The sequence below is a fragment of the Roseateles puraquae genome (genome assembly GCF_002205845.1).
Classification (GTDB): domain Bacteria; phylum Pseudomonadota; class Gammaproteobacteria; order Burkholderiales; family Burkholderiaceae_C; genus Pelomonas; species Pelomonas puraquae.
In genome coordinates, this window is the sequence record NZ_NISI01000001.1 from 454,992 (window position 1) to 680,595 (window position 225,604).

At 68.9% G+C, this 225,604-nt stretch carries 205 protein-coding genes and 1 tRNA gene (2 of these 206 only partly in view); 88 read left to right on the forward strand and 118 right to left on the reverse strand.

The annotated features are described in order from the left end of the window. The 10 genes from CDO81_RS02085 to CDO81_RS02130 all read right to left on the reverse strand — a co-directional run. Nucleotides 1-354: the beginning of a glycosyltransferase family 2 protein gene (locus CDO81_RS02085; RefSeq protein ID WP_088481489.1), read on the reverse strand. The gene continues 609 nt to the left of window position 1, outside the view; 354 of the gene's 963 nt are visible here — the first part of the coding sequence; its start codon is at nt 352-354; the stop codon falls past the left edge of the window. A gap of 5 nt (nt 355-359) precedes the next feature. Next, nucleotides 360-1,463, reverse strand: coding sequence for a DegT/DnrJ/EryC1/StrS family aminotransferase (locus tag CDO81_RS02090; protein ID WP_088481490.1), 1,104 nt, complete (start codon nt 1,461-1,463; stop codon nt 360-362). Continuing rightward, nucleotides 1,460-2,422 (reverse strand): WxcM-like domain-containing protein, encoded by a 963-nt coding sequence (locus CDO81_RS02095; protein WP_088481491.1) that lies wholly within the window; start codon nt 2,420-2,422, stop codon nt 1,460-1,462. Before CDO81_RS02095 ends, CDO81_RS02090 begins: the two co-directional genes overlap by 4 nt. Nucleotides 2,423-2,435: 13 nt before the next feature. After that, entirely contained in the window at nt 2,436-3,086 is a 651-nt protein-coding gene (locus CDO81_RS02100; protein WP_088481492.1) for an acyltransferase, read from the reverse strand. Between the two features lie 11 nt (nt 3,087-3,097). Further along, nucleotides 3,098-4,045 (reverse strand): class I SAM-dependent methyltransferase, encoded by a 948-nt coding sequence (locus tag CDO81_RS02105; RefSeq protein WP_088481493.1) that lies wholly within the window; start codon nt 4,043-4,045, stop codon nt 3,098-3,100. 36 nt (nt 4,046-4,081) lie between these two features. Beyond that, the gene (locus CDO81_RS02110) at nt 4,082-5,500 is read right to left on the reverse strand and encodes a TolC family protein (protein ID WP_088481494.1); all 1,419 of its coding nucleotides are present in this window, start codon (nt 5,498-5,500) and stop codon (nt 4,082-4,084) included. Between the two features lie 66 nt (nt 5,501-5,566). Continuing rightward, nucleotides 5,567-6,769, reverse strand: coding sequence for a beta-barrel domain-containing protein (locus CDO81_RS02115; protein ID WP_088481495.1), 1,203 nt, complete (start codon nt 6,767-6,769; stop codon nt 5,567-5,569). Then, nucleotides 6,766-9,141, reverse strand: a complete 2,376-nt coding sequence (locus CDO81_RS02120; protein WP_088481496.1) for a type I secretion system permease/ATPase — start codon at nt 9,139-9,141, stop codon at nt 6,766-6,768. Before CDO81_RS02120 ends, CDO81_RS02115 begins: the two co-directional genes overlap by 4 nt. Then, a complete protein-coding gene (locus CDO81_RS02125) occupies nt 9,142-11,001 on the reverse strand; it encodes an O-linked N-acetylglucosamine transferase, SPINDLY family protein (RefSeq protein ID WP_088482409.1) in 1,860 nt (619 codons plus the stop codon). It abuts the gene before it with no gap. A 155-nt stretch (nt 11,002-11,156) separates the two neighbouring features. Continuing rightward, the gene (locus CDO81_RS02130) at nt 11,157-11,666 is read right to left on the reverse strand and encodes a DUF1993 domain-containing protein (protein WP_088481497.1); all 510 of its coding nucleotides are present in this window, start codon (nt 11,664-11,666) and stop codon (nt 11,157-11,159) included. 125 nt (nt 11,667-11,791) lie between these two features. Here CDO81_RS02130 and CDO81_RS02135 point away from each other — a divergent pair, with 125 nt between their 5' ends. Genes CDO81_RS02135 through CDO81_RS02145 form a run of 3 tightly spaced genes read left to right on the forward strand, consistent with a single transcriptional unit; the run spans nt 11,792 to nt 13,892 of the window. Further along, nucleotides 11,792-12,799: a D-2-hydroxyacid dehydrogenase family protein gene (locus CDO81_RS02135; RefSeq protein ID WP_088481498.1), complete on the forward strand. Its 1,008-nt coding sequence runs from the start codon at nt 11,792-11,794 to the stop codon at nt 12,797-12,799. Nucleotides 12,800-12,810: 11 nt separating this feature from the next. Further along, nucleotides 12,811-13,359 carry a chromate transporter gene (locus tag CDO81_RS02140; protein ID WP_241516812.1) on the forward strand — a complete coding sequence of 183 codons (549 nt, stop codon included), beginning with the start codon at nt 12,811-12,813 and terminating at the stop codon, nt 13,357-13,359. Continuing rightward, a complete protein-coding gene (locus tag CDO81_RS02145) occupies nt 13,356-13,892 on the forward strand; it encodes a chromate transporter (RefSeq protein ID WP_241516813.1) in 537 nt (178 codons plus the stop codon). The genes CDO81_RS02140 and CDO81_RS02145 overlap by 4 nt, the downstream gene beginning before the upstream one ends. A gap of 31 nt (nt 13,893-13,923) precedes the next feature. On the opposite strand, the gene CDO81_RS02150 is transcribed toward CDO81_RS02145, so the two are convergent. Continuing rightward, the gene (locus tag CDO81_RS02150; RefSeq protein WP_088481500.1) at nt 13,924-14,883 is read right to left on the reverse strand and encodes a GlxA family transcriptional regulator; all 960 of its coding nucleotides are present in this window, start codon (nt 14,881-14,883) and stop codon (nt 13,924-13,926) included. A gap of 106 nt (nt 14,884-14,989) precedes the next feature. On the opposite strand from CDO81_RS02150, the gene CDO81_RS28595 reads away from it, so the two are divergent. Both CDO81_RS28595 and CDO81_RS02160 read left to right on the forward strand, forming a co-directional pair. Beyond that, nucleotides 14,990-15,592, forward strand: a complete 603-nt coding sequence (locus tag CDO81_RS28595; protein WP_158218137.1) for a DJ-1/PfpI family protein — start codon at nt 14,990-14,992, stop codon at nt 15,590-15,592. Then, nucleotides 15,589-16,770, forward strand: a complete 1,182-nt coding sequence (locus CDO81_RS02160; protein WP_241516814.1) for an acetylornithine transaminase — start codon at nt 15,589-15,591, stop codon at nt 16,768-16,770. The genes CDO81_RS28595 and CDO81_RS02160 overlap by 4 nt, the downstream gene beginning before the upstream one ends. A gap of 4 nt (nt 16,771-16,774) precedes the next feature. Here the strand turns inward: CDO81_RS02160 and upp are convergent, their stop codons facing one another. Genes upp through CDO81_RS02180 form a run of 4 tightly spaced genes read right to left on the reverse strand, consistent with a single transcriptional unit; the run spans nt 16,775 to nt 19,741 of the window. After that, entirely contained in the window at nt 16,775-17,407 is a 633-nt protein-coding gene (gene upp, locus CDO81_RS02165; RefSeq protein ID WP_088481502.1) for a uracil phosphoribosyltransferase, read from the reverse strand. A 34-nt stretch (nt 17,408-17,441) separates the two neighbouring features. Then, nucleotides 17,442-18,194 (reverse strand): 23S rRNA (guanosine(2251)-2'-O)-methyltransferase RlmB, encoded by a 753-nt coding sequence (gene rlmB, locus CDO81_RS02170; RefSeq protein ID WP_088481503.1) that lies wholly within the window; start codon nt 18,192-18,194, stop codon nt 17,442-17,444. Nucleotides 18,195-18,209: 15 nt separating this feature from the next. Beyond that, nucleotides 18,210-19,001 (reverse strand): polysaccharide deacetylase family protein, encoded by a 792-nt coding sequence (locus CDO81_RS02175; RefSeq protein ID WP_088481504.1) that lies wholly within the window; start codon nt 18,999-19,001, stop codon nt 18,210-18,212. After that, complete coding sequence (locus CDO81_RS02180) at nt 19,001-19,741, reverse strand: acetyltransferase domain-containing protein (protein WP_088481505.1); 741 nt, start codon at nt 19,739-19,741, stop codon at nt 19,001-19,003. The genes CDO81_RS02175 and CDO81_RS02180 overlap by 1 nt, the downstream gene beginning before the upstream one ends. Before the next feature lie 102 nt (nt 19,742-19,843). On the opposite strand from CDO81_RS02180, the gene CDO81_RS02185 reads away from it, so the two are divergent. From CDO81_RS02185 to CDO81_RS02195, 3 genes are all read left to right on the forward strand, one after another. After that, nucleotides 19,844-20,938: a S1C family serine protease gene (locus CDO81_RS02185; protein ID WP_088481506.1), complete on the forward strand. Its 1,095-nt coding sequence runs from the start codon at nt 19,844-19,846 to the stop codon at nt 20,936-20,938. A 26-nt stretch (nt 20,939-20,964) separates the two neighbouring features. Next, the gene (locus tag CDO81_RS02190) at nt 20,965-21,792 is read left to right on the forward strand and encodes a hypothetical protein (protein WP_088481507.1); all 828 of its coding nucleotides are present in this window, start codon (nt 20,965-20,967) and stop codon (nt 21,790-21,792) included. Between the two features lie 72 nt (nt 21,793-21,864). Then, nucleotides 21,865-22,578, forward strand: a complete 714-nt coding sequence (locus tag CDO81_RS02195; RefSeq protein ID WP_088481508.1) for a YebC/PmpR family DNA-binding transcriptional regulator — start codon at nt 21,865-21,867, stop codon at nt 22,576-22,578. On the opposite strand, the gene gcvA is transcribed toward CDO81_RS02195, so the two are convergent. Further along, nucleotides 22,579-23,499, reverse strand: a complete 921-nt coding sequence (gene gcvA / locus CDO81_RS02200) for a transcriptional regulator GcvA (protein WP_144397115.1) — start codon at nt 23,497-23,499, stop codon at nt 22,579-22,581. A gap of 141 nt (nt 23,500-23,640) precedes the next feature. Here gcvA and CDO81_RS02205 point away from each other — a divergent pair, with 141 nt between their 5' ends. The 4 genes from CDO81_RS02205 to CDO81_RS02220 all read left to right on the forward strand — a co-directional run bounded on the left by CDO81_RS02205 (nt 23,641) and on the right by CDO81_RS02220 (nt 26,780). Continuing rightward, on the forward strand, nt 23,641-23,889 hold the full coding sequence (locus CDO81_RS02205; RefSeq protein WP_088482411.1) for a DUF2917 domain-containing protein: 249 nt from the start codon (nt 23,641-23,643) through the stop codon (nt 23,887-23,889). Continuing rightward, entirely contained in the window at nt 23,886-24,431 is a 546-nt protein-coding gene (locus CDO81_RS02210) for a GNAT family N-acetyltransferase (protein WP_088481510.1), read from the forward strand. Before CDO81_RS02205 ends, CDO81_RS02210 begins: the two co-directional genes overlap by 4 nt. A gap of 109 nt (nt 24,432-24,540) precedes the next feature. Then, nucleotides 24,541-25,899 carry a type II toxin-antitoxin system HipA family toxin YjjJ gene (yjjJ, locus tag CDO81_RS02215; protein ID WP_088481511.1) on the forward strand — a complete coding sequence of 453 codons (1,359 nt, stop codon included), beginning with the start codon at nt 24,541-24,543 and terminating at the stop codon, nt 25,897-25,899. Next, on the forward strand, nt 25,896-26,780 hold the full coding sequence (locus tag CDO81_RS02220; RefSeq protein ID WP_088481512.1) for an alpha/beta hydrolase: 885 nt from the start codon (nt 25,896-25,898) through the stop codon (nt 26,778-26,780). The genes yjjJ and CDO81_RS02220 overlap by 4 nt, the downstream gene beginning before the upstream one ends. Before the next feature lie 11 nt (nt 26,781-26,791). On the opposite strand, the gene CDO81_RS02225 is transcribed toward CDO81_RS02220, so the two are convergent. Then, nucleotides 26,792-28,267: an outer membrane protein assembly factor BamB family protein gene (locus tag CDO81_RS02225; RefSeq protein ID WP_158218138.1), complete on the reverse strand. Its 1,476-nt coding sequence runs from the start codon at nt 28,265-28,267 to the stop codon at nt 26,792-26,794. Between the two features lie 280 nt (nt 28,268-28,547). Between CDO81_RS02225 and CDO81_RS02230 the strand changes: the two genes are divergently transcribed. Beyond that, nucleotides 28,548-29,543, forward strand: a complete 996-nt coding sequence (locus CDO81_RS02230; protein WP_206602055.1) for an LLM class flavin-dependent oxidoreductase — start codon at nt 28,548-28,550, stop codon at nt 29,541-29,543. Between the two features lie 3 nt (nt 29,544-29,546). Here CDO81_RS02230 and CDO81_RS02235 read toward each other — a convergent pair whose 3' ends face one another. From CDO81_RS02235 to cyoA, 8 genes are all read right to left on the reverse strand, one after another. Beyond that, the gene (locus CDO81_RS02235; RefSeq protein WP_088481513.1) at nt 29,547-30,806 is read right to left on the reverse strand and encodes a putative Na+/H+ antiporter; all 1,260 of its coding nucleotides are present in this window, start codon (nt 30,804-30,806) and stop codon (nt 29,547-29,549) included. A 119-nt stretch (nt 30,807-30,925) separates the two neighbouring features. Next, nucleotides 30,926-31,489: a response regulator transcription factor gene (locus CDO81_RS02240; RefSeq protein WP_088481514.1), complete on the reverse strand. Its 564-nt coding sequence runs from the start codon at nt 31,487-31,489 to the stop codon at nt 30,926-30,928. Further along, nucleotides 31,473-32,816 (reverse strand): ATP-binding protein, encoded by a 1,344-nt coding sequence (locus tag CDO81_RS02245; protein WP_088481515.1) that lies wholly within the window; start codon nt 32,814-32,816, stop codon nt 31,473-31,475. The genes CDO81_RS02240 and CDO81_RS02245 overlap by 17 nt, the downstream gene beginning before the upstream one ends. Next, nucleotides 32,813-33,520 (reverse strand): SURF1 family protein, encoded by a 708-nt coding sequence (locus CDO81_RS02250; RefSeq protein ID WP_088481516.1) that lies wholly within the window; start codon nt 33,518-33,520, stop codon nt 32,813-32,815. The genes CDO81_RS02245 and CDO81_RS02250 overlap by 4 nt, the downstream gene beginning before the upstream one ends. 37 nt (nt 33,521-33,557) lie before the next feature. Continuing rightward, entirely contained in the window at nt 33,558-33,950 is a 393-nt protein-coding gene (cyoD, locus tag CDO81_RS02255) for a cytochrome o ubiquinol oxidase subunit IV (RefSeq protein WP_088481517.1), read from the reverse strand. After that, nucleotides 33,950-34,573: a cytochrome o ubiquinol oxidase subunit III gene (gene cyoC, locus CDO81_RS02260; RefSeq protein ID WP_088481518.1), complete on the reverse strand. Its 624-nt coding sequence runs from the start codon at nt 34,571-34,573 to the stop codon at nt 33,950-33,952. The genes cyoD and cyoC overlap by 1 nt, the downstream gene beginning before the upstream one ends. Before the next feature lie 17 nt (nt 34,574-34,590). Further along, complete coding sequence (cyoB, locus tag CDO81_RS02265) at nt 34,591-36,603, reverse strand: cytochrome o ubiquinol oxidase subunit I (RefSeq protein WP_088481519.1); 2,013 nt, start codon at nt 36,601-36,603, stop codon at nt 34,591-34,593. 9 nt (nt 36,604-36,612) lie between these two features. Then, nucleotides 36,613-37,602 (reverse strand): ubiquinol oxidase subunit II, encoded by a 990-nt coding sequence (cyoA, locus tag CDO81_RS02270; RefSeq protein WP_241516881.1) that lies wholly within the window; start codon nt 37,600-37,602, stop codon nt 36,613-36,615. A gap of 193 nt (nt 37,603-37,795) precedes the next feature. Between cyoA and CDO81_RS02275 the strand changes: the two genes are divergently transcribed. Together CDO81_RS02275 and CDO81_RS02280 are read left to right on the forward strand one after the other, a co-directional pair. After that, nucleotides 37,796-39,130 carry an MFS transporter gene (locus tag CDO81_RS02275; protein ID WP_088481521.1) on the forward strand — a complete coding sequence of 445 codons (1,335 nt, stop codon included), beginning with the start codon at nt 37,796-37,798 and terminating at the stop codon, nt 39,128-39,130. 70 nt (nt 39,131-39,200) lie between these two features. Continuing rightward, nucleotides 39,201-39,875 carry a glutathione S-transferase family protein gene (locus tag CDO81_RS02280; protein ID WP_088481522.1) on the forward strand — a complete coding sequence of 225 codons (675 nt, stop codon included), beginning with the start codon at nt 39,201-39,203 and terminating at the stop codon, nt 39,873-39,875. On the opposite strand, the gene purL is transcribed toward CDO81_RS02280, so the two are convergent. Further along, nucleotides 39,872-43,834 carry a phosphoribosylformylglycinamidine synthase gene (gene purL / locus CDO81_RS02285; RefSeq protein ID WP_088481523.1) on the reverse strand — a complete coding sequence of 1,321 codons (3,963 nt, stop codon included), beginning with the start codon at nt 43,832-43,834 and terminating at the stop codon, nt 39,872-39,874. The genes CDO81_RS02280 and purL overlap by 4 nt on opposite strands. Nucleotides 43,835-44,079: 245 nt before the next feature. On the opposite strand from purL, the gene CDO81_RS02290 reads away from it, so the two are divergent. The 3 genes from CDO81_RS02290 to CDO81_RS02300 are packed head-to-tail and all read left to right on the forward strand — an operon-like array spanning nt 44,080 to nt 48,250. Then, nucleotides 44,080-44,577, forward strand: coding sequence for a gluconokinase (locus CDO81_RS02290; RefSeq protein WP_241516816.1), 498 nt, complete (start codon nt 44,080-44,082; stop codon nt 44,575-44,577). Then, entirely contained in the window at nt 44,562-45,923 is a 1,362-nt protein-coding gene (locus CDO81_RS02295) for an MFS transporter (RefSeq protein WP_088481525.1), read from the forward strand. Before CDO81_RS02290 ends, CDO81_RS02295 begins: the two co-directional genes overlap by 16 nt. Continuing rightward, nucleotides 45,920-48,250 (forward strand): GH36-type glycosyl hydrolase domain-containing protein, encoded by a 2,331-nt coding sequence (locus tag CDO81_RS02300; RefSeq protein ID WP_088481526.1) that lies wholly within the window; start codon nt 45,920-45,922, stop codon nt 48,248-48,250. Before CDO81_RS02295 ends, CDO81_RS02300 begins: the two co-directional genes overlap by 4 nt. Here the strand turns inward: CDO81_RS02300 and gntR are convergent. Continuing rightward, nucleotides 48,242-49,288 carry an HTH-type transcriptional regulator GntR gene (gene gntR / locus CDO81_RS02305; protein ID WP_088481527.1) on the reverse strand — a complete coding sequence of 349 codons (1,047 nt, stop codon included), beginning with the start codon at nt 49,286-49,288 and terminating at the stop codon, nt 48,242-48,244. The two genes, CDO81_RS02300 and gntR, sit on opposite strands and share 9 nt — an antisense overlap. 206 nt (nt 49,289-49,494) lie before the next feature. Between gntR and CDO81_RS02310 the strand changes: the two genes are divergently transcribed. Then, entirely contained in the window at nt 49,495-52,455 is a 2,961-nt protein-coding gene (locus tag CDO81_RS02310; protein WP_088481528.1) for a TonB-dependent receptor plug domain-containing protein, read from the forward strand. Between the two features lie 55 nt (nt 52,456-52,510). Here CDO81_RS02310 and CDO81_RS02315 read toward each other — a convergent pair whose 3' ends face one another. The 9 genes from CDO81_RS02315 to CDO81_RS02355 form a co-directional block, all read right to left on the reverse strand. Next, nucleotides 52,511-53,824, reverse strand: a complete 1,314-nt coding sequence (locus tag CDO81_RS02315) for a TRZ/ATZ family hydrolase (protein ID WP_088481529.1) — start codon at nt 53,822-53,824, stop codon at nt 52,511-52,513. 20 nt (nt 53,825-53,844) lie between these two features. Next, nucleotides 53,845-54,768, reverse strand: coding sequence for a ribokinase (locus CDO81_RS02320; protein ID WP_088481530.1), 924 nt, complete (start codon nt 54,766-54,768; stop codon nt 53,845-53,847). A 73-nt stretch (nt 54,769-54,841) separates the two neighbouring features. Next, nucleotides 54,842-56,152: a citrate synthase gene (gene gltA, locus CDO81_RS02325; RefSeq protein ID WP_088481531.1), complete on the reverse strand. Its 1,311-nt coding sequence runs from the start codon at nt 56,150-56,152 to the stop codon at nt 54,842-54,844. Between the two features lie 28 nt (nt 56,153-56,180). Further along, nucleotides 56,181-56,456, reverse strand: coding sequence for an FAD assembly factor SdhE (locus tag CDO81_RS02330; protein WP_088481532.1), 276 nt, complete (start codon nt 56,454-56,456; stop codon nt 56,181-56,183). A gap of 5 nt (nt 56,457-56,461) precedes the next feature. After that, a complete protein-coding gene (locus CDO81_RS02335) occupies nt 56,462-57,163 on the reverse strand; it encodes a succinate dehydrogenase iron-sulfur subunit (RefSeq protein WP_088481533.1) in 702 nt (233 codons plus the stop codon). A gap of 28 nt (nt 57,164-57,191) precedes the next feature. Continuing rightward, nucleotides 57,192-58,982, reverse strand: a complete 1,791-nt coding sequence (gene sdhA / locus CDO81_RS02340; protein WP_088481534.1) for a succinate dehydrogenase flavoprotein subunit — start codon at nt 58,980-58,982, stop codon at nt 57,192-57,194. Then, the gene (gene sdhD, locus CDO81_RS02345) at nt 58,982-59,341 is read right to left on the reverse strand and encodes a succinate dehydrogenase, hydrophobic membrane anchor protein (protein WP_088481535.1); all 360 of its coding nucleotides are present in this window, start codon (nt 59,339-59,341) and stop codon (nt 58,982-58,984) included. The genes sdhA and sdhD overlap by 1 nt, the downstream gene beginning before the upstream one ends. 23 nt (nt 59,342-59,364) lie before the next feature. Continuing rightward, entirely contained in the window at nt 59,365-59,793 is a 429-nt protein-coding gene (gene sdhC, locus CDO81_RS02350) for a succinate dehydrogenase, cytochrome b556 subunit (RefSeq protein ID WP_088481536.1), read from the reverse strand. A gap of 94 nt (nt 59,794-59,887) precedes the next feature. Next, a complete protein-coding gene (locus tag CDO81_RS02355) occupies nt 59,888-60,604 on the reverse strand; it encodes a GntR family transcriptional regulator (protein WP_088481537.1) in 717 nt (238 codons plus the stop codon). 91 nt (nt 60,605-60,695) lie between these two features. Here CDO81_RS02355 and CDO81_RS02360 point away from each other — a divergent pair, with 91 nt between their 5' ends. Further along, nucleotides 60,696-61,682: a malate dehydrogenase gene (locus tag CDO81_RS02360; RefSeq protein WP_088481538.1), complete on the forward strand. Its 987-nt coding sequence runs from the start codon at nt 60,696-60,698 to the stop codon at nt 61,680-61,682. A gap of 79 nt (nt 61,683-61,761) precedes the next feature. Here CDO81_RS02360 and CDO81_RS02365 read toward each other — a convergent pair whose 3' ends face one another. Further along, nucleotides 61,762-62,388 (reverse strand): PEP-CTERM sorting domain-containing protein, encoded by a 627-nt coding sequence (locus CDO81_RS02365; protein ID WP_158218139.1) that lies wholly within the window; start codon nt 62,386-62,388, stop codon nt 61,762-61,764. Nucleotides 62,389-62,468: 80 nt separating this feature from the next. After that, entirely contained in the window at nt 62,469-64,901 is a 2,433-nt protein-coding gene (locus tag CDO81_RS02370) for an alpha-amylase family glycosyl hydrolase (RefSeq protein ID WP_158218140.1), read from the reverse strand. Between the two features lie 199 nt (nt 64,902-65,100). Between CDO81_RS02370 and CDO81_RS02375 the strand changes: the two genes are divergently transcribed. From CDO81_RS02375 to acnB, 6 genes are all read left to right on the forward strand, one after another. Next, entirely contained in the window at nt 65,101-65,808 is a 708-nt protein-coding gene (locus CDO81_RS02375) for a hypothetical protein (protein WP_144397117.1), read from the forward strand. 13 nt (nt 65,809-65,821) lie between these two features. After that, entirely contained in the window at nt 65,822-66,826 is a 1,005-nt protein-coding gene (locus CDO81_RS02380; RefSeq protein WP_088481542.1) for an HpcH/HpaI aldolase/citrate lyase family protein, read from the forward strand. Between the two features lie 156 nt (nt 66,827-66,982). Then, complete coding sequence (locus tag CDO81_RS02385; RefSeq protein WP_088481543.1) at nt 66,983-67,558, forward strand: hypothetical protein; 576 nt, start codon at nt 66,983-66,985, stop codon at nt 67,556-67,558. Between the two features lie 107 nt (nt 67,559-67,665). Next, nucleotides 67,666-67,941 carry an AbrB/MazE/SpoVT family DNA-binding domain-containing protein gene (locus tag CDO81_RS02390; protein ID WP_088481544.1) on the forward strand — a complete coding sequence of 92 codons (276 nt, stop codon included), beginning with the start codon at nt 67,666-67,668 and terminating at the stop codon, nt 67,939-67,941. Beyond that, complete coding sequence (locus tag CDO81_RS02395; protein WP_088481545.1) at nt 67,938-68,345, forward strand: type II toxin-antitoxin system VapC family toxin; 408 nt, start codon at nt 67,938-67,940, stop codon at nt 68,343-68,345. Before CDO81_RS02390 ends, CDO81_RS02395 begins: the two co-directional genes overlap by 4 nt. A 21-nt stretch (nt 68,346-68,366) precedes the next feature. Next, nucleotides 68,367-70,964, forward strand: coding sequence for a bifunctional aconitate hydratase 2/2-methylisocitrate dehydratase (gene acnB, locus CDO81_RS02400; RefSeq protein WP_088481546.1), 2,598 nt, complete (start codon nt 68,367-68,369; stop codon nt 70,962-70,964). Between the two features lie 81 nt (nt 70,965-71,045). On the opposite strand, the gene CDO81_RS02405 is transcribed toward acnB, so the two are convergent. From CDO81_RS02405 to CDO81_RS02425, 5 genes are all read right to left on the reverse strand, one after another. Then, nucleotides 71,046-72,023, reverse strand: a complete 978-nt coding sequence (locus CDO81_RS02405; protein WP_144397118.1) for an ankyrin repeat domain-containing protein — start codon at nt 72,021-72,023, stop codon at nt 71,046-71,048. Beyond that, on the reverse strand, nt 72,016-72,585 hold the full coding sequence (locus CDO81_RS02410) for a sigma-70 family RNA polymerase sigma factor (RefSeq protein WP_088481548.1): 570 nt from the start codon (nt 72,583-72,585) through the stop codon (nt 72,016-72,018). The genes CDO81_RS02405 and CDO81_RS02410 overlap by 8 nt, the downstream gene beginning before the upstream one ends. A gap of 50 nt (nt 72,586-72,635) precedes the next feature. Further along, entirely contained in the window at nt 72,636-73,484 is an 849-nt protein-coding gene (locus tag CDO81_RS02415; protein ID WP_206602056.1) for a hypothetical protein, read from the reverse strand. A gap of 137 nt (nt 73,485-73,621) precedes the next feature. Beyond that, nucleotides 73,622-73,894: a flagellar basal body rod protein FlgC gene (locus tag CDO81_RS02420; protein ID WP_088481549.1), complete on the reverse strand. Its 273-nt coding sequence runs from the start codon at nt 73,892-73,894 to the stop codon at nt 73,622-73,624. A 115-nt stretch (nt 73,895-74,009) separates the two neighbouring features. Beyond that, nucleotides 74,010-74,942, reverse strand: a complete 933-nt coding sequence (locus tag CDO81_RS02425) for a GGDEF domain-containing protein (RefSeq protein WP_158218142.1) — start codon at nt 74,940-74,942, stop codon at nt 74,010-74,012. Nucleotides 74,943-75,066: 124 nt separating this feature from the next. Here CDO81_RS02425 and CDO81_RS29055 point away from each other — a divergent pair, with 124 nt between their 5' ends. The 3 genes from CDO81_RS29055 to CDO81_RS02440 are packed head-to-tail and all read left to right on the forward strand — an operon-like array spanning nt 75,067 to nt 80,226. After that, on the forward strand, nt 75,067-78,129 hold the full coding sequence (locus CDO81_RS29055; RefSeq protein ID WP_088481551.1) for an amidohydrolase family protein: 3,063 nt from the start codon (nt 75,067-75,069) through the stop codon (nt 78,127-78,129). A gap of 1 nt (nt 78,130) precedes the next feature. After that, nucleotides 78,131-79,462 carry an amidohydrolase family protein gene (locus CDO81_RS02435; protein WP_088481552.1) on the forward strand — a complete coding sequence of 444 codons (1,332 nt, stop codon included), beginning with the start codon at nt 78,131-78,133 and terminating at the stop codon, nt 79,460-79,462. Continuing rightward, the gene (locus CDO81_RS02440; RefSeq protein ID WP_088481553.1) at nt 79,459-80,226 is read left to right on the forward strand and encodes a hypothetical protein; all 768 of its coding nucleotides are present in this window, start codon (nt 79,459-79,461) and stop codon (nt 80,224-80,226) included. Before CDO81_RS02435 ends, CDO81_RS02440 begins: the two co-directional genes overlap by 4 nt. A gap of 12 nt (nt 80,227-80,238) precedes the next feature. Here CDO81_RS02440 and sbcB read toward each other — a convergent pair whose 3' ends face one another. Beyond that, a complete protein-coding gene (gene sbcB / locus CDO81_RS02445) occupies nt 80,239-81,675 on the reverse strand; it encodes an exodeoxyribonuclease I (RefSeq protein ID WP_088481554.1) in 1,437 nt (478 codons plus the stop codon). A 130-nt stretch (nt 81,676-81,805) separates the two neighbouring features. Between sbcB and CDO81_RS02450 the strand changes: the two genes are divergently transcribed. Then, nucleotides 81,806-82,594, forward strand: coding sequence for a transporter (locus tag CDO81_RS02450; protein WP_088481555.1), 789 nt, complete (start codon nt 81,806-81,808; stop codon nt 82,592-82,594). Between the two features lie 16 nt (nt 82,595-82,610). On the opposite strand, the gene CDO81_RS02455 is transcribed toward CDO81_RS02450, so the two are convergent. After that, the gene (locus CDO81_RS02455) at nt 82,611-83,744 is read right to left on the reverse strand and encodes a beta-ketoacyl-ACP synthase III (protein ID WP_088481556.1); all 1,134 of its coding nucleotides are present in this window, start codon (nt 83,742-83,744) and stop codon (nt 82,611-82,613) included. Nucleotides 83,745-83,859: 115 nt separating this feature from the next. Here CDO81_RS02455 and CDO81_RS02460 point away from each other — a divergent pair, with 115 nt between their 5' ends. From CDO81_RS02460 to CDO81_RS02470, 3 genes are all read left to right on the forward strand, one after another. Then, nucleotides 83,860-85,167 carry a DUF3422 family protein gene (locus CDO81_RS02460; RefSeq protein ID WP_088481557.1) on the forward strand — a complete coding sequence of 436 codons (1,308 nt, stop codon included), beginning with the start codon at nt 83,860-83,862 and terminating at the stop codon, nt 85,165-85,167. Nucleotides 85,168-85,323: 156 nt separating this feature from the next. Continuing rightward, nucleotides 85,324-86,301, forward strand: coding sequence for a GMP reductase (locus tag CDO81_RS02465; RefSeq protein WP_088481558.1), 978 nt, complete (start codon nt 85,324-85,326; stop codon nt 86,299-86,301). A gap of 14 nt (nt 86,302-86,315) precedes the next feature. After that, nucleotides 86,316-87,815 (forward strand): amidase, encoded by a 1,500-nt coding sequence (locus CDO81_RS02470; RefSeq protein ID WP_088481559.1) that lies wholly within the window; start codon nt 86,316-86,318, stop codon nt 87,813-87,815. A gap of 22 nt (nt 87,816-87,837) precedes the next feature. Here CDO81_RS02470 and CDO81_RS02475 read toward each other — a convergent pair whose 3' ends face one another. Next, the gene (locus CDO81_RS02475; RefSeq protein ID WP_088481560.1) at nt 87,838-89,079 is read right to left on the reverse strand and encodes a phospholipase D-like domain-containing protein; all 1,242 of its coding nucleotides are present in this window, start codon (nt 89,077-89,079) and stop codon (nt 87,838-87,840) included. A 145-nt stretch (nt 89,080-89,224) separates the two neighbouring features. On the opposite strand from CDO81_RS02475, the gene CDO81_RS02480 reads away from it, so the two are divergent. Beyond that, nucleotides 89,225-92,041, forward strand: coding sequence for a valine--tRNA ligase (locus tag CDO81_RS02480; RefSeq protein WP_088481561.1), 2,817 nt, complete (start codon nt 89,225-89,227; stop codon nt 92,039-92,041). Between the two features lie 13 nt (nt 92,042-92,054). Here the strand turns inward: CDO81_RS02480 and CDO81_RS02485 are convergent, their stop codons facing one another. Next, the gene (locus CDO81_RS02485) at nt 92,055-93,002 is read right to left on the reverse strand and encodes an NAD(P)-dependent oxidoreductase (protein WP_088481562.1); all 948 of its coding nucleotides are present in this window, start codon (nt 93,000-93,002) and stop codon (nt 92,055-92,057) included. A gap of 87 nt (nt 93,003-93,089) precedes the next feature. Here CDO81_RS02485 and galU point away from each other — a divergent pair, with 87 nt between their 5' ends. Next, complete coding sequence (gene galU / locus CDO81_RS02490; protein WP_088481563.1) at nt 93,090-93,974, forward strand: UTP--glucose-1-phosphate uridylyltransferase GalU; 885 nt, start codon at nt 93,090-93,092, stop codon at nt 93,972-93,974. Between the two features lie 29 nt (nt 93,975-94,003). On the opposite strand, the gene CDO81_RS02495 is transcribed toward galU, so the two are convergent. The 3 genes from CDO81_RS02495 to cysM are packed head-to-tail and all read right to left on the reverse strand — an operon-like array spanning nt 94,004 to nt 95,668. After that, nucleotides 94,004-94,231: a sulfurtransferase TusA family protein gene (locus tag CDO81_RS02495; RefSeq protein ID WP_088481564.1), complete on the reverse strand. Its 228-nt coding sequence runs from the start codon at nt 94,229-94,231 to the stop codon at nt 94,004-94,006. A gap of 10 nt (nt 94,232-94,241) precedes the next feature. Beyond that, nucleotides 94,242-94,775 (reverse strand): NUDIX hydrolase, encoded by a 534-nt coding sequence (locus CDO81_RS02500; protein WP_088481565.1) that lies wholly within the window; start codon nt 94,773-94,775, stop codon nt 94,242-94,244. Continuing rightward, complete coding sequence (cysM, locus tag CDO81_RS02505; RefSeq protein WP_088481566.1) at nt 94,772-95,668, reverse strand: cysteine synthase CysM; 897 nt, start codon at nt 95,666-95,668, stop codon at nt 94,772-94,774. The genes CDO81_RS02500 and cysM overlap by 4 nt, the downstream gene beginning before the upstream one ends. 91 nt (nt 95,669-95,759) lie before the next feature. Between cysM and CDO81_RS02510 the strand changes: the two genes are divergently transcribed. Further along, nucleotides 95,760-95,844: transfer RNA gene (locus CDO81_RS02510), tRNA-Leu, on the forward strand. Between the two features lie 97 nt (nt 95,845-95,941). Further along, a complete protein-coding gene (locus tag CDO81_RS02515; protein WP_088482415.1) occupies nt 95,942-96,523 on the forward strand; it encodes a rhomboid family intramembrane serine protease in 582 nt (193 codons plus the stop codon). Nucleotides 96,524-96,528: 5 nt separating this feature from the next. Here CDO81_RS02515 and CDO81_RS02520 read toward each other — a convergent pair whose 3' ends face one another. After that, entirely contained in the window at nt 96,529-97,389 is an 861-nt protein-coding gene (locus CDO81_RS02520; protein WP_241516817.1) for an SDR family oxidoreductase, read from the reverse strand. Between the two features lie 76 nt (nt 97,390-97,465). Between CDO81_RS02520 and CDO81_RS02525 the strand changes: the two genes are divergently transcribed. From CDO81_RS02525 to CDO81_RS02535, 3 genes are all read left to right on the forward strand, one after another. Further along, complete coding sequence (locus CDO81_RS02525; RefSeq protein WP_088481568.1) at nt 97,466-98,494, forward strand: CDP-6-deoxy-delta-3,4-glucoseen reductase; 1,029 nt, start codon at nt 97,466-97,468, stop codon at nt 98,492-98,494. Between the two features lie 5 nt (nt 98,495-98,499). After that, nucleotides 98,500-99,228, forward strand: coding sequence for a 2OG-Fe dioxygenase family protein (locus tag CDO81_RS02530; RefSeq protein WP_088481569.1), 729 nt, complete (start codon nt 98,500-98,502; stop codon nt 99,226-99,228). Between the two features lie 95 nt (nt 99,229-99,323). Then, nucleotides 99,324-100,379, forward strand: a complete 1,056-nt coding sequence (locus tag CDO81_RS02535; protein ID WP_088481570.1) for a Leu/Phe/Val dehydrogenase — start codon at nt 99,324-99,326, stop codon at nt 100,377-100,379. 197 nt (nt 100,380-100,576) lie between these two features. Here CDO81_RS02535 and CDO81_RS02540 read toward each other — a convergent pair whose 3' ends face one another. Genes CDO81_RS02540 through CDO81_RS02555 form a run of 4 tightly spaced genes read right to left on the reverse strand, consistent with a single transcriptional unit; the run spans nt 100,577 to nt 104,126 of the window. After that, nucleotides 100,577-101,299, reverse strand: coding sequence for an ABC transporter ATP-binding protein (locus CDO81_RS02540; protein WP_088481571.1), 723 nt, complete (start codon nt 101,297-101,299; stop codon nt 100,577-100,579). A gap of 8 nt (nt 101,300-101,307) precedes the next feature. Further along, nucleotides 101,308-102,093: an ABC transporter ATP-binding protein gene (locus tag CDO81_RS02545; RefSeq protein WP_088481572.1), complete on the reverse strand. Its 786-nt coding sequence runs from the start codon at nt 102,091-102,093 to the stop codon at nt 101,308-101,310. A 13-nt stretch (nt 102,094-102,106) separates the two neighbouring features. Beyond that, the gene (locus CDO81_RS02550; protein WP_088481573.1) at nt 102,107-103,189 is read right to left on the reverse strand and encodes a branched-chain amino acid ABC transporter permease; all 1,083 of its coding nucleotides are present in this window, start codon (nt 103,187-103,189) and stop codon (nt 102,107-102,109) included. A gap of 13 nt (nt 103,190-103,202) precedes the next feature. After that, nucleotides 103,203-104,126, reverse strand: a complete 924-nt coding sequence (locus CDO81_RS02555; protein ID WP_088481574.1) for a branched-chain amino acid ABC transporter permease — start codon at nt 104,124-104,126, stop codon at nt 103,203-103,205. Between the two features lie 298 nt (nt 104,127-104,424). On the opposite strand from CDO81_RS02555, the gene CDO81_RS02560 reads away from it, so the two are divergent. Both CDO81_RS02560 and CDO81_RS02565 read left to right on the forward strand, forming a co-directional pair. Continuing rightward, nucleotides 104,425-106,281, forward strand: coding sequence for a sensor histidine kinase (locus CDO81_RS02560; RefSeq protein WP_088481575.1), 1,857 nt, complete (start codon nt 104,425-104,427; stop codon nt 106,279-106,281). Next, complete coding sequence (locus CDO81_RS02565; protein WP_088481576.1) at nt 106,274-107,614, forward strand: sigma-54-dependent transcriptional regulator; 1,341 nt, start codon at nt 106,274-106,276, stop codon at nt 107,612-107,614. Before CDO81_RS02560 ends, CDO81_RS02565 begins: the two co-directional genes overlap by 8 nt. A 132-nt stretch (nt 107,615-107,746) precedes the next feature. Here the strand turns inward: CDO81_RS02565 and CDO81_RS02570 are convergent, their stop codons facing one another. Genes CDO81_RS02570 through CDO81_RS02590 form a run of 5 tightly spaced genes read right to left on the reverse strand, consistent with a single transcriptional unit; the run spans nt 107,747 to nt 113,668 of the window. Further along, nucleotides 107,747-108,652 (reverse strand): amino acid ABC transporter substrate-binding protein, encoded by a 906-nt coding sequence (locus CDO81_RS02570; RefSeq protein WP_088481577.1) that lies wholly within the window; start codon nt 108,650-108,652, stop codon nt 107,747-107,749. Further along, a complete protein-coding gene (locus CDO81_RS02575; protein WP_241516884.1) occupies nt 108,630-109,937 on the reverse strand; it encodes a replication-associated recombination protein A in 1,308 nt (435 codons plus the stop codon). The genes CDO81_RS02570 and CDO81_RS02575 overlap by 23 nt, the downstream gene beginning before the upstream one ends. Nucleotides 109,938-109,966: 29 nt before the next feature. Then, nucleotides 109,967-110,578, reverse strand: coding sequence for an outer membrane lipoprotein periplasmic chaperone LolA (gene lolA, locus CDO81_RS02580; protein ID WP_088481579.1), 612 nt, complete (start codon nt 110,576-110,578; stop codon nt 109,967-109,969). Between the two features lie 20 nt (nt 110,579-110,598). Then, nucleotides 110,599-112,983 (reverse strand): DNA translocase FtsK, encoded by a 2,385-nt coding sequence (locus CDO81_RS02585; RefSeq protein ID WP_088481580.1) that lies wholly within the window; start codon nt 112,981-112,983, stop codon nt 110,599-110,601. 16 nt (nt 112,984-112,999) lie between these two features. Next, nucleotides 113,000-113,668 (reverse strand): Crp/Fnr family transcriptional regulator, encoded by a 669-nt coding sequence (locus CDO81_RS02590; protein ID WP_088481581.1) that lies wholly within the window; start codon nt 113,666-113,668, stop codon nt 113,000-113,002. A 174-nt stretch (nt 113,669-113,842) separates the two neighbouring features. On the opposite strand from CDO81_RS02590, the gene trxB reads away from it, so the two are divergent. From trxB to rpmG, 3 genes are all read left to right on the forward strand, one after another. Further along, the gene (gene trxB / locus CDO81_RS02595) at nt 113,843-114,802 is read left to right on the forward strand and encodes a thioredoxin-disulfide reductase (protein ID WP_088481582.1); all 960 of its coding nucleotides are present in this window, start codon (nt 113,843-113,845) and stop codon (nt 114,800-114,802) included. A 201-nt stretch (nt 114,803-115,003) separates the two neighbouring features. Further along, nucleotides 115,004-115,237, forward strand: a complete 234-nt coding sequence (gene rpmB, locus CDO81_RS02600; RefSeq protein WP_025564080.1) for a 50S ribosomal protein L28 — start codon at nt 115,004-115,006, stop codon at nt 115,235-115,237. Between the two features lie 37 nt (nt 115,238-115,274). After that, nucleotides 115,275-115,445, forward strand: coding sequence for a 50S ribosomal protein L33 (gene rpmG, locus CDO81_RS02605; protein WP_025564431.1), 171 nt, complete (start codon nt 115,275-115,277; stop codon nt 115,443-115,445). Between the two features lie 114 nt (nt 115,446-115,559). Here rpmG and CDO81_RS02610 read toward each other — a convergent pair whose 3' ends face one another. The 3 genes from CDO81_RS02610 to CDO81_RS02620 form a co-directional block, all read right to left on the reverse strand. Next, nucleotides 115,560-116,057, reverse strand: a complete 498-nt coding sequence (locus tag CDO81_RS02610; RefSeq protein WP_158218143.1) for a DUF3016 domain-containing protein — start codon at nt 116,055-116,057, stop codon at nt 115,560-115,562. Between the two features lie 118 nt (nt 116,058-116,175). Continuing rightward, the gene (locus CDO81_RS02615; protein ID WP_088481584.1) at nt 116,176-117,387 is read right to left on the reverse strand and encodes a DesA family fatty acid desaturase; all 1,212 of its coding nucleotides are present in this window, start codon (nt 117,385-117,387) and stop codon (nt 116,176-116,178) included. Nucleotides 117,388-117,529: 142 nt separating this feature from the next. Beyond that, nucleotides 117,530-118,792, reverse strand: a complete 1,263-nt coding sequence (locus CDO81_RS02620; protein ID WP_088481585.1) for an RsmB/NOP family class I SAM-dependent RNA methyltransferase — start codon at nt 118,790-118,792, stop codon at nt 117,530-117,532. Between the two features lie 26 nt (nt 118,793-118,818). Here CDO81_RS02620 and CDO81_RS02625 point away from each other — a divergent pair, with 26 nt between their 5' ends. Continuing rightward, nucleotides 118,819-119,463 carry a DUF1345 domain-containing protein gene (locus tag CDO81_RS02625; RefSeq protein ID WP_088481586.1) on the forward strand — a complete coding sequence of 215 codons (645 nt, stop codon included), beginning with the start codon at nt 118,819-118,821 and terminating at the stop codon, nt 119,461-119,463. Here the strand turns inward: CDO81_RS02625 and purN are convergent. After that, a complete protein-coding gene (gene purN, locus CDO81_RS02630) occupies nt 119,456-120,088 on the reverse strand; it encodes a phosphoribosylglycinamide formyltransferase (protein ID WP_088481587.1) in 633 nt (210 codons plus the stop codon). The two genes, CDO81_RS02625 and purN, sit on opposite strands and share 8 nt — an antisense overlap. A gap of 37 nt (nt 120,089-120,125) precedes the next feature. On the opposite strand from purN, the gene trpS reads away from it, so the two are divergent. From trpS to CDO81_RS02645, 3 genes are read left to right on the forward strand one after another with little or no spacing between them, the layout of a single operon-like run. After that, the gene (trpS, locus tag CDO81_RS02635) at nt 120,126-121,127 is read left to right on the forward strand and encodes a tryptophan--tRNA ligase (protein ID WP_088481588.1); all 1,002 of its coding nucleotides are present in this window, start codon (nt 120,126-120,128) and stop codon (nt 121,125-121,127) included. Further along, nucleotides 121,124-121,534, forward strand: coding sequence for a DUF3717 domain-containing protein (locus CDO81_RS02640; RefSeq protein WP_241516818.1), 411 nt, complete (start codon nt 121,124-121,126; stop codon nt 121,532-121,534). Before trpS ends, CDO81_RS02640 begins: the two co-directional genes overlap by 4 nt. A gap of 23 nt (nt 121,535-121,557) precedes the next feature. Further along, complete coding sequence (locus CDO81_RS02645; RefSeq protein ID WP_088481590.1) at nt 121,558-122,874, forward strand: MATE family efflux transporter; 1,317 nt, start codon at nt 121,558-121,560, stop codon at nt 122,872-122,874. Here the strand turns inward: CDO81_RS02645 and CDO81_RS02650 are convergent. The 4 genes from CDO81_RS02650 to ettA all read right to left on the reverse strand — a co-directional run bounded on the left by CDO81_RS02650 (nt 122,858) and on the right by ettA (nt 127,381). Then, nucleotides 122,858-124,261, reverse strand: a complete 1,404-nt coding sequence (locus CDO81_RS02650; RefSeq protein ID WP_088481591.1) for a sensor histidine kinase — start codon at nt 124,259-124,261, stop codon at nt 122,858-122,860. The two genes, CDO81_RS02645 and CDO81_RS02650, sit on opposite strands and share 17 nt — an antisense overlap. A gap of 1 nt (nt 124,262) precedes the next feature. Next, the gene (locus tag CDO81_RS02655) at nt 124,263-124,982 is read right to left on the reverse strand and encodes a response regulator (RefSeq protein ID WP_088482416.1); all 720 of its coding nucleotides are present in this window, start codon (nt 124,980-124,982) and stop codon (nt 124,263-124,265) included. Between the two features lie 108 nt (nt 124,983-125,090). After that, a complete protein-coding gene (locus tag CDO81_RS02660; RefSeq protein WP_158218144.1) occupies nt 125,091-125,579 on the reverse strand; it encodes a Spy/CpxP family protein refolding chaperone in 489 nt (162 codons plus the stop codon). Nucleotides 125,580-125,716: 137 nt separating this feature from the next. Continuing rightward, nucleotides 125,717-127,381 (reverse strand): energy-dependent translational throttle protein EttA, encoded by a 1,665-nt coding sequence (gene ettA, locus CDO81_RS02665; RefSeq protein ID WP_088481593.1) that lies wholly within the window; start codon nt 127,379-127,381, stop codon nt 125,717-125,719. Between the two features lie 152 nt (nt 127,382-127,533). Between ettA and CDO81_RS02670 the strand changes: the two genes are divergently transcribed. Next, nucleotides 127,534-129,120 (forward strand): ABC transporter substrate-binding protein, encoded by a 1,587-nt coding sequence (locus CDO81_RS02670; protein WP_088481594.1) that lies wholly within the window; start codon nt 127,534-127,536, stop codon nt 129,118-129,120. A gap of 175 nt (nt 129,121-129,295) precedes the next feature. After that, a complete protein-coding gene (locus CDO81_RS02675; RefSeq protein ID WP_088481595.1) occupies nt 129,296-130,762 on the forward strand; it encodes a DEAD/DEAH box helicase in 1,467 nt (488 codons plus the stop codon). A 3-nt stretch (nt 130,763-130,765) separates the two neighbouring features. On the opposite strand, the gene CDO81_RS02680 is transcribed toward CDO81_RS02675, so the two are convergent. After that, on the reverse strand, nt 130,766-132,994 hold the full coding sequence (locus tag CDO81_RS02680) for a xanthine dehydrogenase family protein molybdopterin-binding subunit (protein WP_088481596.1): 2,229 nt from the start codon (nt 132,992-132,994) through the stop codon (nt 130,766-130,768). An 11-nt stretch (nt 132,995-133,005) separates the two neighbouring features. After that, nucleotides 133,006-133,446, reverse strand: coding sequence for a (2Fe-2S)-binding protein (locus CDO81_RS02685; protein ID WP_088481597.1), 441 nt, complete (start codon nt 133,444-133,446; stop codon nt 133,006-133,008). Between the two features lie 84 nt (nt 133,447-133,530). Here CDO81_RS02685 and CDO81_RS02690 point away from each other — a divergent pair, with 84 nt between their 5' ends. The 8 genes from CDO81_RS02690 (at nt 133,531) to CDO81_RS02725 (ending at nt 144,506) form a co-directional block, all read left to right on the forward strand. After that, on the forward strand, nt 133,531-134,385 hold the full coding sequence (locus tag CDO81_RS02690) for a DUF6502 family protein (RefSeq protein WP_088481598.1): 855 nt from the start codon (nt 133,531-133,533) through the stop codon (nt 134,383-134,385). Then, on the forward strand, nt 134,351-135,544 hold the full coding sequence (locus CDO81_RS02695) for a DUF5666 domain-containing protein (RefSeq protein WP_088481599.1): 1,194 nt from the start codon (nt 134,351-134,353) through the stop codon (nt 135,542-135,544). The genes CDO81_RS02690 and CDO81_RS02695 overlap by 35 nt, the downstream gene beginning before the upstream one ends. A 26-nt stretch (nt 135,545-135,570) precedes the next feature. Then, complete coding sequence (locus tag CDO81_RS02700) at nt 135,571-136,230, forward strand: Rossmann-fold NAD(P)-binding domain-containing protein (RefSeq protein WP_088481600.1); 660 nt, start codon at nt 135,571-135,573, stop codon at nt 136,228-136,230. Further along, complete coding sequence (locus CDO81_RS02705; RefSeq protein ID WP_088481601.1) at nt 136,227-137,597, forward strand: MBL fold metallo-hydrolase RNA specificity domain-containing protein; 1,371 nt, start codon at nt 136,227-136,229, stop codon at nt 137,595-137,597. Before CDO81_RS02700 ends, CDO81_RS02705 begins: the two co-directional genes overlap by 4 nt. After that, the gene (locus tag CDO81_RS02710) at nt 137,597-138,889 is read left to right on the forward strand and encodes an MgtC/SapB family protein (protein WP_088481602.1); all 1,293 of its coding nucleotides are present in this window, start codon (nt 137,597-137,599) and stop codon (nt 138,887-138,889) included. Before CDO81_RS02705 ends, CDO81_RS02710 begins: the two co-directional genes overlap by 1 nt. Then, entirely contained in the window at nt 138,886-140,766 is a 1,881-nt protein-coding gene (gene mnmC, locus CDO81_RS02715) for a bifunctional tRNA (5-methylaminomethyl-2-thiouridine)(34)-methyltransferase MnmC2/FAD-dependent 5-carboxymethylaminomethyl-2-thiouridine(34) oxidoreductase MnmC1 (protein WP_088481603.1), read from the forward strand. Before CDO81_RS02710 ends, mnmC begins: the two co-directional genes overlap by 4 nt. Nucleotides 140,767-140,855: 89 nt before the next feature. Further along, nucleotides 140,856-142,691 (forward strand): methyl-accepting chemotaxis protein, encoded by a 1,836-nt coding sequence (locus tag CDO81_RS29060; protein ID WP_206602057.1) that lies wholly within the window; start codon nt 140,856-140,858, stop codon nt 142,689-142,691. A gap of 231 nt (nt 142,692-142,922) precedes the next feature. After that, complete coding sequence (locus CDO81_RS02725; RefSeq protein WP_206602058.1) at nt 142,923-144,506, forward strand: M4 family metallopeptidase; 1,584 nt, start codon at nt 142,923-142,925, stop codon at nt 144,504-144,506. 103 nt (nt 144,507-144,609) lie between these two features. Here the strand turns inward: CDO81_RS02725 and rpiA are convergent, their stop codons facing one another. The 8 genes from rpiA to CDO81_RS29065 form a co-directional block, all read right to left on the reverse strand. Then, on the reverse strand, nt 144,610-145,281 hold the full coding sequence (rpiA, locus tag CDO81_RS02730) for a ribose-5-phosphate isomerase RpiA (protein WP_088481604.1): 672 nt from the start codon (nt 145,279-145,281) through the stop codon (nt 144,610-144,612). A 56-nt stretch (nt 145,282-145,337) separates the two neighbouring features. After that, a complete protein-coding gene (locus tag CDO81_RS02735) occupies nt 145,338-147,095 on the reverse strand; it encodes a glycoside hydrolase family 16 protein (protein WP_088482418.1) in 1,758 nt (585 codons plus the stop codon). A 5-nt stretch (nt 147,096-147,100) separates the two neighbouring features. Next, complete coding sequence (locus CDO81_RS02740; RefSeq protein ID WP_088481605.1) at nt 147,101-147,736, reverse strand: PEP-CTERM sorting domain-containing protein; 636 nt, start codon at nt 147,734-147,736, stop codon at nt 147,101-147,103. 18 nt (nt 147,737-147,754) lie between these two features. Continuing rightward, nucleotides 147,755-148,420 carry a PEP-CTERM sorting domain-containing protein gene (locus tag CDO81_RS02745; RefSeq protein WP_241516819.1) on the reverse strand — a complete coding sequence of 222 codons (666 nt, stop codon included), beginning with the start codon at nt 148,418-148,420 and terminating at the stop codon, nt 147,755-147,757. A gap of 209 nt (nt 148,421-148,629) precedes the next feature. Continuing rightward, a complete protein-coding gene (locus CDO81_RS02750; protein ID WP_088481607.1) occupies nt 148,630-150,111 on the reverse strand; it encodes a carotenoid oxygenase family protein in 1,482 nt (493 codons plus the stop codon). A 12-nt stretch (nt 150,112-150,123) separates the two neighbouring features. Then, the gene (locus CDO81_RS02755; RefSeq protein WP_088481608.1) at nt 150,124-150,552 is read right to left on the reverse strand and encodes a DUF2141 domain-containing protein; all 429 of its coding nucleotides are present in this window, start codon (nt 150,550-150,552) and stop codon (nt 150,124-150,126) included. Between the two features lie 142 nt (nt 150,553-150,694). Then, nucleotides 150,695-151,816: a 3-deoxy-7-phosphoheptulonate synthase gene (locus tag CDO81_RS02760; protein WP_088481609.1), complete on the reverse strand. Its 1,122-nt coding sequence runs from the start codon at nt 151,814-151,816 to the stop codon at nt 150,695-150,697. Nucleotides 151,817-151,849: 33 nt separating this feature from the next. Next, complete coding sequence (locus CDO81_RS29065) at nt 151,850-152,776, reverse strand: DMT family transporter (RefSeq protein ID WP_088481610.1); 927 nt, start codon at nt 152,774-152,776, stop codon at nt 151,850-151,852. Nucleotides 152,777-152,879: 103 nt separating this feature from the next. On the opposite strand from CDO81_RS29065, the gene CDO81_RS02770 reads away from it, so the two are divergent. The 4 genes from CDO81_RS02770 to CDO81_RS02785 all read left to right on the forward strand — a co-directional run bounded on the left by CDO81_RS02770 (nt 152,880) and on the right by CDO81_RS02785 (nt 157,516). Then, complete coding sequence (locus CDO81_RS02770) at nt 152,880-153,830, forward strand: LysR family transcriptional regulator (protein WP_088481611.1); 951 nt, start codon at nt 152,880-152,882, stop codon at nt 153,828-153,830. Nucleotides 153,831-153,844: 14 nt separating this feature from the next. Beyond that, nucleotides 153,845-154,885: a quinone-dependent dihydroorotate dehydrogenase gene (locus tag CDO81_RS02775; protein ID WP_088481612.1), complete on the forward strand. Its 1,041-nt coding sequence runs from the start codon at nt 153,845-153,847 to the stop codon at nt 154,883-154,885. A 5-nt stretch (nt 154,886-154,890) separates the two neighbouring features. Continuing rightward, the gene (locus CDO81_RS02780) at nt 154,891-155,403 is read left to right on the forward strand and encodes an outer membrane protein assembly factor BamE (protein WP_144397119.1); all 513 of its coding nucleotides are present in this window, start codon (nt 154,891-154,893) and stop codon (nt 155,401-155,403) included. A 91-nt stretch (nt 155,404-155,494) separates the two neighbouring features. Then, nucleotides 155,495-157,516, forward strand: coding sequence for an alpha/beta hydrolase family protein (locus tag CDO81_RS02785; protein WP_088481614.1), 2,022 nt, complete (start codon nt 155,495-155,497; stop codon nt 157,514-157,516). Here the strand turns inward: CDO81_RS02785 and CDO81_RS02790 are convergent, their stop codons facing one another. The 7 genes from CDO81_RS02790 to CDO81_RS02820 form a co-directional block, all read right to left on the reverse strand. Continuing rightward, nucleotides 157,517-158,011, reverse strand: coding sequence for an FxDxF family PEP-CTERM protein (locus CDO81_RS02790; RefSeq protein ID WP_158218145.1), 495 nt, complete (start codon nt 158,009-158,011; stop codon nt 157,517-157,519). A 188-nt stretch (nt 158,012-158,199) separates the two neighbouring features. Then, nucleotides 158,200-160,527, reverse strand: coding sequence for a DNA topoisomerase IV subunit A (gene parC, locus CDO81_RS02795; RefSeq protein WP_088481616.1), 2,328 nt, complete (start codon nt 160,525-160,527; stop codon nt 158,200-158,202). Next, nucleotides 160,524-161,180, reverse strand: coding sequence for a lytic transglycosylase domain-containing protein (locus tag CDO81_RS02800; protein WP_088481617.1), 657 nt, complete (start codon nt 161,178-161,180; stop codon nt 160,524-160,526). Before CDO81_RS02800 ends, parC begins: the two co-directional genes overlap by 4 nt. Then, nucleotides 161,177-161,701 (reverse strand): GNAT family N-acetyltransferase, encoded by a 525-nt coding sequence (locus tag CDO81_RS02805; protein ID WP_088481618.1) that lies wholly within the window; start codon nt 161,699-161,701, stop codon nt 161,177-161,179. The genes CDO81_RS02800 and CDO81_RS02805 overlap by 4 nt, the downstream gene beginning before the upstream one ends. 73 nt (nt 161,702-161,774) lie before the next feature. Next, on the reverse strand, nt 161,775-162,191 hold the full coding sequence (locus CDO81_RS02810) for a PIN domain-containing protein (protein ID WP_206602059.1): 417 nt from the start codon (nt 162,189-162,191) through the stop codon (nt 161,775-161,777). Then, nucleotides 162,188-162,439: an AbrB/MazE/SpoVT family DNA-binding domain-containing protein gene (locus CDO81_RS02815; RefSeq protein WP_088481620.1), complete on the reverse strand. Its 252-nt coding sequence runs from the start codon at nt 162,437-162,439 to the stop codon at nt 162,188-162,190. The genes CDO81_RS02810 and CDO81_RS02815 overlap by 4 nt, the downstream gene beginning before the upstream one ends. A gap of 44 nt (nt 162,440-162,483) precedes the next feature. Then, nucleotides 162,484-164,475, reverse strand: a complete 1,992-nt coding sequence (locus CDO81_RS02820; protein WP_088481621.1) for a DNA topoisomerase IV subunit B — start codon at nt 164,473-164,475, stop codon at nt 162,484-162,486. A 156-nt stretch (nt 164,476-164,631) separates the two neighbouring features. On the opposite strand from CDO81_RS02820, the gene CDO81_RS02825 reads away from it, so the two are divergent. The 8 genes from CDO81_RS02825 (at nt 164,632) to CDO81_RS02855 (ending at nt 171,951) form a co-directional block, all read left to right on the forward strand. Continuing rightward, a complete protein-coding gene (locus CDO81_RS02825; RefSeq protein ID WP_088481622.1) occupies nt 164,632-165,603 on the forward strand; it encodes a hypothetical protein in 972 nt (323 codons plus the stop codon). A 116-nt stretch (nt 165,604-165,719) separates the two neighbouring features. Further along, complete coding sequence (locus tag CDO81_RS02830) at nt 165,720-167,126, forward strand: amidohydrolase family protein (RefSeq protein WP_088481623.1); 1,407 nt, start codon at nt 165,720-165,722, stop codon at nt 167,124-167,126. Nucleotides 167,127-167,139: 13 nt separating this feature from the next. Then, nucleotides 167,140-168,363: an MFS transporter gene (locus CDO81_RS02835; protein ID WP_088481624.1), complete on the forward strand. Its 1,224-nt coding sequence runs from the start codon at nt 167,140-167,142 to the stop codon at nt 168,361-168,363. Next, nucleotides 168,360-168,485, forward strand: a complete 126-nt coding sequence (locus tag CDO81_RS29070) for a hypothetical protein (RefSeq protein ID WP_277595981.1) — start codon at nt 168,360-168,362, stop codon at nt 168,483-168,485. The genes CDO81_RS02835 and CDO81_RS29070 overlap by 4 nt, the downstream gene beginning before the upstream one ends. Continuing rightward, complete coding sequence (locus CDO81_RS02840) at nt 168,482-169,003, forward strand: class I SAM-dependent methyltransferase (RefSeq protein WP_088481625.1); 522 nt, start codon at nt 168,482-168,484, stop codon at nt 169,001-169,003. The genes CDO81_RS29070 and CDO81_RS02840 overlap by 4 nt, the downstream gene beginning before the upstream one ends. Nucleotides 169,004-169,032: 29 nt before the next feature. Beyond that, nucleotides 169,033-169,914 carry a 4-hydroxy-tetrahydrodipicolinate synthase gene (gene dapA / locus CDO81_RS02845; protein ID WP_088481626.1) on the forward strand — a complete coding sequence of 294 codons (882 nt, stop codon included), beginning with the start codon at nt 169,033-169,035 and terminating at the stop codon, nt 169,912-169,914. A gap of 56 nt (nt 169,915-169,970) precedes the next feature. Continuing rightward, nucleotides 169,971-171,152, forward strand: coding sequence for an outer membrane protein assembly factor BamC (gene bamC / locus CDO81_RS02850; RefSeq protein WP_088481627.1), 1,182 nt, complete (start codon nt 169,971-169,973; stop codon nt 171,150-171,152). A gap of 19 nt (nt 171,153-171,171) precedes the next feature. After that, nucleotides 171,172-171,951 carry an MBL fold metallo-hydrolase gene (locus tag CDO81_RS02855; RefSeq protein ID WP_088481628.1) on the forward strand — a complete coding sequence of 260 codons (780 nt, stop codon included), beginning with the start codon at nt 171,172-171,174 and terminating at the stop codon, nt 171,949-171,951. A 494-nt stretch (nt 171,952-172,445) separates the two neighbouring features. Here the strand turns inward: CDO81_RS02855 and CDO81_RS02865 are convergent, their stop codons facing one another. Continuing rightward, nucleotides 172,446-172,940 (reverse strand): hypothetical protein, encoded by a 495-nt coding sequence (locus tag CDO81_RS02865; protein WP_088481630.1) that lies wholly within the window; start codon nt 172,938-172,940, stop codon nt 172,446-172,448. Next, nucleotides 172,937-174,052 (reverse strand): JmjC domain-containing protein, encoded by a 1,116-nt coding sequence (locus CDO81_RS02870; protein WP_088481631.1) that lies wholly within the window; start codon nt 174,050-174,052, stop codon nt 172,937-172,939. Before CDO81_RS02870 ends, CDO81_RS02865 begins: the two co-directional genes overlap by 4 nt. Nucleotides 174,053-174,083: 31 nt before the next feature. Here CDO81_RS02870 and CDO81_RS02875 point away from each other — a divergent pair, with 31 nt between their 5' ends. Continuing rightward, nucleotides 174,084-174,605, forward strand: a complete 522-nt coding sequence (locus CDO81_RS02875; RefSeq protein ID WP_088481632.1) for an FKBP-type peptidyl-prolyl cis-trans isomerase — start codon at nt 174,084-174,086, stop codon at nt 174,603-174,605. 29 nt (nt 174,606-174,634) lie between these two features. On the opposite strand, the gene dut is transcribed toward CDO81_RS02875, so the two are convergent. The 12 genes from dut to CDO81_RS02935 all read right to left on the reverse strand — a co-directional run bounded on the left by dut (nt 174,635) and on the right by CDO81_RS02935 (nt 186,554). Further along, entirely contained in the window at nt 174,635-175,084 is a 450-nt protein-coding gene (gene dut, locus CDO81_RS02880) for a dUTP diphosphatase (protein WP_088481633.1), read from the reverse strand. Next, entirely contained in the window at nt 175,081-176,298 is a 1,218-nt protein-coding gene (gene coaBC / locus CDO81_RS02885; protein ID WP_088481634.1) for a bifunctional phosphopantothenoylcysteine decarboxylase/phosphopantothenate--cysteine ligase CoaBC, read from the reverse strand. Before coaBC ends, dut begins: the two co-directional genes overlap by 4 nt. Nucleotides 176,299-176,311: 13 nt before the next feature. Further along, the gene (gene trmB, locus CDO81_RS02890; protein ID WP_088481635.1) at nt 176,312-177,025 is read right to left on the reverse strand and encodes a tRNA (guanosine(46)-N7)-methyltransferase TrmB; all 714 of its coding nucleotides are present in this window, start codon (nt 177,023-177,025) and stop codon (nt 176,312-176,314) included. Continuing rightward, nucleotides 177,025-178,338 (reverse strand): thymidine phosphorylase, encoded by a 1,314-nt coding sequence (gene deoA / locus CDO81_RS02895; protein WP_088481636.1) that lies wholly within the window; start codon nt 178,336-178,338, stop codon nt 177,025-177,027. Before deoA ends, trmB begins: the two co-directional genes overlap by 1 nt. Nucleotides 178,339-178,350: 12 nt before the next feature. Beyond that, a complete protein-coding gene (gene deoC, locus CDO81_RS02900; RefSeq protein ID WP_088481637.1) occupies nt 178,351-179,115 on the reverse strand; it encodes a deoxyribose-phosphate aldolase in 765 nt (254 codons plus the stop codon). Then, the gene (locus tag CDO81_RS02905) at nt 179,112-179,948 is read right to left on the reverse strand and encodes a purine-nucleoside phosphorylase (RefSeq protein ID WP_088481638.1); all 837 of its coding nucleotides are present in this window, start codon (nt 179,946-179,948) and stop codon (nt 179,112-179,114) included. Before CDO81_RS02905 ends, deoC begins: the two co-directional genes overlap by 4 nt. Nucleotides 179,949-179,956: 8 nt before the next feature. After that, a complete protein-coding gene (gene cdd / locus CDO81_RS02910) occupies nt 179,957-180,373 on the reverse strand; it encodes a cytidine deaminase (protein ID WP_206602060.1) in 417 nt (138 codons plus the stop codon). Nucleotide 180,374: 1 nt separating this feature from the next. After that, the gene (locus tag CDO81_RS02915; protein WP_088481639.1) at nt 180,375-181,340 is read right to left on the reverse strand and encodes an ABC transporter permease; all 966 of its coding nucleotides are present in this window, start codon (nt 181,338-181,340) and stop codon (nt 180,375-180,377) included. After that, entirely contained in the window at nt 181,340-182,443 is a 1,104-nt protein-coding gene (locus tag CDO81_RS02920; RefSeq protein ID WP_088481640.1) for an ABC transporter permease, read from the reverse strand. The genes CDO81_RS02915 and CDO81_RS02920 overlap by 1 nt, the downstream gene beginning before the upstream one ends. Beyond that, nucleotides 182,440-183,978: an ABC transporter ATP-binding protein gene (locus CDO81_RS02925; RefSeq protein WP_241516820.1), complete on the reverse strand. Its 1,539-nt coding sequence runs from the start codon at nt 183,976-183,978 to the stop codon at nt 182,440-182,442. The genes CDO81_RS02920 and CDO81_RS02925 overlap by 4 nt, the downstream gene beginning before the upstream one ends. A gap of 170 nt (nt 183,979-184,148) precedes the next feature. After that, nucleotides 184,149-185,123: a BMP family lipoprotein gene (locus CDO81_RS02930; RefSeq protein ID WP_088481641.1), complete on the reverse strand. Its 975-nt coding sequence runs from the start codon at nt 185,121-185,123 to the stop codon at nt 184,149-184,151. An 81-nt stretch (nt 185,124-185,204) separates the two neighbouring features. Beyond that, entirely contained in the window at nt 185,205-186,554 is a 1,350-nt protein-coding gene (locus tag CDO81_RS02935) for an MATE family efflux transporter (protein ID WP_088481642.1), read from the reverse strand. Nucleotides 186,555-186,631: 77 nt separating this feature from the next. Here CDO81_RS02935 and acnA point away from each other — a divergent pair, with 77 nt between their 5' ends. From acnA to CDO81_RS02955, 4 genes are all read left to right on the forward strand, one after another. Beyond that, nucleotides 186,632-189,346 carry an aconitate hydratase AcnA gene (gene acnA, locus CDO81_RS02940; RefSeq protein WP_088481643.1) on the forward strand — a complete coding sequence of 905 codons (2,715 nt, stop codon included), beginning with the start codon at nt 186,632-186,634 and terminating at the stop codon, nt 189,344-189,346. A gap of 125 nt (nt 189,347-189,471) precedes the next feature. Continuing rightward, nucleotides 189,472-190,566, forward strand: coding sequence for a M35 family metalloendopeptidase (locus CDO81_RS02945; RefSeq protein WP_158218146.1), 1,095 nt, complete (start codon nt 189,472-189,474; stop codon nt 190,564-190,566). 52 nt (nt 190,567-190,618) lie between these two features. After that, the gene (locus CDO81_RS02950) at nt 190,619-191,119 is read left to right on the forward strand and encodes a hypothetical protein (protein ID WP_088481645.1); all 501 of its coding nucleotides are present in this window, start codon (nt 190,619-190,621) and stop codon (nt 191,117-191,119) included. 58 nt (nt 191,120-191,177) lie between these two features. Further along, the gene (locus tag CDO81_RS02955; protein ID WP_088481646.1) at nt 191,178-192,293 is read left to right on the forward strand and encodes an acyltransferase family protein; all 1,116 of its coding nucleotides are present in this window, start codon (nt 191,178-191,180) and stop codon (nt 192,291-192,293) included. A gap of 15 nt (nt 192,294-192,308) precedes the next feature. On the opposite strand, the gene CDO81_RS02960 is transcribed toward CDO81_RS02955, so the two are convergent. Next, complete coding sequence (locus CDO81_RS02960) at nt 192,309-193,553, reverse strand: M28 family peptidase (protein ID WP_088482421.1); 1,245 nt, start codon at nt 193,551-193,553, stop codon at nt 192,309-192,311. 152 nt (nt 193,554-193,705) lie between these two features. Here CDO81_RS02960 and CDO81_RS02965 point away from each other — a divergent pair, with 152 nt between their 5' ends. Further along, nucleotides 193,706-194,080, forward strand: coding sequence for a hypothetical protein (locus CDO81_RS02965; RefSeq protein WP_088481647.1), 375 nt, complete (start codon nt 193,706-193,708; stop codon nt 194,078-194,080). Nucleotides 194,081-194,108: 28 nt separating this feature from the next. On the opposite strand, the gene CDO81_RS02970 is transcribed toward CDO81_RS02965, so the two are convergent. The 13 genes from CDO81_RS02970 to CDO81_RS03025 all read right to left on the reverse strand — a co-directional run bounded on the left by CDO81_RS02970 (nt 194,109) and on the right by CDO81_RS03025 (nt 208,877). Next, nucleotides 194,109-194,645: a hypothetical protein gene (locus tag CDO81_RS02970; RefSeq protein WP_088481648.1), complete on the reverse strand. Its 537-nt coding sequence runs from the start codon at nt 194,643-194,645 to the stop codon at nt 194,109-194,111. A gap of 77 nt (nt 194,646-194,722) precedes the next feature. Further along, nucleotides 194,723-196,285: a methyl-accepting chemotaxis protein gene (locus tag CDO81_RS02975; RefSeq protein ID WP_088481649.1), complete on the reverse strand. Its 1,563-nt coding sequence runs from the start codon at nt 196,283-196,285 to the stop codon at nt 194,723-194,725. A gap of 142 nt (nt 196,286-196,427) precedes the next feature. Next, nucleotides 196,428-197,090 carry a winged helix-turn-helix domain-containing protein gene (locus CDO81_RS02980; RefSeq protein WP_088482422.1) on the reverse strand — a complete coding sequence of 221 codons (663 nt, stop codon included), beginning with the start codon at nt 197,088-197,090 and terminating at the stop codon, nt 196,428-196,430. Nucleotides 197,091-197,198: 108 nt separating this feature from the next. Beyond that, complete coding sequence (locus CDO81_RS02985; protein ID WP_338139971.1) at nt 197,199-199,892, reverse strand: DUF4118 domain-containing protein; 2,694 nt, start codon at nt 199,890-199,892, stop codon at nt 197,199-197,201. Next, a complete protein-coding gene (locus CDO81_RS02990) occupies nt 199,883-200,860 on the reverse strand; it encodes a magnesium and cobalt transport protein CorA (protein WP_088481651.1) in 978 nt (325 codons plus the stop codon). The genes CDO81_RS02985 and CDO81_RS02990 overlap by 10 nt, the downstream gene beginning before the upstream one ends. A gap of 16 nt (nt 200,861-200,876) precedes the next feature. Further along, nucleotides 200,877-201,467 carry a potassium-transporting ATPase subunit KdpC gene (gene kdpC / locus CDO81_RS02995; RefSeq protein WP_088481652.1) on the reverse strand — a complete coding sequence of 197 codons (591 nt, stop codon included), beginning with the start codon at nt 201,465-201,467 and terminating at the stop codon, nt 200,877-200,879. 10 nt (nt 201,468-201,477) lie between these two features. After that, complete coding sequence (locus CDO81_RS03000) at nt 201,478-202,212, reverse strand: TorF family putative porin (RefSeq protein WP_088481653.1); 735 nt, start codon at nt 202,210-202,212, stop codon at nt 201,478-201,480. Between the two features lie 17 nt (nt 202,213-202,229). Then, complete coding sequence (kdpB, locus tag CDO81_RS03005; protein ID WP_088481654.1) at nt 202,230-204,278, reverse strand: potassium-transporting ATPase subunit KdpB; 2,049 nt, start codon at nt 204,276-204,278, stop codon at nt 202,230-202,232. Next, a complete protein-coding gene (gene kdpA, locus CDO81_RS03010; RefSeq protein ID WP_088481655.1) occupies nt 204,275-206,071 on the reverse strand; it encodes a potassium-transporting ATPase subunit KdpA in 1,797 nt (598 codons plus the stop codon). The genes kdpB and kdpA overlap by 4 nt, the downstream gene beginning before the upstream one ends. Beyond that, a complete protein-coding gene (locus CDO81_RS27465; protein WP_144397121.1) occupies nt 206,068-206,160 on the reverse strand; it encodes a potassium-transporting ATPase subunit F in 93 nt (30 codons plus the stop codon). Before CDO81_RS27465 ends, kdpA begins: the two co-directional genes overlap by 4 nt. A 258-nt stretch (nt 206,161-206,418) precedes the next feature. Beyond that, nucleotides 206,419-207,123, reverse strand: coding sequence for a riboflavin synthase subunit alpha (locus CDO81_RS03015; RefSeq protein WP_088481656.1), 705 nt, complete (start codon nt 207,121-207,123; stop codon nt 206,419-206,421). Nucleotides 207,124-207,171: 48 nt separating this feature from the next. Next, on the reverse strand, nt 207,172-208,320 hold the full coding sequence (locus CDO81_RS03020; protein WP_088482423.1) for an ammonium transporter: 1,149 nt from the start codon (nt 208,318-208,320) through the stop codon (nt 207,172-207,174). A gap of 194 nt (nt 208,321-208,514) precedes the next feature. Continuing rightward, nucleotides 208,515-208,877: an ArsC family reductase gene (locus CDO81_RS03025; RefSeq protein ID WP_088481657.1), complete on the reverse strand. Its 363-nt coding sequence runs from the start codon at nt 208,875-208,877 to the stop codon at nt 208,515-208,517. 23 nt (nt 208,878-208,900) lie between these two features. Here CDO81_RS03025 and CDO81_RS03030 point away from each other — a divergent pair, with 23 nt between their 5' ends. The 3 genes from CDO81_RS03030 to CDO81_RS03040 all read left to right on the forward strand — a co-directional run bounded on the left by CDO81_RS03030 (nt 208,901) and on the right by CDO81_RS03040 (nt 212,500). Next, entirely contained in the window at nt 208,901-209,632 is a 732-nt protein-coding gene (locus tag CDO81_RS03030; RefSeq protein WP_088481658.1) for a leucyl/phenylalanyl-tRNA--protein transferase, read from the forward strand. Continuing rightward, the gene (locus tag CDO81_RS03035) at nt 209,629-210,363 is read left to right on the forward strand and encodes an arginyltransferase (RefSeq protein WP_088481659.1); all 735 of its coding nucleotides are present in this window, start codon (nt 209,629-209,631) and stop codon (nt 210,361-210,363) included. Before CDO81_RS03030 ends, CDO81_RS03035 begins: the two co-directional genes overlap by 4 nt. Nucleotides 210,364-210,562: 199 nt before the next feature. After that, nucleotides 210,563-212,500, forward strand: coding sequence for a hypothetical protein (locus CDO81_RS03040; RefSeq protein WP_088481660.1), 1,938 nt, complete (start codon nt 210,563-210,565; stop codon nt 212,498-212,500). A gap of 25 nt (nt 212,501-212,525) precedes the next feature. On the opposite strand, the gene CDO81_RS03045 is transcribed toward CDO81_RS03040, so the two are convergent. Both CDO81_RS03045 and CDO81_RS03050 read right to left on the reverse strand, forming a co-directional pair. Then, entirely contained in the window at nt 212,526-213,746 is a 1,221-nt protein-coding gene (locus CDO81_RS03045) for a pyridoxal-dependent decarboxylase, exosortase A system-associated (protein ID WP_241516821.1), read from the reverse strand. Nucleotides 213,747-213,778: 32 nt separating this feature from the next. Further along, the gene (locus CDO81_RS03050) at nt 213,779-215,368 is read right to left on the reverse strand and encodes an acyl-CoA ligase (AMP-forming), exosortase A system-associated (protein WP_088481662.1); all 1,590 of its coding nucleotides are present in this window, start codon (nt 215,366-215,368) and stop codon (nt 213,779-213,781) included. A gap of 136 nt (nt 215,369-215,504) precedes the next feature. Here CDO81_RS03050 and CDO81_RS03055 point away from each other — a divergent pair, with 136 nt between their 5' ends. From CDO81_RS03055 to CDO81_RS03085, 7 genes are read left to right on the forward strand one after another with little or no spacing between them, the layout of a single operon-like run. Beyond that, nucleotides 215,505-215,759, forward strand: a complete 255-nt coding sequence (locus CDO81_RS03055; protein WP_088481663.1) for an acyl carrier protein — start codon at nt 215,505-215,507, stop codon at nt 215,757-215,759. Between the two features lie 35 nt (nt 215,760-215,794). Further along, nucleotides 215,795-216,979: a DegT/DnrJ/EryC1/StrS family aminotransferase gene (locus tag CDO81_RS03060; RefSeq protein ID WP_144397122.1), complete on the forward strand. Its 1,185-nt coding sequence runs from the start codon at nt 215,795-215,797 to the stop codon at nt 216,977-216,979. A gap of 14 nt (nt 216,980-216,993) precedes the next feature. Further along, on the forward strand, nt 216,994-218,022 hold the full coding sequence (locus tag CDO81_RS03065; protein ID WP_088481665.1) for a GNAT family N-acetyltransferase: 1,029 nt from the start codon (nt 216,994-216,996) through the stop codon (nt 218,020-218,022). Further along, a complete protein-coding gene (locus CDO81_RS03070) occupies nt 218,019-218,816 on the forward strand; it encodes a hydrolase 2, exosortase A system-associated (protein ID WP_088481666.1) in 798 nt (265 codons plus the stop codon). The genes CDO81_RS03065 and CDO81_RS03070 overlap by 4 nt, the downstream gene beginning before the upstream one ends. Continuing rightward, nucleotides 218,816-219,661, forward strand: a complete 846-nt coding sequence (locus CDO81_RS03075; protein ID WP_088481667.1) for a hydrolase 1, exosortase A system-associated — start codon at nt 218,816-218,818, stop codon at nt 219,659-219,661. The genes CDO81_RS03070 and CDO81_RS03075 overlap by 1 nt, the downstream gene beginning before the upstream one ends. A 13-nt stretch (nt 219,662-219,674) precedes the next feature. Then, nucleotides 219,675-220,427: a hypothetical protein gene (locus tag CDO81_RS03080; RefSeq protein WP_088481668.1), complete on the forward strand. Its 753-nt coding sequence runs from the start codon at nt 219,675-219,677 to the stop codon at nt 220,425-220,427. A gap of 10 nt (nt 220,428-220,437) precedes the next feature. Continuing rightward, complete coding sequence (locus CDO81_RS03085; RefSeq protein ID WP_088481669.1) at nt 220,438-221,352, forward strand: glycosyltransferase family 2 protein; 915 nt, start codon at nt 220,438-220,440, stop codon at nt 221,350-221,352. 21 nt (nt 221,353-221,373) lie between these two features. Here CDO81_RS03085 and CDO81_RS03090 read toward each other — a convergent pair whose 3' ends face one another. The 3 genes from CDO81_RS03090 to CDO81_RS27470 are packed head-to-tail and all read right to left on the reverse strand — an operon-like array spanning nt 221,374 to nt 224,961. Further along, nucleotides 221,374-222,489 (reverse strand): glycosyltransferase family 4 protein, encoded by a 1,116-nt coding sequence (locus CDO81_RS03090; RefSeq protein ID WP_088481670.1) that lies wholly within the window; start codon nt 222,487-222,489, stop codon nt 221,374-221,376. Between the two features lie 13 nt (nt 222,490-222,502). After that, nucleotides 222,503-223,921, reverse strand: a complete 1,419-nt coding sequence (locus CDO81_RS03095) for a GMC oxidoreductase (RefSeq protein WP_088481671.1) — start codon at nt 223,919-223,921, stop codon at nt 222,503-222,505. Then, nucleotides 223,918-224,961 carry an NAD-dependent epimerase/dehydratase family protein gene (locus tag CDO81_RS27470; RefSeq protein ID WP_158218147.1) on the reverse strand — a complete coding sequence of 348 codons (1,044 nt, stop codon included), beginning with the start codon at nt 224,959-224,961 and terminating at the stop codon, nt 223,918-223,920. Before CDO81_RS27470 ends, CDO81_RS03095 begins: the two co-directional genes overlap by 4 nt. A 294-nt stretch (nt 224,962-225,255) precedes the next feature. Between CDO81_RS27470 and CDO81_RS03100 the strand changes: the two genes are divergently transcribed. Next, nucleotides 225,256-225,604, forward strand: the 5' portion of a protein-coding gene (locus tag CDO81_RS03100; RefSeq protein WP_158218148.1) for a glycosyltransferase family 2 protein. Its footprint extends 626 nt past the window's final position; 349 of the gene's 975 nt are visible here — the first part of the coding sequence; its start codon is at nt 225,256-225,258; its stop codon lies off the right edge, out of view.

Sequence of the window (225,604 nt, forward strand, 5' to 3'; positions counted from 1 at the left end):
GGCCGCCTGGCCCTGCGCCAGCGCGTGCGCCTGGGCGTGACGCTCGTAGAACTGCGGGTAGGGAATGTCGTCGTCCAGCTGCAGGTGGAAAAAGGCGGTCTCGCCCTGGTAGTGCTGCAGCAGGTGGCGAAAGTTGGCCCAGGCGCCGTTGCGCGGGCCCGGGATGACTTCGAGGTGCAAGGCCGGCCAGGCCGCGCGCGCCTCGGGGGTGGCCAGTGCGCGCTGGAAGGCCTGGTCGGGGCTGTCGTCGGAGAACACCACGCGGGCGGGCGGCAGGGTCTGGCTCTGCAGCGCCCGCAGCAGCTCCGGCAGGTACTGGGACTTGTAGGCCGGCACCAGGACCGTGATGTCCATCGCCTTCAAGCGCAGGCCCTCACGGCGTCGATGACGGCGTCGACCTGGGCCTCCTGCATGCCCGGCCACAGCGGCAGGCTCAGCACCTCGGCATGGATGGCTTCGGCGATGGGCAGGTCACCCGGGCCCAGGCCGAGCTCGGCATAGGCCGGCTGCAGATGCGGCGGCACCGGGTAATGGATCATGGTGCCGATGCCGCGCTCGGCGAGCGCCTTCTGCAGCCGGTCGCGCGCCTCGTGCCGCACGACGAAGAGATGCCACGCCGGCTCATTGCCCGGCGCCACGGCGGGCAGCACCAGCGGCAGGCCCGCGAAGGCGTCGAGGTAGCGGGCCGCGATCGCTCGCCGCTCGTCGGTGGCGGCCTGCAGCTGGCCCAGCTTGGCCAGCAGCACCGCGGCCTGGATGTCGTCCAGCCGCGAATTGAAGCCTTTGACCTCGTTGTGATACTTGACCCGGGAGCCGTAGTTGCGCAGCACCCGCAGGCGGTCGGCCACACCGGCGTCGGCCGTGGTCGCCCCCCCCCCGTCCCCGAAGGCGCCGAGGTTCTTGCCCGGATAGAAGCTCCAGGCCGACACCGTCGCCAGGCTGCCTACCGGCCTGCCCTTGTAGCGGGCGGCATGCGCCTGGGCGCAGTCATCCAGCACGGCCAGCCCGCGGCGCGCGGCGATGGCTTGGATGGCGTCCATGTCGGCCGGCTGGCCGTACAAGTGCACCGGCAGCAGCACCTTGGTGCGCGATGTGATGGCGGCCTCGATGCGCGCCGGGTCGAGGTTGTAGGTGGCCGGGTCGCACTCCACCGGCACGGGCCGGGCGCCGCACTGGCTCACGGCCAGCCACGTGGCGATGTAGGTGTTGGACGGCACGATCACCTCGTCGCCCGGGCCCACCCCCAGGGCCAGCAGGCCCAGGTGCAGCGCGTCAAGCCCGTTGGCCAGTCCCACGGCATGCGGCACGCCGCAGAAATCGGCATAGGCGGCTTCAAAGGCCTGCAGCTCCTGGCCGAGCAGATACCAGCCGCTGGCCGCCACGCGGGCCAGCGCGGCGTCGATGCCAGCCTGGCTGGCGGCATAGGCCGGCTTCAGGTCGAGGAAGGGAACGGCGAGGCTCATGCGGCATCTGCCTTCACGGCAGCCAGGAAATCGTCGTAGTTGCGGATGTAGTCGGCCGCGTCGTAGGTGTCTGACGCCAGCACCAGCATGACCGCATCGGCCGAGAAACGGTACTGGATGCCCCAGACCATCGGCGGGATGTGCAGCCCCACCTGCGGCGTGTCCAGCCGCACCTCGTCGCGGGCCTGGCCGTCGTCGAGCACGATGGTCACCGCGCCCTTCAGGCAGACCAGGAACTGGTGGCAGGCCCTGTGCGCGTGTTCACCCCGCACTTCTTCGCTGGGCACGTCGTACACCACGAAGAAGCGCTGCGGCGTGAAAGGCAGATGTGCACCGATCTCACCAAAGCTCAAGGCCCCGCGCAGGTCGACGATCTTGGGCAGCCGCACCAGACCGGCCCCACGCGCGGTCAGCGTGGGCAGCGCGGCGCCCAAGGCCTGGGCGGAGACCCTGGCGCCCAGCGGCACCGGCGGGGTGTCCAAATAGCCCGTGATGTGCGCGGGGTTGCCTGCCACGATGGCGCGGGGCGGCACGTCCCGGGTCACCACGGCGCCGTCGGTCACCAAGGCGCCAGGGCCCACGGTGACGCCGGCCCGGATGGTCACGTTGGCGCCGATGCTGGCGCCCGACCGGATGCGGGTGCGCAGCGGCTCGGCCTGCGGCTGGCGGCTGCGCGGCGCGGGGTCATTGGTGAAGCTGGCGTTGGGGCCGATGTAGACGTCGTCCTCCACGTGCACGCCGTCCCACAGCTGCACGCCGCACTTCACCGTGACCCGGTCGCCCAGCACCACGTCGTTCTCGATGAAGACGTGGTCGCAGATGTTGGCCTCCCTGCCGATGCGTGCACCCGGCAGCACGTGGGCGAAGGCCCAGATGCGGCTGCCGGCGCCCACATGGGGCGTCTCGACGAGCGCATGGGAATGCACGAAGCTGGGGGCCAGGGTTTCGGGGTCGGTCATCCGTCAAGCCTCATCAGGAAGGGTCGTGGTCATCGCCGACCTCGCCGACGATGCGCGCCGGGTTGCCGGCAATGATGGACCGCGGCGGCGCCTGCAGCCGCGGCGTCACGACCGCACCGGCCGCCACCACGCTGCCCGCACCGATGCGGACGCCCTTCAGTATCACCGCTCGTGCCCCGATGAAGACGTCATCGCCGATTTCCACATCCTGCGGCCGCGGGTCAGGCTGGCGGCGATGCGGGATGCGCAGGTCGTGCGAGTTGCTGTCGCTGACGAACACCTCGGGCCCCACCAGGCAGCGCGCCCCGAAGCGGATGGCGGCGCCCTCGGCGATCAGCACGAGCTGGTTGTTGAAGGCGCAGTCGGCGCCGATGTCCACCAGGGATTCAGGCGTGCGTGACTCGATGTAGCTGCTGGCATGACTGCCCGGCGAGCGCACCACGCCGAAGACGCTGCTGGCGTGGATGCGGATGCGCCCCTGGCCCTTGAAGGACGTCGGCGTCAGCACCTGCAGCATCGGCGAGGCGGTGCCGTGCAGCTCGATGCGAGCCCGGTCGGAACAGTGGAAGTGGTAGTGGATGAGCAGGGTGCGCGTCCAGGTCTCCAGCTGCAGCGGGTGGCTGCTGCCGATCCAGTTGCGCAGCCGTTCGAATCGCCGCTGCATGACCCCCCCGGTCAGGACAGGTCGCCCAGGCGCAGCGTCTGCGAGTTCTGCGGGTCGTCCACCGTCGCGACGATGCGGTGCGGCTCGTCGATGTGCTCCATCAGGCTGAGGCCCCGGGCCTCGGGTGCACCGGCGCCGGTGTAGCGGATCTGGGAAACCGGCTGGGCATCCAGCATCGCGTTGTTGCACAGGCCGATGTACTCCCAGGAGGCACGGCGCATGTGTGCCGTCCAGGCGTCGGGCTCGTTGCCGTCCACGTCGTCGGTGGCCCGGCAGACCACGGACATGTAGCCGCTCGGCAGCCCGGGCACGAAGTTGTTCGGGTTCACTTCGGTGTGCGGGCAGAACAGGAAATCGATGGGCACCAGCTTGAAGGTGCGCAGCAGGTAGTCCAGCATCGGCACCGAGTGATACCAGAAGGTGTTGAGTTCGCGCTGCAGCGAGCCCTGGTGGTTGAAGGTTAGCGTGTGGTCGCCGCGCTTGATGACGTTGGTCGAGACGACCATCAGGCCGTTCTTCTTCAGCAGCGGCCGCACGCCCGCGAGCACGTGCATGGGCGAGAACACGTGGTACAGCACGCCCGACAGGTTGATGAAGTCGAACCCGCCATAGGGCGCGAGCTTGGTGCTCAAGTCGTAGATCAGGCCAATCTGGTGGAAGTCGAACTGCACGCCATAGGCGGCCTTCAGCACGTCCATCTTCTTGGCGCAGTGTGGGATGGCATCGGTCGCCACCACACGGCTGGCGCCCTTGCGGGCCATCAACGCCGGGATCAGCCCCTCCATGCTGCCGATGTCCAGGCAGGCCATCCCCGCCAGGTCGCAGTTGCGCATCATCATGCGCGGCAGCATCGGCGTGCGGGGCGTGTCGGCGCCCTTGGTGACCACACCGGGGGCCAGCTCCACGCTGTAGTACCACCAGTCATTGATCACCGATGCAAGCTGTTCCTGGGAAATCATGGGGCCTCCGGGCGTCTCGGGTTTGTGGTTCGTCTTTTACCGCAGCGGCGTGGCCACGCCACGACCCATGCTCCAGATGAGCGCGACGATCTGCTGGGCGTCGAACATCGCGTTCACGTGGGCCACGCGCATGGAGTAGTAGTCGCCCTCGGCGGCCATCACATCGAACAGCGAACGACGCCCCAGCTGCTGCCACTGCTGCAGCGTGGAGGCGCGCACGCGGTCGCTGTTGCGCAGGATCTCGACGATGCGCCGGGCGCGGTCCAGCGTGGAGGTGCCCACCTCGTGCATTTCCAGCAGCCGGTATCGCTTGGCCTCGATCGCCTCGTCGCGCTGCAGCACGGTGGCGCGGTAGCGCTGCACCGCCGCACTCGCCTGCGCTTCGGCGCCGGGTTGCAGGAGCGGGATGGTGACGGTCACGCCGCCCTGGATGTCCGTGGCCTTGGCCATGCCGGCCTGACGAACCACGTTGCCGGTAAGCGCCACCGACGGCTTCTGGCCGGCGATGACCGACTCAGCCAGGCTGCGCTGCGACCGGGCCTGGGCTTCCGCCTGGGCCACGTCGGCGCCGAGCAGGATGTCGCTCTGCATCTGATCCAGGTCGGGCAACACCGACAGGGTCGGCGTCATGCCAATGCTCGGCGGCAGCGGCTCGCCGACCAGGCGCTTCATGCGTACCTCGGTTTGGCGCAGGGCCGACATGGTCTGCTCCAGCGACAGGTCGGCCTGCTGCAGGCTCTTCTGCGCCTGCACCAGCTCGCTGGCACGGCCGCGGTCGGCCTTGGTGATGATCTCCAGCGCCTCCACCAGGCACGACATCTTGCGCACGTACTGGCCATAGACCTGGGCCTGCAGCACATAGCGGCTGCGGTCCAGCGCCAGGGTGACGGTGTTCAGCGCCAGTTGCTCCTCGGCACTGCGCTGGCCCTGCACCGCCACCTCGGCGAGCTCCTTGCGCCATTCGGTCAGCTTGGTGATGCGCCCGGCGTCCCACACGGGCATGCTGGCACTGATGCCGCCGGTGTAGCGACCGCCGTTCTCGGCGCGCAGACTGCCCACCTCATCCCGCGCGCCCATGACGGACAGCGTCAGCACGGCCGATGGCAGACGCAGCGCCCGGGTCTCTTCGAGATCAGAGCGCGCAGCGTCAGCCAGCAGCCGCACGGCCCCCAGCGCCTTGCTGCGCTCCAGGGTCCGGTCGATCAACACTTGCAGCGAGGCCCGCGGATCGCCGCTGTCGGTCACGAGCTGGCTGGCGTCGCGGCCGTAGCGCGACAGCCCGGCGTCTTCCTCGTTGCACCGGCCCTGGCTGGCCACGGGCTCGGGCGCCGACGCTGCCACCGGCGGCTTGGCCGCGCGGGGCTGGGGCGTGCGCGTCTGCGCGAAGGCCAGGGGCCCGAACAGGGTCAGGCCACTCAGGCAGGTCAGGAGAAGGGGGCGGAGGACGTACAGCATGGCCCTCTCACTAGACCATCCGCCCTCCCCGGCCAAAGCACCGAAAAGAGGCGCCCCGGCAGCGCTTTACCGCTCGCGGAGCGCTTCCTGTGACTTCAGCATCGGGCGCAGCAGGTAGCTCAGCACGGAGCGCTCGCCGGTCTTGATCTCCACGACCGAGGTCATCCCGGGAATGACGGGCAGCGGCTCGCCCTTGTATTTGAGGTTGTTGCGCTCGGCGGTGACGATGACGCGGTAGTGACCTTCGCCGGTCTTGTCACCCTCCGTGACCGCATCGGGGCTGATGTAGGTGACCTTGCCCTCCAGGCCACCGAAGGTGTTGAAGTCATAGCCGGCCAGCTTGACCTCGGCTGTCTGGTTCAGGCGGATGAAACCGATGTCGCGCGGCTTGATGCGCGCCTCCACCAGCACCTTGGGGCCGATGGGGGAGATCTCCAGGATGGGCGTGCCGCTGCCGATGACGCCGCCGATGGTGCCGGCCTTCACGCTCTTGATGACGCCATGCACCGGCGACTTCAACACCGTTCGCGTGAGCGCGTCCTGGCGCACCACCATCTGCTCGTCGAGCTGGGCCATCTCGCTCTGTACGCGCACGAGTTCCTGGCTGGCTTCCTGGCGGTAGCGCGACAGGCGCTCGGCACGTTGCTGCTGGATCTCATTGACCTGGCGATTCAGCCGCATCACTTCCACATCGCTCATGAGCCCGCGACCGGCCATGTCCTGCGCGAGCTTGAGCTCCTTGGAGATCATGCCGATGCTGCGGTTGATGGACGACACCGCCTCCTCCAGCAGCCGCTTGCGCGCCTCGAAGGACTCGGCCTCGGCCTGCACATAGCGCGACTTGGGGTCAACATCCGTCGGCCACCGCACCGTGGCCCGGCCATTGGCCTCGGCATCCAACCGGGCGGCGGCGGCCTTGAGTGACAGCAGCCGCACCTGGCTTTCGGCCTGCTGCGCCTCCACACGGGTCGGGTCCAGCGTGGCGAGCTCCTGGCCGGCCTGCACCTCCTGGCCTTCGCGCACCTTGAGCTCGCGAAGGATGCCGGCGTCCAGGCTGGCAATCACCTGTTCGCGGCCGTCCGGCACGATGCGGCCATCGCTGCGGGTGATCTCGTCCACCTTGGCCAGGGCCGACCAGGTGATGGCGGCCGTCACCACGCCGCACAGCAGGTACAGCGCCCAGGTGGCCCGCGGCAGCGGTTCGTCAATGTGGGCTGCGTGGATGGCGCTGACGAAGGCGCCCTCCTCCTTGGTCAGCGATGACGTCATACGGAGGCGCTGCGCTGCACGGGCTGAGCCGAGGGATGCAGGTGGACGCCGCCCTCGGCGCCGCCGCCTGGCGCCGCCGGGCGCACGCCGGACAGCGCGGCCAGCACCTGATCACGCGGGCCGTCCATGACGATGCGGCCGCCGTCCACCACCACGATGCGCTGCACCAGCTCCAGCACGGCGGGGCGGTGCGTCACCACCACCAGCGTGGCGCTGCCGGCCGCGTCGCGCAGCTGGCGCAGGAAGGCCATCTCGCTCTGGGCGTCCATCGAGCTGGTGGGCTCGTCCATCAGCAGCACCTGCGGCTTGGTGACCAAGGCACGAGCCAGGGCCACGAGCTGGCGCTGGCCGCCCGAGAGCAGCTGGCCCATCTCGCCCACGGGCAGGTCCCAGCCCATCGGGTGGGCAGCGACCACCCGGTCCAGGCCGGTGAGCTTGGCCACTTCCACGAGGCGGCCGGCGTCCAGGTGGGCGCGGCCCATCAACACGTTGTCGCGCAGCGTGCCGAGGAACAGGCGCGGGTCCTGGCTGACGAAGCCCACCCGTGAGCGGTATTCCGCGGGGTCGATCTGGCGCAGGTCGATGCCATCGACCTCCACCATGCCCTCGGTCGGCTGGTACAGGCCACCGAGCAGGCGCAGGATGGTCGACTTGCCACTGCCAATGCGGCCCAGGATGGCGACACGTTCGCCCGCCTCCAGCCGCATGGTCACATTGCGCAGCACCTTGGGCGAGGCCGCATCGGCGGTGGACTGGCCATGCGACGTGGCCGCCGCCGGGTAGGCAAAGCCCACGTCGTGCAGGCCCACCTTGCCGGTCACGTTGGACAGCGGCACATAGTTGCGTGCACCGTCGCGCTCCACCGGCGCGTTCATCATCTGGTTGAGCGACAGCATCGCCGCTCGCGCGCCCTGGTAGCGCGTGGCCAGGCTCACCAGGCTGCCCAGCGGCGCGATGGCCCGGCTGGCGAACATCACCGAGCCGATCAGGGCGCCCGAGCTGATCACGCCGTCGTGGATCAGGTACACGCCCCACACCAACAGGATCAGGTTGACGGCCTGCTGCAGCGTGCTGGACAGGTTCATGCTCCAGCTCGACAGCGCGCGGGAGGTCAACGCGGTATCGGCCACGATGGCCGTGGTGGTTTCGTAGCGGCGCAGGAAGCGGCCTTCGGCGCCTGAGGTCTTCAGGTCTTCCAGCCCTTCGAGGGACTCCACCAGCGTGCCGTGCAGGTCGGCCGTCTGCTGCATGTTGGTGCTCATTGCCCGGCGCAGCGCGCCCTGCATCGCCCAGGACAGGCCGAGGATGATGGGCACCGCCAGCACCAGCACCCAGCCCAGCGGCCCGCCGATGATGAAGATCATCCCGATGAAGATGACCAGGAACGGCAAGTCCGACAGCGCGGACAGCGTGGCGCCGGTGAAGAACTCGCGCACCATCTCCACCTGGGCGAGATAGGCGGCATAGGCGCCTGCCGAGGCGGGCTTGTGCTCCATGCGAACGCCCAGGGTCTGGCGGTAGAGCTTGGCGCCGATGACCAGGTCGGCCTTGCGGCCAGCCAGGTCGATCAGGTGGGAGCGCAACTGCCGGGCGAACAGGTCGAACAGCATCGCCACGGCGGCACCGATGGCCAGGGTCCACAGCGTGACCATGGCCTGGTGCGGGATGACCTTGTCGTAGATCACCGAGGTCACCAGGCCCGACACCAGCATCAGCACGTTGGACAGCAGCGCCGCCAGCATGGACGCGCGGTAATACGGCGCGAAGCGCTTGAGCGTGCCCCACAGCCAGTGCGATGACAGGCCGCGATCGCCGAGTTTGAGCAGGGATTCCTGCGACCCGCCAGCCGCCGAAGTCTCCATCGGCGACACGGCCAGCAGGAAGCCGCTGTACTCCGGCTCCAGCTCCGCCGTCGTGGCCGGCACCGCGGCCGCCTCGGGCCCAGGAAAGACCACCTCGTACCGGCAGGCGCCGGGCGAGACGGTGGCCGGGTCGTCCAGGCGGCGCACCAGCACGCAGGCGTCGCCGCCATTGAGCAGCAGCACCGCGGGCAGCAGCAGGCCATTGATCTCGTCGATGCCCTTGCGCAGCAGGCCTGCGTTGTAGCCCGCCTCGCGCATCACGCGGATGGCGGAGTCAGGCGTCAGTGCGCCTTCGACGGGTGCACCGGCACGCAGCGAGGCCGCCGAACGCGGTTTGCCGTGATGGCTGGTCAGCCAGGACAGCGCCTGCAGCAGCGGGTCGCCCATGGGCTGGCTGCTGAGGTCGTCCAGCGGATCTGGCGGCGTCGGCGGCTCGCCGTTGGCGGCCAGGCGCAAGCCCACGGCCTGGGGTTGGCCGTCGAAGAAGGGATCGTGGGGGCGCTGGGGCATTTACGGTTTGGCGCGGGCGTCCAGCGCCAGTCGCTCGAACTCACGCTCTATATCGCGCACGATCGTCGGGATGTCAAACAGCGGCGAGCTCCGCCCGTGCTCGGCCAGGTAGCGCTTGTACGACGCCACACGCGCCGGCTGGTTGCCAATCTGCACCGCACGCTGCTCGTATTCGTCGATCGTGGTCGTGATCAGGTCTGGCAGGCCCACGGCGGTGAGCAGGCTACCCGCCATGCGCGAGATGTAGGTGCGGCCCGAACGGGTCAGGATGGGCGTGCCCATCCAGAGGCAGTCGCTGGCCGTCGTGCCGGCGTTGTAGGGGAAGGTGTCCAGGAACAGGTCGGCCAGCGTGAAGCGGGCCAGGTAGTCCGCCGGATGGGCGCGGCCGGCAAAGATGAGCCGCTCGGGCGCGATGCCCTCCTCCGCCGCGACGCGGGTCAGGTTGGCCTGCGCAAAGCGGTTGTCGGCCAGCAGCCAGAGCACGCCGCGCGGCACCTGGCGCAGCACGCGCATCCAGCAGCGCCACACCTGCTCGCTCATCTTGTGGTTGTTGTTGAACGCGCAGAAGACGAAGGCGTCCTCCGGCAGCCCAACCTCGGTGCGGGTCGGGGCCGGGTTGGCGAAGCGCTGGCGGTCGCTGACCTGGTAGCAGTTGGGCAGGTAGATCGGCTTTTCGGTGTAGTACGGCAACGACTCCGGCGGCATGACGAAGCGGTCCGCCAGGATCCAGTCCACGCCCGGGATGGCCGAGGTGGCCGGCAAGCCGAGATAGCCGACCTGCACCGGAGCGCCCCGGTGGGTCAGGATGCCGGCCCGGGCGCCACTGGTGAGCCCCTGCAGGTCGACCAGCACATCGATGCCCGCGTCGGCGATCGCCTCGGCCGCCTGCCGGTCGGTCAGGGCGTGCACCGGGTGGTAGTGGTCGATGGCGGCCTTGATGCGTGCCCGCAGCGGCGTGCCGTCGTCACGGCTCCAGCTGAAGGCGTGGATCTCGAACTTGCTGCGGTCATGCAGCTCATACAGCTCGGCGGTCAGCAACCCGACCGCATGCATGTGCAGGTCGCCCGACAGATAGCCGATGCGGATCTTGCCCTCGCGCTTGCGGCCCCGGTGCAGCGGCGGCGTGGTGACCTTGGGCAGCTTGTCATTGACGTAGCGCTGCGAGGTCAGCAGTTGCAGCACCGGGTCGTCGCTCTCGTCGAGCATGGCCAGCAGCGAGGTGCTCATCAGCAGGTGGTTGTGCGTCACCTCGCCGAAGGTGTCGTACACCGGCCAGGCGCATTGCTTCTGGCGGATGTGCACGTAATGCTGGGCCACGTCGGTCTGGCGCGGGTCCAGCATCAGGGAGCGGCGCATCAGCGCCTCGGACTCCTCATAGCGCTTGAGCTGCTCCAGCAGCCGCGCCGCGTTGTTGAAGGCATGCAGCCGCAGACTCAGTGGCTCGGCGCCCAGGCTCTCGGGGTTGTCGATCTCATAGACCGTGCGCCATTCGGCCAACGCCTCTTCCTCGCGACCGAGGTGCTCCAGCTGGTGGCCGAGATTGAGCCGGGCCTGCACGAAGCCCGGGGCCAGGGTCAGCGCCATGCGGTAGACCGACTCGGCCTCGGCATGGCGACGCAGTTCGCCCAGCACCGCGCCCCAGTTGAAGCAGGCCACGTGCTTCATCGGGTCGGGCGTGGCACCGACCCAGGTCTGGTAGAGCAGCGCGGCGGCGTCCAGCGCACCGGCGGCCTGCAGCCGGGACGCCGCCTCCATCACCTCCGGCAAGGGCCAATTGCCGGCACGGGCCAGGGCCAGCCACTGCTCGACCAAGGCAAGGCCTTGCGAGCCGGAGGGCTGGGCAGCGGGGGGCGTCGACATGTCCATGCGGCGGGATTGAGGGGCTTGATCGGTAGTTCAACCGATTTTCAAGCCCCCAGCCGGCCCGCGGGCGGGGGAATAGCCGCGCTTTTGAGGAGCATTTCCCGCCCCGGGCAGCGTCAGCCGGGCGCGCCGGCACCGCAGGACGCTGGCGTTCAGCCGCCCAGGTAGTCCGTCTTGCCCAGCGGCACGCCCGCGTGGCGCAGCAGCGCATAGGTCGTCGTGGCGTGGAAATAGAAGTTGGGCAGCGCGAAATGACGCAGGTAGGTCGATCCGTCGAACTTCAGCGGCTCACCGACCCGGCGCGGGATGGTGATCTCGCGCCCTTCGCTGCCATTGACCGCTGCGGCCGGCACCGACAGCACGTAGTCACGGGTCTTGCGGATGCGTTCGATGAGTTCGTCCAGCGTGGCCTCGTTGTCTTCGAACTTGGGCGGCTCCTGGCCAGACAGGCGCGCGATGCAGCCCTTGGCCGCGTCGCTCGCGATCTGGATCTGCTTGGTGAAGGGCAGCATGTCCGGGGCCAGGCGCAGCGTCAGGTAGACGTCGGTGGAGAACTTCTTGGCTTCGGCATGGGCCTTGGCGGCCTCCAGCCAGCTGAGCATGTTGCCCAGCATCTTGGCGAAGACGGGGGCGCTGGCGTCGTGCATGGAAATCGGGTTCATCGGGTCGGGCTCCATTGAGGGAAAACTATCGTAGCCAGCATGCCGGGACCCCGCATCCACCGAGGGCACAATGTCCCCAAACCTGCTGCCCCACGCACTCGCCGTTCGCTGCGCGGGCCCCCGCCATGAATGTGATCATCCTCGACGACTACCAGGATGCCGTGCGCAAGCTTCGCTGCGCGGCCAAGCTGGAGCCGCTGAACGCCAAGGTCTTCACCAACACCGTCAAGGGCATCGGCCAGCTGTCGGTCCGGCTGCGCGACGCCGAAGTGCTCGTACTCATCCGCGAACGCACCGCCTTCCCGCGGCAACTGCTTGAAAAACTCCCCAAACTCAAGCTCATCTCGCAGACCGGCCGGGTGGGCAGCCACATCGACGTCGACGCCTGCACGCGGCTGGGCATCGCGGTGGCCGAGGGCGTGGGCAACCCGGTGGCGCCGGCCGAGCTGACCTGGGCGCTGATCATGGCCTCGATGCGCCGCCTGCCCCAGTACATCGGCAACCTGAAGCACGGTGCCTGGCAGCAGGCCGGGCTCAAGGCCGCATCGATGCCGGCCAATTTTGGCGTCGGCATGGTGCTGCGCGGCAAGACGCTGGGCATCTGGGGTTACGGCAAGATCGGCCAGTTGGTGGCCGGCTACGGCCGGGCCTTCGGCATGCAGGTCATCGTCTGGGGCAGCGAAGCCTCTCGCCTGAGGGCCGAGGCCGACGGCTACCAGGCCGCGCCCAGCCGCGAGGCCTTCTTCGCCGGGGCCGACGTGCTGACCGTGCACCTGCGCCTGTGCGACGCCACCCGCGGCATCGTCACGCCGGATGACCTGGCCCAGATGAAGCCCACGGCGCTGTTCGTGAACACTTCCCGGGCCGAACTGCTCACCGAGGGCGCGCTGGTTTCGGCCCTGAACCGCGGTCGTCCCGGCATGGCCGCCATCGACGTGTTCGAGAGCGAGCCCATCCTGCAGGGCCACCCGCTGCTGCGACTGGAAAACGCCGTCTGCACGCCGCACATCGGTTATGTGGAGCAGGACAGCTACGAGCTTTACTTCGACGCTGCGTTCGACAACGTGCTGAACTTCATCCGCTCCGAGCCGACGAACATCGTCAATCCGGACGCCTTGAAGGTCATCCGCTGAAGGCGGCGCGCTTGAACCGCCCCACCTCCCTGCTGCAACTCTTCCTGGCCTTCACGCGCCTGGCCTTGCAAGGCTTTGGCGGCGTGCTGGCGGTGGCCCAGCGCGAACTCGTCGAGCGCCTGGGCTGGCTCACCAAGGAAGAGTTCGTCGAGACCCTCGCCATCGCCCAGGTGCTGCCCGGGCCGAATGTGGTCAACCTCTCCATGATGATCGGGGACCGTTTCTTCGGCCTGCGTGGCGCCGTGGTGGCCCTGGCGGGCATGCTGTCCGCGCCGGCCGTCATCGTGCTGGGGCTGGCGATGATCTATGGCCAGCTCGCCCAGCACCCGATGGCGGTGAACGCGCTGCGAGGCATGGGTGCGGTGTCGGCCGGCCTCATCCTGGCCACCGGCATCAAGCTGCTGCCCGCCCTCAAGACCAGCCCGCTGGGCCGGCCGCTGGCCCTCGGTCTGGCGGCCGCGGCCTTCGTGCTGATTGCCTTGCTGCGCTGGCCGCTCTTCCAGGTGCTGGCCCTGCTGGGCGGCACCGGCATGCTGGTGGCGTGGTGGAGGCTGCGTTGAACGTCGACCTCTTCAGCCTCTTCTTGCACTTCCTGACCCTGTCGCTGCTGTCCATCGGCGGCGCCATCACGACGGTGCCCGAGATGCACCGCTTCCTGGTGGATCGCACTGGCTCGCTGACCGACGAATCGTTCACCTCGTCCATCGCGCTGGCCCAGGCCGCGCCCGGCCCCAACATCCTGTTCGTGGCGGTACTCGGCTTCAACGTGGCGGGCCTGGCGGGTGCCGCAGCGGCCATGGCCGGCATCATGCTGCCCTCCAGCGTGCTGACGGTGGCGGCCACCCGCTGGGCCCGGGCGAATCGTGACCATCGCGCGGTGCGTGCCTTCTCCGCCGGCATGATGCCGCTGACCCTGGGCCTCATCGTCGCCACCGGCTGGCTGCTGGCCGCGCCCTTCCTGCGCGCCGAGGCGCACCGGTGGGGCGTGCTCGCGCTCATTGCCACCACGGTGGTGCTGACGCTGCGCACCCGGCTGGGCCTCGTGTGGATGGTGCTGGCTGGCGGCGTGGTGGGCGCACTCGGCCTGGTCTGACAGTCGACCAGCCGCTCAGCCGCTCAGCCGCTCAAGGCCGAAACGCCGCAGGCGGCCGCCCCAGCAGGCGCACAAACGCCCGCCGCATGCGCTCGGTGCTGCCGAAGCCGCAGTCCTGCGACACCCGCTGCACCGACCCCGCACCGCCCTCCAGCGCGGCCCGCGCTGCCTCCACCCGCAGCCGCTCCACCACCTGGGCGGGCGTGGCGCCGGTCTCGGCACGAAAGCAGCGCGCAAAGTGGCGGGGGCTCATGCAGGCGCGCTCGGCCAGGTCGTCCACGCGGTGCTCGGCGCGCAGGTCACGCCGCACCTCGTCCAGCAAGGCGCTGAAGCGGCCGTCCGGCCGCTGCAGCTCCAGCAGCGGCGAGAACTGCGACTGACCGCCCGGCCGGCGCCGCTCCACCACCAACTGCCGGGCCGCCTCACGGGCCACGTCTTCCCCGTGGTCATGCGCCACCAGGGCCAGGCACAGGTCGATGCCAGCCGTCATGCCGGCGCTCGTCCACAGTTCGGGCCAACCGCGCTCGCGCACCGCGGGTTCGCGCACATAGATGCGGTCAGGCTGCAATTGAACGGCCGGGAACTCGACCTCGAACTGCCGCCCTCGCGACCAATGGGTGGTCGCGCTGCGGTCATCGAGCAGGCCCGCGGCCGCGAGCACCAGGCTGCCGCTGCAGATGCTGGCGATACGCGCCCCTGAACGGGCCGCCCGTCGCAACCACCCCAGCAGGCGCTCGTCGCGGCAGGCCCCGTCCACGCCATCGCCACCGATCACCATGACCAGATCCAGCTCGCCCAGGCGCCGCGGCAGCGCCTGCACGGGCCAGTCCACACCGGCGGAACTGCGTGCGGCAGGCGGCGCACTGGCCACCAGCCGCCAGTCATAGCTGCCGGGGCGCTCCAGCCGCGCCACTTCGAACACGGCCATCGGGCCGGCCAGGTCCAGCTGCTGAAACCCGGGAAAGAGCACGAAGGCGATGCGGCAACTCATGCCGGCATCTTGGCAGAAAAGGTGGGAAGTGCGTCATGGCGGCCACGCGTGCGGCATCGCACACTGCCCGGCATCAACCCACGCACGCGGCAGGAGGCCGCTCCACATGCACATCGGCATCCTGGTGTTCGACGACATGGAACTGCTCGACATGGCCGGGCCTTACGAGGTCTTCACGACAGCGGCTCGGGTGCACGCCCGCGGCCAGGCAGCCGGCGCCAACCCGCTGTTCACCGTGACCACCATCGGCCGCAACCGCCGCCCCGTGCGCGCCCGGGCTGGCCTGCAGGTGCAGCCCGATGCGACCCTCAAGGAGCATCCGCCGCTGGACTGCGCCATCGTGCCCGGTGGCGTGGTGACCGCCGAGCTGCAGGACCGGCAAACGCTGGACTGGATCGGCCAGCAGCGGCGCTGCGCGCGCATCCTCGCCTCGGTCTGCACCGGCGCCCTGATGCTGGCCGAGGCCGGTGTGCTCGATGGCCTGGCCGCCACCACGCACTGGGAAGACCTGGACGAGCTGCGCCGCCTGCGCCCGGGGGTGCGGGTGCGCGAAGGCGTTCGATGGGTGGACGAAGGCGCGGTGGTGACCTCCGCCGGCATATCGGCCGGCATCGACATGTGCCTGCATCTCGTCGCACGGCTGCACACCCTCGAAATCGCCCGCGCCACCGCGCGGCAAATGGACTACGACTGGCAGGAGACCCCGTGAACGCGCTCGATCATCACCTCATCACCATCACCCAGCGCCCACCCACCGTCTTCGTCGAGGGCCACGGCGCCTGGCTGCAGGACGAATCGGGCAAGCGCCACCTCGACCTGGTGCAGGGCTGGGCGGTGAACTGCCTCGGCCACAGCCCGGCGGTCATCACCGAAGCACTGCTGGCGCAGTCACGGCGCCTGCTGAACCCCAGCCCGGCCTACTACAGCCGCCCGTTGCTGGCGCTTGCCGCGCGGCTGAGCGAGGTCAGCGGCTTTGATCGCGTCTTCCTGGCCAACTCCGGTGCCGAAGCCAACGAGGGGGCCGTGAAGCTGGCACGGCGTTGGGGCAGCCGTCATCGTGAGGGCGCGTTCGAGATCGTCGGATTCGAGCAGGGCTTCCACGGCCGCACGCTGGCCATGATGAGCGCCTCGGGCAAGCCGGGCTGGGGCGACATCTACGCGCCCATGCCCACGGGCTTCACCAAGGCGCGGCTCAACGACATCGGCTCGGTCGAGCGCGCGCTGTCGGCACAGACGGTGGCCGTCATGATCGAGTTCGTGCAAGGGGAGGCCGGCGTCGTCGTGGCCGACCCGGGATTCGTGCGCGAGCTGCGGGCGCTGACCGCCGAGCGCGGCGTGCTGCTCATGGCCGACGAGGTGCAGACCGGCGTGGGCCGCTGTGGGCCGGCCTTCGCCTTTGAGCATTACGGCGTCGAGCCCGATGTGATGACCCTGGCCAAGGGCCTGGGCGGTGGTGTGCCGCTGGCCGCCCTGCTGTGCCGCGAGCGCCTGAACTGCTTCGAGCCCGGCGACCAGGGCGGCACCTTCTGCGGCAACCCGCTGATGGCGGCCGTGGGCCTCGCCGTACTGGACACCGTCTGCCAACCGGCCTTCCTGGCTGGCGTGCACGCGCGGGCGGCCCAGCTCAGCGAAGGCCTCCAGGCCATCGTGCGTGAGCACGGCCTGGTCGGCGAACGCGGCCTGGGCCTGCTGCGCGCGTTGGAACTGCCCACGCCGGTCGCACCGGCCGTCGTCACCGCCGCCCAGGCGCTGGCGCCGGTGGGGCTGCTGCTGAATGCGCCCCGCCCTCACCTGCTCCGCTTCATGCCGGCGCTGAACATCAGCGCGGCCGAGGTGGATGAGGGGTTGGCGCTGCTGCGCCGCGCGTTGCGGGCAGCGGGGCTGTAGCCCTTTAGCCTTCCTTGGTGCCGAAGATCTTGTCGCCCGCGTCACCCAGGCCGGGAATGATGTAGCCCACGTCGTTGAGGTGGCTGTCGATGGCAGCCGTCCAGCAGCGAACGTCGGGGTGAGCGGCGTTCAGGGCTTTGACGCCCTCGGGGGCCGCCACCAGCACCAGGGCGCGGATGTCCTTGCAGCCGCGGGCCTTGAGCAGGTCGATGGTGGCGATCATGCTGCCGGCGGTGGCCAGCATGGGGTCGATGATGAGCGCCGTGCGGGCCTCGAGGTTGCCGACGAACTTGTCGAAGTAATTCACCGGCTTGAGGGTTTCGTGGTCGCGCGCGAGGCCCACCACCGACACCTTGGCGTTGGGCAGGATGTCCAGCACGCCGTCCAGCATGCCCAGGCCGGCACGCAGGATGGGCACCACGGTGACCTTGCGGCCCGCGATCTGGTCGACCTCGGCCGGGCCGCTCCAGCAGTTGATCGTCACCTTCTCAAGCGGGAAGTCCTCGGTCGCCTCGTAGGTCAGCAGCCGCGCCACCTCGCCCGTCAGCTCGCGGAACTTCTTGGTCGAGATGTCGGCCTCCCGCATCAGCCCGATCTTGTGCTTGACGAGAGGGTGTTTGACTTCGATGACGGCCATGGTGGGCTTCCCTTTTTCTACTGAGTAGTCGGAATTATCGACGGGCCGGCGCGGTGCGCTGGCGCAGCGCCTCGTACAGGCACACGCCCGAGGCGACGGACACGTTCAGGCTCTCCACCGCACCGGCCATCGGGATGCGCACGAGTTCGTCGCAGGTCTTGGCGGTCAGCTGGCGCATGCCCTCGCCTTCGGCGCCCAGCACGAAGGCGATGGGTCGATTGAAATCGAGGTCGTAGATGGATCGCTCGGCCTGGTCGGACGTGCCGACCACCCAGATGTCGCGCTCCTTCAACTCATTGAGCGTGCGCGCCAGGTTGGTGACCATCAGGTAGGGCACGGTCTCGGCGGCGCCGCTGGCGACCTTGGCCACGGTGGCATTCAGGCCGACTGCGCGGTCCTTGGGCGCGACCACCGCGTGCGCACCGGCCCCATCGGCCACGCGCAGGCAGGCGCCCAGGTTGTGCGGGTCGGTCACACCGTCCAGCACCAGCACCAGGGGCGGGCCCTGCACGGCGTCAAGCACGTCGTCCAGCGAATGCGGCTGCGCCAGGGCTGACACCCGGGCCACCACGCCCTGGTGGCGCGGGCTGCCGGCGAGCTGGGTCAGCCGCTCGTCGCTGCTCTCCACCAGCTTGGCCCCGGCCTCCTTGGCGCGCTCAATGAAGGCGCGCATGCGCTGGTCACGCCGGGCGGGGTCGAAATGCACTTCGGCCACCGAGCCGGGGTGGGTCTTGAGGCGGACGGTGACGGCGTGAAAGCCAAACAGGACGGACTTGGAAGAGCTCATGCCCCCATTGTCGGCTCAGCGGCCGGCCTGGCGGCGCGCGGCCTCCATGATGTTCACGAAGCTGTCGGTCCAGAAGCGGTCCTTGTGGCGGGCCAGGTGGTCCAGCAACTGGTCGTGCGCCTCGCGGGTGACGCTCAGGTGTTCGGCACCCACCCCATGGAAAAGCAGCGACACCAGGGCGCCCTGGGCCGCGGCCTGCTCCACCAGCGCGATGAGCTGCTCGCCGCTCATGCCCTCAACGAAGTAGACCGGCATGGCGTAAGGCTTCAGCTGGGCCGTGTCGCTCACCAGGCCGGGGCCTGCGGCGCGGTAGGCCACGAAATGCGGCTGCAGCGCGGTGACGAAATCCTGCCCGCCGGCGGTGAGGTCAAGACAGGGTGGCGTGAAGGTGCGACGGGTGCGCCCGTCCAGCGACTGCAGCCAGGTGTTGGCCGCCACGACGTGCTCCTGCACCTCGGCGGGCGTCTGCCGGTCGAGGTCGCGGTGCGGCAGCACCCAGTCGCGCCCCGGGCCGCGCGCGGAGCAACCGTGGAAGAGGCTGTGGTTGCCCAGTTCGTGGCCGGCAGCGGCAGCCGCCTTCCACTCGTGCTGGCGGCTCGGCAGCGTCGGACTGTTGATCGGCACATAGAAGCTCGCCCGCAGGCCACGCGCGTTGAGCGCTGGCACCACATGGTCGAGTTGGCTGGCCAGCCCATCGTCATAGCCCAGGCTGACGGCGGCGCGCGCGCCCTGGGGCCAGGCGAATGGCGCCGCCGCAGCGGCGCTGGCGAACAGCAGGCCGACCACGGCCGTCAGGAGCTTGTGCATCACGCGCCTTTCAGGAGTTGCACCGCCAGCAGGCCGCCAATCAGCACCGGCTGGTGGAGCATGTAGAAGCTGAGCGACCAGCGGCCCAGCACCACCAGCGGGCGGGGCGCCCCACCGGCCCAGCGCTGCGGCCATGCCCGGGTCACCACGAAACCCAGCAGCATCACGCCCAGCCACGGCAGCACGGGCACGTAGTCTTCCGTGATGGGCTTGTGGGTGACCAGGCCCAGCCAGTTGGTCCAGCGGGTGTCGAACAGGGGGCTCTGCACCAGACGCGGAGCCGCCAGCGCCAGCGCCGCCAGCGCCAGCAGCACCGCGGCTGGCCAGCGCGCGAGCCCCAGCCGCAGCAACAACAACATCACCGCGATGCCGTGCAGCACGCCAAAGCTGATCCAGCTCTGGGGGAACATGAACCACGACCCGAGCGACACCAGCACGGCACAGCCCGCCACCTGTGCCCAGCGCCGCCAGAAGCGCCGTGCGCTTTGCCCTGCCAGCACCGCGAAGGCCTGGCCGCCCCCGGCGCAGAACAGGAAGAGGCTGACGATGCAGGTGCGCTGCCACGTCCAGACCGGGTCGCGATAGAAGTCCTGGTGGATCCAGCCGAAGTGGTTGAGGTCAAAGCTGAAGTGAAAGATCGCCATCCAGACGATGGCCAGCCCCCGCAGGGCATCGAGGCGATCCAGACGTTCGGCAGAGACAGGCGGCACGGGTTTCAACGGTGGAGAGGAGGCCCGCATTCTGGCCGCTGAGCGGCCATCGCAGCGGCTGGCCCCGGCGCGACGGTTGAAGCTGCGGCAGCCGGCTCAAAATGCCGGGCGTCGTAACCCTTGATGCCAGCCATGGCCCTTGCACAGCCCCGCTTCGCCGCCGCCGCCCTGCTGGTGGCCTTCCTGCCGCCCCTGGCGCCGCCCGCGCCGGCCAAGACACCCGCCCAGCCTCGGGCGGTGAGCGCCCGCGGCGCGCTGGATGCCGAGGAGAACAACAACATCAGCGTGTTCAAGCGGGTGTCACCGTCGGTCGTGCACATCACGACCCTGGCGGTGCAGCGCGACTTTTTCTCGCTGCGCACCAGCGAACAGCCCAGCGGCACCGGCACCGGCTTCGTCTGGGACGACAGCGGCCACATCGTCACCAATTTCCACGTCATCCAGGGCGGCGACCGCGCCACCGTGACGCTGAACGACCAGAGCAGCTACCCGGCTCGCCTGGTGGGCGCCTTTCCGGACCGCGACATCGCCGTGCTGCGCATCGAGGCACCGCGCGACAAGCTGCCGGCCATCGCGGTGGGCAGCAGCCGTGACCTGCAGGTCGGCCAGAAGGTCTACGCCATCGGCAACCCCTTCGGACTGGACCAGACGCTCACCACCGGCATCGTCTCGGCGCTCAACCGGGAGATTGAGTCCGTCACCCGACGCACGATCAAGGGCGCCATCCAGACGGATGCGGCCATCAACCCGGGCAACTCCGGCGGGCCGCTGCTGGATTCGGCCGGCCGGCTCATCGGCGTGAACACCGCCATCTACAGCCCGAGTGGCGCCAGTGCCGGCATCGGCTTTGCGATCCCCGTGGACGAGGTCAACCGCATCGTGCCGCGGCTGATCCGCGATGGCCGCTTCATCCGCCCGGCGCTGGGCGTGACCGCCGGCCCTGACAACATCGCCAAGGCCCTGGGGGCGCCCAAAGGCGTGTTGCTGGTGAACGTCGCCAGCGGCAGCCCGGCGGCGGCGGCCGGGCTGCAGCCTTTCGGGCGGGACCGCAACGGGCGCATCGTGCAGGGTGACGTGATCACCGCCGTCGACGGCCAGGCGGTGGCCGACCTCGACGACATGCTCTCGGTGCTTGAAACCCGTCAGATCGGCGAGAAGGTCACGCTCACCGTCTGGCGTGCGGGCCAGACGCGCAAGGTGGCGGCGACACTGGGCAGCTCGGACTGATCGGAACCAAGCCTGCCCACGCCCACATGAACCCGGAGCTGCTGAAACGCTGGGAAAGCCTCACCAGCGCTGCCGCTGGCGATGCCCGCGCAGCGGCCCGGTGGGGCAAGCTGCGCCGGATGCTGGGCGTGGCCAGCGCGTCGCTGCTGTTCGCCTTCGTGGCGCTGACCCTCGTCAACGCGGCGGCTGGCCTGACGGTGGCCCTGCTGGTGCTCGGTGTCGCCACGGGCGTCGCGACCGCGTGGGCCTATCGCGAGGTCCATGCCGTGAGCCGGCTGGCCGACGCGCGCCAGCAGGAGATGCAGGCCATCATCGAGGCGGTCGAGCAGCATGAGAAAACCCCGCGCACCCCACTGGCCATCGGCTTTGCCAACCTGTGCGGCCCGGAGATGGATGACCTCGTCCGGCAGGACGCTGAACGACTCGGCCCCCTCTTCATGCGTGCCCGCGTGCCGGCGCACCGCCAGATCCCGAGCGCCGAGGTGCTGTTCGTCTATGCCCACCTGAACGAGGACGGCACGCTGCAAGGCCCGAAGGCGGTCGGCGTGCGGCAGATCGTGCAGACGACGCATGCCGCCATCGTGGTGGTGGCCAGCCCGAACTCACCCCAGAGCATTCGCAACGCCGTCGGCCTGCGCGGCCCACGCTCGGCCAACCTCGTGTTCACGATCGACCGTCGAGGCGACAGCTTCGGGCGCTTCTTCCGCAGTCTCTTCGAGAAGATGCAGGCCGGCGACGACATGCTGGGCGCCTGGGCGACCCTCGCACCCCAGCAGCCCGGCGGCGGTGGCAGCGATGCGCCGGCCACGATCCTGGCGGCTGAAGGTGGGAAGATCGCGTTCCCGCGCGATTGAGCCCTCGGCCGACGCGCTGCCCGCACGCCGGGCCCTCCTCTCCCCTGCAACTCTGAAGACTGGATCGAGCCCATGGGCGCGCAATGGAAAGCCAAGCACAAGGACATCGCGGCCAATGCCAAGGGCAAGCTGTTCGGCAAGCTGGCCAAGGACATCATGATCGCGGCGCGCAACGGCGCCGACCCCAAGGACAACGCCAAGCTGCGCATGGCCGTCGAGGCGGCGCGCAAGGTCTCCATGCCCAAGGACACGCTGGACCGCGCCATCAAGAAGGGCGCCGGCCTGACCGGTGAGACCGTGCACTTCGAGCAGGTCATCTACGAAGGCTTTGCGCCGCACCGCGTGCCCGTCATGGTGGAGGTGCTGACCGACAACACCAACCGCGCGGCGTCCGACATGCGCGTGCTGTTCCGCAAGGGCCAGCAAGGCACGCCGGGCTCGGTGAGCTGGGACTTCGACCACCTCGGCCTGATCGAGGCCGAGCCGGCCGCCCCCGGCGCCGATGCCGACATGGCCGCCATCGAAGCCGGCGCGCAAGACCTGGTGCCGGCTGACGAAGACGGCATCACGCTGTTCCTGACCGACCCTGCCGATCTGGACCTCGTCAGCCGGGCGCTGCCGGCCCAGGGCTTCACGGTGCTGAGCGCCAAGCTCGGCTACCGCCCCAAGAACCCGGTCGACCCGGCCAGCCTCACCGCGGAGCAGCTGGAAGAGGTGGAGAGCTTTCTTGCCGCGATGGACGACAACGACGACGTCCAGCACGTCTACGCCGGCTTGGGCGGTTGATCAGCCGCCGGTGCCGCACTGTTCGAGCAGCCACCGCTCGAACGCCTTGACGGCCGGACGTGCGCGCGCAGCCGGGTCGATGATGAGCCGGTAGACCCGCGCCGAGGCGATGCCGGCGTCGAACGGCGTCACGAGTTGCCCGCTGGCCAGCAGGGCATCCACCAGCGGCCGGCGCCCCAGGGCCACGCCCTGCCCTGCCACGGCAGCGGCAATGGCCTCCGCATAGCTTGAGAAGCTCAGCCGCGCGACCGGCCGCAAGTCCGCCAGGCCCCAGGCATTGAGCCACGGCTCCCACTCGGCTGGCATGCCAGGGCTGTCGCCGTCCATCGCCAGGTGCAGCAAGGTGTGACGCGCCAGGTCGGCCGGTTCGCGCAGCGGCAGGCCCAACTCGCTCACCAGGCGCGGGCTGCACACCGGCAGCATGGCTTCGGCAAACAGCGGCTGCCCCTGACCGCTGCCCACCGGGCTGTAGCGGATGGCCAGGTCAAAACCTTCGCTGGCCAGGTTGCGGTTGCCCAGGCCCGCATCCAGCCGCACGTCCACGCCCGGATGGGCACGGGTGAAGGCGGTAAGCCGGGGAATCAGCCACAGCGACGCGAAGCCCGGCGTGGTCGTCAGGGCCAGCACCTGGCGTTGATGAGGCTCGCGCACCGTCCGCACCGCCACCCTCAGCGTGTTCAGGGCAGCAGCACAGGCGGCATGCAGGCGCTGGCCGTCCTCGGTCAGCACCAGGGCCCGGTGCCGGCGCTCGAACAGCGGCACGCCGAGGGCCTCTTCCAGCGCACGGATCTGCCGGCTGATGGCCGACTGCGTCACGAAGCGCTCCTGCGCCGCCTGGGTGAAGCTCAAGTGCCGGGCAGCAGCCTCGAACGCTGCCAGCAGCGGCAGGGGCGGCAGATGGTCAAGCGGCTTGTCTTGCATGAGCTGGAGGAATGCAAAGCCTTCCAAACCATCGTTTGTCGGCTGTGAGAAGAGTCGCCACTATCCGCGCCAGATCACGACCTTGCAAGCATGACTTCCATGCATGCGTCAGGTCCACACCGCAACGCCCAGGAGGCTGCCATGCTGATCGACGTCGCCCACACCCGCCTGCTGCTGCAACGCGGCCAGACCTCTCGCCTGCCCCAGGCCGGCGCCATCCAGCTCTGCAGCGCAGCCGGCACGGTGTGGATCACGCTGGACCACGATCTGCGCGACATCGTGCTTGAACCCGGCCAGTGCTTCGCCACACCGGGTGACCGGGGCGTGACGATCAGCGCCCTCAGCGGGCCGGCGGTGCTGGACTTGCGTCCGTCGCGGGGCCGGGCATGAGGGCGACCCTGTCGAGGCCCGGCGCCTCGCCGCTGACGCCGGTCTGGCCTGACGCGCGCGGCACCCGGCTGCGGCTGCTCGCACCGGAGGACGTCGAAGCGGAGCGGCGCTTCTTCAACGACTTGTCCCTGAACTCGCGCCACCAGCGCTTTCATGTCGGCCTGCGGGAGCTGAGCCCAGCCCTGCTCACGCTGCTGACCGAGGTGGACCAACAACGACATCGCGCGTGGATCGTCGAACAGCTGGGCGCGCCCACGCCCACCTTCATCGCAGATGCCCGTTTTGTGTCGGACGCCGCCGAGCCGGGCCGGGCGGAGTTTGCGCTGGCGGTGGCCGACGCCTGGCAGGGCCGCGGCCTGGGCCGCCGGCTGCTGGCCCACCTGCAGGCGGATGCCCGCGCGCAGGGCGTGCACACCCTCTTCGGCGAGGTGCTGGCCGAGAACCGACGCATGCTCGCCCTGATGCGTGACGCGGGCATGCGCCTGCAACCGCATCCGGCCGACGGGTGGTTGATCCGCGGCATCTGGACGGCGCCAGATTAACTCCATCATTCAAGACATGAAATCAGAATACTTCCACTCAACTCTTTGACATATATAGAGTTTTTGCACAAAAATTCAGGTCTAAATTCAGGACAAGCCCTCCTGCCACATGACCGCCGACCTGCCCTCACTCCAACGCCTGCTGCGCCTGCGCGGTCCGCTGGGCCTGGTCGAGATTGCCGCCACCTTGGGCTGCTCAACCAAGACCGTGCAACGGCTGGTGGTAGCCGCCGCCGATGCGGTGGTGGCGGCCGGGCAGACGCGCCGCCGGCGCATCGCCTGGCGCAGGGACTACCGCGGCCAGGTGCAGACCGTGCCCGTCTACCGCATCGACAGCGAGGGCCGGGCCCAGACGGTCGGCCTGCTCAGGCCCACGGCCCCGGGCGGGTGCCACGTCGAGGTCACGTCACCCGCCTGGCCCACGCCGGCCGAGAGCCGCGATGGCTGGTACGACGGTCTGCCCTACCCGCTGGCTGACTTGCGTCCCCAAGGCTTCCTCGGGCGCGCCTGGGCACGGCAGTACGGTCCGGCACTGGCCTTGCCAACGGACCCACGACAGTGGGACGACGACGCGCTGCTGCTGAGCCTGACCCACCTCGGCCACGACCTGCCCGGCCACCTGCTCCTGGGCGACGCGGCCCTGCGCCACCATCTCGACACCCTTGTGCAGCCCGAGGCGCCGCTGCCAGCGCAGGATCTGGCCCGCCGCTATGCCGAGATGGCTGACCGGGCCATGGCCGGCGCCCTGCCCGGTTCGTCGGCCGGCGGCGAGTTCCCGAAGTTCACGGTCGCCCGCGAACACCCCGGCGCGGCCACGCCACATTGCGTGGTGAAGTTCAGCGGCGCCGATGACTCGGCCACGGTGCAGCGCTGGCGTGACCTGCTGGTGTGCGAGCACCTGGCGGCCCAAGCCCTGGGTCAGGACGCCGCCCGCACCCGGCTGCTGGCGCACGACAACCGGCACTTCCTGGAGAGCGAGCGCTTCGACCGCATCGGCCTGCACGGGCGATGCGGCGTGGTCAGCCTGGAGAGCGCCAATGCCGGACTCATCGGCGCTGCCAGCGACGACTGGACCACCGTCGCCCAGGCCCTCGCTCGCCAAGGCCTGCTGAGCCCCGCTGACGCCGAGGCTGTGGCGCAGCGGCAGCTGTTTGGCCAGCTGATCGGCAACACCGACATGCACGGCGGCAACCTCGGCTTCTTCTGCGATGCCGATGGCCTACGGCTGGCCCCCAGCTACGACCAATTGCCGATGCGGTACGCCCCACTCGCGGGCGGCGAAGTGCTGTCGCCACCGCTCACGCCCAGCCTGCCCCTGCCAGCCGAGCGCGAGCGCTGGGCCCAGGTGGCGCCCCGCGCGCTGGCCTTCTGGCAGGCGGCGTCAGCAGACGAGCGCATCAGCCCCGCCTTCCGCGAGTTGTGCAGCGCCAACGCCGCCACGCTTCGGCAGGTGATGAGCCTCGCATGAGGCGCACTGCCCGATGGCTGCTGGCGCTGCTCGTCGTCAGCCTCGCACTCACGGTGGCGGCCTCGCTCATCGTCGGTGAATGGCTGACCCGCCCCGTTCGAAGCGTCATCGGGCCGCTGCCAGCGGGGCTGCTGGCCGAGGAGGTTCACCTGCCGGTCACACCCGGACAAGCCATCGCCGGCTGGTTCCTGCCGGGCCGACCTGGCGAGGGCGCCGTGCTGCTGCTGCATGGTGTGCGCGGCAACCGGCTGCAGATGCTCGCCCGCGCGCGCTGGCTGCAACAAGAAGGCATTGCCAGCTTGCTGGTGGACCTGCCCGCCCATGGCGAGAGCGACGGTAAGCGCATCGGATTCGGTCGCCTCGAAGCACCGGCTGTCGACGCAGCCCTGGCCTGGTTGCGCATCCGCTGCCCCGGCGAGCGCATTGGCGGCCTGGGGGTGTCGCTGGGGGGCGCGTCGTTGCTGTTCGCCGCGCGGCAGCCTGAGCTGGATGCCCTGGTGATCGAGTCGGTCTACCCGAGCTTCGACGATGCCGTGCGCAACCGGCTGGCCATGCGCCTGGGGATGCCTGCAGCTAGCGCCCTCACGCCGATGATGCTGGCCCAGGTGCCCTGGCGGCTGGGTTTCGGTGCCGACCAGCTGCGTCCGCTGGATGCCATCCGCGCCGTGCGCGCACCGCTGTTCGTGGCCGCGGGCGCTGAAGATCGCCATACGCCATGGCGCGAGACCGAAGCCCTCTTCGCTGGGGCGGCCGGCCCCAAAACCTTGATGCCGGTTGCAGGTGCCGCCCACGTCGACCTGCACGCCTTCGACGCCCCGGCCTACGAAGCCCGCCTGGGGCCCTGGTTGCATCAGGCGTTGAGGCGCAGCAGCGGGCCCTGAAAGACCGCGCCCTACTTCAGCCGGATGGCCACCAGCCGGCCATCGCTTTCGCGGGCACCCGTGGCAATGTAGAGCGTACGCCCGGCGGATATCGCCAGCATGCCGGGCGCCGGGTAGGTCCACACGGCCTGGCGGGTCTTCAGGTCCAGCGCATACACATTCCGGTCGGTACTGACGAACAGATGTGTCTTGGTGAGCACCAGATTGCGATGGAACTCACTGTCAGTGCCAGCTGGCGGCGACCAAGACCACGCGACCTGACCCGTGGATTCATCGATGGCGTCGAGGGCCGCGGGGTTGTTGCGCGCTGCATAGACAAAGCCGGCGCCGACAGCCGGCGCGGTCAAGTAGGCACTGGCCGTCGACCATTCGTACTTGGCCGCGCTGATCGAGAAGCTGGACAGCTTGCGCTGCTCGTACTGCTCCGTGTTGCTGCTCGCGCGTCCACTGAAGGCGCCACCCGCGAAAGCGATGACATTGCCACGGCTGCCCAAAACGGGGGCACCGTGGTAGCTGTAACCGGACTGCCCGCCGAAAGGATCAGCGATGCGCGCCTTCTCGGCGCCCGTGACCTTGTCAAACACAAAGAGGCTCGCGCCGTTGTGGTGATAGACCGCCTGGTCATCCACGGCCGGCGTGAACATGTCCCACACACCGTTGGGCATGGCCGACCACCTGAGGGCACCGTCGCCGCTGGCATAGGCTTTGATCTGGCCGCCGTAGTAGCCACTGCCCTGGTAGACGGCATCTCCCATGACTGTCGGGGCCAGGAAGTGAGGCCATTGGCCTTCGAACGGTGACTTGAACTGGAACACGCCCGTCTCAAGATCAAACGCCCACAGGTAGGTCGCCTCATGACCGGTGACGGCGGCGTAGACCTTGGTGTCGCCCACAGCAGGCGGATTGAACGCCGGCACATTGCCCATGCTCTGCTGCCAAACGACGCTGCCATTGGCCTCGCTCAGCGCGTACAGGCGCGCCTCGCCGAAATACACATCGGTCGTGACAAGCACCTTGCCCGCCTTGGTGACCACCGGATTGATGCCGCCAATGGGCTCGCTGCCCACCGGGCGCCGCCACTCCCAAGCCTTGGAGAACTTGGCCGGATCAAGCCGAATGGCCACTTCGCCGCTGTGGCGGGCATTGGCCTGGTGGGTGGCCCAGTCAGGCACTGCGGCCACGTTCAGCTCATAGGCGACAGACGCGGGCGCGCTGCTGAACGGCTGGGCACAGGCTGCATCCCTGCAGGCGCGCAGCTCCAGTGTGCCGGCGCGCTTGCCGGGCTCCAATGTGGCCAGCGTGGCGATGTCCAGTGCGATGCGGTTGTCAGGGCTTGCCGCCTGCACTGCCGGCAGGCTGAAGCTGGCGCTGGCATCGCGCAACTGCAGGTACACCGGGCCGGTGCCTGCAAACGTCCATTGCCCTTCGAGCTTCAAGCCCAGCACATCGCCGGCTGCCAGGTCCTGCTTGATAGCCGCGGTGCTCAAGGTCACCTGCGCCATCGGCTCCGGTGCGGGGCTGGCACCGCCGCCACCGCCACAACCCATCAAACCTGCCGCTAACGCGCAGGCAACCATCCACCGCATGGTCTGCATGACCTCACTCCCTGATTCAAGATTGATGTTGTCGTCGCACACAGCGCCCGAGAGGCGCCGCGCACTGTAGGCCAGATGCAAACGCCCAGCCTGATGGGACTGTACGTGAGGCCGCACCGGGTCTGTTGCCCTCCCCAAGACAAGGCCGGGCAGCCCTTGGCAAGATGCCACCATGTCGACCCTGCCCCCGCTCTCCATCCTCGATCTCGCGCCCGTCGTTGACGGCGACACCACCCGCCAGGCCCTGCTGAACAGCATCGACCTCGCCCGGCTGGCCGACCGGCTGCGCTACCGGCGCTACTGGGTGGCCGAGCACCACAACATGGAAGGCGTGGCCAGTTCCGCCACGGCGGTGCTGCTGGGTCAGCTGGCGGCAGCCACCTCACGCATCCGCGTCGGGGCGGGCGGCATCATGCTGCCCAACCATGCGCCGCTGACCATTGCCGAGCAGTTCGGCACGCTGGCTGAACTCTTCCCCGGCCGTATCGACCTGGGCCTGGGCCGGGCGCCCGGCACCGACCGCCCCACGATGCGGGCGCTGCGGCGCAGCCTGGAGAGCTCAGGTGAAGATGCTTTCCCGAATGACGTGCTGGAGTTGCAGGCCTACCTCGCCGCCCCGCGCGACGATGCCCCCGTGCGCGCCGTGCCGGGCCAGGGCACCGAGGTGCCGCTCTGGCTGCTCGGCTCCAGCCTGTATGGCGCGCAGCTCGCGGCCTATCTCGGCCTGCCGTTCGCGTTTGCCTCGCACTTCGCGCCCGAGATGCTGATGCAGGCGCTCGAGATCTACCGCAGCAACTACCGCCCGAGCCCCCGCCACCCCAAGCCGCATGCGGCTGTCGGCCTGAACGTCATCGTGGCGCCGACAGACGAGGAGGCGCGCCGGCTGTTCACGTCCGCCCAGCAGCGCTTTCTCGGCATGGTGCGCGGCCGGCGCGGCAAGCTGCCGCGGCCGGTCGAGAGCATGGATGCGCTGTGGACGCCGTCGGAGCAGATGCAGGTCGAGCGCATGCTGAGCGAATCGGTGGTGGGCTCGCCCGTCACCGTGCGCGCCGGGCTGCGCGCCACCGCCGAACGCACCGGGGCCGATGAGTTCATCGTGGCCTGCGCCGTGCACGACCACGCACTGCGCCGACGCAGCTACGAGCTGCTGGACGAACTCGCCGCTTGAGGATCAAAGCAGCAGGAAGGCGGCTGCCGCCACCGCCGTGGGCAGCAGTGCGCCCAGCAGCAGCGAGCCCGCGCCCACCGATTCATCCGCGAAGCCGCGCTTGAGCAAGGCCAGGCCTGCGGGGTTGGGTGCGTTCGCAATCACCGTCAGGCCGCCACCCGCCACCGCGCCGGCCACCAGCATGTACTGGGCCGAAGCGGAGATGCCTTCGATCTGCGAGCCCAGGTAGGTCAGCGCCGCGTTGTCGGTCACCGCCGTCAGGCCCAGGGCGCCGAAGAACAGCGCCAGCGGCTCCAGCCCCGACACCAGCGGCTGCAGCCACCAGCGCTGCAGCCCGCCCAACACCACCAGGCCCGCGAGGAAGAAGGCCACCAACAACGCCTCCTTCAGCAGCAGCGGCGACTGATGCCGCTCGTAGGCCTGGGCGAAGCCGAGAAACAACAGGAACAAGCCCAAGAAAGCCACCGGGTGGTGGGCCAGCATCACGACGCCGGCGAGCAAAGCCAGGTGAACAAGGATGACGCCCACGGGCACGGGCGGCGGCGCTTGGGTGTCGGTGGCGAGGGGCGCGGCAGCCAGGTGCCGGCGCAGCACGAAGGCTGCCAGCGTGGCGTTCAGGACCACAGCGGCCGCGGCCTTCCAGCCAAAGGTCGCCAGCATGTGGGCACTGTCCCAGCCCCAGGTGCCGGCGACCATCAGCACCGGCGGCGCCGCGTAGGAGGTCAGCGTGCCACCAATGGAGACGTTGACGAACAGCACGCCCAGCGCAAAGTACTTCGGCGTCTCCGGCAGGGCCTGGCGGAACACCACGGGCGCCAGCATCAAGGCTGCGATGGTCATGGCGGCCGGCTCGGTCACCAGCGAGCCCATCAGGGGCACCACGGCCAGGCCGAGCCAGGCGGTGGCCAGGGCGGCAGGCATGGGCATCAGCTTGACGCACAGGTCAATGACCCCGCGCACGGCCTGCAGCACCGGGCGCGAGCCCGCGATGACCATCACGACGAAGACGAACAGTGGCTCGGTGTAGTTGCGGGTCTCGGCGTAGGCCAGGGCCTCGGCGCCGCCCGACATGAAGGCCATCGTGAAGACAAGGATGATGGCCCAGAAGCCGAACACCACCTCGACCTCGCCGAGCAGGTGCAACAGGCCCGCGTGCTGCGGCACGCGATGCGCCAGCCGCTCGAAGAGCTTGGCCGAGAAGGTGTGGAGGACCGCCGCCGCAAAGAGGCCGGCCGCAAGCAGTTCAACAGCAGTGGGATGCATGAAATGTCCAGCAAGGAACCCGCGAGGCGGCCCGACCTTCGCGCAATGCCTGCCACCCCTGCCGGGCGGCACCCGGCGCGCAGTGTAGCGAGGCCGGGCGCCCTGCCCCGCAAGCCGGTCTACTTGATGCGCTGCTTCTCGAGCTTGCGTGCGAGCGTGCGCCGGTGCATGCCCAGCCGACGTGCGGTCTCGCTGATGTTGAAGCCCGTCTCCGCCAGCACCTCGTGGATGCGCTCCCACTCCAGTGTCTTGATGGACGCTGTCTGGCGCTCGGTGACCTCGACCTCGGCATCACCCTGCCGGCGCGCGAAAGCGGCCTCGATGTCGTCGGTATTGGCCGGCTTGGCGAGGTAGTGGCAGGCGCCGAGCTTGATGGCCTCCACCGCGGTCGCGATGCTGGCATAGCCCGTCAGCACGACGATGAGGACCTCCGGGTCCCAGGCATGCAGGGCCTGCACGCAGGCCAGGCCCGAGGCGCCGCCGGCGAGCTTGAGGTCCACCACGGCATGACCGAGTTCCTCGTCCTCGGGCAGGCCATCGAGCAGGGCCTTCATGTCGTCCAGCCCCGTGGCTCGCATGACGCGCCAGCCCCGGCGCTCGAAGGAGCGGCTCAAGGTGCGGGCAAAGCTGTCGTCGTCCTCGACGATCAGCAGGAAACGGTCAACGTCAGCGGTGTTGGGCATCTGGGCGGGATTGTCGCGGCAGCAGCGATGCCAGCGGCAGCGTCAGGGCCACTGCTGCCCCGCCGTCGGCCCGGTTGGCTGCCTGCAGCCGGCCGCCCAGCGTGCGGGCCACGTTGACGCTCAGGAAGAGGCCCATGCCACGCCCCGGCTGGCCCTTGCTGCTCTGGTAGGGCTCGCCGAAGTGGGCCAGCATCTCGTCGCTGAAACCGGGGCCGCGGTCGAGCACGGCCAGTTCCAGCGTGTCTTCATCCGGGCATTGGGCCTGCAGCACCAGCGGCAGCCCCGGCGCGGCTTCGGCGGCGTTGTCCAGCAGGTTGCCGATGACCTGCTGCAGCGCGGTGTCGGAAATGATCTCCAGGGCTGGCAGGCCGTTGGCGTGCAGGGCCAGCTCGACCTGCGGATGGCTGCGGCGCCAGTCGGCGGCCAGGCGCTCGACGAAGGCGCCCAGGTGCGTGAGCCCTGGCGCCTCGCCACGCATCTCGCCGGCCGACATCAGGATGCCGGTGACGATGGCCTTGCAGCGCATGATCTGGCGCTGCATCTCCTCGATCTCCTCGCGCAGCTCGGGCTCCGCCGCGAAGGGTGCCATGTGGGCCCAGTCGCCCAGGATGACGCTCAGCGTTGCCAGCGGCGTGCCGAGTTCATGCGCCGCACCGCTGGCCAGCAGGCCCATGCGCACGATGTGCACCTCTTCGGCAGCCCGCTGGCGCAGTGCCGCGAGCTCGGCATCGCGCTGACGCAGGTTGCGGTTGATGCGCACGATGAACACGCTCACCAGCCCGACATTGAGCAAGAAGCACAGCAGCACACCGCCCAGGTAGTTGGGTGACAACGTCGTGGGCGACGAGGGGTCCAGCAGCAGCGGCCGGTGCCACTGCATCAGCAAGACAAAGCCCGAGACCGCGCAGCAGATCACCGCCAGCAGGTACACCGGCCGCAGCAGCACCGAGGCCACCGCCACCTGCAGCAGGTAGAGGTAGATGAAGGGGTTGTCGCTGCCGCCCGCGAGGTAGAGCTGGCCGGTCAGCACACCCACGTCCACCAGCAGCCCCACGCACAACTCGATCTGCGAGACCGGCTGCGACAGCTGCGCCCGCCAGTGGCTGAACAGGTTGAAGGCCGCCAGGATGCCCAGCAGACTCAGCATCTCGGCCCAGGGCAGCTGGATGCCGAGGCCATGGTGCACGACCACCACCGTGGCGAGCTGCCCGCCCACTGCGAGCCAGCGCAACTCGATGAGCTGCCGCAAATTGGCCCGCCCAGCGCGGCGCTCCGGCGCTACGGCGACGGCTTCGGTGACGGGAGCGGGCGAAGTGATGGCGTTCAAGTCGGCAGACGCCGGCGCTCTTCGCGGACGAGATACACCGCCGCAGCGGCCGCCATGGCCGCCAGCGCCAGCCAGGTGATGGCATAGACGGCGTGATTGTTGGCGAAGTTGAGCACCGTCAGGCCCGGACGAGGCCAGCGCTGCGGCTGAGCCGGGTCGGCTACCTCGTCGACGAAAAACGGCGCCAGCGGGCCCGCCACGCCGAGTTGGGCCGCCATGCCGGCCACATCTCGGGAGTACCACCGGCCTTGTGCCGGATCGTTGTGGCGCAGTGGCCCACCGCCGGGTTCGGTCAGGCGCAACAGGCCGACAACCTCGATCGGGCCGGCTGGTGCCGCATGCTGCTCGGGGTCACGCCGCTCGGGCGGCACGAAGCCGCGGTTGACCAGCACGGTGCGGCCGTCGTCCAGGCGCAGCGGCGCCATCACCCAGTGACCGCCGCCCAGCACCGTCGTGGCCTGCACCAGCACCTCGCCGGGGGCGAACTCACCGCGCAGGCGCAGGCGCCGGTACTCGTCGTCCTTGCCCACCGAGGCAGCCTGCGGTGGCGGGGGCACGGGCTCGGCCTGCACCTGGCGCTCGACGCGAGCGATCAGGTCACGCTTCCAGGCCAGCCGCTCCACCTGCCAGACCGCCAGCGCCACGAAGCCGACGCTGGCCAGGGCCGTGCTGACGATGAGAGCGATGCGCGCGCTGCGGTTCATGGCGAGGGCCGGCCATGGCGCGACCCCCTCATCAGGTTCAGGGCATATTCCGCATGGCGGCGGGGTCGGGCGTGGGCATCATGTTGGTGTTCATGTGGTACATGACCCAGACCGAGCCGGCCATCATGATGATGATGAGCGCGCCGGTGAACAGCAGCGCCAGCATCGACCAGCCGCCCTCGACCTTGCCGTTCATGTGCAGGAAGTACACCATGTGCACGACCATCTGCACGGCGGCGAAGCCCAGGATGACGAAGCCCGTGATCTTGGGTGACGGCAGCACCTTGGCCATCACCAGCCAGAACGGGATGGCGGTCAGGATGACCGACAGGATGAAGCCGGTCGCGTAGCCCTTGTAGCTGACGTGAAAGTCCTGCTCGCCGTCGAAGTGGTCATCGTCGTGATGACCGTCGTGGTGTTGGGCTGCCATCACATGGACCCCATCAGGTAGACGAAGGTGAAGACGCCGATCCACACGACGTCCAGGAAGTGCCAGAACATCGACAGGCACATCAGGCGCCGGCGGTTCGGGGCGGTCAGGCCGTGCTTGTTCACCTGGAACATCAGCGTGACCAGCCAGATGCAGCCGAACGTGACGTGCAGGCCGTGGGTGCCGACGAGAGTGAAGAAGCTCGACAGGAAGGCGCTGCGGCCCGGGCCCGCACCCTCATGGATGAGGTGGTGGAACTCGTAGATCTCGATGCACAGGAACCCCAAGCCCAGCAGGCCGGTGACGGCCAGCCAGCCCAGCACCTGCGCCTTGCGGCGGGCCTGCATGCCGATCATCGCGAAGCCGTAGGTGATGGACGAGAACAGCAGCAGGGCGGTGTTGATGGCCACCAGCTGGAGGTCGAAGAGGTCCGCCCCCGACGGGCCGGCCGCATAGTTGCGGCCGAGCACGGCGTACACGGCGAACAGCACCGCAAAGATGAGGCAGTCGCTCATCAGGTACAGCCAGAAGCCCAGCATGGTGCTGTTGGGCGGGTGGTAGGCGCCGCCGCGGTCGTAGTAGACCGGCGCGCCGTTCAGGTGGGTGGCAACGGTTGCAGTCATGTCAGCGGTGCTCCAGGTCAGGCGGCCGAACCGGCGGCGGCGAGTGCGCGGGTGCGCTCGTCCTCGGTGCGGGTCACCACATCGGCCTGGATGTGATAGTCGCGGCTGTAGTTGAAGGTGTGCACGATGGAGGCGACGACCGTCGCCACCAGACCGACGGCGGCCAAGATGTACATGTGCCAGACCAGCGCGAAGCCCATGGCCGTGGCGAGCATGGCGATGATGATGCCGGCGCCCGTGTTCTTGGGCATGTGGATGGCAACGAAGCCGTTCGTCGGGCGCTCCACGCCGCGCTGCTTCATGTCGTACCAGGCGTCCATCTCGTGGGCGATGGGCGTGAAGGCGAAGTTGTAGTCCGGCGGCGGCGACGAGGTCGACCACTCGAGCGTGCGACCTCCCCAGATGTCACCGGTGGTATCGCGCAGTTCCTTGCGGCGCCAGATGCTGACGGCGATCTGCACCAGGAAGGCACCGATGCCCAGGGCCACGATGCCTGCACCCACGGCGGCCACGATGAAATAGGGCTGTAGGGTCGGGTCATCGAAGTGGCTGACGCGGCGGGTCACGCCCATCAGGCCCAGCACGTACAGCGGCGCGAAGGCGACCCAGAAGCCGATGAACCAGCACCAGAACGAGACCTTGCCCCAGAAGGCGTCCAGGCGGAAGCCGAAGGCCTTCGGGAACCAGTAGTTGATGCCGGCAAACACGCCGAACACCACGCCGCCGATGATGACGTTGTGGAAGTGGGCGATCAGGAAGAGGCTGTTGTGCAGCACGAAGTCAGCCGCCGGCACGGCCAGCAGCACGCCGGTCATGCCGCCAATGACGAAGGTGACCATGAAGCCCACGGTCCACAACATCGGCACTTCGAACTTGATGCGGCCACGGTACATGGTGAACAGCCAGTTGAAGATCTTGGCACCCGTCGGGATCGAGATGATCATCGTCGTGATGCCGAAGAAGCTGTTCACGCTGGCGCCCGAGCCCATCGTGAAGAAGTGGTGCAGCCACACGAGGTAGGACAGGATGGTGATGACGACCGTGGCGTAGACCATGGACGCATAGCCAAACAGCTTCTTGCGGCTGAAGGTGGACACCACCTCCGAGAAGATGCCGAACACCGGCAGCACCAGGATGTAGACCTCGGGGTGGCCCCAGATCCAGATCAGGTTCACGTAGAGCATGGCGTTGCCGCCAAGGTCATTCGTGAAGAAGTTGGTACCCAGATAGCGGTCCGCCGTCAGCAGCGCCAGCGTGGCGGCCAGCACCGGGAAGGTCGCGACGATCAGCACGTTGGTGCACAGCGACGTCCAGGTGAAGACGGGCATCTTCATCAGGGTCATGCCGGGCGCGCGCATCTTGATGATGGTCGCGATCAGGTTGATGCCTGAGAGCGTGGTGCCCACCCCCGCGATCTGCAGCGCCCAGAGGTAGTAGTCCACCCCCACGTCCGGGCTCGCCAGGATGCCCGACAGCGGCGGGTAGGCCAGCCAGCCGGTCTTGGCGAACTCACCGACGAACAGCGAGATCATGATCAGGATGGCGCCACCTGCGGTCATCCAGAAACTGAAGTTGTTCAAGAAGGGGAACGCCACGTCGCGCGCCCCGATCTGCAGCGGCACGACATAGTTCATGAACCCGGTCACGAACGGCATCGCGACGAAGAAGATCATGATCACGCCGTGGGCCGTGAAGATCTGGTCGTAGTGGTGCGGCGGCAGGAAGCCGGGGTTGTCACCGAAGGCCATGGCCTGGTGGGCCCGCATCATGATGGCGTCGGCAAAGCCGCGCAGCAGCATCACCACACCGAGCACGATGTACATGATGCCGATCTTCTTGTGGTCGATGCTGGTCAGCCAGTCGCGCCACAGCATGCCCCACAGGCGGTATTTGGTGAGCAGGGCCAGCACGGCTGTGCCGCCGAGCGCCACCGCGGCGAAGGTGCCGAGCAGGATGGGCTCGTGCAGCGGGATCGCCCCGAGCGTCAGCTTGCCCAGCAGGGGATGGAGTTCGTCAGGATAGGAAATCATCGGACAGGCTCAGTTGGGCTGCGCTTCGTACGGCAGTGCCTCCAGGGGCAGGCCCTGCAGGTTGGTCGGCGTGCAGAGCGCGGCCACGACGGTGCGTTCGCGACGCTCGCCGTTCAGGTCGCGCCAAGGGCTGCGCATCGTGGCCGCCACGCCGCCCTTGCCGGCGCCGCCGGCGGCGTCAATCGCCATCATCTGGCTCGCGCACATCTTGCGGCCGTCCACGCAGCGGTCGACGATGGCGCTCCACAGCCCGGCTTCCACCGTGGCGAAGCGCTGCACCGGCTCCTTGGTGCTGGGCATCTCCAGCTTCATGTAGGCCTGGCGGTCCAGAGACGCGCCGGCGGCCTTGTTGCTCTGCACCCACTGCGCGAAGTCGGCGTCCGTCAGGCCATGGAACTTGAAGCGCATGTCGGAGAAGCCGGCGCCGCTGTAGTGGGCGGACATCCCGTCGTACACGCCGGCCTTGTTGATGACGGCGTTCAGTTCCGTCTGCATGCCCGGCATGGTGTAGATCATGCCGGCCAGCGCCGGGATGTAGAAGGTATTCATCACCGTCGTCGAAGTCAGCTTGAAGCGGATCGGGCGATCCACCGGCGCCGCCAGCTCGTTCACGGTCGCGATGCCCTGTTCGGGGTAGATGAAGAGCCACTTCCAATCCATGGAGACGGCGTACACCTCCAGGGGCTTAACGTCGGCCGGCAGCGGCTTGTCTTCGGCGATGCGGTCCAGCGGGCGGAAGGGGTCGAGCTTGTGGGTGCTGATCCAGGTGATCGCGCCCAGCGCAATGATGATCAGCAGCGGCGCCCCCCAGATGACCAGCTCCAGGCGGGTGGAATGGTCCCAATCCGGCGCGTAGGTCGCCTCGGTGTTGGACTGCCGGTAGCGGTAGGCGAAGTACAGGGTCAGGAAGATGACCGGCACGATGATCAGCAGCATCAGCAGCGTCGACGTGACGATCAGGTTGGCCTGCTGCTGGGCGATGTCGCCGTGGGGCTTCATCACGACCGCGTTGCAGCCGCTCAATGCGACGCCGGCTGACAAGACCAGGCCGCGAGTAAGGAGAGACTTGTTGGGGTACATCCTGAGTGGCGCGCGAGGGTTAACGATCTTGCGTGCAGCGATGGAATGTAAGTTGATTGAGCCAAATCAACGATTGGACATTTTGTCCTAGTGACCGACGGAGACAGCCGCCATGGCCAGTGCAAGCAGTACCTTCCAAACGCCCCAATCCGGCCCCCTGACCACCCGCACGGACGAGGAACTGGCCCCTGGCGACATCGCCGTCGGTGTGGTCATCGGTCGGGCGTCCGAATACTTCGACTTCTTCGTTTTCGGCATCGCGGCGGTGCTGGTATTTCCGCACGTCTTCTTCCCTTTCGTCGACACGCTGACGGGCACCCTCTACGCCTTCCTGGTCTTTGCGCTGGCCTTCCTGGTGCGGCCCATCGGCACGCTCATCGGCATGGAGATCCAGCGCCGCTTCGGGCGCTCGGCCAAGCTCACGGCCGCCCTCTTCCTGCTGGGCTGCTCCACGGTGGGCATGGGCCTGCTCCCGAGCTACGCGGACGCCGGCAACACCGCCATCGTGCTGCTGGCCCTGTGCCGCGTGGGCCAGGGCCTGGCCCTCGGCGGCTCCTGGGACGGCCTGCCCTCGCTGCTGGCGCTGAATGCGCCGCCGCATCAGCGCGGCTGGTACGCGATGCTGGGCCAACTCGGTGCGCCGCTGGGCTTCTTCGTGGCGTCGGGCGTGTTCCTGTATGTCTACAGCAGCCTGAACGCCAAGGATTTCCTGTCCTGGGGTTGGCGCTTCCCGTTCTTCACCGCCTTCGCGATCAACGTCGTGGCCCTGTTTGCCCGGCTGCGCCTGGTGGTGACGCACGAGTACGAAAAGCGCATGGAAGAGCATGAGCTCGACCCGGCCCACCTGCACGAGTTGCTGCCCGCCCAGGGCCACCACATCGTCATCGGCGCCTTTGCCGCGCTGGCCAGCTACGCCCTCTTCCACCTGGTCACGGTCTTCCCGCTGTCGTGGGTGAACCTCTTCGCCGAAGACCGCGGCGTGGCCGACTTCATGAAGATGGAGCTGCTCGGCGCCGCCTTTGCCGCCGCGGCGATGCCCATGTCGGGCCTCATCGCCGACAAGATCGGCCGGCGCAGCTTCCTGGGCGCGCTGGCGGTCGCCATCGGCGTGTTCGCGCTGTTCGCGCCCTTCATGCTGGGCGGCGGCAAGCCGGGCCAGGGCGCCTTCATCCTGGTGGGCTTCGTGCTGCTGGGCCTGTCCTACGGCCAGGCGGCGGGGTCGGTCACGTCCAACTTCCTGCCGCACTTCCGCTACACCGGCGCCGCCTTGACGGCCGACATGGCCTGGCTGCTGGGCGCGGCCTTCGCGCCGGTGGTCGTGCTCTACCTGAGCTCGCGCTTCGGCCTGGGCTCGGTGAGCGTCTACCTGCTGTCGGGCGTGCTGTGCACCCTCGTGGCCCTGCGCATCAACAAGAAGCTGCGCGCGGCAGCCGTCGTGCAGGACTGAACCCCGCCCGTCACACCGCAAGGGCAGGCGACGGCCTGCCCTTTTTCTTGCGCCCAACGCCCGAACCGACATGGCCCTGACCCTGCACTACCACCCGCTCTCCTCCCATTGCTGGAAGCTGCTCATCGCGCTGGCCGAGCTGGGCACGCCGTATGAGGCGCAGATGGTGAACCTGGGTGACCCGGCCGCCCGCACGGCTTTCGCGGGCCTGTGGCCCACCGCCAAGATTCCGCTGCTGGTGGACGGCGACCGGGTCGTGCCGGAGACGGCCATCCAGATGGAATACCTCGACCATCACCACCCCGGCACCACCCGGCTGCTGCCGGCCGACTTCGACCGCCAGCTGCAGGTGCGCCTGTGGGACCGCTTGTTCGACCAGTATGTGATGGACCCCATGCAGCGCTACATCGGCCAAATGCTGCGCTCCGCCGAGACCCGCGACGCCCTGGCCCTGGCCGCCCACGAGCAGGCGCTGGGCCAGGCCTACGACCTGATCGAGGGCCGTCGCAGCGACGCCACCTGGGCCACCGGCGAGAGCTTCACGATGGCCGACTGCAGCGCCGCCCCGGCGTTGTTCTACGCGAGCGTCATCCGGCCTTTTTCAGCCACCCATCCGCGGCTGGCGGCCTACTACGAACGGCTGCTGGCGCGGCCGTCCGTCTGGGCCGCCATCGTGCAGGCCCGGCCGTGGTTTCAGTACTACCCGCTGCGCGAGCGACTGGACGCCCGCTTCCTGAGCGACTAACCCAGCGCCTTGCGCGCGTTCTGGAACATGCGCAGCCAGGGGCTGTGCTGGCTGCGGTCGCCCGACGTCCAGCTCATCTGCACATTGCGGAACACCCGCTCCGGGTGCGGCATCAGCGCCGTGAAGCGGCCGTCTGCCGTGGTGACCGAGGTCAGGCCGCCCGGGCTGCCGTTGGGGTTGAAGGGGTAGGCCTCTGTGGGCTGGCCGTGGTGGTCGACGAAACGCATCGCCGGAATCACGCGGGCGGCATCGCCCTGGCGCGCGAAGTTGGCAAAGCCCTCACCGTGCGCCACTGCGATCGGCAGGCGGCTGCCGGCCATGCCCTGGAAGAAGACGCTGGGCGACTCCAGCACCTCCACCAGCGACAGCCGGGCCTCGAACTGCTCGCTCTGGTTGCGCGTGAAGCGCGGCCAGGCGTCGGCACCCGGGATGATCGGGGCGAGGGCCGCCAGCATCTGGCAGCCGTTGCAAACGCCCAGGGCCAGGGTGTCGGGCCGCGCGAAGAAGGCGCGGAACTGCTCGGCCAGCACCGGGTTGAACATGATGGAGCGCGCCCAGCCCTCACCGGCACCCAGCGTGTCGCCGTAGCTGAAGCCGCCGCAGGCCACGAACGCGGCAAAGCCATCGAGCTTGACCGCACCCGACTGCAGGTCGCTCATGTGCACGTCAAAGCTCTCGAAGCCGCCCAGGGCCATCGCGTAGGCCATCTCGACATGCGAGTTCACGCCCTGCTCGCGCAGGATGGCGACCCGGGGACGCGCGCCGGTGATGACGGCGGGGGCTTCCGGCGTGAAGGTCAGGTGCACATGCAGCCCTGGGTCGGACGCCTGGCCGGCGGCCGCATGCTCGGCCTCGGCGCAGGCCGGGTTGTCGCGCAGCATGGCGATGCGGCCGCTGACCTCGTCCCAAGCCTGCTGCAGGGCGGTCAGGTCGGCGCCGAACACCTTCTTGGCATCGCGCCAGACTTCCATCTGGCGATTGCCGTTGGGCTTGGCCACCACGTGCGCATGGCGCGACAGGCCATGGGCACGCAGCACCTGCATGACCGCATCACGGTCGGCAGCGCGCACCTGGATGAGCGCACCCAGTTCTTCGGCAAACAGCGCGCGCAGCGTCAGCTCCTCGCGCCGGCCGCTCACCTGGGCGGCCCAGTTCTTGGAGTCGCCGGTATCGGCTCGGCTGTCGGTGATGCCGTCGCCCTCGGTGACGAGCAGGTCCACATTCAGGCTCAGGCCGGTCTGTCCGGCAAAGGCCATCTCGCAGGCCGCGGCCCACAGGCCGCCGTCGGATCGGTCGTGGTAGGCCAGCAGCTTGCCGGCGGCACGCAGCTCGTTGATGGCGTTGACCAGGGCCACGAGTTGCTGCGGGTCGTCGAGGTCGGGCACCTCGTTGCCGAACTGGTTGAGCGTCTGCGCCAGGATGGACCCGGCCAGGCGGTGCTTGCCCTGGCCGAGGTCGACCAGGATCAGGCAGGAGTCTTCTCGCTGCCACTGCGGCGTCAGCGTGCCGCGCACGTCGGCAATGCTCGCAAAGGCGCTGACGATCAGCGACACCGGCGCGGTGACCTGCTGGTCATCCCATTTGGTGCGCATCGACAGGGAATCCTTGCCCACCGGGATGGACACACCCAGCGCCGGGCAGAGTTCCATGCCCACGGCCTTGACGGTGTCGAAGAGCGCCGCGTCTTCGCCGGGCTCACCGCAGGCGGCCATCCAGTTGGCGCTGAGCTTCACGCGCGACAGTTCAAACGGCGCCGCCAGCAGGTTGGTGATGGCCTCAGCCACGGCCATGCGGCCCGAGGCGGGCGCGTTGACGGCTGCCAGCGGCGTGCGCTCGCCCATGCTCATGGCCTCGCCCGCGAAGCCGCTGAAGTCGGCCAGCGTGACCGCGCAGTCCGCCACCGGCACCTGCCAGGGGCCGACCATCTGGTCGCGATGGTTCAGGCCGCCCACGGTGCGGTCGCCGATGGTCACGAGGAAACGCTTGCTGGCCACCGTCGGGTGACGCAGCACGTCGAATGCCGCCTTCTCCAGGCTCACGCCCGTCAGGTCCAGCGCGCCGCCATCGCGTGCCACGCGGGTCACGTCACGCTGCATCTTGGGCGGCTTGCCCAGCAGCACGTCCATCGGCATGTCGATCGGATGGTCGTCGCCGGCCAGCTCGTCGACGAGCTGCAGCTGGCGCTCTTCGGTCGCGACGCCGATCACGGCAAATGGGCAGCGCTCCCGCTCGCACAAGGCCTTGAACAGGTCCAGGCTCTGCGGCGCGATGGCCAGCACGTAGCGCTCCTGGCTCTCGTTGCACCAGATTTCCTTGGGCGCCAGGCCGCTCTCTTCCAACGGCACCTTGCGCAGGTCAAAGCGCGCACCGCGGCCGGCGTCGTTCACCAGCTCCGGGAAGGCATTGGAGATGCCGCCCGCGCCCACGTCGTGGATGGCCAGCACCGGGTTCTCGGCGCCCAGGCCCCAGCAATGGTTGATGACTTCCTGCGCACGGCGCTCGATCTCGGGGTTGCCGCGCTGGACCGAGTCGAAGTCCAGGTCGGCCGTGTTGGTGCCCGCCGCCATCGACGAGGCGGCGCCGCCGCCCATGCCGATGCGCATGCCCGGGCCGCCGAGCTGGATCAGCAGCGTGCCGGCGGGAAACTCGATCTTGCGGGTCTGGTCGGCACGGATGGTGCCCAGGCCGCCGGCGATCATGATGGGCTTGTGATAGCCGCGGCGCACGCCGGCCACGGTCTGCTCGAACACCCGGAAGTAGCCCGCCAGGTTGGGCCGGCCGAACTCGTTGTTGAAGGCGGCACCGCCCAGCGGGCCGTCGATCATGATCTGCAGCGCCGACGCGATGTGCGCCGGCTTGCCCACGGGATGCTGCTCCCAGGGCTCGCTCAAGCCCGGCAGGTGCAGGTTGGACACCGAGAAGCCAGTCAGGCCCGCCTTGGGCTTGGAGCCGCGGCCGGTGGCGCCTTCGTCGCGGATCTCGCCGCCCGCGCCGGTCGAGGCGCCCGGGTGGGGCGAGATGGCCGTGGGATGGTTGTGCGTCTCCACCTTCATCAGCACCTGGGCCTGCTCAGGGCGCGCCACATAGGCCGAGCCCGGCCGCGGTGCGGGCATCCAGCGCTCGATCGCGTGGCCTTCCATGATGGCCGCGTTGTCCGAGTAGGCCACCACGGTGTGCTGAGGGTTGAGCTTTTCGGTGTTGCGGATCATGCCGAACAGCGACAGCGGCTGCGCTTCGCCGTCGACCGTGAAGGTCGCATTGAAGATCTTGTGCCGGCAATGCTCGCTGTTGGCCTGGGCGAACATCATCAGCTCGACGTCGCTCGGGTTGCGGCCCAGCTTCTTGAAGTTGGTGTCGAGGTAATCAATCTCGTCGCCGGAGAGCGCCAGGCCGAACTCGACATTGGCCTTCTCCAACGCCGCGCGGCCCTGGCCGAGCACGTCGACATGGGCCAGCGGCTCGGCCGTGCGCTCGTCGAAAAGGTGCGCGGTGTCGTCGCGGCTGAAGCACACCGACTCGGTCATGCGGTCATGCAGCAGGGCGGCACACGCCTGCAGTTCCTCGGTCGTCAGCGGCTTGGCACCGCCCAGCAGGCCCGACTTGGTGGCGATGCGGTACTCGACCACCCGCTCCACGCGCTTGAGCGTGAAGCCACAGTTGCGGGCGATGTCGGTCGCCTTGGACGCCCAGGGGCTGACGGTGCCAAAGCGCGGCGTGACGACGACGAGATCGCCCTTGGCCTCGGCCGCGGCGGGCTCGCCGTAGGTCAGCAGCGCGGCGAAGCGCTCGCGAGTGGCGGCCTCCAGAGGCGCATCGGTCCAGACCCAGTGCACCGCACGGGCCGTGATGCCGGTGATGCGGTCGCTGACCCCCTGCAGCCCGGCCAGCAAGGCCTTGGCGCGAAAGTCGGAAAGGGCGTTGCCGCCCTCGAAAGCGGTCAGGTGCGGGGTCTGGGCCATGGAGTCCGAAGGGAAGCTGGGCGCGAGTCGAAGCTCGCGGTTCTCGGGAAGGCGCCGCCCTGAGAAGACGGGACGACGTGCGGCGCCCGGGATTCTACTGAGGCCCCCGTGCGCGCCTCGGCAAGCCACGCGCGCACACCCGCAGCGCCCAGCGCATCCACGGGGAAGTACGGAGCAGGCGGCTCAGGCGAGCAGGTAGGATAGCGCTATCCAAAACGTCGATCTTCTCGCGCCAGCCCCGTCCAATGCCCCCTTCGCCTCCTTCCCTCGTCGTCATGGGCGTTGCCGGCAGCGGCAAATCGACTCTCGCCGCCCTGCTGGCCACGCACCTGCAGCGCCCCTGGCTGGAAGGCGATGCCTTCCATACCGAGGCCAGCCGCCGCAAGATGGCGCAGGGTGAACCGCTCACCGACGGCGACCGGGCCAGCTGGCTCGCCAGCCTCTGCGACCGCCTCCGCCTGGAAGCCGGCGTCATCCTGACCTGCTCGGCGCTCAAGCGCAGCTACCGCGAGCAACTGCGCGCTGCAGCGCCGGGCCTGCGTTTCGCTTTCCTGGACATCGACAAGGCCGAGGCCGACCGGCGGGTGCGCACCCGCGGTGGCCACTTCTTTTCAGCCAGCCTGATCGACAGCCAGTTCGACACCCTCGAACCACCACGGGATGAGCCCGGCGTGCTGCGCCTGGACGCGCTGCGCCCGCTTTCCGCCCTGCAGGCCGAGGTGGCCGAATGGCTGGCGGCGTGAGCGGGCGGCTGACCCGCCGCGAGGTCGTCGGCTACGGCCTGGGGGACATGGGGTTCAACTTCTACTGGACCAACATCTCCACCTTCCTGCTGATCTTCTACACCGACGTGTTCGGCATCAGCGCCGCGGCCGCCGCGTCCATGCTCTTCGTGGTGAAGATCTTCAATGCCTTCACCGACCCGCTGATCGGCGCCGCCGCCGACCGCACCCGCACACGCTGGGGCAAGTTCCGGCCGTTCCTCCTGTTCGGCCCGCTTCCGCTGGCGGCCGTGGGGGTGCTGGCTTTCTGCACGCCCGATCTCGGGCCGAGCGGCAAGCTGATCTGGGCCTGCGGCACCTACCTGCTGCTGATGACGACCTACACCAGCGTCAACCTGCCCTACAGCGCCCTGTCGGGCGTGCTGTCGGGCGATGCCCGCGAACGCAATGCCATCAATGCGTCGCGATTCGTGGCGGGCTTTGCCGGCGGCACCGTGGTCACTGCGGCCTCGCCGCGGCTGGTGCAATGGCTCGGCGGCGGCGACCCGACGCTCGGCTGGCCGCTCACCATGCTGTTCTGGGGGCTGGCCGCGGCCGTGATCTTCGCGATCAGCTTCAGCACCACCACCGAGCGCGTGCAGCCACCGCAGGCACAGCCGGCCAGCATCTGGCAGGACCTGGCCGACCTGCGCAGCAACCGGCCGTGGATCCTGCTCTTCTTCCTGGCGCTCATCATCATGGGCAGCATCACGCTGCGCATGACCAGCACGGCCTACTACTTCAAGTACGTCGTGAACCGGCCCGAGCTGCTCGCCAGCTTCATGCCGGCGTATCTGCTGGCGGCCGCCGCGGGCACGGCGCTGACACCGCTGCTGACCCGCTTCATCGACAAGCGCAAGCTCATGATCGGCCTGATGCTCGCCTCCACGCTGCTGTCCGGCGCCTTTCTGCTGGTGCCGAGCGACAACATCACGATGATGTACGCGCTGCAGATCGGCCTGGGCCTGGCACTCGGGCCGAAGTCGCCGCTGTCGTTCGCCATGCTGGCCGACAGCGCCGACTACAACGAATGGCGCCACGGCCGCCGCGCCACGGGCATGACCTTCGCGGCAAGCTCGTTTGCCCAGAAGCTGGGCACCGCGCTGGCCGTGGCCGTCATCGGCGCGATCTTCTCGGCGCTGGGCTATGTGCCCAACGCGGCCCAGTCGGCCGACTCACAGGCCGGCATCGTCTGGCTGATGTCGGTCATCCCGGCCGCGTTCACCTTGATGGCGGCAGGCCTCATGGTGTTCTACACCCTCGACAACCCCACCATGGCGCGCATCCAGGCTGACCTCGCAGCACGCAAGCGTCCACCCTCCCCATGATCGAACACCACGACAACGGCGCGCGCTGCGAGCTGACCAGCCCCACCGCCCTGCCCCTGGCCGGCGGCTTTCTGTGGAACCGCCGCATGATGATCCAGGTGACCTGCCGCGGCTATGCCACCGCCCAGTTCATGCAGCCCGAACCCGCCAAGTACGCGCATGCGCCGAACCTGGAGGCCAAGACCTTCATGCAGCCGGAGCAGGCCTACTACGCCCACCATCCCGGTCGCTTCGTCTACGTGAAGGACGAGGACACGGGCGCCCTCTTCTCGGCCCCCTACGAGCCGGTCCGCGCGCCGCTGGAGCACTTTCGCTTCACGGTCGAACGCGACGCGCTGGGCTGGACGGTCGAGCACCTGGGCCTGCGCGTGCAAATGCGCCTGAGCCTGCCCACCGACGACGTGGTGGAACTGTGGACGGTGCAGGTCAGCAACCTCTCGGGCCGCCCGCGGCGCATCAGCGTCGTGCCCTATTTCCCGTTCGGCTACATGTCGTGGATGAACCAGTCCGCCGAATGGCGGGCTGACCTCGGCGGCATCGTCGCCAGCAGCGTGACGCCCTACCAAAAGGTGGCCGACTACTTCAAAAATCAGCATCTCAAGGACAAGACCTTCCTGCTGTGCGAGCGCCCGCCCGATGCCTGGGAGGCCGGCCAGGCGGCCTTCGAAGGCGAAGGTGGCCTGCATGCCCCGAGCGCACTGCAGTCCGACCAACTGGCCGGTGGCGATGCACGGTACGAGACGCCGGCCGCCTGCGTGCAGTACCGCCTCGCGCTGGCGGACGGCGAGAGCCAGACCTACCGCTTCCTGTTCGGCCCGGCGCTGGACGATGCCGAGATCGCCCAGCGGCGCGAGCGCTACCTCAGCGAGGCCGGCTTCGCGAAGGCGCGTGCCGACTACACCGCCTACGTGAACAGCGGCCGGGGCTGCCTGCGCATCAGCTCGCCCGACCCCGACTTCGACCGCTTCGTGAACCATTGGCTGCCGCGCCAGGTCTTCTATCACGGCGATGTGAACCGCCTGAGCACCGACCCGCAGACGCGCAACTACCTGCAGGACAACCTGGGCATGGCGTTCATCCGGCCCGCGGCGACCCGCAGCGCGCTGCTGCATGCCCTCAGCCAGCAGGCGGACAGCGGCGCCATGCCCGACGGCATCCTGCTCGTGGAAGGCGCCGAGTTGAAGTACATCAACCAGGTGCCGCACACCGACCACTGCGTCTGGCTGCCGCTGTGCCTGCAGGCCTACCTGGCCGAGACCGGCGACTTCGGGCTGCTGGACGAGGCCGTCAACGGCCGCACCGTGGCGGAACGCCTGGACGCCGCCATGGCCTGGCTGCACCAGGACCGCGATGCCCGCGGCCTGAGCTACATCGCGCAGGGCGACTGGTGCGACCCGATGAACATGGTGGGCTACCAGGGCCGGGGTGTGTCCGGCTGGCTGACGGTGGCGGCCGCCTACGCCATGAAGCTGTGGGCGAGCCTGTGCACCGATGCCGGCCGGATCGATGCCGCGGCCCGCTGGCTGCGGGCAAGCGACGAACTCAACCTGGCGGCCAACCAGCACTTGTGGGACGGCGACTGGTTCGCGCGTGGCATCACCGATGCCGGGGTCGTGTTTGGCGTCAAGGCCGACACCGAGGGCTGCCTCTACCTGAACCCGCAGACCTGGGCGATGCTGTCCGGCGCAGCGAGCGCCGTGCAGCGCGAGCGCCTGCTCGCCGCCATCGATGCCCAACTCGAAACGCCCCACGGTGTGGCCATGTTCAACCCGCCGTACTCGCGCATGCGCGACGACGTCGGCCGGGTCACGCAGAAGCACCCCGGGTCAGCGGAGAACGGCGCCGTCTACAACCACGCTGCTGCGTTCTATGTGCATGCGCTTTACGAGATCGGCGATGCCGACCGGGCCTTCAGCGCCTTGCGCCGCATGATCCCGGGGCCGGATGACGCGGACCTCAGGCAGCGCGGCCAGTTGCCGGTGTTCATCCCGAACTACTACCGCGGTGCCCACCAGCAGTTCCCGCGCACGGCGGGCCGATCCAGCCAGCTGTTCAACACCGGCACCGCCGCCTGGGCCTACCGCAGCATCATCGAAGGCCTGTGCGGCTTGAAGGGCTGCGCCGAAGGCCTGCGGGTGCAGCCGCAACTGCCCTCAGGCTGGCGGGATTTCAGCGCGGAGCGCGAGTTCCGCGGCGCCCGCTTCGTGATGCGCGTAAAGCGCACCGGTCAGGCCCGCGTGACCCTGGACGACCGCCCCCTGCCCGATGGCCTCGTACGAGACATCGAACCGGGGCGGCACTACCGGCTGGACGTCGAGCTAGCTTGAGGCGCGCTTGACGACCTGGAAACCCAGGTCGAGATGCGGCGTCTCCACCGGCTGGCCGCGCATGAGCTGCATCAGCATCTGCGCGGCCTGGCGCCCGATCTCGCGCCGGGGCGTGGCCACCGTCGTCAAGGGCGGCACCATCTGGTCGCTGCCCGGCAGGTCGTTGAAGCCGGCCACCGCCACGCGAGCCGGCACCGCCACGCCCAGCCGCAAGGCGGCCAGCAACGCGCCCTGGGCCAGGTCGTCGTTGCAGAAGAAGATCGCGTCCGTCTGTGGCGCCTCGCGCAGCACGCGCTCCAACAGGGCTCCGCCCAGGGCCATGGACGAGGGCTCGGCGCTCAGCACCTGGTTCACCCGATCCCCCAGCCCGGCCGCCTGCAACTCCGCCACATAACCCTCGCCCCGCTGCATCGTGCGGGGGTCCAGCTGCGCGGCGACATAGGCGATATGGCGCCGCCCCGTGTCGAGCAGGTGCCGCGTGATCGCCCGGCCCGCGTCTTTCTGCGAGAAACCCACGCTGTAGGCGCCGGCGCCCTCGCCCACTTCCATCAGGCGCACGCAGGGCACGGCGCTGCCCTCGATCATGGCCTCCGCCGCGGGGCTGCGGTCACTGCCGGTGACGATGAGTCCGGCCGGGCGATGGGCCAGGAAACTGCGCAGGACGGCCTCTTCTTCGGCCGCGTCATAGTGGGTCACACCGATCAGCGTCTGGTAACCCGCTGGAACCAGGCTGGTCTGCACGGCATCCAGCAACTCGACGAACAAGGTGTTGCTGAGCTTGGGAATGAGCACCGCGACATGCGAGCTGCGGCTGGACGCCAGGGCCCGGGCCGCGGGGTCGGGCACGTAGCCCAGGGCGGCCGCAGCGGCCTGCACGCGCTCCACCAGCTCCGGCGCCACCGCCCGTTCGCCGCGCAGGGCCCGGGACACGGTGATGGGGCTCACGCCGGCCGCCTCGGCCACATCGGCCAGCGTGACGCGGCCGGTGGCCCGGGTGCGGCGCGTCGGCACGGCGGGGTCGGACTTGGAAGACGGCATGGCTAGAGAGTATCCCCCATACCCGCTCGGGACTCGGGCACTTAGGATAGCGCAATCCCAAAAGGAAACCGGCTGTACCGCTGCCGGTTCCGAAGGGGGCCGCAGCTGCGCCATGACCTCCGGCGTAGCCCCCGGCCTCCCTTTTTTTCACCAAGCAGGATAGCGCTATCCAACCCAACAACAACCCGGACGCACAGGAGACAACGATGCGCCAGCCCTCCCCCCGCCGCTTGATCCATCTCGCCGCCCTCACCGCCTGCTCGAGCCTCGCCCTCGGCGCGCAGGCGCAAGGCCAGTCCCAACCGGCCGAGCCAGCCCCGCCTGCCGCAGAGGCCGCCTCCGCGCCCGCGGGCAACGTGCTGAGCCCCGTTGTGGTGTCGGGCTCGCGCATCCAGTCCCGCGGCTTCACGCAGCCCACGCCCACGACCCGCCTGGTGGCCGCCGATCTGGACAAGACCGCCAAGCCCAACCTCTTCAATGCCATCGCCGAACTGCCGGCCCTGCAAGGCAGCACCGGCCGCACCACCAGCACCAACAGCACGAGCAGCGGCATCCAGGGCCTGAGTTCACTCAGCCTGCGCGGCCTCGGGCCGATCCGCACCTTGACCCTGCTGGACGGCCAGCGCGTGGTCGGCGCCAATGTGACCGGGGTGACGGACGTGAGCCAGTTCCCGCAGTTGCTCGTGCAGCAGGTGGATGTGGTGACGGGCGGCGCGTCGGCCTCCTACGGCTCGGACGCCGTCGGCGGCGTGGTGAACTTCATCACCGACAAGCGCTTCACCGGCTTCAAGGCCAACATCGAGGGCGGCCAGACGAACTACGGCGACGACGAGAACGCCACCCTGCAGGCCGCCTGGGGGCGTGGCTTCATGGCTGGCCGTGCGCACCTGACGGCCAGCGTCGAGTACAGCCGCGAGCGCGGCGTGCCGTCGCCCCGCTTTGGCGGTGCCGGCGCCAACGGCCGCACCTGGTTCAAGAACCCGGCTTTCCAGGTGCGCCCCATCAGCCAGACGGGCGACGGCAAGCCGCAATACACCTTCATCGAGAACGCGCAGCAGTTCCAGTACTCGAAGTACGGGCTCATCACGAACGGGCCGCTCCAGGGCACTGCCTTCGGCAAGGACGGCGTGCCGTACACCTTCCAGTACGGCTCCAACGGCGTACCGACCGGGACCGGGGCCGTCACCGGTTGCGTGACGCCCTTTTGCGTGGGAGGCGACCTGAGCGGCACGGTCGGCGGTGGCACCACGCTGGGCATGAACATGACGCGCCAGGTGGCCTACACCCGCGGCAGCTTCGAACTCAACGACGACCACGAGGTCTTCTTCAGCCTGAACTACGGCAAGGTGGACTCGCGCTTCACGCCCAACCCGGGCGCGGCCAAGAACGGCAACCTCACCATCCAGTGCAGCAACCCGTTCCTGCCGGCCTCCATCGTGGCGGCCTGCGCTGCCAACAACATCACCAGCTTCGCGTACGGCGTGGCCAACGCCATCTTCCCCAAGGACATCGAGGTCAATCCGGTACGCACCCAGCTCCGCGCCGTGGTGGGTGCCAATGGGCGCTTCAGCGCGCTGGGCAAGGACTGGACCTACGACGGCTACGCCGCCCACGGCCAGAACACCATCGACCTGCGCGTGGCCAACATGACGCTGAACGCGCGCTACAACGCCGCCATCGATGCGGTGCGAGGCCCGAACAACACCATCGTCTGCCGCAATGCCGCGGCAGCCGCCTCAGGCTGCGTGCCGTTGAACATCATCGGCGACGTGCCCATCGACCCTGCAGCCTGGGCCTACATCGCACCCGCCAACGGCCCGTTCCAGCATTCACGCCAGCGGCAATCAGTGGCCGGCATCAACGTCAATGGCGAGCCCTTCTCGCTGTGGGCAGGCCCGGTGGCCGTGGCCGTCGGTGCCGAAGCCCGGCGCGAGCAGTATTACGTGCTGGCCGACCCTTACGGCAACGGCGTGACGGCGGACAGCCCCAACTCGGCCGCCTATCCGGCCGACCCGCTGCTCAACACCAGCGTCGGCAACAACTGGTACGCCGGCAACTACCACAACGCCCGTGGCGCCTACCACGTGAAGGAAGCCTACCTCGAACTGAACGCGCCGATGTTCAAGTCAAGCCAGTTCGGTGAAGGCAGCCTCAACCTCGCAGCGCGGCACACGAACTACAGCACCTCCGGCAACATCGACAGCTGGAAGCTCGGCGGCCTCTGGAAAACCGGGCTCGATGGCCTGCGCCTGCGCGCGGTCACCTCCAAGGACGTGCGCGCCCCCAACCTCAGCGAGCTCTACGCGGCGCCCGTGGTCATCAACAACACGGTCAACTACCAAGGCACGACCCTGACCGTGCAGCAGCGCACCATCGGCAACACGCAGTTGCGCCCCGAGACCGGCCGCAACACCACCTTCGGCCTGGTGCTGGCCCAGCCGAAATGGGCACCGGGCTTCAGCGCCTCCATCGACTACTTCGACATCAAGGTCAACGACGTGATCTCGTCGCTGAACGCGCAGCAGCTGGTCGACCTCTGCGTGGCCGGCAACCAGGAGGTCTGCGCCGCGATGGATCTGGTCAGCCCCACCAAGTACGTGACGGTGCAGGCCTTCAACCTCGCCTCGATGCGCAACAAGGGCTTCGACCTGGAGGCGGTCTACCGCTTCGGCCTCGCCGGCCTCGGCCTCCCCGGCAACATGACCTTGCGCGGGCTGGCGACGAACACGCGCAGCTTCAAGACCAACTCCGGCGTCGTGGGCACCATCCCGACCGAGGCGGCCGGGGTGAACCTGGGCAACACGCCCAAATGGAAAGGCCAGTTCTCGCAGTCCTGGGAGACCGACACCGCAAGCCTGACGCTGTCACAGCGCTGGATCAGTGACGGGGTCTACAGCAACGAGTTCATCGAATGCCAGACCAACTGCCCTGTCTCGACGCTCACGCACCCGACCATCCTGAACAACCAGATGAAGGGCGCGCTGTACTGGGACATCGGCGGCTCGTACAGGGTCTCCAAGCAGGTGACGGTCTACTTCAAGGTCGACAACCTGACCAATGTCGACCCCGTGGCCGCACCGCAGACCGGTACCGGCTATGGGATCAACCCGTTCCTGTATGACGTGCTCGGGCGCCAGTACCGCGTCGGCGCCCGACTGGCGTTCTAGCGGCGAGCCGCTCAGCCTCGCCCGCGTGCCGCGGGGCGAGACTGGGCGGCGCACCTCATTTCTCGGCCTTCATGCGCTCCACCATCTCGCGCACTTCGCCCAGCAGGGCTGGCACGTCGATGGTGGTGGTCTGGCGGTCGCGCAGCACCTGGCGGCCGCCGACCCAGACGTTGCTGACATGCTCGCGGCCCGCCACGTAGACGAGCTGTGCCGCGGCGTTGTAGACCGGCTGGCACTCGGGGCTGTCCAGCGACACCGACACCACGTCAGCCAGCTTGCCCACTTCCAGAGAACCCAGGTCGTCAGCCCGGCCCATGGCCTTGGCGGCACGAAGGGTGGCCATCTCCAGCGCCGTGCGGGCCGAGGCCACGGTCGGGTCACCCGTCACGCCCTTGGCCAGCAGCGCGGCTGAGCGGATCTCACCGAACATGTCCAGCCGGTTGTTGGACGCGGCGCCGTCGGTGCCCAGGATGGTGTTGACGCCCGCAGCTTCCAGTGCCTTGAGCGGCATCACGCCCGAGGCCAGCTTGAGGTTGGAGTTCGGGTTGTGCACGAGGTGCACGCCCTTCCTGGCCATCAGCTCGATCTCCGCCTCATCGAGGTGGACCATGTGCACGGCGATCATGCGCTCGCTGAAGAGGCCGAGCTTGTCCAGCCGCGTGATCGGGCGAACGCCGTGCGCCTTCAGGCCATCGCTCACCTCACCCGCGGTCTCGTGGATGTGGCAATGCATCTGGATGTCGAGCTTCTCGGCCAGGTCGCGCAGCTTGATGAAGGTCTCGTCCGAGACCGTGTAGGGCGCATGCGGCGCGCTGGTCCAGTCCAGCAAGGCTTCACCCTTGTATTGCTCGTAGGCGGCCACGCCCTTGGCGATGTAGTCGTCCGGGCCTGAGGCGTAGCCCGTGGGGAAGTCGATCACGTTCATCGACACGGCGGCCCGCACGCCCGAGTCGATGGCGGCACGTGCCATCGCGGTCGGGAAGAAATACATGTCGTTGATGTAGGTCGTGCCGCTGCGCAGGCCTTCGGCGGCGGCGAGCTTGGAGCCGAGGTAGGTCCAGGCTTCGCTGACCCACTTGCGCTCGAGCGGCCAGATGTGGTTTTGCAGCCAGTCCATCAGCGGCACGTCGTCAGCCACGCCGCGCAGCAGCGTCATGGCCGAGTGCGCGTGGCCGTTGATCAGGCCAGGGATGAGGATCTGCTCGGGCAGTTCGACGCGGGCGGCCTGCGGGTACTGGGCCAGCAGCGCCTCGCGCGGCCCGACGGCGGCGATGCGCTCACCGTCGATCAGCAGCGCATGGTGCTCCAGCGTGTCTTCGCCGGGCTTCATGGTCAAGATCCAGCGGGGCAGCAGCAGGGTTTGGGACATCGCTTGTTCTCCTTGTGGGTTCAGTTCGCCTGCGCGAGGCGTTGTTCGACTTCGGCGCGGCGGGGCATCGCATCCTGCACGCCGGCGCGGGAAACGGCCAGTGCCGCGGCAGCCTGGGCGAAAGCCAGGGCCTGGTCGATGGCTTGGCCCTCGGCCAGTGCGGTGACGAGAGCCCCGACGAGGGTGTCGCCCGCACCAACCGTGTCGACCGCCTTCACGGGCAGCGCGGGCACGCGGCGGGTGGCCTGGTCATCGACCCAGCACAGGCCCTCCGCACCGAGCGACACCAGCACCGCGGACGGGCCGTGCGCGCGCAGTGCCTGGGCCAAGGCCTCCGGCTCGGCCGCACGGCCACCGAGCGTGGTGACCAGGGCCTGCGCTTCCAGGGCGTTCACGACGAGCACGTCGGCATGCCGCAGCAGGGCTTCGCAGCCGGCGCGGTAGGGCGCGGCATTCAGCAGCGTCTTGACGCCGGCCGCGCGGGCGCGCTGGAAGGCACGGGCGACGCTCTCCAGCGGCAATTCCTGCTGGGCAACCAGCCAGCGCAGGCCGGCCACCTCCAAGGCCTCGACCTGCGCCAGCGGCAGCGTGCCGTTGGAGCCCGCCACGGTCACGATCTGGTTCTCCGCGTCCTCGGCGCCGACAACGATCAGGGCCACGCCCGGCACCTCGTCCGCCGGCTGCGCAATCGCACGGGTGTCCACGCCCTCGGCCTGCAACTGCGCCACCATGGACGCGCCGTTCTCCAGCAGGCCCACCCGCGCAGCCAACGCCACGCGCGCGCCCAGGCGCGCCGCCGCAACGGCCTGGTTGGCGCCCTTGCCCCCCAGGCATGAACCGAAACGCTGGCCGCGCAGGGTCTCGCCCGGGAGCGGCAGGCGCGGCGCATGCACGATCAGGTCACGGTTGACGCTGCCAAGGACGAGGATCTCTGGTGCGGACATCAAGGCTCCGAAATGAAAGAACCCCTCGGGGCTGCCGAGGGGTTCGCTGAGGCGAGGGCCGATCGGCCGTCGATCAACGCTGGCCGATGGGCTTCACGTCGCGCGGGGCGGCGCCCACGAACAGCTGGCGCGGGCGGCCGATCTTGTACTCGGGGTCGCCGATCATCTCATTGAGCTGGGCGATCCAGCCGACCGTGCGGGCCAGCGCGAAGATGGCGGTGAACAGCGGCACCGGGATGCCGATGGCGCGCTGGACGATGCCGGAGTAGAAGTCGACGTTCGGGTAGAGCTTGCGGGCGACGAAGTACTCGTCTTCCAGCGCGATCTTTTCCAGCTTCATGGCGAGTTCGAACAGCGGGTCGTTCTGCAGGCCCAGTTCGTTCAGCACTTCGTGGCAGGTCTCGCGCATCAGCTTGGCGCGCGGGTCGTAGTTCTTGTAGACGCGGTGGCCGAAGCCCATCAGCTTGACGCCGGAGTTCTTGTCCTTGACCTTGCTGATGAAGTCGCCAATGCGAGCCACGCCGCCCTGCTTCTGGATGTCGCCCAGCATGTTCAGGCAGGCCTCGTTCGCGCCGCCGTGAGCCGGACCCCACAGGCAGGCCACGCCGGCTGCAATCGCCGCGAACGGGTTGGTGCCCGACGAGCCGCACAGACGCACGGTCGACGTGGAGGCGTTTTGCTCGTGGTCGGCGTGCAGCGTGAAGATGCGGTCCATGGCGCGCACCAGCACTTCGTTGGGCTTGTAGTCCTCGCACGGCGTCGCGAACATCATCCGCATGAAGTTGCCGGCGTAGCTCAGGTCGTTCTTCGGGTAGATGTAGGGCTGGCCGATGGTGTACTTGTAGGCCATGGACACGAGCGTCGGCATCTTGGCGATCAGGCGGATCGCCGCGATCTCGCGGTGCTCGGGGTTATTGATGTCGGTGCTGTCGTGATAGAAGGCCGACATCGCGCCCACCAGGCCCGTCATGACGGCCATCGGGTGGGCGTCACGGCGGAAGCCGCGCAGGAAGAACTGCATCTGCTCATTCACCATCGTGTGGTGCATGACCTTGTATTCGAAGTCAGCCTTCTGGCTTTCGTTCGGCAGCTCTCCGTACAGCAGCAGGTAGCAGGTCTCGAGGTAGTCGCAGTTCACCGCGAGTTGCTCGATGGGGTAGCCGCGGTAGAGGAGCTCACCCTTGTCACCGTCGATGTAGGTGATGGTGGAATTGCACGACGCCGTCGACAGGAAGCCCGGGTCGTAGGTGAACTTGCCGGTCTGGCCGTACAGCTTGCGGATGTCGATCACATCCGGGCCGATGGTGCCCTTGTACAGGGGCAGGTCCATCGAGGGGCTGCCGTCGGAGAACGACAGGGTGGCTTTCACGTCGGACGGGGTCATGGTTCAGTCCTTAGGGTTTTGAAAAGCATCAGGTGCGCAGGTCGGCGAGGACCTGGCGCACCGCGGCGGTGTCGATTTCACCACTGGGTTCCTTGCGACGGAGCAACAAATCGAGGAGATCGTTGTCCGCCAGGTCCATCAGCATCGTCAGCCCTTCAGCTTGCGTGATGCTGATGCCGGACTCGGCATGCCGCGTAAAGAATCGTTCAATCAGGAGGTCGTTCTCCAGCAGGCCGCGACGGCAGCGCCAGCGCAGCTTGGACAGCGCACGCTCGTCGATCAGCGGGGAGGCGACTTCGGTCATGAGCGTCAGACGGCGCGGCGCACCATCAGTTCCTTGATCTTGCCGATCGCCTTCGTGGGGTTCAGGCCCTTGGGGCAGACGTCCACGCAGTTCATGATGGTGTGGCAACGGAACAGGCGGTACGGGTCCTCGAGGTTGTCCAGGCGCTCATTGGTGGCTTCGTCGCGGCTGTCGGCGATGAAGCGATAGGCCTGCAGCAGACCGGCCGGGCCGACGAACTTGTCGGGGTTCCACCAGAAGCTCGGGCAGCTCGTGGAGCAGCTCGCGCACAGGATGCACTCGTACAGGCCGTTGAGCTCGTCGCGCTCCTCGGGCGACTGCAGCCGCTCGGTATCCGGCGGGATGTTGTCGTTGACGAGGTAGGGCTTGATCGAGTGGTACTGCTTGAAGAACTGCGTCATGTCGACGATGAGGTCGCGCACGACGGGCAGGCCCGGCAGCGGCTTAAGCACGATGGTGCCCGGCAGCGTGCGCATGTTCGTCAGGCAGGCCAGGCCGTTCTTGCCGTTGATGTTCATGGCGTCGGAGCCACAAACGCCTTCACGGCAGGAACGACGGAAGGACAGGCTGGGGTCGACGGCCTTGAGCTTGTTCAGGGCGTCCAGCAGCATGCGCTCGGAGCCGTCCAGCTCGACCTCGAGGGTCTGCATGTAGGGCTTGGCGTCCTTGTCCGGGTCGTAGCGGTAAATCTGGAAGGTGCGCTTCATGATCTTGGTGTCCTTGCTCGGCCGGCCGTCAGAAGGTGCGGACCTTCGGCGGGATCGATTCGACGGTGAGCGGCTTGAGGTTCACGGGCTTGTAGTCCAGGCGGTTGCCTTCGGAGTACCACAGCGTGTGCTTCATCCACTCTTCGTCATTGCGGCCATTCGGGTGGGCGGGCGTGTCGCCGTAGTCGTTGACCGTGTGCGCGCCGCGGCTCTCCTTGCGGGCCGCAGCCGACACGATGGTGGCCTGGGCCGCCTCGATCAGGTTCTCGACTTCAAGCGCCTCGATGCGCGCGGTGTTGAAGACCTTGGACTTGTCCTTCAGCGTGATGTTCTTCACGCGCTGGGCAATCTCGGCGATCTTGGTCACGCCTTCGTCCAGCATGGCTTGCGTGCGGAACACACCGGCGTGCTGCTGCATGGCGGCGCGCAGGTCGTTGGCGACGTCTTGCGCGTACTCACCGCTGGTGCTGGCATCCAGGCGGGCCAGGCGCGCGAGCGAGCGGTCAGCGGCATCGGCTGGCAGCGCCTTGTGCGAGCGCTTGCCGAGATCCGCAGCCACCAGGTGGTTACCGGCGGCACGACCGAACACGAGCAGGTCGAGCAGCGAGTTCGTGCCCAGGCGGTTGGCGCCGTGCACGCTCACGCAGGCGCATTCGCCGACCGCGTAGAGGCCGTTGATGACTTCGTTGGGGTTGCCGTTTTTCGGCGCGACCACCTGACCATGGATGTTGGTCGGGATGCCCCCCATCTGGTAGTGGATGGTCGGCACCACGGGGATCGGCTCCTTGGTGATGTCGACGTTGGCGAAGTTGTGGCCGATCTCCAGCACCGACGGCAGGCGCTTGGCGATGGTGTCGGCACCCAGATGGGTCATGTCGAGGTTGATGTAGTCCTTGTTGGGACCGCAGCCGCGACCTTCCTTGATCTCCTGGTCCATGCAACGCGAGACGAAGTCACGCGGTGCCAGGTCCTTCAGCGTGGGGGCGTAGCGCTCCATGAAGCGCTCGCCATTGGCATTGCGCAGGATGGCACCTTCGCCGCGGCAGCCTTCGGTCAGCAGCACGCCAGCGTTGTGCACGCCGGTGGGGTGGAACTGCCAGAACTCCATGTCTTCCAGCGGGATGCCGGCGCGCGCCGCCATGCCCAGGCCGTCGCCCGTGTTGATGAAGGCATTGGTGGAGGCCGCGAAGATGCGGCCAGCGCCGCCGGTCGCCAGCAGGACGGTCTTGCCCTGCAGGATGTGCACGTCGCCGGTTTCCATTTCCAGCGCGGTCACGCCCACCACGTCGCCTTCGGCGTCGCGGATCAGGTCCAGCGCCATCCACTCGACGAAGAACTGCGTGCGGGCCTTCACGTTCTGCTGGTAGAGCGTGTGCAGCATCGCGTGGCCGGTCCGGTCGGCCGCGGCGCAGGCGCGCTGCACGGGCTTCTCGCCGTAGTTGGCGGTGTGGCCGCCGAAGGGGCGCTGGTAGATGGTGCCGTCGGCGTTGCGGTCGAACGGCATGCCGAAGTGCTCCAGCTCGTAGACGACCTTGGGCGCTTCACGGCACATGAACTCGATGGCGTCCTGGTCGCCGAGCCAGTCGGAGCCCTTGACGGTGTCGTAGAAGTGGTAGTGCCAGTTGTCCTCGCTCATGTTGCCGAGCGAGGCACCAATGCCACCTTGCGCGGCCACGGTGTGCGAGCGGGTCGGGAAGACCTTGGACAGCACCGCCACGTTCAGGCCGGCGCGGGCCAGCTGAAGCGAGGCGCGCATGCCGGAGCCACCGGCCCCGACGATGACCACGTCGAACTTGCGGGTCGAAATCTTTGCCGTCATCACAGTCTCCACAGCACCTGGATGGCCCAGCCGGCACAGCCGAGCAACCACACGATCGAAAACACTTGCAGGGCCAGTCGGATGCCGACCGGCTTGATGTAGTCCATCCAGATGTCGCGCACGCCCACCCAGGCGTGATAGGTCAGCGACAGGATGGTGACGAAGGTCAGGACCTTCATCCATTGCTGGGAGAAGATGGCCGCCCAGCGGTCATAGCCCAGGGCGCCGGGCATCAGCACCTGCACCAGCAGAGCCACCGTGAAGAGGGCCATCAGCACGGCCGTCACGCGTTGGGCGAGCCAGTCGCGCAGGCCGTAGTGCGCGCCCACGACGAGGCGCTTGGAACCGAAAGTGCTCATTTCTAGTTGTCCTTCGGGAGAGATCAGTACAGACCGAACAGCTTGGCGCCGAGCGCCAGCGTCAGCAGCACGCTCAGGGCGAGCGTGATGACGGCCGAGCTGTGGCCCTGGGCCTTGCTGACGCTGTGCGTCGCGTCCATCCAGAGGTGGCGCACGCCGGCGATGAAGTGGTGCAGATAGGCCCAGATCAGGCCCAGCGTCACCAGCTTCACGAACCAACCGGGCAGACCCGCCGCGCCCGCGACGAACACGTTGGTGAACGCGTCGTACGAGATCTCAGAGCTGAGGCTGTTGTCCAGCATCCAGACCACGAAGGGCAGGAGCAGGAACATCACCACGCCGCTGATGCGGTGGAGGATGGAGACAATGCCGGCAGGCGGGAGGCGGTAGCTGACGATTTGCGTGACGTGGATATTGGTGAAGACCGGGCGGGTCTTTGCTCTGTCCGTCATGGTCGAAGCCTGCGTAATCAGTGTGAAACCGAAAGATTCTAGGGCCTAGATCAATGCCGAGCTTCGCGGTTGCTGCACTGCGGCATTGTCAGATTCAGTTCAACTGGTTGCGGTAGTGGTCCGCTTCCGTGTGGTAGAGGCCCCGGCGGAGTTCGACCGGTCGGTCCCCGTACGTGAAGGCCACGCGGTCGACGCTGAGCAGAGGGGCGCCCCCTTGCAAACCCAGCAGCGATGCGGCCTCCGCACTCGCGGCCACGGCCCGAAGCTTCTCTTCGGCCCGCACCATGTGGACACGATACCTCTCCTCGAAAAGCGCGTAGAGCGTACCGGGGTATTCGTTGATGATCTCGGCGCTCAGCCCGGCGAAGTGGCGCTCCGGCAGCCAGAGGTCATCGAGCACCACCGCGCGCTCGCCACGCAGCAGCAGCCGGCGCACCTCGATGACCGGCTCCGACGTGCGCAGATGCAGCGCCCGCGCCGTCTCGGCACTGGCCCGCGCCCGGCGGCAGTGCACCAACTCGCGCCGAAAGCCCACGGTGCCGTCGTCCGCGACAAGGCGCAGGAAGCGGTAGGCATCGCGCGGCGCGGTATGCGTCGCAACGAAGGTGCCCGCACCCTGACGGCGCTCCACCACGTGCGCCGCCGTCAGCTCGTCCAGCGCACGGCGCACGGTGCCAGGGCTTGCGTGGAAGCGCTCGGCCAACGCCGCCTCGCTGGGCAGCGCATCGCCCGGGCGCCACTCGCCCTCGGCCAGCGCGGCGACGATCAGTTGGCGGATTTGCTCGTACAACGGCGCGGCGGACTTGGGCATGCGCGCATTGCAGCACAGGGTATGCCCGTACACTCAGCAGGATTCGCCCAGAATTTCCCCAAGTTTCTCAACTGCCCCTTCGGAGACTTCCATGAGCAAGAAACCCGTTCGCGTCGCCGTCACCGGCGCTGCTGGCCAGATCGGCTACGCCCTGCTGTTCCGCATTGCTTCCGGCGAAATGCTGGGCAAGGACCAGCCCGTCATCCTCCAGCTATTGGAGATTCCTGACGAGAAGGCTCAGAACGCGCTGAAGGGCGTGATCATGGAACTCGAAGACTGCGCCTTCCCGCTGCTGGCCGGCATCGAAGCCCACAGCGACCCGATGACCGCCTTCAAGGACACCGACTACGCCCTGCTCGTCGGCGCCCGCCCGCGCGGCCCCGGCATGGAGCGCGCCGACCTGCTGGCCGCCAACGCCCAGATCTTCACGGTGCAGGGCAAGGCCCTGAACGCGGTGGCCTCGCGCAACGTCAAGGTGCTGGTGGTGGGCAACCCCGCCAACACCAACGCCTACATCGCGATGAAGTCGGCGCCGGACCTGCCAGCCAAGAACTTCACCGCCATGCTGCGCCTGGACCACAACCGCGCCGCCTCGCAGATCGCAGCCAAGACCGGCAAGGCCGTCGGCTCGATCGAAAAGCTGGCCGTGTGGGGCAACCACTCGCCGACGATGTACGCCGACTACCGCAACGCCACCATCGACGGGCAGCCCGTCAAGGCGCTGATCAACGACGAGCAGTGGAACCGTGAGGTCTTCCTGCCCACGGTGGGCAAGCGCGGCGCGGCGATCATCGCCGCCCGCGGCCTGTCGTCGGCCGCCTCGGCCGCCAACGCCGCCATCGACCACATGCGCGACTGGGCCCTGGGCACCAACGGCAAGTGGGTCACGATGGGCATCCCGTCCGACGGCTCCTACGGCATCCCGAAGGAAGTCATGTTCGGTTACCCCGTCACCTGCGAAGGCGGCGAGTACAAGATCGTGCAGGGCATCGAGATCGACGCCTTCTCGCAAGAGTGCATCAACAAGACCCTGAAGGAACTGACGGACGAGCAGGACGGCGTGAAGCACCTGCTCTGAAGACATTGCCTCCGTGCGGCGCCGCTACCATGCGGCCCGAGACGAACGGCAAGGGCTGCCCCAGCGGGCAGCCCTTTTTTCATGTGCGGCGCGAACGCCGCATCCAGGCGATCACGCCCATGCCGGCCAGCAGCAAGCCCAGGCTGCTGGGCTCCGGCACGGGGCTGACGACCGAGAAGGTGGCGGTGAACGGATTGGCAGCCGACCCCGACAACTGCTGCCCCGCGCTGGTGAAGGCGGTGAAGTAGACGTCCAACGTGTGCGTACCCGCCGCGACGCCGGACAGGAAGTTCGGCGCACTCGTGAGGCTCGCCCAGCGCTGGTCACCCGCGTTGCCGAAGCTGTTGCCTGCGCGGTCTTGAAACGTGGCGTTGGAGGTGAAGTTGATGGCCACGCTCTGGTAGGCACCTCCGTCGACACGCCAGTTCAGCACGCCGCCCGTGACGTCGCTGCCGCCGTTCTTCCAGGTGAGCAGCTCAGCACCCGACAGCGTGGCCGTGGCACCCAGCTGAAAGCTGCCCAGGCTCGCGCCGTTGAAGCTGGTCAGCAGGCTGCTGCCGGGCTGCAGGCCGCCGAACCAGATCGGGGTGGCAGCTCCATCGCCATCGGGGTCGATGGCCAGGTAGCTGCCGAACACGCCGGTGGCCGCTGCGGCCGGCAGCGCAGCCGCCAACAGCAGGGCGCACAGGCCCAGGGTCTTGTTCATGTCTGTCTCCTCGTTTCTTGTTTCGTCAGCCTCTGGGGTCGTGGTGCCAGCGCGCGAGGCCAGCCGCGCTGGCTTGCAGGTCATCGGGCGATGAACACCGCCAGCGAGCGGGGATTGACGCGGTAGGTGGCGTTCTCGCCGCCCACGCAGCTGGTGGCAGCGAGGTCCACCTGATTCGGTCCCTCGGCCCAGCTGGCGGTGTCTGTCACGCGGCACCAGGTCGTCTTGCCGGCACCCGTCCAGGGCAAGGTGAAGCTGCGATTCACGCTCTCGGCGTTGTAGAGCACGAGCACGGTGTCGCCGCCGCCCAGCTCGCTGCCGTCGTAGCGCCAGGCCAGCGTGCGGTTCTGTCCTGCGGCATCCGGCTGATTCACGGTCGCTTGCCACCAGCTGCTGTCACTGCTGTTGGTGCGGTAGCTCTTGTCGGCCCCAAACCAATCGAGTGGCGCCATGAAGTTGCCGTTGCCGTCCGCCGTGGCGTAGAAGTTCTCGGGGCGCAGCGCCGGCTGGTTCTTGCGGAACTGGATCATGGCCTTCGCAAACGCCCGGAAATTGGCTTGTTCGGTCGTCAGGTTCCAGTTCAGCCAATTGCCGGAGGCGTCCACGTTGTAGGGGTTGTTGTTGCAGTTCAGCCCACGCAGGAACTCGTCGCCCGCATTGAAGATGGGCACGCCCGCCGACAGCATCAGCAACGCAAAACCGGTGCGCGCCTGCTGGCGCTGCAGGCTGGCGTCGTTGCCGTTGTCCCAGGAGTCCTCATCGGCGGTGCCGCCGTCGCTCGGCCCCATCGGCCAGCCTTGGCTGATGTTCTGACCATTGCAGGCATAAAGGTCTTTCAGCGTGAACCCGTCATGCACGTTCAGGAAGTTGACCGAGAACGCGGGCTTGCCACGGCCGTCGCCTGCATCGCCATACAGATCGGGTGAGCCCGCGATACGCGCCGCCAGCCGTCCGCGAGTGGCATCGGCGTCTTTCACGCCGTACTTGTTCTGCGCACGACGCACGACGTCGCGAAAGCCTCCGTTCCATTCGCTCACCCCCGCGGGCATCTGCCCCAACTGGTAACCCTGACCGCCGGGCGCCAGGCCCCACGGCTCGCTGGACATGAACACGCCCGGGTTGGCCGCCACGGCTCGCGCCAGCGCCGTGTCGGCGTTCTGGCGGTCGAAGTAGAAACGCTGGGGATCGTTCGGGCTGCTGTCGTTGTCGTAGGCATTCACCAAGGCAATGCCCAGGTCAAAGCGAAAGCCGTCCACGCCCAGTCGCTGGCGCTGGTAGGCCAGCGAATGCAGAACCAGGTCCCGAGCCCGCGGATGGCGGGCATTGAGCGTGTTGCCCGTGCCGGTAATGTCGTAGTACCAGACGCGGTCGGTCGCCGTGCCGGGCGCGCGCGTCAGCAGGTAGTAGGTCGCGTTGTCCAGGCCCCGCAGGCTCCAGAGGTTGGCCTTGGACGGATCGGTGTTGCTCCAGGTGCCGCCTTCGGCAGTGTGGTTGTAGACCACATCAGTCACGACCTTGATGCCCGCATCGTGGAACGCCTTGACCATGGCCGCGAACTCCCGCGTGGGCCCGCCGATCGTCTTGTCGCAGGCGTAGCGGCGGTCAGGCGCAAAGTAGTTGAGGGTCATGTAGCCCCAGTAGTTGTCGCCCTTCGTGGTGGTGGCGGAGCGCTGCGAGGCTGCATCGGTCATGTCGTTGGCGTCGTTGTCGGTTTCATGGATCGGCATGAACTCGATCGCCGTGATGCCCAGGTCTCGCAGCTGCGGGATCTTGGCCACCGCGCCCGCAAACGTGCCCCGGCAGGCACCCACGCTGGCGTCACCTTGCGTCAAGCCGCGCACATGGGCTTCGTAGATCACGTCGTCTCTGATGGCACGGGGCGGCTTGGTGCCGGTGTCCAGCGCCGCAAAGCCGGCGCCGTAGGGCATGGCCACCACGCCCTTGGGTGCCACCGCGCCACTGTCCCGGGCGCGATCCCCGGCGCCGGAGGCATAGACCGCGCCGTCCGTCTGCTGAGGCGTGACGGCGGCCGAGACGTAATCGTGCGTGACCTCCAGCGCGTATGGGTCCAGCAGCAACTTGTTGGGATTGAAGCGGTTGCCCGAGGTGTCGACATCGGCCAGGAAGCCCGCCTCGCTACCAGGGACCCAGCCGCTGACGTAAGGCCAGTTCGGCCCCCAGGCCCGGTAGCCGTAGAAGATGTTGGTGAAGAGCTTGGCGGGGTTCAGCGGATCGATGTCGAACCCCAGGTTGCGCAGCGTGGTCACGGGCACCAGCACCTGCCACACCGAGGTGCCAGGCAATCGGCTCATGGCGTAGCGGGCCACCGGCGGCGCCCCGTAGGACTGCCGGTACAGCGCCACTTCCAGCCGCGTCGCGTTCTGGGAGAACACCCGAAAGCTCACCGTTGTGCCGTTCGCGGCCAGCTGGCCGCCGAGTTGATCGGCACCACCGGGCGCTTGCGCCAGGGCAGGCCGACCCAGCGCCAAGCTCGCAATCAGCAGACACCCCATCCAGCCCATGAGGCGCCAGCACCTTTGCCAACCGGGATCGTGACGATTCATAGATGTAGTTCCGCTACTTTTTGATAAGCCAGAGACTGCCCGCCAGCCATAAACAACCCCGCTTTTAGTGGTGCGACGGCCGTTTCAGTCGTGAATGCCACACTTTGGTCGCCCTTCACAAAAACTAGTTTTACTAGATGAGCCGGCCATGACACCTCTCCACCCAATAGCGGGGATCTCCGCCCTTGCCCTCGGTCTGCTGCTGGCCGCGACGCCTGCCGCGGCCGTGACCGTCACCGAAGCCGAGGGCGACACCGCCGCGCAGGCCCCGATGGGGAGCAGCAGCTACAGCCGCTTTGACACCGACTGGTTGAGTGACGCCACGCTCGCGTTGTTCGCCACCGGTGGCACCAGCCCGCTGTTCGCGACGAGCAGCACGGTTGAGGTGCGCTACCTGGGCACCCAGGCGACCCGCGAAGCCAGCTTGTCCTTCCAGGGGCCTGCGCTGTTCGACACCCGCAGCGGCTGCAACTTCGCCACGGCGCTGGTGGACGAGTTCTGCCTCATCGACAGCATCGGCACGGCGCGCACGCTGGGCGACCTGGCCACCGGCACCACGCTGGACTTCACCTTGACCGCACAGCCCCAACCCCTGGGCAGCCCAATCGATCAGCGCGCCTCGGCCGAGAGCTTTTCCAGCCTGGCCTCCGCCCGCTGGATCGATCTCGGCGGCGGCCAGTACCTGCTCGGATTCGAGGAAGGAAACGACGCGAGCTACAACGACATGGTCTTCCTGGTGAGCGGCGCGACGGCCACGCTGCCGTCGCCCGCCCTCCCCGTGCCGGAGTTGCCGACGGGCTGGCTGCTGGCCGCGGGCCTGGCCGCGCTGGCTTGGCGCCACCACACCCGGCGCTGAGTAAAGTGGCGCCATGAGCGCCCTGCCCCCGCACCCTCGCCAGGCCCTGTTCGGCCACACCGACCTCCGCCCGCTGCTGCCCGCAGTCGACCACTACTGTGGCGTTGAGGCCCGCATGCGCAAGAGCCTGGCGCTGCAGGCCGAACTGGGCCCGGTCTTCGACATCACGCTGGACGCGGAAGACGGCGCCCCCGTGGGTGGCGAAGCCGAACACGCCGCACTCATCGCCGAACTGGCGACCAGCGAAGCCAACCGCTTCGGGCGCGTCGGCGCACGCGTGCACCCCTGGGGCCATGCCGCCTTCGAGGCCGATGTCGACACCTTGATCGGCCAGGCCGGCCACCGCCTGGCCTACTTGATGATTCCCAAGCCCGACAGCGCCGACGACGTCGAACGCGCCGTCGCCGCCATCGATGCGGCCTGCGCCCATCACGGCCGGCCGCCACTGCCACTGCAAGTGCTGATCGAGACCCACGGCGCCCTGCGCGACGTGTTCCGCATCGCCGCCCACCCGCGCATCGAATCCCTGTCTTTCGGCCTCATGGACTTCGTGTCGGCGCATGGCGGCGCGATTCCGAAGATGGCGATGGAGCTGCCCGGGCAATTCGAGCATCCGCTCGTCGTGCGCGCGAAGCTGGAAATCGCGGCCGCTGCGCATGCCTACGGCAAGGTGCCGTCCCACTGCGTGGTGACCGAGTTCCGCGACACCACCCGGCTGGCTGCGGCCGCACGGCGTGCCGCGCATGAGTTCGGCTACACGCGCATGTGGAGCATCCACCCCGACCAGATCCGCCCCATCCTGGAGGCCTTCGCCCCGGGGGCCGACGAAGTGGCAGAGGCTGCCGAGCTGCTGCTGCAGGCCCAGGCCGCGCAGTGGGCGCCGATCTCCTTCCATGACCGACTGCACGACCGCGCCAGCTATCGCTACTTCTGGACGGTCCTGGAGCGTGCCCAGCGGACCGGGCGGGCGCTGCCGGCGGCGGCCCAGCAGGCTTTCTTTACGGGCAGCTCCGGGTAAAGCACGGGGTAAACCCACCCACGCCGCGCAGACAATCGACACACCTGCTCACCGACAAACGCCGGCTGCAACGCCATGATGCAGTGCTGGCCGCGGCTCGGTAACTCCGTTTCACGCGGCTGCCTGCACTTACCTCCAACTCTCGCGCCCACCCCGATGTCCACCTTCACGCTCCGCGGCTGCACCGCCGCCATCGTCCTCTGCGCCGCCCTGCCCGCCCTGGCCCAGACTGCGCCGGCCAAGCCCGCCGCCAAGTCGGCCGCGAAGGCCGCTGCCAAGCCGCTGGCTGCTGCCAAGAAGACGCCGCCCCCGCCGCCCGAGCCGGTGCTGACCGATGCCGACGAAACCCAGCTCGCCGCGGCCGAACGCGCCTACCTGGGCGAGTACGCCTGCGAGTTCAAGGAATCGGTCAACATCGAGAAGCACCCGAAGGTGGCCGGCTACATCAACGTCGCCTGGAAGAAGCAGGTCATCACGATGAAGCCCGTGCTGTCGTCCACCGGCGCACTGCGGCTGGAGGACGTCACCGGCCGCACGCTGATGATCCAGATTGCCAACAAGTCCATGCTGCTGGACACCAAGATCGGCCAGCGCCTGCTGGACGACTGCGTCCACCCCGAGCAGGCCAAGCTGATGGCCGCCGCCAAGGCCGCCAAGCTGGCCGACCCCGAGGGCGATGCCGCCGCCCAGGCGCGCAATGGCCTGGGCATCACGCCCACCGGCAGCAAGTGAGTCATCTCGGTTGAAACCCGCGGATCGGGTATGTAGAATGAATGCATACTTTCTGATGCATACCTGAGCCGCACCGCCTCTGGCGCGCCTCAGCCGCTGGAGGCGCCATGGAAGCCACCGTTGCCGAACGCGGGCAGATCACCCTGCCCAAAGCCGTCCGAGACGCCCTCGGCCTGACCAAGGGCACGACGCTCAAGGTCGAGCTTGACGGTGGTCGCATCATCCTGCGCAAGAACGTCGACGACGCCCTCGCCAAGCTGCGCGGTCGCTTCAAGCTCGATGGCTTCGCCAGCACCGACGACGCCATGCGGGCCATCCGCGGCCACGCGCCGGGCGACCCCTACCTCCCCCCTGAATCCGAGCCGGAAGGCGACGCGCCTTGATCGCTGCCGACTCCTCGGTGCTGATCGACGTCATTGCCGGCAGTGATGACGCAAGCGCCGCCTCGGCCGAAGCCGTGCGCCAGGCGCTGCGGGTCGGCCCGGTCGTGCTCAGCGAAGTCGCCCTGGCCGAGATCTGCACGGCCTTCCAGGGCGGCTCCGAGGTGCTGCGCTTTCTCGAAGACCTCGGCATCCGCTTCGACGCGATGGAAGCCAAGTCGGCCCTGCGCGCGGGCGAGATGCAACGGCGCTACCGCCAGCGCGGCGGCAACCGCAGCCGCACCGTGGCCGACTTCCTCATCGGCGCACACGCCATGATGCAGTGCGATGCACTCATCACCCGCGACGCCGGCTTCTACCGCGACTATTTCAAGGGCCTGCGGATCATCGTCCCGGCCCACCCCTGAGTTGTTTCACTGGAGAACTCCATGCTCACCGCCTACCGCCAACACGCCGCCGAACGCGCCGCCCTCGGCATCCCGCCCCTGCCCCTGGACGCCAAGCAGGTGGCCGAGCTGATCGAGCTGATCAAGAACCCGCCGGCCGGTGAAGACGCCTTCCTGCTGGACCTGCTCACGCACCGCGTGCCCCCGGGCGTGGACGATGCCGCCAAGGTCAAGGCCAGCTTCCTGGCGGCCGTGGCGCACGGCGACCTGAAGGTGGGCCTGATCTCCAAGGCCAAGGCCACCGAGCTGCTGGGCACCATGGTGGGCGGCTACAACGTGCATCCGCTGATCGAGCTGCTGGACGACGCCGAAGTCGCCGGTGTCGCCGCCGAGGGCCTGAAGAAGACCCTGCTGATGTTCGACTACTTCAATGACGTCGCCACCAAGGCCAAGGCTGGCAACGCCAAGGCGCAAGAGGTGATGCAGAGCTGGGCGAACGCCGAGTGGTTCACCACCCGCCCCGAAGTGCCCAACAAGATCACCGTCACCGTCTTCAAGGTGCCGGGCGAGACGAACACCGACGACCTGTCGCCCGCGCCCGATGCCTGGAGCCGCCCGGACATCCCGCTGCACTACCTGGCCATGCTGAAGAACACGCGGCCTGATGCTGCCTTCAAGCCCGAGGAAGACGGCAAGCGCGGCCCGATGCAGTTCATCGAGGACCTCAAAAAGAAAGGCCACCTGGTGGCCTACGTGGGCGACGTGGTGGGCACCGGCTCCAGCCGCAAGTCCGCCACCAACAGCGTGATCTGGGCCACGGGCCAGGACATCCCGTTCGTGCCGAACAAGCGCTTCGGCGGCGTGACGCTCGGCGGCAAGATCGCGCCGATCTTCTTCAACACCCAGGAAGATTCCGGCTCGCTGCCGATCGAAGTCGACGTCTCCAAGCTGGAGATGGGCGACGTCATCGACGTGCTGCCCTATGACGGCAAGCTCGTGAAGAACGGCGAGACGGTGGCCGAGTTCAAGCTCAAGAGCGACGTGCTGTTCGACGAAGTGCGCGCCGGCGGCCGCATCAACCTCATCATCGGCCGCTCGCTGACCGCCAAGGCGCGTGAGTTCCTGGGCCTGCCCGCCTCGACGCTGTTCCGCCTGCCGCAGGCCCCGGCGGCGTCCAACGCCGGCTTCACGCTCGCGCAGAAGATGGTCGGCCGCGCCGTCGGCCTGCCCGAGGGCCAGGGCGTGCGCCCGGGCACCTACTGCGAGCCCAAGATGACCACGGTCGGCTCGCAAGACACGACCGGCCCGATGACCCGCGACGAGCTGAAGGACCTGGCCTGCCTGGGCTTCTCGGCCGACCTGGTCATGCAGTCCTTCTGCCACACCGCGGCCTACCCCAAGCCCGTGGACGTGAAGACCCACCGCGAGCTGCCCGCCTTCATCAGCAACCGCGGCGGCGTGTCGCTGCGCCCGGGTGACGGCGTGATCCACAGCTGGCTGAACCGCCTGCTGCTGCCCGACACGGTCGGCACCGGTGGCGACTCGCACACCCGCTTCCCCATCGGCATTTCCTTCCCCGCTGGCTCGGGCCTGGTGGCCTTCGGTGCCGCCACGGGCGTGATGCCGCTGGACATGCCCGAGTCGGTGCTGGTGCGCTTCAAGGGTGAGATGCAGCCTGGCGTCACGCTGCGCGACCTGGTGCATGCCATCCCGCTGTACGCCATCAAGGCCGGCCTGCTGACGGTCGCCAAGGCCGGCAAGAAGAACATCTTCTCGGGCCGCATCCTCGAGATCGAGGGCCTGCCGGACCTGAAGGTCGAGCAAGCCTTCGAGCTGTCGGACGCCTCCGCCGAGCGCTCCGCCGCCGGCTGCACGATCAAGCTCAATCCCGAGCCGATCAAGGAATACCTCACCAGCAACGTCGTGCTGATGAAGAACATGATCGCCGACGGCTACGCGGACGCGAAGACCCTGCAGCGCCGCATCGAGAAGGTCGAGGCCTGGCTGGCCAAGCCCGAGCTGCTGGAAGCCGACAAGGACGCCGAGTACGCCGCCGTCATCGAGATCGACCTGGCCGACATCAAGGAACCCATCGTCTGCTGCCCGAACGACCCGGACGACGCCAAGTTCCTGTCCGACGTCGCCGGCACCAAGATCGACGAGGCCTTCATCGGCTCATGCATGACCAACATCGGCCACTTCCGCGCTGCGGCCAAGCTGCTGGGCGGCCAGCGCGACATCCCGGTCAAGCTGTGGGTCGCGCCGCCGACCAAGATGGACCAGAGCGAGCTGATCAAGGAAGGCCACTACGCCGCCTTCGGCACGGCCGGTGCCCGCACCGAGATGCCGGGCTGCAGCCTGTGCATGGGCAATCAGGCGCAGGTGCGTGAAGGCGCCACCGTCATCTCCACCTCCACCCGCAACTTCCCGAACCGCCTGGGCAAGAACACCAATGTGTTCCTGGGCTCGGCCGAGCTCGCCGCCATCGCGTCGCGTCTGGGCCGTCTGCCGACCAAGGAGGAGTACCTGAAGGAGATGGGCGTCATCGATGCCGACAAGGCCAGCGTCTACCGCTACATGAACTTCGACCAGATCGAGGAATACGCGGAAGCCGCCAAGGCCACCGCGCCGGCCTGCTGAAGCTGAGCAGCGCTGCTGCCCGCGAGCCCGCCAGGCGCAAGCCTGGCGGGCTCTTTTCATCGGCGCCTGCGCCGCGCAGCATCAGCCTGGCGGCAGGAGGTCCAGCAGGTCGGCATGGCCCTGGTCGAGGGCGTGGTCGACGGCGCGCCAGCCCTTGGCATCGCGGTCCGCCGGGCGCGCACCTTCAGCCAGCAGCAGCGCCACCAGCGCCCGCGAGCCGCCACGGGCCGCCAGCATCAAGGCCGTGCGGCCCTGCGGGTCGCGGGCGTGCACCGACACGCCCGCCTGCACGGCGGCACGCACGCCGGTGATGTCGCCGCGGGTGATCGCCTCCAGCAGGGCCGCGGGACCGGGCTGCACGTCTGATCCAGCCGCCTCGGGGATGGCGGGGGACGCGGCCAGGCTGTTGGCGAAGCTCGACGCCTTGGCCCGCGCATGCCATGCATTCGACCGCTCCGCCAGTGGCGCCGGCAGGACCGCAGCCGGGGCCGCAGGAGCTGAAGTGACGGGTGCAGCGGGCGCCGCAGCGGTGGGCGTCTCGGCACTTGCCACCAGCCCGCCAGCGGGCGGCGGCGCTGCGTCTGCAATGACCACCGGCGCGGCGGGCGCGGTCCGCGCCGGCTGATCTCGCCGCGGCGCGGCCTTGGCCGCTGCAACGGGTCTGTCCCGGCGAGCTGCAACGGGCGGCGCCTCCGTGCGTTCGGCCTGCGCCACGACGACCGCGCTCGGCGCCGCCGATGCCGCGGGCGCCGAAGCCCCCGCCACGAGGCGTGGGTCGGGCCCCGATGACGCGCCGGTGCCCCGGCCCTTGAGCACGACAAGAACGGTCAGCATCAACCCCGTCGCCACCAGCGCCCAGACCCACGTCGACGCCCACGGCGTGGCCGCGTTGGCCAACACGTTCGGCGCCACGACGCTCGGTGCCGCAGCGTCGGGCCGCGGCAGGGCCGCCATCAACCGCGCCCGGCGGGCATCGCGGCCGGCGTCGTCGGCCAGCAAGGCCTCGCGGTAGGCGGCCTCGGCGCGTTCATCCAACGGGCTCGGCACCGGGTCAACCATCACGCCAGGCCCTCAGGCGATGCCGCAGCGCGTCCCGCGCATAGCGCAGGCGGGTCTTGGCGGTTTCCAAGGGCGCTTGCGTCACCTCCGCCAGTTCGGCCAGGCTCAGTTCCACCACGGTGAACAGCACAAAGGCCTCGCGCTGCTCCACCGAAAGCGCCATCAACTCGCGCTCCACGGCTTCCACGAGGCGCTTGCCGGCCAGGGCCCGCTCGGGCGCGAGCACCCCCGAGGCGAGCCCGTCGGGGTCGACGTCGTCGTCTCCCGCCGGGCGCGACGGGCGCCCCCGGAGATGATCCAGCACCTGGTTGCGCAGCACCGTGTAGAGCCACGTCGAGAAGCGCGCCTTGCCCGGCGCAAAGCTCGAGGCCTTGGCAGCCACCGCGAGCCAGCCGTCCTGGTGGAGGTCCTCCACCGTCGCGCGGTCCGTCGGGTGCAGCATCTGGCGCACGAAGGCGAAGGTCTTGCGGTCATGGCGGCGGTACAGGCGGTCGAACGCCCCCACATCGCCGCGCAGATAGCTGGCGATGAGGGCTTCATCGGCGGGTTCGCTCTCGGCCATGCGGCGCGGATGCTACGCCGGCGGACACGGTGGCTTCATCGGGCGCAGCCTCACCAGCGCGCCGGCGGGTCAGGTACATAGCCACCCCGGCTGTCCGGGAAGGCCCGCGGCAGCGTGGCCACCGTACGCGGCATGATGCCCGCGGCCACGAGATTGGCCTGGCTGTCATAGAGCACCTCCAACAGCTGCTCGGGCCGCGTCGTGCGGCGTCGGAAATCGACACGGGTGATGGGCGCCCATTCCGCCGCGCCATGGCCCGTGCCCAGTTTGGCCCGGGCCGCGTTCTCGGCCAAGGGCGCCGCAGCGTCAGCCGCCGCGCTGCGGCCCAGGGGTGCCAGCGGCGCGAGCGGGCTCGGCATGGCAGGCATCGCCGACACGGGCGGCGGCGGCGCCTCGGGCACAGCCACCGGTGGCGCGGGCGGCACTTCGCGGAACACGGCCGCCCCCACGACGCCGACGTTCGCCGGCCGGCCCGTGCGCGCTGCGTACGAGTCGCCCAGCGATGTGAACTCGAAGGCCGCGATGCGATCGTCACTCTTGCGCCAGCCGGCAATGTCCGTCGTCTCCCACGGGCCGAGCACGTAGCCGGTCTGGCCGAAGCTGGCGGTGTCGCCCGTGATGGCGTTCACCCCGTCGACCGACAGCACCACCAGCACCCGCTCGCCGGTGCGGTTGCTCAACCGGATGGCGTAGCGCGCCCCTGGGCTGCCGGGGCTGTAGCGCCGGCCGGCGCTGGCGTACTGCGCCAGCACGCTGCCGCTGTCACGGTCCACCAACTGGAGGTCCAACAGCGGCGGCATGGCCGCCGTGGCGCAGCCGGCATGCAGGCTGGCGAGCAGGGAAACGGCCGCCAGCTGACACAGGGCGGCGCGGCGAGGGAGAGAGACCGGTGAGCGCATGGCGATCCTTCGCAGGGTGTGGGGTCCTCTGCTTGTACGCAGCCGCCGTCAAAACAGGGTGATCAAGGCAGCGCGCCGTCGGCGCCGGGCAAAGAAAAAGCGGCCCAGGGCCGCTCGTTCATCGCACGCCGGGCCGCTCAGGCCTTGATGTCCAGCAAGGCGCCCGTGGTGTTGAGCTGGGTCTGGAGCACCTTCAGGTTGGCCACGAACGCATAGGCGGCCGACTGCTGCTCCACGATCTCATTGGCCGGGTTGATCTCGCGCGCCGGCACCTTGTCGACATTGGTCGGCTCCACGCTCTCGCGAGACTGGCTGCTGGCGGCCATGTTGGCGATGTTGGACGCCGACGCGCGCAAACGCTCGTTCGCGGCCGAGATGCCGGACAGGGCGGTGGAGATGGCGACGTTCATCGGGGTTCAGTTCAGCAGCGCTTGAGCCGTACATCGGCAGGCGGTGGCCGAACTTTAGAACAACCGGCGAAAAAACCCGCATTTCGGGGGATGGGTACCCCCGCGGTTCGTGAAATCAGCCCGCCAGCTCTTCGTAACCGCCGGCCGAGACGAAGACGCGCACGCTGTCGCCGCCGGCCGCCTTGGCCTCGGTGCAGGCCAGGGCGGCGGCGCCGAGCACCGCATCCACGCTGGTCAGCGAGGGCTGGATCTGCACCACGCCCAGCGACGCCTTCACCCGAGTGCGGTGCAGGCCCCAGCGCAGGCGGTAGCTGGCCACGGCGGAGCGCACCTTCTCGGCAATGATGTGGGCGTAGTGCTGGTCGCAATCAGGCAGCAGGATGGCGAAGTGGTCGTCTTCCAGGCGCGCCACCAGGTCCGACGCCCGCACCTTGCCGATCAGCATCTGGCCCAGGCCGTACAGGAAATGGTCGCCCACCTCGGGGCCCATGCCCTGGATGACCTCGCCGAACTTGTCGACATCCAGCCACAGGATCGACACCGGCTCGTTGCGACGGCTGCCGACATGCTCGGCCAGGCGGCGCTCGAACTCTCGGCGGTTGGCCAGTTCGGTGACCGCATCATGCTTGGCCGTCCAAGTCGGCTGCAGACGCTGGGCGCGGGCTGCCGTCACGTCTTCCACGATCCAGAGCGCCTCGCCCTGCGGCGCCTCCCAGTGCACGGGCGTCGCCTGCAGGCGGCCCCAGAAGCGGTGGCCGTCGCGCTTCACGTACTCGATCTCTTCGTCCAGCGGCCGGCCCGCGGCAAAGGCGGCAGCGGCACGCTCGTTCAGGCCCGAAAAGGCCAGGTCGGTGGTGTGCACGACACGGGTGGACTGGCCGGCCAGGTCGGCGTCATCGCCGAAACCGAACAGGTGATTGAACTCTTCGCTGACCACCTCGAAGCGCTGGCCGGCCACGAAGGCCACCGCAGTCGGGGCCCGAACCATCAGGGCGCGCAGGCGGGCAGCCGTGGTGTCGTTGGGGGAGGCAGGGGCGGCGCTGTTCATTCGGGTCTCCAGGGTCAGTCTCCTACACCCGACTATCGCAGGAGTCATCACTTTCGGCCATGACGCACGTCACGCCGTTAGAGTCCGTGACTTCGCCAGACCTGGCGTCACAAGAGACGGTCCGATGCGCGTGTTCCCGATCTCCCTCCTGGCGCTGCTCGCGGGCATCACCCATGCCCAGCAGCTCAGTGAAATCCCTCAGGGCTTGCGGGATGCCACCCCGCGATGGCACGCCCTGACCGGCGCTCGGCTGGTGCTGGCGCCGGGCCAGGTCATCGAGAACGGCACGCTGGTGATGAAGGATGGCGTCATCGTGGCCGCCGGCGCCGACGTCAAGCCACCGGCCGGCGCGCGCATCTGGGCCCTGCCCGGCCGCACCGTCTACGCCGGCTTCATCGATGCCGCCAGCCCGCTGGGCCAGGGCCGGGTCGACATCTCCAAGGCCAAGTCACTGACGCCCGGGCAACGCTGGGTGAAGGCCGACTTCCACCAGGCCGCCGCGCTGGAGTTGAAGGCCGACGACCTCAAGGCCGCGCGCGAGCAAGGCTTCACCGCCGCGCTGTCGCTGCCGCCGGCCAGCGGCGTGTTCCGCGGCCAGAGCGCCCTCATCAGCCTGCGCGACGGCGCCGATGCCCGCAGCCTCGTGCTGGCGCCCGACGTCGCCCAGCATGTGGCGCACGACTACCAGGCCTTCGACTTCGAGTCGGGCGGCCGCACCGGCGTCGTGACCTACCCGACTTCGTTGATGGGCAGCGTGGCCCTGATGCGCCAGACCTGGCTCAACGCCCGCTGGGCGGCCGGCCAGCCCCCGGCCGGCGAGCGACGCGAGTTCAACGCTTCGCTGGCCGCACTGGCACCCGCCGCCGCGGGCCGCCAGGTCGTCATCCACGAGGCGCTGGACGAGCAGGACCTGCCCCGCATCGCCCGCACCCGCGACGAGTTCGGCCTCAAGGTGCTGGCCCTGGGCACCGGCCACGAATACCGCATCGCCGCCCGGCTCAAGGCGCTGGACCTGCCCGTCATCGTGCCGCTGGCCTACCCGCCCGCGCCCGAGGTGGAGCAGCCCGAGAGCGCCCTCGACGTGCCGCTGCACCAGCTCCAGCACTGGGAGCGCGCGCCCGGCAATGCCGCCGCACTGCAGGCCGCGGGCGTGACGTTCGCCCTGTCCACCCAGGGCCTCAAGGACCTGCGCCGCGACTTCTGGCCCCGGCTGCGCCAAGCCGTGCAGCGCGGCCTGGCGCCAGAGGCGGCGCTGGCGGCCTTGACCACCACGCCTGCACGGCTGCTGAACCAGCCACGCCTGGGCCGCCTGGCGCCGGGTCATCTGGCGCATGTGGTGGTGGCCAACGGCGACCTGTTCACCAACGACCAGGCCGAGGTGGAACTCGCCTTCGTCGACGGCCAGCCGCTGCCCACCGAGGCCTGGGACCGCTTCGACGCCCGCGGCCGCTGGACGGTACGACCGGCCGGCGGGCCGGAGCAGACCTGGCAGATCGCCGGCACCCGGACCCGCCCGACGCTGCAGGTCGACGGCAAGGCCTGCGAGCTGCAGCAACGCGGCCATGAGCTGCTGCTGCGCTGGCCCTGCGAGGGCTCCGAGCGCGAGAGCCTGCGCCTGCAGGGCCAGGGCGCGAACATGACCGGCGCGCTGACGCTGGCCGACGGCCGCACCCAGGCCTGGACGGCCCAGCGCGTGGCGCCGCATCAGCCGCCGGTAGCGGCGAAGGTCAATCCGCCGCCCCCGCCAGCCGCCACCTTCCCAGCCGGCGTCTACGGTCGTACCGCGCCGCCGGAGCGGCCGGCCACGGTCCTCGTGCGCAATGCCACGGTCTGGACCAGCGCCGCCGCCGGCAACCTGACCGGCACCGACCTGCTGGTGCGCGACGGTCGCATCGCAGCCGTCGGCAAGAACCTCGCCGCTCCTGCCGGCGCGGCCGTCATCGACGCCACCGGCAAGCACGTCACGCCCGGCCTGATCGATGCGCACTCGCACACCGCCATCCAGCGTGGCATCAACGAGTTCGCGCACTCGGTCACGGCAGAAGTGCGCGTAGGCGACGTGGTCGACCCGACCGACATCAGCCTGTACCGCCAACTGGCAGGCGGCGTGACGAGTGCCAATCTGCTGCACGGCTCGGCCAATGCCATTGGTGGGCAGAACCAGGTCATCAAGCTGCGCTGGGGCATGGACGCCGAGGCGATCAAGTTCGAGGGCGCCAAGCCCGGCATCAAGTTCGCGCTGGGCGAGAACGTCAAGCGCGCCAACTTTCCCGCGACCGAGTCCGACCCCCGCTACCCCACCACCCGCATGGGCGTGGAGCAGGTCATGCGCGACGCCTTCCTGGCGGCGCAGCGCTACCGCGAGCAGCGCAAGGCCGACCCGACCACGCGCCGCGACCTGCAGATGGACACGCTGGTGGAGCTGCTGGAGAAGAAGCGCGTCATCCACATCCACAGCTACCGCGCGGATGAAATCCTGATGTTCGTCGCTCTGGCCAAGGAGTTCGGCCTGGAGGTCGCCACCTTCCAGCACGTGCTGGAGGCCTACAAGGTGGCGCCCGAGATCGCCTCGCTCGGCGCCGGGGCGTCGGGCTTCTCGGACTGGTGGGCCTACAAGGTCGAGGTGCAGGATGCGATTCCGTACAACGGCGCGATGACCCACAAGGCCGGCGTGGTCACCAGCTTCAACTCCGACAGCGACGAACTCGCACGACGCCTGAACACCGAAGCGGCCAAGGCCCTGCGCTACGGCGGCAAGGCCTGGGGCATGACCGAGGCCGACGCGCTGAAGTTCGTCACCCTCAACCCGGCGAAGCAGTTGCGCATCGAGGCCCGCGTCGGCTCACTGGAGGTGGGCAAGGACGCCGACTTCGTCATCTGGAGCGCCAACCCGCTGTCCAGTGCCGCCAAGGCGGAGCAGACCTGGATCGACGGCCGGCGCTACTTTGACCTCACCGAAGACGCCCAGTTGCGCGAGCGCGACCGGGTCGAGCGGGCGCGACTGGTGGCAGCGGCCCTGCCCGAACGGGCCAAAGCCGGCACGCCCGCCGAGGGGCGCCCCGCCTCCCCCGTGACCGCCGCACTGGACCAGCTGGACATGCAGCGCTGGCTGCACGCCATGAACCGCGACCGCCAGAGCTACTTTGGTGGCGACGCCTGGCATGAATGCACTCTGGATGCGTACTGACATGAAGCCTGCTCTGCTCACCTGCCTGCTGTCGCTCACCCTGGCGGCGCCCTGGGCGCTGGCCACCCCCAACACGCCACCGCCGCCCCAGCGCGAGCCGCTGCTGCTGCGCAATGCCACGCTGCACCCCGTCACGGGCCCGGTCGTCGCCGGGGGCAGCCTGCTCATCGAGGGCGGCAAGATTCGCGCCCTCGGCGGCAGTGACCTGGCCGCGCCGGCCGGCGCCCGCGTCATCGACCTCGGCGGCCGACACGTGTACCCCGGCATGGTGGCGGCCAGCACCAGCCTCGGGCTGGCCGAGATCCGCGCGGTCAACGCTTCTACCGACACCGCGGAGACCGGGCCGCTCAGCCCCAATGCGCGCGCGCTCGTGGCCTTCAACGCCGACAGCGAACTGCTGCCGGTCACGCGCGGCGGCGGCGTGCTGACCGCGCTGTCCGTGCCCGAGGCCGGCCGCACCGGGCTGATCGCCGGCACCTCCGCCCTGCTGCAGCTGGAAGGCTGGAACTGGCAGGACATGGCCCTGGTGCCCGAGTTCGGCCTGCACATCGTCGTGCCGCGGATGCGCCTGAACAGCGCCCTCTTTCCCACCCAGCCCGAAGCCCGCCTGGCCGAGATCCGCCGCTCGACCGAGCTGCGCCTGAAGCTGCTGGACGACGCCTTCGAGTCGGCCAAGGCCTATGCGCTGGCCCGCGCGGCCGATCCAGCCACCCAGGTCGACACCCGCTGGGAAGCCATGCGCCCCGTCTTGCCGGCCAGCGCCGGCGCCACGCCCGCACGGCCCGTCGTCATGCACGCCGACGACCTGGCGCAGATCCGCTTCGCGCTGGACTTCGCCGCCCGCCACGGCCTGAAGCTCATCATCAACGGCGGCGCCGACGCCTGGCGCGTGGCCGACACGCTGCGCGAACGCAACGTGCCGGTCATCATCGACGGCCTGCTGCGCCTGCCCATGCGGCGCGATGACCCGCCCGACGCGCTGTTCAGCCTCCCGGCCAAGCTGGCAGCCGCCGGCGTGCGCTACTGCATCGCCGAAGGTGGGCGCGACTCGTCCAACGCCCGCAACCTGCCCTTCGAGGCCGCGCATGCTCGGGCCTTCGGCCTGTCGGACGATGAGGCCCTGAAGTCGGTCACGCTCTACCCCGCGCAGATCCTCGGCGTGGCCGACAAGCTCGGCTCGCTGGAAGTCGGCAAGCTCGCCACGCTTTTCGTCGCCGATGGCGACCCGCTGGAACCCAGCACCCGGATCGAGCGCGTCTTCATGCAGGGCCGCGAGGTCGAACTGACAGACCGCCAGACGGCGCTGAGGGACAAGTACCTGAAGCGGCAATGAGGCTTGCTGGGCTCGACGGTTGGCACAGGGCCCTGCTGGCGCTCTGTGCGGCCGGGCTGGCCCTGTTCGGCGGCCTGCTCTTCGTCTCCTATGCCGCGCCGCTGACCATTGAACGCCTGGCACGCGATGCGATCCAGCTCGAGGTCGAGCGCCGTGTCGGCGCACGCATCGACGCCCTGTCGGACACCCGACTTGCAGGCCTCGCACGCAAGGCGCTCGAAAAGACCTCCGCCGAGGCAGCCGCTGCCGAAGCCGCGTTGCGACAACAGGTGCCCCGACGCGTCGCCAACCTGGTGGCCGACATGCTCAAGGCCGACTGCGAGTGCCGAAAGCGACTCGCACGCAGGCTTCAGGAAGCGGCTGAAGCTCACCTCGACACGCTCCGGGACGCCGAAGCACGGCTGACCGACTGGATCGAGCATGGCTACGCCACGACGCGGGCGCAACTGCTGCAAGAGCTGCGCATCTTCTCGGCCGTGAACGCGCTCTGCTTGCTTCTGCTGGGCAGCCTGTGCCTCTGGCGCCGCCCGACGACACCCCAGCTCATGCTCGTTGCTGCCACGGTACTCAGCGCTGCCGTGGTCGTTGGCGGGTTCTACCTGTTCAAGCAGGACTGGCTGCACACGCTGGTGTTCGGCACCTACGTCGGCTGGGGCTACGCCGCCTACCTGGCCGCCGTGACGGGGCTGTTTGCCGACATCGCCTTCAACGAGGCTCGCATTTCGGCCAACCTGCTGAATGCGATTGCCGTGCCGACCTGTTGAGCGCCCCGTCGCTCAGGGCGCAATCTGCTCCGCATAGTCGTACAGCGCCCCAAGGATCTCCTGGCTGCGCTCGTCCTCGGCGGTCTCGCCGAGCTGGTCGATGCGCTCCATGAAGACGGCCAGCGTCTGCGCACCGCCCTCGCCTTCGTGCAGGCGGGCGGCGCAGTGGGCCTGCCAGCGCTCGGCCTCCTCGGCCGACAGGCTGGCCGGGAAGTTGCGCGCGCGCCAGCGGAAGACCAGTTCATCCAGCCGGGCGTCCTGGAAGGCCAGCTTGCCCTGGCTCGCGCGCTCGGTGAGCTGCTCGGGCGTCATGCCGCGCACGCGGTTCAGCGAGCGGCGGTCTTCGGTGCCGATGAATCCGCCGTACAGGTCTTCGTCGACGTCCGAGGCCTCGAAGGGCTCGCGCTGGAACACTTCAGGCCACAGACCGTCCAGCAGGCGCCCCTTGTCGGCCAGCGCACGGGCATGGGCCAGCTGGGCCTCCAGGTCAAAGCCCCAGCGCTCGGCCATCGCCGGGCTGAGCGTCTTGAGGTTGCCGATCACGATCGGGCTCTTGTTGACGTGGATGGTCTTGATGGGCAGCCGTGTCACGCCTTCCGGGAGGGCGTCCTGCTTGGTGAACATGCGCTCGCGGATGGCGGCGGCGTTCAACGTGAGCAGCTCGTCGGGCGCGCTGGCGCAGTCCCAGACGATGAGCTCGTTCTTGTTTGTCGGGTGCGGCGCCAGCGGCCACACGAGCGCGATGCAGCCGCGCTCCGGGCCGTACATGCCGGATATGTGCAGGAAGGGCTTGCCCACGCCGATCTCGTCCCACACGGCCTGCTTGCTGCGCAGCTTGAGGCAGAAGTCCCAGAGTTTGGGCTGGGCGTTGCGCAGCTTGCGCGCCAGGGCGACGGTGGCGCGCACGTCCGACAGGGCATCGTGCGCCGCCTCGTGCGCCAGGCCGTTGGCGGCGGTCAGGTGTTCGAGCTTGAAGCTGGGGCGGCCGTCGTCGTGCTTGGGCCATTCGAGGCCGTCAGGACGCAGCGCATAGGCGCAGCGCACCACGTCCAGCAGGTCCCAGCGCCCGCAGCCGTTCTGCCACTCGCGGCCGTAGGGGTCGATGAGGTTGCGCCAGAAGAGATGACGCGTGACCTCGTCGTCGAAGCGGATGGAGTTGTAGCCCACACCCACGGTGCCCGGCAGCGCCAGCACGGTCTCGATGGCGGCGGCGAACTCATGCTCGGGCACGCCGCGCTCCTGGCAGTGCTGGGGCAGGATGCCGGTGAGCAGGCAGGACTCGGGGTCAGGCAGGTAGTCCGGCGAGGGTTGGCAATACAGCATCAACGGCTCGCCGACCTCGTTCAGTTCGGCATCGGTGCGCAGGCCGGCGAACTGGGCGGGGCGGTCGCGGCGGGGCACGCGGCCGAAGGTTTCGTAGTCGTGCCAGAAGAAGCTCAGTTCACTCATGGGGCGGCACGATAGCGCAAGGCCTGATGCAGGCGTCACGATCCCGACCTGCCCGACCGCCCCCGTGAGGCGGCGCCTTGGCTAGAGTCGCAGCACAACGCCAACGCGCCGCGCGCAACGGGAGACGACCATGAAAGCCTGGACTGCCCTCCTCTGCCTGCTGCTGGCCCTGCCTCGGCTGGCCAGCGCCGAAGATGAGCCGATCGCCACCGACCGGCCGGACTTCGTGGAGTCGAGCGACGTGGTCGGCAAGGGCCGCGTGCAGCTGGAAACCAGCCTGGCCTGGGCGCGCGACCGCCAGGGCAGCCTGAAGACGCGCGAGACCAGCACGCCCACCCTGCTGCGCCTGGGCATCGCCGATGCCTGGGAGCTGCGCCTGGAGACCGACGGCCGCATGCGGTTGACCACCGACGACGGCAGCGCGCGCACGCGCGAGCGGGGCTGGTCGGATCTGTCCTTCGGCCTGAAGTGGCACCAGCGCGATGGCGACGAGGCCACGGGCACGCCGGGCCTGGGCTGGCTCTTTCACCTGGATGCCGACACCGGCTCGGGGCCGTTTCGTGGCCAGGGCGTGCGGCCTTCCCTGCGCATGGTGGCGGAATGGGAGTTCGCCGGGGGGTGGTCGCTGGGCGTGATGCCCGGCCTGTACCGAGACCGCGACGAGGCCGGCCGGCACTTCACCGGCGGCATCCTGGCGGCCGTGGTGGGCAAGTCGCTGGGCGACCGCACGCGGGTGTTCGTGGAATTGTCCGGCGAGCAGCTGGCCGCTGCCCGTCATGGCGGCAGCGTGACCACGCTGGACATGGGCATCGCCTACCTGCTGTCCAACGATGTGCAGATCGATGCCGCCGTGTCGCGCGGCCTGAACCGCAACGCGCCCGACTGGTCGTGGACCGTCGGGCTCTCGCTGCGTTACTGAGCCGCGAGCGCGCGGCTCAGCGCTTCTTGACGACGACGCTGCCGATCGAATAGCCGGCGCCGAAGGAGCAGATCACGCCCGCATCGCCCGGCTGCAGGTCGGCACGGTGATGGTGGAAGGCGATGATGGAGCCGGCGGACGCGGTGTTGGCGTACTCGTTGAGGATGAGCGGCGCCACGTCGTCGCCGGCATCGGCGCCCACGAGCTTCTTGATGACGAGCTGGTTCATGCCCTGGTTGGCCTGGTGCAGCCAGAAGCGGCGCATCTGCGTCGGCTCCAGGCCCAGCTTGCCGAGGTGGGTCTCGATGTGCGCGGCGGCCATGGGCACTACCTCCTTGAAGACCTTGCGGCCCTCCTGGTAGAAGGTCAAGTCACGGGCTTCGGGGTCGCGGTCTTCGGCGCGGTTCATGAAGCCGAAGTTGTTGCGGATGTTGCTGCTGAACTGCGTCGCCAGCTGCGTGCCCAGGATCTCCCACTGGTCCGGACCCGTGGCGGTGTCGGCGCGCTCGACGATGAGCGCCGTGCACACGTCGCCGAAGATGAAGTGGCAATCGCGGTCACGCCACTCCAGGTGGGCTGAGGTGATCTCGGGGTTGACCACCAGCACGCACTTCGACGCCCCGGTGCGCACGGCGTTGAAGGCCTGCTCCAGCGCAAAGGTGGCCGATGAACAGGCCACGTTCATGTCGAACCCGTAGCCGCCGGCGCCCAGCGCCTGCTGGATCTCGACCGCCATGGCGGGGTAGGCGCGCTGCATGTTGGCACTCGAACAAAGCACGGCGTCGATGTCGGCGCCGGTCTTGCCCGCCTGGGCCAGCGCCTTCTGCGCGGCATCGACCGCGATCTCGGCCATTAGCGACAGCTCGTCATCGCCACGCGGCTTGAAGCGCGGGTACATGCGCGCCGGGTCCAGCACGCCGTCCTTCTCGATGACGTAGCGCTGCTTGATGCCGGACGCCTTCTCGATGAACTCGACGCTGGAGTGCGTCATCGGCTGGCGCTCGCCGCGGGCGATGGCGTCGGCATGGGCGGCGTTCTGCTGGTCGGCGTAGGCGTTGAAGGCCGCCACCAGCTCCGCGTTGGTGATGACGTGCGGCGGCTGGTACAGGCCGGTGCCGCTGATGACGACGGCTGGGAATGATGTTTGCATGGTGTCGGCGACAAGCCGCCGCTGCTGATGTACGAAGGCTGCCAGTTTATCGACCCACGCTGGTGCAGGCGCCAGGCACTAGCCTGGGGCCCCAGCCACCGCCAGGCCCCACGCCATGCACGAAGACCATCTCCTGCCGCCGGACGACCCGCTGCGCTTGGCGCTGCACAACGAAGTGCACGCCCGGCCGCCGGCCCGTATCCGCCTGCCGGCGCTGATCGTGCATGTGGCCGTCCTCAACGACGGCGTGAGCCGGGCCGACGAGCATGCCCACCTGCGCCGCCTCCCAGGGCAGCACGACCTGGGCGCGGAGGCCCTGCAGGCCAATTTCCTGCGCCTGCGCTGCGGCGAGTTCTCGCTGAAGTGGGAGCGGCATGCCGAGTTCACGCGCTACGCGGTGGTGCAGTCGCTGCCCGCCGATGCCGAGCCCGGCGCCCAGACGCTGGATAGCCTGGCCCTGCGCGTGGCGCCCGACTGGCTCGCGCGCATCCCGGGGCGCACCTTTGCGGCGATCAAGCTGGTGATGATCGAGCGGCCGCTGACGTTTGCGCCCAGCGCGCTGGCCGAGGCCCGGGCCTGGTTCGGCGAGCATGCCGTGGTGGCCTCCACCATGGGTGGGCATTCGCTGGTGGTGACCGACTTCTGCCTGCGTGCCTCGGGCTTCGAGCACCTGGTGGTGCTGGCCGAGCCCGGCACGCCGCAGACACGCGCCGGCCGCATCTGCCAGCGGCTGCTGGAGCTCGAAACCTACCGGTTGATGGCCCTGCGCGGCCTGCCCGTGGCCAAGATGCTGGCGCCGACGCTCGCGGAGGTCGAGTCCCGTCTCGCCACCATCACAGCCCGGCTGGAGCAACGCGGCGCGTCGGAGGCGGAGCTGCTGGACGACCTGATCTCCACCGCGGCCCGCATCGAACACGCCACGGCCGAGCATCAATACCGCTTCACCGCCACCCAGGCCTACCACGCCATCGTGCAGGCCCGGCTGGACGAGCTGCACGAGGGCAAGGTGGCCGGCACGCAGACCCTGGGCGAGTTCATGCAGCGGCGGCTGTCGCCCGCCATCGCCACCGTGCAGGCCACCGCGCAACGGTTGGCCGGGCTGTCCCAACGCATCTCACGCGCCAGCGCCTTGCTGCGCACCCGGGTGGACATCGCCACGGAGACGCAGAACCAGCAGCTGCTCGCCCAACTCAGCGACGGCCAACGCACCCAGCTGCGCATGCAGGCGACCGTGGAGGGCCTGTCGATCGCGGCCATCACCTACTACGTGGTCAGCCTGCTGCTGTATGCCTTCAAGGCCCTGAAGACCGAGGGCTGGCTGCCGGTGCAGCCCGAGCTGGCGGCGGGCGCGGCGATCCCGCTCGTGCTGGGCGGCGTGTGGTGGACGACCCGGCGCATCCACCGGAAGTTCTTCGGGCACTGACCGGCTTGCCCGCGTAGAATCGGGCACCGGGCCCAAATTTTGGTGTCCGGTTTTTTTTGGTCTCTCGTCGCCCCGAGGACCGGCCGGAGCCAAGTCAAGCGCTCGCAGACCAGGCGCGCACTGCTCCAACGCGCGCCGATCAATGCGACCTGGACCATGGAAATCTTCGACTACGACAACATCCTGCTGCTGCCCCGCAAGTGCCGCGTGGAAAGCCGCTCCGACTGCGACACCTCGGTGCAGTTCGGCCCCCGCCGCTTCAAGCTGCCGGTGGTGCCTGCCAACATGAAGACGGTGGTGGACGAACCCATCACCGAGATGCTGGCGCGGGAGGGCTACTTCTACGTCATGCACCGCTTCGACCTGGACAGCCTGGCCTACGCCCGGTCCATGCGCGCCAAGGGCCTGCTCGTCAGCTTGAGCGTGGGCGTGAAGCCGGCCGACTATGCGCTCGTCGACCAACTCGCCGCCGAGGGCATCGGCGCCGACTACCTCACCATCGACATCGCGCACGGCCATGCCGAAAGCGTGCAGCGCATGATCGCCCACATCAAGCAGCGCCTGCCCGACGCCTTCGTGATCGCCGGCAATGTGGGCACGCCCGAGGGCGTCATCGACCTCGAAAACTGGGGCGCTGACGCGACCAAGGTGGGCGTGGGCCCGGGCAAGGTCTGCATCACGCGGCTCAAGACGGGCTTTGGCACCGGCGGCTGGCAGCTGTCGGCGCTGAAGTGGTGCTCGCGCGTGGCGACCAAGCCCATCGTGGCCGACGGCGGCATCCGCCACCACGGCGACATCGCCAAGAGCGTGCGCTTCGGCGCCAGCATGGTGATGATCGGCTCGCTGTTCGCGGGCCATGAAGATTCACCGGGCCAGACCGTCGAGGTCGACGGCAAGCGCTACAAGGAGTACTACGGCTCCGCCAGCGACTTCAACAAGGGCGAGTACCGCCACGTGGAAGGCAAGCGCATCCTGGAGCCCGTGAAGGGACGCCTGGCCGACACGCTGCGCGAGATGCAGGAAGACCTTCAGAGCTCGATCTCCTACGCCGGCGGCACGCAGCTGGCCGACCTGAAGAAGGTGAACTACGTGATCCTCGGCGGTGAGAACGCCGGCGAACACCTCTTCATGTGACGAGCCCCAGCGTCATGGACTTTGACGCCTACCGGCGCTGCGACGCGACTGCGCTGGCCGAGGCGGTCGCGGCCGGCCGCGTCACCCCCGACCGGCTGCTGGATCTGGCGCTGGCGCGGCTGCAGGTGGTGCAGCCGCGGCTCAACCCGGTCTGCCGGCTGCTGGAGGGCCAGGCCCGCGCCCAGGTGGCGGCGGGCGTCAAGCCCGGCCCACTGGCCGGTGTGCCCGGCCTGATCAAGGACGTGACCCAGGACTACGCCGGCGTGCCCACCAGCTACGGCAGCCGCGCCCTCGCCAGCCTGCCGCCACCGCGCCAGCACGCGCACACCGTGCGCCGGCTGCTGGCGGCGGGTTGGGTCGTCTTCGGCAAGACCAACACGCCGGAGCTGGGCCTCAAGGGCGTGACCGACCCGGCAGCGTTCGGCCGCACGAGCAACCCCTGGGACCCGAGCCGAACGCCCGGCGGCAGCAGCGGCGGTTCGGCCGCGGCCGTGGCGGCTGGTGTCGTCCCTATGGCAGCCAGCAGCGACGGGGGCGGCTCCATCCGCATCCCCGCGGCCTGTTGCGGACTGGTGGGCCTCAAGCCCTCGCGTGGCCGGGTCTCGGCCGGGCCGGCTCAAGGGGAGGTCTGGTTCGGCGCCTGCACCGACGGCGTGATCTCACGCAGTGTGCGCGACACCGCCCTGGCGCTGGACGTGCTGAGTGGCCCCGAACCGGGCGACCCGTTCGCCCTGCCCCAGCCCGCCACACCCTTCCTGGCCCGCATGCGCGCGCCGTTGAAGCGGTTGCGCATCGCGTGGAGCGCCGACTCGCCCATCGGCGAGCCCGTCCATGACGAAGCCCGACTGGCGGTGGAACGCAGCGTCGAGTTGCTGCGGCGGCTGGGCCATCAGGTGGAGCCCGCCAAGCCTGACCTGGACGGACGCGCACTCGCGCACAGCTACCTGCACATCTACTTCGGCCAGGTGGCAGCCACGATCCGCCAGGCCACGGCGCAAGGCGCCCGCCTGCGTGACTTCGAGCCGCTCACCCGGCTGATCGGCACACTGGGCCGTGCGACCAGCGCCGAGGCCATGACGCTGGCGCTGCTGCGCGGCAACGAAGACAACCGCGCCCTGGGCGCGCTGCATGCCCGCTACGACCTCTACCTGACGCCCACCCTGGCCTCACCGCCCGTGCTGCACGGCACAGGCGACCCACCCGCGCTGCAGCTCGCAATGCTGGACCTGCTGCGCGCCACCGGTCTCATCACGCTGCTCAAGCGGGCCGGCCTGCTGGAGGGCGTGATCCGCAAGATGGCGAACGACAGCCTGCGCCACGTGCCCTTCACGCAGTTGGCCAACCTGACGGGCACACCTGCCATCTCCTTGCCCCTGCACTGGACGGCAGACGGCTTGCCACTGGGCGTGCAGTTCCATGCCCCAGCCGGCGGCGAAGGCCTGCTGCTGCAACTCGCGGCCGAGCTGGAAGAAGCCCAGCCCTGGTTCAACCGGGTGCCGCCCGAGCTGGCCTGAGCGGCTCAGCCCGGCCGCCGGATCACCCGCCGGTGGGCTCGCCCTTGGCCGGCTTCGGGTACCGCCGGTTGATGTCGATGCGCTCGGCGAACGGCGAGTTCCAGAGCTGCTCATGCAGCGCGGCCACGCGGGCCGCCATGGCCTTGTCGCGCAGCACCACCTCCAGGTTGCGCGAGTTGTTCAGGTAGCCGCCCATCCAGTTGCTGGTGCCCACCCAGGCGAGTTCGCCGTCGATGGTCATGGCCTTGGTGTGGATGACGCGCGCGAACGGGATGAAGCCGCTGGACGCGCGGGGCAGCGTGACGATGCGGATCTCGACCTCCGGCAGCAGAGCCAGGCTCTGCAGGTGATGGATGGCGGGTTCCTCGGTGTTCCAGTTCGACACCATCAGCTTCACCTGCACGCCCCGCGCCGCTGCCGCCCGCACCGCGTTGTCGATGACGGCGTAGAAGGGCCGCCGGCCACTCGCGTAACTCAACGGCGCGTAGTCGAGCAGCTGCACCCGCACTTCACGCTGCGCCTGGGCCAGCAGGCGCGGCAGCGCCTCTTCCGAGTCGCCCACGCCCGGCGGGTTGAAGGCGCGCGGGCTGGCCAGTAGGAAGGCGGGGCGATTCAGGTCGACCGGCGCGGAGGCAGCCGCCTGTGGCGGCACCGGCTGGCCCGCAGCCAGCAGCGCCTGCGCGCGCCAGTCCTGCTCGAAGATGGCCTGCACTTGCGCCACCACGGTCGCGTCCGTGATGCGCAGGCCCGTCTCGTGGATGTGCTTGAGGGCACGCCAGTCGAAGTTCTGGCTGCCGACGAAGGCCTCTCGGCGATCCACGACGAAGTACTTCGCATGGATGATGCCGCCCGGTTGCAGCCGGCCGAACTCCAAGATGCGGAACTCCAGCCCCCGGATGGCACGCAGCCGCGCCAAGGTCGCGGCGTCGGAGATCCGCTCACCCCGCGCCTCCATCAGGAACCGGATGCGAACCCCGCGCGCAGCAGCCGCCTCCAGAGCTTCGATCACCGTGTCCAGCGGCTCGCCCGGCTGGCCAGCCACGTAGAACTGGCCGATGACGATCTCGTCCTTGGCCGCGTCGAACATCTGCCGCCAGACCTTGACCGGCTCGCGCAGGTCCGGCGTGGCCAGGGGCGTCTCCACCGGCACGGTATGCACCAGCTCGAAGCCAGGGATGGCGAACTCAGCCCGCGAGGCTGGCGTGACGAGGAGGCCGAAGGCCGCGAGCAGCGCCGCCAGGGCGCGTGTAGGCAGGAAGGGCATGGCAGCGAAAGCAAGGGGTGGACGCGGCACGCAATGTAGCGGCCGCGGCCACCGCGTGCCGGCGGTCACCCCGGCGCCCCTAAAATCGCGGCCCACCTCCCGACGACCCTGCTCCGCGCGCGCGGAGCCAGCCGAGATCCCGCCTGTGACCGAACTCGCCAAGTCCTTCGAACCCGCCGCCCTGGAAGCCCACTGGGGCCCCACGTGGGAATCCGCCGGCCTGTACGCGCCGACGCTGGACCCGGCCAAGCCCTCCTTCAGCATCCAGCTGCCGCCGCCCAACGTGACCGGCACGCTGCACATGGGCCACGCCTTCAACCAGACGGTGATGGACTCGCTGACGCGCTACCACCGCATGCGCGGCCACAACACGCTGTGGGTGCCTGGCACCGACCACGCCGGCATCGCCACCCAGATCGTCGTGGAGCGTCAGCTGCAGGCCGCGGGCCAAAGCCGCCACGACCTGGGCCGCAAGAACTTCGTTGCCCGGGTGTGGGACTGGAAGCAGGAGTCCGGCAACACCATCACCAGCCAGATGCGCCGCCTGGGCGACTCGGTAAGCTGGAGCCACGAGTACTTCACCATGGACGACAAGCTGTCCAAGGTGGTGGTCGAGACCTTCGTGCGCCTGTTCGAAGAAGGCCTCATCTACCGCGGCAAGCGCCTGGTGAGCTGGGACCCGGTGCTGCAGTCCGCCGTGTCCGACCTGGAGGTGGCGAGCGAGGAGGAAGACGGCTTCCTCTGGCACATCCGCTACCCGCTGGTGGACGGCTCGGGCGAAGTCGTGGTGGCCACCACCCGCCCCGAGACGCTGCTGGGCGACGTGGCCGTCATGGTGCACCCCGAGGACGAGCGCTACACGGCGCTCATCGGCAAGCGCGTGAAGCTGCCACTGACGGGCCGTGACATCCCGGTCATCGCCGACGACTACGTCGACCGCGAGTTCGGCACCGGCGTCGTCAAGGTCACGCCCGCGCATGACACCAACGACTACGCGGTGGGCCAGCGCCACAACCTGCCGATGATCTCGGTGCTGGACCTGCAGGCCAAGATCAACGAGAACGCCCCCGAGGTCTACCGCGGGCTGGACCGTTTCGTCGCCCGCAAGAAGATCGTCGCCGACCTGGAGGCCCAAGGCCTGCTGGTGGAGGTCAAGAAGCACAAGCTGCAGGTGCCGCGCTGCGAGCGCACCGGCCAGGTCATCGAGCCGATGCTGACCGACCAATGGTTCGTCGCCGTGACCAAGCCCGGCGCGGACGGCAAGAGCATCGCTGACAAGGCCATCGCCGCGGTCGACACCGGCGCGGTGAAGTTCCATCCGGAGCAGTGGGTCAACACCTACAACCACTGGATGAACAACCTGCAGGACTGGTGCATCTCGCGCCAGCTGTGGTGGGGCCACCAGATCCCGGCCTGGTACGGCACGGGCGGCGAGCTGTTCGTGGCGCGCAGCGAGGACGAAGCCCGCGCCAAGGCCAAGGCGGCCGGCTACCTTGGCGAGCTCACCCGCGATCCGGACGTGCTCGACACCTGGTACTCCTCCGCCCTGGTGCCCTTCTCCACGCTTGGCTGGCCCGAGCAGACGCTGGAGCAGGAGCTCTTCCTGCCCTCCTCCGTGCTGGTCACGGGCTACGACATCATCTTCTTCTGGGTCGCCCGGATGATCATGATGACGACCCACTTCACCGGCAAGGTGCCGTTCAAGGACGTCTACATCCACGGCCTGGTGCGCGACTCGCAAGGCCAGAAGATGAGCAAGTCCGAGGGCAACGTGCTCGACCCGGTCGACCTCATCCAGGGCTGCGACCTCGACACGCTGACCGCCAAGTCGACGGTGGGCCTGCGCAAGCCCGAGACGGCACCCAAGGTGGCCGCGCGCGTGAAGAAGGAGTTCCCGGAGGGCATGCCGGCCTATGGCGCCGACGCCTTGCGCTTCACGATGGCCAGCTACGCCACGCTGGGCCGCAACATCAACTTCGACACCAAGCGCTGCGAGGGCTACCGCAACTTCTGCAACAAGCTCTGGAACGCGACCCGCTTCGTGCTGATGAACACCGAAGGCCACGACTGCGGCCTGGCGCACGAACAGGGCGTCTGCCCGCCCGGCTACAACACCTTCAGCCAGGCCGACCGCTGGATCACCAGCGAGCTGCAGCGGGTGGAAGCCGCCGTCGCCCAGGGCTTTGCCGAGTACCGCCTGGACAACGTCGCCAATGCCATCTACAGCTTCGTCTGGGACGAGTACTGCGACTGGTACCTGGAAATCGCCAAGGTGCAGATCCAGACCGGCGACGAAAGCCAGCAGCGCGCCACGCGCCGCACGCTGATCCGCACGCTCGAAACCACGCTGCGCCTGCTGCACCCGATCGCGCCGTTCATCACCGAAGAGCTGTGGCAGGCCGTGGCCCCCATTGCCGGCCGCAAGACGGTGGACTTCATCGGCCAGGCGCCCTACCCCGTGGCCCAGCCCGAGCGCATCGACGCCGCGGCTGACGCCTGGGTGGCGCAGCTCAAGGACGTCGTCGGCACCACGCGCAGCCTGCGCAGCGAGATGGGCCTGAGCCCGGCCGAGCGCGTGCCGCTGCTGGTGGGCGGCGACCTGTCCTTCCTGACCGAAGCCGCCGCTGTGCTGAAGGTGCTGGCCAAGCTCAGCGCCGTCGAGCTGATCGCCGACGAGGCCGAGTTTGCGAAGCAAAGCGCCACCTCACCCGTGCTGGTGCACGGCGCGGCCAAGTTGGCCCTGAAGGTGGAGATCGATGTCGCGGCCGAACGCGCCCGCCTGACCAAGGAGATCACGCGCCTGGAAGGCGAGATCACCAAGGCCGAGGCCAAGCTCGGCAATGAGAGCTTCGTGGCCCGCGCCCCCGCGGCCGTGGTGGAGCAGGAACGCGCCCGCGTGACCGGCTTCAAGGAGACGGTGGCCCGGCTGCAGGAGCAGCTCAAGCGGCTGCCGCCTCAGTAAGGCCTGGCCGGCTTCAGTAGAAGTCGATCACCGGCTCGCTGCCCAGGCCCTTGGCCTGGGTGGGCGCACCGAGCAGTTCGTCGATGGCCCGCGCCACGGCCCAGGCCGCACGCACCCGGGACTCACGGGTCGTCCCCGCCAGCCGCGGCGTGACCTGCAACGATCCAATGCCATGCAGGGGGCGGCCCGACTCCAGCCAGCCCGGCTCCAGGCAGTCGAACCAGGCCGCGCGCAGCTTGCCCGTGCGCAGCGCGCGGGCCAGCGCCAGCTCGTCCACCAGGCCCGACTGGCTCAGGCTCACCAGCACCTGGCCAGGCCGTGCCGCCTCCAGCTGGCGCTCGCCCAGCAGGCCGCGATAGCGTTCGTAGTAGGGCAGCATCAGCACGACGCCGTCGGCCTGTTCCATCAGCTCGGACAGGCTCACCACCTCGATGCCCCAGCGCGCCCAGATGCCGTCGTTCGGGTGCAGCGAGGGGTCGTAGCCGATGACCCGCGTGCCAAAGGCCTGGAGCAGCTGGGTGGTGACCCGCGCGGCGGGCGCCAGGCCGAGCAGACCGATGGTCGAGCATCCCAGTTCGCGCCCCACCTTCAGGCCGTCGCTGCCCTCGATGGGCACGCGGCGCAACAGGCTCAGCAGCGCGCCGATGGCGAACTCCGCTTCCGCACCGGCCGTCGAGGCCTGCGAGCGCACCACTTCCACCCCCGCCTTGCGGCAGGCCTCGGCATCGATGTTGTCAGCCCCGCCGCTGGCCCGGCCGATGGCGCGCAGCCCGCGCGCACGGCGCAGCAGCTCGGCATCCACCGTCACCTCCGGCGGCGCAATCAATGCCCGCACGCCCCGCAGCGAGGCCGCCAGGGCCTCGGTATCTCCCACCAACTCGGGCGCGAAGCGCGCATCGTGTCGCTCAGCCAGCCACTGCACGACATCGGCTTCCAGGGGTTCGAGGATCAGGACGGTCATGGGTTGAATGTAGGGGGGCGTCCTACGCAGACACGTCATACCCACATGACAGAATGACCGCGCATTTCGCCAAACGAGTTTACGTTCATGACCCCCTCGCCCAAGTCGCCCATCACCAAGGCCATCTTCCCGGTCGCGGGGCTCGGCACACGCTTCCTGCCGGCCACCAAGGCCCAGCCCAAGGAGATGCTGCCGGTGGTCGACAAGCCGTTGATCCAGTACGCCGTCGAGGAGGCCTACGCCGCCGGCGTGCGCGAGATGATCTTCGTGACCGGCCGCCACAAGCGGCCGATCGAAGATCACTTCGACATGACCTTCGAGCTCGAGGTCGCGCTGGAGCAGGCCGGCAAGCAGGAACTGCTGGATGTGGTGCGCAGCGTCAAGCCTGACGACATGGAGTGCATCTACGTCCGCCAGGCGCAGGCCCTGGGCCTGGGCCATGCGGTGCTGTGCGGTCAGCGCCTGGTGGGCAACGAGCCCTTCGCCGTGCTGCTGGCCGACGACCTGATGGTGGGTGAAACGCCCATCCTGAAGCAGATGGTCGAGCAGTTCGCCGACTGGCGCGCCTCCATCCTCGCGGTGCAGGAAGTGCCGGCCGAGCACACCCGCCGTTACGGCATCGTCGCCGGCACCCAGGTCAATGACCAGTTGATGGACGTGAACCGCATCGTCGAGAAGCCCGCGCCTGAAGTCGCGCCGTCACGCCTGGGCGTGGCGGGCCGCTACATCCTGACGCCGGGTGTCTTCCACGAGATCGCCAACCAGCCGCGTGGCGTGGGCGGTGAAATCCAGCTCACCGATGGCATCGCCGGCCTGCTGCGCCGCGAGAAGGTGTTCGCCTACCGCTACGACGGCAAGCGCTACGACTGCGGCAGCAAGGAAGGCTTCCTGCAGGCCAACGTCGAGCTGGCGCTGGCTCACCCGCAACTGGGCCCGGGCTTCCGGGAGTTCCTGCAGGGTCTCTCGCTCTGAGGCGTGCGGCGGCCGGCAGGCCGCCATGCTCAACGCCGGCGCAGCACGTGAATGAACTCGTCGCCCCGGGTTTCCTGGGCCACGAGTTCATTGCCCGTCTGGCGGGCGAAGGCCTGGAAGTCGCGGGTGGAGCTGGGGTCGGTCGCGACCACGCGCAGCAGGTCACCACTTTGCAGCTCGGCGAGCGCCTTCTTCGCCTTGAGGATGGGCAGCGGGCAGTTCAGCCCCCGGGTGTCGATCTCGCGTTGGACGTCCATCGCCGGATTCTCACTCTTTCTGTTCGAGCCATTTGGGCTCGATGCCGCGGCTGCGCAACCAGGTGGCCAGCGCCTGGCCCGTGCCCTGCGGCCAGCAGCGCACGTCTTCGGGGGCCAGCAGCTTGTATTCCGCCAGCTCAGGCGACAGCCGGATCTCGCCGCGCGCCTGGGCGTGGTAGGCAATGATGATCTGGTTCATGCGCTGGAAGTCCCAGACGCCCAGCAGTTGCACCGCATCCACCGCCAGCGAGGTCTCCTCGGCGATCTCGCGGCAGATGCCCTCCTCCGGCGTTTCACCCGCCTCCATGAAACCGGTGATGAGTCCGAAGAAGCGCCCTGGCCAGGCGGCATTGCGGGCCAGCAGCACCCGCCCGCCCTGGTCCACGCATTCGATGACTGCAGCCAACACCGGCGTCGGGTTGTTCCAATGCGTGAAGTCGCAGGCCGGGCAGCGCAGGCGGGCCTTGTCCCCGCCATCCTCGGCCGCGGTGATCCAGGCCAGCGGCGTGGCGCAGACCGGGCAGAACTTGTAGTCCACCGTCATGCGGGGAAGACGCCCGTGGACAGGTAGCGATCGCCCCGGTCGCACACGATGAAGGCAATCGTCGCGTTCTCCACGCGCCGGGCGATCTGCAGCGCCACCCAGCAGGCGCCCGCGGCCGAGATGCCGGCGAACAGACCTTCTTCACGGGCCAGGCGCCGGGCCATGTCCTCGGCATCGCTCTGGCTCACCAGCACCAGTTCGTCCACGCCGCTCGGGTCGTAGATCTTGGGCAGGTAGGCCTCGGGCCACTTGCGGATGCCGGGGATGCGCGAGCCTTCGGCCGGCTGGGCGCCGATGATGCGCACGGCCGGGTTCTTCTCCTTCAGGAATCGGGAAGTGCCGGTGATGGTGCCGGTGGTGCCCATGGCGCTCACGAAGTGCGTGATCTGGCCGTTGGTGTCCTTCCAGAGCTCTGGGCCCGTGGTTTCGTAGTGCACGCGCGGGTTGTCGGCATTGGCGAACTGGTCGAGCACCCGGCCCTTGCCCTCGCGGGCCATCTGCTCGGCCAGGTCGCGGGCGTACTCCATGCCACCGGTGCGGGGCGTGAGGATCAGCTCGGCGCCGAAGGCCTTCATGGTCTGGGCCCGCTCGATGGACAGGTCCTCCGGCATGATCAACACCATGCGGTAGCCGCGGATGGCGGCGGCCATCGCCAGCGCGATGCCGGTGTTGCCGGACGTGGCCTCGATGAGGGTGTCGCCGGGCTTGATCTCGCCGCGCTCCTCGGCGCGCTTGATCATGCTGATGGCCGGCCTGTCCTTCACCGACCCGGCCGGGTTGTTGCCCTCCAGCTTGGCGAGCACCACATTGCCGCGGGTGTCGTTGCCGAGCAGGCGCTGCAGCCGCACCAGGGGCGTGGCGCCAATGACGTCTTCGAGGGTCGGGTAGTTCATGGCGACGATTGTGCCCGCCGGTGCGAACACCCAGGCTTGCTCGGTGCATAATCCGCCCCTCGCCGTGATGGCGAGCAGCTGTTTCCGACGGGCCTCGGTGGCGAAATCGGTAGACGCAGGGGACTCAAAATCCCCCGCCGCAAGGTGTGCCGGTTCGAGTCCGGCCCGAGGCACCACACGAAACAGCCCCTGCCGCGCGCTGGCATACACTCGATCGAGCAAGCGCCGGCCCCTCCGGCGCACCGCCCGATGCCGGGCAACACGCCGACTCCCATGCCCCCGCTGCCCTCGGTCACCAAAGCCTTCCTGCTGGCCTGCGTCGGCTTCTTCTGCCTCTTCGAGCTCTTCCCCGCCCTCGCCTTCTGGTTCGAGCTGTGGCCGCTGACCTCGGGGGCCTTCATGCCCTGGCAGGTCGTCACCTACGCCTTCCTGCACGGCGACTTCACCCACCTGCTGTTCAACATGCTCGGCCTGTGGATGCTCGGCGGCGAGCTGGAGCGGGTGTGGGGCCCGAAGCGCTACACGCAGATCCTGGTGGCCAGCACGCTCAGCGCGGCCGTGGTGCAACTGCTCTTCACCTGGGCCATCGGCTCGGGTTCCCCGACGGTGGGCGCCTCGGGCGCGATCTTCGGGCTGCTGCTGTCCTTCGGCATGCTGTTTCCGAACCGCATCATCGTGCCGCTGATTCCGCCGATCCCGATGAAGGCCAAGGTCTTTGTCGCGGTGTTCGGTGGCCTGGAGCTCATCCTCGGGTTCAGCCGCACCAGCGGCATTGCCCACTTCGCCCACCTGGGCGGCATGCTGGGCGCGTGGTTGCTCATCCGCCACTGGCGCTCGCCGCGGCGGCGCGGCTGAAGGCGCTACAAGCCCTCGCGGGGCGTCGGGTAGCGCAGGCGCAACCGCAGCTCGGCCTTCAGGCGCCGGTTGGCGAGCCGGCGTGACTCGCTCCAGAAGCTCAGCTGCATCGGGCTCATGCGCTCGGCGGCTTCTTCCCGCGTGATGCGCTGCGGCGGCGGCAGGCCGGCCAGCTCGGCCGCCAGGTCGAAGTAGTCGCCCATCAGCAGTTGGCTGTCGTCGCAGACATTGACGGCCCGCTGCGCCCGCCCCCGCAGCAAGGCCAGCACGCAGGCAAGCGCGAGGTCGTCGGCGTGGATGTGGTTGGTGTACACGTCGTCTTCCCGGCGCAGCACCGGCGTGCCGCGGGCCAGGCGCTCGCGCGGATGCCCGCCGGCACGGTCGCGGGCGTAGATGCCCGGGATGCGCAGCAGGCTGACTCGCGTGCCGTGGCGCCGCCCGAAGGCTCGCAGTTGCGCCTCGGCATCCACGCGGCGGCGAGCACGGTCGGTGCCGGGGTTGGGCGCACGCGTCTCGTCAACGAAGGCGCCGCCACAGTCGCCATAGACCCCGGTGGTGCTGGCGTACACCAAGGCCTCGGGCGGCCGCTGTGCGAGCGCGGCAAGCAGGTGCTGGGTCCGACGGTCGCGGGCGCCCTCGGTCGCGGGCGGAGCCAGGTGCAGCACGCGGTCCGCCAAGCCTGCCAGGCGGCCGAGCGTGGCGGGCTCGTCGAGATTGCCGACCAGCGGGATCGCCCCCGCCGCCCGCAGCTCGGGCGCCCGCGCGGGGCTGGACGTGAGCGCATAGACGCGCCAGCGCCCCTGCAGCAGCTTCAACACGCGCAGGCCGACGTCGCCGCAGCCAATGATCAGCAGTCTCGGGGTCATCTCGGGGTACGGCAAAATGCGGCGCAGTCTACGGCCCCGGCGCACTCCTGCGGGGCCGCTGCCATTTCGGGAACCCATGTCCTTCCAGATCACCATCCAACCCGCCGGCCGCGTCTACACGACCGAGGCTGACGACACCCTCCTGGCTGCCGCCATCCGCAACGGCGTGGGCCTGCCCTACGGCTGCAAGGACGGCGCCTGCGGCTCCTGCAAGAGCAAGCTGCTCGAAGGCGCGGTCATGCATGGCAACCACCAGCCCAAGGCACTGTCCGCGGAAGAAGAAGCCGCTGGCTTCGTGCTGACCTGCTGCGCCCGCCCGCAGACCGACTGCACGCTCGAAGCCCGCACCGTGCCCGGCGCCGGCGAGTTCCCCGTGCTCAAGCTGCCCACCCGCGTCAGCGCCATCCTCAAGCCCGTGCCCGATGTGGCGGTGCTGACGATGCAGCTCGCGGCCAACCAGAACTTCCAGTTCCGCGCCGGCCAGTACGTCGAGTTCATCCTGCGCGACGGCTCGCGCCGCAGCTACTCCATGGCCAACGCGCCGCACACGCTGCCGGGCCAGATCGAACTGCACATCCGCCACATGCCCGGCGGCAAGTTCACCGACCATGTATTCGGTGCGCTCAAGGAGAAAGACATCCTGCGCATGGAAGGCCCCTTCGGCAGCTTCTTCCTGCGCGAGGACTCCGACAAGCCGGCCGTGCTGCTGGCCAGTGGCACCGGCTTCGCACCCATCAAGGCCATCATCGAACGCGCCCGCCACATCGAGTCGACCCGTCCCTTCGTGCTGTACTGGGGGGCCCGCAAGCAGGCCGACCTGTACCTGAGCGACTGGGCCGCGCAGGTGGCCGCCGAATGGCCGCAACTGCGTTACGTGCCCGTGCTGTCCGAACCCGATGCGGGCTGGACCGGCCGCACGGGCTTCGTGCACCGTGCGGTGATGGAAGACCTGCCCGACCTGTCCGGCCACCAGGTCTATGCCTGCGGCGCGCCCATCATGGTCGAGTCGGCACAGAAGGACTTCGTCGCCCAGTGCGGCCTGCCCGAGGATGAGTTCTACGCCGACGCCTTCACCTCCGAAGCCGACAAGCACGCGGCCGGCTGAGCGCGATGTTTGAGCCGCCCTGGACCGATCCCGCCGACGTCGTCGGCGCCCTGCAGCGCAGCGGGGAGGCGGTGCTCGCCCCCGCATCCCTGGGCGTGCTCGGCGTGAGCGCGGCCGAGCTCGACACCCTGCGCCCCTGCTGGGACGACCTGCCGCCTGACGGCTACCTGCGTGACGGCGGCCGCTACCGGTTCCGCCGGCACGGCTGCTTCGTGGCCGACGGCAACACGCTGACCGCCAGCCCGCACCGTGCCCACTGGCAGCCCGTGGACTACAACGCGCTGCATGGCGGCATCCAGCGCTGGTATGTGCCGCTGGCCCAGGAGATGGTCGCCTCACCCGCATGGACGGCCTTGCTGCTGGGTCTGGCGCGCGTCACCTCGGCCTTCAAGGGCGAGCAGCCCTGGTTCATCGAGGCGCATCCGTTTCGCATCGACACCAGCGACGGCATCGGCCGCCCCACACCCGAAGGTGCTCACCGCGACGGCGTCGACCTGGTGGCCGTGCTCATGGTGGGCCGCCACCAGATCAAGGGCGGCGAGTCGCGCGTGTTCGAGGCCCACGGGCCGGCGGGCCAGCGCTTCACCATGACCCAGCCTTGGACCACGCTGCTGCTGGATGACGAACGGGTGATCCACGAAACCACGCCCATCCAGCCGCTGGAGGCGGGCGAGCGGGGCTGGCGAGACACGCTGGTGATCACGCTGCGAAGCGGCGGTTTCCAAGGCCCGTGACCTGCGCGGAAAGCGCCTCCGTAGAATCCTGAGCGGCCACGCCACAAGCGTGGCCGTTCTTCTTTCACTGCCGCGCCCACAAAGCGCCCACCGTCATGACTCCGACCTCCCTCTTCGGCCTGCCCGAGCAAGCTGCCCATGAGCGCGTGCTGCTCGCCACCGACCCGGCCACCGGCCTCAAGGCCATCCTCGCCGTGCACAGCACCGCCCGTGGCCCCGCCTTCGGCGGCTGCCGCTTCTGGCATTACGACTCCGAGCTCGCCGCGCTGAACGACGCGCTGCGACTGTCCCAGGGCATGAGCCTGAAGAACGCCCTGGCCGACCTGCCCTTCGGCGGCGGCAAGGCCGTCATCCTGAAGCCCGAGGGTACGTTTGACCGCCCCGCCCTGTTCGCCGCCTTCGGGCGCGCCGTGCAGTCGCTCCAAGGCGCCTACATCACCGCCGAGGACGTGGGCACCACCACGGCCGACATGCGCGGCATGCAGGCCGTGACGCCCTTCGTCAGTGGCATCCCGCGCGAAGGCGCCTTCGGCGGCGACCCCAGCCCCAAGACGGCCTGGGGCGTGTTCGTGTCCATCCAGGCCGGTGCCCGCCTGGTGCTGGGTCGCTCGTCGCTGGAAGGCGTGCGCGTGGCCCTCCAAGGCCTGGGTGCAGTGGGCTGGCATCTGGCGGAGTTCCTGCACCAGGCCGGCGCCAAGCTCGTGGTGGCCGATGTGGACGCCACCAAGGTCGAGCGCGCCGTCGCCCAGTTCGGCGCGCGTGCGGTGCACGTGGCGGAGATCCTGGCCGCGGAGGTCGACGTGCTGGCCCCCTGCGCGCTGGGCGCCTCGCTCAACCAACAGACGGTGCCGGGCATCCAGGCCAAGCTGATTGCCGGTGCCGCCAACAACCAGCTCGCCACGTCGGCCGATGGCGACGCCCTGCAGCGCCGAGGCATCTGCTACCTGCCCGACTACCTCGTGAATGCCGGCGGCATCATCAGCGTGGCCCGCGAATACCGCGGCGAAGGCGAAGAGACCGCCGTCATGGCCGAGGTCAGCAAGATCGCCGAGCGCGTGGAAGAGCTGCTGCAGCGCGTGCAAACCGCCGACTCGACGCCCGCCCGCGTCGCCGACGATTGGGCACGCAGCAAGCTCGTTCGGCTGGCTTGAAGCCAAATTACAAACGCCTGGCTTGCCCAGGCGTTTGTTCCTCCAGCGGCTGCCGAGGATCTGGCTCTGCCAGGCCGACGGCGCTGCCAAGGCCAGAGGCCTTGTCCTTCGCCAGGCACAAACAGTCCTCAGGACTGTTTGTGTCCGGGCTCAGCCCCCTTTGAGGGGGCCGGCGAAGCCGGTAGGGGGTGGTCGCTCTACTCGCCGAGGTAGGCGGCGCGAACCTTGGGGTCGTTCAGCAGCGCCTGGCCTTCGCCGTCCATCGTGACCTCGCCCGACTCCATCACGTAGCCGCGATTGGCGAGTTGCAGCGCGCGGCTGGCGTTCTGCTCCACGAGCAGGATGGTGACGCCCTGCTGATGGATGTCGTTCACCACCTCGAAGATCTTGTCGACCATGATGGGCGACAGGCCCATGGACGGCTCGTCCAGCAGCAGCACCTTGGGCCGGGCCATCAGCGCACGGCCCATGGCCAGCATCTGCTGCTCGCCGCCGGACATGGTGCCGGCCAGCTGCTTGGCGCGTTCCTTCAGGCGCGGGAAGAGGCCGAAAACCTTGTCCATGTCCGCCTGGATCTCGCCATCGTTGCGGTTGTAGGCGCCCATCTGGAGGTTTTCGATGATGGTCATGCGCGTGAAGGTGCCGCGGCCTTCCGGCACCATCACCAGACCCTTCTTGGCCAGGTCCCAGGCACCCTTGCCCTTGATGGACTCGCCGAGGTAGCTGACCTCACCGGCGGCAATGGGTTGCAGGCCGGTGATGGCCTTCATCGTGGTGGTCTTGCCCGCGCCGTTGGCGCCGATCAGCGAGACGAGTTCGCCCTCGCGCACCTCGAAATTCACGCCCTTGACAGCCTGGATGCCGCCGTAGGCCACCTTCAGGCCGCTGACCTTGAGCAGGGTTTGCTTTGCTTCTGCCATGTGCGTGCTCAGTGTGTTTTGTGACCGGCGCCGAGGTAGGCCTCGATCACCTTCTCGTTGCTCTGCACCTCGGCCGGCGTGCCTTCGGCGATCTGCTTGCCGTAGTCGAGCACGGTGACGCGGTCGCACAGGCCCATGACCAGCTTCACGTCGTGCTCGATGAGCAGGATGGTGCGGCCGTCGTTGCGGATGCGGTCGATCAGCTCGCGCAGCACGACCTTCTCGGTCGCGTTCATGCCGGCGGCGGGCTCGTCCAGCGCGATCAGCTGGGGGTCGGTGGCCAGGGCGCGGGCGATCTCCAGGCGGCGCTGGTCGCCGTAGCTCAGCGTGCGGGCCTTGAACTCGGCGAACTGGCCGATGCCGACGTAGTCCAGCAACTCCTGGGCGCGTGCCTTGATGGCGGCTTCCTCGGCTTTGAAGGACGGCGTGCGGAAGACCGCACCAACCAGGCCCGACTTCGTGCGGATGTGCCGGCCGACCATCACATTCTCCAGCGCCGTCATCTCGGCGAACAGGCGGATGTTCTGGAAAGTGCGCGCGATGCCGGCCTTGGCCACCTGGTGCACCGCCTGCGGGGTGTAGGGCGTGCCGCCGAGCGAGAAGCTGCCGCCGTCGGGCGTGTAGAGCCCGGTGATGACGTTGAAGAAGGTCGTCTTGCCGGCGCCGTTGGGGCCGATCAGGCCATAGACCTGGCCGCGCTGGATCTGGATGCCGACGTCGGAGAGGGCCTGCACACCGCCGAAGCGCTTGGAGGCGCCGCTGACGTTCAGAACGATGTTGTCGTTGTTGCTCATGGTGCTCCCCTCCTCACTTCACGGGCTTGGGCGCGGCCTTGCCGTGCTCCGGCGCGGGCCACAGGCCGCGCGGGCGGGCCAGCATGATGCCGATCATGGCGAGCGCCACGAGCAGCTGGCGCAGGATGGATGCGTCCAGGCGGCCATCGGTCATCTGCTGCAGCGGCCCGGCCACGTAGCGCAGCACCTCGGGCAGAGCCGACAGCATCAGCGCGCCGAGGATGACGCCCGGGATGTGCCCGATGCCGCCGAGCACGACCATCGCCACGATCATGACCGACTCCTGCAGGCTGAAGGACTCGGGCGACACGAAGCCCTGGAAGCTCGCGAACATCGCGCCCGACACGCCGCCGAAGGTGGCGCCCATGCCGAAGGCCAGCAGCTTCAGGTTGCGGGTGTTGATGCCCATGGCCTTGGCGGCGATCTCGTCTTCGCGGATGGCCATCCAGGCGCGGCCGATGCGGGAGTTCTCCAGGCGGTAGCAGATCACCACGCCGGCCACGACGAGTGCGAGGAAGAGGTAGTAGTACAGCGTGACCGACGGCAGCGTGAAGCCGAAGACGTCCAGCGACTTGCCCAGGTCCACACCGAAGACATGGAAGGAATCGATCTGGCCGATGCCGCGCGGGCCGTTGGTGATGTTGAGCGGGTACTCCAGGTTGTTCATGAACACCCGGATGATTTCGCCGAAGCCCAGCGTCACGATGGCGAGGTAGTCGCCGCGCAGCTTCAGCGTCGGCGCACCGAGCAGCACGCCGAACAAGGCCGCGAGCGCCGCGCCGGCCGGAATGACGATCCACAGCGGCGAGTGCAGCCCGTTCGGGAACATGGCCTGGAAGGCCTCGAAGTTCTCGCTCAGGTGGGGGCTGGCCAGCAGGGCGAACATGTAGGCGCCGACCGCGTAGAACGCGACGTAGCCCAGGTCCAGCAGGCCGGCGTAGCCGACGACGATGTTCAGGCCCAGTGCCAGCAGCACGTAGAGCAGCGCCAGGTCGATGATGCGCACCGGGCCGTTGCCGAGCTGCTGCGCGAACAGGGGCACGACCAGCAGGCCGATGGCCGCGGCGAGGAAGGTGATGAGTTTCTTGCTGTCCATGTCGGGTCTCCGTTCAGGCACGGTCGGCCACGCGCTCACCCAGCAGGCCGGAGGGCCGCAGCGTCAGCACCAGGATGAGGGCCACGAAGGCGAAGATGTCGGCGTAATGGCTGCCCAGCACGCCGCCGGTCAAGTCACCGAGGTAGCCGGCGCCGATGGCCTCGATCAGGCCCAGCAGCACACCGCCCACCACCGCGCCGGCGAGGTTGCCGATGCCGCCCAGCACGGCTGCCGTGAAGGCCTTGAGGCCTGGCATGAAGCCCATGGTGTGCTGCACCGTGCCGTAGTTGGCCGCCCACATCAGGCCCGCCACGGCGGCCAGCGCGGCGCCGATGACGAAGGTGGTGGAGATGATGAAGTCGGGCTTGACGCCCATGAGGCCGGCCACGCGCGGGTTCTCGGCGGTGGCCCGCATCGCACGGCCGAGCTTGGTGTGGTTCACCAGGTACATCAGCGCCGCCAGGATGACCACCGTGAGGCCGAGGATCAGGCACTGCGTGACCGTGATCACCGGGCCGCCCAGGTCGAAGGGCGTGGTGGGCAGCAGCAGCGGGAAGGGCTTGGGGTTGGGCTTCCAGATGATCATGGCCAGCACCTGCAGCAGCAGCGACATGCCCATGGCCGTGATCAGCGGCGCCAGGCGCGGCGCGTTGCGCAGCGGCCGGTAGGCGACCTTCTCGACGGAGTAGTTCAAGACCGCGCAAACGACGATGGCCACCGCCAGCCCGATCAGCATCAGGGCCCACCCGGGCAGGCCGGCATCGGCGAGGAAAGTGACGACGGTCCAGCTGACCATGGCGCCGACCATCAGGATCTCGCCGTGCGCGAAGTTGATGAGGTTGATGATGCCGTAGACCATCGTGTAGCCCAGGGCGACGAGGGCATACATGCTCCCCAGCACCAGGCCGTTGATGATCTGTTGAATCAGAGTCTCCATGAGGGCTCCAGAAGATTTCGTTGGGCGCAGCATGCGCCACGCGACTCGGTGCAGATCGCAACCCTCGTGCCAATGACGGCGTTTCAAGGGTATTCACCGACGGGTTCACGGGGCCGACCGTTTGATCCGTCCCACGGGGGCCGGGCTGGTCAGATTTCACGAGTGTCGGGCAGCCCAAACTGGGCGGAAATCCGCACAAACCGCACGCGCGCCGGGCGGTTCTCCGCCAACACCGAAAAAACCCTGGCCAGACCTGTCCTGCCCCGCGCCGCATGGGCACACTACACGGCCCTTCGCCATGGTTGTGCACGATCTCTCCCGCCCCCGCGCGCCGCGCCTGCCCCGGTGGCTTGGCCGCCCGGGCTTTCATGTCTTCCTGACCGGCCTGCTGATGGTGCTCGGCTTCATGCTCGCGCACCGCCTGAGTGAGCGCAGCGGCCGCGACCAGCTCTCGGCGCTCAGCACCGAGCGGCTGGAGTTGTATGCCTCCAACCTCGCTGCCGAACTGGGCCGGCACGCTTCGCTGCCCAGCCTGCTGGCCATCGCCCCGACGCTGCAGACCCTGATGCAGGCGCCAGGCGACGAGGCTGCGCGGCGCGCCGCCAGCCAGATGATGGCGCGGGTGAACGTGCGGGCCGGCACCCACCAGATCTTTGTCGCCACGCCGCAAGGCGAAGTGCTGGCCGCCAGCGAAACGCTGACCCCACCCCCGCGCCTGGCCGAAGCGGTGGCGCAGGGGCGTGTGCACTTCTTCGCCGCCGACCCGAGCACCGGCAGCACGGACTTCTACCTGCTGCACCCGCTGCGCCAGGGCGGTGTCACCGGGGGCGTCATCGTCGTGCGCTTCAACCTGGCGCCCCTGGAGGCCACCTGGGTCGACCTGGGCCTGCGTTCGCAAGGCGAGCGCATCCTGGTGGCAGACGAACAGGACGTGGTCATCATGAGCTCGGTGCAGGCCTGGAAGTACGCGGTGCTCGACCATGCGGACCCGTCGCGCCGCAAGGCCCTGGAGGCCAGCGCGCGCTACCCGCAGGCCGTCGGGCGCGACCTGGAGCTGCCCGTCACGCTGGAGGTGCACCAGGGCCAGCAGGTGTCGCTCACGCTGCCGGGTGCCAGCCGCCCGCGCCCGATGCTTGCGCAGCAGCGCCAGATCCTGCCGCTGGGCCTGCGACTCGTGGCCCTGTCAGACCTCAGCGAAGTGCGCCAGCGCGCGCAGTACGCCGCCTGGGGTGGCGCAGCCTTCGGGGCCAGCATCGGGCTGCTGGTGCTCTATCTGTCGTCACGCCGCCGGGCGCTGCGCCAGCTCACGCAGGCCCAGGCCGCCCTGCGCCAAGCGCACGGGCAGCTGGAGCAGCTGGTGGACAGCCGCACGGCTGAACTGCGCCAGACCAACGAGGCCCTGAAGACCCAGATCGCCCAGCGCCTGAAGACCGAGAGCGAACTGCTGCAGGCCAGCAAGCTGGCCGTGCTGGGCCAGATGTCGGCCGGGCTGTCGCATGAGGTCAACCAGCCGCTCACGGCCCTGCGGGCGCTGGCCCGCAACTCCATCCGGCTGCTGGAGACCGGCCGCGCCGATGCGGTGGCCGCCAACCTGCAGATCATGGACGACATGGTCGAGCGCATGAGCCGCATCACCCGCCAGCTCAAGAGCTTCGCCCGCAAGGCCGATGAAGCCGTCACCGGCGCGGTGCCACTGCTGGACAGCGTACGCAATGCGCTCGTGCTGCTGGATCACCGCAGCCGCCCGATGGGCCTGCAGACCGACATCGACATCCCCGAGGGCCTGCAGGTGCGTGCGGAATCCAACCGGCTGGAGCAGGTGCTCGTGAACCTGTTCGGCAACGCGATGGACGCGATGGAGCCGGAGTCCATCCGGCGGCTGCGCGTGAAGGCCAGCGCCGACGACGCCGGTCGCGTGCTGGTGCGTGTGCAAGACAGCGGCCCCGGCGTGCCCGAGGCCGACCTGCCTCATCTCTTCGAGCCCTTCTTCACGACCAAGCCCGCCGGCGAGGGCCTGGGGCTGGGCCTGGTCATCTCGGCGAAGATCATCCACGAGTTCGGCGGCACGCTGCGCGCCGAACGCCTGCCCGACGGAGAAGGCATGAGTTTTGAGTTCGACCTCGCGGTCGCCCCCGCGGAGGCTGCCGATGTTTGAAGGCTACAAGGTGGTGTTCGTCGAGGACGACCTGCCGGTGCGCGTCAGCCTCACGCAGACGCTGGAGCTGGAGGGCTTCACGGTCGTGCCCTGTCGCAGTGCCGAAGAGGCCCTGCCCCATGTGCAGCCGGGCGCGCCCATCGCCATCGTCACCGATGTGCGCCTGCCCGGCATGGACGGGCGCGCGCTGCTGGCCCATGTGCAGGCCACGGACGCCGGCATCCCGACCATCCTGATCACGGCCCACGGCGACGTCGCCATGGCGGTGCAGGCGATGCGGGCCGGCGCCTACGACTTCATCGAGAAGCCGTTTGCCCCGGAGCGCCTGGTGGACGTGGTGCGCCGTGCCCTGGACCTGCGCACCCTGCGCCATTCGGCCGACGAGATGCGCGCGCAGCTGCAGCGGGCCAGCGGCATCGAGGCGGCGCTGCTGGGCCAGTCCCCCGCCATGCAGCAGTTGCGCCGCCAGGTGCTCAACCTGGCGGGTACCTCCGCCGACGTGCTCATCGTCGGCGAGACCGGCACCGGCAAGGAGCTGGTGGCCCGCTGCCTGCATGACCAGAGCCCGCGGCGCGACCGGCATTTCGTGGCCATCAACTGCGGTGGCTTGCCGGAAGCCCTGTTCGAGAGCGAGCTGTTCGGCCATGAGCCCGGCTCCTTCACCAGCGCGGCCAAGCGGCGCATCGGCAAGATCGAGCATGCCAATGGCGGCACCCTGCTGCTGGACGAGATCGAGACCATGCCGATCGCGCTGCAGATCAAGCTGCTGCGCGTGCTGCAGGAGCGGCGCGTGGAGCGGCTGGGCTCCAACGAGGAGGTGCCTGTCAATGTACGCTTCATCGCGGCGAGCAAGTCAGACCTGAAGGACCAATCGGCCAAGGGCGAGTTCCGCAGCGACCTCTACTACCGGCTCAACATCGCCACGCTCACGCTGCCGCCACTGCGCGAGCGGCGCGAAGACATCCCGCTGCTGTTCGAACACTTCGTGGCGCAGGCCTGCGCCCGCTACGAGCGCTCCGCGCCCGAGCTCACGCCCGAAAAGCTGCGAGAGCTCATCGCCCACGACTGGCCGGGCAATGTGCGCGAGATCCGCAATGCGGCCGACCGCTTCGTGCTCGCGCTGGACGACCTCGACCCGCAGGCCGCACTGCAGGCCGTGCCCACCCTGCCGCTGGCCAAGCAGATGGACCTGATCGAGAAGACGCTGATCGAGCAGGCCCTGCGCCGCTGCGGCGGCAAGGTGCCGGCTGCGATGGAGCTGCTCGGGACGCCGCGCAAGACGCTCTACGACAAGCTGCACCGGCACGGGATTCAGCTCGACACCTTCCGTTGAGTCGCCTCAGGCAAGGTCCGAGAAACACAGCCACAGAGGCACAGAGACACAGACGCTCAGGGTTGGCGCCTGAAGCCGAGCCTCTCTGTGCCTCTGTGTCTCTGTGGCGTGTTCGAAGGTCTGGGCGACAACTTAACGGTAGCGCTCAGGGTCCGGTGAATCCGTCGGACTGGCGATCACCCGGCGGAAGGCCGCGCTCATCGGCAGCTTGAGGTTGAGCCCCGACGGCGGCAGCGGGGACTCGAACCAGCGGCGGTAGATGGCGTGGATCTCGCCGCTGCGATACAGCCCGGCCAACACCTCGTCGACCAGCGCCTTGAACTGCGGGTCGCCCTTGCGCAGGCCGATGGCATAGGGTTCCACGGTCAGGGCCTGGTCGGAGATGCGGTAGTCGTCGGCCCCGGCGCCTTGCTGCGCCACCAGCGCACGCAGCAACACGTCGTCCATCAGGAAAGCCGAGGCGCGGCCGCTCTTGAGCATCTGGAAGCCCTCGGGATCATCCAGCCCGCCGAGGATGCGGATGCCCAGGCCCTGCTGCTCATTGACCTTGGCCAGGTGCTGGATGCTGGTGGTGCCGATGGTCGAGGCCACCGGCAGGCCGCGCAGGTCGAACAGGCTCCTAACCCGCTCGCCACCGCGCGTCATCAGCCGTGTCTCGGCGACGAAGATGGTCAACGAGAACGCCTGGCTGCGCGCCCGTTCGGCGGTATGCGTGGTGATGCCGCACTCCAGGTCGAGCGTGCCATTGATGACCAGCGGCATGCGCGTGGCCGAGGCCACTTCCACGCGGCGCACTTCCAGGTCGGGCAACTGCAGCCGGTCGCGCACGGCGGCCACGATGCGGTCGCACAGCTCCACCGTGTAGCCGGTGGGACGCAACTGGGCGTCCAGGTAGGAGAACGGCAGCGAGGCCGGCCGGTAGCCCAGCACGATGACGCCGGTGTCACGGATGCGCGCGAGCGTGGGGCCGTCGCCGGCCTGTGCACCGCTGCACCACAGCGCCGCCAGCGCTGCGCTAGCCGCCAGCAGCCGCTTCATCGTCCAGCTGCCGCAGCCAGGCCAGCTTCTCGGCGATCTTGGCCTCCATGCCCCGCGGCACCGGGGCGTACCAGCCCTGCCCTTCCAGCCCGTCGGGCAGGTACTGCTCGCCGGCAGCGTAGGCATGCGGCTCATCGTGCGCGTAACGGTAGGCGTGGCCGTAGCCCAGTTCCTTCATGAGCTTGGTGGGGGCATTGCGCAGGTGCACGGGCACCGGGCGCGAGACGTCCTGCTTGATGAAGGCCTTCACCTCGTTGAACGCCTTGTAGACGGCATTCGACTTGGGCGCGATGGCGAGGTAGACCACCGCCTCGGCCAGCGCCAGTTCGCCCTCAGGTGAACCGAGCCGCTCGTAGGCCTCGGCGGCATCCAGCGTGATGCGCAGCGCGCGCGGGTCGGCCAGGCCGATGTCTTCGCTGGCCATGCGGATCAGGCGGCGCGCAATGTAGCGGGCGTCGACACCGCCATCGATCATGCGCGCGAACCAGTAGAGCGCGCCATCCGGATGGCTGCCGCGCACCGACTTGTGCAGCGCGCTGATGACGTCATAGAACTGGTCGCCGCCCTTGTCGTAGCGGCGCAGCTGCTCGCCCAGTGCGCGCTCCAGCAGCGCTTCATCGATCTGCACGCCCTGCGCCAACGAGGCAGCCGTGTCGAAGGCATTGAGCAGCCGGCGGGCATCGCCATCGGCATAGCCGATCAGGCGCTGTGCGGCCTCGGGGGTGGGCGCCGCCACGCCCAACTCGGCCGCGCCACGCGCGATGAGCTGGCCGAGTTCCTCGGCGTCCAGGCTCTTGAGCACCTGCACGGTGGCGCGTGACAGCAGTGCGGAGTTGACCTCGAAGCTCGGGTTCTCGGTGGTGGCGCCGATGAAGGTGAAGAGCCCCGCTTCCACGTGCGGCAGGAAGGCATCCTGCTGCGACTTGTTGAAGCGATGGACCTCGTCGACGAACACGACCGTGCGGCGCCCCTGAGCCGCGGCGACCTGCGCACGTTCCACCGCCTCGCGGATCTCCTTCACGCCGCCGAGCACCGCCGAGATGGCGATGAACTGCGCCTCGAAGGCGCCGGCCATCAGCCGCGCCAGCGTGGTCTTGCCCACACCCGGCGGCCCCCAGAGGATCATGCTGTGCAGGCGCCCCGCATCGAAGGCCACGCGCAGCGGCATGCCGGGCCCGAGCAGATGGCGCTGGCCGATGACCTCGTCCAGCGATTTCGGGCGCAGGCGCTCCGCCAGCGGAATGCCAGCCAAGGGAGCGGCCGGCGCTGCCGCAGCTGCAGGCAAGGTGCCGTCGTCGTCGAAGAGCGACCCGCTCACTGCTCGATCAGGTCGGCGCCGGCCGGCAGCTTGAACTGGAAGCGGTCGGCCGGCACGGCCACATTGGCCTGGATGGCGCTGAAGTCCAGCCGCGAGCGCTGGCCGAAACCGTCGACGATCTCCATCGCGGCGAGGTCGCGCCCCTTGAAGCCGAGCTTGAGCGACTGGATGGTGGACTCCGCCGCCTTGGGGCTGGCCTGCACCCAGTCCAGGCCACCGTCCGAGGCCAGGGCCTTCAGCGTGAAGTCGCGCTCCAGGTTCTGCCCGGCCAGCACGGCCGCGGGCGTCGCACCGAGGGCGTCGGCCAGCTTGCGGGAGCTGGCCTGGTTGAGGTCGGCGTCGTAGATCCAGACCTTGCTGCCATCGGCCACGATGGTCTGCTCGAACGGCTTGGCGTAGACGAAGCGGAAGCGGTTGGGCCGCTCGAACTCGAAGCTGCCGGAGGACACCTTCTTGCGCTTGCCATCCGGCGCGGTGACGGTCTGGGTGAAGTTGGCCTTGCCGCTCTTCACGTCGCGGGCGAAGTCGCGCAGCGCGTCGACGGCATCGGCGTGCGCCACGCCGGCCGCAGCCAGGCTCAGGGTCAGGGAGATCAGCAGGGTTTTCATTCGTCGCGGAGTGGGTCGCGTCATTCGTCTCGCTTGGGCACGATCAGCTCGCGGCTGCCGTTGGCGGCCAGGGCGCCGACAAGACCCGACTTTTCCATCTGCTCCAGCAGGCGGGCCGCACGGTTGTAGCCTATGCGCAGGTGGCGCTGCACCAGCGAGATGGACGCCTTGCGGTGCTGTAGGACGATGGCGACAGCCTGGTCATACATGGGGTCGGATTCACCGTTCGATTCGCCCGGCGCCGGCGCCTCGCCACCGCCCAAGTCGTCGAGCACGCCACCTTCCAGGATGCCTTCGATGTAATTCGGCTCTCCCTGAGACTTGATGTACTCCACAACGCGGTGCACCTCGTCATCGCTGACAAAGGCACCATGCACGCGGATCGGCAGGCCGGTGCCCGAAGGCATGTACAGCATGTCGCCCATGCCGAGCAGCGCCTCGGCGCCCATCTGGTCGAGGATGGTGCGGCTGTCGATCTTGGAGCTGACCTGGAAGGACAGGCGCGTCGGGATGTTGGCCTTGATCAGGCCCGTGATGACGTCCACCGATGGCCGCTGCGTGGCGAGGATGAGGTGGATGCCAGCCGCCCGCGCCTTTTGCGCCAGGCGCGCGATCAGCTCTTCGATCTTCTTGCCGACGACCATCATCAGGTCGGCCAGTTCGTCGATGACCACCACGATGAAGGGCAGCCGCTCCAGCGGCTCGGGCTCCTCAGGCGTCAGGCTGAAGGGATTGGGAATGCTCTGGCCATTGGCCTTGGCCTCGTCGATCTTCTTGTTGTAGCCGGCCAGATTGCGCACGCCCATCTTGGACATGAGCTTGTAGCGCCGCTCCATCTCGCCGACACACCAGTTCAGCGCATTGCCGGCCTGCTTCATGTCGGTCACCACCGGCGCCAGCAGATGCGGGATGCCTTCGTAGACCGACATTTCCAGCATCTTGGGGTCGATCAGGATGAGCCGCACATCGCGCGCCTCGGCCTTGTAGAGCAGGCTGAGGATCATCGCGTTGATGCCCACCGACTTGCCCGAGCCGGTAGTGCCGGCCACCAGGCAGTGCGGCATCTTGGCCAGATCGGCCACCACGGGTGCGCCAACGATGTCCTTGCCCAGGCCCATCGTGAGCTGCGAGGCGGCGTCCGCATAGACCTGCGAGCCGAGGATCTCGGACAGGCGGATGGTCTGGCGGCGGGCGTTGGGCAGCTCCAGCGCCATGTAGTTCTTGCCCGGGATGGTCTCGACCACGCGGATGGACACGAGGCTCAAGCTGCGCGCCAGGTCCTTGGCCAGGTTCACCACCTGCGAGCCCTTCACGCCCGTGGCCGGCTCGATCTCGTAGCGGGTGATGACCGGGCCCGGCGAAGCAGCCACCACGTGCACCTCGACGCCGAAGTCGCGCAGCTTCTTCTCGATGAGGCGGCTGGTCATCTCCAGCGACTCGGGCGTGACCGTTTCCTGGCGCCCCGGCGCGGCGTCCAGCAGGTCGACCTGCGGGAGCTTGGCATCGCCCACGTCGGCGAACAGCGTCTGCTGACGCTCCTTGGCCACGCGGGTGGACTGTGGCACCTCGACGACCGGCGCCTCGATGACGAGCGGCGCGTGTTCAGCCTCGACCTGGCGCTCGATCTGGCGCTCGACCTCGACCTCCTGCTCGCGCTCCTTCACGGCCTGCTCGCCGGCCTTCTGGTCGGCCTTGATCTCGCGGCGCTCGATGCGCTGCTCGCGCAGTTGCTCCAGGCGCTCGCCGATCGATTCGGCCACATGGCCCCAGGAGAAGCGGAAAGCCCAGGCCAGGCCGGTCAGCAGCAGCACGATCCACACGACGCCGGAGCCGGCAAAGCCGAGTGTCTTCATGCCCAGTGGGCCGAGGGCGTAACCGAGGATGCCGCCCGCATGACCCGGCAGCCGGGCTTCGACGGCATAGAGGCGGCTCCACTCGAGCGCGCAACTCGCGCCGATCAACAACGCGACGCCGGCCCACCAGCGCGCCCGCTGGCTCCAGCGCGGCGCCGGGGCCACGTCGTGACGCAGCAAGCCCGCGAGGCTGCGCAACCAGGCGCGGAGCGCCAACAGCGGCAGCCACCAGGCCGAAAAGCCGAAGAGGAAAAGCAGGCCGTCCGACAGCCAGGCCCCGAGCGCACCAACGCGGTTGCCGACCAGCTCGCGCTGGCCACTCGTGCTGAAGGCCGCGTCCCGCAGGTCATGCGTGGCCATGGCCAGTACCAGCAGGGCGAGCGCGAAGGCCGTGAGGGCCAGCCAGAGCGGCGTGCGCAGCAAGCGCGAGGCCGCGGAGGGCGGCGGCGCCTCGCGCTTGAGCGTGGCAGAGCGGCGAGCAGGCTTGGGCGGCGTGGCGGCTTCGCCAGCGGCGGCGTCACCGCCCAGCAGGGAACCGAGGGGAAAACTCATCCCCGCATTGTCACCGTCAATCGTGGGTCAGGCGTTCCTTGATGACGACCGAACCGTTCTCAAGCGTTTCAATGACGCCGCGCTCTTCCAGGTCCTTCATCACGCGGCTGACCATCTCGCGGGAAGCTCCCACGACCTTGGCCATGTCCTGGCGCGACACCTTGCCGCGGATCAGCTTGATGCCCTTCTCGTCTTCGGCCATGTCCAGCAGCGTGCGCGCCACCCGGCCGTAGACGTCCAGCAGCGCCAGCGACTCGATCTGGCGGTCGGCGTTGCGCAGACGCGCGACCAGGCCGCGCAGGATGCCGTAGGACAGGCTGCTGCTCTCCGGCAGGCAGCGGGCGAACTCCATGCGGCCGAGCACCAGCATGTCGGTCTGCACCTCGGCGCGCACGGTGGCGGAGTGCGGTTCGTTGTCGATCAGGCTCATCTCGCCGACGTAGTCACCCGACTGCAGCACAGCCAGGATGACCTCGCGACCGCGGTGGTCGGCCGTCAGGACGCGAGCGCGGCCATTGAGCAGGATGAACAGCGCGTTGGACTTGGTGCCCTGCTCGACGATCAGTTCACCCCGCTTGAAGCGCCGCTTGACGACGCTGTCAGCGATGGACTGCGCCTGATCGGTCGTCAGCATCGAGAACAGCGGCACCCGACGGATCAGGTCGAGGTTGGAAATCATCGCCATATGCACTCTCCAGGTTTGGGCCCCAGGCCGGCGCGAAGATATTCGCCTGCCTAAAATGGCGTGCATTGTGCACACGCGGCAGGGGTTGCCGCATCGGGTTAGGCCGGGGTTTTCACCCCTAAATGCTGGGCCCGTTGCTCTTGCGCCCCATTCGACCGCCCTCAAATCCCCGCCATGACCGCAAATACCCAACACCACGGCCTGCTCATTCTTGGTTCCGGCCCCGCCGGTTACACCGCCGCCATCTATGCCGCCCGGGCCAACTTGAAGCCCACGCTGATCACCGGCATGGCCCAGGGGGGTCAACTCATGACCACGACCGAGGTCGACAACTGGCCGGCCGACGTCATGGGCGTGCAGGGCCCCGAGCTGATGCAGCGCTTCCAGCAGCACGCCGAGCGTTTCCAGACGCAGATCGTTTACGACCACATCAATGCGGTCGACTTTTCCAAGCGCCCCTTCACCTTGACCGGTGACAGCGGCGTCTACACCTGCGACGCCCTGATCATCGCCACCGGCGCCTCGGCCAAGTATCTCGGCCTGGACTCCGAGCAGGCCTTCATGGGCCGCGGCGTGAGCGGCTGCGCGACCTGCGATGGCTTCTTCTACCGCGGCCAGGAAGTCTGCGTGGTGGGCGGCGGCAACACCGCCGTCGAAGAAGCGCTGTATCTGTCCAACATCGCCAGCACCGTGCACTTGATCCACCGCCGCGACAAGTTCCGCGCGGAGCCCATCCTCGTGGACAAGCTCATGGAGAAGGTGGCCGCCGGCAAGATGAAGCTGCACCTCTTCCAGCAACTCGACGAAGTGCTGGGCGACGCCTCGGGCGTGACCGGCGTTCGCACGGTCAACGTGAAGGACGGCAGCAAGACCGACATCCCCGTGCACGGCTGCTTCATCGCCATCGGCCACCAGCCCAACACCGACATCTTCAAGGGCCAGCTTGAGATGAAGGACGGCTACATCGTCACCCGCAGCGGCCTGAACGGCTTCGCCACGATGACGAGCGTGCCGGGCATCTTCGCGGCCGGCGACGTACAGGACCACGTCTACCGCCAGGCCATCACGAGCGCCGGCACGGGCTGCATGGCAGCCCTGGACGCCCAGCGCTTCCTGGAGCAGGAGAACGGTTGAGCGCAAGGTTGCAGGCTCGCGCTAGGCGGCCTGCGGGTTTGCCGCTATACTCGCGGGCTTGCCTGCCGGATGGACCGCGCTTTGGCCCCTAGCTCTTGCAGCGAAGGCCGGGTTTAGCAGGCATATGCGGTCAAAGGGTTGCCCGGGAATCTCGAAAAGAGTTTTGGGCGACTGGTCGAGAAGTCAAACCGGAGAAGCGTCATGGCACGCGTCTGTCAAGTCACGGGCAAGAAGCCCATGGTCGGGAACAATGTTTCCCACGCCAACAACAAAACCAAGCGTCGGTTCCTGCCGAACCTGCAATACCGCCGTTTCTGGGTGGAATCTGAAAACCGCTGGGTCCGCCTGCGCATCACGAACGCCGCTCTGCGTTTGATCGACAAGGTCGGCATCGACCAAGTCGTCGCCGACCTGCGCGCCAAGGGCGAGCTGTAAAGCGACCTCTCCTCTGACCCACTGAAGGAACACGACCATGGCATCCAAAGGCGGCCGCGAAAAGATCAAGCTGGAGTCCACCGCGGGCACCGGCCACTTCTACACGACGAACAAGAACAAGAAGACCACGCCCGAAAAGCTCGAATTCATGAAGTTCGACCCCAAGGCGCGCAAGCACGTCCTGTACAAGGAAATCAAGCTGAAGTGATGGCGAGGGCGGCCCGACCGCCCTGCCCTCCCGGCCAAGAAAAACCCGCCAAGCGGCAACGCTGGCGGGTTTTTTGTTGTCCTTTCGCGAAAGGGCCAAGCCATCCGGGCCGGGTCAGCGCGATGCCGGCGCCGCGGCGACAGCAGTGCTGAACTCCTGCCGCATCCAGCGGTCAAGCATCTGCTTCTCGTAGCGCAACGGGTCGCCGCTGCTGAAGTTGTTGAAGCCGTCCTGGTAGTTCATGTCGCGCAGCCGCGTCTTGCCCTGCTGCACCACCTTGTCCCCCTCGCGCACCTCGTAGCTCAGTTCGATGGAAGGCGAGGTGACCGAGCGCATGACCCGCAGCCACTGACCACCCCAACCCACCGGCTCGATTTCGCCGGCCAGGTCGACATCGGTCACGTCGATGCGGACGTCGCGCCCCGGCAGGCGCTTGTCGAATTGCGCCACGAGGTAGGCCTTGATGTCGTCCAGGACCTCGGGCTGCCGAAAGCCATTCTTGTCCTTGATGTCGGAGAACTGGTCGGACTTGATGAAGTTCACCTGCACATCCGCCTGCGCGGCAGCCGATGCGGCGGCCAGCACCGCCAAAGCGATCCAACGGGATTTCATGGTGACGCTCCTTACCGAGTGACTGCGTGCACCAAGTCTAGGACAAACCATGAAAAAGGGCGCCCGGCAAGGGCGCCCTTTACACGATGAAAACACCGCGCAACCGCGGCGAGACGCGTCAGGCGTGGGCCGCGCGCAGGCGCATGGAGAAGGCCTGCAGCTCGGCAATGCCGCTTTCCTCGGCGCGCCGGCACCAGGCCTGCAGATCGGCCACGAGCTGCTCGGCCGACACGTTGGTGCGGGTCCAGAGCTGGCGCAGTTCCTCGCGCATGGTCACGAGCTTGTCGATGACGGGGCTGGCGGCACGGGCATGCGCCAGTTCGCCCTGCACATTGGCGGGGATGCGGTCTTCGTCACGGTGCAGCCAGCGCTTGGCCAGCTTGAACTGCGTGAAGCGCTCGCTGTGCTTGCCGCCTTCAGCCTTGATGCGGGCCAGTTCGGCCGCGCAGGCACCCTTCAGGCCACGGGCGTAGGTCGCCATGACTTCGTAGCGATTGGCGATCAGGGCCTCCAGCGTGCGGGCATCGGCCGGCTTGATTTCACCCAGGCTCAGCTTGGGCGCCGTCTTGCGCACCTTGGCCCAGCCCAGCATCTCCAGGCCGCGGATGTACATCCAGCCGATGTCGAACTCGTAAGGCTTGACCGAGAACTTGGCCGAGGTCGGGTAGGTGTGATGGTTGTTGTGCAGCTCTTCGCCGCCGACGATCAGGGTCCAGGGCGTCAGATTGGTCGAGGCATCAGGCGCCTCGAAGTTGCGATAACCCCAGTAGTGACCGATGCCGTTGATGACGCCCGCCGCCCAGAACGGAATCCAGGCCATCTGGATCGCCCAGATGGTGGCGCCGATGGCGCCGAACAGGGTCACGTTGATGATCAACATCAGCGCCACGCCCTGCCAGCTGTACTTGCTGTAGAGGTTGTTCTCGATCCAGTCGTCCGGCGTGCCGCGGCTGTACTTGGCGATCGTCTCGGCGTTCTTGGCCTCGGCGCGGTAGAGCTCGGCGCCCTCGGCCATCACCTTGCGCAGGCCGCGGGTCTGCGGGCTGTGCGGGTCTTCTTCGGTCTCGCACTTGGCGTGGTGCTTGCGGTGGATGGCGACCCACTCGCGGGTGACCATGCCGGTCGTCAGCCAAAGCCAGAAGCGGAAGAGGTGCGACGGGATGGGCCCGAGGTCCAGCGCGCGGTGCGCTTGCGAACGATGCAGGAAGATGGTGACCGCTGCGATCGTGATGTGGGTCACAACCAGTGTGTAGACGACCAGTTGCCAGGCACTGAAGTCGGCCAGGCCATTGGCCACCCAGTTCAGCAGCGCGTCGAGAAATTCGTTCATGCGTCCAAGACCTCGGCCGGAAGCGGCCCATCAAAGTGGGGGCAATTGTAGGGGCGCACCTCCAAAGTCAAGGGGGCGCACGCACCGCAATCGGGCGGGCACGTGCGAATCGGCGCGTTCCTTGACCCCGATCAAGCCGGCGTCAGCCCTTGCGCACCCAGGCCACCGCGAAGAAACCGTCGGTCGCATGCCGGTGCGGCCATAGCCGCAGCACGCCGTTCTCGGTCAGCTCCGCCGCCCGCTCGACCTGGGCCTTGTCCAGCGCCTCACAGGCGTCCAGCGGTTCGAAATCAGGGTGAGCGGCTGCAAACTCGTTCGCGATCACCTCGTTCTCGGCATCCAGCAGGCTGCAGGTGGCATAGACCAGACGCCCGCCCGGCTTCACCAGTCGCGCGGCACTCGCGAGGATGGCGCGCTGCTTGTCTTGCAGTTCCGACACGGCCTGGGGCGACTGGCGCCACTTCAGGTCGGGGTTGCGCCGCAGCGTGCCCAGCCCCGAACAAGGCGCGTCCACCAGCACCCGGTCGATCTTGCCGGCCAGGCGCTTGATGCGGTCATCGCGCTCATGGGCGATCTGGGCCGGGTACACGTTGGACAAGCCACTGCGTGCCAGGCGCGGCTTGAGCGCATCCAGGCGATGGCCAGAGACGTCGAAGGCGTACAAGCGGCCGGTGTTGCGCATGGCGGCACCGAGTGCCAGCGTCTTGCCGCCCGCGCCAGCGCAGAAGTCCACCACCATCTCGCCGCGCTTGGGAGCGAGCAGCAAGGCCAGCAACTGGCTGCCCTCATCCTGCACCTCGATGGACCCGTTGGTGAAGAGTTCAAGCTTGTTCAACGCCGGCTTGCCTTGCACCCGCAGGCCCAGCGGTGAGTACGCCGTGGGCGTCGCGTCGATGCCGGCAGCCTGCAAGGCCGCCTGGGCTTCTTCGCGCTTGAGCTTCAGGCTGTTGACTCGCAGGTCCAAGGGCGCGGGTTCGTTCAGCGCCGTCGCCAGCTTCCAGAACTCCTCCTCGCCCAGCCGGGCCAGCAAGGGCTCGGCCAGCCAGTCCGGCATGTTGTGGCGCAGCTTGGGCGCCAGGCTGTGAGGTGCGATGGACTGAACCTGCACCAGCCAGTCCTTCTCGGCTGGGCTCAGCGCAGCGCGCAGAAAGGTGTCGCTGCCTCGCCAGGCGAGGATGGCCAGGCGCCGAAACATCGGGCCGCTGCCGCTCTGGGCCAGGTTCTGGAACTTCAACCGCTCGCGCAGCAGCGCATAGACGGTCTCGGCCAGACTCGCGCGTTCGCGCTGTCCGAGGTTCTTGTGTTGACGGAAGAAGGCCGAAACGGTCGAGTCGGCCGGGGCGTCGAGCTTGTTGACGGCGCCGATGAGTTCGGCGGCGAGCTCCAGCAGGGCATTAGGATGCATCGCCCCATTATCCCAAGCCGCCCTGCATGACTCTCTGGAACCAGCTGCGCTTGCGCCCTCGCCTGTTGACGGCCGTGATTGTGGGCAGCGCGCTGGCAGCGGCGTGGCCCGACGTCACCAGCCTGCAGACCCGCCTGCTGATCGGCTGGAACCTCGTCATCTGGATCTACCTGCCGCTGGTGCTGTGGATGATGTTCAGCCCCAGCACCACGGCGGATGTGCAGGCTCGCGCCCGGCGCCTGAACGAAGGCGTGCCCGTGGTCCTGCTCCTGGCGGTGCTCGGCGCCCTGGCGAGCCTCGCGGCCATCACGCTGGAGCTGCAGGCCGCGCGCCAGAACCACGACACCCGCTACGTGCTCCTGGCCCTCGCGACGGTCGCCGGCTCGTGGCTGCTGCTGCCGGTGGAGTTCGGCCTGGCCTATGCCAGCCTCTACCACCGCCAGGGCAAAGGCCGGCACGGGCTGGAGTTCCCCGGCGATGACGAGCTGCCCGACTACGCGGACTTCCTCTACTTCTCGATCACGGTCGCCGCCACATCGCAAACCTCGGACGTGGTGGTGAGCGCCAAGCCGATGCGCCGCCTCGTGCTGCTTCAGGCCTTGATCGCCTTCGTGTTCAACACCGGCGTGCTGGCCCTGTCGATCAATATCCTGGCGGGCCTGATCAGCTGAGCAGCAGTTGCTGGGGCGCGCCGTCGCGGTGCTGCACGGTATCGCCCGACCAGACCAGCGCGTCTTCCACGAACCACCGCACCGACTGCGGATAGATGCGGTGCTCGGCAGTCAGCACGCGGGCCGCCAAGGCCTTGGCATCGTCGCCCGGCTTCACCGGCACGACCCCTTGCATGACGATGGCGCCGTGGTCGAGTTCAGCCGTCACGAAATGCACCGTCGCCCCGGCCACCTTGCAGCCCATGGCCAGCGCGCGCTCATGCGTGTGCAGGCCCGTGAACGCCGGCAGAAGCGAGGGGTGGATGTTCAGCAGGCGGCGTTCGTAACGCGCCGTGAAGGCCGGCGTCAGGATGCGCATGAAGCCCGCCAGGACGACCAGGTCCGGCGAGAAGCCATCGATGACCCGGGCCAGCTCGGCATCGAAGTCGTCCCGGCTGGCGTAGGCCTTGTGGTCGACCACAGCGGTGGCGATGCCACGGTCCGCCGCAAATTGCAGGCCGCCGGCGTCGGGCCGGTTGCTGATGACGGCCGCAATGCTCGCCGGCCAGCCCTCGGCGGCGCAGGCCTTCACGATGGCTTCCATGTTGGAGCCCCGCCCGGAAATCAGAATGACCAGTCGCTTCATGGGGGCGGGAGTGTAGGCGAGCGACAATCCGCGCCCCATGTCGACACCCGCCCCCCCCCGCCCGCGCGTCCTTTCGGGCATGCGCCCGACCGGCGCCCTGCACCTCGGCCACTACCACGGGGCCATCAAGAACTGGGTGCGCCTGCAGGACAGCCATGAAGGCTTCTTCTTCGTGGCCGACTGGCATGCGCTCACCACGCAGCGCCCGAGCGGCGAGACGCTGACGCGCCATGTCTACGAGATGGTCACCGACTGGCTCGCGGCCGGCCTGGACCCCGAACGCTGCACCCTCTTCCTGCAAAGCCGCATGCCGGAGCATGCCGAGCTGTTCACGCTGTTGGCCATGTGCACGCCGTCCAGCTGGCTGGCCCGCATGCCGAGCTACAAGGACCAGGTCGCCGCCGACGGCGAGCTCGCCACCTACGGCTTCCTGGGCTACCCGCTGCTGCAGGCCGCCGACATCCTGCTCTACAAGCCCGCCGGCGTGCCCGTGGGTGAAGACCAGACCGCGCATGTGGAAGTCACCCGCGAAGTGGCACGGCGCTTCAACCGCCTCTATGCCGAGACCGCGCCGGTTTTCGTCGAGCCGCAGGCCCTGCTGACCGAGACGGCCCGCGTGCCCGGGCTGGACGGCCAGAAGATGAGCAAGAGCCTCGACAACGCCATCGCCATGCGCGACGAGCCCGAGGTGACGGCTGCCAAGATTCGCACCATGCCCACCGACCCGCAGCGCGTGCGCCGCACCGATGCCGGTGACCCGGCGCGCTGCCCCGTCTGGCCGCTGCACCAGATCTATTCCGACGAAGCCACGCGCGCCGCCTGCGAGACCGGGTGCCGCAGCGCCAGCATCGGCTGCCTGGACTGCAAGCAGCCGCTGATTGAGGCCATCCAGCGCGAGCAGGCGCCTTGGCGCGAGCGCGCGGCAGCCCTGGACCCGCAACAGGTGAAATGGACGCTGGAAGTGGGCACCGAGCGGGCCCGCGCGGTCGCGCGCAAGACGCTGCGCGAAGTTCGCGCCGTGATGGGACTGGTGGCGTGACCGCCCGCCTGCACGTCACCGACCTCGAAGCCGCCATCAACTGGTGGCGCGATCGTTCGCCCTCACCTGACGGCATCAGCGCGGCGCCCGAGGTGCGCGCCTTGGCCGAGGCCTATGCCCTGCTGGCCTGGCAGCGCAGCGCCGACATCGAGGTCGACGCCCTGACGCCTCGCGCGCTGGACGCCTGGCTGGCCTGGTATGCCACCACGCCGGACTCGCCCTGCATCGCCATCTGCTCCACGGCCCAGGGCGACCCGATCTGCAAGGGCTGTGGGCGCAGCTTTGACGAAGTGCAGCACTGGCCCGCACTCGACCCGTTCGAGAAGCGCGTCGTGTGGCAACGCATCACGCAGGAAGGCACGGCCTGGCGCTTCAACCGCTACGCCGAGCGCGGAGCAAGGTCCTGAATCGCATCCGTTTCATCGACAGCGTGCGGCGCATCGTGCCGCAGGCCTGGCCGGTCCTCGTCGGCCAGATCGCCGTGATGATGTTCAGCACGGTGGACACGCTGATGATGGGCCGCGTCGGCCCGTCGGACCTGGCCGCACTGGCGGTGGGCTCGGCGGCCTACGTGACCATCTTCGTCGGCCTGATGGGCGTGGTGCTGGCCGTCGGGCCCATTGCCGGGCACAATTTCGGCGCCCAGGACCTGCCGGGCGCCGGGCAGAGCTTTGTGCAGGCGCAGTGGCTGTCGGTGCTGCTGTGCATCCCCGGCTGCCTGGCGCTGTGGTTCCCTGACCCCTTCACCGCGCTCGCGCAACTCGATGCCGCGCAAGCGGACAAGGTGCGCGCCTATACGCGTCCCGAGGCGTTCGCGCTGCCGGCGGCCCTGCTCTTCACCGCCTTTCGCGGCTTCTCAACCGCCGTCAGCCGGCCCAAGGCAGTCATGGCCATGCAGCTGACGGGCCTGGCCGCCAAGGTGCCGCTGAACGCCGTGCTGGTGTTCGGCTGGGGGCCGATCCCTGCCATGGGCGTGGCCGGCTGCGGTTGGGCGACGGCCATTGCCATGGTCGGCCAGGCCAGCGTGGCCGCACTGCTGCTGCGCCGGGACGCCTTCTACCGTCCCTTCCAGATCCCGCATCTGTGGGCGACCCGCCCGGACTGGCAGGAGCTGCGCGCCCTCGTCAAGCTGGGGCTGCCGATGGGTGGCTCCATCCTGGTGGAGGTCACGGGCTTCACCTTCATGGCCTTCTTCATCGCTCGCCTGGGCGCGACGCCGGTGGCGGGCCACCAGATCGCGGTGAACCTGGTGGCCATGATGTTCATGATCGCGCTGGCCCAGGCGACGGCCGCTGGCACGTTGGTCGCCCAGCACCTGGGCGCGGGTGAGAAGCGGGAAGCGCGCATCGTCGGGCGTCATGCGATGGTGCTGGCCACGCTGGTGGCCGCAGCCGTGGGGGCCGTGGTGGCGCTGGCGCGAGCGCCGATCGTTGGCCTGTACACCGCCAATGCCGCGACAGCCGCAGCCGCGCTGCCGCTGCTGGTGTGGGTCTGGTTCTTCCACCTGGGCGATGCCTTGCAGACAGTTGCGGCCTATGTGCTGCGTGCCTACCAGGTGGCCACGCTGCCCATGGTGATCTATGTGGTGGCCCTGTGGGGCCTGGGCATCGGCGGCGGCTACCTGCTGGCCTTCGGCCCACGCGGTGTGGGTGCCGTTGGTTTCTGGCAGGCGGCCACCGCAGGGCTGCTGACCGCCGGGGTGCTGCTGAGCCTGCTGCTGCGGCGGGTGTTCAACGAGAACCGCTAGGCGCCTGGGCTGGCAAGACAGCCGGCAGGAAGATCACGAAGCGGCTGCCGCCGCCTTCACGCGACTGGCAACTCACGCGGCCGCCATGCCGCTCCGCAATCTGCTTGACCAGACTGAGCCCGAGACCCACGCCACCTGCCATCTCGGCATGGCCCGGCAGGCGGTAGAACGGCTCGAAGATGCGTTCGCGAAGGTCAACGGGCACACCGGGCCCGCGGTCGGCCACGATGAACTCGAAACCGCCGGCCACCGGACGCAGGCTGAGCTCCACCTCGGGTCCGCCGTAGCGCCGGGCGTTGTCGAGCAGGTTGCGCAGGGCACGGCGCAGCAACCGCTCCTGGCCCTCCACGCGGGCGGAATCAGTTTCCGGCTCGAAGGCCACCTCGGCGCGAGCGGCCTCCTCCGCCCCCAGGGCCAGCAACTCGACCGCATGCGTCTCGCCTACGGCACTGCCGGCCTCCAGGCGACTGGCCAGCAGCACCTCTTCGACCAGGGCATCGAGCTCCGCGATGTTGACGTCGATTTCGTGGGCCAGGCGCTCGCGCTGCACGGGCGCCGCATCCTCCAGCATCGCAAACGCCATCTTCAGCCGGGCCAGCGGCGACCGCAGCTCATGGCTGGCGTTGGCCAACAGGCTCTGGTGGGAGCGCAGCAGGGTCTCGATCCGATCGGCGGCCTGGTTGAAGCTGCTGGCCAGCGCAGCCACCTCGTCGCGGCCACTGTCATCCACCCGGTGCGTCAACTGGCCAGCGCCGAATTTCTCGACGCCGCGCTTCAGGGTTTCAAGCCGGCGCGTGAGGCGGCGCACCACGGGGTAGGCCCCCGCCGCCACGCCCACGAACAGCAGCACCAGCACCACGGCCAGGGTCGACACGGCCGGCGCTCCGGGCGATACCGGCCGATGCAGCCACGGCCCTGCCCACGGGCCTTCATCCGGCCGGCCAGGGGACCGGGCGGCGGCATTGCCGCCCGTCGGGCCGGACGCCATGCCAGGCGGCGTGGGCGGCCGCACGGTGCGCACCATCTCCAGGCTGCGCCCATCGCCAAGGTTGGCGCTGACGATGATCGCGCCCGGGTCGTCCGCGCGCCTCAAGAACATCTGCGTGGTGCCGATGCGCTTGCCGTCCGCGTCTTCCAGCGCCAGGGGCATGCGCAGGCGCTGGCCCCAGTCAGCGAAGGCCGCGGCCTGCTCCTCGCGCGGCGCGGTCGCCGGTGGCAGCGCCAGCTTGAGCAGGCCCGCCATGGCATTCAGCCGCTCACCCGCGGCGGTCTCGACGTTGCCCCGCTCCTGCTCGATATGGCGCTGGAACAACCACGCAGAGCCGAACGCAAACGCCAGCAGCAGCGCCACCAGCGTCAGGTAGATGCGAACGTAGAGGGCTTTCAAGTCAGGCGGCGTCCGCGTCGGCGTCCTGCTTGCGCGCGAACACGTAGCCCGCACCCCGCACCGTCAGCACGCGGCGGGGGTTCTTGGGATCGTCCTCAATGACGGCGCGGATGCGCGAGATATGCACGTCGATCGAGCGGTCAAAGGCTTCCAGCGGGTGGCCTTTGAGGGCATCCATGATCTGGTCACGGCTGAGCACCCGACCCGGGCTCTGCGCCAGCACGACCAGCAGGTCGAACTGGTGGCTAGTGAGGTCGCAGATCTTGCCGTCCAGGCGCGCCACGCGGGCTGCCAGGTCGATCTCGAGGCGACCGAAGCGCAACACCTCGTCGCCATCCAGCTTGGGCTCCAGCCGGCGCAGCAGGGCCTTGATGCGGGCCTGCAGTTCGCGCGGCTCGAAGGGCTTGGCGAGGTAGTCGTCAGCGCCCAGCTCCAGGCCCAGGATGCGGTCCATGGGTTCGCCGCGGGCCGACAGCATCAGCACCGGCTGGTGGCGCCAGCGCGCATCGCCGCGCAACCAGCGGCAGAAGTCCAGGCCGTCGCCGTCGGGCAGCATCAGGTCCAGCACCAGCAGCTCGAAGCGGCTGTGCGCCAGCGCCTCGCGGGCCGCCGCCAGCGTGCCGGCGGTGCTGACCTCGAAGCCGGCGGCACGCAGATAGTCGCCCACCATGCCGGTCAGGCGGGCATCATCGTCAATCAACAGGAGTCGGGCGCTACTCATCACCGGGGCGAGGGAAGAAATGGGAAGCCGGCGCGCCTCGGCGCCGGTGGAACGGGGCTCAAGCATCGCAGAACTCCTTGCCTGGGGCCAATGGGTAGATCAACCGGTTCAGCCCGCCTGACGGCTGGCCATGCGCGCCTGGCGCTTCTTCATGACCTCGGCGATCTTGGCGCGCTGCTCCGGCGTCAGCACCCGGGCCGCATCGATGCTGGCCTGGCTCATGCGCTTGGAGGCAACTTCGTGCTGGGCGCTCAGCTGCGCGCGCACGCTCTCGATGGCGGCGGCGTCGACGTTGGTGGCCGTGTAGAGCGTGGCCATCTGCTCGTGCAGCTTGCGGCCGGTGTCGCGCTGGCCGGCGAGGTCCTGGCGAGCCGCCTTGAAGATGGCGTCGATCTGGCTGCGCTGCGAGTCCGTCGCGTTGACCAGGTCGAGCATGTGGTCCATGTGACCGCCGAACAGGCCGCCGGGCGCCATCATGCCGGGTCCGCCAGGGCCACCGCGAGGGCCCGGTTGCGCCTGGGCGGCGACACCGCCCACGGCCAGGGCGGCCGTCAGCAGCGCGATACGGAAGAAATGCGGGGTGCGGGGCGTTGTCATCACTGGCCTCCTGAAGAACTGGGGTGCAGTCATCTTCAGGGGGGCCTGTGTGGGATCTTTGGGCACCCGGTAAAGAACTGTGTCGGGGGTCGGGGTGCGTTTCAATTTCGGTGAACCGCGCCCCGGGCCGACGGGCTTTACTTGATCGGCTTGAAGCGCACGCGCTTCGGGCGCGCGCCTTCTTCACCCAGGCGCTTCTTCTTGTCGGCCTCGTACTCGTGGAAGTTGCCGTCGAAGAAGAACCACTGCGAGTCGCCCTCGCAGGCGAGGATGTGGGTGCAGATGCGGTCCAGGAACCAGCGGTCGTGGCTGATGACCATGGCCGAGCCGGCAAACTCCAGCAGCGCTTCTTCAAGGGCGCGCAGGGTTTCCACGTCGAGGTCGTTCGACGGTTCGTCCAGCATCAGCACGTTGCCGCCCTGAGCCAGGGTCTTGGCCAGGTGCAGGCGGCCACGCTCACCGCCGGAGAGCGAGCCCACCAGCTTCTGCTGGTCATTGCCCTTGAAGTTGAAGCGGCCGAGGTAGGCGCGGCTGGGCATGACGAACTTGCCGACCACGATGTTGTCCAGGCCGCCGGAGACGTCTTCCCAGACCGTCTTGCTGCCGTCCAGGCTCGCGCGGCTCTGGTCGACGAAGGCCAGCTTGGCCGTCTTGCCGATCTTGACCGTGCCCGAGTCCGGCTGCTCCACGCCCTGGATCATGCGGAACAGCGTCGACTTGCCGGCGCCGTTCGGGCCGATGATGCCGACGATGGCGCCTGCCGGCACCTTGAAGCTGAGGTTGTCGATCAGCACCCGGTCGCCAAAGCTCTTGGACACGTTCTCGAACTCGATGACTTCATTGCCCAGGCGCTCGGCCACGGGGATGAAGATCTCGTTGGTCTCGTTGCGCTTCTGGTATTCGACGTCGCTCAGTTCCTCGAAGCGGGCCAGACGCGCCTTGCTCTTGGCCTGGCGGCCCTTGGCGTTGGAGCGCACCCACTTGAGTTCTTCCTTCATGGCCTTGGCGCGGGCGTCTTCCGACTTCTGCTCCTGCTCCAGGCGGCGTTCCTTCTGGTCGAGCCAGTCGGAGTAGTTGCCCTTCCAGGGAATGCCGTGGCCGCGGTCGAGTTCAAGAATCCACTCGGCGGCGTTGTCCAGGAAGTAGCGATCGTGGGTGATGGCCACCACGGTGCCCGGGAAGCGCTGCAGGAACTGCTCCAGCCACTCCACGCTTTCGGCGTCCAAGTGGTTGGTGGGTTCGTCCAGCAGCAGCATGTCGGGCTTGGACAGCAGCAGGCGGCACAGGGCCACACGGCGCTTTTCACCGCCCGACAGCACACCGATCTGGGCGTCCCAGGGCGGCAGGTTCAGGGCGTCGGCGGCCAGCTCCAGCTGCAGGTCGGTGTTCTCGGAACCGGCGGCGGCGATGATGGCCTCCAGTTCGCCCTGCTCGGCGGCCAGCTTGTCGAAGTCGGCATCCGGCTCGGCGTAAGCGGCATAGACCTCGTCCAGCCGCTTCTTGGCGGCCAGCACGCCGCCGATGCCTTCTTCCACCGCCTCGCGCACGGTCTGCTCGGGGTTGAGCTTGGGCTCCTGCTCCAGGTAGCCGATCTTGATGCCCGGCATCGGGATGGCCTCGCCCTCGATCTCCTTGTCGACGCCGGCCATGATCTTCAGCAGCGTGGACTTGCCCGAACCGTTCAGCCCCAGCACGCCGATCTTGGCGCCCGGGAAGAACGACAGCGAAATGTCCTTGAGGATGTGGCGCTTGGGGGGAACCGTCTTGTTGACACGGTTCATCGAGAAAACGTATTGGGCCATGGCAGTCCTTGAAACAGCGGCAGGCCCCGGAGAGGGCCTGCGTTGCCCTGCATTGTCGCCGATGCCCGCCCACCGTTCTTGGGGTTCATCCCGAGGCAGCCGCCGCGGGGCCACCCCAGACTGCGCCGGCAGTTCATACAAGGGGGAAGAGGATGAGCCATTCACGCATCAGCCGCCGTCTGGCGCTGCTGCTCGTCAGCCTGATTGCCGGCCTGGCCCAGGCCCAGACCCTGCGCTGGTCCAGCCAGGGCGACATGCAGACCACTGATCCGCATTCGCAGAACGAGGTCATGACGAACAGCCTCAACAACCAGGTCTACGAGGCGCTGACCCGGCGCATGAAGGACCTGAGCATGGGGCCAAGCCTGGCCACGGAGTGGACGCAGGCGACGCCCCTGATCTGGCGTTTCAAGCTGCGGCCGGGCGTGAAGTTCCATGACGGCACGCCGTTCACGGCCGATGACGTGGTGTTCTCGATGCAACGCCTGCGCGACCCCAACTCGCCGCACCGCGTGTACGCGAACGCCGTGGGCATCCCGAAGGCGGTCGACCCGCTGACCGTCATCTTCACGCTGGACAAGCCCAACCCCATCCTGCCTGAGATGCTGGGCAACCTCTACATCATGAGCCGGCGCTGGAGCGAGCAGAACCGCGTCACACGGCCGCTGGACTTCAAGAACCGCGAGGAGTCCTACGCCAGCCAGAACGCCAACGGCACCGGCCCCTTCATGCTGGTCTCGCGCCAGCCGGGCGTGAAGACGGTCTTCAAGCGCAACCCCAACTGGTGGGGCAAGTTCGAGGGCAATCTGCAGGAGTTCGTCTTCATGCCGATCTCCAATGACGCCACCCGCACCGCCGCGCTCATCTCCGGCGAAATCGACTTCGTCATCGACCCGCCGCCGCGCGACCTGGCCCGGCTGCGCACCCTGCCGCAGCTCAAGGTGCTGGACGGCGAAGAGAACCGCCTCGTCTACGTCGGCATGGACCAGTCGCGCGACAAGCTGCTCTACGCCAACGTGCCCGGCGACAAGAACCCGTTCAAGGACGTGCGGGTGCGCCGCGCGCTCTATCACGCCATCGACATCGAGGCCATCAAGAGCAAGCTGATGAGCGGCTACTCGGTGCCCACCGGCGGGCTGACATCCTCACCCCGCGGTGGCTACAACGACCCCAAGGTCGAGACCCGGCTGCCCTACGACCTCACACAGGCCCGCAAGCTGCTGGCCGAGGCCGGCTACCCCGACGGCTTCGAGGTCACGATGGACTGCCCCAACAACCGCTACATCAACGACGAGCGCATCTGCATCGCGCTGGCCAGCATGTGGGCGCAGATCAAGGTGAAGGTCAAGGTCAACGCGCTGCCTCGCACCTTGTTCTTCCCCAAGGCAGAGAAGTTCGACACCAGCCTCTATCTGGCGGGCTGGGGCGGCGGCTCGACCGATGCGGAGGTGATGCTCACGCCCGTGCTGCGCAATCGTGGCGAGCAAGGCGTGGGGGTGTCCAACTACGGCGGGTCCGTCAACAACGAGGGCGACGCGCTGGCGGCGGCCTCGACCATTGAAACCGACCCCAAGAAGCGCGAAGGCCTGGTCAAGGCGGCGCTGCAATCCTTCCGCGAGCAGGTCAACATCATTCCGCTGCACCGGCAGGTGATCCCGTGGGCGATGCGGCGCGAGGTGAGCATCCCGCATTCGCCGAATAACTTCGCCAGCATGGACTGGGTCACAATTTCGAAATAGTTCGCGCGGCGAGCAGCCGCTAGAATGCACGCAACGCCGCGCTCTCAGTCTTGCGCGGCGTTCTTCTTTTCAGAGCCCCCGCACGCGGCCTGGCTTGCCCGAAGACTGGTGTCGCCTCCCCGGCGGCACGGCAAGCCCCGGTGATGTTGGCGTGCCCTCCCCTTCCTAGGATTCGATGAGTTTCGACACCCTCGGCCTGGCGCAGCCCCTGCTCCAAGCCATCGCCGACGCCGGCTACACCTCGCCCACCCCCATCCAGGCGCAAGCCATTCCCGCCGTGCTCAAGGGCGGCGACCTGATGGCCGGTGCCCAGACCGGCACCGGCAAGACCGCCGGCTTCACGCTGCCCATGCTGCATCGGCTCCAGGCCGGTCAGCGCACGCTCGACAAGCGCGGCCGCCCCGCCATCCGCGCCTTGGTGCTGACCCCCACCCGCGAACTCGCCGCCCAGGTCGAGGAAAGCGTTCAGACCTACGGCAAGTACCTGCCGCAGCTCAAGAGCATGGTCATGTTCGGCGGCGTCGGCATGCAGCCCCAGATCAACAAGCTGCGTGACGGCGTGGACATCCTCGTGGCCACGCCTGGCCGCCTGCTCGATCACGCGGGCCTGGGCAACCTGGACCTGTCCAAGGTCGAGATCCTGGTGCTCGACGAAGCCGACCGCATGCTCGACATGGGCTTCATCCACGACATCAAGAAGGTGCTTGCCCTGCTGCCCGCGCAAAAGCAGAGCCTGCTCTTCAGCGCCACCTTCAGCGACGAGATCAAGGCCCTGGCCGACCGCCTGCTGAACCAGCCGGCCCTGATCGAAGTGGCCCGCCGCAACCAGACCAACGACCAGATCGCGCAGAAGGTCCACCCCGTGGGCCGCGAGCGCAAGAAGGAGTTGCTGGTGCACCTCATCAAGAGCGGTGACTGGCACCAGGTGCTGGTGTTCACGCGCATGAAGCACGGCGCCAACCGCCTGACGGACTACTTGAACGAACAAGGCATCAGCGCCATGGCCATCCATGGCAACAAGAGCCAGGGCGCGCGCACCAAGGCGCTGGCCGACTTCAAGAGCGGCGACCTGACCTGTCTCGTGGCCACCGACATCGCCGCGCGCGGCATCGACATCGACCAATTGCCCCACGTCGTCAACTTCGAGCTGCCCAACGTGCCCGAAGACTACGTGCACCGCATCGGCCGCACCGGCCGTGCCGGCGCCCAGGGCGAGGCGGTGAGCCTGGTCTGCGTGGACGAAAACGGCTTCCTGCGCGACATCGAGAAGCTCATCAAGCGCGAGATCCCGCGCGAGATGGTGCCGGGCTTCGAGCCCAACCCGAACGAGAAGCCCGAGCCCATCGTGCTCGGCCGCACCGTGCTCAACCCCAACGGCAGCCGGGGCCGCAACCCCAACCCGCCGCAACACGCGGGCCGCGGTGGCCGGCCGGGCGGTGGCCGCGGCGGCGACAACCGCGGCGGCTCGCGCGACGGCGGTCGCCCGGGTGGCAAGCCTCAGGCGCATGCCGGCCACGGCGGTGCCAAACCGGCGCCGCGCCCGCAAGGCCAGCAGGCGCCGCGCGCTGGCGGGCAGCCGGGGCGAGATGGCGGCGCCCCGCGCCACAACAACGGCCCCCGCCTGACCCAGCCCAAGCGCTGAGCGTCAATCCCCCATGGTGGCCTTCGGGTAGAAGGGCAGCGCCCTCACCCGCTGGCCACTGAGCCGCGCCCAGGCATTGGCCAGGGCCGGTGCCAGCGTGGGCACTCCCAACTCGCCCACGCCTCCCATCACCTGGCCGCGGTCCAGCAGCGTGGGCTGCGGCATCAGCTTGACCACGACCTGCGGCATCTCGCTCAGTCGTAGCATGCGGCTGGCGTTGAAGTTCTTCGCCTGAGCGGCACCGTTCACGAAGGTCTGCTTGCCGTACAGGGCAGCATTCAGGCCGTGCACCACACCGCCGACCAATTGCGCCTCCACCGAGTTCGGGTTGACCACCCAGCCGCAGTCGATGGCCAGCCAGACCCGGGTGACCTTCGGGCCTGTGGTGGTTGCACTGACCTCCACCACCTGCGCCACGATGCTGTTGAAGGCCGCTCCGATGGCAATGCCCCGGCTGCGGCCGCTGGGGGCGGGCGTGCCCCACCCCGCGGCCTGCGCAGCGGCATCCAGCACGGCGAGCCAGCGCGCGTTGGTCAATCGTGAACGGCGGTACTGGTACGGATCGGCGCCTGCCGCCAAGGCCAGTTCGTCGATCATCGATTCCACCGCGAAGGTGTTGATCGACGCCCCCACCGAACGCCAGAAGCCCACCGGAACACCCGCGGTATGGCTGACCCATTCGGTCAATCGCGCACCGAAGTCATACGGCAGCCCATGGGAGCCCTCGTAGCCCTGGCTGTCTCCCGTCGCCGGCAGCACCACGCCCCGCTGGCCCAGGATGGACGGTGACACATTGCGATAACGCCATCCCAGCACCTGCCCCGACTTGTTCAGCCCTGCCTGCACGCGCACCAGCGCCATCGGACGGTACTGGTCGTGGGTGAAGTCCTCTTCGCGTGGCCACATCAGCTTGACCGGCTTGCGGATCACCATCGCCACCTGCACGGCCTGCGAGATGAAGTCCAGCTCCGCCTTGCGGCCCAGGCCGCCGCCGAGCGCCGTGACGTGGACCGTGACCTGCGCGGCCGTCATGCCCGTGAGCGCCATGACCAGCGTCAGCGCCGACTTGGCCGATTGCGTCGGCGCCCAGACCTCGCAACTGACGCCCGGCTGGTAGTCCACCGTGCAGTTCAGGACCTCCATGCAGGCATGGGCCACATAAGGCAGGCTGTAGCTGGCTTCGAGCTTCACGTCCGCCGCCGCAATCGCTGCCTCCGGTGTCCCGCTGCGCTCCACGGTATAGGCGGTACCCGCGGGGTTGGCTGCACCGGCGACATAGGGCGTGGCGCTGTTCATCAAAGCTTGCGCGTCGGCCATGAACTGATCGGTATTCAACGCTACTGCGTTGGCCGGCAGCGTCCACTTCAGCGACAGCCGACGGGCTGCCTGCCAGGCATCCCACGTGGTCGACCCCACCACAGCGACGGCGTTGACATTGCCCACCGCCTCCAGGCCTCGGCCCGTACCGGCGGCGATCTTCACCGGCACGACAGCCAGCGCCCCACTGGGCACCGCGGGAACACCGGCCAGAACGCCACCCAGGGTCGGGCAGTGCCGGATGGCGGCATAGACCATGCCCGGCCGGCGCACATCGATGCCGTACACCGTGCTGCCGTCTACCTTGGCCGGGATGTCCGCGCGCGGCAGTGACTTGCCGATGCAACGCAGCTGCGCATCCGGCACCAGCGGCGCCGACGTCGGCACCGGCAGCGTGGCAGCGCGGGCTGCGAGGTCGCCGTAGCCCAGCCTTCGCCCGGTCGGCAGATGGGTGACCACGGCATTGCTGACGGCGAAGTTGGCGCGGGTCGTGTCACCCATCTCCACCATCGCGGCACTGACCAGCATCTCCCGCGCGATGGCGCCGGCATCCCGCAGCCGCCAGAAATTGTTGCGCGTGACGCTGGAGCCCACGGTGTTGATGGCCACGCCCACGGGTGCCGGCGACGCCAGTGACGGCGCCGCCGGCACGACCTTGACCTGCCCGGGGTCCACCATCAGGTCTTCGCACAGGATCTGCGCGAGGCCTGAGAACGAGCCCTGACCCATGTCGGAGGCGCCACTGGCCAGCGTGATGCTGCCGTCGCTGCCGATCGTCAGCCAGGCATTGACCGCAGTGGCAGCGGCAGCCTCGGCCTTGCCGCCGAGGGTGAGGCCGAGTGTCAGGCCGCCCATGGCGGTGACGAACTGGCGGCGGTCCAGGCTGGCGGCAGCTTCAGGAATGCGTGCATTCATGACAGTCTCCTTCACAAGCCGGCCACGGCCGTCTTGATGCGCTGGTAGGTGCCGCACACGCACAGGTTGTTGACCTCGCTGGCGATGCTGGCGCCGTGGTGACCCGCATTCATCGCCCCGGCCACGCTCATCAACATGCCGCTCTGGCAGTAGCCGCACTGCGGCACCTGGTGCAGCACCCAGGCTTTCTGAGCCGGATGGCTGCGCTCTGCAGACAGCCCTTCGATGGTGGTGATGCGCTTGCCGACCGCTGAAGACACGTCGATGTCACAGCTCTTTTTCGGCTCCCCGTTCACCCATACGGTACAAGCGCCGCAGATCTCGATACCGCACCCGTACTTGGTGCCGGTCAGGCCCAGCACGTCACGCAGCACCCACAGCAGTGGCATCCCCGAGGAACTCACCGTGACCTGCTGGTCGCGGCCGTTCACATTCAACGTGTAGCTCGGCATCCGGCTCTCCTTATCGGTTTTACGGTTTCTAACACATGCACAAATTGCGCATTTCATGGTGAGCGATCAGAATTGACTCGTCAAATGGACAAACGTGATGATTTGTTACTGCCCGCCATCGAGGCTCTGCTCGTGCCTTTGGCTCGCCTGTGCATCGCGCACGGCCTGCCGCATGCACCCGTGGAAGAACTGCTCAAGCGCGCCTTCGTGCGGGCAGCTCGTGAGGCCCGCCAGCCCCTGGGCCAAGGCAGCAGCGGGGGCCGTGACGTGAGCCAGGTCGCCATCGCCACGGGGTTGAGTCGCCGGGAAGTCGCCCGGCTCAGCGGCGAGCTGCCCCCGCTGGACACCCAGCGCCCCAGCCCTGCCGGCCGGGCGTATGCCCACTGGATGACCCACCCCGACTACGCCGGCCCCGATGGCCGCCCCGTCGACCTGCCGCGCACAGGCGCCGCGCCCAGCTTTGACAGCTTGGCCCAGTCCATCACCCGGCATGTGCATCCACGCAGCCTGCTCGACGAAATGCTGCGCCTGGGCCTGGCACGGCTGTCGGAAGACGGCCTGACCGTTCACTTCGAGCCAGATCGCGTTTCGCCGACACAGGACGATGCCCAGATGTTCGGATTCCTGGGGGCCAACGTGGGTGATCACCTGGCGGCAGCCACCGCCAACGTCGTGCATCGCGACCGCCGCCATTTCGAGCAGGCCATCTATGCCGACGAACTGAGCGAGGCGTCGGCCGCTGCCATTGCCAACCTTGCCCGCGCTCACTGGGCCCGGCTGCGCGCCGAACTCATTCCCGAAATCGAACGCCTCATCGAGGCCGATCAGGCCGCCGGCCGGCCCGGCACCCATCGGGCCCGCCTGGGCCTCTTCACGTATCACGCACCCGACCTGGAGACCCGCAATGCCTCATCCCAACCGCCCGAGCAGCCCACTTGAAGCCGCCCTCCTTCGCCGCCACTGGCTCGCCCTGGCCGCCGGTGCCAGCCTGTCGGCCTGCGGTGGCGGCGGCACGACGGACGAGGGTGCTGCGCCCACCAGCCATCCGCTCGGCGTCGCCACCGGCGGCACAGGGCGGGTGCGCAGCTTCCTGAGCGCGGCGGTGACGGCCACGACGCCGCTCGTGGTCGGTGGCATCACCCTGGACACCCGCAATGCCGTGTTGACCGACGGCGACGATGCGCCGCTTCGTGAACAGCAGCTCGCACCCGGCATGACGGCCCGCGTGCTGGCCGGCAGCATCGTGGGAGGCACGGCGCCGGCGGTCGCCATCACCGTGGACACCCAGGTCACCGGCCCCGCAAGCTGGCTGGACAGCCGCACGCTGCTCGTCTTCGGGCAACGGGTGAGCGTGGGCAGCAGCACAGTGCGCGGCCCGGGTGCCGCCGGTGCCCCACCCGATGTGCAGGTCTGGGGTCAGCTCGACCCCGTCGCGGGACGCATCCTGGCCACCCGGCTGTCGGCACGTGCAGCAAACACCGCCCCCATGCTGCGCGGCCTGCTGACCGCGGTGGACCGCAGCGCCGGATGGCTGCAGATCGGCCCGCTGGTGGCGCGCGCCACCAACCCCAGCGCCATCCCCGCGGGCCTGGCTGAAGGCGCCGTCGCCCGGCTGACCCTGGGCGCGCCGCTGCCAGACGGCAGCTGGGAACTGATCGAGGCCCGTGACGACGCCCTGCGGCCGCCGGACGGCGTCCAGGCCGAGTTGGAAGGCCATGTGACGCAGTTCAGCAACGCACGTCAGTTCTCGCTGGACGGCGTCCCCGTGGATGCGAGCCGCGCACAGATCGAAGGTCTGGCGCAACTGCAACTGGGGGCTGCCGTCGAAGTGCACGGCAGCATGCGGCAAGGTGTGCTGGTGGCCACGGAGGTCTCGGCCCAGGCCGCCGAGCCACTGGAGCTTGCCGGCAGCATCAGCGCGCTCGATGCCGGTAGCCAGACCTTCCTGCTGCACGGCTGGCAACTGCGCTGGGATGCGACCACGCGCTTCAGCAACGGCAACAGCGCCGGCCTGCGGGTGGGACGCCAGGTCGCGGTACGCGCGCGCTGGAAGCCGGGAAGCGCGGCCCTGCTGGCGACCCAGATCAGCCTGGGCTGAGCCACAGCCCTGCCTAAGATGGCGGGATGACGCCTCCTGCCCTCACCTGGGTCGCCGGCGGCAGCGGCCTGGTCGGCCGCGAGCTGCTGCGACAACTGGACGACCGGCCCGTGCTGGCCCTGGTGCGACGGCCTCTGGCCGGCCTGCCGGGCTCGGCCCTTCGCCAGGAAGCCATCGTCGACCTGCTCGCCTTGCCCGCTTCGCTCCCGGAGCCCCAACAGGTGTTCATCGCGCTGGGCACGACCATGGCCCAGGCCGGGTCGCAGGCCGCCTTCCGCGCGGTCGACTTCGATGCCGTGTTGGCCGTGGCACGCGCCGCGCGGGACCGGGGCGCCACGCGCTGCGGGGTCGTGTCCGCACTGGGCGCCGATGCCCGGTCCGGCGTCTTCTACAACCGCGTGAAGGGCGAAGCCGAGGCCGCCCTGCAGACGCTGGGCTTTGAGCGCCTGGTCATCGCGCGCCCTTCCTTGCTGGACGGCGCGCGTGAGTCGCTGGGCCAACCCCACCGCGCCGGCGAGGCCTGGAGCCTGCGCCTGGCCCGGCCGCTGGCACCGCTCATCCCCAAGGCCTGGCGCCCGATTGGTGCGGACCGGGTGGCCCGAGCGCTGCGGCTTGCGCTGGATCAGCCCGGCCCAGCCGTGCAGGTGCTCGAATCGGGCGCCATGCAAACCCTCGGTGCCCCATGAAACTCACCTTCCTCGGCGCTGCCGACACCGTCACGGGCTCGCGCCATCTGCTGACGCTGGGCGAGCAGCGCCTGCTGCTCGACGCCGGCCTGTTCCAGGGCTACAAGACCCTGCGCGAACGCAACTGGGCCGCGCTCGGCGCGCCTGCCACCCAGCTCGACGCCGTACTGCTCTCGCACGCGCACCTGGACCACTGCGGCTACCTGCCCGCACTGCGCCGCCAGGGCTTCAAGGGCCCGATCTACGCGACGTCGGCCACGCGCGACCTGTGCGATGTGCTGCTGCGCGACAGCGCCCACCTGCAGGAGGAAGACGCCCGCCGCGCCAACAAGGAGGGCAGCAGCCGGCACGACAAGGCCTTGCCGCTGTACAGCGTGCGTGAGGCCGAAGCCACGATCAAGCAGTTCGCGGCGCTGCCGCGCGACGGCAAGTTGCGCCTGGGCGCGACCGACGTGCGCTTCACGCCCGCCGGCCACCTGCTGGGCGCCAGCAGCATCCATGTGAGCCACGGCGGACGCTCCCTGCTGTTCTCGGGTGACGTCGGTCGCGTGGGCGACCTCCTGATGCCGGTGCCGCAGGTGCCCGCCGCCGCCGACGTGGTGCTGATCGAATCCACCTACGGCAACCGCCTGCACCCCGCGCAGGACGCCCAGGCGCATCTCGGACAGATCCTGCGCAACACCTTCAAGCGCGGCGGCTCGGTGCTGCTGCCGAGCTTTGCGGTGGGCCGCGCGCAAGCGTTGCTGTTGCTGCTGCAGCGCCTGCGCAATGCCGGCGAGCTGCCGCTGGATGTGCCGATCTGGCTGGACAGCCCGATGGCCGAGCTGGCCACGGAGCTGACGGTCAAGCATGCGCGGCTGCTGCGCATCTCGACGAGCGAAGCGCGCAGCCTGACCGACCGCGTCCACTACGTGACCAAGCAAGCCCAGAGCCTGAAGCTGGCGGCCAGCCTGGCTCAGCCGCGCAGCAAGCCCAGCATCATCATCTCGGCCAGCGGCATGGCCACGGGCGGGCGGGTGCTGAACTACATCGAGACCATGGCCCCGCAGGCGCGCCACCACATCGCCTTCCCCGGCTTCCAGGCCGGCGGCACGCGGGGCGCGCGCATGGTGGGGGGCGAGCGCGAGGTCAAGGTGCGCGGCCGCTGGGTGCCGGTGAATGCCGAGATCAGCCAGCTCGAAGGTCTCTCCGGCCATGCCGATGCCGACGGCCTGCTGCAATGGCTGCGCGCCCTGCCCCGGCCGCCGGAGCAGGTGTACGTGGTGCACGGCGAGCCGGCCGCAGCAGACGCCCTGCGCGGCCGCATCCAGGATGAACTCGGCTGGTCGGTGCGCGTGCCGCAGCACGGCGAGACCGTCGACTGGTGATGGCCGGGCTGGGGCAGGCTTTCGGGGTCTCCGACGACCTCATCGTCGGGCTGGCTGCCGCGCTGGGCAGCGGCCTGCTGATCGGCCTGGAGCGCGAGCGCCACAAGCACCGCGGCCCGCAGCGCGAGCCGGCCGGCCTGCGCACCTTCACGCTCGCGGCCATGGGCGGCGCGCTGGCGCAGGCGCTGCAGTTGCCGGGGCTGGTGGCCGTGGGCGCGCTGGCCATCACCGCGCTGGCGGCGGTGGCCTTGCTGCGCCATCGCGGGCGCGACCCCGGCCTCACGACCGAGATGGCGCTGCTCGTCACCTACCTGATCGGCGCACTGTGCGTGACCGCGCCGCTGCTGGGCTCGCCCGCGGCTGTGGTGCTGACCGGGCTGCTGGCTGCACGCACCAAGCTGCACCGTTTCGCCACGCAGGTGTTGCGCGAAGAAGAGCTGCATGACGGCCTGCTGCTCGGTGCGCTGGCGCTGGTCGTGCTGCCCTTGATGCCCGAGCAGCCGCTGCCTTGGCTGGCCGGCATGAAGATGAACTGGCTGCTGGGCCTGATGCTCCTGCTGCTGGGCCTGCAGGCGGCGGGCCATGTGGCGCTGCGGCTGGCGGGGCCACAGACGGGGCTGGCGCTGTCAGGCCTGCTGTCGGGCCTGGTGTCGAGCACGGCGACCATCGCCGCCATGGGCGCGCGGGCGCGTCATGAGCCGGCGCTCGCCCCTGCCTGCCTGGCCGGTGCCGTGCTGTCGACCTGCGCGACCTGGCTGCAGGCCCAGGCCATGCTGTTCGCGATGGCGCCCGAGGCGGCCCTCGTGGCGCTGCCGGTCTGCCTGACGGGTGCGCTGCTGTGTGGCGCCATGGGCTGGACCTTGGCTCGCCGCTCGCGTTCGACCCTGGGCGGCTCACCCCGGCCCGCGTCAGATGCCGAACGGCGGGGCCCGCTGCGCCTGCGCGAGGCTTTGCTGATGGCGTTCATCCTGAGCGCCGTGGCCGTGGCGGTCAGCTGGGCGCGCTCGCACTTCGGCAGCCTGGGGCTGTTCGGCGCGGTGGCGGTCGCTGCGTTTGCCGATGTGCATGCGCCCATCGTCTCGCTGGCCGGGCTGCAGGCAGCGGGCAGCGTCACACCGCTGCAGGTGCTGCAGGGCCTGTTGCTGGCCTTCCTGTGCAATGGCGTCACGCGCAGCATCACCGCGGTGGCGGCAGGCGGCTGGCGGTTTGCGCGCGCCATCATCGTGGCGCTGGCGCTGCCCTTGGTGATCGGCGCCGGCCTCACCGCCTTGCTGCACGGGGGCCTGGCATGAGCTTGATCGTCACCCCGGCCGAGGTGGACTTCAGCGACCCGTCGGCACCCGCCTCGCCCGCCTACGGCGACGTCTACCACGCCCGTGCCGGCGCCCTGGCGCAGTCGCGCCACGTCTTTCTCGGCGGCAACGGCTTGCCGGAGCGCTGGCGCGGACGCGACCGCTTCGTGGTGCTGGAGACCGGCTTTGGCCTGGGCAACAACTTCCTGGCGACCTGGGATGCCTGGCGCCAGGACCCGGCTCGCAGCCGGCGGCTGGTGTTCGTCAGCATCGAGAAGCACCCGCTGCGGCGAGAGGACCTTGCGCGCGCCCATGCCGGCCAGCCGCTGGCCGATCTGGCCGCCCAGTTGCTGGCAGCCTGGCCCCCGCTGACCGGCGGATTGCACTCTCTGGGCTTCGACGGCGGCCGGGTCGAGCTGCTGCTGGGCCTGGGCGATGCGCGCGACCTGCTGCGCGAGCTGGTGCTGCAGGCCGATGCCTTCCACCTCGATGGCTTTGCGCCCTCCCGCAACCCGGAGCTGTGGGACGACTACCTGATCAAGAACCTCGCCCGGCTCGCCGCACCAGAGGCCACCGCCGCCACCTGGAGCATCTCGCGCCCCATGCGCCGCGCGATGAACACGGCCGGCTTCGAGGTCAGCCTCGCGCCGGGATTTGCGAACAAGCCCGAGATGACGGTCGCGCGCTTTGCACCGCGCCACCAGCCCCAGCGCCCGGCCGGCCGCGAGCCACTCGCGCCGCAGGCCCGCGAGGCCGTCATCCTGGGCGCCGGCCTCGCCGGTGCCGCCTGCGCCTGGGCCCTGGCGCGCGAGGGGGTGTCGTGCACGGTGCTCGACGCCCTGCCCGGCCCGGCCCAAGCCAGCTCCGGCAACCCGGCCGGGTTGTTCCATGGCACGGTCAACCCGGATGACGGCCCCCATGCGCGCTTCAACCGCGCCGCAGCCCTGGCCACACGGGCGGCACTCGGCGATCTGGGCGTTGCATGCCAGGGCGGCCTGCTGCGCCTGGAGACGCGGCTGCAAGTGGCCGACATGCAGCACGCGCCAGGCTACGTCGAGCCCCTGGATGCCGCCCAGGCGTCAGCCCTCGCGGGCACGGCCTTGCACGGCCCGGCCTGGTTCTACCCGGGCGGCGGGGCCGTTTCACCGGGCGACTATGTACGCGCGCTGCTGGCGGCCAGTGGCGCACGGCTGCAGCTCGGCTGCCAGGTCGCCCACCTGGCGCCAACCGGCGAAGGCTGGCAGCTGACCGACGCAGCGGGCCACGTGCTGCACCACGCACCCCTGGTCGTGCTGGCCGGCGGCCATGCACAGCTGCCGTTGATCCGCGGCCTGGCCGGTGACCTCGCGGCCGACCTCGCCGTCCAGCGCGGCCAACTCAGCCACCTGGCATCCGCGCCCTGGTGTCCGCGCGTGCCGCTTGCAGGCGACGGCTATGCGATTGCCGACGGCCGTGGCGGCGTGTGGTGCGGCGCCACGACCCAGGACGACGACCCCGACCCGACGCTTCGCGACAGCGACCAGCAGGAGAACTTCACCCGCTACGCCCGGCTCGCCGGTTTGCCGCAGGTGCCGCAAGCGCCGCTGGCCGGCCGTGTGGGCTGGCGGCTGATGACGCCTGACCGCCTGCCGATGATCGGCGGCATCACGGCTGCGGACGGGCTGGCGGCGCAGCTGCGGCTGTCGCCTCGGCGACCCGGTCTCGTGATGTGCACGGCGCTGGGCTCGCGCGGCATCAGCTGGGCGGCCCTGGCCGGGCAGTTGGTCGCGGCCCTCGCACTGGGCTCGCCACGGCCGCTGGAAGCCGACCTGCTGGACGCCGTGGACCCGATGCGCTTTCACCTGCGCCGCGCGCGGCGTGGAAAAGGGGCGGAATAGGCCGACTTTGTCGCGCTCGTCCGCCGGTGGGAGTCGCTCGGGCCGCCGAAACTTCCTGTTGAGACATTCGCTCGCAGAGGAGACACCCCATGTTCGAAAGCCTGCTCGGATCCCGGAGCATTGCGCAACGCCTGACCCTGGTGCTGGGCCTGGTGCTGCTGATCTCCCTGATCGGCTCGGCCATCGGCTACGTCGGGCTGAGCCGCGTCGCGGCACAGTCGGCCGAGATGTACGAAGACTTCCTGGCCGCGGAACGTGACGCCTCCGAGTACTACCGGCTCGTGAGCGCCGGCGAGGCCCGGGCCCAGGCGATCGCGCTGTCGGGCGACCTGACGCTGGGCGACCAGTTGGCCCCCACGGCCAAGGCGGCCACCGAGCGCGCCAACGACACGCTCAAGCAGATCAAGACGCGCATGGACACGCCGGAGGAGCTGGCGCTGATGAAGGCGCTGGACGAGGCCCGCGAGGGCTATCGCGTGACCCGTGAGTCCCTGATGAAGGCCAAGAAGTCCGGTGACGAGGAGGCTGCCAAGCGGGCCTACACGGCCGAATTCCAGCCGGCGGTCAGCAAGCTCAGCGAGGTCACGTTGGGGGTCGTGAAGTCGCAGCGCGAACAACTGGATGCGTCGGCCAAGGCGCTCGTCACCGCCAACAGCCGCGCCCGCACCAGCCTCGTGGTCTTCGGCCTGATCGCCCTGGCCCTGGCCGGGTGGCTGGCGGTGGCGCTGGGCGCGTCCATCAGCCGCCCGCTGAGCCGGGCCGCCGAGGTGGCCGAGGCCATCGCCCATTTCGACCTGACGCGTGACATCCCGGCCGGCGGCAAGGACGAGGTGGGGCGGCTGCTGAATGCCCTCAGCGGCATGCAGTCGTCGTTGCAGAAGCTGATTGCCGAAGTGCGGGGCGCGGCCGACAGCATCGGCACCGCGAGTGCCGAGATCGCCACCGGCAACCTCGACCTGAGCCAGCGCACCGAGCAGACCGCAAGCAACCTGCAGAACGCGGCGTCGTCGATGAGCGAACTCACCAGCACCGTCAAGCAGACGGCCGATGCCGCGATGACCGCCAACCAGCTGGCCAGCTCGGCCGCTTCGGTCGCACAGCGTGGCGGCGAGGCGGTGTCGCAGGTGGTGGCCACGATGGACGAGATCAGCCAGAGCTCGCGCAAGATCAACGACATCATCGGCGTCATCGACGGCATCGCCTTCCAGACCAACATCCTGGCGCTCAATGCCGCCGTGGAAGCGGCGCGCGCTGGCGAGCAAGGCCGCGGGTTTGCCGTGGTGGCCGCTGAGGTGCGCTCGCTGGCGCAACGCTCGGCCGGCGCGGCCAAGGAGATCAAGACGCTCATCAGCGCCAGCGTCGAGCGCGTGGACTCCGGCACCCAGCAGGTGCAGGCCGCGGGCAGCACCATGACCGAGATCGTGGCCAGCGTGCAGCGCGTGACCGACATCATTGGCGAGATCAGCGCTGCGGCCCGCGAGCAGAGCGAAGGCATCGCGGTGGTGAACGGCTCGGTGGTGCAGCTCGACCAGATGACGCAACAGAACGCCGCGCTGGTGGAGGAATCGGCCGCCGCGGCAGAGAGTCTGCGGGAGCAATCGGCACGCATGACCGAGGCCATCAGCGTGTTCAAGCTGAGCGGCACCGCCGCCCACCGCAGTCGCGCCGCAACGCCCGGCGCAGCGCCTGCCAAGCCTGCCGTGGCCGCCAAGGCTCCCGCACCGGTCGCCACAGCCTCAGTCGCTCCCGCGCCGAAGACACCGGCCAAGCCAGGCCTGAAGACCAGCCCCAAGCCGGTCACGAAAGTCACGCCCCAAGCCACCACTGCAACACCGCCAGCGCCTCAACCTGCACCCAAGGCAGCCGCGCCAACACCTCGCCCGGCTCCGGCGCCGGCCGACGACGGCGACTGGGAAACGTTCTGAACCCGCGGGCCCACGGGCTCGCCCCATGAACACGCCGGGCAACGCCCGGCTTTTTTGTGCCTGGCCGAAGTGAATCCGGGCCTGCCCGTCACCCACCCAGGTGACAGGACGCTCCTCTGCATGCGCAGGCAGCGGGCCTCGCATAGTCGCCGTCGGCATCGCCCGCCGACCCGGCCGGGCCAGCCGCTGCCGCAGTGCTCCAGCAGCCTCACCACCCACCGGAGTCCCATCATGTTCAGAACCAGCCACAAGCTGTCCCTCCTCGTCCTGGCCGCCCTGTCGTGTGCCGCGCAGGCCCAGTCCGCCCCAGGCGCCAGCGAAGCCGCACGCGCCACGCAGGCCCGCGCCAGCGCACAGAGCTATGTCCGACAGTTCCCGGGCCTCAGCCTCGACAACGCCGACCACAGCTACGAGGTGCGCGACATCGTGCTCGATGAGGACGGGTCATCTCACGTGCGCCTGGACCGCCGCATCGGCGGGCTGCGCGCCATCGGTGCCGACCTCGTGGTGCAGAGCGATCGCTTTGGCAACCTGACCGCCATGCACCGCAGCGCCTCGATGCTGTCGACCGCCGCCATCCCCACCAAGGCAACCTTCAACCAAACGCGCGCCATGCGCATCGTCAGTGACGCCTTCCCCGGCGGCACGGTCGAGAAGAACCCCGAGCAGGTCATCTGGGCCCGCGAAGACCAGCCGCGCCTGGCGTGGGAGGTGCGCGTCTCCGGCGACGGCGCAGACGGCACGCCCTACGAGAAGCACGTGATCATCGACGCCACCACCGGCCGCCAGATCGACGCCTGGGACGACATCCACACCGCAGCGGCCAATGGCACCGGCCGCACGCTCTACAGCGGCAACGTCACGCTGACCACCAACAGCCTGACCAGCGGCTACGAGCTGCGTGACCCCAGCCGCGGCAACAACTACACCATCAATATGGCCAACCGCACCAGCGGCGGCAGCGTGGTGACCGACGCCGACAACACCTGGGGCAACAACGCCACCAGCGATGCCGTCTCCGCCGCGGCCGATGCCCAGTACGGCACCGCCGTGACCTGGGACTACTACAAGAACGTGCACGGCCGCACCGGCATCGCCAACAACGGCACCGGCGCCTACAACCGCGTGCACTACAGCAGCCGCTACAACAATGCCTACTGGTCAGACTCGTGCTTTTGCATGACCTACGGCGATGGCGATGGCACGACCTTCCGGCCGCTGGTGTCCCTCGATGTGGCAGGCCACGAAATGACGCACGGCGTGACCAGCCGCACCGCGCGCCTGATCTATTCCGGCGAGTCCGGCGGCCTGAACGAAGCCACGTCCGACATCTTCGGCACCATGGTGGAGTTCTATGCCAACAACGCCAACGACGCGGGCGACTACCTGATCGGCGAGAAGATCCGCGTGGGCGGCGGCTCGCTGCGCAACATGATCAAGCCCAGCAGCGATGGCGCCTCCGCCGACTGCTGGTACTCGGGCGTGGGCAACCTCGACGTGCACTACAGCTCGGGCGTGGCCAACCACTTCTTCTTCCTGCTGGCCGAGGGCACCAACAGCAGCTACGGCACCAGCCCCACCTGCGTGGCGGGCAACACCCGCGTGGCCACCGGCAGCGGCAGCCTGACGGGCATCGGCCGCACCGCCGCGGCCAAGATCTGGTACCGCGCACTGACGACCAAGTTCACCAGCAGCACGACCTACGCGCAGGCCCGCGCCGGCACGATCGCCGCGGCCCAGGAACTGGCCGCGACGCTGGGCGCCGACTACTCCGCCAAGGTGGCTGCCGCCTGGAGCGCAGTCGGTCGCAACTAAGGCCAGCGCTCAGTCTTGAGTCGGGGCGCCTGCGGGCGCCCCTTTTCTCATCTGCGAGCGCGCCTCGAATCCGAGCGGCACGCGCGGGACGGTGCGCCTCGGCTCAGAAGGTCAGCGTCTTGACGCCGTCGGCCGCGCCGAGCAGGCAGACCTGGGCCTTGTGGCGCGCGAAAACGCCCACCGTCACCACACCGGGCCACTGGCTGACCTCGGCCTCGAAGGCCAGCGGGTCCGTGATGGACAGGCCCGTCACGTCGAGGATGTGGCCGCCGTTGTCGGTCACGACGCCAGCACGCAAGGTGGCGGAGCCGCCAAGCGCTGCAAAGCGCCGCGTGAGCTGGGCCGCTGCCATCGGGATGATCTCGACCGGCAGGGGGAACTTGCCGAGCGTCTGCACCAGCTTGGAGGCATCGGCGATGCAGACGAAGCGGTCAGCCAGGTCGGCCACGATCTTCTCGCGGGTGAGCGCCGCGCCGCCGCCCTTGACCATGAAGCCCTGGTGATCGATCTCGTCGGCCCCGTCGATGTAGACCGCGAGGCGCTCGACCGCGCTGGCGTCCAGCACCGGGATGCCGGCCTTCTGCAGGCGCTGGGTGGAGCGCTCGGAGCTGGACACGGCCCCGGGGATGGCCAGGCGGCCGGCCGCGATGTCGGCGGCCAGGGCATCGATGAAGCAGTCCACCGTGGAGCCGGTGCCGACGCCGAGCACCTGGCCGGCGGGCACATAGGCCACGGCGGCCTGGCCGACGAGTTGTTTGAGCTGGTCTTGGTTCATGCCCGCATTTTGCGGGAAGGCGCCGGTTGCACCGGCGCCCCCGCGGGCACACCCGCTCAGCGCATGACCGCCGTGCGCGGCGCCGAGTCGACCGCCACCTGCCGGACCGCATCCCAGGCGGTGAAGCGGTACTCGACCACATCGCCCTTCTTGAGCCCGCCGGCGGTGTAGCTCGCGCTGCCGCCCTCGCTGCGCAGGCGCACGGTCTGCGCGTCGCCGCCGTTGACGCTGTAGTGCACGTCCACCCAGCCACTGGCTGGCGCCGCGAAGGCGAGCGTCGAGGTGCCGGTCTGCGTGGCGCTGCCCGTGAGCGTGGCGACCTTGACCAGCGACGGCGCTGCGACCTTCTGCACACCAACGCCCGGCACGCCGGAGTCCCAGACGATGTCGTCAAACGCGATCTGGAACTGCTGACCGGGCAGCGCGCCATCCACGCTGAAGAACTGGAACAGGTCCAGCATGGACTGCAGCGCGATCTTCGGGCCGGCGATCTCCGCCACCGGGATGGTGGCCGTGCCCCATTCGCCATCCCGCACCAGGCCGTAGGCGGTGGTGTTGGCCGGGAAGGTCACCGAACTCTGGTTGGTATAGGTGTCGTAGATGCCGATGCGGAACGCCAGGTTGGCGGGCGCTTTGATCTTCAGCTTGATGGTCCCGTTGCGGAAGCCGCTCATGTCGTGCACCTGCCGCGACTGGATGCTGCCGCCGAACCACTGCCCGGGCGCGAAGTACCGGAAGGCCAGCACGCCGCTGCCCTCGTAGGGCGGCAGGTCGCCCGCTGTCATCGAGCCCTGGTTCCAGATGAACACATCGGCCGAGACGCCCGGCACCTGCTTGTTGTCCACCGGCGTGTTGTCGGTGAACACACCGAACTTGCCGACCTCGGGCTGCGTGCCCACGCCGAGCTTGACCTCGCCCAGGCCATCGAGCTCGTAGACGCGGACGTAGTCGACATAGGTCGTCGCCGGCAGCGGCGCGGTCACCTGCGCCGGCGTGGCGGCCGGCGTGAAATTGCCGCCTACCGCCATGTTCAGCAGCAGGTAGAAGGGCTGGTTCAGCGCGGTGGAGTTGACAGTGATCGGCGCCTTGTACATATCGTACTCACGACCGTTGTCCAGCAGGGTGAAGCGGATCTGCGTGTCCGTCCAGTAGAGGCGGTAGGTGACGAAGCGGTTGGCGAGCGAACGGCTGGGCGTGACCCAGTTCTTGGTCTGCCAGGCGGTGGAGCCGGCACAGCTTTCGTTGCCCGGCACGCAGGCCGCCGGCTGGTAGGTGATGACGTTGGAGCCGACGAACTGATCCGGCGAAATGGGCGGCAGGCCGGCCGGCTGGCGGCCGCCCATCTCCATGATGTCGATCTCGCCATTGCGTGGCCAGGTCTGCGGGCTCACGCCCAGCATCCAGGCCGCCGGCCACAGGCCCACGCCGACCTTGGGTGTGGCCATGCGCACCTCGATGAGGCCGTACTTGACCTGCACCTTGCCCGCCGAATCGATCTTGCCCGACGTGAACTGGTTGCTGCCGTTGACCTCGCGCCGCGCGGTGATGGCCAACGCCCGGGTGCCGGGCTCGAAGGGCACGTCGGCGATGCTCAGGTTGCCAGGGCTGTAGAACTGCAGCTCCTGGTTGCCATAGCCGCAGAGGTTGATCTGGCAGCCGTTGCCGTTGGAGGCGGTCCAGACGCTGGTGTTCAGGCTGGTGCCATTGAATTCTTCAGACCACAGCAGCTTGCCGATCAAGGGGCTGGTGACACTGGCCGAGGCGGTGGCGCCGGCCGCCAGCAGCAGGCTGCCGAACAGAGTGTGGAGCTTCATGTCGATCACCCCTGCGTGTTGCGAGATGCCGAGCTGCGCGCGGCTGCAGCGACAAAGAGACCGCCGGCCAGCAGCAGCCCGTAGGTAGACGGTTCAGGCACCGCAGCTGCCACGGTGATGCGCGCGGCGGGCATGCCGGTGAAGGGCGAGTCCACCGTGGTCCAGGTGCTGCCGCTGGAATAGGCCCAGCTGCCGTTGGGGGTGTCCGTGCCGCTTTGCCATTGGCCGCTGAAGCCGGCGCCGGCCACGGCCACCAGCCAGTAGTGGCCGGCGGCCAGCGTCCAGCCGCTGGGCGTGAGCAGGGTGTTGGCCAGCGGGTCGTTCAGCTGGGCGCTGTAGAGCCAGCTGCCGGCGGTCGGCACCGCCCCGCTGCGTGCCAGGATGCCCAGCGTGACGCTGCCTTGGCCGTCCACCGAGGTGAGGATGGATTCGAGCGTCGCGCCCTGAGCCAGGCTGAAGGCGATGGCGACGTTCTGGCCGTCGAACAAGGGCGTGGGCCAGCCGGTGAGCTGGTCGATGTCGGGGCCGTAGCTGTCGTGCACGACGACACCGGTGGCCGCGGCTTGGGCGCTGAGGCCAGCGAGCAGGAGGGCCACCGCCGTGGGGGCGAGGCGGAAGGAAGGGATGCGGGAAAGATTCATGTCGTGTCTCCTCAGGGGTCAGGCGCGGCGGCGAGCGATGGCGGCCACACCGGCGAGGCCCGCCAGCAGCAGCGCGGTGGACGTGGGCTCGGGCACCGGGGCGGTGGTCAGGGTGAGCTGCAGGTCGTCCACCAGCACCGCGTTCGGGCGGCCGTCCAGCAGCGGGCCGACCGCCGTGCCGATCTCCAGGAACAGCGCGGTGGTGCCAGCGGGGATGGCCGCGGCCTGGAAGCTCACCAGGCTCCAGCTCGTCGGGTTGATCAGGCTCTGGAATTGCTGCTCCAGCGCCAGCAGATTGCCGTTGCTGCCGAAGTACTGCAGCTTCACGAAGGCATTGCCTGTCGTGCTCGCATCCCCTTTGGCCCAGAAGCTCAGCCACGGGCGGTCGCCGACGATGGCAGCGCCCAGCGGCGCCAGGCCGCCGTGGCCGACCGAGTCCTGCAAGGCGATGGACGCATCAAAACCGTTTGGCGCGCTCAACAGCAGCGAGTAGTTGCCGGAGTGCGCGTCGGTGGAGCGACTGGCGGGGCTGGACGTGGCCGCGGTGAGCCAGCCCGCGGCGATCTGGCCGCTGAGGCCCGCCTGTTCGAAGCCGCCGTTGGCGAAGCCGTTGGTGGTGGTGGCGCCGACGCTGCCGGCGAGCAAGGCAGCGGCCAGCGCGGCCGCGATCCTGAGGTGATGCATCTTGTCTCCTGGGGTTTCCGGTGGAAGGACGGGCTCTGGCGGCCCGGTGATCACGGCGCCCCTGGAACAACGAGGTCCGCCGAACTGAAAGCGCTTTCTGAAATCGCTTTCAGTTCGGCGGACCATAGGGAGAGGTTGCAGACCTGTCAATGCGGGCGCCCCGAACCCTCGGGGTTAGCCCGCCCCCTAGAACGAAGACCTATCGACCCTCAGGCCACGTAGAAGCGCCCGTGAAAGCCGTAGGGCACCCAGTAAGGCAGCCAAGCCCGGCCGATGGGCCCATCAGAAAGCCGCAGCGCATCGAACACGCTCAGAAAACTGCGCTGGCGCCGAACGTCGTAGCCGGTGCCCACCAGCCAGCCCTCCCCCTCCCGCATGCTGCCGGGGCGGGGCACCATCACATGCTCCTCGACGACGGTGTCCGCCCCGAAGCTGAAGCGCTCCCGCGCGCCGCTCTCGATGTCGAGCCGCATCAGGCCGTTGAAGCCCCAGCGCGGCCCGGTGTCGATGGCGGTCGGGTACCAGACGAAGCGATGGCGCTGCGTCACCACCCGCGGGTCCACCACCGGGAACTCCACCGCCTCGCTGCGCTGCGCCACGCTCAGCCGCCCGCGGGCCAGGTCGATCTCCAGCACCCGCGGTGTCGAGACATCCCGCGAGGTGCGCTCGCCGCGCATGATCTGCTGCGCCGCCTGATTGAACTCGGGCAAGGCGGCGCTTTGCACGTAGTCCACCCGCAGCACCCCACCGTCATCCCAGGCATTGCCGAAATGAAAGACCTGCGCCGCCGGCATCTCGAAGATGCGACAGCGGGTGAAGTCGGCCTTGTCGACCACCAGCACGCGCGTGGGCTGCTCACCCGCCCACCGCATCGCGTCGATCATCGAACTGCCGGCGCGCAGGGCCGCGGCGTCCATGCCGATGGGCGCCAGCAGGAAGACGAGGTGGTGCTGCGACACCGCGAAGTCATGCAGCATGGCCGGCGACCTCACGTCGAGCAGCGCATGCCGCTTGATGGCACCGGCCGCATCGATCTCGTAGACCACCAGCCGGCCGTTGTAGCTGCCGAAGTTCCAGACCGTGCCGTCCGGCGCCACCTTCGGGTGGGCGGAGAACGGCATGCCGCGCAGCTCCGGCGCCCAGGTCTTCACGCCCCGGGTCTGCAGCGTCTTCGGGTCCAGCGCGTAGGCACTGCCGCCCTCCCAGAGCGCGTACAGCGCATCGCCCTGCAGCAGCACGCTGGTGTTGGCCACGTTGAGGCTGTCGGGGCCGCGCACCGGCCGCTGGGCCGGGATGGCCGTGCCGAAGGCCGGCAGCAGGAAGCGCCCCGCTGCCTGCTCCGCGCGGAACTTCTCGGTCTGCACGAAACGGCCCTGGTGGCGGGCCTGGCCGTCGGCGAGGCTCCAGGCCTGCACGAAGCCATCGCCATCGAACCAATGCCGGTAGCGCTCTTCACCGCGCGACATCAGGCCCGGACCATTGCGGAACAATGTGCCGCGCAAACCGGGTGGCAGCCGGCCTTCGATGACGGTCCGGTCAGCAGCCAGGTCTTGCCCCGCCAGGCCGCGCAAGGGGGCCAGCTCGGGCGCGTGGGCGGCGAAGCCGTCGGCCGGCAGGCCGAGCGCCAGCAGCTCGGGGCTCAGGCCACCGGCGAGCAGCGCGGTCAGCAGTTGGCGGCGTGTGATGCTCATGGCGGCCTCCGCTCAGTTCAGGCGCAAGCGCACTGCTTGGCCGGCCACCGGCGTGAAGACGGCCTGCTCGAACTTGGGCGGGCCGAACTGGCCTGCCGCATCGTTGGAGAAGCCGTAGGGCTCGACCGGCATGCCCATGGCATTCATGTCCAGGCGCCCGTTGCCGTTGGCATCCTGGAAGACGGTCACGGCCACGGGGCCGTCCGGCAGGTTGCGCAGCGTGACGGTGAGCTTGCCGTCCACCGCGCCTTCGAGGCTGAAGCGCTGGCCGATCTTGGGCTGGCGCAGCCAGCCAGACGGCTCGGTGAAGACGGCGACCATCAACGAGCCCCCCTGCAGGCGGCTCGTGTCCAGGCCCTGCACCTCGAGCTGAAGGTCAGCGGCCTGCGCGAAAGAGGGCCAGACCAGGGCGGCGGTCAGGGCAGCGGAGAGAAGCTTCATGGCGGTTCCTTTCAAAGTCAGCGAGTGATGGCTGAATGATCGGAAGCGCCGCGCCCCAGGCCCAGTCGCCTGCGACGGATGGCGACTGGGGGGCGTGAATGGCAAGCCGGCGGCGCCGGCGGAGGCGGAGGTGGCGGGGCCGTCAGCCGCGGCGGGCGGCCACGGCCGCGGCCAGTTCGCGCAGCAGCGGCTCCGTCTGGGCCCAGCCCAGGCAGGCGTCGGTGATGGACACACCGGGCTTGAGGTCTGCCTTGGTCTGGCCCTCGGCGAGGTCCTGGCGGCCCGGCTGCAGATGGCTCTCGATCATCACGCCGGTGATGCGGCGGTCGCCACCGGCGATCTGCGCGGCCACGTCACGGCCGACGTCCACCTGGCGCTCGTACTTCTTGCTGGAGTTGGCGTGGGAGAAGTCGATCATGACCTGCTCACGCAGGCCAGACGACTTCAGCGCATCACAGGCCGCGTTCACCGACGCGGCGTCGTAGTTGGGCGCCTTGCCGCCCCGCAGGATGACGTGGCAGTCCTGGTTGCCGCGGGTCTCGAAGATGGCCGCCGTGCCCATCTTGGTCATGCCCATGAAGGCATGTGGGCTGCTGGCGGCGAGCACCGCGTCGCTGGCGACCTTGATGCCGCCGTCCGTCCCGTTCTTGAAGCCCACCGGGCACGACAGGCCCGATGCGAGCTGACGGTGGCTCTGGCTTTCGGTCGTGCGTGCGCCGATGGCGCCCCAGGCGATCAGGTCGGAGATGTATTGCGGCGACAGCAGGTCCAGGAACTCGGTGCCCGCAGGCAGGCCCAGGCCGTTGACGTCCAGCAGCAGCTGGCGCGCCAGGCGCAGGCCTTCGTTCATGTGGAAGCTGCCGTCCAGGCGGGGGTCGTTGATGTAGCCTTTCCAGCCGACGGTGGTGCGAGGCTTCTCGAAGTACACGCGCATCACCACCAGCAGGTCACGGCGCAGTTCGTCGCGGGCGACCTTGAGCAGCCGGGCGTAGTCCATGGCCTGGTCGTGGTCGTGGATGGAGCACGGGCCGACGATGACGAGCAGGCGGTCGTCGCGGCCGTGCAGCACGTCGCTGATCTCTTGCCGGGCCTGCTCCACCAGCTCCAGCGTGGCGTCAGGGATGGGCAGCTCTTCGAGCAGCAGCGCGGGGCTGATCAGCGCGCGCACGGCGCCGATGCGGGTGTCGTCGGTGCGCGTGGTGTCGCGCGTGGCATCGCGGGAACCGACTTCACGGTCGTGGCGGGGGTCGTCGAGGGGTTTCATGAATCAGGGCTCCCGGGGTCAAGCCCTCGATTTTCACCGCTTCCCGCCCGCGAGGCACACGGCCAGCGCCGAGAGGCCGAATCCGAGCACCGCCAGCGGCTGCAACCGCTCCGCCAGCAACACCCAGCCCATCAGCGCCGACACGCCAGGAATCAGGAAGAACAGCCGGGCCACCTGCCCCGCCTGGCCGCGCCGGATCATGATGAACATCAGGCTGAAGGCGCCGATCGAATTGACCAGGGCGAGCCACAGCCAGGCGCCGACGAGGTCGATCTGCCAGTCGACGGCAAAGCCCTCGCGGAGGCCGGCCAGCGCAGCGACCGCCAGCGCCGACACGGCCATCTGCACGCCCGCGCCGCTGCGCAAGTCCATGTGGGCGCAGAAGCGCTTCTGGTAGAGCGTGCCGGCCACCAGGCCCAGCAGCCCGAGCGCTGCCGCCACGTACGCCGGCCAGGCACCCGCCAGCGGCTTCTCGGCCACCACCAGCGCCACGCCGGCCAGGCCCCCCAGCAAACCCAGGGCCTGGCGCGTGCCGAGGGATTCGCCCAGCCACAAATGCGCGCCCACGGCAGTGGCCAGCGGCATCAGGCCGATCACCAGCCCCGCCACGCCGGCGCTCAGGCCCCACTGCAGCGCAAAGTAGATGCAGGAGAAGTGCAGCACCTGCATCAGCAGCCCGACCACCGCGAGATGCCCCCAGGCGCTCGCCCGATGCGGCCAGGGGGCGCCGGTGGCCAGGGCCAGGCTGATCAGCACCACCGCGGCTAGCCCGAAGCGCAGCGTCAGCAGCGTCAACGGCCCGGTGTGCGCCAGCGCCAGCTTGCCCGCGACATAGCCGCTGCTCCACAGCAGGATGAACAGCAACGGCAGGCTGGCGGCTGCCAGGGCCGCCGCCGCGCGGGAGAGCAGACCCGGTCGAAAGGACTGGGCGCTGCAGGCTGACAGGCTGGTGGTGGACATGGCGGCTCCTGGCACGACTAGACAGGCCGCCACTCTAGAAATCCCATTTCGGAGACACAATCCGTCTCCATGTTGATTCATCGTTTCCAAATGGAGCACAACCATGGGACGTCTTGAAGACCTGCAGGCGTTTGCTCGCGTGGTGGACGCCCGCGGCTTCTCGGGTGCGGCGCGGCTGCTGGGCACGACCAAATCGGCGGTCAGCAAACAGGTGGTGCGCCTGGAGGACCAACTCGGCACGCGGCTGTTGCATCGCACCACACGCAGCGTCAGCCCGACGGCCGAGGGCCGCGCGGTGTACGACCACGCATTGCGCCTGCTGGACGAATCCCTGGCCCTGGAGACCGAACTCGCCGGGCGACGCGAGGAACCCCGCGGCGTGCTGCGCATGTCGGTGTCCACCGCGTTCGGCAATCTCGTGTTCACGGCGCTGCTGGCCGAGTTCTGTGCCCGGCATCCGCAACTCGACGTGGTGCTCGGCCTGAACGACCGCTATGTGGACCTGGCCGAGGAAGGCTTCGATGTCGTGCTGCGCCTGACCGCCCAGCCGGCCGAAGGCCTGGTGGCCCGGCGATTGGCACGCATCCGCTTCGTGCTGTGCGCGTCGCCGGCTTACCTGCAGGCGCACGGCATGCCGCAGAGCGTAGCTGACCTTGCCGAGCATCGCTGCCTGCGATTTGGCTACCTGCAATCGCCGGACCGGTGGCGCTTTCGGCATGCGGCGCTGGGCGAGGCCGAGGTGCAGACTCGGGGCCGCCTGCACTTCGAGAGCGGCCTGACTGCCAACAGCAGCGAATCCCTGCGGGTCGCCGCCCTGGCCGGCATGGGCCTGGCCGTGCTGCCCACTTACGCCGTGGGGGCTGACCTGCGCGCCGGCCGGCTGCAGGCCGTGCTGCCCGACTGGCAGCCCGTGGGCGGCCTGGCAGACGCCGACACGCTCTACGCGGTGTACCTGCCCAATCGCCACCTCGCACCCAAGGTGCGGGCCCTGATCGACTTCATGCTGGAGCAGCTGGGCGACGTGCCGCCCTGGGACCGCGACGGTCCTGCCTGAGACAATCGCGGGCTATGCCGCTGATCCCCTACGCCCTCACCCGCCCCTTCCTTTTCGGCCTGGACCCCGAGCAGGCCCATGAACTGACGCTCGGCAGCATCGCCCGGCTGCAGAACACGCCAGCCCAGCTGCTGTGGTGCGGTGAACGGGTGAGCGACCCGGTGACGGTGGCCGGCCTGCGCTTCCCCAACCGCGTCGGCCTGGCGGCAGGGCTCGACAAGAACGGCCGCTGCATCGACGGCCTGGGCGCCATGGGCTTCGGCTTCATCGAGGTGGGCACGGTCACGCCCAAGGGGCAGCCGGGCAACGACAAACCGCGCATGTTCCGCCTGCCCGAGGCCCGCGCCCTCATCAACCGGCTGGGCTTCAACAACGAAGGCCTGCAGAGCTTCATCACCAACGTCAAGCAGGCGCACAGCTTCCGCCGGGCCGGCGGCATCCTGGGCTTGAACATCGGCAAGAACGCCGCCACGCCCATCGAGAACGCGGCCGACGACTACCTGCTCGGGCTGGAGGGCGTGCATCCGCATGCCGACTACATCACCGTCAACATCTCCAGCCCCAACACCAAGAACCTGCGCGCGCTGCAAAGCGACGAAGCGCTTGACGCCCTGCTCGGTGCCCTGCAGGCCCGCAAGCAGCAGCTCGACAGCCACAGCGGCCGGCGCGTGCCGATGTTCGTCAAGATTGCGCCGGACCTGGAAGAAGACCAGGTCACGGTCATCGCCCGCACGCTGCAGGCCAATGGCATTGACGGCGTGATCGCCACCAACACCACCATCGCCCGTGACAAGGTGCAGGGTCTTGCCCACGCCGGCGAGACTGGCGGCCTGTCGGGCGCCCCGGTGTTCGAAGCGAGCAACCGGGTGATTCGGCTGCTGCGCGCCGCCCTGCCGGCGGGCTACCCCATCATCGGCGTGGGTGGTGTCATGAGCGGCGAGGACGCGCGCGCCAAGATCGCCGCCGGCGCGGACCTGGTGCAGATCTACACCGGCCTGATCTACCAGGGGCCAGGCCTGGTGAGCGAATGCGCGAAGGCCCTGGCACGACGCTGACCGCCATGCCCTCCGCCCGCCGTGCCCTGCCCTCGCTGCTCTTGTGCGCCGCGCTGCTGGCCGGCTGCGCCACGCCCGACCGCGACCCACGGCTGCAGCCCGGCCGCAGCAACGAGGCCGAGGTCGTGGCGCTGTATGGCCAGCCCGGCCGCGTCTGGCCGGAGGCGGACGGCGGGCGCACGCTGGAGTATTCCGGCCAGCCCATGGGGCGCCACACCTGGATGGTGACGCTGGATGCGGCCGGCCGCCTGGTGGGCGTCATCGATGCGCTCTCGCCCGCCGGTCGGGCGCGGGTGCAACCGGGAATGACACCCGAGCAGGTCAGCCGGCTGCTCGGCCGCGAGCGCAGCCGCGTGTTCTTCCGCAACAGCGGCGAGGACGTCTGGGACTGGACCATCGAACCCGACCAGACGGGCTACGGCCTGCGGTTCAATGTGCACTTCAAGGACGGCGTGGTGGTGCGCACCACACAAAGCATGGTTTTCCCCAGCCGGCTCTTCCCGGGCATGGACGACTGAAGCCTCGGGGGGCGATGCCGCCACCCGAAAGTTCCATTAGGCTGCTGCCCGCATCACGCCCCATCAGTGGGAGCGACGAGAGGGAGGACCCATGCGATTCACGATCCGGGCTGGCGCCGCGCTGGCCGTGTTGACCACGACCCTGGCCCACGCGCAGACCCCGGCGCCGAAACTGCCGATCGACACCTTCATGCAGCCGCCGATGTTCTCCGGCGCGCAGCTCTCACCCGACCTGTCCAAGGTCGCCGTGCTCGTCAACCGCCCCGGGGAGCGCACCCAGCTGGCCCTGACCGATCTGGACGAAGCTGGCAGCACCCGCATGGTGGCTGCCGTCAGCAAGCGCGATGTGCTTGACGTGCACTGGCTGACGCCGACACGGCTGGTCTTCCATGTCGGCCAGAGCAACCAGCTGCGTGACGAGCCCATCAGCAACGGCCTGTGGCTGCTGGATGTGCCCAGCGGTGACGTCAAGCCCCTGATCGACGACCAGTTCAACCAGAACCCCGAGCGGCTGGGCAGCCGCATCAAGGCCGAGATCGACCGCATCCTGCCCTGGGAATGGAGCGTCGTGCGCGTGCTGGACGACGGCAGCGAAGACATCATGGTGCAAAAGCTGCAATGGCTGGCCACCGGCGAGGTCAGCCACCTGGTGCTGGCACGCCTGAACACCCGCACCGGCAAGCTCAAGCTCGAGACCGAGAACGTGCCCGCCGGCGTGCGCTCCTGGTATGTCGACCGCAAGGGCAAGGCCTACGCCTGCATCAGCTACGACGGCCCCAACTTCGGCGTGCATCTGTTCGACGAGGCCAGCAACAGCTGGAAGCTCTGGCGCAGCGGACGCCGCAACATCGATGAATGGCCCGTGCCGATTGCTCGACTGGCGGGCGGCGACCTGCTCGTCAGTGCCTACGACGGAGACAGCAAGCACGACGACATCCGTGTCGTCCGGCGGCTCAAGACCACCGACAGTGGCGGCGCCGAAACCCTGATCAGCATCCCCGGCTACGACTGGAAAGGCGAGGCCATCCTCGACCCCGGCACCGGCCGGCTGCTGGGCCTCACCTACGAAGCCGATGGCGCCGACACCGCCTGGTTCGATCGTGACTTGAAGGTCTTGCAGGCCAGCATCGACAAGCAGTTGCCCAGCACCGTCAACCGGCTGCTGTGCCGTGACTGCCGCAACGACCGACGCCTGCTCGTGAGCGCCACCTCCGACCGGCAGCCCGAGATCTTCTACCTCTACGACCGCAGCGACTCCAGCCTCAAACTTCTCTTCCGCTCGCAACCAGCCGTCAAGCCCGCCGAGATGGCGCCGCGCGAGGTGCTGCGCATCCCGGCCCGCGACGGGCTGGACATGCCTTTGCAATTGACCAAGCCCTTGGGGGCGGCGGGGCCGCGTCCGGCGGTGGTGCTGGTGCACGGTGGGCCGTGGGTGCGGGGCAATCATTGGGTCTGGGAAGGCCAGGCGCAGTTCCTGGCCAACCGGGGCTACCTGGTCATCGAGCCGGAGTTCCGCGGCAGCACGGGCTACGGCGCCCGCCACGAGAACAAGGGCCGCCGGCAATGGGGTCAGGCCATGCAGGATGACCTGGTCGATGCCGCCCGGTGGGCCGTGGCCAAAGGCCTGGCGGATCCGAAGCGCATCTGCATCGCAGGGGCGAGCTACGGTGGCTACGCAACCCTGATGGGCCTGATCCGCGACCCCGACGTCTTCGCCTGCGGCTTCCAGTGGGCGGGCGTCACGGGGCTGGACTTCCTGTTCAGCCGCAGTGCCACCGACATGGGCGACCTCTACCAGAGCTACGACCTGCCCTTGCTGGTGGGTGCCCCCGTGAAGGATGCCCAGAAGCTCGCGGACCACTCACCCGTCAAGCAAGCCGCCCGCCTGAAGCGCCCGTTGCTGATGGCCTACGGCGCGGAGGACACGCGCGTCGCGATCAAACAGGGCTTTGCCATGAAAGAGGCCCTGGCAGCGGCAAGCTACCAGGGCCTGGAGTGGATCGTTTACCCCAACGAAGGCCACGGATGGCGCGCGCTGGAGACGAACCGGGATTTCTGGGGGCGCGTCGAACGCTTCCTGGAGCGCCACATTGGTGGCGCTACCCCGCGCTGATCAATCGCGGCGGCGGCGCGAGGCGATGAAGCCCACCATGCCGAGGCCAGCCGCCAGCAAGGCGTAGGTCTCGGGTTCGGGCACCGGCGCGGCCGTGGCGGCCGAGTTGATCGAGTAGGCAGCAGCGCCGCTGGCGATGCCGAACACCGAGTAGTAGTAGTTGCCGGCCGCCAGCGACACCGTGTGCACCACCGGCGCGCCGCCATAGGTCCAGGCCCCGAAGCCCTGGTCATCCGGCGTGCCGACGAGACCGTCGTTGCCGACCGAGAACAGGCTGTAGGTGCCAGCGCCGATGGGGCCCAGCGACGTCACGCTGCTCGCCACGCTGGACTGGGCGCCCAGCGAGAACGAGAAGGTGTCGAAGATGACGCCGCCGGCCGTGAGGCCGAGAGCGCTCTCCAGCAGGGCGTGGGAGCCCCAGCTGGTGTCGGCAGCATGGCTACCGAGCGCGGTAAAGGCCACCATGGAGGCGGCTGCAATGGATTTCAACTTCATGCGTAGCTCCTGACTTTGACGGTCAAGCACAACCGCCGAAATCATTGTGCAGTGCAGCGAAGTCGTTCTGAGGGCCGCCCTACCCTTCGCATTAGGGAGGGTTCCCCCTTATCTTGTAGCCCGATGTAAACGGCGTGTCATTTGTGTCAGATCTATGGCATGCACCGCTGAGAAGTGAGTTTGGGCACTCACTCAGCCGTCAACCGCGCCACCTTCTGCAGCCCCTCGACCGCCTTGCCCTTGCGCGCGCGCTTGCCGGCATGCGCCGCCAGCGACTGGTTGCGCAGCAGCTCTTCCCGCGGCTTGCCGCCACGGCCGCTGCCGTGCACCCGCAACTGGGTCGTGAAGCAAGCCAGTGACAGCACCTGGTCCTTGCCTTCCAGGTCCATCAGCATCAGGCCCTTGCCGCCCTTGGGCTGGTGCTTGAGCTCCTCCAGCGGGAAGGTGAGCAACCGGCCTTCGGCACTCAGCACGCCAAGCTGCAAGGCCACATCGCCGGCCGGCACGACTGCCAGCAGCGGGGCCTCGCCATCGTCCAGCGCCAGGAAGGTCTTGCCTGCCTTCTGGCGGCCGACCAGGTCGCCAATCTGCGCGATCAGGCCATAACCGGTCGAGCCCGCGAACACCAGGCGCTGCGATGGCGCTCCCGCCACGTAGTGGGCGATCTGGCTGCCGCTTTCCAGCTCGATGAGGGTCGTGATCGGCTGCCCGTCACCGCGCCCGCCCGGCAGGGCCGACACCGGCACCGAATACACCCGCCCCGTGCTGCCCACGACGATCAGCGGGTCGACGCTGCGGCAGCGGAAATGCCCCCACAGCGCATCCCCGGCCTTGAAGGTCTGGGCCGCGACATCCACCTCGTGGCCCTTGAGCGCGCGCACCCAGCCCTTCTGGCTGACGATGACGGTGACGGGTTCGTCGACGATCTTCACCTCGGCCACCACGCGCTTCTCGGCCTGGATCAGGGTGCGGCGGTCATCACCGTACTGCTTGGCGTCGGCCTCGATCTCCTTCACGACCGTGCGGCGCAGGGCGGCAGCGGAGCCGAGGATGTCTTCGAGCTTGGCGCGCTCGTCGCGCAGCTTGGCCAGCTCCTGCTCGATCTTGATGGCCTCCAGCCGGGCCAATTGGCGCAGCCGGATTTCCAGAATGTCCTCGGCCTGGCGGTCGCTCAGGTTGAAGCGGGCAATCAGCGCGGCCTTGGGCTCGTCCGACTCGCGGATGATGCGGATGACTTCGTCGATGTTCAGCAGCACGAGCTGCCGGCCTTCCAGCACATGGATGCGCTCATTGACCTTGCTCAGCCGGTGCTCGGTGCGCCGGCGCACCGTCGTCTGGCGGAAGCCCACCCATTCGGTCAGCACCTCGCGCAGGCTCTTCTGCGTGGGGCGACCGTCCGCCCCGATCATGGTCAGGTTGACCGGCGCACTGCTCTCCAGGCTCGTGTGGGCCAGCAGCGTGTTGATGAGGTCCTGCTGCTCGACGGTGCGGCTCTTGGGCTCGAAGACGATGCGCACGGCCGCGTCCTTGCTGGACTCGTCACGCACGCCGTCCAGCACCGCCAGCACGCTGGCCTTGAGCTGCAGTTGCTCGGGCGTGAGCGTCTTCTTGCCGGCCTTGACCTTGGGGTTGGACAGCTCCTCGATCTCCTCCAGCACCCTCTGCGCGCTGGTGCCGTGCGGCAGCTCGGTGACGACGAGTTGCCACTGTCCGCGGGCCAGGTCCTCGATCTTCCAGCGGGCGCGCAGCTTGAGGCTGCCACGGCCGCTCAGGTAGGCCGCACGGATCTCCTCCGGCGCGCTGATGAGCTGGCCGCCGCCGGGGAAGTCGGGGCCGGGCAGCAGCTCGAACAGCGCATCGTCGGACAGCTGGTCATCCTTCAGCAGCGCGACAGCCGCCGCGGCGACCTCGCGCAGGTTGTGGCTCGGGATCTCGGTGGCCAGGCCCACGGCGATACCGCTGGCGCCGTTGAGCAGCACCATCGGCAACCGGGCCGGCAGCTCCACGGGCTCGTCGGTCGTGCCGTCGTAGTTGGGGCGGTAGTCGACGGTGCCTTCGTCGATTTCGTCCAACAGCAGCCGGGCAATTGGCGCGAGGCGCGCTTCGGTGTACCGCATGGCCGCGGCCCCGTCGCCGTCACGGCTGCCAAAGTTGCCGTGGCCGTCGATGAGGGGATAGCGCAGCGAAAAGTCCTGGGCCATCCGCACCAGCGCGTCATACACCGACTGGTCGCCATGCGGGTGGTAGTTGCCGAGCACATCGCCCACCACCTTGGCGCCCTTGACCGGCTTGGCGCCAGTGTTGCCGTTCCAGCCCAGGCCCTGGCGCTGCATGGCATACAGGATGCGGCGCTGCACGGGCTTCTGGCCGTCCGAATAGGCCGGCAGCGCACGGCCCTTCACGACGCTGAGCGCGTACTCGAGGTAGGCCTGCTGCGCGTAGGCGGCCAGGGTCAGCGCATTGCTGTCGTCGCCCTCGGTCGGGGCGTTGAAATCGATGGTGGTCTGGGAGCTCATGGATGCAAGGTCAAACGCTGCGCACGGGCCGGTTGGCTCTGCTGCAGCAGGGCCCAGTACAGCTCGAGCACGAGCTGCACATGGGCCTGGGTTTCGTCAATGTCGGGCACACGGTTGCCAGCGCGGCGCACAGCGCCTTCGCCGGCGTTCCATGCCGCCAGGGCGGCGTCAATCCGGCCGAAGCGGCGGATCAGATCGGCCAGCATACGCGCGCCGGTGTGGATGTTGATGCGCGGCTCCGTCAGGCGGGCCGCGTCGGCAGGGCTGGCGTAGCGGCTGGCGGTCTCGGGCGTGATCTGCATCAGGCCGCGAGCACCGCGCGGCGAGACCGCGCCGGCCTGGTAGCCGGACTCCACCGCAATGACGGCCTTGAGCAACTCGGCGTCCACGCCATGCGCCGCCGCCGCCTCGCGCACGAAGGGCTGGACCGCCTTGACCTCCGGGGCAATCTCCAGCCAGGTGAGCAGCTGACCGCCGCCGTCCGTCTTGCCCGGCACGCGCAGTGCCGCGCTGCCGCCAAGCACCGGTGCATAGCGGGCGTTGAGCTGGCGCGGGGCGAAATGCGCCACCCCGGCGGCGTCCACATAGCCCCACAGTTCCGCCTGAGCGGCGTTGCCGGTGAACACGAGCAAAAGCCCCAGCGCGCGTTTCATGGCGCCTCCTGCCCCAGCGCCACACGGGCCTGGTACTCGCGATCGAGCAACGACATCACGATGAGCGAGTCGTAGCCGTCGGCGCCGTCGACAGTCACCCGCACGCTCTCGCGCAGGCGGCCTTCCTCGACGAAGCCTTCGCTCTGGTACAGGCGCTGGGCCCGGGTGTTGAGGGCCTTCACGTCCAGCCAGAACCGGTGCGCCTTGAGCTGCGTGAAGGCCAGCGCTTTGAGCTGCCGCACGGCGGCTCGCCCGAGCCCCCGGCCCTTGGCCTGCAGCACCAGGCGCTTCAGCTCGACCGAGCCGTTCGGGTTGCGGCAACCCTGCAGGATCACGAAGCCCACGCGCTCCAGCGCGTCGCCCGACTCCAGGATGAAATGGCGCGAGTCGGGGAAGCGGATCGCCCCTTCATGCTGCGTGCGCTCCCACGGCGTAATGAAGGGCAGGTTGGCACCATCTCGCTCGACCGAGACGACCCAGTCGAGGTCCGACAGCATCGTGGGGCGCAGGCGTAACGTCATTGACGCTCCCTTTGGCCTTCGGCCTGCGCCCCGACGGGGGAGCGAGCTTGCTTGGGGCGGCCCGGCGCGGTGCTCATGCAGCCTCGAACGGGTTGACGAGACGCAGACTGTCGAACGCGCGGCCATGTTGCATGTCCTCGGTGTAGAGCGTGCTCGCGCCAGCCCGCTGCGCTGCGGCGACGATCAGCGCGTCATACCAGGACAACTGGTGCAACCGCGCCAGCAGCAGCGCCTCCTGGTGCATCTGCAGGTCCAAAGGTACGACCTCGCAGTGCGAATGCACCACGGCCAGCACGGTCTCTACCGATTCCCAGTCGAAGCGGAACTTCTTGCGCAGCACCGACACCAGCTCATTGAGCACCTGCACGCTGACAATCCCGCCCTCGCGCAGCAACGCACCCGCGCGCGTCGAGCGCTGCGGGTCGGCGGAGGCAATGTAGACCAGCACGTGGGTGTCGAAGAACACCGCCGGTGACAGCGCAGGCCTCAAGGCGCACCCGCCTCATCGCGGCCACGCGCATTGGCCTCGTCACGATCGAAGCGGAAGTCTGCCGGCAGCTTCTCGCGCAGCGCGTGCAGCCGCGCCCACAGCTCGTCCGGGCCAGGCGCGCGCTGCAGCGTCAACTCACCGTCGGCGGCCTTGATCTGCACCTCATCGCCTTCCCGCAGGCCCATGGCTTCCACCACCGCCGCCGGCAGGCGCACGGCCAGGCTGTTGCCCCACTTTGCGACTTTCATGCCGACCCCTTGATATACGTTAATTGAATTGTATATCCAGGCCCTTAGACGTCGATCTCTACCGCATCGCCATGCAGCTCCATCAGCTCGCGCCGCGACGCAGCCTCGCCCTTGCCCATGAGCTTGTTGAAGGCGTCCACCGTGGCGGTGAAGTCCAGCTGGCCGTAGGCCACGCGTGACAGGCGGCGGGTCTCGGGGTTGAGCGTGGTGTCCCACAGCTGCTCGGCGCTCATCTCGCCCAGGCCCTTGAAGCGGCTGATGCTCCACGAGCCCTCGCGGGCGCCTTCCTTGCGCAGCTTGTCCAGCGTCGCAGTGAGCTCGCCCTCGTCCAGCGCGTAGAGCTTGGCCGCCGGCTTCTTGCCGCGGGCTGGCGCGTCCACCCGGTACAGCGGCGGCCGGGCCACGTAGACGTGACCGGCCTCTACCAGCTTGGGGAAGTGCCGGAAGAACAGCGTCAACAGCAGCACCTGGATGTGCGAGCCGTCGACGTCGGCGTCGCTCAGGATGCAGACCTTGCCGTAGCGCAGACCCGAAAGATCGGGCGTGTCGTTCGGGCCATGGGGGTCCACGCCAAGCGCCACCGAGATGTCATGGATCTCGTTGTTCTTGAACAGCAGGTCGCGCTCGACCTCCCAGGCATTGAGCACCTTGCCGCGCAATGGCAGGATGGCCTGGGTCTCCTTGTCGCGGCCCATCTTGGCGCTGCCGCCGGCCGAGTCGCCCTCCACCAGGAAGACCTCGTTGTTCAGCAGGTCGCGGCTTTCGCAATCGGTCAGCTTGCCGGGCAACACCGCCACACCTGAGCCCTTGCGCTTCTCGACCTTCTGGCTGGCGCGCTGGCGGGTCTGGGCCTGCTTGATGACGAGCTCAGCCAGCTTCTTGCCGTGCTCCACATGCTGGTTGAGCCACAGCTCCAGCGCTGGCTTCACATACGCGGACACCAAGCGCAGCGCGTCGCGCGAATTGAGCCGCTCCTTGGTCTGGCCCTGGAACTGCGGGTCCAGCACCTTGGCGCTCAGCACGAAGCTGGCGCGCGAGAACACGTCGTCCGGCATGAGCTTGACGCCCTTGGGCAGCAGCGAATGCAGCTCGATGAAGCCCTTGACCGCACCGAACAGCCCGTCCTTCAGGCCCGAATCATGGGTGCCGCCGGCCACGGTCGGAATCAGGTTGACGTAGCTCTCGCGCATCGGCGCGCCGTCCTCGGTGAAGGCCACGCACCAGGCCGCACCCTCGCCTTCGGCAAAGTTCTCGCTCTCGCCAGCGCCGGCATAGCCCTCGCCTTCGAACAGCGGGATGAGCGGGTCGGCGTTCAGCGTCTGGGCGAGGTAGTCGCGCAGGCCGCCCTTGTAAAGCCAGGTCGTGACTTCGCCGGTCTTCTCGACCTTCAGGGTGACCGTCACGCCCGGCATCAGCACCGCCTTGGAGCGCAGCAGGTGCACCAGCTCGTGCCGCGGCAGCTCTGCACTCTCGAAATACTTGGGGTCAGGCCAGACGCGCACCGTCGTGCCCTGCTTGCGGTCACCGCTGGCAGCAGGCCGGGTCACCACCTGCTGAACGACGTCGCCATGCTCGAAGGCAATGCCGGCAACCTGCTTGTCACGCCAGACGGCGACTTCCAGACGCTTGGCCAGTGCGTTGGTCACCGACACGCCCACGCCGTGCAGGCCGCCCGAGAAGCTGTAAGCGCCGCCCGAGCCCTTGTCGAACTTGCCACCGGCATGCAGCCGCGTGAACACGATCTCCACCACCGGCACACCTTCCTCAGGGTGCAGCCCGAAGGGAATGCCCCGGCCGTCGTCGGCCACGGACACCGAGCCGTCGACGTGCAGCGTCAGGTCGATTCGCTTGCCGTGCCCGGCGAGGGCTTCGTCGGCGGCGTTGTCGATGACTTCCTGGATGCAATGCAGCGGGTTCTCGGTCCGGGTGTACATGCCCGGCCGTTGCTTGACGGGCTCCAGACCTTTCAGGACACGGATGGACGCTTCGCCGTAGGCGGCGGGTTGTGTGGAAGTGGAAGAGGGACGGCTCGACATAGGCGCGGGATTCTATGCAGGGGGTCTGGCCGCCCCTGCAACACCCCTTTTCGCGAAACCGGACATGCAGCCACCCTCCTCCTGGAGGATGGACGCGGAGGGGCCGGGCGACTGCAATGCCGTCATTCAACCGCCCTACCCAGTCTGATCCAGCCCATGCCTCACGCCCTTCGCCTGCTCGCCGCCGCTCTGGCCAGCCTGCCGCCCCTGCTCGCGGCTGCCCCGGCCGGCGACTTCGCCCCCCAAGGGACTCGCGCCACCCTGACGGTGGACTTCACCTACCAGGCGACTGGCCGGCGCGCCGACAAATACGACAGCCGGGAGTGGAAGGTGCTGCGAACTCTGCACATGGACGCCACGGTCACGGCCCGACAGCCTGCCCTGCTGGCCATGCTCAGCGCACCCGAAGCCGAGCAAACCGCAAAGCTCAAGCAGCAGGCGGCCGAGGCCAACCGCATCACGCAGCAGGCTGCTCCCATGATGGCCGGGGCCGAAGCCATCATGGCCAAGTGCGGCGACGACGACAAATGCCTGGAGCGGGAAGCCATGAAGCTCGGCCAGGCCATGGCAGGCCAGCCCCAGGTCGCCGCCACTGCGAAGGCCATGGAGCGCTTCGCCGACAACCAGGCGGCCCAGGCCAACCGCTACCAGGCCTGGACAGGCCAGAGCCAGACCGGCAGCTATCGCATCGAGGAGAAGGTGCGCATCGTGCATGCCGACCCCATCTGCATGAGCCTGCCGACCGCGCGCTGCACCCGCATCGAGACCCGCGGCGGCGAAGGGCGAATCAAGCTGACCGATGCCAGCACGGGCGCGGTGGAGCTGGATCTCGCCAAGGGCCTGCTGACCATCCACCCGCCAATGTCGCCAGAAGCACTTGCCTACACGGAAACGGTCGTGACGGACGAACCCGAGGGCACGCATTCCGTCCCGACCCCACGCGGCGCACAGCCCCGGCAGGGCGTATTCCTGAAATCACCCAGCAATGGCACGCTCGTCTCGCCTTCGTTCACGGCGCCCCTCAAGGGCGGCTGGCGCAGTCAGAGTGGGATTCAGACCGTGCCACTCGGCGGCAAGGACGAGGCCAGCGGCACTCTCACCATGAAGTGGCGATTCCAGGTGCAGTAACGCCTTGCCTGGGCAGAGCCACGGGCGGACACATCAGGTGACTCGCGCCCGGCCCGGCATTGGCTACGATGCCGCCCGGCCACGGACCCACCCGGCGGCCGCATTGCCGACTGCCCATGCCCCTGTTCCGTCTCGTTGTCGCCCTGGCCGCCTGCTGCACCGCCCTCGCCCACGCCGCCCAGCCCTACCAGGCCAGCGCGCCGCTGTCGTGGGAGCTGAAGAATGCCCGCTGGTTCGACGGCCGGCAGATTCAGCGCGGCAACCTGTACGTCGAAGACGGCGTCTTCGTGGCGAAGAAGCCGGCCAAGGTCAACCGCAAGATGGACCTGCGCGGGCAGCAGGTGCTGATCAATCCGCTTGCCGAAGCCCACAACCACAACCTCCAGACCGCCTGGGGCTGGGGCCAATACGCGGACAAGTACATCGACGAGGGGGTCTTCTACGCGGCCATGCTCTGCGGCGACCCGGCCGGCGTGGCCGAGGTGGGGCCGCTGGCGGCCACGCCGGCGGCGCCGGACGTCAGCTTCGTCACCGCCTGCATCACCTCGCCAGACGGTTACCCGCTGGCCGCCGTGCTGCCTGAACCCACACCGGCGGCTGCCGCAGCGCAGTCGCTGATCGTGCTGGTCGACAGCCCCGAGCAGGCACGCGAACAGTGGCCCGCCATCCAGGCGCGCGGCGGGCGCTGGCTGCGGCTGGTGCTGGCCCACAGCGAGCGGCCTGAGCTGCGCCAGCAGCCCGAGATGTTCGGCCGGCTGGGCCTGCGGCCCGACACCGCCGCCGAACTGACCCGGCTGGCGCATGCCGATGGCAAGCGGGTCGTCGCCCACGTCGAGACGGCGGCCGACTTCGACGCCGCCCTGGCCGCGGGTGTCGATGCGATCGCCCACCTGCCGGGCTATGCCAACACCTTGAACGAGCCAGCCGAGCAGTTTGCAATCAGCGAGACGGCAGCGGCCCAGGCGGCGCGACAGAAGACGGCCGTCATCACCACCACGGCCGCCACGGCCCTCTTCAAGCTCGACGACGCCGCGCTCGCCGCGCTGCGCGAGGTTCAACGCGCCAACCTGGCGCGCCTGCAAGCGGCCGGCGTGCCGCTGCTGATGGGCTCGGATGTCTTCATCGGCACAGCCCGCAACGAGCTGCATGCGCTGGACGATCTCGGCCTGGACCGCGCCACCGTGCTGCGCCTGGCCACGCAAGACACGCCGCGCGCGCTGTTCCCCGGCCGGCGCCTGGGCTGCTTCGACCCCGGCTGCGAGGCCAGCTTCCTGCTGCTGGGCGGCGACCCGCTGGCTGACCTGAGCCAGGTCGACATGCCGCTGCTGCGAGTCAAGCAGGGCCGGCTGCTGACCCGGCTGGCCGACGTGGCCGCCTCCAGCTCCCAGGCCACCGCCTCGACGGCTGACGCGCCCAAGAAACCTGCGCCCAAGGCCAAGGGCAAGACGAAGGCCAAGTCCACCGGCAAGTCCGCCGCTGCCAGCAGCAAAACCAAGGCGACAGCCAAGGCCAAGGCCCGCTGAGTACAGTCTCGCGATGACCGTGCACCGTTCCACGCCCACCGGGCTGTCCGTCCAGCAGGCGCTGCTGTGTGGCGCCCTGATCGTCACGATGTCGATGGGCATCCGCCACGGCTTCGGCTTCTGGCTGCAACCCATCATCACCGAGCGGGGCTGGACACGGGAAACCTTCTCCTTCGCCATGGCGGTGCAGAACCTCGCCTGGGGCGTCGCCGGGCCGCTGGCCGGCATGCTGGCCGACCGCTTCGGGGCCTGGCGGGTGCTCATCGGCGGTGGGCTGGCCTACGCCACGGGCCTGGCGCTGATGGCGGTGACCAGCCATCCGTTGAGCTTCACGCTGGGCGCCGGCGTGCTCATCGGCGTGGCGCAGTCGGGGTCGACTTATGCGGTCATCTACGGCGTGCTGGGCCGCACGGTGTCGGCCGAGAAGCGCTCCTGGGCCTTCGGCGTCGCGGCGGCCGCCGGCTCGTTCGGCCAGTTCGTGATGATCCCGGTAGAGACCTGGCTCATCAGCCACCTGGGCTGGCAGGGCGCCCTCTTCCTGCTGGCGGGTGCCGCGCTGCTGATCGTGCCGCTGGCACTCGGCGTGCGAGAGCGGCATGGCCCGGCCACGAACGCCGGGCACCAGAGCATCGGCCAGGCGCTGCGCGAGGCCTTCGGCTACCGCAGCTTCCAGTTGCTGATGCTGGGCTACTTCGTCTGTGGCTTCCAGGTCGTCTTCATCGGCGTGCACCTGCCGAGCTACCTGAAGGACCACGGCCTGGGCCTGGGCGTGTCCACCGGCGCGCTGATGCTGATCGGCCTGTTCAACATCTTCGGCACCTATGCCGCCGGCATGCTGGGCCAGCGCTTCCCGAAGCGCTACCTGCTCTCGGTCATCTATGGCGCTCGCGCGGTGGCCATCCTCACCTTCATCTCGGTGCCGCTGACGCCGGTGAGCGTGTACGTCTTCGCCGCGGTGATGGGCTTCCTGTGGTTGTCCACCGTGCCGCCCACCAACGCGGTGGTCGCGCAGATCTTCGGCGCCCAGCATCTGTCGATGCTGGGTGGCTTCGTCTTCCTGAGCCACCAGGTCGGCAGCTTCCTGGGCGTGTGGCTGGGCGGCAAGCTCTACGACGCCACCGGCAGTTATGACGTGGTCTGGTGGCTGGCGATCGCACTCGGCGTGATGGCCATGCTGGCCAACCTCCCGGTGCGCGAAGGCCCCATCCAACGCGCTCCCAGCGCCCGCCCGGCATGAAGCCCCGGCGCTGGCTGATCCCGCTGGTCGTCGTGGCGGCACTGACACTCACCGCCCTCGCCTACCGACACCCGGCCGTGATGATCCAACTCAGCGAGCAGCTGTGGGCCTGCTTCGGATGACACCCGCGCCCACAGCAACTGCGCCGTCCGCCTGGCTGCAACGCTTCGCGCCTCAGCCCGCAGGCACGGCACTGGACGTGGCCTGCGGCTCCGGGCGCAACCTGACCTGGCTGGTGAACACCGGCTGGCAAGTCACCGGTGTGGACCGGGACACCGCCGCCACCGCACCGCTGCAGAACCTGGCAAAGATCGTCAACGCCGACATCGAGAACGGCCCCTGGCCGTTCCAGGACGCGGGCTTCGACCTCGTGGTCGTCTGCAATTACCTGTGGCGCCCGCTGTTCGAGTGCATCCGCAGCGCGGTCAAGCCCGGCGGCTGGCTGATCTGGGAAACCTTCGCCAACGGGCAGCAGACCATCGGCCGGCCGTCACGCCCCGACTTCCTGCTGCAACGTGGCGAACTGCTGCGGGTCTGCGGCGACTGGCGCATCGTGGCTTACGAAGACCTGTTCGAACCCGGCGTCAACCCGCGCTTCGTGCAGCGCGTTGCGGCCGTCCGGCCCGGCGTGCCGGCCTAAAATCACCTGATTCACCTCCGCATCACACCATGAAGCCCATCCTCGGCAGCATCGTCGCCCTCGTCACCCCCATGAACGAGGACGGCAGCATCGACTACCCGGCGCTGCGTCGCCTGATCGACTGGCATGTCGAGGAAGGCACGGCCTGTGTCGGCGTCGTCGGCACCACGGGCGAATCGCCCACGGTCAGCATGGAAGAGAACCGCGAAATCATTCGCGTGGCCGTCGAGCATGCCAAGGGCCGGATTCCCATCCTGGCTGGCACCGGCGCCAATTCCACCGCCGAGGCGATCGAGCTCAGCCGCTACGCCAAGGAAGTGGGTGCCGATTGCACGCTGTCGGTGGTGCCCTACTACAACAAGCCCTCGCAGGAGGGCATCTACCAGCACTTCAAGGCGATCGCCGAGGCCGTGGACATCCCCATGATGCTCTACAACGTGCCTGGCCGGACCGTGGCAGACATGGCGCCCGAGACCACCCTGCGCTGCGCCAGCCTGCCCGGCGTGTTCGGCGTGAAGGAGGCCACCGGCAACATCGAGCGCGCGGCCTACCTGATCAAGCACGCGCCGGCGGGCTTTCACATCTACTCGGGCGATGACGGCACCGCCGTGGCGCTCATGCTGCTGGGCGGCCATGGCAATGTGAGCGTCACCGCCAACGTCGCCCCGCGCCAGATGGCCGAGATGTGCCGCCTGGCCATCGCCGGCAACGTCGTCGAGGCCCGCAAGATCCACCTGCAGCTGCTCGGCCTGCACAAGCAACTGTTCTGCGAACCCAGCCCAGCGCCGGCCAAGTGGGCGCTGTCGCGCCTGGGCCGCTGCGGCGCCGCGCTGCGCCTGCCCATCACGCCGCTGACCTCCGCCGGCCAGGCCAGCGTCGGTCAGGCGATGGTCGAAGCAGGTCTGCTCTAATGCGCGGCTGCGCCAGCGCGGTCTGGCGCCTTTGTTCCCCGGAGATTTCCAGCGTGATGTCTGTTTCCTCGCTTCGCCCCACGGCGACCCGTCTGGCCTGCACGGCCTTCGTCCTGTCGCTCGCCGGCTGCAGCACTTTCGACAGCGTGTTCTCGTCGGACAAGGTCGACTACAAGACCGCCGCCCGCCAGACCCAGGGCCTGGAAGTCCCGCCGGACCTGACCCAGCTCGCCAAGGACAATCGCGCCCAGGTGCAGGGCGGCTCGATCACCGCCTCCGCCCTGTCGGCCGTGAAGCCGGCGAATTCCACCAACGCCGCCGGCCTCGTGGCTGGCAGCGTGGCCACCAACGTGGCCGGTGATGTGCGCCTGGAGCGCAGCGGCAGCGAGCGCTGGCTGCACACGTCGCTCACGCCCGAGCAGCTCTGGCCGCAGATCCGCACCTTCTGGCAGGAGCGCGGCCTGGAGGTCATCAAGGAGCAGCCCGAGATCGGCGTCATGGAGACCAACTGGGCCGAAAACCGCGCCAAGTTGCCGCAGGACTTCATCCGCTCCACCATCGGCAAGGTGTTCGACGGCCTGTACTCCACCGGCGAGCGCGACATGTACCGCACCCGCATCGAGCGCGGCGCCAACGGCACCGACATCTTCATCAGCCACCGCGGCATGCAGGAGGTCTACACCTCCCAGAGTCGCGATTCAACCGCCTGGCAGGCCCGGCCGGCTGACCCCTTCCTCGAAGGCGAGATGCTGTCGCGCCTGATGCTCAAGCTCGGCGGCAAGGAAGACCTGGCCAAGGCCGTCGCGACCGAGTCCGGCAAGCCTGCGGCAACAACGGCGGCGGCCAACACCATGAAGGTGGGTGGCGACATGCCGCGGCCGGAGCGCCGTGCGCTGTCCGAAGTGCCTGACAGCCTGACCGTCAATGACGGCTTCGACCGAGCCTGGCGCCGCGTCGGCCTGTCGCTGGATCGCCATGGCTTCACCATCGAAGACCGCGACCGTGCCGCCGGCCTGTTCTTCCTGCGCTATGCCGACCCCGAGAAGGCGGGCCAGGACGAACCCAACTTCTTCCAGCGCCTGTTCGGTGCCAAGGCGTCCGCGCCGGTGCGCTACCGCGTCGCGGTCAAGGCCGACGGCGTGAAGAGCACGGTGCGCATCCTGAACGACGGCGGCCAGCCGGTGACGGATGACAACGCCAAGCGCATCCTCAGCCTGCTGATGGATGACCTGAAGTAAACCGACCCGCGCTGCCGTGATGCGGTTCTGCAGCCTCGGCAGCGGCAGCGGCGGCAACTCGACCCTCATCGAGGCCAGCCAGGGCATCACGCGCACGCGGCTGCTGGTAGACGCCGGCTTCAGCGTGCGCGAGCTCGTCAAGCGCCTCGCTCGTGCAGGCTGCGAGCCCGAATCGGTCGACGCGGTGTTCATCACGCACGAGCACGGCGATCACATCGGCTGCGCACTCGCCTTCGCCAGCCGCTACCGCGTACCGCTGGTCACCAGCCGCGGCACCTGGCGTGCCGTTGGCAAGGACGACTTCGATCCCGGGCTGTTGCGCCTCGTGCGCGACGGGGAGACCCTGGCGCTGGGCGATCTCGAAGTGAACCCGTTCGGGGTGCCGCACGATGCCAACGAACCGTTGCAGCTGACCCTGAATGACGGCGCCGCACGCCTGGGCCTGGTCACCGACCTGGGCAGCGCGCCGGAGAGCGTGTCACGCGCATTGGCGGGCTGCCAGGCGCTGCTGCTGGAATGCAATCACGACGAGATGCTGTTGCGCAGCGGGCCGTATCACCCGGCACTCAAGAAGCGCATCCTGGGCAGCCACGGGCATCTGTCGAACACCGCGGCTGCGGAGCTGCTGGCGCGCTGCCTGCACGGCCGGCTGTCGCTCGTGGCCGCCGCCCACCTCAGCGAGACCAACAACACGCCGGCACTGGCGCTCGCAGCGCTGGCGCCCGTCCTGCAGGGCGGCGGGCCGGAGGTCCGGGTGGCCGATCCCAAACTCGGGCTGGACTGGTTCGCCGTGGGCTGATTCCGTCGGCGGACACGGCGCGCAAAGATTTGTAATCCAGGCGGGCGACGTTGGGGAAACGTCGCAAAAAAGAAAAAAGCCGCCGCTGCTTTCGCAGCGACGGCTTTTCTCGTGGGGACGAAGTGATTACTTCGAGGCAGCCGAAGCGCCAGCGTCGACAGCCGAAGCGCCGGCGTCCACAGCGCTGGCAGCAGCCGAAGCAGCTTCCGAAGCGGCCGGGGCGGGAGCGGCGACGGGGGCCGGGGCCTCAACCTTGGGTTCTTCCTTCTTGCTGCAAGCGGTCAGAGCAGCAGCAGCCAGCAGGGAAGCCAACAGGATCGACTTATTCATACTTGTCCTCAAACGTTGATACGACGGTGCACACCATAATTTTGGGGTCGTGCGCCAGTGCGTTTTTCACACCGACTGCCGACCCCGACAGAACAAGACGCGGAAAACCTCGAGCGCTTCCCTCGCCTAGCCAACAATTATAGGGGTTTGCGCGACAGCTTCGGTCACAACCCCAAAGTCGTGGGCGCAAATGATTCGCTCGAACGTTGTGCAACGGCATCAAACCATTCAAGCCCGCGCAGCCGCTGGGCGGCTTCCAGGCTGATCTCGCCCCGCCAAAGATGCCGGTCGAACAGGCGCAGCGTCACCGTGGACTCGGCACAGACAGCCATCAGCAAGCTTTCCGGCGCGCCTTCAAGCCGCAACTCCGGCTCCACCGCCCGGGCCGTTATGCAGTGGGCGAAGTCACGCCGCCAGCGCACGAACCGCGGATGGCGGCGGGCGATGTCCTCGTACTGCACGGCCAGCAGATGCAATTGGCGCCCGGCACGCGCCCAACTGGTGAGCGACGCCAGCGCCTGCGCGTCCGACAAGGGCCAGTCGACAAAGCTGTCATCCCAGGCATGCACCTCGCGGCAGCCCTGTGCCGAGATCCAGCCCAGCATCTCGACCATCAGCCGCTGGAACTCGGCCCGGCCCGAAAAGGTCTGGGCCTTCATGGCTGCCACGGCTGCACCCAGCCGTCCTCGGTCCACTGGTCGAGCAGTTCGCGTGCGCCTGGGGACAGCCGTTCGACCTCACGCGGCGTCAGCTGACGCGCATCCGCGAGGCGACGCATCAGCGTGGCATCCCGGCCCGCCGCACGAAAGCTCTCGCCGTTCAGGAACACATGCGCGTCGTCATAGAGCATGCGGCTGCGGCGGTCGAGCATGGCACCCAGTCCCGAGGGCAGTGGGTCGCTGACCTCGAACCACACCGTCGGCTTCGGCTCTGTCAGGGCCTCGCCGAGCGCACGCTCCAGCGCCTTGGGCCGCTGCACCGCGGCCTCAACCGCACGCCGCGCAAACGCCAGCAGATCGGCCGGCACACGCGCAGGCTCCGTGGTCGCGGGCTGGCGCGGGTCAGCGTAGAGCTTGCCGGCACTGTCGACGTCGTCCAGCAGACGGGGCAGCAACTCAGCGGCGAGGCCCTCGGCGCTGGAAGCGCGAAAGCCCACCGAGGCCGTGAAGCAACCCGGGCCGACGGCGATGCCGTCGTGCGCCCAGCCGGGCGGCAGGTAGAGCATGTCGCCCGCCTCCAGCACGAAGTCTTGCTCGGGCTTGAAGTTCGCGATGATCTTCAGCGGCACGTCATCGCGCAGCACCGCATCCTTCTGCGCGCCGATGCGCCAGCGCCGACGGCCGCCGAGCTGGATCAGGAAAACGTCGTAGGAATCGAAGTGCGGCCCCACGCCACCGCCATCGCTGGCGATCGACAGCATCAAGTCGTCCAGCCGCGCATCTGGCGCGAAGCGAAACAGGTCCAGCAACGCCCGTGCCTGAGGCAGATGCTGGTCCAGCCCCTGCACCAGCAGGGTCCAACCGGGCTTGCTCATCGCAGGCAGGCGGGCGATGGGGCCGTGCTTGAGCTTCCAGTCGCCGCCGAAGGCCGTCACCAATCGGGACTCGACGTCGTCTCGCGACGCCAGCGCCGCCAGCTCCTTGAGCGAGGCCGGCGGCGTGGCGCCACGGAAGGCCTGGCGCACCAGCAGCGGCTTCTTCTGCCAGTGCTTGCGCATGAATTGCGCCGGGCTCAGGCCGGCGAGCATGGGGGTCGGGAGGTCGATCTGCATGCGGGCATTGTGCCGATGCGAAAATGCCGCCATGCAAGTGACCCGCCCCTGTGTCGTCTCCCTGCGTTGGAGACTGGAAGATGCCCAAGGCCAGCTCATCGATGAGCTGGCCGAATCGATGGAGTTCCTGGTGGGGGGTGACGACCTGTTCGCCAAGGTCGAGACCGCCCTGGAAGGCCAGGAAGCCGGCTTCGAGACGGACATCGCCCTGCAGCCTGAAGAGGCCTTCGGCGACTACGACTCCAACCTCGTCTGCTTCGAGGCCCGCGCCCTGTTCCCGAAGGACGTGGAGCCGGGCATGCAGTTCGAGGGCCTGCCCGAAGGCGCCGCCACCGAAGGCATGCCCGCGGAGGCGGTGTACACCGTGACCGAGGTCTACCCCGAGCATGTGGTGCTCGATGGCAACCACCCGCTGGCCGGCATCGGCCTGCGCATGCACCTCACGCTGTTGGATGTGCGCGCGGCGACCGAAGAGGAAGTGCAGGCGGGGTCGGTCGGTGAGCCCATCTTCATGGTCCAGACCGGCGCACCACCGGACGAACCGATTCACTGACACCCCAGGGCGCCGATGGCGCCCTTTTTTCAAGCCTTGCCGGTCGACCCGAAGCCGCCCGCGCCGCGGTCTGACGCTTCGAAGCTGTCGACACGGCGGAACGTGGCCTGCACCACCGGCACGACGACGAGCTGCGCGATGCGCTCGAAGGGCTGGATGGTGAAGGCCGTCTGGCCGCGGTTCCAGCAGCTCACCATGAGCTGGCCCTGGTAGTCGCTGTCGATCAGGCCGACCAGGTTGCCCAGCACGATGCCGTGCTTGTGGCCCAGGCCGGAGCGGGGCAGGATGATGGCGGCAAGTCCCGGGTCACCGATATGGATGGCCAGGCCGGTGGGGATCAGCGTCGTCTGGCTCGGCTCGAGCGTGATGGCGGCGTCCAGGCAGGCGCGCAGGTCCAGGCCGGCGCTGCCGGGCGTGGCGTAGGCAGGGATCTGCTCGGCCATGCGGGGGTCGAGCACTTGCAGGTCGATGGGGGTCATCCGAGTCTTCTGGAAAGTTCTGCGATCAGCGCGCGGGCGAGGCTGAGCTTGTCGGCCGTGCCGCCGCCTTCGGGCAGTTCGCGCTGGCCCTGCTCGTCGATGAGCAGCAGTGCGTTGTCGTCTCGGCCGAAGGTGGCCGGGCCCAGGTTGGCGACGATGAGCGGGATGCCCTTGCGGCGGCGCTTGGCGTCGGCATGCTCGGCGAGCTTCTCGCTCTCGGCCGCGAAGCCCACGCAGTAGGGAGGCGACGGCAGGCGCGCGACCTCGGCCAGGATGTCGGGGTTCTCGGTCATCGCGATGGTGGGCGCGGTCGCGCCGCCTTCGGCCTTCTTGAGCTTGTGCTCATGCACCTCGACGGGCCGCCAGTCCGCCACGGCGGCCGTGGCGATGAAGGCATGCTGCCCGGGTGCCTGGCGCAGCACGGCGTCGTGCATCTCACGCGCGGTCTGCACGTCGATGCGGCGCACATGGCGCGGCGTGGACAGGTGCACCGGGCCGGCCACCAGCGTGACGATGGCGCCCGCCTCGGCCGCTGCACGCGCGATGGCGAAGCCCATCTTGCCGCTGCTGTGGTTGGTGATGCCGCGCACCGGGTCGATAGGCTCAAAGGTGGGGCCCGCAGTCACCAGCACATTGCGGCCGCGCAGGGGCTTGGGCGCGAGGCGGCCTTCGATCTCGTCGAAGATCTCCTGGGCTTCCAGCATGCGGCCGTCGCCCGTCTCGCCGCAGGCCTGGTCACCGCTGGCGGGGCCGATGAGATGCGCGCCGTCGGCCTTGGCCTGCACCACGTTGCGCTGCGTGGCCGGATGCGCCCACATCTCGCGGTTCATCGCCGGCACGATGAAAAGCGGGCATTCGCCGATGCGGCGGGCCAGCGCGGTCAGGCTGATGAGGTCGTCCGCCCTGCCCTGCGCCAGGGCCGCGATGGCGTCGGCACTCGCCGGCGCCACCACCATCGCATCCGCCTCCCGGCTGAGATTGATGTGGGCCATGTTGTTGCCCGGGCGCGTGTCCCACTGCGAGGTGTAGACCGGCCGGCCCGACAACGCCTGCATCGTGACCGCAGTGATGAACTGCTCGGCCGCCTCGGTCATCATGACCTGCACGCTCGCGCCTGCCTTCACCAGCAGCCGCGTCAATTCGGCGATCTTGTAGCCGGCGATGCCGCCGGTCATTGCGAGCAGGAGGTGCTTGCCGTGCAGTGGACTTGTCATGGGCTTGTTAGGACTAACGCTTCCTGAACACCAGGTCCCAGACCCCGTGGCCGAGACGCAGCCCACGAGCCTCGAACTTGGTCAGGGGCCGGTAGGCGGGCTTGTCAGCATAACCGGTTGCCGCGGCCGCGGTATTCAGGAGGGCCGGCTCGGCGCTCAGCACCTCGAGCATCTGCTCGGCATAAGGCTGCCAGTCGGTCGCGCAGTGCAGGTAGCCGCCCGGGGCGATGTGCTTCACAAGCTGCGCCACGAACGCGGGCTGGATGAGCCGGCGCTTGTTGTGGCGCTTCTTGTGCCAGGGGTCGGGGAAGAAGATGTGAACGCCTGCGAGCACGCCCTCGCCCACCATGTCGCGCAGCACCTCGACCGCGTCGTGCTGGACGATGCGAATGTTGCCCAGTTGCTTCTCGTCGATGAGCTTGAGCAGCGCGCCCACGCCGGGCTCGTGCACCTCGCAGCCGATGAAGTCATGGTCGGGCAGCGTGGCCGCGATCTCGGCGGTCGCGCCGCCCATGCCGAAGCCGATCTCCAGCACCACAGGCGCCGTGCGGCCGAAGGTAGCGGCGAGGTCGAGCTTCTCGGCCTTGTAGGGCAACACGAACTTCGGGCCCAGCTCCGCCAGAGCCTTTATCTGGCCGGTGCCCATGCGGCCGGCGCGGGTGACGAAGCTCTTGATGGCCCGGCGCGGTGGCTGGCCGGGCTGCTGGCCGTCTTGGTCGTCGCTCATCAGCCCACCTCGGCCATGACCATCGGCGCCGCGGCCAAGTCGGCGTCGCCCAGCGTGCAGGCGGCCAGGTACGAGACCACCGCACGATCGGCCGCAGCCTCGTCGGCGGCGTGCACCAGGGCCAGCGGCTCACCGGCGGCGAAGCGGGTGCCGACCGGCTGCACGGACGAGAAGCCGACGCGCATGTCGATGGCGTCACCCGCCTTGCGCCGGCCACCGCCCAGCTCGACGATCAGCACGCCGAGATCGCGCGTGGCCATGGCTTGCAGCACCCCGGCACGCGGTGCGGGCACGGGCTTCACGACCGGCGCAGCAGCGAGGTACTGGGCCGGCTTGTCGAGCAGGTCGGCCGGGCCGCCGAGGGCGGAAACCATCTGCGCGAACTTCTCGGCCGCGGCGCCGCTGTCCAGCGCGGCTTGCAGCTTCACACGCGCGGCGGCGGTGTCGGATGCCAGGTTGCCCAGCACCAGCATCTCGGCGCACAGCGCCAGCGTCACCTCGTGCAGGCGGGCCTCACGCGGGCCGTCACCCTTGAGGTAGCGCACCGTCTCCCAGATCTCCAGCGCGTTGCCGACGTCGGTGCCCAGGATCTGGTTCATGTCGGTGATGAGCGCCCTGGTACGCAGGCCGGCACCACCGGCGACGGCCACGATGCTCTCGGCCAGTTCGCGCGCGAACTCGGGCGTGGCGGCAAAGGCGCCGTTGCCGCACTTGATGTCCATGGCCAGGCCTTCCAGGCCGGCGGCGAGCTTCTTGGACAGGATGCTGGCGGTAATGAGCGGCACGCTCTCGACCGTGGCCGTCACGTCGCGCGTGGCGTAGAAGCGCTTGTCGGCCGGGGCCAGGTCGGCCGTCTGGCCAATGATGGCGCAACCCAAGGAACGCACGAGCTGGTCGAACTTGGCCGGGTCGGGCGTCGTCGAATAGCCCGGGATGGCTTCGAGCTTGTCGACCGTGCCGCCGGTGTGGCCGAGGCCGCGGCCCGCGATCATCGGCACGTAGCCGCCACAGGCCGCCACCATGGGCGCGAGCATGAGGCTGACCTTGTCGCCCACGCCGCCGCTGCTGTGCTTGTCGAGGATGGGACCCGGCATGTCGGGCCAGCGCATCACGCGGCCGGAGTTCATCATGGCGCGGGTCAGCAGCACGGCCTCGTCACGGCCCATGCCCCGCAGGAACACGGCCATGCCGAGCGCAGCCACCTGGCCTTCGCTCCAGGAGTTGTCCACGAGGCCGCGGACGAAGTGGTTGATCTGCGCTTCGTTGAGCGCCTGGCCGTCGCGCTTGGCGCGGATGATTTCTTGGGCGAGCATGGTCGTGAAGGATCAGTAGGCGGCGTTCGAGGCGGTGGAGGCAGCGCCACCGAGCACGGCTTCGATGTCGGTCAGCAGGCCACTGGCGCCGAAGCGCAGGCGCTGCGGGTTCAGCGCCTGGGCACCCAGCGCCGCGTCGGCTTGGGCGATATAGCCCGCGGCGTCGGCCACCGAGCGCACGCCACCCGAGGCCTTGAAGCCGGCGGACGGCAGACCGCTGGCCTGGATCTCCTTGAGCATCACGGCGGCGGCCGCGGGGGTGGCGCCGGTCGGGGTCTTGCCGGTGCTGGTCTTCACGAAATCTGCACCGGCCGCCAGCGCCAGGCGCGTGGCCTGGGCGATGAGTTCAGGCGTTTGCAACTCACCCGACTCGATGATGACCTTGAGCGTCAGCGGGCGGCTGGCAAAGCGCACTTCGGACAGGAACTCGGCGACCTCGGTCGACTGCCCGGCCATGAGTGCGCGGTAGGGCAGCACCACGTCGACCTCGTCACCCCCAGCCTGCGCGATGGTGGCCACATCGGCCAGCGCGCGAGCCTGGTCCAGCGCCCCGTCGGGGAAGTTCGCGACCGCGGCAACCTTGATGCCGGCAGGCAGGGCAGCTCGCGCCTGGGCGACGAAACGCGGCCAGACGCACACGGCAGCCACCGGGCCGTGGGCGGTTTGAGCACGGCGGCACAGCGCGTCGATGTCGGCGGCGGTGTCGCCGTCGTTCAGGCTGGTCAGGTCCAGGCAGGCCAGCGCGGTCCGCGCGGCAGCCTTGAGGTCGGTGGTCACAGCGCCACGTCCTTGAGGCTGGCCACCAGCGCGGCCAGGAAGCCAGCGGCGCGCTCGCCCGACATCTGCGCCTGCTTGAGGGTCAGGTCGTGCGTCAACGCCTCGGCCGAGAGGCCGGCGGCCATGTTGGTCATGAGTGCGATGCCCATGACCTTCAGGCCGGCGTGGCGGGCCAGGATGGTCTCGGGCACGGTGCTCATGCCGACGGCGTCGGCGCCCCAGGCAGCGAACATGCGGATCTCTGCGGCAGTCTCGAACTGCGGGCCCAGGGCCCAGCAGTACACGCCTTCGCCCAGCATCAGGTTCTCGCGCTTGGCCAGCGCCAGCGCGTGCTTGCGCAGGTCGGCGTCGTAGGCGTTGACCATGTCGACGAAGCGATGGCTGCCCTGCTCGCCTACCAGCGGGCTGCGCTGTGGCGCATTGATGTGGTCGGCGATCAGCATCAGGCTGCCGGGCGGCATGTGGCCGCGCAGGGAGCCGGAAGCGTTGGTTTGCAGCAGCAGCTTCACGCCCCAGGTCTTGAGCGTGCGCAGCGCGCCGGCCATGCCGGTGCAGTCGCCGGTTTCGTAGGTGTGCGCACGGCCGCGCAGGAAGATGACACGCTGGCCGCCGATGTGGCCAACGACGACCTCGTTGACGTGCCCCTCGACCTTGGGCTGCGGAAACGCCGGCAGCTCGGTGTAGGGCAGGCTTTGCGGCTCCTGCACATGGCTCACGGCGCCGGCCCAGCCGGAACCGAGCACCACGGCCACTTCAGGCGCATTGCCGAACAGGGATTGCAGCTTGTCGACGCTCGCGGGGATCGCGACGTCGAGCTTCTTGTTGTCGATCATGAGGTACCTCAGAACTTGAGATGGTCCGGCCCGAAGCTGAGGGGCAGGAGTTCGGCCAGGGTCCAGCGCTGGCGGATGCCACCTGGATCACCGGCAATGATGACGAGTTCCTCGGGAACCGAGAACTCGCGCAGCTTCTGGCGGCAGCCGCCGCAGGGGGTGATGATGTCGGGGCCCGGCCCCGTGACCAGGGCCGCCACGGCGCGCTTGCCGCCGGCCATGATCATGGCCGTCAGGGCGGAAGGCTCGGCGCACCAGCCCTGCGGGAAGGAGGCGTTCTCCATGTTGGCGCCAACATGGATGCGGCCCTGCTCGTCGAGGATGGCGACACCGACGCGGTACTTGGAATACGGCGCATGGGCCAGGTCGCGCGCACGCAGCGATTCGGCCAGCAGGCGGTCGAGCAGCTCCTGACTCAGCTCCACTTCAGCGCTCCTTGACGTAGGGGCGGCCGAGCGCCTTCGGGGCGATGGCCGAGCCGATGAAGCCGGCCAGCAGCACAACCGTCAGGATGTAGGGCAGCGCCTGGATGAGCTGCACCGGCACCTCTCCGACGCCTGGCAGCTGCACGCCTTGCAGCCGGATGGCCACGGCATCCAGGAAACCGAACAGCAGGCAGGCCGCCATCGTGGGCAGTGGCTTCCACTTGCCAAAAATCATGGCGGCCAGCGCGATGAAGCCGCGACCGGCGGTCATGTTGGGCGAGAAGGAAGCGTTCTGCGCCAGGGTCAGGTAGGAGCCCGCCAAGCCGCAGAGCACGCCATTCATCAACAGCGCCTGGTAGCGCAGGCCCTGCACCGACATGCCGGCCGCCTCCACCATGGCCGGGTTCTCACCCACCGCGCGCAGGCGCAGGCCCGGGCGGGTGCGCTCCAGGAAGAACCACACCGCCGCGACCATCAGGAAGGCCACGTAGACGAGCACGTTGTGGCTCAGCAGGCCATGGCCGAACACCGAGGCGAACCATTGGCCGGCCTGCGGCTCGGCAAAGGCCGGCGCCATGGCGGTCAGGCGCACTTCGGGCGCGATGGGCGGCGTCTGCCCGCCCTGCTGGAACCACGCAATGCCCAGCACCACGGTCAAGCCAGCCGCAATCATGTTGAGCGCGACGCCCGACACGACCTGGTCGCCACGGTTCGTCACGCAGGCATAGCCATGCACCAGCGAAGCACAGCAGGCCACGGCCATGGCCGCGAGCAGACCGAGGCCCGTGGAGTGCGTGACGGACGCGGTCGCCGCGGCGGCGAAGGCGGCGAAGAGCATCTTGCCTTCCAGCCCCAGGTCGACCACGCCGGCCCGCTCGGACAGCACGCCGGCCATGGCGCACAGCAGCAGCGGCGCGCTGACGCGCAGCGTGGATGCCAGCACCGAGGCGATCAGCACCTCATCCATCAGCGGCCTCCTTTCAGTGCGGCGTAAACGCGGGCGAACAGCGGCGCACTGACGGTGGCCATGGCGCCGGAGAACAACACGATCAGGCCCTGCGCGGTCACCACCATTTCGCGGCTGAAGCCCTGCAGCTCGAACGACACCTCGACACCGCCCTGGTAGAGCACGCCGAAGAGCAGCGAGGCCAGCACGATGCCGATGGGATGGTTGCGACCCATCAGGGACACCGCGATGCCGGTGAAGCCCGCGCCGGCGACGAAGTCCAGCGTGAGCTTGCCCTGCACGCCAGAGATTTCGTTGATGCCGACCATGCCCGCCAGCGCCCCGGAGATGGCCATGGCCAGCAGCACCTGGGCGCGCGGGCGGATGCCGGCGTAGTGGGCGGCACGCGGCGCGCTGCCCACCGCACGCACCGCATAGCCGGCCGCACTCTTCCACAGGAACCAACCCACGAAGACGCAGGCCACCAGCGCGATGAGCAGGCTGAGGTTCAGCGGTGAGGACGGCAGTTCGACACCGAAGTAGGCCGCGATCTGGTGCAGGGCCGGCATGCGCGCCGCCTGGGCAAACTCGGCGGATTCGACCGACATGCTGTCAGCCGGGCGCAGCCAGTTCACCAGCAGGTAGCCATTGAGGCCCGCCGCCAGGAAGTTGAACATGATCGTCGTGATGACGATGTGGCTGCCGCGCCAGGCCTGCAGGTAGGCCGGCACCGCGGCCCACAGCATGCCGAACAGCGCCGCAGCCACCACCAGCAGCGGCAGCAGCACGACCGCCGGCAGCTTGGCGCCCAACCACAGCGCCGTCAGCGCGACGCCAATGCCGCCCAACGTCGCCTGGCCCTCGCCGCCGATGTTGAACAGGCCTGCGTGGATGGCCACCGCCACGGCCAGCCCGGTGAAGATGAAGGTGGTGGCGTAGTACAGCGAATAGCCCAGGCCGCGCACGCTGCCGAGTGCGCCGTTGAGCAGCACGGTCAGCGCCTGCCAGGGGCTGTGGCCGATGACCATGACCACGAGACCCGCCACCAGCAGCGCGATGGCGAGGTTCCACAGCGGCAGCAGGCCAATGTCGATCCAGCGGGGAAGTTGCAGAGGTTGGCTCATGCCGCGACTCGTTCTTCTTGTGCGGCCATCAGCAGGCCCAGGCGCCGCTCATCGCATTGGTCGATGGACAGCTCGCCCGTGATGCGCCCGGCGTTCATGACGACGACCCGGTCGGCCAGGGCCAGGATCTCGTCGAGTTCACTGCTGACCAGCAGCACCGCGCAGCCCGCGTCGCGCAGCGCACGCAACTGGTTGTGGATGAATTCGATGGCACCGATATCGACACCGCGCGTGGGCTGGCCCACCAGCAGCACGGTCGGCTGCTCGCCGATCTCACGCGCCAGGATGAGCTTTTGCTGGTTGCCGCCGGAAAACTTGCTGGAGCCGAGGTTCTCGTCGCGCGGGCGTACGTCGAAGCGTTCCTGCATCTCGCGCGTGGCGGCCTTCATGGCGGCGTGGTTCATGGCCGCGCCCTTGAGGTATTTCGGCAGGCCGTGGTAGCCCAGCACGGCCGACTCCCAGGCCGGGAAGCTCATCACCAGGCCGACGGCGTGGCGGTCTTCCGGGACATGGGCCAGCCGCAGCGGGCGGGCCTGTGCCGTGTCCAGCCAAGCGGCCGGCGTGAAGGTCTGGCCGCCGACTTCGAGGCGGCCAGCCTCGGGGGCGCGCAAGCCGCTGAGCACTTCGAGCAGCTCGCTCTGGCCGTTGCCCGACACACCAGCCACGCCGACGATCTCACCGGCCTTCAGCGTCAGGCTCACATCGCGCAGCGCCGGCACGCCGTTGGCATGCTTCAAGGCCAGGCCGCTGGCCTGCAGGCGCACCGCACCGGCGTTGATTTCCAGGCCCTCCGGCCGGCCCAGCGTCACCTTGCGGCCCACCATGGATTCGGCCAATGCGGCCTCGCTCCATTGCGAGATGTGGCGCGTCTCGACCACCTGGCCGGCGCGCATCACGGTGACGGCGCCGCACAGGCTCATCACCTCGCGCAGCTTGTGCGTGATCAGGATCAGCGTCGTGCCGAGTTCCTGCAGGCGGCGCAGCGTCACGAAGAGCTGGTCGGTCTCCTGCGGCGTCAGCACCGCCGTGGGTTCGTCCAGGATGAGGATCTTGGCGCCGCGGTACAGGGCCTTCAGGATCTCCAGCCGCTGCAACTCGCCCACCGGCAAGTCAGCCACGACGGCGTCGAGCTGCACATGCAGGCCGGTTTCGGCCATCAGGGCTTCGAGCTTGGCGCGCACCTTGGCCTTGGACGGCGTCAGGAAGAAGCCGCCCTCGGCACCGAGCATGATGTTCTCAAGGCAGGTCAGCGTGTCGACCAGCATGAAATGCTGGTGGACCATGCCGATGCCCAGCTGGATGGCCTGCTGGGAGTTGGCGATTTGCACCGGCTGGCCGTGCACCTCGATGGACCCGCTGTCGGCATGGTAGTAGCCGTACAGGATGGCCATCAGGGTGCTCTTGCCGGCGCCGTTCTCGCCGACCAGGCCGTGCACGCTGCCAGCCGCGATGTCGAAGGACACCTCGCGGTTGGCCTGCACGGCGCCGAAGCGCTTGGAGATCGCCTGCAGGCGGACAGCAACTGACGCGCTCACGTTGAGGCTCAGAAGCTGTGAAGGGACTCCGCGCGGCCGAGCAGACCGTCGCAGCGTCGCCAATCAAGGCGCAAAGCGCAGCCGCAGCGCGTGCTGCGGCGAGCATTTGCAACGCAGAGTGGCGGCGTTGCGGCGGGATGAGCGGGCGTGTGGAGTTCGTTCACAGCTTCTCAGTACTTGCAGGCGTTGTCGGCCATGTAGTCGGCCACCTTCACCTTGCCGGCGATGATGTCCGCCTTGACGGCGTCAACCTTGGTCTTGAGGGCGGGGGTGAGCAGCTTGGCGTTGTGCTCGTCGGCCGCGTAGTCGACGCCGCCTTCCTTCAGGCCCAGTACCTGCACGCCGGGCTTCCAACCCTTGAGCACGTTGTAGACGGCCACGTCCACGCGCTTGACCATGGAGGTCAGCATGGTGCCGGGCTGCAGGTGGTTCTGGTTGCTGTCGACGCCGATGGCCAGCTTGCCGGCGTCCTTGGCCGCCTGGTAGACGCCCACGCCGGTGCCACCGGCCGCGGCGAAGACGACGTCCGAGCCCTTGGCAAACTGCGCCTTGGCCAGCTCACCGCCACGGGTGGGGTCGTTCCACGCGGTGGACGTGGTGCCGGTCATGTTGGAGAAGATCTCGATCTTCGGGTTGGTCGCCTTGGCGCCCTGCTCGTAGCCGCACTGGAACTTGCGGATCAGCGGAATGTCCATCCCGCCCACGAAGCCGACCTTGCCGGTCTTGCTGGCCAGGGCCGCCATGGCGCCCACGAGGTAGCTGCCTTCCTGCTCCTTGAAGAGCACCGACTGCACGTTCGGCAGATCGACCTTGGCGTCGATGATCGCGAACTGGGTCTTGGGGAAGTCCTTGGCCACCTGCTGCAGCGCGGACGCCTGGGCAAAACCGATGCTGATGATGGGGCTGGCACCCCGCTCGGCCATGCGGCGGATGGCCTGCACGCGCTGGGTGTCGTTGCTGATCTCGAACTCGAGATAGGTCTTGCCGGATTCCTTCTTCCACTGCTCGGCCCCCTGGTAGCCGGCCTGATTGAAGGATTTGTCGAACTTGCCGCCCATGTCGAAGATGACCGCGGGCTGCTGGGCTTGCGCTGCGCCGCTGACGAGGGCCAGGGCCAGGGAGAGTCGAGTCAGGGTGGAGGTCATGGGGCGGGTGGAAGTGGTCGGGCGAAAGGGGCGCATTGTAGAAAACATCCCTCAAGTCTTACTGGATAGGAAAATACCGATTCACCCCGGCCGGGTCAGCCGCAGCTTGCGGTGGGCGGCCCGGGCATGGGGCAACCACCCCAGTGTCGCCCATCGGCGCCACATCAGCAGGCCGCGGATCCATTCATCGGCGGCGTAGGCGATCCAGACCCCCACCAGGCCCCAGCCCAGGTGCACCCCCAGGAACCAGCTGCCGCCCGCCAGCACCACGGCCATGGACGCGGCGCCGGCCAGCACCGGGTAGCGGGCGTCGCCGGTGGCGCGCAGCGCGTTGATCACCACCAGGTTGAAGGTTCGCCCCGGCTCCAGAACAACCGTCCACCACAGCAGCGTGCAACCCAGGGCGATGATCTCGGGGTCGGACGTGAACTGGGCCAGCAGCCAGGGCCCGGAGAGGGCGAAGCTGCCCGCCACCAGGAAGGCCACCACGAAGCCCAGCGCCAGCGACTTGCGCACCAGCTTGTGGGCTGCATGCAACTCTCCCGCGCCGATCATGTGGCCCACCAGGATCTCCACCGCAAACCCGATGGCCAGGCTGAACATCAGGATGACGTGCAGGAACTGCATCGTGTAGGCATGGGTCGCCAGGGCATGCGCGCCGAGCTGCGCCACGGCTGCGAGGCTCGTCATGAAGGCGGCGCGCCAGGCGATGTTCTCGGCCGCGCCAGGGATGCCGATGTGCAGCACGGTCGCCAGCGGCGCACGCACCAGCCGCCACCAGTCGGCCGCACGCAGCCGCAGGTCCAGCCGGGCCCGCCACAGCGTGATGTGCATGGCCAGGCCCATGCTGCGGCCGGCAATGCACGCCAGCGCGTAGCCGACCAGGCCCAGGTGCGGCATGGCCAGCAGGGCCACGGTCAGCGTGACGACCTGGATGACCACCACCACGAACAACGCCTCGCGGCTGCGCAGGTGGGCGCGCATGACGCTGGACATGTTGGCGTTCCAGGCGTCCAGCAGCAGGGCCGGCGCCAGGGTCTGCAGCAGGGTGCGGGCCAGCGGGGCGACCTCCGCCGGGGTGTTCACCAGCGCGAGCATGGGCCCGGCAGCCAGCAAAGCGGCGGCGGCACCGCCCAAGCCCAGCCAGGTGCTGGCCCCCACCACGGCGCGGGCGACGGCGTCGGCCTGGTCGCGCCGGCCGGCGCCGAGCGCTTGCGTGACCGCGACGCTGACCCCGGCGCCGATGACCCGGAACAGCACGAAGAGCGCGGCGAACACCTGGTTGGCGATGCCGAAGGCCGCGCCGCTGTTGTCTGACAGCCGGGCTGCCAGGCCCGTCCCGATGACGCCGATGCCGATACCCAGCAACAGCTCCAGGAGCAGCGGCCAGGTGAGAGGAAAGAGGCGGGGGCGAGCAGGCGCGGCGCTCATGGCCGAGTCCTGTGGACGGGATTCACAAATTTCACGGCAAGCTCGCCACAATGGCCCGAGATCGTAAAGGAGTAACCATGCCGAAACCCGTTGCCGACCACGCCTTTGCCCACACCCAGGACGAGTTCCAGACCGCTTCCGGGAAATCCGGCCGCTTCTTCTCGTTGCCACGGCTTGCCCAGAGCCACCCCAACGTGGCCCGGCTGCCGGTGTCGCTGCGCATCGTGCTGGAGAGCGTGCTGCGCAACTGCGACGGCAAGAAGGTGACGCCGGAGCACGTGGCCCAGCTCGCCGGCTGGCAGCCCACGGCGCCCCGGGTGGATGAGATCCCCTTCGTCGTGGCGCGCGTGGTGCTGCAGGACTTCACCGGCGTGCCGCTGCTGGCCGACCTGGCCGCCATGCGCAATGTGGCGGCCAGCCTGGGCAAGAACCCCAAGTCCATCGAGCCGCTGGTGCCGGTGGACCTGGTGGTGGACCACAGCGTGATGATCGACCACTACGGCACCAAGAAGTCGCTGGACCTCAACATGAAGCTGGAGTTCGAGCGCAACCGCGAGCGCTACGAGTTCATGAAGTGGGGCATGCAGGCCTTCGACACCTTCGGCGTCGTGCCGCCGGGCTTCGGCATCGTGCACCAGGTCAACCTCGAATACCTCGCCCGCGGCGTGCACAAGGGCCCGGGCAAGGTCTACTACCCCGACAGCCTGGTGGGCACCGACAGCCACACCACCATGATCAACGGCATCGGCGTGGTCGGCTGGGGCGTGGGCGGCATTGAGGCCGAGGCCGGCATGCTGGGTCAGCCGGTGTATTTCCTGACGCCTGACGTGGTGGGCTTCGAGCTCACCGGGCAACTGCGCGAAGGCGTGACCGCCACCGACCTGGTGCTCACCGTCACCGAGATGCTGCGCAAGCACAAGGTGGTGGGCAAGTTCGTGGAGTTCTTCGGCGAAGGCACCGCCAGCCTGGCCCTGCCCGACCGCGCCACGATTGCCAACATGGCGCCGGAGTACGGCGCCACGATGGGCTTCTTCCCGGTCGACGAGAAGACGGTCGACTACTTCCGCGGCACCGGCCGCAGCAAGGCCGAAATCGAGGCCTTCGAGGCCTACTGGCGCGCCCAGGGCCTGTTCGGCATCCCGAAGCGCGGCGACATCGACTACACCTCGGTCGTGACACTCGACCTGGGCACCGTGGCCCCGAGCCTGGCCGGCCCCAAGCGCCCGCAGGACCGCATCGAGATCGGCAAGCTCTCGTCCAGCTTTGCCGAGCTCTTCAGCCAGCCCACGGCCGCCAACGGCTTCAACCAGCCGGCCGAGAAGCTGGCGCAGACGTTCAAAACCGACGCCGGTCTGCCGGTGCGCAACGGCGACGTGCTGATCGCGGCCATCACGTCCTGCACCAACACCTCCAACCCCGGCGTCCTGCTGGCGGCCGGCCTGCTGGCCAAGAAGGCGGTGGAGGCGGGCCTCACGGTGCAGCCGCACATCAAGACCTCGCTGGCGCCGGGCTCGCGCATCGTCACGGAGTATCTGCAGAAGGCCGGCCTGCTGCCCTACCTGGAGAAGCTCGGCTTCAACGTCGCGGCCTATGGCTGCACGACCTGCATCGGCAACGCCGGCGACCTCACGCCCGAGCTGAACAAGGTCATCCAGGACAACGACCTGGTCTGCGCGGCCGTGCTGTCAGGCAACCGCAACTTCGAGGCACGCATCCACCCCAACCTGAAGGCCAACTTCCTGGCCAGCCCGCCACTGGTGGTGGCCTACGCCATCGCTGGCACCGTCACCAAGGACTTGATGACCGAACCCGTGGGCATCGGCAAGAAGGGCCGCGCGGTCTACCTGGGCGACATCTGGCCGAGCAGCGACGAGATCCATGCGCTGATGAAGCACGCCATGGACGCCAAGGCCCTCAAGGCCAACTACGACCAGGTCAGCCGCAAGCCCGGCAAGCTCTGGGATGCCATCAAGGGCGTGAAGGGCCAGGTCTACACCTGGCCCAAGAGCACCTACATCGCCCAGCCGCCCTTCTTCGAGGGCTTCACGATGGCGCCGCCGGCCCTCGTGGCCGGCGTCAAGGGCGCCAAGATCATGGCGCTGTTCGGCGACTCCATCACCACCGACCACATCAGCCCCGCCGGCTCCTTCAAGGAGAGCACGCCGGCCGGCAAGTTCCTGGTAGAGCACGGCGTCGCCAAGGTCGACTTCAACTCCTATGGCGCGCGGCGCGGCAACCACGACGTGATGGTGCGCGGCACCTTCGCCAACGTGCGCGTGAAGAACCTGATGCTGCCCGCCCTGCCCGACGGCTCGCGTGAGGAGGGCGGCTACACGCTGAAGGACGGCGCCAAGACCACCATCTACGACGCCGCCCAGGCCTACATCGCCGAGGGCACGCCGACCGTGGTGTTCGCCGGTGAGGAATACGGCACCGGGTCCAGCCGCGACTGGGCGGCCAAGGGCACGCAGCTGCTCGGCATCAAGGCGGTGGTGGCCAAGAGCTTCGAGCGCATCCACCGCAGCAACCTCATCGGCATGGGCGTGCTGCCCCTGCAGTTCAAGCCCGGCACCAGCTGGGAGAGCCTGGGCCTGACGGGCAGCGAGACCATCGACATCACGTTGGCCGACGACATCAAGCCCCAGGGCGACGCCGCCATGACCATCACGCGCGCCGACGGCAGCACGCAGACCGTGGTGCTCACGCTGCGCATCGACACCGCCATCGAGGTCGACTACTACCGCCACGGCGGCATCCTGCCCTTCGTGCTGCGGCAATTGCTGGCGGCCTGACCACCCAGGGCCTCACTAAGCTGTTTCCGGGGACAGGACAGTCCTCGGACGGCCGGGGCCCGGCCGTCACCAGAATGCGGCGCTTCTTCAACCCGCGCCCCGATCGGGGCCGACAAGGAGCCCGCATGACAACCTGGTTCAAGTTGACCGCCGCCGCCTTCGCCGTTGCCGCCTCCGGCGCCAGCCATGCCGCCAGTGGCGAATGCCTGGATGTGCGCCTGACCAGCGCCGGCCCCATCGTCACCGGCGACGTGGACGTGCATGTGGACGTGGCCGTGACCAACCTCTGCCGCACCGCTGTGCAGGTGCTGCGCTGGCAGCTGCCCAGCGACAAGATGAGCGGCGCCCTCTTCCGCGTGACGCGTGACGATGCGCCGGTGCGCTACACCGGCCCGGTCATCAAGCGGGCCGCTCCCACGGCCAAGGACTATGTCGAGATCGCCGCGGGCGCGACGCTGAACTACCGCGTCGAGCTGACGGGCGCCTACGACTTCAGCAAGAACGGCCGCTACGCCATCGAGTTCCAGAGCGACCGGGGCACGCACGGTTCGGGCGCGCAGTCGATGCGCAGCCCGACCGCCATGTACCTGTGGGCCCAGGGCCGCAACGAGAAGCTCGGCGCGGCGGACGCCGTCGCCGAGACCCAGGCCTTGAACGCCATGGCCACCGCTGCCGCAAGCCCCAACGTGACGGCTGCCGCAGCCAGCATCTCCTACACCGGCGCCTGCACCAGCAGCCAGAAGTCCACCCTCGCCTCGGCGGTGACGGCCGCCACCAACTACGCGGTGAACTCGGCGTCCTATCTCAGCGGCACGCCGTCGGCCACGCCGCGCTACACCAGCTGGTTCGGCGCCTATACGCTGGCGCGCTGGAACACGGCCAAGGACCACTTCGTGAAGGCCCGCAACGCCTTCCAGAGCGCCGCCCTGACGCTGGACTGCAGCTGCACCGACAGCGGCACCTATGCCTACGTCTACCCGACGCAGCCCTACAAGATCTACGTGTGCGGCGCCTTCTGGAACGCGCCGATGACCGGCACCGACAGCAAGGGCGGCACGCTGGTGCACGAGATGATGCACTTCAACGTCATCGCGAGCACCGATGACTGGGCCTACGGCCAAAGCGCCGCATTGAGCCTGGCCAAGTCCAACCCGACCAAGGCGCTGGACAACTCCGACAACCACGAGTACTTCGCGGAGAACAACCCGGTCAAGAACTGACGCGGCCACGAGGCGCCGATCGCAGACGCCCAGGCTGGGCTAGGCTTGCGTCATGTCCTTCGCTACTGGCATCAGCCGCCGCTGCCTCGCCGCGGCCCTGCTGGCTGCCTGCACCTCCGCCATGGCCGCTCCCGCGCCGCTGTCCTGCCGCTTCGAGGCCGCCGCGTCGGGCGGCCAGGTGCAGCTCACGTTCACGCTGCGCAACACCGGCACGACAGAGGTGCAGTTGCTGCGCTGGGGCAGCCCCTTCGAAGGCGCCTGGTTCGCCCCCTTCGTTACCGTCCACGGCGCCGGGGGCGCGCTGCCTTTCCAGGGGGCACTGCGCAAGCGCGGCGACCCGTCGGCGCAGGATTACCTGCGGCTGCGGGCCGGCGAGGAACGCCAGGCTGCCTTGACGCTTGACGACGCCTACGCCCTGCCGCCCCAAGGCGCCTTGACCCTCAAGGCCGCCTGGCGCTGGCATGACGTCATCACCGCTGGCAACGCGCCCCGCCCCCGCTCGGCGCACCAGGGGCAGGAGCAAGCCTGCGGCGAGGTGCTGCTGAAGCGCTGACGAAGGTCACAGGGCCCCGCAGGCGCTACCCTGCGCGCCCGGCTCCTGACCTTCCCCCATGACACGCCTTCCCGGCCTCGACCTCCTGCGCAGCATCGCCATCGTCTGGGTGATGTGTTTTCACACCTTCCTGATCGGGGGCCTCGGGCCTGATTGGGCATGGCTCACGCGCTTCGGCTGGGCGGGCGTGGACATCTTCTTCGTGCTCAGTGGCTTCCTGATCGGCTCGCAACTGCTGCAGGGCCTGCAGCGCGGCGAGTCGCTGTCGCTGCGTGACTTCTACTGGCGCCGGGCCTGGCGCATCCTGCCGGCCTTCGGGGTGACGCTGGCGGTGTACCTCGCCTTCCCGCTGCTCCGCGAAGAGCCCAACATCGAGGCCTGGTGGCAGTTCGCCAGCTTCACGCTCAACCTGCTGATCGACTACGGGCAGAACCAGGCCTTCTCGCATGCCTGGTCGCTGTGTGTCGAAGAGCACTTCTACCTCGTGTTCCCGCTGCTGGCGGTCTGGATGGCCCGCCGCCCGAGCGCGCCGCGCTTCATCGGCCTGTGCGCGCTGCTCGTGCTCGGCGGCATCGCGCTGCGCACCGGCGTCTGGCTGCACAACGACGCCCTCCAGCCCCAGCGTCCCTGGTTCATCGAAGACATCTACTACCCCACCTGGATGCGGCTGGACGGCCTGCTGATGGGCGTGGTGCTGGCCGTCGTGCGGGTCTACCGGCCGGGCCGATGGGCGCAGTTGCAGGCGCGGCCCAACGTGCTCGCGGCGGCAGGGTTGGCGCTGGCGGGCCTGGCGCTGCTGCTGTTTCGCAACCGCACCGGCCTGGCTGCCAATGCGGTGGGCTGGCCGGTGCTGTCCGCGGGTTTTGCGCTGCTGGTACTGGCGGCCTCGTCGCGCGAGGGGCTTCTGGGGCGCTGGGCGCTGCCAGGCGCAAGCTGGCTGGCGGCCATCTCCTATTCGCTCTACCTGAGCCACAAGCTCGCCATGCATGCGGTGAACACCTGGCTGGCGCCGGCTCTGCCGCTGCAGGGCATGGCCCTCTTTCCGGTGTATGCCGCGGTCATCCTGGCGGTCGGCGCTGCGCTGCACTACCTCGTCGAGCGCCCTGGGCTGATGCTGCGCGACCGTCTGGGGCGCCGCCCCGCCGCGACGCACATCGCGCCCGGCGCCGCCTGATGGCGGCAACAGCCTTCAGGGCTTGATCGACAGCCCCACCAGCTGGCTCACCGCCGCCAGCGTGGTCTGCGCAGCGTTCAGGCCGAGCAGGAAATCCTTGTCGGAGTAGCTGGAGAACAGATCGGTGGGCTGGTGCCAGTGCGGGTTCCAGCCCGCGCCGATCTGCATGCCGCGCTCGTTCTCGCGTACCGAGACCGCCGGCGCCAAGTCCATGAACGGCGTGGAATCGGTGTTGGTCATGCGGTTGCCGACGGCAGCGGGGTAGTCGGTCGCGTACTTCTCGTTGGCCGCACGCAGGGCCCAGGCCAGGCGGGCCGAGGCGTCGGCGAACTTGGAATTGACCTGGAACTCGATGTTGACGTCGGCCTCGGCGCGCTGCTCCTTGGGCGCGACATACACCGGCTGGCCGCGCGCATCGAGCACCGGCTTGCCGTTGGCATCGAGCTTGGGTTGCGGCATGCCGTGGTCGAACAGCAGCATGTCGTGCTGGATGATGCCCAGCCAGCGCGGCTCGGGGTAGCGACCCGAGCCGGGCGGTGATTCGATGCCCTGCAGGTCCTTGCGCTGGGCGACGTAGGCGTAGGCGCCATTGAGCCCGGTCTCCTCGTTGTTCCAGAGGATGAAGCGGACGGATCGCTCGGTGCTCACCCCCGGCTGGCTGAAGAGGCGCGCCAGCTCCATGACCAGCGCCGTGCCCGAGCCATCGTCATTGGCCGCCTCGCCAAAGCCGATGCCGTCCATGTGGGCCGACACGATGATCATTTCATCCGGCCGGTTGCTGCCGACCTTGGTGCAGTAGACGCTCTCACGCGGGCCGGTGCCCAGCGGCGTGGGCTCGGCATTGAGCGCGCGCAGCTTTTCGTCGGGCTGGGCCAGGGGGTCGGTGTTCACGCCGATGGCGGCACGGTTGCCGAACAGCGTGCCGCCGCCCTGGGCTGCCGGGCCGCCCGCACGCCGGGGCTGCAACTGCACCGGGTTGCGGCGCGCGGGCTCGGTGAACTCGTAGCGCAGGCGTTCGATGTTGGTGCAGCCGTACTGCTGCAGCTGCGCCTCTATCCAGTCCAGCGCCGCCCGGTTGCGCGCGGTGCCCTGGCGCCGGTCACCGAAGCGCGTCAGGCCCTGGATGGTGGCCTTGTAGCGCTCCAGGCTCAGCTGGTCGACCAGCTTGGCCACTGGGTCGGCTTGCGCCGGCGGCTGGGCCTGCACGGTGGCGGCCACCGTGACGAAGACGAGAGCGGCAAGGCGGGACTTGAGGACCATGGCGAGTCGGATGAGCAACGGGTGGCCCATCGTAAGCGCCAAGGAATTCACAGCCCTCCCGCAGCACCGCGACCCGGATGCGAACTCGCAACAGGCGATGCAGCCAGGCTTTCCTATCATCCGCCGCGCCCCACACCACGAGGGCGGCACCGATGCCATACAAGATCGATTGGGAACGCGCCGGCGTCTACCGGCACTACTACGGCGACGTGAGCGTGGCCGAGCGGCGCGCTTCGCTCGTGGCGATCAGCGCCGACCACCGCTTCGACGACCTGCGCTACGCCCTCACCAACTACCTCGACGTGCAGGCCTACGAAACAACCCCGGCGACGACGGCCGAGATCGCCGCCCTGCACATCGGGCCGATGTTCACCAACCCGCAGCTGATGATCGTGGCCGTGGCCCAGCGGCCCGACATCCTCGCGGCCATTGCCGACTTCCAGCGCCTGGGCTTCATCAAGGCGCCCTATCGCGTCTTCCCGACGATGCCCGAAGCCCGCAGCTGGATCGACGGACAGCTGGCCTGAGACACAAGAGGCTTGGCCTGCGTCGGTGTCACGGACAGCGCACCACCGCGCCAACCGTCGTGCACAAGCCTCGCGGGCCCACGAGCTGGTTCGGGCCCACACGCGTCAAGGTCGAGCCGTCGCTGGCCAGGCAGCTCGCGCCAATGCAGTGGTTCACCGTGAGCGGCGGGTCGAAGCGCGGTGACGGCACCGTCACCACGGGCACCGGGTTTTGCGGGGGGCGCTGCACCGGGCGCGAGGCGGTCGACGGCGGCGTCAAGCCTTGGAGGGTGTGCTGGCTGGGAGGCGGCGAGCGAGTCAAGCCGCCGAGGCAGGCATCCGCCACGCGCTGACGCAAGGGCAGCAGCCGGGCCTCCACCGCGCGGCGCCGCGCGTCATCGTGGCCTGGCTGGCTGGCCGCGGCGGCCGAGGCCATGAGCGCGTCCTCCGCGGCCCCCAAGGCCTGCAAGGCGACGTGGCAGTTGTTCGACGCCGGCAGATCCTGCGCCGCGCAAACGGCGCCGGCCAGCAGGCCGACGGCGAACAGCCCAGCAGCTGTGAAGTGACGAGTCAGGCGCTTCATCATGCGCCGATGTTGCGCCCGAGGTTCAAGCCAAGGCGCCAGACGCGGCCAAGCCCGACCGTCAGACAGGGCCTTGCGCTTCAGTGCGACAGCTTGAAGACCCCCACGGCCCGCACCAGCTCCACCGCCTGCTGCTTGAGGCTGGAAGCGGCCGCGGCCATCTCCTCCACCAGCGCGGCGTTCTGCTGTGTGGCCTGGTCCATGCTGGACACCGCGCCGCCGACCTGGCCGACGCCCTCGCTCTGCTCTGCGCTCGCCGTGCTGATCTCGCCCATGATGCTCGTCACGCAGGCAATGCTGTCGACGACCTGGCGCATGGTCTCCCCCGCCTGCCCAACCTGGGCGACGCCGGCCTCGACCCGCGCGGTGCTGTCGGCGATGAGCGCCTTGATCTCGCGCGCTGCCTCGGCGCTGCGCAGGGCGAGAGCCCGCACCTCGCCAGCCACCACGGCAAACCCTCGCCCCTCCTCACCGGCGCGAGCCGCCTCGACGGCCGCGTTCAGCGCAAGGATGTTGGTCTGGAACGCGATGCCGTCGATCACGCCGGTGATGTCGGCAATGCGGTCGCTGGCCTCGCGGATACCACGCATCGTGTCCACCGCCTGGCCCACGATCTCACCGCCCTCACGCGCCACGCGGGTGGCCGATTCGGCCAGGCGATTGGCCTGGCTGGCGTTGTCCGCGTTCTGGCGCACGGTCACGCCGAGCTGCTCCATCGACGACGCCGTCTGCTGCAGGGCGCTGGCCTGGTGCTCGGTGCGCGACGACAGGTGGTGATTGCCCTGTGCGATCTCGGCGCTGGCAAGCGACAGGCTGTCCGCTCCTTGACGCACGCTGGCCACCAGTCCGCGCAGGCTGCCCTGCATATGGTCGATGGCATTCAGCAGCTGGCCGAATTCATCGCGGCCGCCCGTCGGAATCGACTGATCCAGCTGCCCCTCGGCCACCGCACTGATGAGACCGACCGCCTGCCCCAGCGGCCGCACGACACCCCGCGTGATGACCACGGCCGCCGACAGTGCCAACAGCACCGCCAGCAGGCAGCACGACCCCAGCAGCAGCAGTTGCTGCGTCTGCTCGGCGTTCATGTCGGCCACGCCCTGGGCTGACGTGTCGGCCGAGTACTGGATGTAGCTGTCCGTGGCCTGCACCAGAGCCGCCAGCAACGGGCGGCAGCGCTCGTTCATGCGGTTGATGGCTGCATCCCTGTCGCCGGTCAGCGCGATGCTGACGATGTTCTCGGCCACCGGACCGTATTGCTGCTCAACCCGGGCGATGGCCTCGACCAGCTCGCGGGCACGCGCCGGCACCCCCGCCTGGGCTGACAGCGACTGCAGCTGCGCCAGCGAGTTGCGCACATCCTCCACCGCGGCCATCACGGCGGTCTTCTCCGCGGCAATGTCGTCAGGCCGCATGACCAGCACGAGATTGCGAGCAGCGATTGCCCGGCGGTCCACAGCCAGCCGCACCTGATTGGCCGCTGCGGCCCGCGCCTGCGCGCCTTCGACATGGCTGCGGAAGCGCTCGCCATCGTCATGGATGGTGCGCAATGCCGCCGCCGACAGCAACAGGATGAGCGCGATCAACAGACCGAAGGCGCCAGTGAGCTTGGCCTTCACCGAAAGGTTCTTCCAGAACGACATGTCACCACTCCCGCAATACAGGGTCAACGATGGGTGACGTGATCTTCGAATCACTGGCGCAAGGCGGGCAGCCGTGGACGCCTGAGGTCGCTGCGCAGGGATTCCCGGTCTTGCTGTAGGGAAACGACCTACAACCGCGACCTCAGATCTTGAGCCGGTAGCCGACGCCTGCCTCGGTCACCAGCCACTGGGGGCGGTTGGGATCGGCTTCGATCTTCTTGCGTAAATTGGCCATGTGCACGCGGACATAGTGCACATCTTCGGCATGGCCTGGGCCCCAGACAGCCTTCAGCAGATGCTGGTGCGTGAGCACCCGGCCCGGCGCGTTGGCGAGCTCCTGGAGCAGCCGGTACTCGATGGGCGTGAGGTGCAGCTCCTCGCCGGCCCGGGTGACGGTGCGCAGCGCCCGGTCGACGGCCACGTCGCCGAAGCGCAGCACCGGGTCGGCGTCGGCCACGCCAGGGCGGCGCCGCAACTGCACGCGCACGCGGGCCAGCAGCTCGGCCACGCCGAAGGGCTTGACGAGGTAGTCATCGGCCCCAGCGTCCAGGGCCTGCACCTTGCGCTCCTCGCCCTCGCGGGCCGAGAGCACCAGGATGGACGCCTGCGACCAGCCGCGAAACTCGCGGATGAAGTCCAGCCCGTCGCCGTCCGGCAGCCCCAAGTCCAGCACCACCAGCTCAGGCCGCCGTGTGGCCGCGTCGATCAGCCCGCGCTGCAGGCTCACGGCCTCGAACACCTCCAGCCCTTCGCTTTGCAGCGCCATGCGCACGAAGCGGCGGATCTCCGGCTCGTCCTCGATCATCAGCACGCGCGGCGCGGTACTCAAGGCAGGCTCCTGCAAGCCTGCGCGGCGGTGATCGTCTTCTTTTGTGGAGCCTTGTTCATCAGTCGATGCAGCGGGAACGTCGGGTCAAGCGGGCGGCTGCCCCAGTGGCAGGGCGACCCGTACGCAGGCGCCGCCCTGGGGTCGATTGTGGGCGCTGATCTGGCCGCCGTGCGCCTCCACGATGGCCTTGCAGATGGCCAAGCCCAGGCCGACGCCCGGCGTGGCGCTCTCGCGGTCGCCCCGCTCGAACTTGTCGAACAACTGCGCCTCCCGGCCCGGCGGAAAGCCCGGCCCCTGGTCGGTCACGTCGATCTCGATCTGCCGGCCGGCGGTGCGTGCCTCGATGGCCACGGGGCCGGGGGCGTACTTGGCCGCGTTCTCCAGCAGGTTCACGAGCACCCGCTCCATCAGCACGGCGTCGAGTTCCACCAGCGGCAGGTCAGCCGGCAGGGTCACCGCCAGGTCGCGCCCGGCCAGGGTTTCGTCCAAATGCGCCAGCGCGCTGCCCACCACCTCCTGCAGCGGGAGCCACTGGCGGTTGAGCTGCACCGCGCCGGACTGCAGGCGCGCCATGTCGAGCAGGTTGGCCACCAGCGCACTCATGCGCAGCGACGACCGCCGCATGGCCTCGGCCACCTCAGCCTGCTGGGGCTGCAGCGGTGTGAGGCGCAAGGCGTCGGCCAACCCGACCAAGGCCGCCAGCGGCGTGCGCAGATCGTGGGAGATGGCCGTCAGCAGCGAGTTGCGCAGGCGCTCGCCCTCGATCTGCAGCGTGCTCTGCTGCGCGACCTCGATGTAGTGGATGCGCTCCAGCGAGATGGCCAGCAGCGCCGCGCAGGTGTCCAGCAGCTCGCGCTGCTCGGGCGACCAGCGCGCACCGCGCCCCTGCACCGCCAGCACCCCGCGCAGGCGCATGGGCGCGGCCAGCGGCAGCATCAGGCAGGCGCTGGCCGGCAGGGTGTCCGTGCCCTGCCCGGCAGCCTGACCGTGGTCAAAGGCCCACTGGGCCACACCCAGGTCGGGCATCACGCTGGCGCCCGGCAGCACCGCCAGCACCTCGCGGCCGGGTGAAGCGCTCGCCGCCGGTGTGAGCGGCGGCACCAGCACCGCCGCGGCCACGCCGAACTCGGCGCGCAGGAAGCGCGTGGCGATCTCGGCCACCTGCTCGGCCACCAGCGCCGCCCCCAGGTCGCGAGACATGGCATACAGGCCGCGCACCCGCCGCTCGCGCTCCTGCGCCGCCCGGGCCTGGGCCTTCAGGCCCGCGGCCAGCTGGCCGATCACCAGGCCCACGAGCAGCAGCACCGCGAACGTCACCAGGTACTGCGCATCGCCCACTGCAAAAGACCAGCGCGGCTCGACGAAGGCGAAATCGAAGGCCGCCACGCCCAGCAGCGCCGCCAGCGCCGCCGGCGCCCGGCCGAACCACAGCGCCACGCCCACCACGTTCAGGAGGTAGAGCATCGCGATGTTGGTGGGCGCAATGAAGCGCAGCAAGCCGAGCGACACGGCGGTGGTCAACGTCACGCCGGCCAGCGCGGCGCCGTAGCCGCGCACGGCCTGCGGGGCCAACAGCCGGCTCACCGGCGGCTCGCCACCGGCCAGCGGCGGTGCCGCCTCGCGCAGGTTGGTCGGCAGCGCCACCTGCAGCACATCCATGTCTTCGGCCAGGCGGTTCAGGGCCTCGGCCAGCGACGGGCGGCCGGGCCAGCGCCAGGCCCGCTCGCGCCGCCCCACCACCAGCCGCACCAGGTTGTGCTCGCGCGCGTAGCCCACCAGCGCCGGGCCCACCTCCGGCGCCGACAGCACCGCCGTGCGCGCACCGAGTGACTGCGCCAGCTCCAGCGTGCGCTGCACGCGCTGCCGTGCACCGTCGCCGGGGGAGCGTGCCGTCTCCACATGCACTGCATGCCAGTCCAGCCCCAGCTGCTGGGCCAGCCGTGCAGCGCTGCGCACGACCTTGTCGCCATTGCTGCCCGGCCCGACGCAGGCGAGCAGGGACTCACGGTTGGGCCACACCGAGCCCGCGCTGTGCTCGCGGCGCCAGGCCTGCATCTGGTCGTCCACCCGGTCGGCCGTGCGGCGCAACGCCAGCTCGCGCAGCGCCAGCAGATTGCCCTTGCGGAAGAAGTGCTGCGCCGCCCGCTCGGCCTGGCCGGGCAGGTAGACCTTGCCCTCGCGCAGCCGCTGCAGCAACTCGTCGGGCGGCAGGTCCACCACGACGACCTCGTCGGCGGCATCGAACACCCGGTCGGGCACGGTCTCCCAGACGCGCACGCCCGTGATGCCACCCACCACGTCGTTGAGGCTTTCCAGATGCTGGACGTTCAGCGTCGTCCACACCTCCAGGCCCGCCTCGCGCAGCTCTTCGGCGTCCTGCCAGCGCTTGGCATGGCGGCAGCCCGGCGCGTTGCTGTGGGCCAGCTCGTCCAGCAGCAGCACGCCGCGTGGGTTCTCGCGGCCCCAGGCCAGTGCGGCATCGAGATCGAACTCGCGCAGCACCTGGCCGCGGTAAGGCAGCTCCTTCAGCGGCAGCCGCGGCAGGTCGCGTGCGACGCCCTCGGTGTCGGTGCGCCCATGGGTCTCGACCACGCCGATGCGCACCGCCCGCCCCTCCCGGCGTGCAGCCTGGGCGGCCACCAGCATGGCAAAGGTCTTGCCGACGCCGGCATTGGCGCCGAAGAAGATCTTGAGCCGCCCGCGGCGGGCAGCTTCGTCCTCGCGCTGCACCTGGGCGAGCAGCGCATCGGGGTCGGGGCGTTGGTCGCTCAAAGCCACTTCAGGCGCCTGAAGCGCCAGTACAGCGCGCCACTGACGAGCGCGATCACGGCCAGGGCCATCGGATAGCCCCAGGCCCACTTCAGCTCGGGCATGCCTTCAAAGTTCATGCCCCAGATGCCGGCCAGCGCCGTCGACGCCGCGAAGATGGCGGCCCACGCGGCCAGGCGCTTGGTGACGAGGGACTCGTCGATGGTCACGAGGGTCAGGTTGACCTGGGTGGCAGCGATGATGGTTTCGCGCGCTGCGTCGAGGCTGGCCTGGATGCGCAGCAGGTGGTCGTACACATCGCGAAAGTAGTCTTGCATGGCCTTGCAGACCACCGGCACGCGGCCACCATGCAGCTTGGCCGACACCTCCAGCAGGGGCGTCACCGCATGGCGCAGCGTGGCCAGGCGCTGCTTCAGCCCGAACAGCTGCTGCACCACCGCCTGCCGGTCCTGGCGCGGCTGGAACATCGTGGATTCCAGCTTCTCCAGCTCGGCCTCGATGGCATCCATATGGGGGAAGTAGCGGTCCACCACGGCATCCATCAGCGCATAGAACACGAAACCCGGCCCCTGGCGCAGCAGCTCGGGCTCGCGCTCCGCCCGCCCGCGCACCCCGAGAAAGCCCTGGGCGCTGCGGTGCCGCACCGACACGACGAAACGCGGCCCGACGAAGACGTGCACCTCGCCCACCTCCAGCTCGCCCTCCCCTTCAGGGCCGGCTTCGATGAGGTGCATGGCGGCGAACAGCATGTCGCCGTACTCCTCCAACTTGGGCCGCTGATGCCCCTTGCGGGCGTCTTCCACCGCCAGCGCGGGCAGATTGAGCTCGCGTTCGAGGCGGCCGAGTTCGTCATCGGTCGGGTCCTTCAGCGCAATCCAGACGAAGCCGCTCTGGCTCTGCAGAGCTTCGGACAGGCCGTCTAGCCCCGGCTCGGCCACGATGCGGCCGTCGTCATACAAGGCGCTGTTGATCAGCATGGAGTCGCGCAGGGAGTCATCGGGCGGCCATCGTCGCACGGTCCAGCGCGAGGTTGAGTTTCAGCACGTTGACGCGCGGCTCGCCGAGGAAGCCCAGCCAGCGCCCCTCGGTCTGCGCCTCCACCAGCGCCTGCACCTGGGCGACCGGCAACTGCCGAACCCGGGCCACGCGGGCCAGCTGGTAGTCAGCTGCGGCACGGCTGATGTGCGGGTCCAGGCCGCTGGCGGAGGTGGTGACCAGGTCCACCGGCACCGGGGCCGTGTTGCCCGGGTCCGCCGCACGCAGCGCCTCGACGCGCGCCTTGACAGCGTCCACCAGGGCCGGGGCCGTCGGGGCGAGGTTGGAGCCCGACGAGTTGCCGGCGTTGTAGGCCATCGGCGAGGTCGCAGACGGCCGCGACCAGAAGTGCCCCGGGTCACTGAAGCCCTGGCCGATCAGCGCCGACCCGACCGCCTTGCCGTTCTGCAGGATCAGGCTGCCGTTGGCCGCGTCCGGAAAGGCCGCTTGCGCCACGCCGGTCACCACCAGCGGGTAGGCCAGCCCGGTGAGCAGGCTGAAGAGCAGGAACAGCGTGAGCGCCGGGCGGAACAAGGCATCGTTCTTCATGGGGGGCTCCTTAGAAGGTCTTCTTCAGGCCGACGACAAAGGTCGTCTTGCCCAGGAACTTGCCGTTGGCCGGGCTGGCGTAGAAGGTCTTGTCGGCATCGGTGCCGATCACCGAACCGCTCAGCACAAGACCGGAGAAGTCCTTGGACAGGGTCAGCGCGTAATCGGTGTAGGACGCAACGGCCAGGTGCTTGACGGTCTGGTGACCCACATGCGGCGCCAGCATCAGGCCGTCGCCGAGGTCAAAGCTCGCCGTCACGTCGAGGTAGCCGGAGTTCTTGCTGTCGACATTGCCGAACAGGTTGGTCGTGCTGTGCGAGTACTTCGCCGTGACGGGCCCGAAGGTCAAGGCCCCATAGACCTCGAAGGTGTTGGCGTTGGCAAAGCCCGGCACGTTCTTCAGGTTGTTGCTGGGGTACAGGTAGTACAGGCCACCGACGTCCAGGGTCAGACCCTTGGAGATCTCGGTCTTGTAGCCCCCGTACAGGTCGATCTCGACCTGGGCATCACCGCCGGGAATGTCCTTGATCCACTTGATGGTGGAAGCCCAGGTGCCGACGTAGAAGCCACTCGGGTCGGCATAGTCGATGCCGCCTTGCAGGGCCGGCTTCAGGCGGGTCTGCGAGATGCCCCGGTAGCGGTAGTCACTGACGGCACCGAGGTTGAACGACAGCGGCGACGCCACCTCGTCGGCGAAAGCCGGCAGGGCCAGGGTCAGCGCGAGAACGGAGAGAAGGGATTTCATGGAAGCTTTCAGAAGATTCAAGCCAGGCCCAGGGCGACCAGGATCAGGTCGATGGCCTTGATGCCGATGAAGGGCACGATCACGCCCCCCAGGCCGTACACCAGGAGATTGCGGCGCAGCAGGGCCGCTGCGCCGATGGCGCGGTACTTGACGCCCTTGAGCGCCAGCGGAATGAGCACGACGATGATGAGCGCGTTGAAGATGACAGCGCTCAGGATGGCCGAGCTGGGGCTGGCCAGGCGCATGACGTTCAGCGCACCGAGTTGCGGGTAGGTCGACACAAAGGCCGCCGGCAACACCGCGAAGTACTTGGCCAGATCGTTGGCGATGCTGAAGGTCGTCAGCGAGCCGCGCGTCATCAGCATCTGCTTGCCGGTCTCGACCACCTCGATCAGTTTGGTCGGGTTGCTGTCGAGGTCGACCATGTTGCCGGCCTCCTTGGCGGCCTGGGTGCCGGTGTTCATGGCCACGGCCACGTCGGCCTGCGCGAGCGCGGGGGCGTCGTTGGTGCCGTCGCCGGTCATGGCCACGAGCCGGCCCTGGGCCTGGTGCTCGCGGATGAGGGCCAGCTTGGCCTCAGGCGTGGCCTCTGCGAGAAAGTCGTCCACACCGGCCTCAGCGGCGATGGCGGCGGCAGTGAGGCGGTTGTCGCCCGTCACCATGACCGTCTTGATGCCCATGCGCCGCATCTGTGCGAAACGTTCCTTGATGCCCGGCTTGACGATGTCCTTGAGTTCCACGACGCCGAGCACCTGCACCCCGTCGGCCACCACCAGCGGCGTGCTGCCGCGGCGCGACGCCTCGTCGACGACGGTCTGCACGCCAGCCGGCCAGCGGCCGTTGAGCGCCTCCACATGCGACCGCACGGCGCTACCGGCTCCCTTGCGAATGGACCGGCCGGGCAGGTCCACACCGCTCATGCGGGTCTGCGCGGTGAATGGCACGAAGTCGCCGCGTTCGGCGGGTTTGGCGGCGCCGAACTTGCGGTCGGCCAGCGCCACGATGCTGCGGCCCTCGGGGGTCTCGTCAGCCAGCGAGGCCAGGCGCGCCGCCTCGGCCAGCTGCACTTCGCTGACACCGTCCAGCGGCCAGAAGGCATCGGCCTGGCGGTTGCCCAGCGTGATGGTGCCGGTCTTGTCGAGCAGCAGCACATCGACGTCGCCCGCCGCCTCCACCGCGCGGCCCGAGGTGGCGATGACATTGGCCTGCAGCATGCGGCTCATGCCCGCCACACCCACCGCCGACAGCAGGCCGGCGATCGTCGTCGGGATGAGGCACACCAGCAGGGCCACCAGCACCACCAGGCTCACGGGCTCACCCGCGCCGGCCACGGCCACGCTGAACTGCGAGAACGGCAGCAGCGTGGCGCACACGCCCAAGAACACGAGGGTCAAGGCCACCAACAGGATGGTCAGCGCGATCTCGTTGGGCGTCTTCTTGCGCTTGGCGTTCTCGACCATCGCGATCATGCGGTCGACAAAGGTCTCGCCGGGGTTGACCGCCACGCGGGCGATGACCCAGTCCGACAGCACGCGGGTGCCGCCGGTCAGCGCCGAGAAGTCGCCCCCGCTCTCGCGGATGACGGGTGCCGACTCACCGGTGATGGCGCTTTCGTCGACCGACGCGACGCCGTCGATGACCTCGGCGTCGGCCGGCACCACGTCACCCGCCTCGATCAGCACCACCTCACCCTTGCGCAGGGTGCTGGCTTCGCGCGGATGCCAGGCGAGCTGATCACGCGGCGTGCCTGGCTGCCAGCCCTCGGCGACCTTGGCCCAGGTTTCCTTCTTCAAGCCGCGCAACGAGGCGGCTTGCGCCTTGCTGCGGCCCTCGGCCAGGGCCTCGGCGAAGTTGGCGAACAGCACCGTGAACCACAGCCACACGGTGACGGCGATGACAAAGCCGGTGGGCTGCGCGACAGCGAGTGCCGTGGTCAGCAGGCTGCCCAGGTAGACGACCGCCATGACCGGGTTGCGCCACTGCACCCGCGGGTCCAGCTTGATGAAGGCCTCGACCAGGGCGCGACGGGTCAGCGCCGGGTCGAACAAGGAGAAGCCGGCACTCATTGCACGCTCCACAGGATGAGATGCTCGACGACCGGCCCCAGGGCCAGCGCCGGCACGTAGTTCAGAAGACCGACCAGCAGCACGCTGCCGATCAGCAGCACGACGAAGAGAGGCCCGTGCGTCGGCAGCGTGCCCTCGCCCGGGGCCAGGCGCTTCTTGGCCGCGAGCGACCCGGCCATGGCCAGCACCGGCACGATGACGCCGAAGCGGCCGATCCACATCACCAGTGCCAGCAGCAGGTTGTAGAACGGCGTGTTGGCCGAGAGGCCCGCGAAGGCGCTGCCGTTGTTGTTGCCGGCCGAAGACAGCGCATACAACACCTCGCTGAAGCCATGGGCGCCCGGCGCGGCAATGCCCGCCTTGCCGGGTTCCAGCACCACGGCGACCGCCGTGCCCACCAGCACGGCCAGGGGCGTGAGCAGGATGGCGAGTGACACCATCTTCATCTCGAACGCCTCGATCTTCTTGCCGAAGTACTCGGGCGTGCGGCCGATCATCAGCCCCGCGACGAACACCGCCAGGATGGCAAACACCAGCATGCCGTACAGGCCTGCGCCCACGCCGCCGAAGACGACTTCGCCGAGCTGCATCAGCACCATCGGGACGGCGCCGCCCAGCGGCGTGAAGCTGTCGTGCATCGCGTTCACCGCGCCACAACTGGCGGCCGTGGTGATGACCGCGAAGAGCGACGAGGCATTGATGCCGAAACGTGCCTCCTTGCCCTCCATGTTGCCGCCCGGCTGGGTGGCGCTGGCGGTGGCGTCGACGCCGAGCGGCGCCAGGCGCGGGTTGCCCGCCTGCTCGGCGCCGGTGGCGATGACGACGGCCACCACGAAGAGCACGGTCATCGCGCCGAGCAGCGCCCAGCCCTGGCGCATGTCACCCACCTGCCGGCCCAGCACGAAGCACAGCGCTGCCGGGATCAGGAAGATCGACAGCATCTGCAGCGCGTTGGTGGCCGGGGTCGGGTTCTCAAACGGATGCGCCGAGTTGGCATTGAAGAAGCCGCCGCCATTGGTGCCCAGCATCTTGATGGCAAGCTGCGACGCCACGGGACCGACCGCGATCGACTGGGTCTGGCCTGATTTGTCGTCCATCACGGGCTGCCCATCCGCGCCCTTGAGCGGCTGGCCGTCGGCGCCCAGGCGCGGCTCCTGCCAATGCTGGACCTCGACGGTCGTCACGTCCTGATAGGGCTTGAAGGTCTGCACCACGCCCATCCCCGCCAGCACCACGGCAAACACCAGCGACAGCGGCAGCAGCACCCACAGCGTGGCGCGCGTCAGGTCCGCCCAGACATTGCCGATGGCCTGGGTGGTGTGGCGCGCAAAGCCCCGCACGAAGGCCACCACCACCGCAATGCCGGTGGCCGCGGACAGGAAGTTCTGCACGGTGAGCGCCAGCATCTGCGTGAGATAACTCATCGTCGTCTCACCGCCGTAGCCCTGCCAGTTGGTGTTGGTGACGAAACTCACCGCGGTGTTGAAGGCCGAGTCGGGCGACACTGCGCCCAGGCCCTGCGGGTTCAGCGGCAGCAGGTGCTGCAGGCGCTGCAGGGCATAGACCGCCAACACGCCCAGCGCGTTGAACAGCAGCAGGCCGAGGGTGTAGCGCAGCCAGCCCTGTTCAGCGTCGGCGCGCACGCCGGCCAGGCGCAGCAGCCCGCCCTCGACACGCGCCAGGCTGGCGATGCGGCCTTCCATGACGGCATGGATCCAGCGCGCCAGCGGCCACGCCAGGGCCAGCAGCACGACAAGGAAGCCACCCAGCTGCATCCAGGCAGAGGCACTCATGACAAGTCCTCCGGGAACAGCAGCGCCCAGAACAGATAGACCACGAGCACGATGACGAGCCCCGTGGCGGCGAGTTCGAAGCCGGTCATGACTTCCTCCCCGCGGAGCTGTCAGCCCCCACGGCTGGCTGTGAGCCAGCCTGCCCCCCGAGGGGGTTCAGCGGCCTTGGGGCGGCCCGGCGCCCGCTGACTTGGCAGCCCCAGGCCGCCAGCCCGGTCAACAGCGCGAGTGCCGCGCCCAGACCCAGAAAAACGATGTCCATGACACCTCCATTGCGATGGAGGTCATTCTGGAAATCGGGCCGTCAATCCGCCGACAAGATCGCGGCGGGCGGCATCAAGAAAGTATCAAGACTTCGGCAGCGCGATCTGCGTCAGCTCGATGCCGCGCTCCTTGGCGAAGGCTTCCAGCACCGGCAGCAGGGCCCCGAGCTTTTCGTCCAGCGCATCCCGCACGGTATCGACGACGACCTGCGTGCTGCGCTCGATCTCGATGTGCACCGCGTCGCCCACGGTCTTGTCGCCGAAGGTGGTCATGCGCAGGGTTTCGGGAATGAGCCAGACCTCGAACCAGCCCGAGCCGTCCCGCTCACGCTGGGCCTCGGCCACGGTCAGGCTGCAGCCGTTGACACCGATGTAGCCCTTGGCGAACACATAGCGCATCCAGGGCGCGGGCAGCGCAAAGCGGATGACATGGTTGTTGTCGGGCCGGCGGATCTCGGCGATGCGCGCTGACACGTCCACATGGCCCGACAGCGGATGACCGCCGATCTCGACGCCCTCCTTCGCGGCGCGCTCCACGTTCAGGCCCGAGCCCTCGCGCAGGCTCCCAAGTGTGGTGAGCCTGAGGGTCTGGGCCATCACGTCGAAGCTGGCCACGCCGGGCGCCGGACGTTCGGTGACGGTGAGGCAGACGCCATCGCAAGAGACGCTCGCGCCAATGGCGAGATCCTGGTCAAAGCCTTCCGGGAAGGCCAGATGCAGGGTGTGCAGGCCCTCGCGGGCCTCGATGGACTGAACGCGGGCGACGCCCTGGACGATGCCGGTGAACATGATGAAAAAAGGCCCCGGGTGGGGCCGATTTGTCGAGTTGCAGGCAGCTTACCAGCTGACTTCGCGGTCGGGTGTGGCGCCGATCTTGTGGATGGACAGGTCGGCGCCCTCGTACTCCTGCTCGGCATCCAGCCGCAGGCCCACCACCTGGCGGATCACGCCATACACGACCAGGCCGCCCGCAAGCGCCCAGGCCACGCCGCCCAGCGTGCCGATCACCTGCGCGCCCAGGCTCACGCCGCCCAGGCCACCGAGCGCCCGCTGGCCGAAGAGCCCACAGGCAATGCCGCCCCAGGCACCGCACAGGCCGTGCAGCGGCCACACGCCGAGCACGTCGTCGATCTTCCAGCGGTTCTGCGTGAGGGTGAAGAACTGCACGAACAGCCAGCCGGCCACGCCGCCGGTGACCAGCGCGCCGAGGGGATGCATGACGTCCGACCCGGCACAGACCGCCACCAGCCCGGCCAACGGCCCGTTGTAGGCAAAGCCCGGGTCATTGCGCCCCAGCAGCACCGCCACCAGCGTGCCGCCCGCCATGGCCATCAGCGAATTGACCGCCACCAGGCCGGAGAGCTTGTCCAGCGTCTGTGCGCTCATCACGTTGAACCCGAACCAGCCGACCGTCAGCACCCAGGCGCCCAGGGCCAGAAAAGGGATGCTCGACGGCGGGTGGGCGCTCATCGCGCCATCCTTGCGGTAGCGGTTGAGCCGGGGCCCCAGCAGCAGAACGGCGGCCAGGCCAATCCAGCCCCCGACCGCGTGCACCACCACGCTGCCGGCGAAGTCATGAAACTCAGCCCCGGTCGCCGCCTTGAGCCAGGCCTGGATGCCGAAGGCCTGGTTCCAGGCGATCCCTTCGAAGAGCGGGTAGACGAAGCCGACGATGACGCAGGTCGCCGCCAGCTGCGGGCCGAAACGCGCCCGCTCGGCGATGCCGCCCGACACGATGGCGGGAATGGCCGCCGCAAAAGTCAGCAGGAAGAAGAACTTGACCAGCTCGTAGCCGTTTTTCTGCGCGAGCTGCTCCGCGCCGACGAAGAAGTGCAAACCGTAGGCCACGCCGTAGCCCACGAGAAAGTAGGCGAGCGTTGAGACCGCGAAGTCCACCAGGATCTTGACCAGGGCATTGACCTGGTTCTTCTTGCGGACCGTGCCCAGCTCCAGGAAGGCAAAGCCTGCATGCATGGCCAGCACCATGATGGCGCCCAGCAGGATGAAGAGCGCATCAGCGCCCTGCTTGATCGAGGTCTCCAACGTTGTCTCCGGCCGCCGGCTCCACACCTGGGCACCATGCACCAGGCCGAGTCAGCGCGCACCGAAATTGCAATTTCGATGCCCGGTTTTAAGGCGGTCGCGATGACGTCACCAGCACCACAAACGGGCCCAACAACCTACTTTGGTGCAGACAACGCACTCTTCTCGAACATTTCCGCACCGAAGCCGAGCGTCAGCTGCCCATCCGGCCACTGCACCACCGGCCGCTTGATGACGCTGGGCTCGGCCAGCATCAGGGCGATGGCGGAGGCGTCGTCCACCACCGCGGCCTTGACTCCATCGTCGAGCTTGCGCCAGGTCGTACCGGCCCGGTTGATCAGGCGCTCACGTCCGAAAGCGGCCAGCCAGGCCGGCAGCTGGTCGGCTGGAACGCCCTGCTTCTTGAAGTCGTGGAAGGCGACGTCCAGCCCGCGGTCAGCCAGCCAGGTGCGGGCCTTCTTGACGGTGTCGCAGTTGGGAATGCCATAGACGGTGATCATGGCCGGCACCGTACCATGGCCCCATGATCGACTGGCTGGACGACGACTCCCTCGACTTCCCGCCCAGCCACCGCGCGCTGGGGCCCGACACCGACGCGCCCGGCCTGCTGGCGGCCGGCGGCGAACTGGAGCCGCGGCGACTGGAGGCCGCCTACCGGCGCGGCATCTTCCCGTGGTACAGCCCGGGTCAGCCGGCGCTGTGGTGGGCGCCGGACCCGCGCATGGTGCTCAAGACGGCCGACTTCAAGCTCGCCCGCTCGCTGCGCAAGACGGTGCAGCGCTTCATCGCCACGCCCGGCTGTGAGATCCGGGTCGACCACGACCGCGCCGCCGTGCTGAAGGCCTGCGCCGGCGTGCCGCGCGAGGGACAGAACGGCACCTGGATCGTGCCCGAGTTGCAGGCGGCCTACCTCGCCTGGCCCGCCATGCACAGCATCGAGACCTGGATGGACGGCGAGCTCGTGGGCGGGCTGTACGGCGTCAATCTCGGGCGCATGTTCTATGGCGAGTCGATGTTCATGCGGCGCACCGACGCCTCCAAGATCGCCCTGTGCGCCCTGGTCTGCCTGTGCCGGCACTTCGACATCCCGTGGATCGACTGCCAGCAGAACACCCGCCACCTGGCCTCGCTCGGGGCGGCAGAAGTGCCGCGAAATGCCTTCGAAGCGCACGTGGCCACGCATGTGGATGAAGCGACCCCGGGGCCTTGGACCTATCATCCCGCCCACTGGCAGCGCCTTTTCGAGCCCACGTGACCCACCCCAAAGAACTGCCCCTCGCGCAGATCCAGTTCTACGCCACGGCCGCTTACCCGTGCAGTTACGTGCCGGGTCGGTTGGCGCGCTCCCAGGTCGCCACACCCAGCCACCTGATCCACGCCGACGCCTACTCCAACCTCGTGGCGGCCGGCTTCCGGCGCAGCGGCCTGTTCACCTACCGCCCCTACTGCGACCAGTGCCGCGCCTGCGTCGCACTGCGACTGCCGGTCGACCGCTTCGAGCCCAGCCGTTCGCAGCGCCGCGCCTGGAAGGCCCACCGCCACCTGCAAGCCCAGGTCATGCGCCTGAGCTACTCGCCCGAGCATTACGCGCTCTACCTGCGCTACCAGGCCGGCCGCCACAGCGGCGGCGGCATGGACCACGACAGCGTCGACCAATACACCCAGTTCCTGCTGCAGTCGCGCATCAATTCGCGCCTGGTGGAGTTCCGCGAGCGCATGCCCGATGGCAGCACGCCGCTGCGCATGGTGTCCATCCTCGACATCCTCAGCGACGGCCTGTCGGCGGTCTACACCTTCTACGACCCCGACATCGAGGCCAGCTACGGCACCTACGGCGTGCTGTGGCAGGTGGAGCAGGCCAAGGAGCTGAAGCTGCCTCACGTCTACCTCGGCTACTGGATCGAGGAAAGCCCCAAGATGGCCTACAAGAGCGGCTTCAGGCCGCACCAGGTGCTGCGGGACGGGACCTGGACCGACGTGGCGTGACCCCTCGGTGTCGGGCCGGGTTGCTCATCGGCCCGCGCAACCGATTCGCGACGGCACCAAGGCCTGACTGACCCGTCGGGCACCGCCTCGGCCGCACCTCATCAAGTTTGCGGATGGCTCGTGCCGCTGGCGGCGCGATCAAGATTGCGCCCGGCTGTGCTGTTAGCCCAGACTGGTTACCTCACTCCGGGGAGGCAACATGGCCATCTCGCTCACCACCACCGTCACCACAACGCCGCCGCTCACGGTCTCGCAGTTCTACACGCCTGCCGGTGCCACGCCCGGCAATGTGGGCCTGTGCCTGTCGGGTGGCGGCACGCGAGCGGCCTGCGCGGCCATGGGGCAATTGCGCGGGCTGAGCTACCTGCAGGCCAACGGGGCCAGCCTGCTGTCGCAGGTCAAGGCCTTGTCGACGGTGTCAGGCGGGTCGTGGCTGGGCGTGCCCTATATGTACATGCCGGCCAGTGGCTCCGATGACACCACCTATCTCGGCACCTACAACGCCAATCAGGGCGCACTCACCGTGGGCGAACTGGGTTCGCTGCCGCCCGGCAACGCCGGCAACCCCTTCACGTCGGACACCTTCTCCCTCGTGGCGATCGCTGGCACTGCCTGGCTGCTCTACATCGCGACCAACAAGGTCAACCCAGCCGATCCTTTGCCTGCCAACATGCTGTGGCAGACGGTCATGGGGCTGAACATTCTCTCCCCCTACGGCCTGTATGCACCGCGAGAGAACTTCGAGCCCAACGACCTGTTCTCTGCCACGTCCGAGAGCCTGAACGCCATCCTCACCGCCAATCCCGCACTCAAGACGACGACTGCCCACACCTTCGCCGCCGGCAGCGGCTTCGCGCAGCGTCCCTTCCATATCTGCAACATGGGCATGATGGTGAGCGTCAAGGGGCTGGACCTGCCGCCCCTGGCGCCGGTCCAGGCGACCGGCTACGGAAGCGGTGTGGTCGGGTCACCCAGCTTCGGACCTGCGCAGGCACTGGATGCCAACGGCCTGCCCGTGGGCGGCGGCCTGGTGGACTCTTTCGCACTGCCTTCCAGCTTCGTCAGTCTGAGTGGCGACACCGCCACCGTGCAGCAAGTCCGCCCCTGGGCGCTCACCGACATCATGGGCACCAGCAGCGCCGCATTTGCCGACGAGATCTGGACCACGATCGGCTATTGGCAGAAGAACCCACCCGCCTTCAAGGCGTGGCTGGAGAAGGAAAGCCTGGCTCTGCTGAAGTGGATCGACCACATGCTCTCCGCCGATGCGCAGCGCTTGGCTCGGGACATCCTCGATCATGCGGCGAGCCCCCTGTCAGCATCGGCGCAGGCGCATCCTGCCGTCGCAGAGGCCTCCTCCTTCCCGGTGGACCTCATCCCGCAGTACCCATCCTGGCCCGTGGGAGGCACCGAAACCAAGTCAGGCAGCAACCCCAACCACTACGCCGACGGCGGCAGCCTCGACAACAGTGGCCTGTGCAGCCTGCTGTCCTACAGCGATATCGACAGCGCCATCGTCTGCATCAATTCCATGGTGCCCCTTTCCGCGGCGAGCTGCGGCATCCCGAGCCCGGCGGGCAGCCCGATGGGCTGGGTCGTGGGCAGCCAGGTCTTGGTGGACGACACCATTCCGCCCCTCTTCGGCTACCAGCCCTATGACGACAAGGTGGGCTACCAGCCCTACCCCGACACCCAGCCGAACACGGTACCCCAGCAGAACCGCGCCTTCGCACGCAACCAGATCTTTGCGGCCAGCGACTTTGCCCCCTTTCTGAGGGCGCTCTGGGCCGCAGCGGGCAGCAAGAACCCCGCAAGCGGGCCGGCCGTCCTGTCGCAATCGCTGCAGGTGAAGGCCAACAGCTGGTTTGGCGTCCCGGCGCGGCGCGCGCCCATGACCATCGTGTGGGTCTACCTCAACTACGCCACCGACTGGGCGGCCCAATTCGATGGCAACGCCGCCGTGCAACAACTCGTCACCAGCGAACTGGCCAACAGCCGCTTCCCCAACTACAGCACGTTCGACACGCAACTCACCGCCACCCAGATCAACCTGATGGCCCACCTGACGTCATGGTGTGTCGTGACGGCGGAGCAGGAGACTCAGGTGTTCTCCAGCCTCTTCAAGTCCCCGGCGTGATACGGCCGCGAAGGGCGAAGCGCAGTCAGACCAACACTTCCACGCAGGCCGGGTGGCCCAGGAACCCCTCCGGGCTGGCGCTGCGACCATAGGCCCCGCTCTGGAAGATGACCGCCAGGTCGCCCACCTCGCCGCGCGGCATGTCCATGCGGTCGGCCAGCAGGTCCAGCGGCGTGCATAGCGGGCCGACGACGCTGGCGGCTTCGACAGCGGTCTCGGTGCGGCCCTGGGGTTGGATGGTCGCCGGGTAGTTCTTGCGCAGCACCTGGCCGAAGTTGCCCGAGGCCGACAGGTGGTGGTGCAGGCCGCCATCGGCCACCAGGAAGACCTGGCCGCGCGAGACCTTGCGGTCGACGATGCGCGTCACGTAGACACCCGCCTCACCGACGAAGTAACGCCCCAGCTCGATGACGAGCTTGGCCTGCGGCAGTTCGGCCCGCGCGCGGGCCTGCAGCGCGGCGAGGTTGTCGCCGATGGGGGGGAGATCCAGGCGCGCCTCACCCGGGAAATACGGAATGCCGAAGCCACCGCCCAGGTTCAGGAACTTGACCGGTGACGGCGCGGCCTCGGCCAGGCGCAGGGCCAGTTCAAAGCTCTTCTGCTGCGCCTCGCAGATGGCCTCGGCCTTGAGGTTCTGCGAGCCGGCGAAGAGGTGAAAGCCTTCGAAGGCGACACCGTCGCCCGCCAGCTGGCCGACCTGGGCCAGCACGTCGGGCACGGTCTCGGCGTCGATGCCGAACTGCTTGGGGCCACCGCTCATGCGCATGCCCGAGCCCTTGAGCTCGAAGTCGGGATTCACGCGCAGGGCGACGCGGGCCGGCAGACCCAGGCGCTGCGAGGCGGCCGCGAGCACCTTCAGCTCGCGGGCCGATTCCACGTTGACCAGCACGCCCGCCGCCACCGCCTGGCCCAGCTCGATATCGCGCTTGCCGGGGCCGGCGAAGCTGATTTCGTGCGGGTCGGCGCCGGCATTCAGTGCCACCTGCAGCTCGCCCGCCGAGGCCACGTCGATGCCATCCACCAGCCCGGCCATCAGCCCCACCACGGCCGGCATGGGGTTGGCCTTCATCGCGTAATGCAGCTCGATGCCCTGCGGCAGCGCGGCGCGCAACTCGGCGACGCGGGCTTTCAGCAGGCCGCGGTCGTAGGCGTAAAACGGCGTCTGCCCCACGCGCTCGGCCAGCACCGACAGGCGCTGCCCGCCCACCAGCAACTCGCCGTTGTCGGCGACAGGGAACTGCGACATGGCCACATGGGCCGGCGGACGTTTGGCTTCGGTCATGAGCTGTGGCGAGCGACCCAGTCCGTGGACAGGGTCTTGCGGTCAATCTTGCCGTTGGGGTTGCGCGGCAACGGGCCGCGCTGGGCCTCCACGCCGTGCGGCACCATGTAGGCGGGCATGCGGGCCTTGCAGGCGGTGGCCAGTGCGGCGATGTCCAGCTCGGCCACGCCCTCAGGCGGCGTGGCGATGACCTGGATGGCCTGGCCCAGCGTGTCGTGATCGACCCCGAAGGCCACGCATTCACCCACCAGGCCGGTGGCGTAGAGCACTTCCTCGACCTCGGTGGGGCTGACGCGGTAGCCCGAGGTCTTCATCATCTCGTCACGGCGGCCGACGAAGTACAGGAAGCCCTCGGCATCGCGGCGCACGGTGTCACCCGAAAACACCGCGAACTCCGGCAGCTGCAGGCCGCCCTCGCGGCCGCCGACGCCGGCCGGCAGCGGCTTGTAGCGCTCGGCGGTCTTCTCGGCGTCGTTCCAGTAGCCCAGGCCCACCAGCGCGCCGCGGTGCACCAGCTCGCCCGGCTCGTCGGGGGCGCATTCGCTGCCGTCCTCGCGCAGCACGAGGATCTCGGCGTTCGGGATGGCGCGGCCGATGGAGTCGGGCCGGCGGTCCACCTCCTCGGGCGGCAGGTAGGTCGAGCGGAAGGCTTCGGTCAGGCCGTACATCAGGAAGGGCTTGGCCGAGGGCGCCTTGGCGCGCAGCAGGTCGAGCGTGGCGCGGGGCATGCGGCCGCCGGTGTTGGCGAAGTAGCGCAGGTGCTGGTCGATGGCGGCGGGCCATTCGAGCTGGGTGAGCTGGATGTACAGCGGCGGCACGGCGGTCAGGCCCGTGACCTTCTCGCGCTCCATCGCCTTGAGCACGTCCTTGGGCAGCAGGTAGTTCAGCAGTACCACGCGCGCACCGCTGTGGAAGGCCGTGGTCAGCTGACTGAAGCCGGCGTCGAAGGACAGCGGCAGTGCCGCCAGCAGGGTGTCGCTGGCACGGTTTTCAAGGTAGCTGGCCACGCTCTTGCCGCCGGCCACCATGTTGCGGTGGGACAGCACCACACCCTTGGGCCGGCCGGTGGAGCCCGACGTGTACAGGATGGCGGTCATGTCGGTGTCGATGACGCGGTGCCCCGCGCGCTTGGGCGCAGCCAGCAGCGCGGCCCAGTCGTGCACTGGCACGGGCGCAGCGCCGGTGCCGCTGGTCAGCACGACGTGCTTGACCGACGGGCATTGCGCCAGCACCTCGCCCAGCTGGGCCAGCCGCTCGGGCGACGTGACGAGCACCCGCACCTCGCAGTCACGCAGGATGAAGCCCACCTGCTCCGGCTTGAGCAGCGGGTTCAGCGGCACGAAGACGCCACCGGCAGCCGGCGCACCGAAGCTCGCCACCACCGTCTCGAAGCGCTTTTCAAGATAGATGGCCACCCGCTGGCCACGCGCCAGGCCCAGCGCCATCAGGCCGCTGGCAAAGCCGCGAACGGCAGCGTCAAGCTCACCGTAACTCAGCGTTGCCGTGCCGTAGGTCAGGGCCGGTGCGTCGGGCGTGCGCTCGGCGGCAACGGCCACCAACTCGTTCAGCAAGGTCGATTCGGGCATGAAGCTCTGGCGTGAGACAGGGAGCAAACAGTGAAAAAAGTATCTCACGCGCCCCCGGGCCGAGGGGTGCCCGCCCCCCGGGGCCGAGGGGGCGCGCCGCTAAACTGAGCGGCTGCTTTTTCGGACGCCTGACCCCATGGACCAAGCCCAGGTTCTCAGCCACGTGCTGAGGCTTCTCGACGACGTGCTGAGCCTGAACGGCCGCGCCCAGACCTTCACCCGCGACACGGCCCTGCTTGGCGCCCTGCCCGAGCTGGACTCCATGGCCGTGGTGAGCTTGATCACTGCGCTCGAAGAGCAGCTCGGCCTGGTGGTGGACGACGACGACATCGATGGCGACACCTTCGCCACGGTGGGCTCGCTGGCCGACTTCGTCGCCGCGCGGCTCTGACCCCGCCCTCTCCACCCCAAGCCCCCGGGTATCGAGTGGCTCCCGTTCAACCTCCGCTGCGCGCCGTGCCGCGCAACCCGGTGCCCGGCCCGCACAACGTCCAGGCCGACGCCGAACCGGCACGCCTGCACTGCCTGCTCGATGAACCGGACATGCAGTTCACGACCAGCGGCCGCGCGGCCATCCTGCTCGGGCTGGAGGCGCTGGGCCTAGCGCCGACCGACCGGGTGCTCGTGCCGAGCTATCACTGCCCGACGATGGTGTCGCCCGCGCTCGCCCTGGGCCTGCCGGTGGGCTTCTACCCGATCGACGCCAGCGGCCGCCCGTCGCTCGAATGGCTGGAGCAGCACGCACCGGCCGACACCCGCGTGCTGTGCGCGGCGCACTACTTCGGATTGCCGCTGGACCTTCGCCCCGTCAAGGCCTGGTGCGAGGCGCGCGGGGTGCTGATGCTCGAAGACTGTGCGCATGCGATGTTCGGCCAGGGCCCGGGCGGCCCGGTCGGCGCGCTGGGTGACGTGGTCATCGCGAGCCTGCCGAAGTTCTTTGCTGTGCAGGAGGGCGGGCTGCTGCGACTGCGCGCGCCCCAGCACAGCGCGCCCCCCCTTCGCCCGGCCGGCGCGGTGGCGGAGCTCAAGGCCTGGTTCGACACGCTGGAGATCAGCGCCAGCCACGGTCGCCTGGGCGGCTGGGGCCTCTGGGCCCGTCCGCTGCTGGCCGCCAAGCGCGCCGTGCGCCGCGCGCCCGCGCCGGCAGCCGTGGCTGCAGCAGCGCCCGAAGCCTTCGACCCGAGCGGCAACTACGCCCGCATCGACATGGCCCTGAGCCACCGGGCGCCGTGCCGCATCACCCTCGACACCGCCACGCGCTCGGCACGGGGCCGTGTGACCGCCCAGCGGCGCCGCCACTACCAGGCCATGGTGGCCGCCGTGAACGGCCGCCGCGGGGTGCATCCGCTGTTCCCTGAACTGCCCGCGCAGGCCGCGCCTTACGTGATGCCCCTGTGGGTTGACCAGCCCGACCCGGCCTACCGCAGCCTGCGCGAGCGCGGCGTGCCCGTGTCGCGCTGGGACTGGCTCTGGCCGGGCGTGCCCGACATGGCCGGCGACCAGGGCAAGACCTGGTCCCACCACGTCCTGCAGGTGCACTGCCACCAGGACATGACGGACGAAGACCGAGACTGGGTGATCGGCAGCGTGCTGGCCCTGTGTGAGCGTTGACCTGGAAGCTAGCCATGAACATCGAATGGAAGATCGTCCCGGCGCGTGAGCTCGCATCGCTGGCCGCGTCGTGGGATGCCCTGCAGGCCCGGCTGCTGCCGCATGCCTTCTTGCGCACGCATTTCCTGCTGCCGTTGCTTGAACAGTTCGGCACCGGCCAGGAGTTGCTGGTCTACAGCGAGGGCGCCGACGGCTGGACCGTGGCCTTGCTGGTGCAGCCCATCGGGCAAGGCCGCTGGAACACCTTCCAGCCATCGCAACTGCCCCTGGGCCCCGCGCTCCTGCCCGACGGCAACACCGAGGCCTTGTTGCAATCGCTGCTGCGCCGCCTGCCGGGGCTGGCGTTGTCGCTGGGCCTGACCCAGCAGGACACGCTCTTCTGCAAGGTCACCGCCGACACGCCCACCTTGCGCCGCCAGCACTACATCGACACCGCGTGGGTCGACATCGAGACGGACTTCGACACCTACTGGGAAGCCCGCGGCAAGAACCTGCGCCAGAACAGCCGCAAGCAACTGAAGAAGGTCGAGGGCACCGGCGTCACGCCGCGCCTGGACGTGATCGAGGCGGCAGACGAGGTCGCGACTGCGCTCGCCCAGTATGGCGAGCTCGAAACCAGCGGCTGGAAGGCGGAGCTGGGCACCGCCATCTCGATGGAGGGCGCGCAGGGCCGCTTCTATCAGCGGGCCCTGGAGGGCGCGGCCCGTGCCGGGCAGATGCGCATCTACCGCTACTGGTTCGGCGAGGAGGTCGTCGCCATGGACTTGTGCGTGCACCAGGGCGACTGTCTGGTCATCCTGAAGACGGCCTACCAGCAGGCCCACCATGCGGTGTCGCCCTCCACGCTGATGCGGGTCGACGAGTTCCGCGCGCTGTTCGCTGAAGGGCGCTTCAAGCGCATCGAGTTCTATGGGCGCGTCATGGAGTGGCATACCCGCTGGACCGAGGCCTCGCGCCCCCTGGTGCACCTGACCGCATTCCGCTGGGGCTGGCTCAAGGCCCTGCAGGACTGGCGCGCAAGACGCGCCCCCGCCACGGCATGAAGCGCGCGCCCGAGGTCTTCTTCCTGCCGGCGGGCAGTGAGCAGCGCCTGTGCCTGTTCCACGCACCGGCCGGCACGCCGCGCAGTTGCGTGCTCTACCTGCACCCCTTCGCCGAGGAGATGAACAAGTCGCGCCGCATGGCCGCACTCGCCTGCCGGGCGCTGGCCGACGCGGGTCACGCGGTGCTGCAGATCGACCTGCGCGGCTGCGGCGATTCGTCGGCGGACTTCGGCGATGCCACGTGGCCGGACTGGCAGGCCGATGTGCAGCTCGCGCTGCGCTGGCTGGACAGCCGCCACCCGGGCATGCCGTTGTGGCTCTGGGGGTTGCGCGCCGGCGCGCTGCTGGCCGCGGGCGACTGGGGGCGGCCGGTCAATTTTCTGCTGTGGCAGCCCATGCCCAGCGGCAAGCTCGCACTGCAGCAGTTCCTGCGGCTGAAGCTCGCCGCGGAGATGGCAGGCGGCGGCGGCAAGGGGCTGATGGAGCAGATGAAGGCCCAGTTGGCCGCCGGCGAAGCCGTCGAGGTGGCGGGCTACCGGGTTCACCCGGCGCTGGCCTCGGGGCTGGAGGCCGCACGCCTCACACCAGCCGGCCCTGCGGGCCGCGTGGCCTGGATCGAAGTCTCGGCCCAAGCGGGCGACACCCTCAAGCCAGCGAGCCTGCAAGCCCTGCAGGCCTGGCAGGAAGCCGGCTGGACCGTGAGCAGCCAGGTCGTTGAAGGGCCGAGCTTCTGGGCCACGACCGAGATCGAGTTGGCCCCGGCCCTGATTTCCGCCACCGTGGAGGCCCTGTGATGGAACGGGTGCTCGGCTTCGACTGCGAAGGCGCCGCGCTGGTGGGCATCCTCGCCGAGCCCCCGGCTGTGGCCGCCAGCATGGCCGACCTGGGTGTGCTCGTCATCGTCGGCGGCCCCCAGTACCGCGCCGGCAGCCACCGGCAGTTCACCCTGCTGGCGCGGCATCTGGCCGCGCATGGCTACCCCACGCTGCGCTTCGACTACCGCGGCATGGGCGACAGCGACGGCGAGACGCGCGATTTTCTCGGCGTCGACGCCGACATCGCGGCCGCCATCCAGGCGCTGCAATCGGCCCGCCCCGAGGTCAAGCGCGTCGTGCTGTGGGGGCTGTGCGACGCCGCATCGGCTGCCCTGCTCTACCTCGATGCCACGCACGACCCTCGCGTGGCCGGCGTGGCGCTGGCCAACCCGTGGGTGCGCTCGGCCGAAAGCCTGGCCAAGGCCCACGTCAAGCACTACTACTGGCGCCGGCTGAGAGAGAAGTCCTTCTGGCTCAAGCTGCTGCGGGGCGGTGTGGGCCTGCGGGCACTGGGCGGCCTGGCCCGCAACCTCCAGCTCGCGCGCCCGGGCGCCCAGGCCGCTGATGCGCGCAGCTTCCAGGAGCGCATGGCCGCCGGGCTGCGCAGCTTCGAGGGCCCGACGCTGCTGGTGCTCAGTGGCGATGACTACACTGCCCGCGAGTTTGCGGAGTACAGCCGGTCCTCGCCGGCGTGGCAGGGCCTGCTTCAGACACCGTCGCTGGAACTGCACGAGATGCCCGGCGCTGACCACACGTTCTCGAATTCTTCCGACCTGCAGGCACTCAACGCGCGGTGCCTGCGCTGGCTGCAATCCCGATGCTGAAGGCAGACACCCCATGAGCCTGCACCTCTTCTTCCCGATGCGTCGCGCCGCGATCGCCTGGGCCTGCGCCCTGCTGCCGCTGGCGGCCACCGCCCAGATGAACAACCGGGCGCCGTCACCCGAGGGCTGCGGAGATACGCACAACCTCTACGGGCCCTTCGACTACCGGACGGCTGCCGCATCGACGCGCTACATCGTGGAGTTTGCACACTTCACCAAGGGGGTCGAGACCCTGACCAAGGGCGCCACCGGTCCTTTCGGCGGCGACATCGGCTACACGCTGGCGGTTTTTCCCAACCATGCCCGGGCCATCTTGACGCTGGAGCGCTTGGTCGAGCGCATGAAGAAGGATCCGCCCGAAGGCGCCGACATGACCCTCGAGTGCTACTACGCCCGGGGCATGAACTTCGCGCCCGACGACCATGTCTTCCGCATGCTGTACGTGAGCTTCCTGATCCGCAAGCAGCGGCTGGACGAAGCACAACGCTTCCTGGCCTACGTGGTCGAGCGAGCCACCGACAACCCGCTCACGCAGTTCAATGCGGGCATGCTGTACTTCGACATGAAGGACTACGACAAGGCGCTCGTCCAAGCCCATCGCGCGATGGCCATGGGCATGACGCGGGTGGAGTTGCGCAATCAGCTGACGGCCGTCGGGCGCTGGAAGGACCCGGAGCCGGAGGCCCCGGCTTCAGCGGCTTCTGCCGCCTCCGCGCCGGCAGCTGCCGCGTCAGCGCCGGCCTCGGACGTCCAACCTCCCCGATAACGCCCCGTCCATGCCTCGCGTCAACATCGTCATCCCCGCTTTCAACGCCCAGGACTTCATTGCCGAGACGGTCAGGTCCGCGCTGGCGCAGACGATGGGCGACCTGCAGGTCACCGTCATCAACGACGGTTCGAGCGACGCCACGGCCGAGCGCGCGGCCTGCGACGACCCGCGGCTGAAGGTCATCTCGCAAGAGAACCGCGGCATGTCGAAGTCCCGCAACCGCGGCATGGGCGAGGTCGACTCGGAGTTCGTCGCCCTGCTGGATGCCGACGACCTCTGGCACCCGGAGAAGCTGCGCCTGCAGCTGGAGGCGCTGCGCCAGCGGCCCGACCACGACTTCTGCTACACCGCCTTCGACGTCTGGCATGGCGAACCCCGTCCGGCCTACTTCGCCGAGCCCCGCGCGGGCCAGGTGGACGAATCGCTGTCGGGCTGGATCTACCCGCACCTCATCCTGGACAACTACGCCCTGCCCTCCTCCGTCGTGTGGCGGCGCAGCGCCTGGGAGCGCCTGGGCGGCTTTCTGACCGACGACCAGAAGACCGACGACTGGGAGTACCTGGTGCGCGCCAGCACTCAGCACCGGTTCGTGCGGCTTGCCGAATCCTTCGTGCTGTACCGCCAGCATGCGGTCTCGCTGTCGAGGCGCATCCCCCCCGTCAACAGCCACGAGCTGATGCGCAGCCGGCTGCTGCAGCGCTTCGGCATGAGCATGCCGCCGGGGCACGATGTCGACGCGCGGGCCTTGCAGATGTTCCAGCACCGGGGCTGGTGCAACTTCGCCGATTCGCACGTGGCCAAGGGCGACCTGGGGGTGGGGCTGAAGGCCTTCGCCCGGCTGCTGGCGACCAGCCCCTACCGCGGGCAGACGCTGACCAAGCTCGGCAAGTCGCTGTTCCGGCGCGTCGTGCCGCGCGACTGAGCCCCCCAACCGGTGAGGGCGTCAACGGCGCCGTGAGCGCGCCAGCACCTCGCGGTAGACCTCCAGGTGCTTCTCGACACTGCGGCGCCAGGAGAAGCCCCGCGCCCAGCGCATGCCCGCGGCGGCGCGTTCCGCCCGCACCGCGGCGGGCATCGCCAGGATGGCCTGCAGCGAAGACAGCCAGCCGTCGAAATCCTGCGGCTCGTTCGTCCAGGCCAGTGGGCCGACCAGGTCCACGAGGCTGCTGACCGGGCTGAAGAGCACCGGCGTGCCGGCGGCCTGGGCCTCCACGGCCGGAAAGCCGAAACCCTCATACAGCGTCGGATAGATCGCGGCCTGGGCACCCCGATACAGGCTCACCAGCTCACCATCCTCCAGGAAGGGCGCGATGTGCACGCGCGCACGCAGTTCAGGCGGGATGCGGTCCAGCGGCGCCGTGCCGGCGCCAAAGCCACAGCCGACGAGGTGCAGGTCTTCGCGTCCGCTGCGCGCCAGCAGTTCCACCGCCCAGTCGAATCGCTTGCGCGCCTGGGCGCCGCCCAGATAAAGCAGGTAAGGGGCGCCGCCCAGCGCCTGCAGCAGGCTGTCGGGCAAGGGCCCACGCTCGTCGCTGAAGAAGTCGTCGGCGATGCCATGCGAGATGACCGTCAGGCGATCGGCCAGGAACGGCCATCGGGCCACGATGTCGCGGCGGGACGATTCGCTGATGGTGATGACGTGGGCACAGCGCCGCAAGGCAAGTCGCTGGACATCGTGCATGTAGACGTGCTGCACGCCGTGGGTTTCGTCGGACCACGGCACCGTGTCATGGATGGTGACGATCGTGGGGATGGGCTGCCAGACCGGTGCGGTGTTCTCGCCGCAATGCAGGATTTGCGCGCCGGACTGGCGCAGCTTCAGCGGCAGGCCGATCTGCTCCCACAGATGGAAGCGATCCCCCCGGAACTCGAACAGCTCGGCCCGGCCGAGCAGCGGCTCGGGCACCCGGAAGGGCAAGGCGGGGTCATGCGCGTAAGCCGTCCAGCGGACCTCGTCGGCTGGGGTCACGTTGCGCAGGATCTCCTGCACATAGCGTCCCGTGCCCCGCAAATGCCGCACGTTCAACGTGCGGGCGACCATGGCGACATGCAGATTCATGACTGGACGTGGATCAAGGGCTGGGCACGCGCTGGCCGCCCAGGTGGGCAGCCAGGCGCAGCGCCAGCGCGGCGATGGTGAGGCCGGTATTGGCAATGCCGCTGGCCGGGATCAGCGAGCCGTCGCAGACATACAGGTTGGCCACCCCGTGCACGCGCGCCTGCGGGTCGCAGACACCGGCGTCCGGGCTGCCTGACAGGCGGGCCGTGCCCGAGTGGTGCGCGGCAGAGCGCAGGTCGGCCTGCCAGCCCGAGAACACGCGTGAGGCGCGGGTGACGGGCGCCAGCCACGCCAGCACGTCACGTACCGCCGCCTCCATCTGCTCACGGAAGGCAGGCGTCAGGTGCCAGCGACGCACCCCGACCTCACCCGCCCCGTCGTCGCGCGGACGGCTCCACACCGAGGGTTCAGCCGCGGTGGGCATCTGCGCGCACAGCAACAGCGTGTAGTGCCGCGTGGGCAGGTGAATGCCGAACTTGAAGGACAGGATGTCGAGGATGTCGTCCCAATGGCGCAGCAACCGCGCATAGTGCGCCGGGTTCCAGGGGTTGCGGCGAAGCTCGTTCAACACGCTGCCGACCTGCTCACGCCGGCTGGCGCGGTAGTAGTTGGCGGCCGGGCGCAGCTGGAACGACATGTGCAGGCCGTCGCGCTTCACGACGAGCGGCAGGCGCAGGTTGCCATCGGTCCCGGGCACCCGGTAGTTCCACAGCCGGTACAGCGGCACCGTGACCTCGACCTCGCCGACGAAGCCCATCGGGTGGTCTTCGTAGTGGGCGCCGGCGTGATCCAGCCCGGGCAGGGGCAGGCGAGCGCGCAGCTTCTGCAGCAGCACCGGCGACGCCAGCCCGCCCGCGCACAGCACGAACACATCTCCCTCGACGCGCTCGCGTGATCCGCCCTCCTCCACCAGCAGACCGGCGATGCGCCCGTCGGGCCCGACGTCGAAGTCCACCACGTTGCCCGGCACCACCGTCACGCGCCCTTGCAAGCCCAAGGTCGTCCAGAGGTTGCGCGGCCAGCGCGGGTAATACAGGCCCTGCATCAGGCCGGGCGGCAGGCCCAGCTCGCGGTAGCGTTGCTTCAGCTGCTCGATGGCCTCGCGCACCCGCGCCAACTCGACGCCGGACAGCAGCGAAAACGCCTGCGCGTAGTAGGGGTCCAGCTCGGCCTTGGGCCAGGGCCAGTGGGCGGAGAAGATCTCCTCATCAATCTCGATGAGGCCGTTGTGCCACAGCTGGGTCGACCCACCCAGCCCCGCGCCGAAGTGGGGTTGCGTGACGGCGGGCAGCCCCACGTCCTCCACGGGGAAGCGCGGGTCTTCCACCGCCGCGCCCCGCTCGATGAGGACGACCTCATGCGTGGCGAGCAGCGCGTGCGCCAGCACGCAGCCGCCGAGCCCGGCGCCGACGACGACCGCGCGCGGTTTCATCGGGGGCCGTGTTGCGCGGGCTGGCCCAGCCACACGCGGCTGCGGGCGACGCCTTCTTCGAAATCAACGCGGGGCGCCCAGTCCAGCAACCGCCGCGCCTTCTGGTTGGAGAAGGCGATCGGGAAGGTCTCGCGCATCACCCGCCCGAGCGGTGGCCAGGGCGCGACAGGGGGTTGCCAGCCTGCCAGGCGCTTGAGCTTGCGCCAGACCCGCGTCGGCACGCCGCCCATGGGCTCCGGCGGATGCTCGGCCCAATACCGCTTGGCCTCATCGGCCGACCGTTCCACGAACCGCGGCGGCGGCGACGCCAGGGCCGCAAAGGTGCGGATGAACTCGCCCCAGGTGATGGCCTGATCGGCGGTGATGAACATCGCTTCGCCGAGCGCGTCGGCGCTGCGCTGCGCCGCCTGGATGGCATCGCAGACGTCATCGACGAAAACCGCATTGCAGACCCCGCGGCCACCGTCGAACAGCGTCACCTCGCCGCTGCGGGCCTGCGCCAGCACCTGACGCTCGAAATGCCCGCCCAGGCCGTACACGACCGTGGGGCGAAGGATGACCACCGGCAGGTCGCCCCGCGCATGGGCCGACTGCACGATTTCTTCCTGCTCGGCCTTGGAGTCGGAGTAAGGCTCGCCATAGCGGCCGATCCGCGCCGTGGCCTCGTGTGCAGCCTCCGGCCCGGGTGCCGGCCCGTGGACGGACATCGTGCTGACGTGCACAAAGCGCTTCACCCCGTGGCGGGCGGCCGCCTCCACCAGATGCCGCGTCGCCTGCGGCCCACGATCACCGTGCGCCAGGTGGATGACCTGCTCACACCCTTGCACAGCCGCGTCGAGCGAGCGCGGGTCCAGCAGGTCACCGACCACGGCCGCACCGCCGCCGGCCTTCACGGCATCCGCCGCAGCCGGGCTGCGAACCAGTGCGACATGCGGTTCGGCGAGCCCCTGCTCGGCGAGTCGCTCGCGCAAGCGGCCGCCGATGTAACCCGTGGCCCCGGTGATCAGGCAGCGACCCGGGCGTGGCTCGATAGGACTCATACGGAAACGTCGAGACTGGACGGTGAAGGGGGAGAAGACAGCCGGCTGACCCGCCTGGCGAGACGCTGCCACGCACCGCGGGAACCGCGAACAACGACGCAGCCGCGTGTTGAGGCCATGATAAGGGACACCCATGTCACACCACGCCTGTGCAGACAGCCCAAGTGCGGGGTGTGCGGGGCACGGCGGCAGGTAGGCCGCGTTCTACACTGCGCCGCGCAAGCGCCATCCCGCCTCCTGGTCACGCCCGGGGCCGTCTTCCGGCTTCAACGGCGCCGGCCCCCGACTCCGTCCATGTCCGCTCACCTCGCCGTCATCATCTGCACCTGGAACCGCATCGACGTGCTGGTGGACACGCTGGCCAGCCTGGCGCAGGTGACGCCGCCGGCAGCGCCGGTGGACGTGCTGGTGGTGGACAACAACTCGTCTGATGGCACCTCGGCGCGCGTGCGCGACTTGGCTGCGGGTTGGCCGCTGGGGCGGCTGCATGCGTTGTTCGAGCCTCGCCAGGGCAAGCAGTTCGCACTGAACACCGGCATTGCGCGAGCGCGCGAATTGGGCTGCACGGTGCTGGCCTTCACCGACGACGACATCCTCTTCCCGGCCGACTGGCTGCAGCGGATCGAGGCCGTCTTCTCCAACC

Bases quoted from the DNA above. Each gene is read 5' to 3' on its own strand.
- CDO81_RS02175 (WP_088481504.1), bottom strand. From the start codon at position 19,001: ATGCACAAGCTCCTGACGGCCGTGGTCGGCCTGCTGTTCGCCAGCGCC.
- CDO81_RS02830 (WP_088481623.1), top strand. From the start codon at position 165,720: ATGCCCCTGTTCCGTCTCGTTGTCGCCCTGGCCGCCTGCTGCACCGCC.
- CDO81_RS02250 (WP_088481516.1), bottom strand. From the start codon at position 33,520: ATGAACCGCAGCGCGCGCATCGCTCTCATCGTCAGCACGGCCCTGGCC.
- kdpC (WP_088481652.1), bottom strand. From the start codon at position 201,467: ATGAAGAACGATGCCTTGTTCCGCCCGGCGCTCACGCTGTTCCTGCTC.
- CDO81_RS02660 (WP_158218144.1), bottom strand. From the start codon at position 125,579: ATGACAACGCCCCGCACCCCGCATTTCTTCCGTATCGCGCTGCTGACG.
- CDO81_RS02610 (WP_158218143.1), bottom strand. From the start codon at position 116,057: ATGAAATCCCGTTGGATCGCTTTGGCGGTGCTGGCCGCCGCATCGGCT.
- gntR (WP_088481527.1), bottom strand. From the start codon at position 49,288: ATGCCGTCTTCCAAGTCCGACCCCGCCGTGCCGACGCGCCGCACCCGG.
- CDO81_RS02115 (WP_088481495.1), bottom strand. From the start codon at position 6,769: ATGACGTCATCGCTGACCAAGGAGGAGGGCGCCTTCGTCAGCGCCATC.
- CDO81_RS02965 (WP_088481647.1), top strand. From the start codon at position 193,706: ATGCCATACAAGATCGATTGGGAACGCGCCGGCGTCTACCGGCACTAC.
- CDO81_RS02545 (WP_088481572.1), bottom strand. From the start codon at position 102,093: ATGAGCAACAACGACAACATCGTTCTGAACGTCAGCGGCGCCTCCAAG.
- CDO81_RS02435 (WP_088481552.1), top strand. From the start codon at position 78,131: ATGAAGCCTGCTCTGCTCACCTGCCTGCTGTCGCTCACCCTGGCGGCG.
- lolA (WP_088481579.1), bottom strand. From the start codon at position 110,578: ATGAAAACCCTGCTGATCTCCCTGACCCTGAGCCTGGCTGCGGCCGGC.
- CDO81_RS02740 (WP_088481605.1), bottom strand. From the start codon at position 147,736: ATGAATCTTTCCCGCATCCCTTCCTTCCGCCTCGCCCCCACGGCGGTG.
- CDO81_RS03080 (WP_088481668.1), top strand. From the start codon at position 219,675: ATGAGCCTGCACCTCTTCTTCCCGATGCGTCGCGCCGCGATCGCCTGG.
- CDO81_RS02320 (WP_088481530.1), bottom strand. From the start codon at position 54,768: ATGTCCGCACCAGAGATCCTCGTCCTTGGCAGCGTCAACCGTGACCTG.
- CDO81_RS02465 (WP_088481558.1), top strand. From the start codon at position 85,324: ATGGAAATCTTCGACTACGACAACATCCTGCTGCTGCCCCGCAAGTGC.
- sbcB (WP_088481554.1), bottom strand. From the start codon at position 81,675: ATGAGTGAACTGAGCTTCTTCTGGCACGACTACGAAACCTTCGGCCGC.
- CDO81_RS02970 (WP_088481648.1), bottom strand. From the start codon at position 194,645: ATGATGAAGCGCCTGACTCGTCACTTCACAGCTGCTGGGCTGTTCGCC.
- CDO81_RS02440 (WP_088481553.1), top strand. From the start codon at position 79,459: ATGAGGCTTGCTGGGCTCGACGGTTGGCACAGGGCCCTGCTGGCGCTC.
- CDO81_RS02585 (WP_088481580.1), bottom strand. From the start codon at position 112,983: ATGAGTTTTCCCCTCGGTTCCCTGCTGGGCGGTGACGCCGCCGCTGGC.
- CDO81_RS02185 (WP_088481506.1), top strand. From the start codon at position 19,844: ATGGCCCTTGCACAGCCCCGCTTCGCCGCCGCCGCCCTGCTGGTGGCC.
- CDO81_RS02710 (WP_088481602.1), top strand. From the start codon at position 137,597: ATGGCCGGGCTGGGGCAGGCTTTCGGGGTCTCCGACGACCTCATCGTC.
- CDO81_RS03025 (WP_088481657.1), bottom strand. From the start codon at position 208,877: ATGATCACCGTCTATGGCATTCCCAACTGCGACACCGTCAAGAAGGCC.
- CDO81_RS02410 (WP_088481548.1), bottom strand. From the start codon at position 72,585: ATGGCCGAGAGCGAACCCGCCGATGAAGCCCTCATCGCCAGCTATCTG.
- CDO81_RS03065 (WP_088481665.1), top strand. From the start codon at position 216,994: ATGAACATCGAATGGAAGATCGTCCCGGCGCGTGAGCTCGCATCGCTG.
- CDO81_RS03085 (WP_088481669.1), top strand. From the start codon at position 220,438: ATGCCTCGCGTCAACATCGTCATCCCCGCTTTCAACGCCCAGGACTTC.
- CDO81_RS02370 (WP_158218140.1), bottom strand. From the start codon at position 64,901: ATGGGGTGTCTGCTGATTGCGAGCTTGGCGCTGGGTCGGCCTGCCCTG.
- CDO81_RS02535 (WP_088481570.1), top strand. From the start codon at position 99,324: ATGACTCCGACCTCCCTCTTCGGCCTGCCCGAGCAAGCTGCCCATGAG.
- CDO81_RS02755 (WP_088481608.1), bottom strand. From the start codon at position 150,552: ATGAAGCTTCTCTCCGCTGCCCTGACCGCCGCCCTGGTCTGGCCCTCT.
- CDO81_RS02495 (WP_088481564.1), bottom strand. From the start codon at position 94,231: ATGGACGTCCAACGCGAGATCGACACCCGGGGGCTGAACTGCCCGCTG.
- CDO81_RS02420 (WP_088481549.1), bottom strand. From the start codon at position 73,894: ATGAACGTCGCCATCTCCACCGCCCTGTCCGGCATCTCGGCCGCGAAC.
- CDO81_RS02330 (WP_088481532.1), bottom strand. From the start codon at position 56,456: ATGACCGAAGTCGCCTCCCCGCTGATCGACGAGCGTGCGCTGTCCAAG.
- CDO81_RS02500 (WP_088481565.1), bottom strand. From the start codon at position 94,775: ATGACGGTGGACTACAAGTTCTGCCCGGTCTGCGCCACGCCGCTGGCC.
- CDO81_RS02675 (WP_088481595.1), top strand. From the start codon at position 129,296: ATGAGTTTCGACACCCTCGGCCTGGCGCAGCCCCTGCTCCAAGCCATC.
- CDO81_RS02405 (WP_144397118.1), bottom strand. From the start codon at position 72,023: ATGGTTGACCCGGTGCCGAGCCCGTTGGATGAACGCGCCGAGGCCGCC.
- CDO81_RS29070 (WP_277595981.1), top strand. From the start codon at position 168,360: ATGAAGCCCCGGCGCTGGCTGATCCCGCTGGTCGTCGTGGCGGCACTG.
- rpmG (WP_025564431.1), top strand. From the start codon at position 115,275: ATGGCATCCAAAGGCGGCCGCGAAAAGATCAAGCTGGAGTCCACCGCG.
- CDO81_RS02760 (WP_088481609.1), bottom strand. From the start codon at position 151,816: ATGAAACCCCTCGACGACCCCCGCCACGACCGTGAAGTCGGTTCCCGC.
- sdhC (WP_088481536.1), bottom strand. From the start codon at position 59,793: ATGACGGACAGAGCAAAGACCCGCCCGGTCTTCACCAATATCCACGTC.
- gcvA (WP_144397115.1), bottom strand. From the start codon at position 23,499: ATGCAAGACAAGCCGCTTGACCATCTGCCGCCCCTGCCGCTGCTGGCA.
- CDO81_RS02920 (WP_088481640.1), bottom strand. From the start codon at position 182,443: ATGAGCCAACCTCTGCAACTTCCCCGCTGGATCGACATTGGCCTGCTG.
- CDO81_RS02540 (WP_088481571.1), bottom strand. From the start codon at position 101,299: ATGGCAGAAGCAAAGCAAACCCTGCTCAAGGTCAGCGGCCTGAAGGTG.
- CDO81_RS03050 (WP_088481662.1), bottom strand. From the start codon at position 215,368: ATGCCCGAATCGACCTTGCTGAACGAGTTGGTGGCCGTTGCCGCCGAG.
- CDO81_RS03045 (WP_241516821.1), bottom strand. From the start codon at position 213,746: ATGTCGCAGTTCCCTGTCGCCGACAACGGCGAGTTGCTGGTGGGCGGG.
- CDO81_RS02975 (WP_088481649.1), bottom strand. From the start codon at position 196,285: ATGTCGTTCTGGAAGAACCTTTCGGTGAAGGCCAAGCTCACTGGCGCC.
- acnA (WP_088481643.1), top strand. From the start codon at position 186,632: ATGCCGAAACCCGTTGCCGACCACGCCTTTGCCCACACCCAGGACGAG.
- CDO81_RS29060 (WP_206602057.1), top strand. From the start codon at position 140,856: ATGTTCGAAAGCCTGCTCGGATCCCGGAGCATTGCGCAACGCCTGACC.
- CDO81_RS02775 (WP_088481612.1), top strand. From the start codon at position 153,845: ATGCCGCTGATCCCCTACGCCCTCACCCGCCCCTTCCTTTTCGGCCTG.
- CDO81_RS02565 (WP_088481576.1), top strand. From the start codon at position 106,274: ATGTTTGAAGGCTACAAGGTGGTGTTCGTCGAGGACGACCTGCCGGTG.
- CDO81_RS02125 (WP_088482409.1), bottom strand. From the start codon at position 11,001: ATGTCGACGCCCCCCGCTGCCCAGCCCTCCGGCTCGCAAGGCCTTGCC.
- CDO81_RS02365 (WP_158218139.1), bottom strand. From the start codon at position 62,388: ATGAACAAGACCCTGGGCCTGTGCGCCCTGCTGTTGGCGGCTGCGCTG.
- CDO81_RS02450 (WP_088481555.1), top strand. From the start codon at position 81,806: ATGAAAGCCTGGACTGCCCTCCTCTGCCTGCTGCTGGCCCTGCCTCGG.
- CDO81_RS02415 (WP_206602056.1), bottom strand. From the start codon at position 73,484: ATGCGCTCACCGGTCTCTCTCCCTCGCCGCGCCGCCCTGTGTCAGCTG.
- upp (WP_088481502.1), bottom strand. From the start codon at position 17,407: ATGGCCGTCATCGAAGTCAAACACCCTCTCGTCAAGCACAAGATCGGG.
- CDO81_RS02240 (WP_088481514.1), bottom strand. From the start codon at position 31,489: ATGCCCAACACCGCTGACGTTGACCGTTTCCTGCTGATCGTCGAGGAC.
- CDO81_RS02725 (WP_206602058.1), top strand. From the start codon at position 142,923: ATGTTCAGAACCAGCCACAAGCTGTCCCTCCTCGTCCTGGCCGCCCTG.
- CDO81_RS03095 (WP_088481671.1), bottom strand. From the start codon at position 223,921: ATGAAACCGCGCGCGGTCGTCGTCGGCGCCGGGCTCGGCGGCTGCGTG.
- CDO81_RS02955 (WP_088481646.1), top strand. From the start codon at position 191,178: ATGACACGCCTTCCCGGCCTCGACCTCCTGCGCAGCATCGCCATCGTC.
- kdpB (WP_088481654.1), bottom strand. From the start codon at position 204,278: ATGAGTGCCGGCTTCTCCTTGTTCGACCCGGCGCTGACCCGTCGCGCC.
- CDO81_RS28595 (WP_158218137.1), top strand. From the start codon at position 14,990: ATGCACATCGGCATCCTGGTGTTCGACGACATGGAACTGCTCGACATG.
- CDO81_RS03070 (WP_088481666.1), top strand. From the start codon at position 218,019: ATGAAGCGCGCGCCCGAGGTCTTCTTCCTGCCGGCGGGCAGTGAGCAG.
- CDO81_RS02700 (WP_088481600.1), top strand. From the start codon at position 135,571: ATGACGCCTCCTGCCCTCACCTGGGTCGCCGGCGGCAGCGGCCTGGTC.
- CDO81_RS02095 (WP_088481491.1), bottom strand. From the start codon at position 2,422: ATGACCGACCCCGAAACCCTGGCCCCCAGCTTCGTGCATTCCCATGCG.
- CDO81_RS02180 (WP_088481505.1), bottom strand. From the start codon at position 19,741: ATGCGGGCCTCCTCTCCACCGTTGAAACCCGTGCCGCCTGTCTCTGCC.
- galU (WP_088481563.1), top strand. From the start codon at position 93,090: ATGACCCCCTCGCCCAAGTCGCCCATCACCAAGGCCATCTTCCCGGTC.
- rpiA (WP_088481604.1), bottom strand. From the start codon at position 145,281: ATGAACCAAGACCAGCTCAAACAACTCGTCGGCCAGGCCGCCGTGGCC.
- trmB (WP_088481635.1), bottom strand. From the start codon at position 177,025: ATGAGCGACGACCAAGACGGCCAGCAGCCCGGCCAGCCACCGCGCCGG.
- CDO81_RS02520 (WP_241516817.1), bottom strand. From the start codon at position 97,389: ATGACCCCGAGACTGCTGATCATTGGCTGCGGCGACGTCGGCCTGCGC.
- CDO81_RS02205 (WP_088482411.1), top strand. From the start codon at position 23,641: ATGCTGATCGACGTCGCCCACACCCGCCTGCTGCTGCAACGCGGCCAG.
- parC (WP_088481616.1), bottom strand. From the start codon at position 160,527: ATGAGCTCCCAGACCACCATCGATTTCAACGCCCCGACCGAGGGCGAC.
- CDO81_RS02460 (WP_088481557.1), top strand. From the start codon at position 83,860: ATGCACGAAGACCATCTCCTGCCGCCGGACGACCCGCTGCGCTTGGCG.
- CDO81_RS02110 (WP_088481494.1), bottom strand. From the start codon at position 5,500: ATGCTGTACGTCCTCCGCCCCCTTCTCCTGACCTGCCTGAGTGGCCTG.
- CDO81_RS02930 (WP_088481641.1), bottom strand. From the start codon at position 185,123: ATGACCTCCACCCTGACTCGACTCTCCCTGGCCCTGGCCCTCGTCAGC.
- CDO81_RS29065 (WP_088481610.1), bottom strand. From the start codon at position 152,776: ATGTCCACCACCAGCCTGTCAGCCTGCAGCGCCCAGTCCTTTCGACCG.
- CDO81_RS03040 (WP_088481660.1), top strand. From the start codon at position 210,563: ATGGCCATCTCGCTCACCACCACCGTCACCACAACGCCGCCGCTCACG.
- CDO81_RS02695 (WP_088481599.1), top strand. From the start codon at position 134,351: ATGCCTCATCCCAACCGCCCGAGCAGCCCACTTGAAGCCGCCCTCCTT.
- CDO81_RS02385 (WP_088481543.1), top strand. From the start codon at position 66,983: ATGTCCACCTTCACGCTCCGCGGCTGCACCGCCGCCATCGTCCTCTGC.
- CDO81_RS02980 (WP_088482422.1), bottom strand. From the start codon at position 197,090: ATGATCGAGGACGAGCCGGAGATCCGCCGCTTCGTGCGCATGGCGCTG.
- CDO81_RS02615 (WP_088481584.1), bottom strand. From the start codon at position 117,387: ATGAACGAATTTCTCGACGCGCTGCTGAACTGGGTGGCCAATGGCCTG.
- CDO81_RS29055 (WP_088481551.1), top strand. From the start codon at position 75,067: ATGCGCGTGTTCCCGATCTCCCTCCTGGCGCTGCTCGCGGGCATCACC.
- CDO81_RS02550 (WP_088481573.1), bottom strand. From the start codon at position 103,189: ATGGACAGCAAGAAACTCATCACCTTCCTCGCCGCGGCCATCGGCCTG.
- CDO81_RS02235 (WP_088481513.1), bottom strand. From the start codon at position 30,806: ATGCATCCCACTGCTGTTGAACTGCTTGCGGCCGGCCTCTTTGCGGCG.
- mnmC (WP_088481603.1), top strand. From the start codon at position 138,886: ATGAGCTTGATCGTCACCCCGGCCGAGGTGGACTTCAGCGACCCGTCG.
- CDO81_RS02455 (WP_088481556.1), bottom strand. From the start codon at position 83,744: ATGCAAACATCATTCCCAGCCGTCGTCATCAGCGGCACCGGCCTGTAC.
- CDO81_RS02875 (WP_088481632.1), top strand. From the start codon at position 174,084: ATGCAAGTGACCCGCCCCTGTGTCGTCTCCCTGCGTTGGAGACTGGAA.
- CDO81_RS02835 (WP_088481624.1), top strand. From the start codon at position 167,140: ATGACCGTGCACCGTTCCACGCCCACCGGGCTGTCCGTCCAGCAGGCG.
- CDO81_RS03000 (WP_088481653.1), bottom strand. From the start codon at position 202,212: ATGAAATCCCTTCTCTCCGTTCTCGCGCTGACCCTGGCCCTGCCGGCT.
- CDO81_RS02295 (WP_088481525.1), top strand. From the start codon at position 44,562: ATGGCTGGCGGCGTGAGCGGGCGGCTGACCCGCCGCGAGGTCGTCGGC.
- CDO81_RS02485 (WP_088481562.1), bottom strand. From the start codon at position 93,002: ATGACCGTCCTGATCCTCGAACCCCTGGAAGCCGATGTCGTGCAGTGG.
- acnB (WP_088481546.1), top strand. From the start codon at position 68,367: ATGCTCACCGCCTACCGCCAACACGCCGCCGAACGCGCCGCCCTCGGC.
- CDO81_RS02515 (WP_088482415.1), top strand. From the start codon at position 95,942: ATGCCCCCGCTGCCCTCGGTCACCAAAGCCTTCCTGCTGGCCTGCGTC.
- CDO81_RS02120 (WP_088481496.1), bottom strand. From the start codon at position 9,141: ATGCCCCAGCGCCCCCACGATCCCTTCTTCGACGGCCAACCCCAGGCC.
- CDO81_RS02360 (WP_088481538.1), top strand. From the start codon at position 60,696: ATGAGCAAGAAACCCGTTCGCGTCGCCGTCACCGGCGCTGCTGGCCAG.
- CDO81_RS02105 (WP_088481493.1), bottom strand. From the start codon at position 4,045: ATGATTTCCCAGGAACAGCTTGCATCGGTGATCAATGACTGGTGGTAC.
- CDO81_RS02555 (WP_088481574.1), bottom strand. From the start codon at position 104,126: ATGGAGACTCTGATTCAACAGATCATCAACGGCCTGGTGCTGGGGAGC.
- CDO81_RS02705 (WP_088481601.1), top strand. From the start codon at position 136,227: ATGAAACTCACCTTCCTCGGCGCTGCCGACACCGTCACGGGCTCGCGC.
- yjjJ (WP_088481511.1), top strand. From the start codon at position 24,541: ATGACCGCCGACCTGCCCTCACTCCAACGCCTGCTGCGCCTGCGCGGT.
- CDO81_RS02210 (WP_088481510.1), top strand. From the start codon at position 23,886: ATGAGGGCGACCCTGTCGAGGCCCGGCGCCTCGCCGCTGACGCCGGTC.
- CDO81_RS03020 (WP_088482423.1), bottom strand. From the start codon at position 208,320: ATGGTGCTGGCCATGCATGCAGGCTTTGCCTTCCTGGAGCTGGGCACG.
- CDO81_RS02745 (WP_241516819.1), bottom strand. From the start codon at position 148,420: ATGCATCACCTCAGGATCGCGGCCGCGCTGGCCGCTGCCTTGCTCGCC.
- dapA (WP_088481626.1), top strand. From the start codon at position 169,033: ATGAAGCCCATCCTCGGCAGCATCGTCGCCCTCGTCACCCCCATGAAC.
- CDO81_RS02625 (WP_088481586.1), top strand. From the start codon at position 118,819: ATGACTCTCTGGAACCAGCTGCGCTTGCGCCCTCGCCTGTTGACGGCC.
- CDO81_RS02390 (WP_088481544.1), top strand. From the start codon at position 67,666: ATGGAAGCCACCGTTGCCGAACGCGGGCAGATCACCCTGCCCAAAGCC.
- CDO81_RS02620 (WP_088481585.1), bottom strand. From the start codon at position 118,792: ATGCATCCTAATGCCCTGCTGGAGCTCGCCGCCGAACTCATCGGCGCC.
- CDO81_RS02685 (WP_088481597.1), bottom strand. From the start codon at position 133,446: ATGCCGAGCTACACGTTGAATGTGAACGGCCGCGACCAGCAGGTCACG.
- cyoD (WP_088481517.1), bottom strand. From the start codon at position 33,950: ATGGCAGCCCAACACCACGACGGTCATCACGACGATGACCACTTCGAC.
- CDO81_RS02800 (WP_088481617.1), bottom strand. From the start codon at position 161,180: ATGAAACGCGCGCTGGGGCTTTTGCTCGTGTTCACCGGCAACGCCGCT.
- CDO81_RS02780 (WP_144397119.1), top strand. From the start codon at position 154,891: ATGCCCTCCGCCCGCCGTGCCCTGCCCTCGCTGCTCTTGTGCGCCGCG.
- CDO81_RS02590 (WP_088481581.1), bottom strand. From the start codon at position 113,668: ATGGCGATGATTTCCAACCTCGACCTGATCCGTCGGGTGCCGCTGTTC.
- CDO81_RS02680 (WP_088481596.1), bottom strand. From the start codon at position 132,994: ATGAATGCACGCATTCCTGAAGCTGCCGCCAGCCTGGACCGCCGCCAG.
- CDO81_RS02915 (WP_088481639.1), bottom strand. From the start codon at position 181,340: ATGGATGAGGTGCTGATCGCCTCGGTGCTGGCATCCACGCTGCGCGTC.
- CDO81_RS02990 (WP_088481651.1), bottom strand. From the start codon at position 200,860: ATGCTGATCAACAGCGCCTTGTATGACGACGGCCGCATCGTGGCCGAG.
- gltA (WP_088481531.1), bottom strand. From the start codon at position 56,152: ATGACCCCGTCCGACGTGAAAGCCACCCTGTCGTTCTCCGACGGCAGC.
- CDO81_RS02905 (WP_088481638.1), bottom strand. From the start codon at position 179,948: ATGATCGACAACAAGAAGCTCGACGTCGCGATCCCCGCGAGCGTCGAC.
- kdpA (WP_088481655.1), bottom strand. From the start codon at position 206,071: ATGAGTGCCTCTGCCTGGATGCAGCTGGGTGGCTTCCTTGTCGTGCTG.
- CDO81_RS02840 (WP_088481625.1), top strand. From the start codon at position 168,482: ATGACACCCGCGCCCACAGCAACTGCGCCGTCCGCCTGGCTGCAACGC.
- rpmB (WP_025564080.1), top strand. From the start codon at position 115,004: ATGGCACGCGTCTGTCAAGTCACGGGCAAGAAGCCCATGGTCGGGAAC.
- CDO81_RS02090 (WP_088481490.1), bottom strand. From the start codon at position 1,463: ATGAGCCTCGCCGTTCCCTTCCTCGACCTGAAGCCGGCCTATGCCGCC.
- rlmB (WP_088481503.1), bottom strand. From the start codon at position 18,194: ATGAGCTCTTCCAAGTCCGTCCTGTTTGGCTTTCACGCCGTCACCGTC.
- CDO81_RS03090 (WP_088481670.1), bottom strand. From the start codon at position 222,489: ATGAATCTGCATGTCGCCATGGTCGCCCGCACGTTGAACGTGCGGCAT.
- CDO81_RS02655 (WP_088482416.1), bottom strand. From the start codon at position 124,982: ATGAGTAGCGCCCGACTCCTGTTGATTGACGATGATGCCCGCCTGACC.
- bamC (WP_088481627.1), top strand. From the start codon at position 169,971: ATGTCTGTTTCCTCGCTTCGCCCCACGGCGACCCGTCTGGCCTGCACG.
- CDO81_RS02770 (WP_088481611.1), top strand. From the start codon at position 152,880: ATGGGACGTCTTGAAGACCTGCAGGCGTTTGCTCGCGTGGTGGACGCC.
- CDO81_RS02150 (WP_088481500.1), bottom strand. From the start codon at position 14,883: ATGAGTTGCCGCATCGCCTTCGTGCTCTTTCCCGGGTTTCAGCAGCTG.
- CDO81_RS02190 (WP_088481507.1), top strand. From the start codon at position 20,965: ATGAACCCGGAGCTGCTGAAACGCTGGGAAAGCCTCACCAGCGCTGCC.
- trpS (WP_088481588.1), top strand. From the start codon at position 120,126: ATGTCGACACCCGCCCCCCCCCGCCCGCGCGTCCTTTCGGGCATGCGC.
- CDO81_RS02195 (WP_088481508.1), top strand. From the start codon at position 21,865: ATGGGCGCGCAATGGAAAGCCAAGCACAAGGACATCGCGGCCAATGCC.
- CDO81_RS02130 (WP_088481497.1), bottom strand. From the start codon at position 11,666: ATGAACCCGATTTCCATGCACGACGCCAGCGCCCCCGTCTTCGCCAAG.
- CDO81_RS02380 (WP_088481542.1), top strand. From the start codon at position 65,822: ATGAGCGCCCTGCCCCCGCACCCTCGCCAGGCCCTGTTCGGCCACACC.
- CDO81_RS03015 (WP_088481656.1), bottom strand. From the start codon at position 207,123: ATGTTCACCGGCATCGTCCAGGGCGTCGCCCGCGTTCAGTCCATCGAG.
- CDO81_RS02300 (WP_088481526.1), top strand. From the start codon at position 45,920: ATGATCGAACACCACGACAACGGCGCGCGCTGCGAGCTGACCAGCCCC.
- deoA (WP_088481636.1), bottom strand. From the start codon at position 178,338: ATGCTCGCCCAAGAAATCATCCGCGCCAAGCGCGACGGCCAGGCGCTC.
- CDO81_RS02570 (WP_088481577.1), bottom strand. From the start codon at position 108,652: ATGAAGCGGCTGCTGGCGGCTAGCGCAGCGCTGGCGGCGCTGTGGTGC.
- cyoB (WP_088481519.1), bottom strand. From the start codon at position 36,603: ATGATTTCCTATCCTGACGAACTCCATCCCCTGCTGGGCAAGCTGACG.
- CDO81_RS02100 (WP_088481492.1), bottom strand. From the start codon at position 3,086: ATGCAGCGGCGATTCGAACGGCTGCGCAACTGGATCGGCAGCAGCCAC.
- CDO81_RS02820 (WP_088481621.1), bottom strand. From the start codon at position 164,475: ATGTCGAGCCGTCCCTCTTCCACTTCCACACAACCCGCCGCCTACGGC.
- CDO81_RS02530 (WP_088481569.1), top strand. From the start codon at position 98,500: ATGTTTGAGCCGCCCTGGACCGATCCCGCCGACGTCGTCGGCGCCCTG.
- CDO81_RS02825 (WP_088481622.1), top strand. From the start codon at position 164,632: ATGCCTCACGCCCTTCGCCTGCTCGCCGCCGCTCTGGCCAGCCTGCCG.
- CDO81_RS03055 (WP_088481663.1), top strand. From the start codon at position 215,505: ATGGACCAAGCCCAGGTTCTCAGCCACGTGCTGAGGCTTCTCGACGAC.
- CDO81_RS02950 (WP_088481645.1), top strand. From the start codon at position 190,619: ATGTCCTTCGCTACTGGCATCAGCCGCCGCTGCCTCGCCGCGGCCCTG.
- CDO81_RS02855 (WP_088481628.1), top strand. From the start codon at position 171,172: ATGCGGTTCTGCAGCCTCGGCAGCGGCAGCGGCGGCAACTCGACCCTC.
- CDO81_RS02315 (WP_088481529.1), bottom strand. From the start codon at position 53,824: ATGTCCCAAACCCTGCTGCTGCCCCGCTGGATCTTGACCATGAAGCCC.
- CDO81_RS02945 (WP_158218146.1), top strand. From the start codon at position 189,472: ATGACAACCTGGTTCAAGTTGACCGCCGCCGCCTTCGCCGTTGCCGCC.
- sdhA (WP_088481534.1), bottom strand. From the start codon at position 58,982: ATGACGGCAAAGATTTCGACCCGCAAGTTCGACGTGGTCATCGTCGGG.
- CDO81_RS02785 (WP_088481614.1), top strand. From the start codon at position 155,495: ATGCGATTCACGATCCGGGCTGGCGCCGCGCTGGCCGTGTTGACCACG.
- cyoC (WP_088481518.1), bottom strand. From the start codon at position 34,573: ATGACTGCAACCGTTGCCACCCACCTGAACGGCGCGCCGGTCTACTAC.
- cysM (WP_088481566.1), bottom strand. From the start codon at position 95,668: ATGAACTACCCGACCCTCGAAGACGTCATTGGCGCCACGCCCCTGGTG.
- CDO81_RS02805 (WP_088481618.1), bottom strand. From the start codon at position 161,701: ATGACGTTACGCCTGCGCCCCACGATGCTGTCGGACCTCGACTGGGTC.
- CDO81_RS02815 (WP_088481620.1), bottom strand. From the start codon at position 162,439: ATGAAAGTCGCAAAGTGGGGCAACAGCCTGGCCGTGCGCCTGCCGGCG.
- CDO81_RS02220 (WP_088481512.1), top strand. From the start codon at position 25,896: ATGAGGCGCACTGCCCGATGGCTGCTGGCGCTGCTCGTCGTCAGCCTC.
- CDO81_RS02355 (WP_088481537.1), bottom strand. From the start codon at position 60,604: ATGCCCAAGTCCGCCGCGCCGTTGTACGAGCAAATCCGCCAACTGATC.
- CDO81_RS02560 (WP_088481575.1), top strand. From the start codon at position 104,425: ATGGTTGTGCACGATCTCTCCCGCCCCCGCGCGCCGCGCCTGCCCCGG.
- CDO81_RS27470 (WP_158218147.1), bottom strand. From the start codon at position 224,961: ATGAGTCCTATCGAGCCACGCCCGGGTCGCTGCCTGATCACCGGGGCC.
- purN (WP_088481587.1), bottom strand. From the start codon at position 120,088: ATGAAGCGACTGGTCATTCTGATTTCCGGGCGGGGCTCCAACATGGAA.
- purL (WP_088481523.1), bottom strand. From the start codon at position 43,834: ATGGCCCAGACCCCGCACCTGACCGCTTTCGAGGGCGGCAACGCCCTT.
- CDO81_RS02470 (WP_088481559.1), top strand. From the start codon at position 86,316: ATGGACTTTGACGCCTACCGGCGCTGCGACGCGACTGCGCTGGCCGAG.
- CDO81_RS02290 (WP_241516816.1), top strand. From the start codon at position 44,080: ATGCCCCCTTCGCCTCCTTCCCTCGTCGTCATGGGCGTTGCCGGCAGC.
- CDO81_RS02135 (WP_088481498.1), top strand. From the start codon at position 11,792: ATGAATGTGATCATCCTCGACGACTACCAGGATGCCGTGCGCAAGCTT.
- CDO81_RS03030 (WP_088481658.1), top strand. From the start codon at position 208,901: ATGATCGACTGGCTGGACGACGACTCCCTCGACTTCCCGCCCAGCCAC.
- dut (WP_088481633.1), bottom strand. From the start codon at position 175,084: ATGACCCCCATCGACCTGCAAGTGCTCGACCCCCGCATGGCCGAGCAG.
- CDO81_RS02690 (WP_088481598.1), top strand. From the start codon at position 133,531: ATGGACAAACGTGATGATTTGTTACTGCCCGCCATCGAGGCTCTGCTC.
- CDO81_RS02735 (WP_088482418.1), bottom strand. From the start codon at position 147,095: ATGAAGCTCCACACTCTGTTCGGCAGCCTGCTGCTGGCGGCCGGCGCC.
- CDO81_RS02750 (WP_088481607.1), bottom strand. From the start codon at position 150,111: ATGAGCATCACACGCCGCCAACTGCTGACCGCGCTGCTCGCCGGTGGC.
- CDO81_RS02935 (WP_088481642.1), bottom strand. From the start codon at position 186,554: ATGAGCGCCGCGCCTGCTCGCCCCCGCCTCTTTCCTCTCACCTGGCCG.
- CDO81_RS02230 (WP_206602055.1), top strand. From the start codon at position 28,548: ATGTCGACCCTGCCCCCGCTCTCCATCCTCGATCTCGCGCCCGTCGTT.
- CDO81_RS02670 (WP_088481594.1), top strand. From the start codon at position 127,534: ATGAGCCATTCACGCATCAGCCGCCGTCTGGCGCTGCTGCTCGTCAGC.
- trxB (WP_088481582.1), top strand. From the start codon at position 113,843: ATGACCGCAAATACCCAACACCACGGCCTGCTCATTCTTGGTTCCGGC.
- cyoA (WP_241516881.1), bottom strand. From the start codon at position 37,602: ATGAAGCCCCACGGCGACATCGCCCAGCAGCAGGCCAACCTGATCGTC.
- CDO81_RS02790 (WP_158218145.1), bottom strand. From the start codon at position 158,011: ATGAAGTTGAAATCCATTGCAGCCGCCTCCATGGTGGCCTTTACCGCG.
- CDO81_RS02275 (WP_088481521.1), top strand. From the start codon at position 37,796: ATGGCCAGTGCAAGCAGTACCTTCCAAACGCCCCAATCCGGCCCCCTG.
- sdhD (WP_088481535.1), bottom strand. From the start codon at position 59,341: ATGAGCACTTTCGGTTCCAAGCGCCTCGTCGTGGGCGCGCACTACGGC.
- CDO81_RS03075 (WP_088481667.1), top strand. From the start codon at position 218,816: ATGGAACGGGTGCTCGGCTTCGACTGCGAAGGCGCCGCGCTGGTGGGC.
- CDO81_RS02475 (WP_088481560.1), bottom strand. From the start codon at position 89,079: ATGCCCTTCCTGCCTACACGCGCCCTGGCGGCGCTGCTCGCGGCCTTC.
- coaBC (WP_088481634.1), bottom strand. From the start codon at position 176,298: ATGACAAGTCCACTGCACGGCAAGCACCTCCTGCTCGCAATGACCGGC.
- CDO81_RS02425 (WP_158218142.1), bottom strand. From the start codon at position 74,942: ATGAACAGCGCCGCCCCTGCCTCCCCCAACGACACCACGGCTGCCCGC.
- CDO81_RS02525 (WP_088481568.1), top strand. From the start codon at position 97,466: ATGTCCTTCCAGATCACCATCCAACCCGCCGGCCGCGTCTACACGACC.
- CDO81_RS02865 (WP_088481630.1), bottom strand. From the start codon at position 172,940: ATGAAGGCCCAGACCTTTTCGGGCCGGGCCGAGTTCCAGCGGCTGATG.
- CDO81_RS02280 (WP_088481522.1), top strand. From the start codon at position 39,201: ATGGCCCTGACCCTGCACTACCACCCGCTCTCCTCCCATTGCTGGAAG.
- CDO81_RS02960 (WP_088482421.1), bottom strand. From the start codon at position 193,553: ATGGTCCTCAAGTCCCGCCTTGCCGCTCTCGTCTTCGTCACGGTGGCC.
- CDO81_RS02375 (WP_144397117.1), top strand. From the start codon at position 65,101: ATGACACCTCTCCACCCAATAGCGGGGATCTCCGCCCTTGCCCTCGGT.
- CDO81_RS27465 (WP_144397121.1), bottom strand. From the start codon at position 206,160: ATGACCGGCTTCGAACTCGCCGCCACGGGGCTCGTCATCGTGCTCGTG.
- ettA (WP_088481593.1), bottom strand. From the start codon at position 127,381: ATGGCCCAATACGTTTTCTCGATGAACCGTGTCAACAAGACGGTTCCC.
- CDO81_RS02335 (WP_088481533.1), bottom strand. From the start codon at position 57,163: ATGAAGCGCACCTTCCAGATTTACCGCTACGACCCGGACAAGGACGCC.
- CDO81_RS02310 (WP_088481528.1), top strand. From the start codon at position 49,495: ATGCGCCAGCCCTCCCCCCGCCGCTTGATCCATCTCGCCGCCCTCACC.
- CDO81_RS02870 (WP_088481631.1), bottom strand. From the start codon at position 174,052: ATGCAGATCGACCTCCCGACCCCCATGCTCGCCGGCCTGAGCCCGGCG.